Origin of the sequence: Dongia rigui (genome assembly GCF_034044635.1) — a bacterium.
In the GTDB taxonomy this organism is placed as follows: Bacteria; Pseudomonadota; Alphaproteobacteria; order Dongiales; family Dongiaceae; genus Dongia; species Dongia rigui.
The window spans coordinates 1,873,142-2,102,202 of the sequence record NZ_JAXCLX010000001.1 but is presented as its reverse complement, the minus strand read 5'-3'; the positions used below and the strand labels follow the sequence as shown (position 1 = coordinate 2,102,202).

205 protein-coding genes, 1 tRNA gene, 1 other RNA gene and 1 riboswitch are annotated in these 229,061 nt (G+C 63.1%); of the genes, 102 read left to right on the top strand and 105 right to left on the bottom strand.

The window, feature by feature from the left end; genetic code table 11:
• Positions 1-128: 128 nt before the first annotated feature.
• Positions 129-962 (bottom strand): pirin family protein, encoded by an 834-nt coding sequence (locus SMD31_RS09795; protein ID WP_320500634.1) that lies wholly within the window; start codon positions 960-962, stop codon positions 129-131.
• Between the two features lie 259 nt (positions 963-1,221).
• On the opposite strand from SMD31_RS09795, the gene SMD31_RS09790 reads away from it, so the two are divergent.
• Positions 1,222-3,348 carry a methyl-accepting chemotaxis protein gene (locus tag SMD31_RS09790; protein WP_320500633.1) on the top strand — a complete coding sequence of 709 codons (2,127 nt, stop codon included), beginning with the start codon at positions 1,222-1,224 and terminating at the stop codon, positions 3,346-3,348.
• A 53-nt stretch (positions 3,349-3,401) separates the two neighbouring features.
• Here SMD31_RS09790 and SMD31_RS09785 read toward each other — a convergent pair whose 3' ends face one another.
• The 8 genes from SMD31_RS09785 to SMD31_RS09750 form a co-directional block, all read right to left on the bottom strand.
• A complete protein-coding gene (locus SMD31_RS09785) occupies positions 3,402-4,919 on the bottom strand; it encodes an ABC transporter substrate-binding protein (RefSeq protein WP_320500632.1) in 1,518 nt (505 codons plus the stop codon).
• Positions 4,912-5,907 carry an ABC transporter ATP-binding protein gene (locus SMD31_RS09780; RefSeq protein WP_320500631.1) on the bottom strand — a complete coding sequence of 332 codons (996 nt, stop codon included), beginning with the start codon at positions 5,905-5,907 and terminating at the stop codon, positions 4,912-4,914. The genes SMD31_RS09785 and SMD31_RS09780 overlap by 8 nt, the downstream gene beginning before the upstream one ends.
• Complete coding sequence (locus tag SMD31_RS09775; protein ID WP_320500630.1) at positions 5,904-6,878, bottom strand: ABC transporter ATP-binding protein; 975 nt, start codon at positions 6,876-6,878, stop codon at positions 5,904-5,906. Before SMD31_RS09775 ends, SMD31_RS09780 begins: the two co-directional genes overlap by 4 nt.
• The gene (locus SMD31_RS09770; protein WP_320500629.1) at positions 6,875-7,726 is read right to left on the bottom strand and encodes an ABC transporter permease; all 852 of its coding nucleotides are present in this window, start codon (positions 7,724-7,726) and stop codon (positions 6,875-6,877) included. Before SMD31_RS09770 ends, SMD31_RS09775 begins: the two co-directional genes overlap by 4 nt.
• A gap of 11 nt (positions 7,727-7,737) precedes the next feature.
• Positions 7,738-8,682 carry an ABC transporter permease gene (locus SMD31_RS09765; protein ID WP_320500628.1) on the bottom strand — a complete coding sequence of 315 codons (945 nt, stop codon included), beginning with the start codon at positions 8,680-8,682 and terminating at the stop codon, positions 7,738-7,740.
• A 13-nt stretch (positions 8,683-8,695) separates the two neighbouring features.
• Positions 8,696-9,586 (bottom strand): proline iminopeptidase-family hydrolase, encoded by an 891-nt coding sequence (locus SMD31_RS09760; RefSeq protein ID WP_320500627.1) that lies wholly within the window; start codon positions 9,584-9,586, stop codon positions 8,696-8,698.
• Positions 9,587-9,761: 175 nt separating this feature from the next.
• Positions 9,762-10,760, bottom strand: a complete 999-nt coding sequence (locus tag SMD31_RS09755; protein ID WP_320500626.1) for a phosphotransferase enzyme family protein — start codon at positions 10,758-10,760, stop codon at positions 9,762-9,764.
• Between the two features lie 99 nt (positions 10,761-10,859).
• Positions 10,860-11,642, bottom strand: coding sequence for a carbon-nitrogen hydrolase family protein (locus SMD31_RS09750; RefSeq protein WP_320500625.1), 783 nt, complete (start codon positions 11,640-11,642; stop codon positions 10,860-10,862).
• A gap of 88 nt (positions 11,643-11,730) precedes the next feature.
• Between SMD31_RS09750 and SMD31_RS09745 the strand changes: the two genes are divergently transcribed.
• From SMD31_RS09745 to SMD31_RS09710, 8 genes are all read left to right on the top strand, one after another.
• Positions 11,731-12,258, top strand: coding sequence for a GNAT family N-acetyltransferase (locus SMD31_RS09745; protein ID WP_320500624.1), 528 nt, complete (start codon positions 11,731-11,733; stop codon positions 12,256-12,258).
• 179 nt (positions 12,259-12,437) lie between these two features.
• Positions 12,438-12,917: a formate dehydrogenase subunit gamma gene (locus SMD31_RS09740; protein ID WP_320500623.1), complete on the top strand. Its 480-nt coding sequence runs from the start codon at positions 12,438-12,440 to the stop codon at positions 12,915-12,917.
• Positions 12,917-14,479 (top strand): formate dehydrogenase beta subunit, encoded by a 1,563-nt coding sequence (locus tag SMD31_RS09735; RefSeq protein WP_320500622.1) that lies wholly within the window; start codon positions 12,917-12,919, stop codon positions 14,477-14,479. Before SMD31_RS09740 ends, SMD31_RS09735 begins: the two co-directional genes overlap by 1 nt.
• A gap of 12 nt (positions 14,480-14,491) precedes the next feature.
• Positions 14,492-17,329: a formate dehydrogenase subunit alpha gene (gene fdhF, locus SMD31_RS09730; protein ID WP_320501023.1), complete on the top strand. Its 2,838-nt coding sequence runs from the start codon at positions 14,492-14,494 to the stop codon at positions 17,327-17,329.
• Between the two features lie 3 nt (positions 17,330-17,332).
• Positions 17,333-18,181: a formate dehydrogenase accessory sulfurtransferase FdhD gene (gene fdhD / locus SMD31_RS09725; protein ID WP_320500621.1), complete on the top strand. Its 849-nt coding sequence runs from the start codon at positions 17,333-17,335 to the stop codon at positions 18,179-18,181.
• A gap of 13 nt (positions 18,182-18,194) precedes the next feature.
• Positions 18,195-18,431, top strand: a complete 237-nt coding sequence (locus tag SMD31_RS09720; protein WP_320500620.1) for a formate dehydrogenase subunit delta — start codon at positions 18,195-18,197, stop codon at positions 18,429-18,431.
• Positions 18,432-18,573: 142 nt separating this feature from the next.
• Positions 18,574-19,464, top strand: a complete 891-nt coding sequence (locus SMD31_RS09715) for a LysR family transcriptional regulator (protein WP_320500619.1) — start codon at positions 18,574-18,576, stop codon at positions 19,462-19,464.
• 106 nt (positions 19,465-19,570) lie between these two features.
• Complete coding sequence (locus SMD31_RS09710; protein ID WP_320500618.1) at positions 19,571-20,440, top strand: MBL fold metallo-hydrolase; 870 nt, start codon at positions 19,571-19,573, stop codon at positions 20,438-20,440.
• A gap of 185 nt (positions 20,441-20,625) precedes the next feature.
• On the opposite strand, the gene SMD31_RS09705 is transcribed toward SMD31_RS09710, so the two are convergent.
• Positions 20,626-21,633 (bottom strand): aldo/keto reductase, encoded by a 1,008-nt coding sequence (locus SMD31_RS09705; RefSeq protein WP_320500617.1) that lies wholly within the window; start codon positions 21,631-21,633, stop codon positions 20,626-20,628.
• A 108-nt stretch (positions 21,634-21,741) separates the two neighbouring features.
• On the opposite strand from SMD31_RS09705, the gene SMD31_RS09700 reads away from it, so the two are divergent.
• Together SMD31_RS09700 and msrB are read left to right on the top strand one after the other, a co-directional pair.
• On the top strand, positions 21,742-22,662 hold the full coding sequence (locus SMD31_RS09700) for a LysR family transcriptional regulator (protein WP_320500616.1): 921 nt from the start codon (positions 21,742-21,744) through the stop codon (positions 22,660-22,662).
• Between the two features lie 189 nt (positions 22,663-22,851).
• On the top strand, positions 22,852-23,265 hold the full coding sequence (msrB, locus tag SMD31_RS09695; protein ID WP_320500615.1) for a peptide-methionine (R)-S-oxide reductase MsrB: 414 nt from the start codon (positions 22,852-22,854) through the stop codon (positions 23,263-23,265).
• An 11-nt stretch (positions 23,266-23,276) separates the two neighbouring features.
• Here the strand turns inward: msrB and SMD31_RS09690 are convergent, their stop codons facing one another.
• Together SMD31_RS09690 and SMD31_RS09685 are read right to left on the bottom strand one after the other, a co-directional pair.
• A complete protein-coding gene (locus tag SMD31_RS09690; protein ID WP_320500614.1) occupies positions 23,277-23,855 on the bottom strand; it encodes a PAS domain-containing protein in 579 nt (192 codons plus the stop codon).
• 231 nt (positions 23,856-24,086) lie between these two features.
• Positions 24,087-25,646: a cryptochrome/photolyase family protein gene (locus SMD31_RS09685; RefSeq protein ID WP_320500613.1), complete on the bottom strand. Its 1,560-nt coding sequence runs from the start codon at positions 25,644-25,646 to the stop codon at positions 24,087-24,089.
• 74 nt (positions 25,647-25,720) lie between these two features.
• Here SMD31_RS09685 and SMD31_RS09680 point away from each other — a divergent pair, with 74 nt between their 5' ends.
• Positions 25,721-26,167 carry a PAS domain-containing protein gene (locus tag SMD31_RS09680; RefSeq protein WP_320500612.1) on the top strand — a complete coding sequence of 149 codons (447 nt, stop codon included), beginning with the start codon at positions 25,721-25,723 and terminating at the stop codon, positions 26,165-26,167.
• A 16-nt stretch (positions 26,168-26,183) separates the two neighbouring features.
• On the opposite strand, the gene SMD31_RS09675 is transcribed toward SMD31_RS09680, so the two are convergent.
• Positions 26,184-27,011: an SDR family NAD(P)-dependent oxidoreductase gene (locus SMD31_RS09675; protein WP_320500611.1), complete on the bottom strand. Its 828-nt coding sequence runs from the start codon at positions 27,009-27,011 to the stop codon at positions 26,184-26,186.
• Between SMD31_RS09675 and SMD31_RS09670 the strand changes: the two genes are divergently transcribed.
• Complete coding sequence (locus SMD31_RS09670) at positions 27,010-27,438, top strand: hypothetical protein (RefSeq protein WP_320500610.1); 429 nt, start codon at positions 27,010-27,012, stop codon at positions 27,436-27,438. The genes SMD31_RS09675 and SMD31_RS09670 overlap by 2 nt on opposite strands.
• Positions 27,439-27,473: 35 nt before the next feature.
• On the opposite strand, the gene SMD31_RS09665 is transcribed toward SMD31_RS09670, so the two are convergent.
• The 4 genes from SMD31_RS09665 to SMD31_RS09650 form a co-directional block, all read right to left on the bottom strand.
• On the bottom strand, positions 27,474-28,487 hold the full coding sequence (locus SMD31_RS09665) for a cytochrome d ubiquinol oxidase subunit II (RefSeq protein WP_320500609.1): 1,014 nt from the start codon (positions 28,485-28,487) through the stop codon (positions 27,474-27,476).
• A gap of 6 nt (positions 28,488-28,493) precedes the next feature.
• The gene (locus tag SMD31_RS09660) at positions 28,494-29,861 is read right to left on the bottom strand and encodes a cytochrome ubiquinol oxidase subunit I (RefSeq protein ID WP_320500608.1); all 1,368 of its coding nucleotides are present in this window, start codon (positions 29,859-29,861) and stop codon (positions 28,494-28,496) included.
• A gap of 118 nt (positions 29,862-29,979) precedes the next feature.
• Positions 29,980-31,227, bottom strand: coding sequence for an adenylate/guanylate cyclase domain-containing protein (locus SMD31_RS09655; RefSeq protein ID WP_320500607.1), 1,248 nt, complete (start codon positions 31,225-31,227; stop codon positions 29,980-29,982).
• Positions 31,228-31,430: 203 nt separating this feature from the next.
• Positions 31,431-33,920 carry a methyl-accepting chemotaxis protein gene (locus SMD31_RS09650; protein ID WP_320500606.1) on the bottom strand — a complete coding sequence of 830 codons (2,490 nt, stop codon included), beginning with the start codon at positions 33,918-33,920 and terminating at the stop codon, positions 31,431-31,433.
• A 324-nt stretch (positions 33,921-34,244) separates the two neighbouring features.
• On the opposite strand from SMD31_RS09650, the gene katG reads away from it, so the two are divergent.
• Complete coding sequence (gene katG, locus SMD31_RS09645; protein WP_320500605.1) at positions 34,245-36,434, top strand: catalase/peroxidase HPI; 2,190 nt, start codon at positions 34,245-34,247, stop codon at positions 36,432-36,434.
• Between the two features lie 148 nt (positions 36,435-36,582).
• On the opposite strand, the gene chrA is transcribed toward katG, so the two are convergent.
• Both chrA and SMD31_RS09635 read right to left on the bottom strand, forming a co-directional pair.
• Complete coding sequence (gene chrA / locus SMD31_RS09640; protein WP_320500604.1) at positions 36,583-37,911, bottom strand: chromate efflux transporter; 1,329 nt, start codon at positions 37,909-37,911, stop codon at positions 36,583-36,585.
• A complete protein-coding gene (locus SMD31_RS09635) occupies positions 37,908-38,732 on the bottom strand; it encodes a sulfurtransferase/chromate resistance protein (RefSeq protein ID WP_320500603.1) in 825 nt (274 codons plus the stop codon). Before SMD31_RS09635 ends, chrA begins: the two co-directional genes overlap by 4 nt.
• Positions 38,733-38,938: 206 nt before the next feature.
• On the opposite strand from SMD31_RS09635, the gene SMD31_RS09630 reads away from it, so the two are divergent.
• From SMD31_RS09630 to SMD31_RS09615, 4 genes are all read left to right on the top strand, one after another.
• Positions 38,939-39,511 (top strand): DUF2239 family protein, encoded by a 573-nt coding sequence (locus SMD31_RS09630; protein WP_320500602.1) that lies wholly within the window; start codon positions 38,939-38,941, stop codon positions 39,509-39,511.
• The gene (locus SMD31_RS09625) at positions 39,512-40,093 is read left to right on the top strand and encodes a hypothetical protein (protein ID WP_320500601.1); all 582 of its coding nucleotides are present in this window, start codon (positions 39,512-39,514) and stop codon (positions 40,091-40,093) included.
• A gap of 210 nt (positions 40,094-40,303) precedes the next feature.
• Complete coding sequence (locus SMD31_RS09620) at positions 40,304-41,152, top strand: hypothetical protein (RefSeq protein WP_320500600.1); 849 nt, start codon at positions 40,304-40,306, stop codon at positions 41,150-41,152.
• On the top strand, positions 41,098-41,856 hold the full coding sequence (locus SMD31_RS09615; RefSeq protein WP_320500599.1) for a hypothetical protein: 759 nt from the start codon (positions 41,098-41,100) through the stop codon (positions 41,854-41,856). Before SMD31_RS09620 ends, SMD31_RS09615 begins: the two co-directional genes overlap by 55 nt.
• Positions 41,857-41,874: 18 nt before the next feature.
• On the opposite strand, the gene SMD31_RS09610 is transcribed toward SMD31_RS09615, so the two are convergent.
• From SMD31_RS09610 to SMD31_RS09590, 5 genes are all read right to left on the bottom strand, one after another.
• Positions 41,875-42,672, bottom strand: a complete 798-nt coding sequence (locus SMD31_RS09610; RefSeq protein WP_320500598.1) for a substrate-binding periplasmic protein — start codon at positions 42,670-42,672, stop codon at positions 41,875-41,877.
• An 88-nt stretch (positions 42,673-42,760) separates the two neighbouring features.
• Positions 42,761-43,078 (bottom strand): hypothetical protein, encoded by a 318-nt coding sequence (locus SMD31_RS09605; RefSeq protein ID WP_320500597.1) that lies wholly within the window; start codon positions 43,076-43,078, stop codon positions 42,761-42,763.
• 161 nt (positions 43,079-43,239) lie between these two features.
• Complete coding sequence (locus SMD31_RS09600) at positions 43,240-43,497, bottom strand: hypothetical protein (RefSeq protein ID WP_320500596.1); 258 nt, start codon at positions 43,495-43,497, stop codon at positions 43,240-43,242.
• Positions 43,494-43,622, bottom strand: coding sequence for a hypothetical protein (locus SMD31_RS09595; RefSeq protein ID WP_320500595.1), 129 nt, complete (start codon positions 43,620-43,622; stop codon positions 43,494-43,496). Before SMD31_RS09595 ends, SMD31_RS09600 begins: the two co-directional genes overlap by 4 nt.
• Before the next feature lie 241 nt (positions 43,623-43,863).
• Positions 43,864-43,953, bottom strand: a tRNA-Ser gene (locus SMD31_RS09590).
• 231 nt (positions 43,954-44,184) lie between these two features.
• On the opposite strand from SMD31_RS09590, the gene SMD31_RS09585 reads away from it, so the two are divergent.
• Entirely contained in the window at positions 44,185-44,484 is a 300-nt protein-coding gene (locus SMD31_RS09585; protein WP_320500594.1) for a hypothetical protein, read from the top strand.
• Positions 44,485-44,511: 27 nt separating this feature from the next.
• On the opposite strand, the gene lepA is transcribed toward SMD31_RS09585, so the two are convergent.
• Complete coding sequence (gene lepA, locus SMD31_RS09580) at positions 44,512-46,311, bottom strand: translation elongation factor 4 (RefSeq protein WP_320500593.1); 1,800 nt, start codon at positions 46,309-46,311, stop codon at positions 44,512-44,514.
• Between the two features lie 339 nt (positions 46,312-46,650).
• Here lepA and SMD31_RS09575 point away from each other — a divergent pair, with 339 nt between their 5' ends.
• Positions 46,651-47,448, top strand: coding sequence for a hypothetical protein (locus SMD31_RS09575; protein ID WP_320500592.1), 798 nt, complete (start codon positions 46,651-46,653; stop codon positions 47,446-47,448).
• A gap of 117 nt (positions 47,449-47,565) precedes the next feature.
• Here SMD31_RS09575 and SMD31_RS09570 read toward each other — a convergent pair whose 3' ends face one another.
• Positions 47,566-48,297: an oxygen-binding di-iron domain-containing protein gene (locus SMD31_RS09570; RefSeq protein ID WP_320500591.1), complete on the bottom strand. Its 732-nt coding sequence runs from the start codon at positions 48,295-48,297 to the stop codon at positions 47,566-47,568.
• Positions 48,298-48,429: 132 nt separating this feature from the next.
• Between SMD31_RS09570 and SMD31_RS09565 the strand changes: the two genes are divergently transcribed.
• The gene (locus SMD31_RS09565) at positions 48,430-49,020 is read left to right on the top strand and encodes a TetR/AcrR family transcriptional regulator (RefSeq protein ID WP_320500590.1); all 591 of its coding nucleotides are present in this window, start codon (positions 48,430-48,432) and stop codon (positions 49,018-49,020) included.
• On the opposite strand, the gene SMD31_RS09560 is transcribed toward SMD31_RS09565, so the two are convergent.
• The 3 genes from SMD31_RS09560 to SMD31_RS09550 are packed head-to-tail and all read right to left on the bottom strand — an operon-like array spanning position 49,017 to position 51,348.
• Entirely contained in the window at positions 49,017-49,883 is an 867-nt protein-coding gene (locus SMD31_RS09560) for a shikimate dehydrogenase (RefSeq protein ID WP_320500589.1), read from the bottom strand. The genes SMD31_RS09565 and SMD31_RS09560 overlap by 4 nt on opposite strands.
• Entirely contained in the window at positions 49,880-50,479 is a 600-nt protein-coding gene (locus SMD31_RS09555; RefSeq protein WP_320500588.1) for a Maf family protein, read from the bottom strand. Before SMD31_RS09555 ends, SMD31_RS09560 begins: the two co-directional genes overlap by 4 nt.
• Positions 50,476-51,348, bottom strand: a complete 873-nt coding sequence (locus SMD31_RS09550) for a pyruvate, water dikinase regulatory protein (RefSeq protein ID WP_320500587.1) — start codon at positions 51,346-51,348, stop codon at positions 50,476-50,478. The genes SMD31_RS09555 and SMD31_RS09550 overlap by 4 nt, the downstream gene beginning before the upstream one ends.
• Before the next feature lie 551 nt (positions 51,349-51,899).
• Between SMD31_RS09550 and hemE the strand changes: the two genes are divergently transcribed.
• The 4 genes from hemE (at position 51,900) to SMD31_RS09530 (ending at position 55,804) form a co-directional block, all read left to right on the top strand.
• Positions 51,900-52,940 (top strand): uroporphyrinogen decarboxylase, encoded by a 1,041-nt coding sequence (gene hemE / locus SMD31_RS09545; RefSeq protein WP_407652126.1) that lies wholly within the window; start codon positions 51,900-51,902, stop codon positions 52,938-52,940.
• Positions 52,937-53,443: a methylated-DNA--[protein]-cysteine S-methyltransferase gene (locus SMD31_RS09540; protein WP_320500585.1), complete on the top strand. Its 507-nt coding sequence runs from the start codon at positions 52,937-52,939 to the stop codon at positions 53,441-53,443. The genes hemE and SMD31_RS09540 overlap by 4 nt, the downstream gene beginning before the upstream one ends.
• A 209-nt stretch (positions 53,444-53,652) precedes the next feature.
• Positions 53,653-53,817: riboswitch (FMN riboswitch) on the top strand.
• A 118-nt stretch (positions 53,818-53,935) separates the two neighbouring features.
• The gene (gene ribB, locus SMD31_RS09535) at positions 53,936-54,592 is read left to right on the top strand and encodes a 3,4-dihydroxy-2-butanone-4-phosphate synthase (protein ID WP_320500584.1); all 657 of its coding nucleotides are present in this window, start codon (positions 53,936-53,938) and stop codon (positions 54,590-54,592) included.
• Positions 54,593-54,814: 222 nt separating this feature from the next.
• Complete coding sequence (locus tag SMD31_RS09530; protein WP_320500583.1) at positions 54,815-55,804, top strand: quinone oxidoreductase family protein; 990 nt, start codon at positions 54,815-54,817, stop codon at positions 55,802-55,804.
• Between the two features lie 43 nt (positions 55,805-55,847).
• Here the strand turns inward: SMD31_RS09530 and SMD31_RS09525 are convergent, their stop codons facing one another.
• From SMD31_RS09525 to SMD31_RS09490, 8 genes are all read right to left on the bottom strand, one after another.
• Positions 55,848-57,266 carry a sensor histidine kinase gene (locus SMD31_RS09525; protein WP_320500582.1) on the bottom strand — a complete coding sequence of 473 codons (1,419 nt, stop codon included), beginning with the start codon at positions 57,264-57,266 and terminating at the stop codon, positions 55,848-55,850.
• A gap of 2 nt (positions 57,267-57,268) precedes the next feature.
• Complete coding sequence (locus SMD31_RS09520; RefSeq protein WP_320500581.1) at positions 57,269-57,784, bottom strand: molybdopterin-dependent oxidoreductase; 516 nt, start codon at positions 57,782-57,784, stop codon at positions 57,269-57,271.
• 237 nt (positions 57,785-58,021) lie between these two features.
• Positions 58,022-59,383: a transcription termination factor Rho gene (rho, locus tag SMD31_RS09515; protein ID WP_320500580.1), complete on the bottom strand. Its 1,362-nt coding sequence runs from the start codon at positions 59,381-59,383 to the stop codon at positions 58,022-58,024.
• 334 nt (positions 59,384-59,717) lie between these two features.
• On the bottom strand, positions 59,718-60,767 hold the full coding sequence (locus tag SMD31_RS09510) for a methyltransferase (RefSeq protein WP_320500579.1): 1,050 nt from the start codon (positions 60,765-60,767) through the stop codon (positions 59,718-59,720).
• A 127-nt stretch (positions 60,768-60,894) separates the two neighbouring features.
• The gene (gene hemJ / locus SMD31_RS09505) at positions 60,895-61,323 is read right to left on the bottom strand and encodes a protoporphyrinogen oxidase HemJ (protein WP_320500578.1); all 429 of its coding nucleotides are present in this window, start codon (positions 61,321-61,323) and stop codon (positions 60,895-60,897) included.
• Positions 61,324-61,325: 2 nt separating this feature from the next.
• Positions 61,326-62,384 (bottom strand): ferrochelatase, encoded by a 1,059-nt coding sequence (hemH, locus tag SMD31_RS09500; protein ID WP_320500577.1) that lies wholly within the window; start codon positions 62,382-62,384, stop codon positions 61,326-61,328.
• 167 nt (positions 62,385-62,551) lie between these two features.
• Positions 62,552-64,624 carry a thioredoxin domain-containing protein gene (locus SMD31_RS09495; protein WP_320500576.1) on the bottom strand — a complete coding sequence of 691 codons (2,073 nt, stop codon included), beginning with the start codon at positions 64,622-64,624 and terminating at the stop codon, positions 62,552-62,554.
• Positions 64,625-64,742: 118 nt separating this feature from the next.
• Positions 64,743-65,759 carry a zinc-binding alcohol dehydrogenase family protein gene (locus SMD31_RS09490; RefSeq protein WP_320500575.1) on the bottom strand — a complete coding sequence of 339 codons (1,017 nt, stop codon included), beginning with the start codon at positions 65,757-65,759 and terminating at the stop codon, positions 64,743-64,745.
• A 122-nt stretch (positions 65,760-65,881) separates the two neighbouring features.
• Here SMD31_RS09490 and SMD31_RS09485 point away from each other — a divergent pair, with 122 nt between their 5' ends.
• The gene (locus SMD31_RS09485; protein WP_320500574.1) at positions 65,882-66,217 is read left to right on the top strand and encodes a winged helix-turn-helix transcriptional regulator; all 336 of its coding nucleotides are present in this window, start codon (positions 65,882-65,884) and stop codon (positions 66,215-66,217) included.
• On the opposite strand, the gene SMD31_RS09480 is transcribed toward SMD31_RS09485, so the two are convergent.
• Positions 66,196-66,678, bottom strand: coding sequence for a PAS domain-containing protein (locus SMD31_RS09480; protein WP_320500573.1), 483 nt, complete (start codon positions 66,676-66,678; stop codon positions 66,196-66,198). The genes SMD31_RS09485 and SMD31_RS09480 overlap by 22 nt on opposite strands.
• A gap of 142 nt (positions 66,679-66,820) precedes the next feature.
• Here SMD31_RS09480 and SMD31_RS09475 point away from each other — a divergent pair, with 142 nt between their 5' ends.
• The 7 genes from SMD31_RS09475 (at position 66,821) to SMD31_RS09445 (ending at position 73,503) form a co-directional block, all read left to right on the top strand.
• A complete protein-coding gene (locus SMD31_RS09475; protein ID WP_320500572.1) occupies positions 66,821-67,072 on the top strand; it encodes a DUF6489 family protein in 252 nt (83 codons plus the stop codon).
• The gene (locus SMD31_RS09470) at positions 67,062-67,472 is read left to right on the top strand and encodes a (2Fe-2S) ferredoxin domain-containing protein (RefSeq protein ID WP_320500571.1); all 411 of its coding nucleotides are present in this window, start codon (positions 67,062-67,064) and stop codon (positions 67,470-67,472) included. The genes SMD31_RS09475 and SMD31_RS09470 overlap by 11 nt, the downstream gene beginning before the upstream one ends.
• An 11-nt stretch (positions 67,473-67,483) precedes the next feature.
• Positions 67,484-68,929, top strand: coding sequence for a tRNA uridine-5-carboxymethylaminomethyl(34) synthesis GTPase MnmE (mnmE, locus tag SMD31_RS09465; RefSeq protein ID WP_320500570.1), 1,446 nt, complete (start codon positions 67,484-67,486; stop codon positions 68,927-68,929).
• Between the two features lie 54 nt (positions 68,930-68,983).
• Positions 68,984-70,864 (top strand): tRNA uridine-5-carboxymethylaminomethyl(34) synthesis enzyme MnmG, encoded by a 1,881-nt coding sequence (gene mnmG / locus SMD31_RS09460; protein WP_320500569.1) that lies wholly within the window; start codon positions 68,984-68,986, stop codon positions 70,862-70,864.
• Positions 70,865-71,024: 160 nt separating this feature from the next.
• Positions 71,025-71,660: a 16S rRNA (guanine(527)-N(7))-methyltransferase RsmG gene (gene rsmG, locus SMD31_RS09455; RefSeq protein ID WP_320500568.1), complete on the top strand. Its 636-nt coding sequence runs from the start codon at positions 71,025-71,027 to the stop codon at positions 71,658-71,660.
• A gap of 26 nt (positions 71,661-71,686) precedes the next feature.
• Positions 71,687-72,469, top strand: coding sequence for a ParA family protein (locus tag SMD31_RS09450; protein WP_320501022.1), 783 nt, complete (start codon positions 71,687-71,689; stop codon positions 72,467-72,469).
• Positions 72,470-72,609: 140 nt separating this feature from the next.
• The gene (locus SMD31_RS09445) at positions 72,610-73,503 is read left to right on the top strand and encodes a ParB/RepB/Spo0J family partition protein (protein ID WP_320500567.1); all 894 of its coding nucleotides are present in this window, start codon (positions 72,610-72,612) and stop codon (positions 73,501-73,503) included.
• Between the two features lie 168 nt (positions 73,504-73,671).
• On the opposite strand, the gene SMD31_RS09440 is transcribed toward SMD31_RS09445, so the two are convergent.
• A complete protein-coding gene (locus SMD31_RS09440; RefSeq protein WP_320500566.1) occupies positions 73,672-74,115 on the bottom strand; it encodes a thermonuclease family protein in 444 nt (147 codons plus the stop codon).
• Between the two features lie 227 nt (positions 74,116-74,342).
• Positions 74,343-75,509, bottom strand: coding sequence for an acyl-CoA dehydrogenase family protein (locus SMD31_RS09435; protein WP_320500565.1), 1,167 nt, complete (start codon positions 75,507-75,509; stop codon positions 74,343-74,345).
• A 214-nt stretch (positions 75,510-75,723) separates the two neighbouring features.
• On the opposite strand from SMD31_RS09435, the gene SMD31_RS09430 reads away from it, so the two are divergent.
• Positions 75,724-76,518 carry a winged helix-turn-helix transcriptional regulator gene (locus tag SMD31_RS09430; RefSeq protein ID WP_320500564.1) on the top strand — a complete coding sequence of 265 codons (795 nt, stop codon included), beginning with the start codon at positions 75,724-75,726 and terminating at the stop codon, positions 76,516-76,518.
• A 154-nt stretch (positions 76,519-76,672) separates the two neighbouring features.
• Here SMD31_RS09430 and holA read toward each other — a convergent pair whose 3' ends face one another.
• From holA to SMD31_RS09410, 4 genes are all read right to left on the bottom strand, one after another.
• Positions 76,673-77,698: a DNA polymerase III subunit delta gene (holA, locus tag SMD31_RS09425; RefSeq protein ID WP_320500563.1), complete on the bottom strand. Its 1,026-nt coding sequence runs from the start codon at positions 77,696-77,698 to the stop codon at positions 76,673-76,675.
• A gap of 114 nt (positions 77,699-77,812) precedes the next feature.
• On the bottom strand, positions 77,813-78,412 hold the full coding sequence (gene lptE / locus SMD31_RS09420; RefSeq protein ID WP_320500562.1) for an LPS assembly lipoprotein LptE: 600 nt from the start codon (positions 78,410-78,412) through the stop codon (positions 77,813-77,815).
• Entirely contained in the window at positions 78,399-80,978 is a 2,580-nt protein-coding gene (gene leuS, locus SMD31_RS09415) for a leucine--tRNA ligase (protein ID WP_320500561.1), read from the bottom strand. The genes lptE and leuS overlap by 14 nt, the downstream gene beginning before the upstream one ends.
• 123 nt (positions 80,979-81,101) lie before the next feature.
• Entirely contained in the window at positions 81,102-81,698 is a 597-nt protein-coding gene (locus tag SMD31_RS09410; protein ID WP_320500560.1) for a DUF3576 domain-containing protein, read from the bottom strand.
• Between the two features lie 234 nt (positions 81,699-81,932).
• Here SMD31_RS09410 and SMD31_RS09405 point away from each other — a divergent pair, with 234 nt between their 5' ends.
• From SMD31_RS09405 to SMD31_RS09390, 4 genes are all read left to right on the top strand, one after another.
• Positions 81,933-82,781 carry a sulfotransferase domain-containing protein gene (locus SMD31_RS09405; protein ID WP_320500559.1) on the top strand — a complete coding sequence of 283 codons (849 nt, stop codon included), beginning with the start codon at positions 81,933-81,935 and terminating at the stop codon, positions 82,779-82,781.
• A 442-nt stretch (positions 82,782-83,223) separates the two neighbouring features.
• Positions 83,224-84,342 (top strand): porin, encoded by a 1,119-nt coding sequence (locus SMD31_RS09400; protein ID WP_320500558.1) that lies wholly within the window; start codon positions 83,224-83,226, stop codon positions 84,340-84,342.
• Between the two features lie 167 nt (positions 84,343-84,509).
• Positions 84,510-85,187, top strand: a complete 678-nt coding sequence (locus SMD31_RS09395) for a YggS family pyridoxal phosphate-dependent enzyme (protein ID WP_456077528.1) — start codon at positions 84,510-84,512, stop codon at positions 85,185-85,187.
• Between the two features lie 60 nt (positions 85,188-85,247).
• Entirely contained in the window at positions 85,248-86,384 is a 1,137-nt protein-coding gene (locus SMD31_RS09390) for a porin (protein ID WP_320500556.1), read from the top strand.
• Positions 86,385-86,438: 54 nt separating this feature from the next.
• On the opposite strand, the gene SMD31_RS09385 is transcribed toward SMD31_RS09390, so the two are convergent.
• Both SMD31_RS09385 and SMD31_RS09380 read right to left on the bottom strand, forming a co-directional pair.
• Positions 86,439-86,894 carry a carboxymuconolactone decarboxylase family protein gene (locus SMD31_RS09385; protein ID WP_320500555.1) on the bottom strand — a complete coding sequence of 152 codons (456 nt, stop codon included), beginning with the start codon at positions 86,892-86,894 and terminating at the stop codon, positions 86,439-86,441.
• A gap of 25 nt (positions 86,895-86,919) precedes the next feature.
• Positions 86,920-87,348, bottom strand: coding sequence for a cupin domain-containing protein (locus SMD31_RS09380; RefSeq protein WP_320500554.1), 429 nt, complete (start codon positions 87,346-87,348; stop codon positions 86,920-86,922).
• Between the two features lie 87 nt (positions 87,349-87,435).
• Between SMD31_RS09380 and pdxR the strand changes: the two genes are divergently transcribed.
• Positions 87,436-88,848, top strand: a complete 1,413-nt coding sequence (gene pdxR, locus SMD31_RS09375; protein ID WP_320500553.1) for a MocR-like pyridoxine biosynthesis transcription factor PdxR — start codon at positions 87,436-87,438, stop codon at positions 88,846-88,848.
• Positions 88,849-88,909: 61 nt separating this feature from the next.
• Here the strand turns inward: pdxR and typA are convergent, their stop codons facing one another.
• The 3 genes from typA to SMD31_RS09360 all read right to left on the bottom strand — a co-directional run bounded on the left by typA (position 88,910) and on the right by SMD31_RS09360 (position 92,619).
• Positions 88,910-90,742, bottom strand: coding sequence for a translational GTPase TypA (typA, locus tag SMD31_RS09370; RefSeq protein ID WP_320500552.1), 1,833 nt, complete (start codon positions 90,740-90,742; stop codon positions 88,910-88,912).
• A 241-nt stretch (positions 90,743-90,983) separates the two neighbouring features.
• Positions 90,984-91,976 (bottom strand): adenosine kinase, encoded by a 993-nt coding sequence (locus tag SMD31_RS09365; RefSeq protein ID WP_320500551.1) that lies wholly within the window; start codon positions 91,974-91,976, stop codon positions 90,984-90,986.
• A gap of 256 nt (positions 91,977-92,232) precedes the next feature.
• Positions 92,233-92,619, bottom strand: coding sequence for a hypothetical protein (locus SMD31_RS09360; protein ID WP_320500550.1), 387 nt, complete (start codon positions 92,617-92,619; stop codon positions 92,233-92,235).
• Positions 92,620-92,724: 105 nt separating this feature from the next.
• Between SMD31_RS09360 and SMD31_RS09355 the strand changes: the two genes are divergently transcribed.
• The 3 genes from SMD31_RS09355 (at position 92,725) to SMD31_RS09345 (ending at position 94,743) form a co-directional block, all read left to right on the top strand.
• A complete protein-coding gene (locus SMD31_RS09355) occupies positions 92,725-93,396 on the top strand; it encodes an EI24 domain-containing protein (RefSeq protein ID WP_320500549.1) in 672 nt (223 codons plus the stop codon).
• A gap of 134 nt (positions 93,397-93,530) precedes the next feature.
• Positions 93,531-94,100, top strand: a complete 570-nt coding sequence (locus SMD31_RS09350) for a bactofilin family protein (protein WP_320500548.1) — start codon at positions 93,531-93,533, stop codon at positions 94,098-94,100.
• A gap of 196 nt (positions 94,101-94,296) precedes the next feature.
• Complete coding sequence (locus SMD31_RS09345; RefSeq protein ID WP_320500547.1) at positions 94,297-94,743, top strand: hypothetical protein; 447 nt, start codon at positions 94,297-94,299, stop codon at positions 94,741-94,743.
• A 42-nt stretch (positions 94,744-94,785) separates the two neighbouring features.
• Here the strand turns inward: SMD31_RS09345 and SMD31_RS09340 are convergent, their stop codons facing one another.
• From SMD31_RS09340 to hisB, 6 genes are all read right to left on the bottom strand, one after another.
• Complete coding sequence (locus tag SMD31_RS09340) at positions 94,786-95,136, bottom strand: phosphoribosyl-ATP diphosphatase (protein ID WP_320500546.1); 351 nt, start codon at positions 95,134-95,136, stop codon at positions 94,786-94,788.
• Positions 95,137-95,249: 113 nt separating this feature from the next.
• Positions 95,250-96,008 (bottom strand): imidazole glycerol phosphate synthase subunit HisF, encoded by a 759-nt coding sequence (gene hisF, locus SMD31_RS09335; protein ID WP_320500545.1) that lies wholly within the window; start codon positions 96,006-96,008, stop codon positions 95,250-95,252.
• Between the two features lie 169 nt (positions 96,009-96,177).
• Positions 96,178-96,927, bottom strand: a complete 750-nt coding sequence (gene hisA / locus SMD31_RS09330) for a 1-(5-phosphoribosyl)-5-[(5-phosphoribosylamino)methylideneamino]imidazole-4-carboxamide isomerase (RefSeq protein WP_320500544.1) — start codon at positions 96,925-96,927, stop codon at positions 96,178-96,180.
• 7 nt (positions 96,928-96,934) lie between these two features.
• Positions 96,935-97,456: a GNAT family N-acetyltransferase gene (locus SMD31_RS09325; RefSeq protein WP_320500543.1), complete on the bottom strand. Its 522-nt coding sequence runs from the start codon at positions 97,454-97,456 to the stop codon at positions 96,935-96,937.
• Positions 97,457-97,460: 4 nt separating this feature from the next.
• Positions 97,461-98,096, bottom strand: a complete 636-nt coding sequence (gene hisH / locus SMD31_RS09320) for an imidazole glycerol phosphate synthase subunit HisH (RefSeq protein ID WP_320500542.1) — start codon at positions 98,094-98,096, stop codon at positions 97,461-97,463.
• Positions 98,093-98,716, bottom strand: coding sequence for an imidazoleglycerol-phosphate dehydratase HisB (hisB, locus tag SMD31_RS09315; RefSeq protein WP_320500541.1), 624 nt, complete (start codon positions 98,714-98,716; stop codon positions 98,093-98,095). Before hisB ends, hisH begins: the two co-directional genes overlap by 4 nt.
• 212 nt (positions 98,717-98,928) lie before the next feature.
• Between hisB and hslV the strand changes: the two genes are divergently transcribed.
• Both hslV and hslU read left to right on the top strand, forming a co-directional pair.
• Positions 98,929-99,492 carry an ATP-dependent protease subunit HslV gene (hslV, locus tag SMD31_RS09310; protein ID WP_320500540.1) on the top strand — a complete coding sequence of 188 codons (564 nt, stop codon included), beginning with the start codon at positions 98,929-98,931 and terminating at the stop codon, positions 99,490-99,492.
• A 4-nt stretch (positions 99,493-99,496) separates the two neighbouring features.
• On the top strand, positions 99,497-100,864 hold the full coding sequence (hslU, locus tag SMD31_RS09305; protein ID WP_320500539.1) for an ATP-dependent protease ATPase subunit HslU: 1,368 nt from the start codon (positions 99,497-99,499) through the stop codon (positions 100,862-100,864).
• 123 nt (positions 100,865-100,987) lie between these two features.
• On the opposite strand, the gene SMD31_RS09300 is transcribed toward hslU, so the two are convergent.
• Positions 100,988-101,962 carry a GlxA family transcriptional regulator gene (locus SMD31_RS09300; protein ID WP_320500538.1) on the bottom strand — a complete coding sequence of 325 codons (975 nt, stop codon included), beginning with the start codon at positions 101,960-101,962 and terminating at the stop codon, positions 100,988-100,990.
• Between the two features lie 110 nt (positions 101,963-102,072).
• Here SMD31_RS09300 and SMD31_RS09295 point away from each other — a divergent pair, with 110 nt between their 5' ends.
• The 5 genes from SMD31_RS09295 to SMD31_RS09275 all read left to right on the top strand — a co-directional run bounded on the left by SMD31_RS09295 (position 102,073) and on the right by SMD31_RS09275 (position 107,607).
• Positions 102,073-102,633: a cysteine hydrolase family protein gene (locus SMD31_RS09295; protein ID WP_320500537.1), complete on the top strand. Its 561-nt coding sequence runs from the start codon at positions 102,073-102,075 to the stop codon at positions 102,631-102,633.
• A 52-nt stretch (positions 102,634-102,685) separates the two neighbouring features.
• Positions 102,686-103,516 (top strand): alpha/beta fold hydrolase, encoded by an 831-nt coding sequence (locus SMD31_RS09290; protein WP_320500536.1) that lies wholly within the window; start codon positions 102,686-102,688, stop codon positions 103,514-103,516.
• Between the two features lie 230 nt (positions 103,517-103,746).
• Entirely contained in the window at positions 103,747-105,468 is a 1,722-nt protein-coding gene (locus SMD31_RS09285) for an ATP-binding protein (RefSeq protein ID WP_320500535.1), read from the top strand.
• Between the two features lie 106 nt (positions 105,469-105,574).
• Positions 105,575-106,984 (top strand): RsmB/NOP family class I SAM-dependent RNA methyltransferase, encoded by a 1,410-nt coding sequence (locus SMD31_RS09280; RefSeq protein ID WP_320500534.1) that lies wholly within the window; start codon positions 105,575-105,577, stop codon positions 106,982-106,984.
• Positions 106,985-107,262: 278 nt separating this feature from the next.
• Positions 107,263-107,607 carry a hypothetical protein gene (locus SMD31_RS09275; protein WP_320500533.1) on the top strand — a complete coding sequence of 115 codons (345 nt, stop codon included), beginning with the start codon at positions 107,263-107,265 and terminating at the stop codon, positions 107,605-107,607.
• Positions 107,608-107,727: 120 nt separating this feature from the next.
• Here the strand turns inward: SMD31_RS09275 and tdh are convergent, their stop codons facing one another.
• From tdh to SMD31_RS09220, 11 genes are all read right to left on the bottom strand, one after another.
• Complete coding sequence (gene tdh, locus SMD31_RS09270; RefSeq protein WP_320500532.1) at positions 107,728-108,756, bottom strand: L-threonine 3-dehydrogenase; 1,029 nt, start codon at positions 108,754-108,756, stop codon at positions 107,728-107,730.
• Between the two features lie 8 nt (positions 108,757-108,764).
• Positions 108,765-109,964, bottom strand: a complete 1,200-nt coding sequence (locus tag SMD31_RS09265; protein ID WP_320500531.1) for a glycine C-acetyltransferase — start codon at positions 109,962-109,964, stop codon at positions 108,765-108,767.
• Between the two features lie 270 nt (positions 109,965-110,234).
• Positions 110,235-116,243, bottom strand: a complete 6,009-nt coding sequence (locus SMD31_RS09260; RefSeq protein ID WP_320500530.1) for a hypothetical protein — start codon at positions 116,241-116,243, stop codon at positions 110,235-110,237.
• A 216-nt stretch (positions 116,244-116,459) separates the two neighbouring features.
• On the bottom strand, positions 116,460-116,810 hold the full coding sequence (locus tag SMD31_RS09255; protein WP_320500529.1) for a hypothetical protein: 351 nt from the start codon (positions 116,808-116,810) through the stop codon (positions 116,460-116,462).
• 135 nt (positions 116,811-116,945) lie between these two features.
• Positions 116,946-119,099 carry a methylmalonyl-CoA mutase gene (gene scpA, locus SMD31_RS09250; RefSeq protein ID WP_320500528.1) on the bottom strand — a complete coding sequence of 718 codons (2,154 nt, stop codon included), beginning with the start codon at positions 119,097-119,099 and terminating at the stop codon, positions 116,946-116,948.
• 99 nt (positions 119,100-119,198) lie between these two features.
• Positions 119,199-120,287 (bottom strand): PQQ-dependent sugar dehydrogenase, encoded by a 1,089-nt coding sequence (locus tag SMD31_RS09245; protein ID WP_320500527.1) that lies wholly within the window; start codon positions 120,285-120,287, stop codon positions 119,199-119,201.
• A 126-nt stretch (positions 120,288-120,413) separates the two neighbouring features.
• Positions 120,414-120,926 (bottom strand): hypothetical protein, encoded by a 513-nt coding sequence (locus SMD31_RS09240; protein ID WP_320500526.1) that lies wholly within the window; start codon positions 120,924-120,926, stop codon positions 120,414-120,416.
• Positions 120,927-121,016: 90 nt separating this feature from the next.
• A complete protein-coding gene (locus SMD31_RS09235) occupies positions 121,017-122,828 on the bottom strand; it encodes an adenylate/guanylate cyclase domain-containing protein (protein WP_320500525.1) in 1,812 nt (603 codons plus the stop codon).
• An 86-nt stretch (positions 122,829-122,914) separates the two neighbouring features.
• Positions 122,915-124,138 (bottom strand): pentapeptide repeat-containing protein, encoded by a 1,224-nt coding sequence (locus SMD31_RS09230; RefSeq protein ID WP_320500524.1) that lies wholly within the window; start codon positions 124,136-124,138, stop codon positions 122,915-122,917.
• Between the two features lie 139 nt (positions 124,139-124,277).
• Positions 124,278-125,216 carry a polyphosphate kinase 2 family protein gene (locus tag SMD31_RS09225; RefSeq protein ID WP_320500523.1) on the bottom strand — a complete coding sequence of 313 codons (939 nt, stop codon included), beginning with the start codon at positions 125,214-125,216 and terminating at the stop codon, positions 124,278-124,280.
• 12 nt (positions 125,217-125,228) lie between these two features.
• On the bottom strand, positions 125,229-126,212 hold the full coding sequence (locus tag SMD31_RS09220) for an NADPH:quinone reductase (protein WP_320500522.1): 984 nt from the start codon (positions 126,210-126,212) through the stop codon (positions 125,229-125,231).
• 116 nt (positions 126,213-126,328) lie between these two features.
• On the opposite strand from SMD31_RS09220, the gene SMD31_RS09215 reads away from it, so the two are divergent.
• Positions 126,329-126,997: a glutathione S-transferase family protein gene (locus SMD31_RS09215; RefSeq protein ID WP_320500521.1), complete on the top strand. Its 669-nt coding sequence runs from the start codon at positions 126,329-126,331 to the stop codon at positions 126,995-126,997.
• Here the strand turns inward: SMD31_RS09215 and SMD31_RS09210 are convergent.
• Complete coding sequence (locus SMD31_RS09210; RefSeq protein WP_320500520.1) at positions 126,976-127,887, bottom strand: LysR family transcriptional regulator; 912 nt, start codon at positions 127,885-127,887, stop codon at positions 126,976-126,978. The two genes, SMD31_RS09215 and SMD31_RS09210, sit on opposite strands and share 22 nt — an antisense overlap.
• A 105-nt stretch (positions 127,888-127,992) precedes the next feature.
• On the opposite strand from SMD31_RS09210, the gene SMD31_RS09205 reads away from it, so the two are divergent.
• Entirely contained in the window at positions 127,993-128,847 is an 855-nt protein-coding gene (locus tag SMD31_RS09205; RefSeq protein ID WP_320500519.1) for an SDR family oxidoreductase, read from the top strand.
• Between the two features lie 22 nt (positions 128,848-128,869).
• Here the strand turns inward: SMD31_RS09205 and SMD31_RS09200 are convergent, their stop codons facing one another.
• Positions 128,870-130,072 (bottom strand): glycosyltransferase, encoded by a 1,203-nt coding sequence (locus SMD31_RS09200; protein ID WP_320500518.1) that lies wholly within the window; start codon positions 130,070-130,072, stop codon positions 128,870-128,872.
• Positions 130,073-130,178: 106 nt separating this feature from the next.
• Between SMD31_RS09200 and SMD31_RS09195 the strand changes: the two genes are divergently transcribed.
• Complete coding sequence (locus SMD31_RS09195) at positions 130,179-131,021, top strand: alpha/beta hydrolase (RefSeq protein WP_320500517.1); 843 nt, start codon at positions 130,179-130,181, stop codon at positions 131,019-131,021.
• A gap of 9 nt (positions 131,022-131,030) precedes the next feature.
• Here the strand turns inward: SMD31_RS09195 and SMD31_RS09190 are convergent, their stop codons facing one another.
• On the bottom strand, positions 131,031-131,936 hold the full coding sequence (locus tag SMD31_RS09190; RefSeq protein ID WP_320500516.1) for an SDR family oxidoreductase: 906 nt from the start codon (positions 131,934-131,936) through the stop codon (positions 131,031-131,033).
• Positions 131,937-132,022: 86 nt separating this feature from the next.
• On the opposite strand from SMD31_RS09190, the gene SMD31_RS09185 reads away from it, so the two are divergent.
• Both SMD31_RS09185 and SMD31_RS09180 read left to right on the top strand, forming a co-directional pair.
• Positions 132,023-132,790 carry a tetratricopeptide repeat protein gene (locus tag SMD31_RS09185; RefSeq protein WP_320500515.1) on the top strand — a complete coding sequence of 256 codons (768 nt, stop codon included), beginning with the start codon at positions 132,023-132,025 and terminating at the stop codon, positions 132,788-132,790.
• A gap of 36 nt (positions 132,791-132,826) precedes the next feature.
• On the top strand, positions 132,827-133,060 hold the full coding sequence (locus SMD31_RS09180) for a hypothetical protein (RefSeq protein WP_320500514.1): 234 nt from the start codon (positions 132,827-132,829) through the stop codon (positions 133,058-133,060).
• 11 nt (positions 133,061-133,071) lie between these two features.
• Here SMD31_RS09180 and SMD31_RS09175 read toward each other — a convergent pair whose 3' ends face one another.
• From SMD31_RS09175 to SMD31_RS09165, 3 genes are all read right to left on the bottom strand, one after another.
• Positions 133,072-135,105, bottom strand: coding sequence for a HAMP domain-containing methyl-accepting chemotaxis protein (locus tag SMD31_RS09175; RefSeq protein ID WP_320500513.1), 2,034 nt, complete (start codon positions 135,103-135,105; stop codon positions 133,072-133,074).
• 235 nt (positions 135,106-135,340) lie between these two features.
• On the bottom strand, positions 135,341-135,832 hold the full coding sequence (locus SMD31_RS09170; protein WP_320500512.1) for a hypothetical protein: 492 nt from the start codon (positions 135,830-135,832) through the stop codon (positions 135,341-135,343).
• Between the two features lie 49 nt (positions 135,833-135,881).
• The gene (locus tag SMD31_RS09165) at positions 135,882-137,384 is read right to left on the bottom strand and encodes a methyl-accepting chemotaxis protein (protein WP_320500511.1); all 1,503 of its coding nucleotides are present in this window, start codon (positions 137,382-137,384) and stop codon (positions 135,882-135,884) included.
• A 407-nt stretch (positions 137,385-137,791) separates the two neighbouring features.
• Here SMD31_RS09165 and SMD31_RS09160 point away from each other — a divergent pair, with 407 nt between their 5' ends.
• The 3 genes from SMD31_RS09160 to SMD31_RS09150 all read left to right on the top strand — a co-directional run bounded on the left by SMD31_RS09160 (position 137,792) and on the right by SMD31_RS09150 (position 141,240).
• Positions 137,792-138,796, top strand: a complete 1,005-nt coding sequence (locus tag SMD31_RS09160) for a helix-turn-helix transcriptional regulator (RefSeq protein ID WP_320500509.1) — start codon at positions 137,792-137,794, stop codon at positions 138,794-138,796.
• Positions 138,793-139,791, top strand: coding sequence for a helix-turn-helix transcriptional regulator (locus SMD31_RS09155; protein ID WP_320500508.1), 999 nt, complete (start codon positions 138,793-138,795; stop codon positions 139,789-139,791). Before SMD31_RS09160 ends, SMD31_RS09155 begins: the two co-directional genes overlap by 4 nt.
• 141 nt (positions 139,792-139,932) lie before the next feature.
• The gene (locus SMD31_RS09150) at positions 139,933-141,240 is read left to right on the top strand and encodes an ELM1/GtrOC1 family putative glycosyltransferase (protein ID WP_320500507.1); all 1,308 of its coding nucleotides are present in this window, start codon (positions 139,933-139,935) and stop codon (positions 141,238-141,240) included.
• Between the two features lie 22 nt (positions 141,241-141,262).
• Here SMD31_RS09150 and SMD31_RS09145 read toward each other — a convergent pair whose 3' ends face one another.
• Complete coding sequence (locus SMD31_RS09145; protein ID WP_320500506.1) at positions 141,263-141,514, bottom strand: hypothetical protein; 252 nt, start codon at positions 141,512-141,514, stop codon at positions 141,263-141,265.
• 281 nt (positions 141,515-141,795) lie between these two features.
• Between SMD31_RS09145 and dnaK the strand changes: the two genes are divergently transcribed.
• Complete coding sequence (dnaK, locus tag SMD31_RS09140; protein ID WP_320500505.1) at positions 141,796-143,784, top strand: molecular chaperone DnaK; 1,989 nt, start codon at positions 141,796-141,798, stop codon at positions 143,782-143,784.
• Positions 143,785-143,886: 102 nt separating this feature from the next.
• A complete protein-coding gene (gene dnaJ / locus SMD31_RS09135; protein WP_320501021.1) occupies positions 143,887-145,026 on the top strand; it encodes a molecular chaperone DnaJ in 1,140 nt (379 codons plus the stop codon).
• Positions 145,027-145,083: 57 nt separating this feature from the next.
• Here dnaJ and SMD31_RS09130 read toward each other — a convergent pair whose 3' ends face one another.
• The gene (locus tag SMD31_RS09130) at positions 145,084-146,859 is read right to left on the bottom strand and encodes a sugar-transfer associated ATP-grasp domain-containing protein (RefSeq protein ID WP_320500504.1); all 1,776 of its coding nucleotides are present in this window, start codon (positions 146,857-146,859) and stop codon (positions 145,084-145,086) included.
• A 303-nt stretch (positions 146,860-147,162) separates the two neighbouring features.
• Entirely contained in the window at positions 147,163-147,867 is a 705-nt protein-coding gene (locus SMD31_RS09125) for an SDR family oxidoreductase (RefSeq protein ID WP_320500503.1), read from the bottom strand.
• A 113-nt stretch (positions 147,868-147,980) separates the two neighbouring features.
• On the opposite strand from SMD31_RS09125, the gene SMD31_RS09120 reads away from it, so the two are divergent.
• The 5 genes from SMD31_RS09120 to dapB all read left to right on the top strand — a co-directional run bounded on the left by SMD31_RS09120 (position 147,981) and on the right by dapB (position 153,423).
• The gene (locus SMD31_RS09120) at positions 147,981-148,949 is read left to right on the top strand and encodes a LysR substrate-binding domain-containing protein (protein WP_320500502.1); all 969 of its coding nucleotides are present in this window, start codon (positions 147,981-147,983) and stop codon (positions 148,947-148,949) included.
• A gap of 149 nt (positions 148,950-149,098) precedes the next feature.
• Positions 149,099-149,386 (top strand): metal-sensing transcriptional repressor, encoded by a 288-nt coding sequence (locus tag SMD31_RS09115; RefSeq protein ID WP_320500501.1) that lies wholly within the window; start codon positions 149,099-149,101, stop codon positions 149,384-149,386.
• A 10-nt stretch (positions 149,387-149,396) separates the two neighbouring features.
• Entirely contained in the window at positions 149,397-150,260 is an 864-nt protein-coding gene (locus SMD31_RS09110; RefSeq protein ID WP_320500500.1) for a nickel/cobalt efflux transporter, read from the top strand.
• A gap of 238 nt (positions 150,261-150,498) precedes the next feature.
• The gene (locus tag SMD31_RS09105) at positions 150,499-152,064 is read left to right on the top strand and encodes a sensor histidine kinase (protein WP_320500499.1); all 1,566 of its coding nucleotides are present in this window, start codon (positions 150,499-150,501) and stop codon (positions 152,062-152,064) included.
• 531 nt (positions 152,065-152,595) lie between these two features.
• The gene (gene dapB / locus SMD31_RS09100) at positions 152,596-153,423 is read left to right on the top strand and encodes a 4-hydroxy-tetrahydrodipicolinate reductase (RefSeq protein WP_320501020.1); all 828 of its coding nucleotides are present in this window, start codon (positions 152,596-152,598) and stop codon (positions 153,421-153,423) included.
• Positions 153,424-153,432: 9 nt separating this feature from the next.
• Here dapB and SMD31_RS09095 read toward each other — a convergent pair whose 3' ends face one another.
• Together SMD31_RS09095 and SMD31_RS09090 are read right to left on the bottom strand one after the other, a co-directional pair.
• Complete coding sequence (locus SMD31_RS09095; protein WP_320500498.1) at positions 153,433-154,368, bottom strand: DMT family transporter; 936 nt, start codon at positions 154,366-154,368, stop codon at positions 153,433-153,435.
• Positions 154,369-154,451: 83 nt separating this feature from the next.
• Entirely contained in the window at positions 154,452-154,931 is a 480-nt protein-coding gene (locus tag SMD31_RS09090; protein WP_320500497.1) for a DUF2244 domain-containing protein, read from the bottom strand.
• Positions 154,932-155,059: 128 nt separating this feature from the next.
• Here SMD31_RS09090 and nth point away from each other — a divergent pair, with 128 nt between their 5' ends.
• Positions 155,060-155,698 carry an endonuclease III gene (gene nth, locus SMD31_RS09085; protein ID WP_320500496.1) on the top strand — a complete coding sequence of 213 codons (639 nt, stop codon included), beginning with the start codon at positions 155,060-155,062 and terminating at the stop codon, positions 155,696-155,698.
• Between the two features lie 175 nt (positions 155,699-155,873).
• On the top strand, positions 155,874-156,884 hold the full coding sequence (locus SMD31_RS09080; RefSeq protein WP_320500495.1) for a hypothetical protein: 1,011 nt from the start codon (positions 155,874-155,876) through the stop codon (positions 156,882-156,884).
• 155 nt (positions 156,885-157,039) lie between these two features.
• On the opposite strand, the gene SMD31_RS09075 is transcribed toward SMD31_RS09080, so the two are convergent.
• The 8 genes from SMD31_RS09075 to SMD31_RS09040 all read right to left on the bottom strand — a co-directional run bounded on the left by SMD31_RS09075 (position 157,040) and on the right by SMD31_RS09040 (position 164,024).
• Positions 157,040-158,464 carry a DUF4139 domain-containing protein gene (locus tag SMD31_RS09075; RefSeq protein ID WP_320500494.1) on the bottom strand — a complete coding sequence of 475 codons (1,425 nt, stop codon included), beginning with the start codon at positions 158,462-158,464 and terminating at the stop codon, positions 157,040-157,042.
• Between the two features lie 188 nt (positions 158,465-158,652).
• Positions 158,653-159,297 (bottom strand): flagellar motor protein MotB, encoded by a 645-nt coding sequence (locus SMD31_RS09070; RefSeq protein WP_320500493.1) that lies wholly within the window; start codon positions 159,295-159,297, stop codon positions 158,653-158,655.
• Positions 159,297-159,974: a hypothetical protein gene (locus SMD31_RS09065; RefSeq protein WP_320500492.1), complete on the bottom strand. Its 678-nt coding sequence runs from the start codon at positions 159,972-159,974 to the stop codon at positions 159,297-159,299. The genes SMD31_RS09070 and SMD31_RS09065 overlap by 1 nt, the downstream gene beginning before the upstream one ends.
• 62 nt (positions 159,975-160,036) lie before the next feature.
• Positions 160,037-160,624: a recombination mediator RecR gene (recR, locus tag SMD31_RS09060; protein WP_320500491.1), complete on the bottom strand. Its 588-nt coding sequence runs from the start codon at positions 160,622-160,624 to the stop codon at positions 160,037-160,039.
• A 157-nt stretch (positions 160,625-160,781) separates the two neighbouring features.
• Positions 160,782-161,105 (bottom strand): YbaB/EbfC family nucleoid-associated protein, encoded by a 324-nt coding sequence (locus SMD31_RS09055; protein ID WP_320500490.1) that lies wholly within the window; start codon positions 161,103-161,105, stop codon positions 160,782-160,784.
• Entirely contained in the window at positions 161,102-162,985 is a 1,884-nt protein-coding gene (locus SMD31_RS09050; protein WP_320500489.1) for a DNA polymerase III subunit gamma/tau, read from the bottom strand. Before SMD31_RS09050 ends, SMD31_RS09055 begins: the two co-directional genes overlap by 4 nt.
• 107 nt (positions 162,986-163,092) lie before the next feature.
• Positions 163,093-163,183: signal recognition particle sRNA small type (gene ffs, locus SMD31_RS09045), an RNA gene on the bottom strand.
• A gap of 106 nt (positions 163,184-163,289) precedes the next feature.
• Positions 163,290-164,024, bottom strand: coding sequence for a DUF6134 family protein (locus SMD31_RS09040; protein WP_320500488.1), 735 nt, complete (start codon positions 164,022-164,024; stop codon positions 163,290-163,292).
• Positions 164,025-164,221: 197 nt separating this feature from the next.
• Between SMD31_RS09040 and nudC the strand changes: the two genes are divergently transcribed.
• The 9 genes from nudC to SMD31_RS08995 all read left to right on the top strand — a co-directional run bounded on the left by nudC (position 164,222) and on the right by SMD31_RS08995 (position 174,120).
• Positions 164,222-165,121: an NAD(+) diphosphatase gene (gene nudC / locus SMD31_RS09035; RefSeq protein WP_320500487.1), complete on the top strand. Its 900-nt coding sequence runs from the start codon at positions 164,222-164,224 to the stop codon at positions 165,119-165,121.
• A gap of 262 nt (positions 165,122-165,383) precedes the next feature.
• Positions 165,384-167,036, top strand: coding sequence for an ATP-binding protein (locus SMD31_RS09030; protein ID WP_320500486.1), 1,653 nt, complete (start codon positions 165,384-165,386; stop codon positions 167,034-167,036).
• Between the two features lie 77 nt (positions 167,037-167,113).
• A complete protein-coding gene (locus SMD31_RS09025; protein WP_320500485.1) occupies positions 167,114-168,007 on the top strand; it encodes a TraB/GumN family protein in 894 nt (297 codons plus the stop codon).
• Between the two features lie 171 nt (positions 168,008-168,178).
• Positions 168,179-169,546 (top strand): LLM class flavin-dependent oxidoreductase, encoded by a 1,368-nt coding sequence (locus SMD31_RS09020; RefSeq protein WP_320500484.1) that lies wholly within the window; start codon positions 168,179-168,181, stop codon positions 169,544-169,546.
• A 29-nt stretch (positions 169,547-169,575) separates the two neighbouring features.
• A complete protein-coding gene (locus SMD31_RS09015) occupies positions 169,576-170,505 on the top strand; it encodes a TauD/TfdA dioxygenase family protein (RefSeq protein WP_320500483.1) in 930 nt (309 codons plus the stop codon).
• A gap of 120 nt (positions 170,506-170,625) precedes the next feature.
• Positions 170,626-171,717 carry an ABC transporter substrate-binding protein gene (locus tag SMD31_RS09010; RefSeq protein WP_320500482.1) on the top strand — a complete coding sequence of 364 codons (1,092 nt, stop codon included), beginning with the start codon at positions 170,626-170,628 and terminating at the stop codon, positions 171,715-171,717.
• A gap of 65 nt (positions 171,718-171,782) precedes the next feature.
• Complete coding sequence (locus SMD31_RS09005; protein WP_320500481.1) at positions 171,783-172,550, top strand: ABC transporter permease; 768 nt, start codon at positions 171,783-171,785, stop codon at positions 172,548-172,550.
• A complete protein-coding gene (locus SMD31_RS09000; RefSeq protein ID WP_320500480.1) occupies positions 172,550-173,311 on the top strand; it encodes an ABC transporter permease in 762 nt (253 codons plus the stop codon). Before SMD31_RS09005 ends, SMD31_RS09000 begins: the two co-directional genes overlap by 1 nt.
• Complete coding sequence (locus tag SMD31_RS08995; protein ID WP_320500479.1) at positions 173,308-174,120, top strand: ABC transporter ATP-binding protein; 813 nt, start codon at positions 173,308-173,310, stop codon at positions 174,118-174,120. The genes SMD31_RS09000 and SMD31_RS08995 overlap by 4 nt, the downstream gene beginning before the upstream one ends.
• Here the strand turns inward: SMD31_RS08995 and SMD31_RS08990 are convergent.
• Both SMD31_RS08990 and SMD31_RS08985 read right to left on the bottom strand, forming a co-directional pair.
• Positions 174,117-174,968 carry a prephenate dehydratase gene (locus SMD31_RS08990; protein ID WP_320500478.1) on the bottom strand — a complete coding sequence of 284 codons (852 nt, stop codon included), beginning with the start codon at positions 174,966-174,968 and terminating at the stop codon, positions 174,117-174,119. The genes SMD31_RS08995 and SMD31_RS08990 overlap by 4 nt on opposite strands.
• A 25-nt stretch (positions 174,969-174,993) precedes the next feature.
• Positions 174,994-175,758: a 3-deoxy-manno-octulosonate cytidylyltransferase gene (locus SMD31_RS08985; protein WP_320500477.1), complete on the bottom strand. Its 765-nt coding sequence runs from the start codon at positions 175,756-175,758 to the stop codon at positions 174,994-174,996.
• 340 nt (positions 175,759-176,098) lie between these two features.
• Between SMD31_RS08985 and SMD31_RS08980 the strand changes: the two genes are divergently transcribed.
• The 9 genes from SMD31_RS08980 to SMD31_RS08940 all read left to right on the top strand — a co-directional run bounded on the left by SMD31_RS08980 (position 176,099) and on the right by SMD31_RS08940 (position 188,719).
• Complete coding sequence (locus SMD31_RS08980) at positions 176,099-176,650, top strand: c-type cytochrome (protein WP_320500476.1); 552 nt, start codon at positions 176,099-176,101, stop codon at positions 176,648-176,650.
• A 21-nt stretch (positions 176,651-176,671) separates the two neighbouring features.
• Positions 176,672-177,457: an inositol monophosphatase family protein gene (locus SMD31_RS08975; RefSeq protein WP_320500475.1), complete on the top strand. Its 786-nt coding sequence runs from the start codon at positions 176,672-176,674 to the stop codon at positions 177,455-177,457.
• A gap of 100 nt (positions 177,458-177,557) precedes the next feature.
• Entirely contained in the window at positions 177,558-179,600 is a 2,043-nt protein-coding gene (locus tag SMD31_RS08970) for an extracellular solute-binding protein (RefSeq protein ID WP_320500474.1), read from the top strand.
• Between the two features lie 154 nt (positions 179,601-179,754).
• The gene (locus tag SMD31_RS08965) at positions 179,755-180,870 is read left to right on the top strand and encodes a microcin C ABC transporter permease YejB (RefSeq protein ID WP_320500473.1); all 1,116 of its coding nucleotides are present in this window, start codon (positions 179,755-179,757) and stop codon (positions 180,868-180,870) included.
• Positions 180,867-181,910, top strand: coding sequence for an ABC transporter permease (locus tag SMD31_RS08960; RefSeq protein ID WP_320500472.1), 1,044 nt, complete (start codon positions 180,867-180,869; stop codon positions 181,908-181,910). The genes SMD31_RS08965 and SMD31_RS08960 overlap by 4 nt, the downstream gene beginning before the upstream one ends.
• A gap of 16 nt (positions 181,911-181,926) precedes the next feature.
• Positions 181,927-183,546 (top strand): ABC transporter ATP-binding protein, encoded by a 1,620-nt coding sequence (locus SMD31_RS08955; RefSeq protein WP_320500471.1) that lies wholly within the window; start codon positions 181,927-181,929, stop codon positions 183,544-183,546.
• Complete coding sequence (locus SMD31_RS08950; protein ID WP_320500470.1) at positions 183,543-184,478, top strand: 2-hydroxyacid dehydrogenase; 936 nt, start codon at positions 183,543-183,545, stop codon at positions 184,476-184,478. The genes SMD31_RS08955 and SMD31_RS08950 overlap by 4 nt, the downstream gene beginning before the upstream one ends.
• A gap of 170 nt (positions 184,479-184,648) precedes the next feature.
• A complete protein-coding gene (locus SMD31_RS08945) occupies positions 184,649-186,664 on the top strand; it encodes a methyl-accepting chemotaxis protein (protein WP_320500469.1) in 2,016 nt (671 codons plus the stop codon).
• Between the two features lie 39 nt (positions 186,665-186,703).
• Complete coding sequence (locus SMD31_RS08940) at positions 186,704-188,719, top strand: methyl-accepting chemotaxis protein (RefSeq protein WP_320500468.1); 2,016 nt, start codon at positions 186,704-186,706, stop codon at positions 188,717-188,719.
• A 54-nt stretch (positions 188,720-188,773) separates the two neighbouring features.
• On the opposite strand, the gene SMD31_RS08935 is transcribed toward SMD31_RS08940, so the two are convergent.
• Both SMD31_RS08935 and SMD31_RS08930 read right to left on the bottom strand, forming a co-directional pair.
• Entirely contained in the window at positions 188,774-189,367 is a 594-nt protein-coding gene (locus tag SMD31_RS08935) for a DJ-1/PfpI family protein (RefSeq protein WP_320500467.1), read from the bottom strand.
• A 3-nt stretch (positions 189,368-189,370) separates the two neighbouring features.
• Positions 189,371-190,363, bottom strand: coding sequence for a GlxA family transcriptional regulator (locus SMD31_RS08930; RefSeq protein ID WP_320500466.1), 993 nt, complete (start codon positions 190,361-190,363; stop codon positions 189,371-189,373).
• A gap of 147 nt (positions 190,364-190,510) precedes the next feature.
• Here SMD31_RS08930 and SMD31_RS08925 point away from each other — a divergent pair, with 147 nt between their 5' ends.
• Together SMD31_RS08925 and SMD31_RS08920 are read left to right on the top strand one after the other, a co-directional pair.
• On the top strand, positions 190,511-191,689 hold the full coding sequence (locus tag SMD31_RS08925) for a DUF2252 family protein (protein WP_320500465.1): 1,179 nt from the start codon (positions 190,511-190,513) through the stop codon (positions 191,687-191,689).
• Positions 191,690-191,818: 129 nt separating this feature from the next.
• Positions 191,819-194,002 (top strand): PAS domain-containing sensor histidine kinase, encoded by a 2,184-nt coding sequence (locus SMD31_RS08920; RefSeq protein ID WP_320500464.1) that lies wholly within the window; start codon positions 191,819-191,821, stop codon positions 194,000-194,002.
• Here the strand turns inward: SMD31_RS08920 and SMD31_RS08915 are convergent.
• Positions 193,999-194,493, bottom strand: a complete 495-nt coding sequence (locus tag SMD31_RS08915) for a PAS domain-containing protein (protein WP_320500463.1) — start codon at positions 194,491-194,493, stop codon at positions 193,999-194,001. The two genes, SMD31_RS08920 and SMD31_RS08915, sit on opposite strands and share 4 nt — an antisense overlap.
• Positions 194,494-195,388: 895 nt before the next feature.
• Between SMD31_RS08915 and acnA the strand changes: the two genes are divergently transcribed.
• From acnA to SMD31_RS08895, 4 genes are all read left to right on the top strand, one after another.
• Positions 195,389-198,112, top strand: coding sequence for an aconitate hydratase AcnA (gene acnA / locus SMD31_RS08910; RefSeq protein ID WP_320500462.1), 2,724 nt, complete (start codon positions 195,389-195,391; stop codon positions 198,110-198,112).
• Between the two features lie 188 nt (positions 198,113-198,300).
• Positions 198,301-198,732 carry a universal stress protein gene (locus tag SMD31_RS08905; RefSeq protein ID WP_320500461.1) on the top strand — a complete coding sequence of 144 codons (432 nt, stop codon included), beginning with the start codon at positions 198,301-198,303 and terminating at the stop codon, positions 198,730-198,732.
• Positions 198,733-198,821: 89 nt separating this feature from the next.
• A complete protein-coding gene (locus tag SMD31_RS08900) occupies positions 198,822-199,451 on the top strand; it encodes a GNAT family N-acetyltransferase (protein ID WP_320500460.1) in 630 nt (209 codons plus the stop codon).
• Positions 199,452-199,465: 14 nt separating this feature from the next.
• On the top strand, positions 199,466-199,891 hold the full coding sequence (locus SMD31_RS08895; RefSeq protein ID WP_320500459.1) for a thioesterase family protein: 426 nt from the start codon (positions 199,466-199,468) through the stop codon (positions 199,889-199,891).
• Positions 199,892-199,949: 58 nt separating this feature from the next.
• On the opposite strand, the gene SMD31_RS08890 is transcribed toward SMD31_RS08895, so the two are convergent.
• The 3 genes from SMD31_RS08890 to SMD31_RS08880 all read right to left on the bottom strand — a co-directional run bounded on the left by SMD31_RS08890 (position 199,950) and on the right by SMD31_RS08880 (position 203,321).
• Positions 199,950-200,960 carry a sensor histidine kinase gene (locus tag SMD31_RS08890; protein ID WP_320500458.1) on the bottom strand — a complete coding sequence of 337 codons (1,011 nt, stop codon included), beginning with the start codon at positions 200,958-200,960 and terminating at the stop codon, positions 199,950-199,952.
• A 174-nt stretch (positions 200,961-201,134) separates the two neighbouring features.
• Positions 201,135-202,643, bottom strand: a complete 1,509-nt coding sequence (locus SMD31_RS08885; protein WP_320500457.1) for a YifB family Mg chelatase-like AAA ATPase — start codon at positions 202,641-202,643, stop codon at positions 201,135-201,137.
• Between the two features lie 90 nt (positions 202,644-202,733).
• Positions 202,734-203,321, bottom strand: coding sequence for an SIS domain-containing protein (locus tag SMD31_RS08880; RefSeq protein ID WP_320500456.1), 588 nt, complete (start codon positions 203,319-203,321; stop codon positions 202,734-202,736).
• A gap of 278 nt (positions 203,322-203,599) precedes the next feature.
• On the opposite strand from SMD31_RS08880, the gene SMD31_RS08875 reads away from it, so the two are divergent.
• The 5 genes from SMD31_RS08875 to SMD31_RS08855 all read left to right on the top strand — a co-directional run bounded on the left by SMD31_RS08875 (position 203,600) and on the right by SMD31_RS08855 (position 208,296).
• Positions 203,600-206,254 carry an ATP-binding protein gene (locus SMD31_RS08875; protein WP_320500455.1) on the top strand — a complete coding sequence of 885 codons (2,655 nt, stop codon included), beginning with the start codon at positions 203,600-203,602 and terminating at the stop codon, positions 206,252-206,254.
• Positions 206,255-206,336: 82 nt separating this feature from the next.
• Positions 206,337-206,888 (top strand): GNAT family N-acetyltransferase, encoded by a 552-nt coding sequence (locus tag SMD31_RS08870; protein ID WP_320500454.1) that lies wholly within the window; start codon positions 206,337-206,339, stop codon positions 206,886-206,888.
• Position 206,889: 1 nt separating this feature from the next.
• Positions 206,890-207,117, top strand: coding sequence for a DUF1127 domain-containing protein (locus SMD31_RS08865; protein WP_320500453.1), 228 nt, complete (start codon positions 206,890-206,892; stop codon positions 207,115-207,117).
• Between the two features lie 123 nt (positions 207,118-207,240).
• Positions 207,241-207,513, top strand: coding sequence for a DUF4242 domain-containing protein (locus SMD31_RS08860; RefSeq protein WP_320500452.1), 273 nt, complete (start codon positions 207,241-207,243; stop codon positions 207,511-207,513).
• 114 nt (positions 207,514-207,627) lie between these two features.
• Positions 207,628-208,296: a type II CAAX endopeptidase family protein gene (locus tag SMD31_RS08855; RefSeq protein ID WP_320500451.1), complete on the top strand. Its 669-nt coding sequence runs from the start codon at positions 207,628-207,630 to the stop codon at positions 208,294-208,296.
• Here SMD31_RS08855 and SMD31_RS08850 read toward each other — a convergent pair.
• Genes SMD31_RS08850 through SMD31_RS08840 form a run of 3 tightly spaced genes read right to left on the bottom strand, consistent with a single transcriptional unit; the run spans position 208,293 to position 210,527 of the window.
• A complete protein-coding gene (locus SMD31_RS08850) occupies positions 208,293-208,994 on the bottom strand; it encodes a pseudouridine synthase (RefSeq protein WP_320500450.1) in 702 nt (233 codons plus the stop codon). The genes SMD31_RS08855 and SMD31_RS08850 overlap by 4 nt on opposite strands.
• Positions 208,991-210,052, bottom strand: coding sequence for a class I SAM-dependent methyltransferase (locus tag SMD31_RS08845; RefSeq protein WP_320500449.1), 1,062 nt, complete (start codon positions 210,050-210,052; stop codon positions 208,991-208,993). The genes SMD31_RS08850 and SMD31_RS08845 overlap by 4 nt, the downstream gene beginning before the upstream one ends.
• A 49-nt stretch (positions 210,053-210,101) precedes the next feature.
• Complete coding sequence (locus SMD31_RS08840) at positions 210,102-210,527, bottom strand: GFA family protein (protein WP_320500448.1); 426 nt, start codon at positions 210,525-210,527, stop codon at positions 210,102-210,104.
• A 323-nt stretch (positions 210,528-210,850) separates the two neighbouring features.
• Between SMD31_RS08840 and SMD31_RS08835 the strand changes: the two genes are divergently transcribed.
• On the top strand, positions 210,851-210,994 hold the full coding sequence (locus SMD31_RS08835; RefSeq protein WP_320500447.1) for a hypothetical protein: 144 nt from the start codon (positions 210,851-210,853) through the stop codon (positions 210,992-210,994).
• Here the strand turns inward: SMD31_RS08835 and SMD31_RS08830 are convergent, their stop codons facing one another.
• Positions 210,995-211,810, bottom strand: coding sequence for an AraC family transcriptional regulator (locus SMD31_RS08830; RefSeq protein WP_320500446.1), 816 nt, complete (start codon positions 211,808-211,810; stop codon positions 210,995-210,997).
• Between the two features lie 687 nt (positions 211,811-212,497).
• Between SMD31_RS08830 and SMD31_RS08825 the strand changes: the two genes are divergently transcribed.
• Complete coding sequence (locus SMD31_RS08825; RefSeq protein ID WP_320500445.1) at positions 212,498-212,944, top strand: hypothetical protein; 447 nt, start codon at positions 212,498-212,500, stop codon at positions 212,942-212,944.
• A 125-nt stretch (positions 212,945-213,069) separates the two neighbouring features.
• On the opposite strand, the gene SMD31_RS08820 is transcribed toward SMD31_RS08825, so the two are convergent.
• From SMD31_RS08820 to SMD31_RS08795, 6 genes are all read right to left on the bottom strand, one after another.
• Positions 213,070-213,870 (bottom strand): exodeoxyribonuclease III, encoded by an 801-nt coding sequence (locus tag SMD31_RS08820; protein WP_320500444.1) that lies wholly within the window; start codon positions 213,868-213,870, stop codon positions 213,070-213,072.
• A gap of 448 nt (positions 213,871-214,318) precedes the next feature.
• Positions 214,319-215,137 carry a gamma-glutamyl-gamma-aminobutyrate hydrolase family protein gene (locus SMD31_RS08815; protein ID WP_320500443.1) on the bottom strand — a complete coding sequence of 273 codons (819 nt, stop codon included), beginning with the start codon at positions 215,135-215,137 and terminating at the stop codon, positions 214,319-214,321.
• Between the two features lie 191 nt (positions 215,138-215,328).
• Entirely contained in the window at positions 215,329-215,622 is a 294-nt protein-coding gene (gene rpmB, locus SMD31_RS08810) for a 50S ribosomal protein L28 (RefSeq protein ID WP_320500442.1), read from the bottom strand.
• A 201-nt stretch (positions 215,623-215,823) separates the two neighbouring features.
• Positions 215,824-217,833 carry a methyl-accepting chemotaxis protein gene (locus SMD31_RS08805; protein WP_320500441.1) on the bottom strand — a complete coding sequence of 670 codons (2,010 nt, stop codon included), beginning with the start codon at positions 217,831-217,833 and terminating at the stop codon, positions 215,824-215,826.
• A 221-nt stretch (positions 217,834-218,054) separates the two neighbouring features.
• Positions 218,055-219,050 carry a methylmalonyl Co-A mutase-associated GTPase MeaB gene (meaB, locus tag SMD31_RS08800; protein ID WP_320500440.1) on the bottom strand — a complete coding sequence of 332 codons (996 nt, stop codon included), beginning with the start codon at positions 219,048-219,050 and terminating at the stop codon, positions 218,055-218,057.
• Positions 219,047-220,927, bottom strand: coding sequence for an ABCB family ABC transporter ATP-binding protein/permease (locus SMD31_RS08795; protein ID WP_320500439.1), 1,881 nt, complete (start codon positions 220,925-220,927; stop codon positions 219,047-219,049). Before SMD31_RS08795 ends, meaB begins: the two co-directional genes overlap by 4 nt.
• Positions 220,928-221,294: 367 nt before the next feature.
• Between SMD31_RS08795 and rpe the strand changes: the two genes are divergently transcribed.
• The 4 genes from rpe (at position 221,295) to purH (ending at position 226,741) form a co-directional block, all read left to right on the top strand.
• Positions 221,295-221,969, top strand: a complete 675-nt coding sequence (gene rpe / locus SMD31_RS08790; RefSeq protein WP_320500438.1) for a ribulose-phosphate 3-epimerase — start codon at positions 221,295-221,297, stop codon at positions 221,967-221,969.
• 17 nt (positions 221,970-221,986) lie between these two features.
• A complete protein-coding gene (locus tag SMD31_RS08785; RefSeq protein ID WP_320500437.1) occupies positions 221,987-223,717 on the top strand; it encodes a heparinase II/III family protein in 1,731 nt (576 codons plus the stop codon).
• Positions 223,718-223,913: 196 nt separating this feature from the next.
• Positions 223,914-224,873 carry a helix-turn-helix transcriptional regulator gene (locus SMD31_RS08780; RefSeq protein ID WP_320500436.1) on the top strand — a complete coding sequence of 320 codons (960 nt, stop codon included), beginning with the start codon at positions 223,914-223,916 and terminating at the stop codon, positions 224,871-224,873.
• Positions 224,874-225,148: 275 nt separating this feature from the next.
• Positions 225,149-226,741: a bifunctional phosphoribosylaminoimidazolecarboxamide formyltransferase/IMP cyclohydrolase gene (gene purH, locus SMD31_RS08775; RefSeq protein ID WP_320500435.1), complete on the top strand. Its 1,593-nt coding sequence runs from the start codon at positions 225,149-225,151 to the stop codon at positions 226,739-226,741.
• Positions 226,742-226,862: 121 nt separating this feature from the next.
• On the opposite strand, the gene SMD31_RS08770 is transcribed toward purH, so the two are convergent.
• On the bottom strand, positions 226,863-228,314 hold the full coding sequence (locus SMD31_RS08770; protein ID WP_320500434.1) for an aminotransferase: 1,452 nt from the start codon (positions 228,312-228,314) through the stop codon (positions 226,863-226,865).
• 92 nt (positions 228,315-228,406) lie between these two features.
• On the opposite strand from SMD31_RS08770, the gene SMD31_RS08765 reads away from it, so the two are divergent.
• Positions 228,407-229,051, top strand: a complete 645-nt coding sequence (locus SMD31_RS08765; protein ID WP_320500433.1) for a TetR/AcrR family transcriptional regulator — start codon at positions 228,407-228,409, stop codon at positions 229,049-229,051.
• Positions 229,052-229,061 lie beyond the last annotated feature (10 nt).

Genomic DNA, 229,061 nt, shown 5'->3' with positions numbered 1-229,061 from the left:
GTCCCCCCTTATTTTTCTGAGGGAAGCTTATCCACCGAGGGGCGGCCTGAACAGAACGGCTGTGCCGCAATTATGCGCTAGCGCAATGCGCTTTGCTCATTGGGCGGGTTTCCCAATCGCGGTCTCGGTCAGGCGAGGCGGCCGGCCTGATAATCGGCAAAGGCCTCTTCGATCTCGGCGCGGGTATTCATGACGAAGGGGCCGTAGCGCACCACCGGCTCGCCGATCGGCTGGGCGGCCAGGACCAGCACGCGCGTGCCATCTTTGCCCGCCGTCACCTCGATCTCGTCGCCCGGACCCATCACCGCCATCTGCGTCTGTCCCAGCGACTTGCTGCCGATCTCGGCCGAGCCTTCGAAGACGTGAGCGAGGACCGTCGCACCGGCATCGACACCTTGGCGCCAGGTGACACCCGCCGGGATCGTTGCATCGACCAGCAGCGGCTGGCGCGAGACGCCGTTGACGGGACCGGTGATGCCGCTCGCCGTCCCCGCCACGACCTTCAGTGTCACGCCACTTTCCAGCGTGGCTTCGGCGATTTCCTCCGGCGCGTAGTCCTGATAGCGCGGCGGCACCATCTTTTCGGCAGCCGGCAGGTTGATCCAGATCTGAAAGCCGCGCATCAGTCCGTCGCTCTGTTCCGGCATTTCGGAATGAATTAGGCCGCGCCCCGCCGTCATCCACTGCGCGCCACCGGCCGTCAGCAGGCCGCTATTGCCGCGGCTGTCGAAATGGCGCATGCGCCCGGCCAGCATATAGGTGACGGTTTCGAAGCCGCGATGCGGATGGTCGGGAAAGCCGCCGATATAGGCGCCGGGATCATCCGAGCCGAATTCATCGAACAGCAGGAAGGGGTCGACCTGAACGATGCCCTGCACCGGAAAGAGGCGCTTCATTTTGACACCGTCGCCGTCCGAGGCTTCGGTGCCGGTGATGATGCGCTGCGTCTGCCGCTGGGTCATGGAAAGCTCGCTCGGTGATGTCGGAAAGTGAGTACGGGTGAAGTTAGAGATCGCAGGAGGCACGAACAATAGGTGCATTTGCGATCTTATTGTTCATCAAGGCGACACAATGGTGCCAGCCCAAGGCGCTGGTGATATGGAAATAATGCCTATTTATCAAATATTTATACCTATTCACCCTTCCACAATTTTTAACTTTCCCTCGGTAGGTTGGCAACCATAACGCGGTTCTGACGCGTCTGTCCCCAGGGAGTGGATCATGAAGCTAGCCGCGAAAATGCCAGCAGCGGTGACGGCCCTCATCGCTGTCGCCTTGATGGCGCTTGGCTTGATCGCCGTCTTCTTTGCGCAGGCCGCCTTGAAGGAATCGGCTGAAGGCAAGCTCACGGCGCTGGTCGACGCTCGCGCCGCGGCGCTGGAGAGCTACCTCGGCACTATTGCCGAAGACCTCAAGCTCTTTGCACTCACCGACGATACGCGCCTTGCCATGGATGCGTTCTCCAAGGCTTACGCTGAACTGCCGCCGGGCGAAGCCCGCAAGCTCTATGTCGATACCAACCCAAATCCGGCCAAGCTCATGGATCTCATGGCGGCGCAGGACGGCTCGGCCTACAGCGCCGCCCATGCGCGGTTTCATCCCTGGTACAAGGCGCTGGCTGAAACGCGCGGCTATTACGACTTGTTCCTGGTCGATATCAACGGCAATGTCGTCTACTCCTATACCAAGGAGCCCGATTACGGCACCAACCTTGCCGATGGCGAATGGAAGGACAGCGATCTCGCCCGCGTGTGGCAGAAGATCCAGGATGGCAAGGGATCGGTCGCTGTTGCTTTCTCCGATTTTGCCGCCTACGCCCCCAGCAAAGGCGTGCCGGCAAGCTTTATCGGCACGCCCATCATGCGCGGCACGGACCTCATCGGCACGCTCATCTTCCAGATGCCGGTGGGCCGTATCAACGCGGTCATGCAGCGCGCCGAAGGGATGGGCGTCAGCGGCGAGACTTACATCGTCGGTGCCGATTTGAAGATGCGCAGCGATTCCCGCTTCCTCAAGCCCGGCGATCCCAGCTCGATCCTAAATCAGGACGTAAAGACGTCCAGTGTCGAGGCGGGCCTCAAGGGCGAAACAGGAATTGGCGTCGTCGATGACTATCGCGGCGTCCCCGTGCTGTCGGCCTATAAACCGATCACTTTCGAAGGTACGAGTTGGGTCATCATCGGCGAAGTGGACGCAGCAGAGATCTTCGCGCCCGTTACCCATACGCGCAACATCATCCTGATGGTGGGATTTGTGGCGCTGTTGGTCGCGGTCGCCATTGGTTTCTTCGGTGCCCGCGCCATTACCGGCCCGCTCGCGGCCCTCACGCGCATCATGGGCGAGATGGCCGACGGCAATTACAGCGTGACGGTGCCAGCAACGACGCGCAAGGACGAGCTCGGTGACATGGCGCAGGCGACCGAGCAGTTCCGCGGAAAACTGATCGAAGGACGCGCCTTGTCCGAACAGCAGGCAGCCGAACAGCAACGCCAGATCGAACGCGGCAAACGCATGGAAGCGGCCGTCGCCCATTTCGACAAGGCCATCGGCGCCGTGGTCGAGGGGGTCAGCGCTGCCGCCACAGAACTGCAATCCACCGCGCAATCCATGGCGTCGACGGCGGAGGAAACGGCCCAGCAAGCCAATGTCGTCGCTGCCGCCGCCGAAGAGATGACCCAGAACGTACAGACGGTTGCTTCCGCCACAGAGGAGCTGTCGGCCTCGATTTCCGAGATCAGCAACCAGGTGATCGAATCCAACCGCGTCGTCAACGAAGCCGTGGCGCAGGCCGAGACAACCAATGACAGAGTCCGGACTCTTTCAGCCGCCGCTGAGAAGATCGGTGATGTTGTGACGCTCATCAACGCCATCGCCAGCCAGACGAATCTCTTGGCCTTGAACGCCACCATCGAAGCGGCGCGCGCGGGCGAGGCCGGGAAGGGCTTCGCCGTGGTGGCCTCGGAAGTGAAGAACCTGGCCATGCAGACAGCAAGGGCCACGGACGAGATCGGCGGCCAGGTGCGCGCGATCCAGCAATCCAGCGAAAGCTCGGCCGAAGCCATTCAAGGCATAACCCTGGTGATCAACCGGGTGAGCGAGATCTCGACGACCATTGCCTCGGCGGTTGAGGAACAAGGTGCCGCAACACAGGAAATTTCAAGAAACGTGCAGCAGGCCGCCGACGGCACCAGCGAAGTATCCGCCAATATCGGCGGCGTCACCGAAGCCTCGCGCGAAACCAGTCTGGCTTCCGGTCAGGTCCTGACCGCCGCCGCAGAGCTCGCCAAGAATGGTGCCGTCCTGCGCCAGGAAGTGGAAAGCTTCCTGCATATCGTAAGGACGCTTTAACAAAAACGGCCGGGCAAGACATTGCCCGGCCGCTGCCACTTCACGAGCGTCGCTTAGTTCTTGACCGTGTCTTCCAGGAAGAAGCGGCCGAGCGGGTTTTGATAGAAACCGCTGATGTTCTTGCGCGTGACGTTGCGATAGGGGCTGTAATAGAGATCGATCCAATGCACCTCTTCCTTGGCGATGGTCTGGATCTCGATATACATGGCCTCGCGCTTTTTCGGGTCCATCTCGACGCGGGCGGCCGCCACCAGTTCCTTGACCTTGTCGTTCTTGTAATGGGTCATGTAGTTGTTGTTGGTGTCATGGCCCAGGACAAAGGTGGTCTTCTGGTCGGGGTCGATCACGTCATTGGTCCAGTAATTGGTGGCGATGTCGTATTCGCCATCCACTTCCATCTGCCAGGACGAGCTGGGATCGACCTTGGTGATATTGACGGTGACGCCAGCCTTGGCCAGCTGCTGCTGAATGAGGATCGCGGTCTGTTCCGCCACTTCATCACCCGCATCGACGATGTAGTTGAGCGTCAGATCGCTGGCGCCGGCATCGGCCAACAATTTCTTGGCGCCTTCCGGGTCATAGGGACGGAGCAGGTTCTTGTCGTTGTGATAGAGGGCGCCCTTGGGCACGTAGGAATTGGCCACCTCGCCGAAGCCGAAGGTCGCGGTGTCGACGATGGCCTGCTTGTCGATCGCCATGTCGAGCGCCTGGCGGACCGGGATTTTGTCGAGGGGCGCATTGCGCTGGTTGATGAGGAGATGGTCCTCACGCGTCGAGGGATCGAGATGAACCTCGAGATTGGCATCCTTCTGCAATTCGGCGATGCGCGAGAAAGGCACGAAGATCGCTGCATCCAACTCGCCTGCCTGCACCTTGAGCATGCGGGTATTGTCGTCGGGAACCGAGATCCATTCGACGCCATCAAGATGCACGCGGTCCTTTTCCCAGAAATTGGGATTCTTCTTGAGGACGACCTTCTCACCGCGCTTCCATTCGACCAGTTCGAAGGCGCCGGAGCCCAGCGGGTGGTCGAGGACCGCGTCCTCGCCGATCTTGGTCACATAGGCTTCAGAAAGGACCGAGGCGCCCGGCATGGCGAGCGAGGCCAGGAACGGTGCGGCCGGCTGATTCAGCGTCACGACCAAGGTGCGATCGTCCTTGGCTTCCGCCGTCTTGATCACCTTGTAGGTATCCGACCAGAGCGAGGCGGGATTGTCGCGGATGCGGGTCAAGGTAAAGGCCGCATCCTTGGCCGTCAGCGGCGAACCGTCGGAAAAGGTCGTGTTGCGGATCTTGAAGGTATAGACGAGGCCGTCGGACGAAACCTCCCAGCTTTCGGCAAGGCCTGGCTCCAATTTGGTGCCGGTCTTGTCGACGCGCACCAGCACGTCGAAGACATTCGAGAACACCCAGAAATCGGTGTTCTGCGTGGTCTTCACCGGATCGAAGGTGGTGCCGTCTTCGCGCCGGCCGATGGTCAGCACGCCGTCGGCTTCGGCGACACTGGTGCCGATGGTCAGCAGGGCCAGTACGCTGGCAACGCCGATACCCAACCATTTCTTTCTAAGCATGGATCCTCTCCCTGGTTTGTTGGTCGTTGGTGTTCTCGTTCTGATAAAGATGACAGGCGACCTCGCATTGGCCGACGATATGCGTCGCCGGCGCCGGGTTCTGGCGACAGGCCGGCATCACGTCCGGGCAGCGCGGATGAAAGGCGCAGCCCTCAGGAATATCGAGCGGGCTCGGCGGCTCGCCGCCCAACGGGTCGGCCGGCAGGCCGCGATCCGGATCGATCTCGGGGATTGCCCGCATCAGTGCCCGCGTATAGGGGTGCTTGGGGGCGCCGAACACATCCTCGGTCGCCCCTTCCTCGACAATGCGACCCAGATACATGACGGCGACGCGGTCACACAGGCGCCGCACCACACCCAGATCATGGGCGATGAAGATGAGGGCGAGGTTCATGCGTCCTTTGAGCTCGATGAGCAGATTGATGATCTGCGCCTGGATAGAGACGTCGAGGGCCGCCACGCATTCATCGGCAATGATCAGCTTCGGCTCAATGGCAAGCGCCCGCGCTATGCCGGCGCGTTGGCATTGCCCGCCGCTCAAGGCACGCGGGCGCCGGTCTGCCAGCGCCAGCGACAGGCCAACAAGCTGCATCAGTTCCGCAACACGTTCCTTGATCCGCTCCGGCGGTACTTTCTTGTGCACCCGCAGCACTTCTTCGATCGCACTGCCGATGGAAAGGCGCGGGTTGAGCGCGTTGTAGGGATCCTGAAAGATCATCGCCGTTTCGCGCCGCAACTGTGCCACACCGGCTGCATCGCCAGCGCCGACATCAATGCCATCGAAGAAGACGCGGCCGTCGGTGAGCGGACCCAGTTTCAGAATGGCGCGACCAAGTGTCGACTTGCCGCAGCCGCTTTCACCGACCAGCCCCAAAGTCTCACCTGGCTTGAGGGCAAAGGTGACGCCGTTGACGGCGCGGACGAGCCGGCCCTTGCCGGCCTGGAAATGGACGGCGACATCTTCGACCCGGAGCAGCGCGTCGCTCATGAGCTCAGCTCCGTCACGGGGCAGGCGGCCAGGTGGCCGACGACACGCTCCTTGAGGTGCGGGATGAGTTCCCGGCAGCTTGCCTGCGCCAGGTCGCAGCGCGGGTGGAAGCGGCAGCCTGGCGGCATGTCCCCGGCCGTGGGCGGCTGGCCCGGAATGCTGGGCATCAGGCCGTGGCCCGCACCATGCGCCGGCTGGCAGGCGATGAGACGCGCCGTATAAGGATGAAAGGGCGCCTTCAGCACGTCGCGCTTGGGCCCGCGCTCGACGATGCGCCCGCCATACATGACGGCGATGGAATCGCAGGCCTGTGCGACGACGCCCAGATCATGCGTCACCAGGATGATGGAAAGCCCGCGCCTGTCGCGCAGATCGATGAGGAGGCGCAGGATCTGTGCCTGAACGGTCACGTCGAGCGCCGTGGTCGGTTCGTCGGCGATGAGCAGCTGCGGATCGCAGGCAAGGGCCGCAGCAATCATGGCGCGCTGCTTCATGCCGCCGGAAAATTCATGAGCAAAATTGCGCGCGCGGCGTTCGGGGTCCGGAATGCCGACCTGGCGCAACAGATCGATCGTCTGGCTCCAGGCCTCGGCCTTGGAGACATTCCGATGCAGAACGATCGATTCCGCCACCTGGTCGCCGATGCTCATGACAGGATCGAGATGGCTCGCCGGGTTCTGGAAGATCATGCCGACCGAGGCGCCGCGTTCGTTGCGGATCTCGGCATCCGACATCTTCGCAAAATCGCGGCCCTCGAACAGGATCTCGCCCGCGGTGATGGCAAGATTGGCGCCCGGCAACAAACGCAAAAGGGCGCGGCAGGTCACCGACTTCCCCGACCCGCTTTCACCGACGAGCCCTAAGATCTCGCCCTTCTCGAGAGAGAAGGTGACATCTTCGACCAGATGAAAGCCGCGGCCATGCATGTCGGCGCGGACGGCGAGGTTTTTGACGGCGAGAAGCGGGCTCATTCCCGCACCCCCAGCTTTTCGCCCAAGCCATCCGCCAGCAGGCTGAACCCCAAGGCCATCACGACAATCGCAAGGCCCGGGAACGCGGTGATCCACCAGGCGGTGGTGATGAAGTTCTGTCCTTCCGCGATCATTATGCCCCATTCGGCGGTCGGCGGCTGCACACCCAGCCCCAGATACGAGATCGCGGCGCCGTTCAGCACCACCAGCACGACGTCGGACATCGAAAAAACGATCGAATTGGTTAGCACGTTGGGCAGGATATGGCGAAAGAGGATGCGCGGATGGCTGTAGCCGAGGCTCTTGGCCGCCGTCACATAATCGGCCGATTTCGCCACCAGCACCTGGGCGCGGATGAGGCGCGCATAGGACACCCAGCCGACCAGCGCCATGGCGATATAGAAGCTGGAAAGACCCGGTTTCAGGATGGCGATGATCGCCAGCATCAAGACCAGGAACGGAAAGGCCAGGACGATATCGACGACGCGCATCGCCACGGCATCGGCAGCGCGGCCCGCGTAACCGGCAATGGCACCGATCGTCGTGCCGATGAGGAAGGGGAAGAACACGCCGATGATCCCCATCTGCAGATCGATGCGCGCACCCCAGATGATGCGCGACAGGATATCGCGCCCGAAATTATCGGTGCCGAAGAGATGAGCGACGCTCGGTGGCTGCAGCTTCACCTCGAGATTCTGGGCGATCGGGTCGAAGGGTGCGACGACCGGCGCCAGGATTGCCAGCAAGGCGATGCAGCCGATGATGGCGGCACCGAGCAGCAGGGGCAAAGGGTGTCTGCCGAAGCGAAGGCGCCAACCGGCGCCAAGTGCCACGGTGGTGCTCGCCATTCCACCCCCTCTCATAATTCCACCCGGGGATCGATGGCGACCGTGAGCACGTCGGCAAGAAAATTGACGACGACGGTGGCGCAGGCAAAGGCCATGGCGACCGATTGCACCACCATGTAATCGCGCGTGAAGATGCCGCGCACCAGCAATTGTCCGAGGCCTGGAATCGAGAACACGCTTTCGATCACCACCGTGCCGCCGATGAGCCAGCCGATATTGACAGCGAGCAGGTTGATGGCCGGGATGACGGCATTGGGCAGCACATGCCGCCAGAAGACGCGCCGCTCGGACAGGCCGCGCGCCCGTGCCGCCGTGGCATGGTCGGAGGCCAGCTCGGCGATCATGCTGGCGCGCAGATTGCGCGTGATGACGGCAGAAAGCGCCAAGGCGACCGTGAAGCAGGGCAGCGCCAGATGATGCAGCCGGTCGCCCCAGCTGTCGCCATAGCCCGCCACGGGAAAGAGATCGAATTTCACGCTGAAGACGATGATCAGCATGATGGCGAGCCAGAAGGGCGGGAAGCCGAGGCCAGCCGTTGAAAAGAGACGGATGGCATGATCGGCAAAACGGCCGCGCCTGGTGGCAGCGATCGAGGCCAGCGGCACAGCCAACGCCAGCGCCAGCAGGACGCTGCCTGAAATCAGCAGCGCGGTCGGCGCCAGACGTTCACCGATCAATTGCAGGACCGGCATCTTGTAGAGAATCGACTTCCCCATGTCGCCCAGCGCCAGGTTCTTGAGGAAGTAGGCATATTGCAGCCAGATTGGCTCATCCAAGCCGAACTGGGCGCGGATGCGGGCGATGGCCTCGGGCGTTGATTTGGCGCCGAGCAGCACGCGCGCCGGATCGCCGGGAATGAGGCGGACAAGCACGAAGGTGATGACGCTGATGCCGATGAGCACCGGCAGCAATTGCAGCGGCCGGGCGAGGATGAAGCGATAGCGATAGAGGTTCATTTGCCGGCCGGCTTCATCTACCGCTATGGCGTTTCAAGAAGCTGTTGAGCACCGGGTAATAGGCGTGGGGCTCTTCATAGAACGGCATATGGCTGCTGTTGGGGAAGACATGCAGCTCGGCGTCATTGAGATGCAGCTTCATGCGCAGCGAACAGGCCGGGGTGAGCTCGTCATGCTGGCCGGTGGTGATGAGGACCGGGCAAGGGATCTTATGGAGATCCGGGACCCGGTTCCAATCCTTGAGGTTGCCGGTATAGAGAAACTCATTCGGCCCCTGCATGGTGCCGTAGGGTCCCATGTTCCAATCGTCGAGCGAACGCTTCACCGGCGCCGGCCATTCCGAAAGGCGGCAGACATGCCGGTAATTGAGAATGGTGACGGCCGCCTGGTATTCCGGGTGGTCGAGCGTCCCTTGCGCCTCATGCCGCTGCATCATGGCGACTGTCTCGGAACCCAGCGCATCACGCAGGCGCATCAGCTCGGAAATGAGGTGCGGCATATCCGCATTGGTGTCTTCGAGGATCAGCGTCTGCAAGTTTTGCGGATGCGTCACCGCATATTCGATGGCGAGCCACCCGCCCCAGGAATGGCCCAAAAGATGCACTTTGCCCAGATTGAGCGCTGTGCGCACGGTTTCCACTTCGGCCACATAGCGCGTGATGTTCCACAGCGCCTTGTCGGTCGGGCGGTCGGAAGCGCCCGTCCCCAGCTGATCGAAGGCCACGACCCGGTAACCTTGATCGATCAGGCAGGAATGCGCCTCGCGCAGGTAATCGCAGGGGAGGCCCGGCCCGCCATTGAGGAGGAGCACTGTTTGCGGCCCCTTGCCGAAGGAATAGGCAACGACCTTGTGCCCGTCGACCTTGATCTCATGCCGCTCGTCGGCGGGAATCTCGCGCCACATCAACCCAGCCCCCTCAGTCTCTGCCTGCCTGTCGCGTCAGACGCTCTTGTTTGGCGTCTGTACAGCGCGCGATGCTAGGGCTTTCGCAGATGCGAGATCAAGCCCAATGCGCGCAAGCCTAGGCTGCGTGGGGTGCAGACGCTTGACGGGTGAGGTGGCTGGCTTGACAGAACCCTCACCCGAAGCGGGTCAGATATCGCTCCGCAAGCTCGGCGCTTCCTTGCGCATAGCCAGGCCCCTCGGTCTGCGCCAGCTCGGTTTCGTTATGCGAACCCATCCAGGCAAAGAGCGTCAGGCGCCGCAGCAGGATGAAGCTGTCGATCTCCGTCTCTTCAGCGCTTGAGAGTGCGCGGCGGCGGCGATAGCCGTCCTTCCAGGCCTCGATCAACTCCGGCACATCGGCGCGGGTCTCAAAAAAACTCACCGCCGTTGCGGCGTCATAGAGAAACCAGCCAAGCCCGCTGTCGTCGAAATCGATGACGCGCACGTCGCCTTCGTGCAGCAGCAGGTTGGCAAGGCGGAAATCGGCATGGATATAGCCATAGCGGTCACGCCCCTGGCCAAACGCGGCAAGGCGCTTTTGCAACAGATCGACCGCGCGCTGAATGACCGCCGCGCGTTCACGGGTGCAGGCCGGACCTTGCCGCCAGTCGCCCCAATTGGGTGTCGCACCCACCGCATGCTCGAAATCCCAGGCGAGGCGATCGAAATAGGCCGGCCGCTGCCAGGTCTCGGCATGGGTATGGCAGCGCGCCGCCACCTCGCCCAGCTGCCGGAAGGGTGCCACCAGATCGTCCTGCGGCGGTTCGATGCCGTCGATGAATTCAAACAGCACGCAATGGCGGGGGCTCTCCAGCGCCGGATGCGACACCGTCTGGATGTCGGCCCCGTCGCGGCCCGGGATCGCCTGCGGTGTCTTGACGCCGGCCTCCGCTTGCAGGGCGCGCATCCAGGCCAGCTCGCTGCGGATACCGTTCAGGGAATGATAGCCCGCCCGGTGCACGCGCAGGATCACCGGTCGCAGCGCGTCCTGCGGCTCGACGCGATAGGTCCAGTTTTCCGAATGATTGACCAGGGTCACCTTGGCGCCGCCCAGATGCCAGCGTGGGAGCGCGGCTGCGGCGAGTTCGTTGATGATTGGGGTGAGCTGGGCGGAAGTAAGCGGGTGGGTCATGGGTCTGTTCAAATGATGCGTCGTCGAGGCAGTCTCTTAGAGGGGTGCCGGGTTCACTTGCAAGAGAGCGGCACGAAATGGCCACGCGCGCCGCAAATGTCACACAGGTCCCGTCACGGTGAAGCGCGCGTCGTGGAGATAGGTGAGTTTGGAGCGCGCGGCGGTAATTTCCGCTTTGTCGAGTTCGGCGAGGATTAGGGCGGGCTGGTCACCGGCGCGGGCCAGGGGCCGGCCATCCGGGGCGATGATGCAGGAGAGGCCGGCATAGTCCCAATCCGCCTCGGTCCCTGCCTGGTTGGCATAAGCGAGGAAGAGGCCGTTTTCCAGGGCACGGATGGGGATCATCATCTCGGCGATCTGCGACCAGTGCTGGCGCAAGGCGGTGGGTGCCACGACGACGTCGGCGCCCGCTTGCGCACAGGCGCGCACGGTTTCGGGAAACTCGACGTCGTAGCAGATGAGTGGTGCGATCCTGAATCCGCCGAGGTCGAACGTCACAAGCCGGTCGCCGGTCGAAAATATCTCGCGCTCAACATCGGAGGGTAGATGCAGTTTGCGATAGAGTGCCAGTTTCTGGCCCGTGCCATCGAAAGCCTGCACCGAATTATAGATGCGCGTGCCATCCCTTTCGGCAAAGCCATAGAGGATGGCAACTTGCGTTTCACGCGCGAGCCGCGCCACTTTCTGCGCGAAGGGGCCATCGGCGGGTTGGGCCAAGCGGCGCATGTCATCCACCGGGATGCGGTAGCCGGCCATGAACAGTTCCGGCGTCACCAGCAGATCGGCGGCGCCGGAGAGATGCTGTGCCACCTCGGCCAAAGCGGTGAATTGCCAATCGGTATCGAGCGGCACGGAATCGTTCTGCAACAAGGCGAGACGCATAGAAGGGCCGACTTTCTTCACGAGAGAATTGAGCGGTGCGACGCTATCTTAAGCTTGGCGTCAGCAGCGAGACGCTTATATCTCATAGATGGATATCAAAGCTGCAACAGCGGCCGACCTGGCGCCCATTTCCAAGCTCCATGACGCTGCTTTCGGCACGCCGCATGAAGGCAGGCTGGTGGCCGACCTCACCCACAGTGATTTGGCGGTCCTTTCGCTGGTGGCGCGTGAGAACGGCACCATCGTCGGTCATATCCTGTTCAGCCCGCTGGTGATCGACGTTGATGATGACACGGTCATGGGTTTGGCCCTGGCGCCACTCGCCGTGTTGCCCCCGCATCAGAACCGCGGGATCGGGACGGCTCTCACCCGGGCCGGGCTTGTCGCTGCAGTGCAACATGACTGGCAGGCGGTCATCGTCCTGGGCCATCCCAGTTATTACAGCCGCTTCGGCTTTTCGGCGACGCTGGCACAAGGTTTCGAAAGCCCCTTTGCCGGACCCTATTTGATGGCCCTGGAATTGATCCCTGGCGCATTAAGTGGTAGAAAAGGAAAGATAATTTACCCGCCGCCCTTCACGGCCCTGGCGGCCGGCGAGCCCCAGAACGCTCTTTGATAGCCGTTCTTTATCGATTTTGATAAATTTCTTTTATTAGATCATAACCGCGGCGGATTTGAATCCACCACGCGGGTTGTGGATTACTGAGTGGATGTCGCTTTGAGGACACCAAGACCGGCACCAAGGCCCTAATTCTGGGCCCCAAGAGAGACGCCGGTCACCGGAAGGAAAATTGAATGTCGGGATTAGCCGCCGCTAGGTCCTGGGATGCGAAAGCCGCCCTCAGCATCGTTCAGGAGAAGAAATCGCTGGATGGCGCATTGATGCCCATTCTGCACGCCCTCAACGACGCATTCGGCTATGTCGATGCCACCGTCGTCCCCGTGATCGCCGACGAACTCAACCTCTCCCGCGCCGAAGTGCATGGCGTCCTCACCTTCTACCACGACTTCCGGAAAGCGCCGGCCGGCCGCCATGTGGTGAAGGTCTGCCGCGCCGAAGCCTGCCAGTCGATGGCCGGGCGCGATCTGGAAGAGCATATCAAGAAGCATCTCCGCGTCGAACTGGGCGAAACCACGGCGGATAAGCGCATCACCTTCGAGGCCGTCTATTGCTTAGGGCTGTGCGCCTGCGCGCCATCGATGATGGTCGACGGCAAGCTGCATGGCCGCGTGACGCCCGCCAAGTTCGACAAGATTGCCGGGGAGCTGCGCTGATGGCGACGACCATTTACATCCCTTGCGATTCCGCGGCCGTTGCCTGCGGCGCCGATGAGGTCCTGCGCGCGATCGAGGTCGAGGCCCTGGTGCGCAAGATCGAGATCAAATTCATCCGCAATGGCAGCCGCGGCATGCTGTGGCTGGAACCGATGATCGAAGTGGTGACACCGGAAGGCCGCATCGCCTATGGCCCGGTGGCACCGGAAGACGTCGCCTCGCTGTTCGAGGCGGATTTCCTCAACGGCGGCCGCACACATAAGCTCTGCATCGGCCGACCGGAAGAAGTGCCGTATCTCAAGCACCAGGAGCGCCTCACTTTCGCGCGCTGCGGCATCACCGATCCAACCGACATCGAAGACTATATCGCCCATGACGGCTATCGCGGCCTCAAGGCGGCGGCGCATATGAGCGGCGAGGCAATCGTCACGGCGGTAACGGAATCGGGCCTGCGCGGCCGCGGTGGCGCCGGTTTCCCGACCGGCATCAAGTGGAAGACCGTGCTGGGCCTTGAAGCGCAGCAGAAATACATTGTCTGCAATGCCGATGAAGGCGACAGCGGCACCTTTGCCGACCGCATGATCATGGAAGGCGATCCATTCCTGCTGATCGAAGGCATGACCATCGCCGGTCTCGCCGTGGGTGCCACCAAGGGCTTCGTCTATATCCGCAGCGAATACCCGGTGGCCTATGCGCAGATGGAAAAGGCGATCGTCGCCGCCAACCGCAAAGGCTATCTCGGCCCCGATGTCGCGGGCTCGGGCAAGGCCTTCGATCTGGAACTGCGTCTCGGCGCCGGTGCCTATATCTGCGGCGAAGAGACGTCGCTGCTGGAGAGTCTCGAAGGCAAGCGCGGCATGGTACGCGCCAAGCCGCCGCTGCCCGCCATCAAGGGCCTCTTTGGCCAACCGACCGTCATCAACAACGTGCTGTCCTTCGTGGCAGTGCCGACCATCCTCGACAAGGGTCCCGCCTTCTACAAGGATTTCGGCATGGGCCGCTCGCGCGGCACAATGCCGCTGCAGCTCGCCGGCAATGTGAAACATGGCGGCCTCATCGAGAAAGCCTTCGGCATCACGCTGCGCCAGGTGATCGAGGATTTCGGCGGCGGCACTGCATCGGGCAAGCCGATCCGCGCCGTGCAGGTGGGTGGCCCCCTGGGTGCCTATTTCCCGACCAGCCTCCTCGACACGCCCTTGGATTACGAAGCCATGGCGGCCGCCAAGGGCATGCTGGGTCATGGCGGCATCGTCGTCTTCGACGATAGCGTCGACATGGCGCTGCAGGCCCGCTTCGCGATGGAATTCTGCGCCATCGAATCCTGCGGCAAATGCACGCCCTGCCGCATCGGCTCGACCCGCGGCGTAGAAGTCATCGACCGCATCCGCAATGACGAGAACCGGCAGAAGAACATGGAGCTGCTGGCCGACCTTTGCGACACCATGCTGGATGGCTCGCTCTGCGCGCTGGGGGGCCTCACACCCTTCCCAGTGCAAAGCGCCGTCCGCCATTTCCCGGAAGATTTCAACCGGCCCGCCGGCCACCGCGCCGCGGCTGAGTGACGAGGAACCCAAATCATGTTGATCAAAGAAACTGATTACGGCACCCCGATCCGCCTCTCCACCAAGATGGTGACCCTCACCATCGATGGCCAGGATGTGACGGTGCCGGAAGGTACCTCGATCATGCGTGCCGCCGCCGAGATGGGCACCAAGGTGCCCAAGCTCTGCGCCACCGACAGCATCGAGGCCTTCGGCTCCTGCAGGCTTTGCGCGGTCGAGATCGAAGGGCGCCGCGGCACCCCGGCCTCCTGCACGACGCCGGTCGAGAACGGCCTCAAGGTCTGGACCCAGACCGGCAAGCTCGCCAAGCTCCGCCGCAATATCATGGAGCTCTATATCTCCGACCATCCGCTGGACTGCCTCACTTGCCCCGCCAACGGCAATTGCGAGCTGCAGGACATGGCGGGCGTCGTGGGCCTGCGTGACGTGCGCTACGGCTTCAAGGGCGAAAACCATCTCGATGCGGTGAAGGACGAGAGCAATCCCTATTTCACTTTCGACGCCTCGAAATGCATCGTCTGCTCGCGCTGTGTGCGCGCTTGCGAGGAAGTGCAGGGGACATTCGCCCTCACCATCGACAGCCGCGGCTTTGCCTCGACCGTCTCGCCGGGGCAGAAGGAAGATTTTCTAGGGTCGGAATGCGTGTCCTGCGGCGCCTGCGTGCAGGCCTGCCCGACCGCGACCCTGATGGAAAAGACCATCATCGAAGCCGGCCAGCCGGAGCATTCGGTCGTCACCACCTGCGCCTATTGCGGGGTGGGCTGTTCCTTCAAGGCCGAGATGCGCGGCACCGAAGTCGTCAACATGGTCCCCTATAAGGACGGCGAAGCCAATCACGGCCATTCCTGCGTCAAGGGCCGTTTCGCCTGGGGCTACACGACGCATCAGGATCGCATCACCAAGCCGATGATCCGCGCCAAGATCACCGATCCCTGGAAGGAAGTATCCTGGGAGGAGGCGATCAATTACGCAGCATCCGAGTTCAAGCGCATCCAGGGGAAATACGGCCGCACCTCGGTCGGCGGCATCACCTCGTCGCGCTGCACCAATGAAGAAGCCTATCTGGTGCAAAAGCTGATCCGCGCCGCCTTCGGCACCAACAATGTCGATACCTGCGCCCGCGTCTGCCATTCGCCCACCGGCTATGGCCTGTCGCAGACCTTCGGCACGTCGGCCGGCACGCAGAATTTCGATTCCGTGCGTCAAGCCGACGTCATCATGGTGATCGGCGCCAACCCGACCGACGCGCATCCTGTGTTCGGCAGCCATATGAAAAAGCGGCTGCGCCAGGGCGCCAAGCTGATCGTCGTCGATCCCCGGCGCATCGATCTGGTGAAGTCGGCGCATATCAAGGCCGATTACCATCTGCCGCTGAAGCCCGGCACCAATGTCGCCATGATCAATGCCCTGGCCCATGTCATCGTCACCGAAGGGCTGGTGAAGGAAGACTATGTCGCCGAACGCTGCGACATGATGGAGTTCAACCGCTGGCGCGATTTCGTCTCCGACAAGCGGCATTCGCCGGAGGAGATGGAGAAGTATACCGGCGTCAAAGCCGCCGATGTGCGCGCGGCCGCAAGGCTCTATGCCAGCGTCAAGAATGCCGCCATCTATTATGGCCTCGGCGTCACCGAACACAGCCAGGGCTCGACCATGGTCATGGGCATGGCGAACCTTGCCATGGCGACCGGCAATGTCGGGCACATTGGCGCGGGCGTGAATCCCTTGCGCGGCCAGAACAATGTGCAGGGTTCCTGCGACATGGGTTCGTTCCCGCACGAGCTGACCGGCTATCGCCATATTTCGACCGATGCGGTGCGCGAGCAGTTCAACCAGGCCTGGGGTGTGACGCTGGATCCGGAACCGGGCCTGCGCATTCCCAACATGCTGGATGCCGCCGTCGACGGCACGTTCAAGGGCATCTACATCCAGGGCGAAGACATCGCGCAATCCGACCCCAACACCAAGCATGTGACCGCCGGCCTCGAGGCGATGGAATGCGTCGTCGTGCAGGACATCTTCCTCAACGAGACGGCAAACTATGCCCATGTCTTCCTGCCGGGCACGACCTTCCTCGAGAAGGACGGCACCTTCACCAATGCCGAACGCCGCATCAACATGGTGCGCCAGGCGATTCCGCCGGTGCCGGGTTATGCCGATTGGGAAGTGACCATGATGCTCAGCAAGGCGCTGGGCTATGAGATGAAATACAGCCATCCGTCCGAGATCATGGACGAGATCGCGGCCCTCACCCCGACCTTCAAGGGCGTCTCCTATAAGCGCATCGAGGAGATGGGCTCGATCCAATGGCCCTGCAATGACGCCGCCCCCAACGGCACGCCGACCATGCATATCGACAAGTTCGTGCGCGGCAAGGGCCGCTTCATGATCACCGAATTCGTGCCGACGGAAGAGAAGGTGGGGCCGCGCTTCCCGCTCATCCTCACCACTGGCCGGATCCTGAGCCAGTACAATGTCGGCGCCCAGACGCGGCGCACGGGCAACGTCGCCTGGCATCCGGAAGACATTCTGGAAATCCATGCCTTCGACGCCGAGCAGCGCGGCATCCGCGATGGCGACAACGTCGCCATCATCAGCCGCGTCGGCGAGACGAGCCTCAAGGCCGTCATTTCCGAACGCATGCAGCCGGGCGTGGTCTACACGACGTTCCACCATTTTGGGACCGGCGCCAATGTCATCACCACCGACTTCTCAGACTGGGCGACCAATTGCCCGGAATACAAGGTGACGGCGGTCGAGGTCCGGCTCTCCAACCACCAATCGGAATGGCAGCGTGAAAACGCCCTGTTCCGCCAGGCATCGCGCCGCATCACCAAGGCAGCCGAGTAGGCGATGGCCAAAAAGCTGCAGCAATCTGGCGAGGCGACATCGGCGGGGGATCTTCCCCCGATGGTGCGTCCTGCCAAGCTGCGGCAGCTGGGCTTTGACGGATCGCAGGTGGACCGCCTCGATTTCCTCGCCGAGGAAGTGCCGGTGGCCCTGGTCTATAACGGCATCAGCCATGCCGTGATGATGGCAAGCCCCGCCGATCTCGAGGATTTCGCCCGCGGCTTCTCGCTGAGCGAGGGCATCATTCAGCATGCGGCCGAGATCCGCGATGTCGAGGTGGTGCCGCATGAAAAGGGCATCGAGCTCAACATCGATCTCGCTTCCGAACGCTTCCATCAGTTGAAGGAACGCCGCCGCACGATTGCCGGGCGTACGGGTTGCGGTCTTTGCGGCCTTGATTCGCTTGAGGCGGTCGCGCGCGACCTGCCCCGGGTGACGGCGGCGACGCGGGTGCCCCTGGCCGCCATCGACCGGGCCTTGCGCGATCTGCCGGCGGCACAGGTTCACAATGCCCAGGCCCATGCACTGCACGCCGCGGCCTTTGCCGACACGGACGGCCAGCTGCTGTTCGTGCGCGAGGATGTCGGACGCCACAACGCGCTCGACAAGCTGATCGGCGCCATCACCCAAGCAAAGATCGATCCGGCCGGCGGCTTTGCGCTCATCACCAGCCGCTGCTCGCTCGAGATGGTGCAAAAGACTGCCATCGCCGGGCTCCCCATTCTGGTCTCGGTTTCGGCGCCGACAGCGCTCGCCACACGCCTTGCCGATGATGCCGGCCTCACGCTGTTGGCCCTGGCGCGGCGCGACAGTGTGCTGAGCCTCACCCATCCACATCGCCTTCTGCCTTAAGGGGTCTCCCATCGTGAACGACAACCGTCTTGTCTCCATGGCGAACCAGATCGCCGATTTCTTCCAATCCTATCCGGAAAGCGAGGCGATCGAGGGCATCGCTGTCCATATCGAGAAATTCTGGGACCCGCGCATGCGCCGCGGCATCTACGCCCATCTCAATGCCGGTGGTGCCGATTTGAAGCCGCTGACACGCAAAGCTCTGCAGAAACTCGCCGCCAAGCAACCGGACCTCGCCAAGAGCGCGTGAGGACGTACACCTCCCTTGTCATCGCCGCACTTGGTGCGGGGATCCACGAGTTTCTTTCCACAAATCACCCGCTTACTGGCAAACTCGTGGATGCCCGGGCCAAGCCCGGGCATGACGACTAAGTTTACGGGGCTCCACCAACATGCTTGTGCGCCAGCTCGTCTATCTCGCAGCACTCGCGCGTGAGCGGCATTTCGCCCGGGCGGCGGCGGCGTGCAACATCACGCAGCCGGCGCTCTCCACCGCGATCAAGCAGCTGGAAGAAGAGCTGGGCGTGCCGCTGGTCGAGCGCGACAAGCGCTTCAAGGGCTTCACGCCGGAAGGGCAGGAGGTGCTGCTCTGGGCGCGGCGCATCCTTTCCGATTACGACTCGCTCCGCCAGGGCATCCAGAATGCCAAGCGTTCCCTCACCGGCAATTTGCGCCTCGGCGTCATTCCCTCCGCCTTGCCGCTGGTGCCCCTGGTGACCGACCCGCTTTACGACCGGCACCCGCAGGTGCGCGTCACGGTCTGGTCCACATCGTCGGCCGAGATCCAGCAGGGCATCGATCATTTCGAGCTCGAGGCCGGCATCACCTATCTCGAATCAGAGCCCCTGAAAGGCGTCTTGCAGCGCCCGCTTTATACCGAGCGCTATGTCCTGCTGACGCCCGAACAAGGGCCACTGGGGAAGGCGAAGTTCGCCACTTGGCGCCAGGCCGCCGAATTGCCGCTCTGCCTGCTCACCCCCAACATGCAGAACCGGCGCATCATCGACAGCATCTTCAAATCGGTCGATTGCGCGCCGCGCCCGCAGTTGGAGACCAACTCCGTGGTCAATCTCTGCGCCCATGTGCGCTCTGGCAGGCTTTCCAGCATCGTGCCGAAATCGCTCATCCAGGTTCTCGGCATGCCGAGCGGCGCCGTTGCCCTCGACCTCACCGAGCCGGATATCAGCCGGCAGGTGGGGCTCATCGTCCCGGACCGCGAACCGCTCTCGCCCATCAGCCTCGCGCTGTTCTCGATGCAGTTTCCGGGCTTCAGCGAGGCGTAAGGCTCCCCAGCGATTAATTCGCCTCCCTTTGAGGGGTGGGGGTGGAACTGGATGGGCGCTCGGTTGTACATTCCGCTCACGTGAATTCTCTCGAACGAGACTCCGCATGTCCGTCCAGCCATTGGTCCACGGCTTCTTCGACCCCGACACCGCCACCATCTCCTATGCCGTGATCGACCCGGCGACGAAGGCGGCGGCGCTCATCGATTCAGTGCTGGATTTCAACCAGGCGGCGGGGCGCACCAGCACCAGATCCGCCGACAAGCTGATCGACTGCGTGCGCGCGGCCAGTGCCAAGGTGGAATGGATCATCGAAACCCATATCCATGCCGATCATCTGACAGCGGCGCCTTACCTCAAGTCACAGCTGGGCGGCCGCATCATCATCGGTCGTCATGTGGCGGAGGTGCAGCGAACCTTCGGGCGAATCTATAATGCCGGTAGCGACTTCGCGACCGATGGCAGCCAGTTTGACCAGCTGCTCGGCGATGGCGAGACCTTCCGCCTCGGCTCGATCGAGGCCCGCGCGATGCACACGCCGGGACATACGCCGGCCTGCATGAGCTATCTCATCGGCGATGCGCTGTTCGTCGGCGACACTTTGTTCATGCCGGATTACGGCACCGCGCGCTGCGATTTCCCGGGCGGCGATGCGCGGGAGCTTTATCGCTCCGTCCACAAGCTTTTCGCCTTGCCCGATGCCACACGCATGTTCCTGTGCCACGATTATCTGCCCACGGGTCGCACGGAAATCTGCTGGGAAACGACGGTGGGTGCGCAGAAGGCCGGCAACATCCATGTCAAGCTCGGCATGACGGAAGAGGACTTCGTCGCCATGCGCGAGGCCAAGGACAAGAAGCTCGACATGCCGCGCCTCATTCTGCCAGCCGTCCAGGTCAACATGCGCGCCGGGCATCTGCCGGCGGCGGAAGCGAACGGCACTGCCTACCTGAAGCTGCCGCTCAACGCGTTTTGATTTGCTGCGTTTGTTGGCTGATCACATTCAAGAAAGGTCGCTTCGCCCCCCTCTCCCTAACCCTCCCCCACCTTGGGGGGAGGGAATTCTATCCAGCTTGAACGCGATCTCAATTGCGAACTCGGTGGAACTCCCTCCCCCCAACGTGGGGGAGGGTCGGGGAGAGGGGGCTTCTGCGCCGTCGCTCAATTCCGCTCACTGTCCAACTGCGCCATCTGATAGGCGGCGTAGCGATCGCCGGCGGCAGCACCCTTCGGCACGGCGCGTTCGATGGCGGCGAGATCGGCTGGCGTAAATTTAACATCGAGTGAGCCCAGCGCTTCCGTCAGGCGGTCGCGGCGGCGGGCACCCACCAGCGGCACGATGTCCTTGCCTTGCGCCGCGACCCAGGCGATCGCGATCTGGGCGACGCTCACGCGCTTCTCGTCGGCGATCTTGCGCAAGGCGTCGACCAGCGCCAGGTTGCGATCGACATTCTCACCCTGGAAGCGTGGCGAGTGGCCGCGGAAGTCGGTGGCGCCTTTCAGCGAATCCTTCTGCCAATGTCCGCTGATGAGGCCACGCGACAGCACGCCGTAAGCGGTGATGCCGATGCCTAAGCTGCGACAGGTGGCGAGGATGTTGTCCTCGATGCCGCGTGAGATGAGCGAGTATTCGATCTGCAGATCGACGATGGGATGAACGCTGGCCGCGCGGCGGATCGTCTCCGATCCCATCTCGGACAAACCGATATGGCGCACATAGCCGGCCTGCACCATCTCGGCGATGGTGCCGATCGTGTCTTCGATCGGCACGTCGGGATCGAGCCGCGAGGGGCGATAGATGTCGATATGGTCGAGGCCGAGGCGCACCAGAGATTGCGCGAGAAAGTTCTTCACCGCCTTGGGGCGCGAGTCATAGCCGGACCAGCCGCCGGCCGGATCGCGCAACGCGCCGAACTTCACGCTGACGATCGCCTTGTCGCGTTTCGAGCTGGCCCGCAGCGCCTCGCCGATCAGCATCTCGTTATGGCCCATGCCATAGAAATCGCCGGTGTCGAGCAATGTCACGCCGGCATCGAGGGCGGCATGAAGGGTGGCGATGCTCTCCACCCGGTCGCTCGGGCCATACATCCCCGACATGCCCATGCAGCCCAGCCCCAAGGCGGAGACACTGATGCCGTCGCTGTCCTTGCCCAGAAGTCGCTGCTCCATGATCTCTACCTCTTTCAATGACATCCAACTGATGACGGGCAAGATAGGCTCTGGGGCTCCGTGCGATAATCCGGTATAATGTGAACACCCTGTTCGGATTTTTGCACAATGTCCCAAGCCGATTTCGCCGATCTCGATGCCTTCCGGGCGGTGGCCGAAACACGCTCCTTCCGCCGTGCCGCGGCCTTGCGCAATGTCTCTGCCTCGTCCTTAAGCGCCGCCCTGCAGCGGCTGGAGGCGCGGCTTGGCGTGCGGCTGCTCAACCGTACCACGCGTTCGGTGACGCCGACCGAGGCCGGACAGCGCCTGCTCGAGCGCCTGCGACCCGCCCTCGGCGAAGTCGCGGCCGCGCTTGATGCCATCAACGATCTGCGCGACACGCCCACCGGCACCTTGCGCCTGGAAGTGCCGATCATCGTCGCCAAACACGTGCTGCCGCCGATCGTGGCCGCATTCCTCAAGGCCTATCCCGGCATCACATTGGACGTGCGGGCGAGCGACGTTTTTATCGACGTGCTGGCCGCCGGTTTCGATGCCGGCATCCGCTATGATGAATCGCTGGAACGGGACATGATCCGGCTGCCCATCGGCCCCCGGCGGCAGCGTTTCGTGCTGGTGGCATCCCCGGAATACCTCGCGCGCGCGGGGACACCTAAGCACCCAAACGACCTGCTGCAACACGCCTGCATCCGCCACCGTTTCTTGAGCGGCAACGCCCCGCAATGGGAGTTCGAGAAAGGGCGGCAGACGATCCGGGTCAATGTCACCGGCCCGCTCATTGCGAGCTCCAGCGAGCTGGAGGTCGACGCCGCCATCGCCGGTCTCGGCCTCGTCTTCACCTTCGAGGAATTCGTCGCCTCTGCCCTGGCGTCGGGACAGCTGGTTGGCATCATGGCCGATTGGTGGGTCGAATTCTCCGGTCCCTATCTTTACTACCCCAGCCGCAATTTGATGCCGGCCCCGTTGCGCGCCTTTGTCGATTTCGTGAAGGCCTTTCCTGACGGTTCAAAGGCGAAAGACGGATTGTGACCCAGATCACAGACGCCTTTTCAGGGGAGGGTTATGGTCCTCCTCATGAAGCGGGGTCACCCAACCGTCCCCATCTCCGCTTCATTTCGCGGGCGCCCGATGCCATCCCCATCAGGCGCCCGCAACTATTTTGGGCGGCTTGCTTTCCGGCGCCCCAGGTCCCATTTAGATAGCGAAATGGAGGCCGCCATGCAGAAAACCGCCGAGAAAACTTTTCCCGTTACCCGCAGCGATGCCGAATGGCGCCAGCGCCTGACGCCGGAGCAGTATCACGTGATGCGCGGCCATGGCACCGAGCGGCCAGGTTCCTGTGCGCTTAATTACGAGAAGCGCCATGGCAGCTTCACCTGCGCCGGCTGCGACCAGCCCCTCTTTATCTCCGGCACCAAATTCGAAAGCGGCACCGGCTGGCCGAGCTTCAATGATCCGGTCCCCGGCTCGGTCGAAACGACGACCGATCGCAGCCATTTCATGGTGCGGACCGAAGTGCATTGCGCGACCTGCGGCAGCCATCTCGGCCATGTCTTCGAGGATGGCCCGCCGCCCACGCATCTGCGCTATTGCATCAACGGTGTCGCCATGAACTTCACGCCGGACGAATAAGCAGCGGGCGTTCAGCGCGGCAGGCGCGGTGCGGTTGCGCCGGCGCCGGCCTGCAGCGCGTATTGCCAGTCGGCGAGTTCATCGCGCAAGGGCCTGACCCGCCCGCGCCAATCGCCATAATCTTCAAGGCCGATAAACTGGCGCACGGCCTCGGCGCCAATAGGCGCCACGTCTTGATGCGCGCCCTGGCGATGCCCCAGCGGCCAGATGCCGAACTCATATTCCGTGTGACCGCCGGACAGGGTGCGAATGCGGCAGCTGCCGTATAGCGGCCGCGCGGTCTCGTAAGCGGTGTGATAGTGATCCAGCCAGGGCTCTTCTTCAGCGCTGTTGGGGAGTATCTCGTCAAGATAGCGGCCGGCGAAATTGCTGCCGGCGACATCGCGGACCGCCGTTCCGATCAGGCGATAGCGGAGGCGAAAAGGCTGCTCGACCTCGGACAGAAGCAAAAAAGGCAGCAGAGGGGTGAAGGTGCTGGGATCGAAATCCGCTCTGTCAGGAAGGCTATCCCCAGCACAGGATTGCCACCAGGCATCCAGCGCTTTGACGCGCGCCGACCGTGATCGGCTGAGATCTGCCCATGCCGTCATGCCGCTACCATCAGGTCGTGATCCGGGTCCGATTGGCGACCACGGTAGAACGACCGCAGTCAGGCGACTAAGCTTATCCTTAGCATGTGGGACATTACTGACTTGAATCAAGAAGCTTTTTCGAAGGCCCAGATGGCGAGTTGCCGCGGGTCACGTTCCGCTGTCGCCGGTCGACCAGAAGTCACACGGTCATAAGCAGGCTGGCCCGACCTTGGACCACGTGTAAAAACGTCAGAACAAGGCTGCTGAGGGATCACCCGCCGACCGGTCGGTGCCTGCCCGCCGCAAGGCAGCGGCTTCGGCGCGGATCGCTTGACGCACATCGCTGGGGAGGCGGGCGAGCGCATCCATCACCAGCTTCATGCGGGGATGGGCGGCAAAGCGCGTTTCGTGACGGTCGAGAAAGTCCCAGTAGAGCAAGGTCATCGGACAGGCGTCCTTGCCGTGGCGCTGGCTGGGATCGTACCGGCAGCCGCGACAATAATTCGACATCCGATCGATATAGGCCCCTGATGCCGCATAGGGTTTCGACGCCATCACGCCCCCATCGGCATGGATTGCCATGCCGTGCGTGTTGGGCAGTTCCACCCAGTCGAAGGCGTCAACGAAGACCGCGAGATACCATGCTTCGATTTCCGCCGGGCGCACACCCCAGAGAAGCGCCAGATTGCCAGTCACCATCAGTCGCTGAATGTGATGGGCATAGCCGTGACGGCGGATCGTGCCGATGACGTCGCGCACGCAGGCCATGTCGGTCTCGCCATCCCAATAGAAGGCGGGCAGCTTCTGATCGGCGCCAAGCGCATTGCCTTCGGCATAGCCCGGCATCAGATGCCAATAGACGCCGCGCACATATTCACGCCAGCCGAGAATCTGCCGGATGAAGCCCTCGACCGCATTGATGGGTGCCACACCTTGGCGATAGGCGCGCTCCGCCAAGGCGCAAGCGCGTCGCGGATCGAGCAGGCCGATATTGAGATAGGGCGAGATCAAGCCATGATGCAGAAATGGTGCCCCCGCACGCATCGCATCCTGGTAATCACCGAAGCAGGGCAGATGGTGCGCGATGAAATCCTCCAGCGCCCGTTCCGCGTCCGCATGCGTGACGGCCCAGCCGAAACCATCGAGCGTGCCGAAATGATGTGGAAAGCGCCGCTCGACCAGATCGATCACCGATTGGGTGATGGCGTCGGGCGGAAAGCGCCGCCGTTCCGGCACGGCGCGATGACGCGGCCACGCCTTGCGGTTGGCGGCATCGAAGTTCCACTGTCCGCCTGCCGGTTTGGCGCCATCCATCAGCAAGCCCGTGGCAGCGCGCATCTGCCGATAGAAGAATTCCATGCGCAGTTCACGGCGTGGTGCCGCCCATGCCGCAAATTGAGAGGGCGTCGAAAAGAAGCGCGTGTCTTCGACCCATTCGACCGAGAGATCCATCTCAGATGCCAGTGCATGGAGGTCAGCCAGGACGCGATGCTCGCCCGGATGTGTCACGACAATGCCGGCGGCCCGATGCCGCTTCACGGCGCGCTCGATTTCGCCGCTGAAACTGCCGCTATTGGCAGCGTCATCGAGCCGCACATAATCGACCGTGTAGCCAGCTGCGCGCAGTTCCTCCGCAAAGTGACGCATGCCGGAGAGGATCAGGACGATTTTTTGCTTGTGGTGCGCGACATAGGTCGCCTCGTCCATCACCTCCATCATGAGCACGACGTCACGCGCAGGGTCGATCGCCTGCAAGGCACCGATATCCAGACTGAGTTGGTCACCGAGAATGACGGCCAAGCGCGTCATGACCCGATACCTATCGCAAGTAAGCGCGCTGGCGGGATATGGTGGCGGCGGTTTTTCAGCAACGGCATGGTGACATGGTAGCGAGCCTCGACGATCTGTTCAGGCTTTGGGAGAATTTGCGCGGCACGGCGGAAATGCCGCTGCATTCCGCTTTCGGCCCGGAGGTCCTGCGCCCCTGGCTGCCGAATCTACTCATCGTCGAGGTACACCGCGCCGAGAAGCGTTTTTACTACCGCTTGGCCGGAACGGCGCTGAGTGCGCGGTACAACATGAACTTTACCGGCCGCTGGCTGGAAGACATGCGCATCGAAGGCAGTCCCGGATATTGGGAGGCGAATTTCGCTGCCACCGCAGCCATGCGTGAGCCGCGTTTGGGCGCTGTCCCGCAATTTGATGCCGACTTCAACCAGCGCCGTTGCACATGGCTGATGCTGCCGCTGGTACCGGATCTGCCACCACGCGGTGGACCCGGTCCGCTCGACCTGGTCATTCTCGGCTGCGTTCTCTTTGGCGGGCAGTAGCGGCACGGACATCGGCTCAGCTTTTGCCGCGCAGCGTACCGCGCCCGCCATCGACGCCGACGATCTGGCCCGTGATCCAGCCAGCCTCCGGTGACATCAGAAAGGCGCCCAAAGCGGCAACGTCCTCGGGTTCCCCCAGGCGCTGCAACGGATGGAGTGCCGCAATACTGCGCGCCATTTGTTCGTTGGCAAGAAGGGGTGCCGCGAGTGCAGTGCGCGTCAACGAAGGCGCCACACAATTGACGCGGATGGCTGGCGCCAGTTCGGCAGCAAGGGCGCGCGTCAGCCCTTCGACAGCGCCCTTGGCCATCGAGATCGCCGCGTGGTTCGGGAATCCCTGCCCCACCGCCACGCTGGAGAACAACAGCACGCTGGCATTTCCGGCTTCCTTGAGGCGCGGCAACGCGGCCTGGACGGCCAAGGCGGCACCCGTGGCATTCACCCGGTACGCTTCCAGCATCTCATCGACGGTGAGGCGCGCGAGCGGTTTAAGGTTGATGGTCCCCACGGCATAGACGAGGCCATCGACCGGTTCCTGCACCTGGGCCAAGGCGGCATCAAGCCGATCTTCCTTGCCGACATCACAGCTGGCCCAGGTGGCATCCAGTTCCGCCGCCAGGGCACCGAGCCTCTCTGGGTCGCGCGCCACCAAATGCAGCCGGCGGCCAGCTGCCGCGAGGCGGCGGGCCAGGGCGCTGCCGATCCCGCCGGTTGCGCCGAAAATGATGGTAACGCCCATGATGGCCAATCCCTTTGCTGCTACCCCTTCGGTACGAAAGGCCGAGAGGGCTGGTTCAGCGCCGGCTTGCCGATCCGGCGCCGGACGGCCCATATTGCGCCACATGATGCGCCGCCCAAAGACGGTCGCCGGGATCCTGGGCCTGATTCTGATCACAGCCTGCACCCCCGGGCCACCCCCCATCACGGCTGCCGGCCATTACCGCCTGGATTACAGCGGGGTTTACGGCACGGGCCGCATCGAACTGATGCTTCAGGACGGGCAGGTGAGCGCGCTCGGTGTTGCCGAGGCGGGGCTTGATTACCGTGGTTCTTATCGGCAGGCCCAGGATCGGCGCCAGGTACAGGTCGACCTCATTGTCCATTTGCCCCCGACACGGCAGATCATCGACGGCGTCGCCATTGTCGGCACGGCGCGGGAAATGCCGGTCCAGTTCACCATTCCAGCGAACCTGGATCCCGGCGCACGGTGGCCGATCCGGATCGAAACGCAAGTTGGGCCCATCCGCGCCGACATCACGCGCTTGCCCTGAAAAATGCTGCGCAACAAACGAGTCGCAACAGTGGCTTAGTCGTAGCCGAGCGGCGTCGCCTTGCCGCGAAAGACGTGATAGCTCAGCGCCGAATAGGCGATGATGGCCGGCAACACGAAAAGCGCGCCGATGAGGATCACGAGCAGGCTTTCCGGGGCCGATGCCGCCTCGAACAAGGTCAGGCGATCCGGTACGACGTAAGGATAAAAGGAATAGGCAAGGCCCGTGAAGGCGAGGGCGTAAAGCCCGGTCACCGCGATGAAGGGCAGGCGGCACCAGCGGTCATGGGCCGGCGTCATGTTGCGCAAGAACACCGCCAGCACGATGAAGATCACGGCCGAGCCGATCGGCAAAGGCGCCAGAAGCAGGATTGTCGGCCCGCTGAACCATTTTTCGAAAATGCGCGGGCTGACCAGTGGCGAGGCGAGGGAGATTGCCGCCATGCCGACGGCGGCAAAGGTCAAGGTCCGCCCGGCCCAGCCGATGGCGCGCGCCTGCAAGGGACCTTCCGTCTTGATGATGAGCCAGGTCGCACCGACCAGCATGAAACCCGCCACCAGGCAGATTGCCGTGAGGAGGCCAAAGGCGACGGTTGCCGGGTTCTGATCCAGCCCCATCACATAGACCCCCAGCATATAGCCCTGGGTGAGCGACGTGAGGAGCGAGCCGGCGATGAAGATCCGGCTCCACATGCGTTTCCCCTCCCCTTCCGCCTTGGCGCGGAATTCGAAGGCGACGCCGCGCAGGATGAGACCGATCAGCATCAACACGACCGGCAGATAGAGCGCCGACAAGATGATGCCATGCGCTGCCGGAAAGGCCACCAGCAGCAGGCCCACGGCCAGCACCAGCCAGGTTTCATTGGCATCCCAGAAGGGGCCGATCGCCGCCATCATGCGGTCCTGTTCCGCCTCGTCACCGAAGGCGAACAACATGCCGATGCCAAGATCGAAGCCGTCAAGCACGACGTAGATGAGGATGGAAAGTCCCATGAGGCCAGCAAAGGCAAGCGGCAGCCAAATTTTGGGATCACCGAAGAGGTCGAGCATGGTGTCTCACTCCGCCGCTGCGAATGTGCCGGCCTCAACAGGTTTGTCGGGTGCGGGTTTTTCACCCTTGGCCGCCTTGCGCGCCAGCTTGGTGATGACGCCGATATAGGCGACGATCAGTGTGGCATAGACGATAAGGTAAAGCGCCAGACTGAGCCCGATCATCGGCGCGGGCACATCGCTCGCAGCCTCGGCGGTGGTGAGGATGCCGGTCACGAGGTAGGGCTGGCGGCCGATTTCGGTCACATACCAGCCGGCCAGCGTCGCCACCCAGCCGGAGAAGGTCATGCCGATGAAGACGCGCTGCAGGAGCCGCGGCATCTCGCGACCGCGCATGAGATAGAAGCTCCCCAGCCACGAGACAGCCAGCATCAGGAGGCCGAGCCCCACCATGATGCGGAAGGCAAAGAAGAGCGGCTTCACCGGCGGATGCTTCCCCGCATAATCGTTGAGGCCGGGCACGACGCCATCGGGTGAATGGCGCAGGATCAGGCTGGCGCCGGAAGGTATCCCGATCTCGAAATTGTTTTCGCGTTTTTCTTCGTCCGGCCAGGCAAAGAGCAGCAGCGGCACCTGGCCGCTGGTCTGCCAATTGCCCTCCATCGCCGCCACCTTTTGCGGCTGGTGCTCCAGCGTGTTGAGCCCGTGCATGTCGCCGGCCAGAATCTGCAGCGGAATGAGGATTGCCGCCAGATAGACACCCGTCTTCAAGCCGGCCTTGAGATCATCGGACCTTTCGCCCCAGAACCAGCGCAAGGCGGATACGCCGGCGATGAGGAAGCTGGCCGTGAGACCGGAAGCCAGCAGCATATGCGTCAAGCGATAGGGAAAGCTGGGATTGAAGATGATGGCGATCCAATCCTCGGCATAAACGACGCCGTCGCGCAGTTCATAGCCGGCGGGCGTCTGCATCCAGGAATTGAGGGCGATGATCCAGAAGGCCGAGACAGTGGTGCCGAAAGCGACCAGGAACGTGGCCAGGCTGTGCACCCAATTGGGCACGCGTTTGAAGCCGAACAGCATGATGCCGAGGAAGACGGCCTCAAGGAAGAAGGCCGTCATCACCTCATAAGCCAGGAGCGGCCCAGCGATATTGCCGACCTTCTGCATGTAGCCCGGCCAGTTGGTGCCGAACTGGAAGCTCATGGTGATGCCGGAAACGACCCCCATGGCGAAGGAGAGCGCAAAGACCTTTACCCAGAAGCGATAGCTGAGCATCCAGCGCATGTCGCCTGGTGCCACCCGTTGCAGGCGGTCGTGACGCAGCTTGAAGTAAAGCAGCACCCAGCCCAGGGCGATGGTGATGCTGGGAAAAAGAATATGGAACGAGATGTTGGCGGCAAATTGCAGGCGCGCCAGGATGAGTGCGTCCATTCCATCATTCTCCTGCTGCCGGCAACGACAGATCGGGGGCGAAAGATTGGAATCACTCTAAACGACGCAGGCTGACCGGCCAGCCGGCATTTGGCCGCACGCGACAGATTGCCTCGGCTCAAGGCATCGGCGCAAAGAGCTCGACTGGCTTCTCGACACCGCGCAAGGTTCGGGCACCGACTAGGCGCATCGGCCGCTGCAGGATCGCCGTGAAGCCACCGGAGGCCAGGACCGGCTCGTGCAATTCCTTGGTCAGGTCCTGGATGCGGCTGGCTTGGTTCACGGCTGGACCAATGACGGTGAAGTCCAGCCGCGTGCCGGTGCCGATATTGCCGAAGGCCACCGACCCGGCATGGAGACCGATGCCGAAATCGATGGGTGCCCGCCCTTCCGCCAGCAGCGCCGCGTTGAGTGTGGCAAGATTGCCGCGCGCCGCCAGCGCCGCCAGAACTGCGGCCTCGTGGACATTGGCGCGGCTGGCATCATCCGTGATGGGAAAGACGGCCAGCAATCCATCGCCCATGAATTTTAGGATCTGGCCGTCATGCGCCGCGATTGCGCCACCCAGCGTGTCGAAATAGCGGTTGAGCAAATCGACCATGGCGATCTCGCCCAGGACTTCACTCAGGGAGGTGAAGCCACGGAGGTCGGCGACCAGGATGGCGGCATCGATCGGCTCCACAGCGCCGCGTTCGACTTGCCCGCCATAGACACGCTTGCCGGCGATCTTGCCGACATAGGCATCGAGAAGATCGAGGGCGATGATGCGCAAGGCGACGCGTTCCATAAAGGGCGTGATCGCCCAGGCGATGCGGCGCAGCAATCCGGCACCGAGATCGTCGCCGCCCAGATCAGCAAACCCGCCCGGCCGCCGTGTCGCGAAGGACATGGTGCTGGTCCGGTTGGTATCCTGGAAAGGCAGCGGGAACAGGCAGTAATCGGTGTTGCCCTGGGCACTGAGATCCTGGATGAGCGGCATGTCCGGGACGGCGTCGCCGACGCGCCAGCGCCAGGGGCGATTGGTCTGCTCGATGACATAGACGGGGCTGCGCAAGTAATCGTCCCAGGTGAGAATGCCGGCGCGCTTGACCTGCCGCTCCTCGATCTCGCCATCGCGCCAATAGAGCGTGCCGCCGGACAGCTCCGGATGCAGCACTTCCATGGCGATGGAGATGCGGCTGAACGGGCCGATCCAATCATTTAGGCGATTGCAGAATTCGGCAAACACCTCGGCAAAGGTCAAGGCACCCAGATTGTTGTCGAGTGTTCCATCGCTGCGCTTGCCGGTATCCCCCAGCGCCGCCTGCGCCAGCCACGCCACCAGCCGGCCGAATCCATCCATGTCATTGGCAGGAAGTTGCGTCATGGCGGGAAGGATAGGGCGCAGCACAGTCGGTTGCAAACGCCCGCGTAATGCAGCCCCCTCTCCCCCACCCTCCCCCACCGCCGACGCATGTCGGCATGCGCGACTGTGGGGGGAGGGAGCCCAACCGAGTTCGCAGTAACAGCTGAGTTCAGACTGGCTAGAGTTCCCTCCCCCCAACGTGGGGGAGGGTTAGGGAGAGGGGGTCAGCTCAGCTTCAACGCCAACCTGACCGCGCCCCAGTGCTTGCCGCCGGCTTTGATCGGGGCGTCGATTTCCTTCAGCACGACAAATTTGCCGCCGCCCATGTCGCGGGCATAGGTCTGGACGATGGTGCGGGTGGCGCGGCCAGCGAGTGTGCCGGCGCGGTCGGTATAGATGCGGCGGTTGCGCGAATTGGCGGTGTTCCACAGCGTCTCGCCTGGCTTCTGCGGGTGCGAATATTTCCGGTTATGGGCAGCGATATAGCCTTTGCGGTCGATGACGCAGCAAAAGACAATGCGCGCATCGCGTTCCAGCGGCGGTTCGATGAGCGGCGGGAACAGACGTTCGACGAGCGCCGTGTGCTTGGCGATGACCTGTTGCGGATCGGTACCGGCGATCGGGTCATATTCGACGTCGAAGAGATCGTCCTGCGTGATGTGGCGCGCTGTGAGTTCCCGTTCCAGCGCGGCGCTGGCCGCACTGGCGATGTCGCCCACCAGCTTCATATAAGGTTCGTCCTCCTTGGTGGCGGCAGCCAGGCGGTCGCTGAGCGCCTGCAATTCAGCTTCGCCGGGATCCAGGAACTGAATGTGGATGCCGAGCGGGTCCTGGCTCACCAACCGCGCCTTGAAGCGGCCGACGTCCTTGAGTTCGCAATAGCCCTCGGCCGGACGCAAGGCGGCATTGTTGTCCGCCACCGCCAGTACACCGCCATTCGAGACATCGCCGGTGAATCCGGTCACCACCTGCCCGCCGAATTCACCCTTGAAGGCGATGGCGGCGGTACGGCGCACGGAATCGCGGCGGTTGCCGCCAACCGAGGAACGCAGGATGACATAAAGCCGCTGCTGCAGCGCGCCGATATCGCGGCTGACCAATGAGGAGAGATCGTTGACATGTCCGGCCGTCAGGCCGGTGCGTTCGACCCCTTCCATCATGCGGGCCACATTGTCGGCGACAGAGCGCGTGGAAGCCGCCGCCTGTCCGGCGCTTTGCATGATTTCGGCGGTGGCGGCGCGCTGCTCCTCGCTGGCGCGCGCCACCTCGACGGTCACGGCATCGATGTCGCGAATGCCGCCCGCGACATTGTCGACGATACCAACTGCCTTGGCGGTCGATTGGGTGATCTCCTCGGCCTGGCTGTTGACCTGGGCGATGCCTTCTTCCGTCTGCCGGGCGAGACTCTTCACCTCATCGGCGACGATGGCAAAGCCACGGCCCATCTCGCCGGCACGCGCTGCCTCGATCGTGGCGTTGAGCGCCAGCATCTTGGTGCGTGCCGCGATCTCCTGGATCATGACGACGACATTGCCGATGCTGGAAGCCGTTTTGGCAAGTCCCGCCACCTCGGTATTGGCCACTTCCGCGCCGTCGCGGGCGCTGGCCGCAAGCTTGCTGGAATTGCCGATCTGGTTGGAGATGGCGCGGCTCGAGGCTTCCAATTCCTCGGTGGCACTTGCCACCGTCTCGACATTGCGCGTGGTGGCGGCGACCAGTTCGTTGACCTCGATCGTCATGCTGCGCAAATCTGCGGCCGTGCGCGACAGCACGGTGGCATTTTCGGTCAGCTTGGTGGCCTGGGCCGAGATATCGCCCACGGTTTCGTTCACCTCATGCTCCAGCGTCTCGGTCAGCTGCAGCATCTCGCTCTTCAGCTGCTCGTCATTGCGGCGGCGGTCTTCTTCCTGTTGCTGGCGCAGCTTGTCGTTCTCGCGGGCATTGTCGCGGAAGACCCCGACAGCGCGCGCCATGGCGCCGATCTCGTCCTTGCGCCCAGACGAGGGGATAGCGATGTCGTGGGCGCCTTCGGCCAGCGAGGTCATGACACCGGTCATGCGGATGATCGGGCGAATGACACCGAGCGCAATGGCCGCGATACCACAAGCCACCATGACCAGGACGACAATGGTCACGCTCCAGACGATGGTGAGATAGCTGGTGTCGGTCGCAGCGGCCTTGGCTTCGACACGGGCGTTTTCGGCATTGGCGCCGGCAACAATCGCATCGACCACCGCGCGATGCGCCTGGTAGGTGGCGCTCACCTTGGCATAGGCGGCGTCGATGGCGCCTGCGTCGCCCTTTTCGATGGCGGGGAGAAGTTCGTCGATGGCGGCGAAGAACTTCACCACCTCGGCATGGCTGTCGTTAGTGAGCTTGGCGCGCAGTTCCGCATTGTAATCGGCGGTCAGCCAATACGCGTGGCGCAGGTCGTAATCCTTCCTGAGCTGCGCCAGCCGGTCTCGATGCTGCGCCAGGTCGCCGGGATTCTTAACCGCCAGCGTCGCCTCGAGATAGGATTCGATGACATATTCCGGCGGCGGTAGAATGTCGGCGATGAGGTCCTTGCCCAGCACGATTTGGCGATAAAGCGGGCCGCTGACCTTAAGCTCGCTCAGCGCCAGCGAATTGGTCATGAGAACGGCGGCAAAACCGCCGGCGATGACGAGGCCAAAGAGGATGATGGCTTTCGCCACGCTCAATCGAAATCGCATGTCTTTTACCCGCGGGTGTTTCCTCGGCGCGCTTCCTTGATCTTCGGCGCGCTGATTTAATGCTGGGTTAATTGAGGGGCCGAAGAAACACCGACAATGGTCTTAAAGATGGCCCCGCCGCACCGACCATCGTCCTATTATTCGCTTGTACCGCAGCGCTGCCGCCCTGGCGTCGCAAAGGCTACGGCCGATTGATCGATTTTCTCCATCACCGGGCGCAGGACTATCGATTTCTCCGCCAAGGGTCGCCGCGCGATGATGGGGACCGTCACATTCGTTCGGAACAATGGACCAAGACCAGAAAGACGCGAGGGAGTCCCAGCCATGAATGACGTCAAAGCCGAAGCCAAATGCCCCTTCCACCCCGCCGCAACCGGTGGCACGTCGAACCGCGACTGGTGGCCCAATCAGCTGCGGCTCGAAATCCTCAACCAGCATTCGCCCCGCTCCGATCCGATGGGGGCGGATTTCGACTACGCCAAGGAATTCAAATCGCTCGACCTTGCCGCGGTGAAGAAGGATCTCGCGGCGCTGATGACGCAGTCGCAGGATTGGTGGCCGGCGGATTTCGGCCATTACGGCCCGTTCTTTGTCCGCATGGCCTGGCACAGCGCCGGCACCTATCGCATCGGCGACGGCCGCGGCGGTGCCGGCGGCGGCCAGCAGCGATTTGCACCCTTGAACAGCTGGCCCGACAATGTCGGCCTCGACAAGGCGCGCCGCCTCATCTGGCCGATCAAGCAGAAATACGGCCGGAAGATCTCCTGGGCCGATCTCATCATCCTCACCGGCAACGTCGCTTTGGAATCGATGGGCTTCAAGACCTTCGGTTTTGCAGGTGGCCGTGCCGATGTGTGGGAGCCGGAGACGGTCTATTGGGGCTCGGAAACCGCCTGGCTCGGCGGCGACAAGCGCTATACCGGCGATCGGCAGCTGGAAGGCAATCTCGGCGCCGTGCAGATGGGCCTCATCTATGTGAATCCGGAGGGCCCGGACGGCAATCCGGATCCGCTGGCGGCCGCCCGCGATATCCGCGAGACCTTCAAGCGCATGGCGATGGATGACGAGGAGACCGTGGCGCTCATCGCCGGCGGCCACACCTTCGGCAAGACCCATGGCGCTGGGCCGACCAATCATGTGGGGGTCGAGCCGGAGGGTGCCGATCTCGAGGAACAGGGCCTGGGCTGGCGCAGCACCTATGGCAGCGGCCATGGCGCCGATGCGATCGGCAGCGGACTCGAAGTCATCTGGACCTCGACGCCGACCAAATGGAGCAACAACTTCTTCTGGAACCTGTTCGGCTATGAATGGGAACTGACCAAGAGCCCGGCCGGTGCCCATCAATGGCAGCCCAAGAACGGGGCCGGTGCCGGTTCCGTGCCGGACCCCTTCGACAAATCGAAGCGCCGCGCGCCGGCGATGCTCACCACCGACATCGCGCTGCGCGCCGACCCGGCCTATGAGAAGATCTCGCGCAAGTTCTATGAAGATCCGGACGCTTTTGCCGATGCTTTCGCCCGCGCCTGGTTCAAGCTGACCCATCGCGACATGGGCCCGCGCGCCCGCTATCTCGGCAATGAGGTGCCGGCGGAAGAGCTTATCTGGCAGGACCCGGTACCGGCGGTGGATCACAAGCTGGTCGATGAGGGCGACATCGCCACGCTGAAGGCCAAGGTGCTGGCCTCGGGCCTCACCGTTGCGGAACTGGTCGCGACCGCCTGGGCCTCGGCCGCAAGCTTCCGTGGTTCCGACAAGCGCGGCGGCGCCAATGGCGCCCGCATTCGCCTCAGTCCACAGAAGGATTGGGAAGCCAATCAGCCGGCGCAGCTCGCCAAGGTGTTGAAGGTTCTGGAAGGCATCCAGAGCGAATTCAATAAGACTGCCGGCGACGGCAAGAAGGTCTCGCTGGCCGACCTCATCATCATCGCCGGCAATGCGGCGGTCGAGGCGGCGGCGAAGAAGGCCGGCCACACCGTGACGGTGCCCTTTGCCCCGGGCCGTACCGATGCCAGCCAGGAACAGACGGATGTCGAGGCCTTTGCGGTGCTGGAACCGGTGGCCGACGGCTTCCGCAACTTCCAGAAGGGCAAGCTGCCTTTCCCGGCCGAGCATGTGCTGGTCGACCGGGCCAACCTGCTGACGCTGACGGCACCGGAAATGACGGTGCTGGTGGGCGGCCTGCGGGTGCTGGGCACCAATACCGGTGGCACGGCCCATGGCGTCTTCACCCAGCGTCCGGGTACCTTGAGCAACGACTTCTTCGTCAATTTGCTCGACATGGGCACGGAGTGGAAGGCGACGAGCGAGGCCAAGGACCTGTTCGAAGGTCGCGACCGCAAGACCGGCGAGGTCAAGTGGACGGGGACCCGCGTCGACCTGGTCTTTGGCTCCCATTCCGTGCTGCGGGCGCTCGCCGAAGTCTATGGCGCCAGCGATGCGGAAAGGAAGTTCGTGACCGATTTCGTCGCGGCCTGGACCAAGGTCACGAATCTGGATCGCTTCGATCTCAACTGAATCGTTCCACCCCTCACCGCTGCCGACGCATGTCGGCATTCGCCGACCGCCCCTCTCCCCGCTAACGCGGGGCGAGGGAGTTTCGACCGAGTTCGCTTCAAGGCCCCTCGCCCCTCCGGGGAGAGGGGTTGGGGTGAGGGGCCTTTGCTCAGATCAATGAAAGAACAAGTCCGCACACAGACGTCACTGCCAAAGTCCCGAAGACGCCGAGGCGAAACCTGAACAGTGCCAGAGCTGCGAGCAGCGCCAATCCGACGGCGGCAATGTCGATGCTGGCGGGCAGCGGCAGGTCGAGCTGTAGCGGTCCCCAGGCAAGCGATGTCTGGATGCGGAACAGCACGTGAAGTGCGAACCAGAGCGCAAGGTTGGCGATGACGCCGACGACGGCCGCGGTTACGGCGGCCAGACCGCCGGCGAGCAGGCGGCTGCCCTGCATCCGCTCGATCCAGGGGGCGCCCAAGAAGACGAAGGCAAAGCAGGGTGCGAACGTGACCCACAGCGTGATGAGCGCGCCGGCCATGGCCCCCGGCACGCCGTCTTCGCGATAGCCTGCCAGGAAGCCGACGAATTGCAGCACCAGGATGAGCGGCCCCGGCGTGGTTTCGGCAAGGCCGAGGCCGGTCAGCATCTCGGGCCCCGTCAGCCAGTGATAGGCGCTGACCGCATCCTGCGCCACATAGGCGAGCACCGCATAGGCACCGCCCATCGTCACCACCGCCATCTTGGAAAAGAAGAGGGCGATGTCGCCATAGGTACCGCCGATGACGAAAGCGAGGAGCGCCGCCGGGATGAGCCACAAAGCCAACGCCGCGACGCCCGCACGGCGCGCACCCACGGCCAGCATCGATGCGCGTTGTGGCTGGCGCAGCAGCAGCGCGTCTATGAGGGCGGTTGACCCGGCATCTTCCGCTTCGTGCCAGCGATGGGTGAAGGCACGTGGCGCCAGCAGCCCGATGAGCCCGGCACCGATGACGATGGCCGGGAACGGAATCTTCAGCAGGAAGAGGCCGACAAAGGCCGCCACCGCCATCCCATAGGCGGCCTTGCCTTTCAAGGCACGCCGGCCGATGCGCAGCAAGGCTTCGACCACCAGCACCAGCACGGCGCATTTCAAGCCGAAGAACAGCCCGACCATCAACGGCAGATGGCCCAGCAGCACGAAGGAGAGCGACAGCGCCAGCATCACGACGGCACCCGGCAGGATGAAGAGCAGCCCGGCCATGAGGCCGCCCTTTACGCCATGCATCAGCCAGCCGAGATAGGTCGCGAGCTGCTGCGCCTCGGGTCCCGGCAGCAGCGTGCAGAAATTGAGCGCGTGCAGAAAGCGCCGCTCGCCCACCCATTTCAGTTCGTCGACGACGACGCGGTGCATGAGGGCGATCTGACCGGCCGGGCCGCCGAAGGAAAGGAGGCCGATCTTGAGCCACACCCGGAACGCTTCGCCCAGGCTGGGCAGCTTCACATCCGGCATGTTCATGTGCTGCTCCGCGCCTGGTGGCCGGACCAGTTATGTGCCTCGCCCACGGCATCGCGGCACCAGCGATAGAATGCGTCATAGAGCGGCAGGCTCGCCTCCAACTGCGCCAGGTCATCCTTGTACATGCGCGAGAAGCCGAGCGAAGCGGCGAGCAGTCCGGCGGCCTGTGGTGCGATGTCGAGCCGGTCCGTATCCGCACCGCGCACGATGACGGCGAGGCGTGCGAGTGCCTCCGATTGCAGGCCAAACTCCTGCAGCATCGTATCAAAGGTGCAGCTCTCGCCGCGATGGCTCCAGAAGGCACCGTCGATATCGAAGGGTGTGGCACCGAAACGCTCGGCGACATTGGTCACCTCGGCCTGTGCCACGAACAGGAACACGGCATCGGGATCGACGAAGCGGCGGATCAGCCAGGGGCAGGCGATGCGGTCGATCTTGGGCCGCGCGCGCGTCACCCACAGCGTGCGGCCCTTGTCGTCACGCCTGGGCAAAGCGCCCTCGCGCACGAGCGGACCATTCTGCGCGGCCCACGCTTCGTGGCCACCTTCCAGGCTTTCGGCAGCGATGCCTTCATGGCGCAGCCAGGCGGCCACCCCTTGGCTGAGCTTCAAGCCGCGCTGGCAGGTGACGACAACCTGTCGCCCCGCGAATGCCGCCGCCCAATCGGCGACCTTGCGATAGTCGCGGCGCTTGGCCGTGGGGATGGATCGTGGATCGGCCGCGTAATCATCATCGTCACGGACATCGATGATGGTTGGGCAATCGGGGAGGCCAATGAGGCGGGAAAGCTGCTGCGGGGTAATACTGTCGAGATTGGGCATGGCGACGTCCACTCCGTTTTGGGAGATGCGGACGCGATACTCCAGCCAAGGCCTCACGGGGCGATCGCGGTCAACCCCTTGGGGAAATCATCCGGGCCTAAGCTAACCCTGTCAAGTTACAAGACAAAATAATTTTATCCGGACGATATTGACGAACATATAATTACCCGGGTAATAATAGGCATGACCGATGAAGGACCCGACCGATGACCGAGACCTATACCGCTTTCGAAGGCCAGCGCCGCTTGGCCGCCGGCCCCCTTGCCGAGATCGCCCTGGCCGTCAAACGCGCCGCAGGTGGTGTTGCGCCGATCCTGATCTATGCCGACGCGACCGGCAAAGCGATCGACCTAGATACCCGCGGCAGCGAGACGGAAGTCGCCACGCGCTATGCCGCCACCGTGGCGCCCCAGGAAACACGTGGGCGCGGCCGGCCCAAACTTGGCGTGGTGGCGCGCGAGATCACGCTGCTGCCGCGCCACTGGGATTGGCTCGGCGCGCAACAGGGCGGCGCCTCGGTCGCCCTGCGCAAACTCATCGACGAGGCGCGCAAGCGCGAAGACGGCTGGGCCGATGCCAAGCGCGCCCAGCGCCGCGCGCAAGATGCCGCCTATCACTTCATGTCGGCGATGGCGGGCGATTTGCCCGGCTTCGAAGCGGCCATCCGCGCGCTCTATGCCGGCGATCGCAAGGCCGTCGAGGCGCAGGTCGCGAACTGGCCGGCCGACATCCGCGACCATGCGCTGAAACTCGCCTATGAACCAACCGCGGACCTGTAAATGCAGCGCCTCGTGGATTTCATCACCGGCATCGACGGCGCGAACAAGCGCCGGATGTGGCAGCGTCATCTCGACGGACTGCCGGGCGCGGTATTGCAGGGTTGGAACGATTTGCTCTCAGCCTTGCCGGATGATGCCTGGCTGGCACTGAAGACCAGCACCTTGCGCCAGATCGATCATCGCGATCCTTGGGCCAGCTGGCGCCAGGCGGAGGATCGCTTCAACGAAGCGCGCGGATTCCTCTATCTGCGGTCTCAAGGCTGCGATGATGTTGCCTTCGCGGCCTCATCGATGGCGGCACCCGGACCGGATCTCTTGGCCCGGCGCGGCGCCGTCGTCATCGCCTGCGAGGTAAAGACCCTGCATCTCGATGCAACGTCGATGCATCTGTCGCGCAAGCTCCGATCGCGGCTGCAGGATGCCGTGGCACAGGCGATGGCGGTCGCTGCGGACGAAGCCTATGTCTATCTGGTTGCGACCGGTCTGGACGCGCCAGAGATCGGCAACACCCTCGATGTGGCGTCGCTAGCGCCCTGCCGCCTGGTCGTTGATTGCGACGGCACGGTCCAGGCTTTCAATTGACCTTGCCGAATTCCGCCAGATCGTTGCGAAGGGCTTGCTGCCGCAATGCAATGGCACGCCCTGTCAAACGCGCTATTTCACGCAGGTTTATGTGGCTTTTTAGCGATATCGCAGGTGCAGGAGGCCAGCGCTCTTTCACCATTGCTTAACCATCTCGCGGCAAAGTGGGAATTGGGGGCGGGCCAAATCAACCATCAAGCCGGGGGCGTGATGTCCGATAGCTGGGACATGTCTTTTCTGATCGATCAGGCAACCCGGATCCACGAGGCGCGCGGCAATTTCGGCAAGCATCTGGGCAAGCCGTTGCGCGGCCTGGTCGATGATCACCTGGTCAATTTCGTCGCCCAGGAGGACCGCCTGCTCTTCCTGCGCTTCATGGCCAAGCTGTTGCTGCAGACCGGCACCACGACAGCGACGGCGCGCATCCACACACCCATCATCGGTGAAAAGATTTTCGAGCTCGACGCCCGCAACGGGATTCGCGCCAAGACCTGGTGGCTGATGCTCTCGGCCAGCAATTCCAGGGGCTATGCCCCGCTTGCCAGCATCGTCGACACCGACCCGGTGGCAAGCGGCGCCGAATTCGGCCAGCTCGCCCGCAACGCTGCCAAGCAAGGTAGCGGCAAGCTGGGCATGACCTTGTTCCAGTCGAAGGCGGTATCGGAGCGGAGCTTTGGCAAGATGACCCAGGAGCGCCGCGATGCCCTCGACAAACGCATCGGCGAAGTGCTGGTCGAGGCAACCGACACCGGCATCGTCACCAAACCCGACATCGGCCAATATGCCGTGCTGCATGGCGCCGATGTCTCACCGCAACAAATCTCGGAACGCATCGTTCAGGCGGCAAGTGAAATGGAAATCACGGAAAAAGATCTCGGTCTCACCCAGACTACAGAGACCTTGGCTGAAAACGTCGAGGCCGATGATGTCGGCCGCATGATCCGCAACATGCGCGAGAAGCTGGTCGACCGCGCCACGCGCGAACCCATTCCGGATCGCGTCGAATGGGGCAAGCACCCAACCTTCCTGCAGAAGATGATGAGCAAGGTGAAGAAGTAGCGCGCATCGAAAGGTGGTCTTGTGCTTTTGATCGGGACCTCGCATGCGACCAATGGCAGTGTGTCTGCCCGATAACTTATCTTGAGCAAATCATGCCTTCTCGCCACCTGCTTGCGGCCATCGGCGCCGTCGCTCTTATCTCCGCCTGCACGCAAGTGGCGACACCGGGAACGACTGGCAAGAAGTCCGGCACCATCGCGTGTGACGGTTTCGTCAAGCCCGGTTCGGCATTGGCGCTGGAGCTACAGGACTTCAAGGACGCGCCGAAATGCAGCCGCGCGTTTCATCCAGGCGGCCAAGGGTATTACGAAGCCTACTCACTGGCGGCACGCGATCGAGTCAATCCAGCTGCCAGCGGTCCGCAGCAGATCTGGGTCTTGTTGTTTCGCTTCTATGGTGGCACCGCGCGTGATGCACAGCGGCTTGACGAAAAATCCTTCGACCATATCGAGAATTTTAGAACCCTCTCCGGCGGACTCAAGTCGGATTTGCCCGGCTTGATCGGCGATGTGCCGGCTGTAACGTTTGATGTGGCTGAAGCGGGGCTGACGATGGTCTGCCTCGACGCCTTGACGGCAAACAAGGATGGCTCGCACACAGTTGTCGATATATGCCGCAGCACCAGCACTGCAACGGCTGACGCAGAACGGCTGACAATGGCGCAAGCCATCGCGCAGAATGATCTGCCGTCGACGACACCGTAACGGGGAACGCGAAAGCGTTCAGACCTTCATCCCATATTTCTTCAGTATCGTCTGGTAGAGCGGTGAGGCTTTCAATTTCTTGATCGCATGGGTGAGGCGCGGCAGGTCGCCGATGACCGGCGATCTCTTGCTGATCTGCAAGTGCCAGTCGACCTGCTCCATCACCGCTGGCAATTCGACGATGTCGCCACCGCCCGGCATCTCTTTCAGGATCCAGTTGATCTGCGACGACATGTCGACGATGACGTCGCCGCGCTTGCCGATCAGCATCCGGACGGTGCCGATCGTGCCGCTGGCATGTTCAGTGCGGATGCCGCGCTCCTCGATATTCTTCTTCACCCAGCCATTGCCAGTGATGCCGACAACTGTCACGTCGGCGCGGGCGAGATCGTCGAGCGAGCGCACGGCCTGCAGGCGCTCAAGGGCTGGGTTGTCGCGCCGGACGAAGAGGGTGACGGGCCCGGTGGTGAGTGGTGCGCCAGCGGCAGTCGCAAATTTCTGCCGCGTCGGGGTGACGACCAGGCACATGCCATCGGCTTCGCCACTTTCCACTTCCAGCTGGACCCGCGGCAATGGGCGCGGTAGCGGGCGGAAGCGATAGCCGGTCATGCGTGCAACCTCCGCCACCAGGTCGACCATGACGCCGCGCATGCGGCGATCCTGATCTTCCCAGGAATTGGGCGGCGATTTATCGGGATAGGCGATGCGCAGCAGCTTCTCGTCGGCCCGCGCAGCACCTTCAGTGCAGCCGATGCCGGCAGCCGCAGCGCCCAGCAGGAAATGTCGTCGTCGCAATTTGGCCGGGGCCTTCGCCATGCCGCAATTTTAAGCGGGTCGATATCGGCTCGGCAATCCGTTAGCAGGGGGCGGTCGATCTATCCTATGATCGGGGGCAGCGAATGCCTTACTGCGCCTCGGGCCCCTTTGGCGTATCACCCGTCAAAGTAGCGAAATCGCTGAAGACGCGTGCCACCAGTTCACGCTGCCGTGGGTCGCGGACGCCATAGCTGTCCATCAGTAACTGGATGACATATTGGGCCCGCGCGGCTGCTTCTGGCCAGTTTCGCGCCGGCCCAGCCGACATGAACGCATCGAAGGTGGCTTGACGCTCCTCCAACCGGCCTTGGTCCTGGCGCACGGCTTCCAGCTGCCGGCGCTGGTCCGTCGCCTGCTGTTCTGTGCCACTGCGGTGGCCGTCGAGATCGACTGAATCGGGCGGCATGGGTGGAGGCCCGATCAACCCATGGAGCGGTAGTAGCCGATGACAAGTACGACCAGCAGCAGCGCAACGGGGACCACCAAAGGTGGCGTGAAGTATTTCATGACTTTCTTCTTTCCACGGCGAAAGCGGGATCGACGCCAGAGGCCACGCGTGTCACGCGATCAGGACTTGTCTTTGAAAATGGCGCGATCCAGTTGCTCCGGATCGATCGTTTCGATCTGCAGCAGGCCACGCGGCCGCTCGGCATCGACCCGCTGCATCGACACACGTGTGCGTCGGTAGGCGGGGAAAGAAAGGCCCTCAAGCAGTTCTTCTTCGGTTTCGACCGAATAGCTGCCGGCCGGATGGGCATCGTCCGGCGCCCCCAGCGTGAAGGGATGCACGAAAGTCACGACACGCGTGGTAATGCGGCTTGTCATGTCTTTGCCACCGTCACGATGCCGGTGTTGTAGATGTTTTTCATAAGAACGATGCCGCAGAAGACACTGAGCATCACCGCGGCAACCATGCCGTAGACGCACAGCAACGTTTTAAGGTCAGTCATCGGTTCCTTGGGAACCAGTTGGAATTGCCCGTCGCTTCTGCAGGCGCATGACGTGCATGCCATCTGATTTGCAACAGCCAGCGATCTGTCCAACCAGATCAAGCTCGACTAGGCGCCTTATATCGCCGGAACGCAAGGTATCGATTCCCCGTACGCAACGGGCAGACGCGTCTCGACGGGAAAGCGACCATCGACCGGCAGTCGCGCAAAGCGCAGATATGGCCAAATCGGGGTAGGAGCGTGGCGGAGAGAGTGGGATTCGAACCCACGATAGGTTTTACCCTATGCACGCTTTCCAAGCGTGTGCCTTAAGCCACTCGGCCATCTCTCCATGCCAGACGTCGCACAGGCTAGGCGTGGCGCAGGCCAAGCTTAGCACAGAGGTGTCCGACGCGCGCTGTGGCGGGCGCGGGCGGGAACCTAGCGGGCGAACATTCGTCTGGCAATAGGCCATCGCATCAGAGCGCAGGCCTTTGATTCCTATTATAAATTGGCAAACTGAGCAGAGATTTCCCACAGCCGACACTCGACCCGCCGCGCGCTGTCAGGCAATATCGTCGGTATGAATGCGTTCCGCCTTGCTGCCTTGACCCTGATTGCCTCCGGCACCCTGCTGCTGGTGCTCGATGTCATTGAAAACCTGCTCTCCAGCAGCTGGAGCGGGATGGCCACGGGTTATCTGTGGTCGATGATCTGGCCGGCGGGTCTCCGGGGTCTGCGCAGCTTCATCGAGACCAATATTTCGGTGTTCCTGTGGCAGCGGGTGCTGATGCCGATCCTGATGCTGCCGCTCTGGGCGCTGATGCTGATCGGCGGCGGCGCGCTGCTCTTTTCAGGCCGCAAGGACGATACGCAGCCCTGAAGCGGCGCCGCTGCTCTATTCCCCGACTTACTCGTGGATCTTGAGGGCGGCGATGAAGGCGCTCTGCGGGATTTCGACGTTGCCGTATTGGCGCATCTTCTTCTTGCCCTCTTTTTGCTTGTCGAGGAGCTTCCTTTTGCGGCTGATATCGCCGCCATAGCATTTGGCGGTGACGTCCTTCCTGAGGGCCGAGACGGTTTCGCGGGCGATGACCTTGGCACCGATCGCCGCCTGGATGGCGATCTTGAAGAGCTGCCTTGGGATGAGGTCTTTCAATTTCTCGCACAGCACGCGGCCGCGGCTTTCGGCTTGGGATTTGTGCACGATGCAGGAGAGCGCATCCACGGGGTCGTTGTTGACCAGGATGTTGAGCTTCACCAGGTCGCTCTCTTCATACCCGTCGAGGTGATAGTCGAAGCTCGCATACCCGCGGCTGATCGATTTCAGGCGATCGTAGAAATCGAATACGACTTCGTTCAGCGGCAGGCGATAAACCACCATCGCACGGCTGCCGGCATAGGTGAGATCTACCTGCAGACCGCGCCGTTCCTGGCACAGCTTGAGAATGGCGCCGAGATATTCGTCGGGGACCATGATGGTCGCCTTGATCCACGGCTCTTCGATCTTCTCGATCTTCACCACATCCGGGAAATCGGCCGGGTTGTGGAGTTCGATGAGATCGCCATTCTGCATGTGGATCTTGTAGACGACGCTGGGCGCCGTGGTGATGAGATCGAGATTGAACTCACGCTCCAGGCGCTCCTGAATGATTTCGAGATGCAGTAGGCCGAGAAAGCCGCAACGGAAACCGAAGCCCAGCGCCGCCGAGGTTTCCATTTCATACTGGAAACTCGCGTCATTGAGGCGCAGGCGCCCCATGCTGTCGCGCAGGGTTTCGAAATCGGCGGCGTCGATGGGGAAGAGGCCGCAGAACACCACCGGCACGGAAGGCTTGAAACCGGTCAAGGCTTCGGCGCAGGGCTTCTTGTCGTCGGTGATCGTGTCACCGATGCGGCAGTCGGCCACGGCCTTGATGCCGGCGGTGATGAAGCCCACTTCGCCGGGGCCCAATTCGCCGGTCAGCGTCTGCTTCGGCGTGAAGCAACCGACGCGATCGATTTCGTAGACGGCATCGGCCGCCATCATGCGGGCCAGGGTCTTCACCTTGACCACGCCATCGATGACGCGCAGCAGAATGACGACGCCGAGATAGGGGTCGTACCAGCTGTCGATCAGCATCGCCTTCAAAGGCGCGTTGCGGTCGCCCTTGGGCGCCGGCAATTTGGTGACGATGGCCTCGAGGACACCTTTGATGTTGAGACCGGTCTTGGCGGAGATCTCGACCGCCTCCGAGGCGTCGATGCCGATCACGTCCTCGATCTGCTGGCGGATGCGGGCGGGTTCGGCGGCGGGAAGATCGACCTTGTTGAGGACCGGCACGATCTCGTGGTGATGGTCGATCGCCTGGTAGACATTGGCCAGCGTCTGCGCTTCGACGCCTTGGGATGCATCGACCACCAACAGCGAACCTTCGCAGGCGGCGAGGCAGCGCGAGACTTCGTAGGCGAAGTCGACATGGCCCGGCGTGTCCATCAGGTTGAGCTGATAGGTCTCGCCATTGTCGGCCTTGTACATCAGGCGCACGGTCTGCGCCTTGATGGTGATGCCGCGCTCCTTCTCGATGTCCATATTGTCGAGGACCTGCTCGGTCATCTCGCGATCGGTCAGGCCGCCGCAGGCCTGGATTAGTCGGTCCGCGAGGGTCGACTTGCCGTGATCGATATGGGCAACGATGGAGAAATTGCGGATATGCGCGAGATCGGTCATTGGGCCACGTTTTCGGGGAGTTCTGTCGCGGCGCAAGATAGGGGTGTGGACAGGCTTTATCAACCGGCGAAAAATGGTTTTTATTCAATTGGTTATATACTTGACCATGCTCTCTGAACGTTGCACCTACGTTCTATGGTCATGGTCGGCGAAGGCCGACCATTCACGAGTTTCTTTGTTCAATGGCCAGCAAACTCGTGGATCGCCGCCTTCGAGGCGATGATGGATAAGGGGGTCGTGGTATGCCTACTCCGGACAGCAACTGGCCACGGATGGCTTGTCAGAAGCCACCAGCCTACTATTTAAGGATGTGGCGAGATAGCAGATAAGGACGAGGTCGTGGGGCAGGCTCTTTTGAGCTTCGGGCGTAAAATTAACGGTTGGCTCTATCATCTCGGCGGCTGGATTCTCGGCATCATCATTTTCTTGGCCGTCAGCGATGCCTTACAAAATCAGCAATGGCTTGGCGACACCATGATCATGGTGGTGTCGCTTTCCTGTGCCTCACTCGTCTGCGGCATCATCCACTCGTTTGTCGAGCGCCGACAGCTTCGACAACGTAATGAGCGCTTCATATCCGCGCTCAAGGAGCCCCAATGGCCGGTCGATGTCGTGAGCAACGAAGCGACCGCGTTCAGGCGTGACTGGTTTGCGCTGATGTGGGTGCCGGTGGCTGGCGTATCTCTGCCGGTCGACAACAGTGCGCTGCGGATTACCACCCTCGGTCTCGAATACGACGTGTCGATACCCATTCAACTGATCATGCAGGTGGAGTTTGATCCTGGCGATGGACCGCCCGGCCGACGCCACCCGGGCATGAGTTGGCGCCGTCAATGGTTTGGGTTGCCATACGCCCCGACCGTCTATCTCGGTTTGAGACTGGCGCCAGCAGAGGAAATTTTCGTCTATCCGCTGTGCTTTGATCCAAAGAACGAAGAAGACGCGCGTGTTCTTTATCAGCGCTTGCTGGACGGGCGTCGCGCTGCAAGCCATTCCATCTCACTTCCCCTCGAAATGAAGATATCCGAAGAAGCGCTGCCAGGTAGTTTCGAGAGTCGGTATCTGAGACCCAGCATTCTGCAACGCTTCTGGCCAGATTATCGGCCCAAGACCGTGCGTGAATGGTTGAACAGATAGCGATATGACGCGTCATGGTCGGCGCAGGCCGACCATCCACGAGTTTCTTTCTTCACTGGCCAGCAAACTCGTGGATCCCCGCCTTCACGGGGATTACGGACCAAGTGGCAACAGCTGTCAGGCAGCCTGAGCCTGATGCTGCCGGTCGTAGTAGTCTCCCAGGGCCAGCAGCGCCGCCGATGCATCGCCTTCGAAACTAGGCCCGTGCATGAGGGCGAGGCGCTGGGGTTTCAGATCGGCCAGGCGGCGGATCGTGGCACCCATGCTGGGATGGAGGCTGGACGACTTGAACATGTCCTCCGCGGCGATCGCCGGGCCGACGATGTCGCTGCTGACCAGGGCCGGGCCGTTGCCGAGCTGGGTGAAGAGATCGCCGCAGAGCAGCGTGCCGCTTGTCTCCTCGACATAGAGCCCGGCTTCCCAGCCGTGCGGCACATGGGGCGTGTCGAGATAGCGAATGCGCTTGCTGCTGCCAAGGTCGATCACTTCGCCATCGTCCAGCATGCGCGGGGCTCGGTCGGCGAGATCGTTCAGGGACACGAAGCAGCCAGTCCGCCCGTGGGCGACCTGCGCCCGGGGCGCCACCTTCAGCCATTCATTCATGGCGCCGCATTCATCGGCCTCGACATGACCGAAGGTGATCCAGCGCAAGTTTGCCGGGTCCATCACCCGGGCCATGGCGGCACGGACCGAGGGGAACATGCCCCTGGGGCCGGTATGAAACAGCAGCGGCTCCTCTCCCAGCACCAGGAACTGGTTGAAGGTAAAGCCGGCGGGCGGGGCGATCTCCGCCACATAGGTCGACAGGCGATAGATGCCGTCGGCGATCTCGGCAATGTGGGTTTCCATGGTCTTTCCCTTGCCTCAACAAAGGGCGCGCTCCCATCCCAAGCGGGCGCGATTTAAATTGATTGCACGCATATGTGTATCTAAAGTGACGATCGCCGTCAATATTCAAAATACACAAGTGTGCATCGAATTATGGCCCGCCGCGAACCCGAGAAACGCCCCTATCAGCAGAAGCGCCGCGCCGAACTGACCGCCGAAACCCGGCGGCGCATCGTCGAGGCTGCGATCGAGCTCCATACCGATATCGGTCCCGGCCGCACCACGATCAGCATGGTGGCGGAACGTGCCGGCGTGCAGAGACACACCTTCTATGCCCATTTCCCCGATGAGCGCAGTCTGCTCATGGCCTGTTCGGGCGAGGCCATGGCGCGCGACCCGCTGCCAGATGCCGGCCCCTGGCGCGAGTTGGCGCGGCCGAAGGCGCGCCTGAAGACAGGGCTGAAGGCGCTTTACGATTGGTACGGGCGCAATGCGGATCTCACCGCCTGCGTGCTGCGGGATGCCGAATATCACGAGCTGGTGCGCGACATATCGGCCCTGCGCTGGGGCCCTGGCATGGCGCGCATCATCGAGGTTTTGGGCGAGGGGCTGGAACCGCGGCAGATTCCCTTGCTGCATCTGGCGCTCAGCTTCCACAGCTGGCGTTCGCTGGTTCGGGAAAGTGGTCTCGAAACAGAAGCTGCCGTCGACGCGATGGTCGCGGCAATCTTCGCGAAGGCCTAGCCCGCCAGCACGAAATCGCGTAACGCGCTGTCTACTTCCGGTTCCTTGCCGAACCAGGACTTGAAGCCGGGCCGCGCCTGGTGGAGGAGCATGCCAATGCCATCGACCGTCGCGTTGCCGCGCGCCTTGGCCTCCCTCAGCAGATCGGTTTCCAGCGGGACATAGACGATGTCGTCGACGACCGCCTCGCGCGGCAGGTGCTTCAAATCGATGTCGAGAGGTGGTTGCCCCGCCTGGCCGAGTTGCGTGGTGTTGACCAGCAGGGTCGCGTCCTTCAGCGCCGCCGCACGGTCGTCCCAGCCCACCACGTCGACGGCGCCATCAAGCGTGTTGGCGAGGCTGTCGGCGCGGGCCGCCGTGCGGTTGGTGATGACGATGTTCGAGACACCGGCATCTTGCAAGGCAACGATGATGCCACGCGCGGCACCGCCAGCGCCGAGAACCACCGCCTTGTAGCCCGGATGCCAATGCGGCGCACTGGCTTTGAGATGCTCGACAAAGCCGTAGCCGTCGGTGTTGTCGCCATGGATGCTGCCGTCATCCTGCACAATGAGCGTGTTGATGGCACCGATGCGGCGTGCAACATCGCTTAAATGATCGACCGCGTCGAGCGCGCGTTCCTTATGCGGCAGCGTGATGTTGCCGCCACGAAAGCCGAGCTTGGGCAGGGCGCGGATCGCATCAACCAGATTCTCCGGCCGCGTCGAGAACGGCAGGTAAGCGCCGTCGATGCCATATTTCGCCAGCCAATAGCCATGAAGGCGCGGGCTGCGCGAATGGTTGATCGGCCAGCCGAAGACACCGGCCACGAGGGTCTTGCCCGATTGCGTCTTGAAACTCATTTCAGTCTGTTTGGCTGTCATGCGCGCAACATGCCATGGCTGCGCAAAATCGCCAAGACGGGGAGCAGCGGCAGGCCCAGCACGGTGAAGAAATCGCCGCGCACCCGTGTCATCAGCTGCGCACCCAGGCCTTCGAGGTGATAGGCGCCGACCGAGGCCGTGACGGCATCGCCCGCCAGCGCCAGATACCATTCCAGGAATTCATCGCTGACGTCGCGCATGGTGAGCTCGGCGCGGTCGACATGATGCCACAGGCGCTGCCCGTCCTTTACCAGCACCGCGGCACTGATCAGATGATGCTTCCTGCCGCGCAGCGCCTTCAACTGCGCACGGGCGGCAGCGATATCGGCGGGCTTGTCGAACCAGACGCCCTCGCATTCCAGCATCTGGTCGGCACCCAGAACATAGCGTCCGTCCTGCTTGCGGCTGACCGCCTGGGCTTTCATCTCGGCCAGGGCGATTGCCGTGTCGATGACATCGGCGCCTTCGGCGCGGTAGCTGGCTTTCAGCTCGTCCTCATCGACGGCGGGCTTGATGATCTCGAGCGTGACACCGGCATCGCGCAGCATCTTGGCACGGGCGGCGCTGCCGGATGCCAATACCAGCGAGACCGTCATGCCTGCTCGCGGCTTTCGGCAGCGGATTTGGCATCGAGCAGCGCGTCGCGATGCTCGCTCAGCATCTGGATGATTGTCGCCGCGGTTTCCTCGATCGAGCGCCGCGTCACATCAATCATCGGCCAATTGTGCTCGGTGCAAAGCTTCCGCGCCTGGGCCACCTCATCGCGGATCGATTGCGGATCGACATAATCCGAATCCTCATCCTTGGCGATCATGGCCAATCGGTTGCGCCGGATCTGCACCAGTGAGTTCACGTCCTTGGTGAGGCCGATGACCAGCGGCTTCTTGACCTGAAACAATTCCGGCGGCAGCGGACAATTGGGCACCAGCGGAATGTTGGCGGCCTTTACACCGCGATTGGCGAGATAGATGCAGGTCGGCGTCTTTGAGGAGCGGCTGACGCCGATAAGGATCACATCGGCATCCTCGTAGTTGCGCGCCGATTGGCCATCATCGTGGGCGAGGGCAAAATCCATGGCAGCGATGCGGTCAAAATACTCGGCGTCCAGTGCGTGCTGCCGGCCGGATTGACCGCGCGCGACCTGGCCGAAATGATCGGTGAGGGCTGAGATGATCGGATCCAGCACCGAAACGAATTTCACGCCGAGCTGCCGACAACCATTCAAGAGATGCTGGCGCAGCCGGTCATTGACGACAGTGAACAGCACCAGGCCGGGATGGGCCTCGATGCCGGAGAGCACCTTGTCCATCTGTCCGGTCGTGCGGATAAGCGTCCAATGGTGTTCGATCGGATGCGCGCGCTCGAACTGCACCAGACAGGCGCGGGTGATGCTGTTCAGCGTCTCGCCGGTGGCGTCCGAGACGAGATGAACATGCAGCTGGCGCGGCGGTTGCGTATTGGGCATTGCGAAGGCCTCTGCCTGTTGAGAGGACTGGAATATCAGACTATCCACAAGAGGGGCGTTGATAACTGCCTTGGATGCTGTGGATAAGCGAGATCTCCCGATCCATTCATCTTTGTTATCTTTTCATGGCACCCCTTTTCCCGCCTGACAAGAGCGGGCGAAGCAGGGGTCGAATCCCGGGGATAAGGTGGATGACGGCGCCGGTTCCAAGTCATCCACAGGATTCACCTATTCCAATTTCGTCATGCCCGGGCTTGACCCGGGCATCCACTCTCGAAAGCTGCACCCGTGGATCCCCGGGTCTTCGCCCGGGGATGACGGTAATCCGTGGTCGCAACAACCGGATGGTTCGCCCACAGACTTGTCCGATATCTCTATCCCAAGGCCAGCCGCAGCCTTTTCCAAATCGCCGCTGAGGATAGGAATCCAAGATCGGGGATTCTCGTTATCCACCGCACATCATCATCTTCCACCTAGAGTCTTATCTTTTAGAGATGTAGGAAGAGCCCTGGTAAGATTGAGACCGAATGACGATCAGGACTGAGCAGACCATGCAGACGCCTCAGAAATTGCTGGTAAGGGCCTTGAAGGGCGAGAGCCTTGCGCGACCGCCGATCTGGCTGATGCGCCAGGCTGGGCGTTATCTGCCGGAATATCGCGCGGCGCGGGCCAAGGCAGGCTCGTTCCTGGATCTTTGCTACAATCCGGAATTCGCCGTCGAGGTGACGCTGCAGCCGATCCGCCGTTTCGGTTTCGATGCAGCGATTCTCTTTTCCGACATCTTGGTGGTGCCACATGCGCTGGGCCAGGATCTCCGCTTCGAGGAAGGGCGGGGGCCGTTGCTTGACGCCATCACCGACGATGCCGGCATGGCACGCCTCGGCATGGACCAGTTCCACAACCGGCTCAAACCGGTCTACGCGGCCGTTGCCGGCCTCAAGGCAGCGCTCCCCCCTGAAACGGCGCTGATTGGCTTTGCCGGGGCTCCCTGGACGGTGGCGAGCTATATGATCGAGGGTGGGTCGTCGCGCGATTACGCCAAGACCAAGGCCTGGGCCTATCAGCGCCCGGAAAGCTTCCAGCGGCTGATGAATCTGCTGATCGATGCGACCTCGAGCTATCTGATCGCACAGGTCGAAGCCGGTGCCGAAGTGCTGCAGATTTTCGACAGCTGGGCGGGTGCGCTCGACCATGCCGGTTTGCTGCGCTGGAGCCTTACGCCGATGAAGGCCATCGTCGACCGGGTACGCATGTCGCATCCCGAAGTGCCGGTGATTGTCTTCCCGCGCGCCTGCGGGGCGGGTTATCTCGATTTCGCGCGTTCCAGCTTCATGCATGGCTTGAGCCTCGATTCCGGCGTGCCGCTCGACTGGGCCTTTACCCAGCTGCAAGGGCGCATCGCGCTCCAAGGCAATCTCGATCCGCAATTGCTGGTGGCCGGTGGCGATGCGATGCGTGATGCGGCGACGAAGATCCTGGAAACGCTAGGTCGTGGGCCCTTCATCTTCAATCTGGGCCACGGGATTGTTCCGGAAACACCACCCGAACATGTGGGCGAATTGGTGAAGCTCGTGCAAGGTTGGCATCGGTGAGCGAGACCGAAAAGCCGGGTGGCGGCATTCCGGTTGGTGTCACCTTGCGCGCCAAGATCGGCTGGATCGAAATCCGCTGTGATGAAGAGGCCGTCATCCAGTGTCACTGGCGCAAGATCGAACCCAAGGTGATCGTGTCCTCACCTCTGGCCGAGGAAGCGGGCAAGCAGATGGCGGCTTACATCGACGGCCGCCTCACCGATTTCGACCTGCCGCTGAAATATCCGGGGTCCGAATTCCAGGAAACGATCTGGAACATGCTGTTGCGCATCCCCTTTGGTGAGACCCGGCGTTACGGGGATCTCGCGACCTTGATGGGCCAGCAGGAATACACCGCCGCCCGGGCAGTGGGCACGGCTTGCGGCCAGAACCCGATCGCCATCATCATTCCCTGTCACCGCGTCATCGGCACCGCGCAGCTCGGCGGCTATTCCAGCGATCTCGGCCTCACCGCCAAACGCTTCCTCCTCGATATCGAGAAAGGCCAGGGCCGGCTGTTTTAAGCACCCCCTCTCCCTAACCCTCTCCCACGTTGGGGAGAGGGAACTCGAGCCAGCTTGAACTCAAACAATTGTGCAAACTCGGTCGGACTCCCTCCCCCCAACGTGGGGGAGGGTCGGGGAGAGGGGGGAAGCGATAACTTTTCGTCGTCTAGCCTCAACTTTCCCTTGCTTGACGGGAACGGGGCGGCCCTGCCATGTTCGGCCCGTCAATACGTCTTCAGGGCGGGGTGAAAATCCCCACCGGCGGTAGGACTTTAGACGGGGATAGCCCGGAAGAAGTCGAGCCCGCGAGCGCCGTTTCCGTTTGAAACGGGTCAGCAGATCAGGTCAAAATCCTGAGCCGACGGTCACAGTCCGGATGAAAGAAGACGAGATCGTGGCGCCAACGCGCCGGGAATCTGCCGTTTGAGACGCGGCGGATACCGGATGTGGCGGCGTCAGGCATCTTGCCCTGGAACGTTTGTCGCAAAAACCATGCGAGGAGCGTTTCACATGTCCAAACATATTTCCCAGGCAGAATTGTCCCGTGTCGAAGGCCGCATCCAGGCGGCGATCGAGGCGATGCAATCGGCCCTGCCCGTCATCGTGCTGGATGATGACGACCGCGAGAACGAGGCGGATCTCATCGCCGCCGCCAGCAACCTCACCCATGACGTCATGGCGCGGATGATCCGCGATTGCAGCGGCATCGTCTGCCTGTGTCTCGATGCCGCCACCGTTGACCGGCTGGAACTGCCGATGATGGCGACGCGCAATGAAAGCCGCTTTGGCACACCCTTCACCGTCTCGATCGAAGCGCGGCACGGCGTCACCACGGGTGTTTCCGCGGCGGATCGCCTGACCACGGTGCGCGCGGCCATCGCCCCCACTGCCAAGGCCAGCGACATCGTCAGCCCCGGCCACATGTTCCCCCTTCGCGCCAGCCCCGGCGGTGTGCTGACCCGCCGCGGTCATACCGAGGGTTCGGTCGATCTCGCCCAGCTGGCGGGCCTCGGTTCATCGGCGGTGCTCTGCGAACTGATGACCCGTGAGGGCGAAATGCTGCGCGGCCGCCAGGCGAAGGCCTATGGCCGCCGCAACGGCTTCCCGGTTCTCACCATCGAAGACATCGTCGCCTATCGCCAGAGCCTGCTGGCCAAAGCGGCGTAACAACCGCGTTCTAGCAAAACAGCTCTCGAGCTCCCTCCCCCCGCCCACCGACGGTGGGGGAGGGTCGGGGAGAGGGGGCTGTCGGCAACACATCCGGTCGATCCACCCCCTCACCCGCTCGGCTTCGCCTCGCACCCTCTCCCACGTTGGGGAGAGGGTTTTCTTATTGAGGGTCGGGCCGTTATGCTCCGACCAATTCATCCCTTCTCCTGGAGCCACGCCATGACCATTCCCACCGAGACCCATGCCATCCGCTTTCATCAGACCGGCGGGCCGGAGGTGTTGAAATGGGAGACGGTACCGCTGGCGGCACCGGGTGCCGGCGAAGTGACGCTGCGCAACAAGGCCTGCGGTCTCAATTTCATTGATACGTATCACCGCGGCGGGCTCTATCCCGTGCCGCTTCCTTCAGGGATCGGCCTCGAAGGCGCTGGCGTGGTCGAAGCGCTTGGCGCCGGCGTGACCAGCCTGAAGGTCGGCGACCGCGTCGCCTATTGCGCGGCCCCTTTGGGTTCTTATGCCGAATGGCGCAATTATCCGGCCGATAAGCTGGTGAAGATTCCGGACAGCATCGATTTCAACACCGCCGCCGCCATGATGCTGCAGGGCATGACGGTCGAATATCTCATTCGCCGCACCTATACGGTGAAACCCGGCGATCTGGTGCTGTTCCACGCGGCGGCGGGTGGGGTTGGGTCGATCGCCGTGCAATGGCTGAAAGCGCTGGGCGCCACCGTCATCGGGACCGCTGGCGGCAAGGAGAAATGCGCCATCGTAAAATCGCTCGGCGCGGATCACGTGATCGACTATCGCGCCGAGGATTGGGTGAAGCGCGTCAAAGAGCTGACCGATGGCAAGGGTGTCCATGTCGTCTATGACGGCGTCGGCAAGGATACCTGCATCCCATCGATGGACTGCCTGCGGCCGCGCGGCTATCTGGTGACCTTCGGCAATGCCTCGGGCCCGGTCCCTGCGATCGAACCCTTGCTGCTGTCGCAGAAGGGATCGCTGTTCCTGACGCGCCCGACGCTGATGGCCTATACCGCGACCCGCGCCGATCTCGAGCTTTCCGCCAATGCGCTGATCGATGTCGTCTCGAAGGGGACGGTCAAGATCAATATCGGCCACACCTATGCCTTGAAGGACGCGGCGCAGGCACAGAGCGATCTTGAGGCACGCAAGACCACCGGCTCGGTCATCCTGCTGCCCTAAGCTTCAGGACACGGCGACAAGCGCCTCCGCTGGAAATCGTGGATTAGGCGGCGAGCTTGCCAGCTGGGAAGTGGATGCTGACCTTCGTGCCTTTGCCGAGGGCGCTTTCGATTTCGAATCGCCCGCCATTGAGCTCGGTCAGAGATTTGGTGATGGGGAGGCCGAGGCCCGTTCCCTGCTGAGCGGTGGTGGCATTGGTGCGGACCTGGCCGAAAGGCGACAGGGCCTTGGCGATATCGGCGGCGGCGATGCCGATGCCGTTGTCCTTGACCCAGATCTCGATGCCCGGCGCCGCGCCGTTTTTCGCGTGGTCATTGGCGGCAATACGCGTGGCGCCGATGCTGACCTCGCCGCCGGCCAGGGTGAACTTCACGGCATTGCTGAGCAGGTTCAGCATGATCTGCCTGAGATGCTGCGGGTCGGCGACGACGGGTGGCAGCTCCGGGGGCAATTGCATGCTCAGCGTCAACTGGCGCGCATCCAGCGGCTGCTGGATGAGATCGGCGCAGGTCTTGAGAAGGTCGGGAATGTCGATCGGCTGCGGGCGTGGCTCGACCTTGCCGGCTTCGATCTTGGCGACATCCAGCACCTTGTCGATGAGGCCGAGGAGATGTGTGCCGGCATCGGATATGTCGCCGACATAATCCTTGTAGCGCGGCGGCGTCACCGGGCCGAAGATCTCGGCCTTCATCAAATCGGAAAAGCCGATGATGGCATTGAGCGGTGTCCTGAATTCGTGGCTCATATGCGCCAGGAAATCGGTCTTGGCGCGGTTGGCGTCCTCGGCCTGGAATTTCGCCCGCACCAATTCCTTGGCCAGGCGCTTCAAGCGACGCTGCTGCAGGAACAGCACGATCATACCCATGGCGAGAACGATGCCGAGGGCGAAGCGCACCAGCGACAGCCGGTCGATGAGGGCCGCCAGCGATTCACGCGCCTGCTCGTCCTTGGTCGCGGCACCTGTCGTCGTGAGCACCGCCAGGCGATGGGCCTTCACCTGCAGTGCGGCGGTGAGGGCGACGATGGTGTCGTATTGTTCGAGCGGGCGCGCGTTTGGCCCTTCCAGCAGGTCGCGCAACTGGCCGAGATCAGCGCCGAGAGCCGGCAGCATGGCAGCGGTATTGGGGTTGGCGACGAGGCTTTCATGGACGACGCCGGCGATAAGCACCTGATAGCGCGCCTGCAAAGCGCGCCAGCGGCGCAGCACATCGGGCGGCAGCAAGGCGGGATCGGCGCCATGCATGGTGGCAAAGCTGGTGCCAAAGCGGGCCGCGTCGACTTCGAATTGCGCGGTGTTCCAAATAAGAGCACCGGCGGTGGCGCGGCGCATGCGGTCGAAATGCTGTGAGACGTCGTCACGCAGTATCAGCAGTGCCAGCAGCAAGCCGCACACCAGCACGGCGAAGACCACAGTGATCGCGCGTTTCCAGACGGCTGGCGTCAATGTGCTGGAGGCCGGCATGCTCAATACAGCGTCATATGGTCGAGGCTCCACACCGACTGGCTCAAATAGCGGTCATTGGCGAGCTCGGCATCCTGATCGTATGGATAGACGATCCAGAGCGGGCCTTTGTTATCGAGTGGAATGGCGGCGCCATTCTGCGCATAGGCGATGATGGCGCCGTGGTCCAGCGCATCACTGGCCGGAAAGCTCATCTCGTAATCATTGGTGGCGAGCGCGTTGAACTCGGCCGGCTTGGCGCCCAGCCGTGCCATGAGATCGGCAATCTTCACGCCCTCGAAGGTCTGCAAGCCATCGGTCCAGATAGTGGTCGTGTTGAATGCGGTTTTGGGCAGTGCCTGCAACATTGCCATGTCGAAGGCGGCCTTGCCGTCGATCGTGTTGTGCGCATCGAGCGTGCCCTCCAGCACCAGGACCACGGGTCCGGTGGGCGCCGGCAATGGCTCTACCGCCGCTGCCGGCGGCAGACCGGCAAGGAGGATAAATGCAGCGATGATAGCGGCACGACCCAGCGCCATGAGATGAGTTCCCCAGAGAGGTTATGGATCAACTTCCCCTTGATCCATGGCCTAAACTATCGGGGCATATGGTTTAACATGTGTTAAAGCGGCGGCGTTTTCTTCGCAAGCCGCGCGAAGACGGCAGGATAAGGCCGCGACATACAACAAGATGTGGCTCGGCAAGCGGCGACCTACACGAAGTTGGTGCAGCCACCAAAGAAGAAGGGCCGGTGAAAATTCCACCGGCCCTTGTCTCTACTGGTTCATCGACTGGAAGAAGTCGGCATTCGTCTTGGAATGCTTCAACTTGTCGAGCAGGAACTCCATCGCGTCGGTGACGCCCATCGGCATCAGGATGCGGCGCAGGACCCACATCTTGGACAGCGTCGCGCGGTCGACCAGCAGCTCTTCCTTGCGCGTGCCCGATTTGGTGATGTCGATAGACGGGAAGGTGCGCTTGTCCGAGAGCTTGCGGTCGAGGATGATTTCCGAGTTACCGGTGCCCTTGAACTCTTCGAAGATGACTTCGTCCATGCGGCTGCCGGTATCGATCAGCGCCGTGGCGATGATGGTCAAGCTGCCGCCTTCCTCGATGTTACGTGCGGCACCGAAGAAGCGCTTGGGGCGCTGCAGCGCGTTGGCATCGACACCGCCGGTCAGCACCTTGCCCGACGATGGCACGACGGTGTTGTAGGCGCGCGCAAGACGCGTGATTGAATCGAGGAGGATGATGACGTCGCGCTTGTGCTCGACCAGACGCTTGGCCTTCTCGATCACCATTTCGGCGACCTGGACGTGACGGGCTGCCGGCTCGTCGAAGGTCGAGGAGACGACCTCGCCCTTCACCGAGCGGGACATGTCGGTCACTTCTTCGGGGCGCTCGTCGATGAGCAGCACGATCAGATAGGCTTCCGGGTGGTTGGTGGCGATCGAATTGGCGATGTTCTGCAGCATCACGGTCTTACCCGTGCGCGGCGGGGCGACCACCAGGGCGCGCTGGCCCTTGCCGATCGGGCAGATGAGATCGACGACGCGGCCGGTGATGTCGACCTTGTTGAGATCCTTGCTCTCGCGCGCTTTGAGGGCACGGCGGCTCATCTCGACGGTGCGGGCGGCCTCGGCCTTCGGCAGCGCCTCTGGCTCGGGCATCTTGTCGTCGCCCTTGCCCTCCAGCTCCATCTTCAGCTTTTCGTCCGGATAGAGCGGCGTCAGGTTGTCGAAGTTGATGCGGTGGCGGATCTTGTCCGGATCCTCGAAATTGATCGTGTTGACCTTGAGGAGGGCGAAATACCGCTCGCCATCCTTGGGGCCGCGGATCTGCCCTTCGACCGTGTCGCCGGTCCGAAGACCGAAGCGGCGCACCTGGGAGGGCGAGCAATAGATGTCGTCGGGGCCGGGCAGATAGTTTGCCTCGGGCGACCGCAGGAAGCCGAAGCCGTCCTGCAGGATTTCGAGCACGCCCGCGCCAAAGATCGCCGTGTCGTTGTCGGCGAGCTGCTTGAGGATCGCGAACAGCATGTCCTGGCGCCTGAGCGAATTGGCGTTTTCGATCTGCAGGCTCTCGGCGAACTCCAGGAGTTCGGCTGGGGACTTACGCTTAAGTTCTTGTAAATTCATTTATTTTCTGGATGTGTGGAGTGTGGGACCGGGTCGGTCGGGCTTTTCGATGACGGGAAAAGGCTTGAATACGGCAGCGCCGGGAATTGATCTTCGGCCCATGAAGCCGCCCTTACGCCACGTCTTTGCCCGTTTCGTTTCCCGGGCCGGCCAACATGATATGGGAGCGGAGGTGCTTGGAAGACAAGGGCCGGTCGCAACCGAATGGTTAGACCCAGAACCCTTAACAAAACCCCTACCGGAATCCGGTCTGGAAGTCAAATGACCTTAAATTCATGGGGCGGATGACGTCGCATGCGCCACCCGCCCCATAATATTGACCGACCGGTTGAACTTACTTGTAGGCGACGGCCGCGCTGGCCACGGGGGTGAGCGGGATGGTCTGGAAGCGAGTGAACCCCACTTCGCGGCACCAACCTTCGAACTCGGCCGCGGTGTAGTCGAAGGCGTCGCCGAACTCGATCAGCATGTTGAGCGAGATCATCAACCCGAAGCTGTTGGTGCGCCGCTCGTTGTCGATCATGTGTTCGATGACGACGAAGGCGCCACCCTCAGGCAAGGCGTCATAGGCGGCGCGGATGAGGTGCATCTTCCCCTCCATGTTCCAGTCATGGAGGATCATGCCCATGCTGATGACGTCGGCCCGCGGGAGTTTCTCCTTGAGGAAATCGCCGGCGAGAACCTGGACCTTGCCGCCGAGACCCTGATCGTCGAGCGCCCGCGTCGCGATCGGCGCCACCACCGGCAGATCATAGGTGGCGACGGTGAGGTGCGGCTTGGCGCGTGCCACCATGCCGGCCAGCAGGCCGGTCGCACCACCCACATCGCAATAGGTCTGGTAGGGCGCGAAATCGAACTGGTCGACGAAGGATTGGAAATTGCCGCGGCTGATGCCGGCCATCGCGCGCATGAACTGCTCGAGCCGCGCCGGATCGGCGTAAAGCTCTTCGAAGAGGGGCTTGCCGTTATGCTTGATCTCGTTCTGCGGCCGCCCGGTGAGGAGCGCTGTCTTCAGATCCGCCCAGAAGGGGAAGAGCCGCGCCTGCGACATTTCCAGAATGCCGCCGACATAAGACGGCTTCGCCTTGTCGAGGAAGAGTCCGCTTTCGGGCGTGTTGCGATAGAGTGCCTTGGCACCATTCCCCTGCCGCTCCAGGATCTGCAGCGACACCAAGGCATCGAAGAAATCGCTGCGTGCACGGTCGGCCGGATGCAGGCCCAGTCTGTCGCCGAGCTCCTTGGCGGTCATCGCCTGATCGCCGAGCTTGGTGAAAAGGCCGAGCGCCGTCGCAGTAAGGAGGGTCTGGGCCGGGGCGAAGCCGAAGCCGATATCGAGCAGGCGGGCGGGTGTGAGGTTCTTGGTCATCATGACATCCTTGTCCATGGGTCCGTCCCCATTTGTTGGCCGCGTGTCTCGCGCCGCAGGGGGATCATGGCAAGGAATTGTCGGCCCGGTTGTGACTGGGGTCACAAACCAAGGGCGATGACAGCGCGACCAATACCGCTTTGGGTCAGAACGGCTTTACGATTACCAGGATGACGATGCCGATCATCAGCAGCGTCGGCACCTCGTTCATGATGCGGAAAAATTTCTCATCATGGGTGTTGGCGTCATTGGCAAAGGCACGGCGCCAGCGCGCGTAACCGGCATGGATCAGTTGCATGCCAAAAAGGAGGGCGAGCTTGCCGTGAAACCAGCCGGCGCCCCACCAATCGCCCATCCAGGCGAGGGACAGGCCGAAGATCCAGGATGCGATCATCGCCGGGTTGATGATGGCGCGCAGGAGCCGCCGCTCCATCACCTTGAACGTCTCGCTCATCTCCGAACCGGATTTGGCCTTGCAGTGATAGACGTAAAGCCGCGGCAGATAGAGCATGCCCGCCATCCAGGCGATGACGGCGATGACATGAAGCGCTTTCAGCCAGAGATAGAGGTCCATGGTCACGCCCCCGCCTTGGTCATGGCGCATTGGCTCTGACCCTTGCATGCCATTCGGCCGCAGCCGGGTTGCAGGGCTTGGCCCTTCGCCAGCGCATCCTGCACCAGGCGGACGAGGCCGGCGATGAAAGCCGGATGCGTTGCCACGGTGGGGGCGCGCAGATAGAGCGGCGCGCCGTTGCTTTCCGCAAGGTGCCGGTACTCGATATCAAGCTCCACCAGCGTTTCGGAGTGTTCCGAGACGAAAGCCACCGGCACGACGATGATAGGCTTGCCGGCCTTGGCGGCGGCGGTAATGACATTGTCGGTCGCGGGACCGACCCATTCCAAGGGACCCACACGGCTCTGATAGGCGATCTGATATTGCGCCGGCGTCAGAGCCAGTTCCTGGGCCACCGCGGCGACCGTCGCTTCCACCTGCGCCACATAGGGATCGCCCGCATCGACGATCTTCTTCGGCAGGCCATGGGCGGAGAAAATGATGGCGGGCGTCTCTCCGGGTGCCGCCGCTTGGGCTTGGCCCATCGCCTGGCGCGTGATCTCGCTGAGCGCGCTGACGAAGCCAGGCTCGTCGGGATAGCAGCACACCGCATGCTGCGGCGCCGTGAGGCCGATCTGCCGCGCCGTTGCATGCCAGACCCGCAAGGATGAGGCCGTGGTCGTGGTCGAGAATTGCGGATAGAGCGGCAGGAGGATCACCTCATCGGCGCCCCAGGCCTTCACATCGCGTGCGGTCGCCTCGGTGAAGGGGTGCCAATAGCGCATAGCGATGAAGCAGCGCACCTCGATGCCACCGGTGGTGAGCAACGCTTCGAGCGCCGCCGCCTGGGCTTCCGTATTGGGCAGGATCGGCGAGCGTCCGCCCATCTGCTGATAGACGTGACTGGCGACCGGCGTGCGGCGCGAGGAGATCAGCTTGGCCAGAAGCCAGCGAAAGGGCTGCGGCAGATTGATGATGCTGCGGTCATTGAACAGGTTGAACAGGAAGGGCTGCACAGCCGTCAGCGAATCCGGCCCGCCGAGATTGAACAATACGATGGCGATACGGCGGGGTGCGGGCATGGTGTTTCCGTTTGCAGTGGTTGTGCAGTGAGCCCCCTCACCCCAACCCCTCTCCCCGCAGGGGCGAGGGGCTTTTTTATCCGGCTCTCCCCGAACTCCCTCGCCCCGCGCGAGCGGGGAGAGGGTTGGGGTGAGGGGTCGATGGTCAAACTCTAACCGCGGGACAGCTACGCACTCAAGGCAGCAGCAAGTTTGGCAGGATCGGTGACCGGCGCGGAACAGGTCTGGTGGCGGCATACGTAGGCGGTGGCGGCCTGGTTCACCTGCGCCTTGCCATGGGCTGGATGATCCGCCGCCAAGGCTGACGTGTCTGCCACCACCTGAAGTACCAGATGGGCCTGCGGCTGCGCCAGCAGCGCGCCGAGCAGGGCCGCCGTATCCGGCTTGTGGCGATCGCCGATGATGATGACATCGGTGGCACGGGCGCGGAAGTCGAGGCCGCTGAGATAAGTGGCCAGCGGAAAGAAATTGCGCTGCACCTCGCCGGCGAAGGCACGGACCAGCTGATCGGCGCGCGTTTCGTAATCGGCCATGCCGGTGAGATGATAGAGCCGGTCCAGCACCTCGATCATCGTGCCGTTGCCGGCCGGGGTCGCATTGTCATTGGCCGATTTGGTGCGGATGATGACATCGCCGGTATCGTCGGCGCTGAAGAAATAGCCGCCGCCCTGGTTGTCCCAGTAATGCGCGTCGAGATCGGCCACGATCTTCTTGGCGGCATCGAGATAGAGGGCGTCGCCGCTCGCCTGGTGCAAGGCCAAGGCAGCCGCCGCCAGATTGGCATGATCATCGAGCGTTGCCGGATGGGCGAGCTTGCCCTGGCGCCAGGCGTGTTTCAGACGACCATGATCATCGCGCATGTTGCGCTCGATAAAGGCGAAGGCGCTCTTGGCGAGATCCAGCCAATCCGGCCGCGCGAAGACCATGGCGGCCTTGGCGAGGCCTCCGATCATCAGGCCGTTCCAATCGACCAGCACCTTGTCGTCCCAGCCCGGGCGAATGCGGCCCGCGCGCCGCGCCAGCAGCTTCTCGCGCGCGGCACTGAGGCGCCGTTCATCGGCGGGCTGGAGCAGGCCCATCTGGTGCCCACGGTTGAGGATGTTGACGTCTTCCCAATTGCCCTCGGCCGAGACGCCATAGACATGTTTGAAGAACGGTGCCTCGGCGCCCAGCACCGCGTCGATCTCGGCTTCGTCCCAGACGTAGAACTTGCCTTCGACGCCTTCTGAATCGGCATCGAGCGAGGCGGCGAAGGCAGAGGTGCCGGCGCTGTCGCTCTCCGCCAGCATTTCACGCTTCAGCCACTCGACGATTTCGGCAGCGCGCGCTTCGAACAGCGGCTCGCCGGTGGCGATCCACACTTCACCCAGCAGCGACAGCAGCTCGGCATTGTCGTAGAGCATCTTTTCGAAATGCGGCACCAGCCAATCGGCATCGGTCGCATAGCGGGCGAGGCCACCGCCGAGATGATCATAGATGCCGCCCTGGATCATGCGGGTGAGGCTGAGCAGTACCGCCTCGCGGAACCGCCCGTCGCCGCTGCGCAGATAGGCCCGCCACAGCAGCGTCATCACCGGGCCTTGCGGGAATTTGGGCGCCCCGCCGATGCCGCCACGCACCAGATCAACTTCCTGCAGCAGCCGTTCGGCGATACGGTCGACCACCTCGATCGGCACGGCATCGCCGGCTTGCGGTGTCGAGAGGCGCTGCATCGCCTCGGCAATGCCGGCGACGTTCTGCGCCACCTTGCCCGTGTCGTCGCGATAGGCATCCGAGAGGGCGGTGAGGACCTGGCCGAAACCGGGCCTTCCGTAACGCGGTTCCTTCGGGAAATAGGTGCCGCCCCAATAAGGCTGCCCCTGCGGCGTCAGGAACATGGTGAGCGGCCAGCCGCCCTGTTGCCCGAGCAACGCCAGCGCCTGCTGATAGATCTGGTCGAGATCGGGCCGCTCCTCGCGGTCGATCTTGATGTTGACGAAGCGCGCATTCATCAGCGCCGCGATCTCGTCATCCTCGAAGCTCTCATGCGCCATGACATGGCACCAATGGCAGGCGGCATAGCCGACCGACAGCAGGATCGGCTTGTCGGCATCGCGCGCTTCCTGGAGTGCGGCATCATTCCAGCCCCGCCAATTGACGGGGTTGTCCTTGTGCTGCAGCAGATAGGGACTGGTTTCTGCACTGAGCAGATTCTGCGGATTGGGCTTTGTGGCGTGTGTCGGTGCGGCGTGTCTGGTCATCCCGCACAATGTGGCTGCCGCAAGCGTTTAATCAACCCGAAAAGCATCTGGGAATTTAAAGCCCCTCTCCCGCGAGGGGAGAGGGAAGGTGGTGCCAATTGAAGCAATCGTCAGGTGCTCAAAACCCTTCCAGCACGATCTTGCCTTTGGTGCGGCCGGTTTCGATCGCGGCGTGGGCCCGCTTCAGGTTCGCCGCGTTGATCTGCCCGAAATGCGCGGCAAGCGTGGTGCGGATCTTCCCCGCATCGACCAAATGCGCGACCTCGGCCAGCAGCTTCCCTTGTGCGGCGATATCCGCGGTGGTGAAGAGCGAGCGCGTGAACATCAGCTCCCAATGCACAGAGAGGCTCTTGCGCTTGAAGGGGTTGATGTCGAGCGACTTGGGATCGTCGATCAAGGCAAGTCGGCCTTGCGGCGCAAGCAAGTCGACGATCTCGCCCAGATGCTGGTCCGTATTCGTGGTCGAGAAGACAAGGCCCGGCGCACCGATCTTCAAGGCAGCGATCTGCGGCGCCAGGGGTTGGGCATGATCAATGACATGATGGGCGCCCAGTTCCTTCACCCAGGCTTGCGTTTCCGCGCGTGATGCGGTGGCGATGACGCTGAGGTCGGTGAGTTGCCGCGCCAATTGCACGGCGATCGAACCGACACCGCCGGCACCGCCGATGATGAGGATGGCCTTTGCAGCACCTGGAACGGGCTTTGCAACATCAAGCCGATCGAACAAGGCTTCCCAGGCCGTGATGGCGGTGAGCGGCAAGGCGGCGGCCGCGGCGAAATCGAGGCTGATCGGCTTCTTCGCCACGATGCGCGCATCGACGACCTGCAATTCGGCATTGCTGCCGGGCCGGTCGATGGCACCCGCGTAATAGACGGCATCGCCCACGGCGAAGCCGGTCACCTCGGCTCCCACGCGACGCACGACGCCGGCGGCATCCCAGCCCAGTACCTTGCGCGTGTCGGCGGGCGGGGTCACGCCGAGGCGGATTTTCACGTCGGCGGGGTTGACCGATACTGCCTTTACCTCGACCAGCAGGTCATGGGGGCGGAGATCTGTTGGCGCCGGCAGGTCCACATCGATGAGCGCATTGGGGGCGGCAATGGGTTGCGGGGTTTCATAGGCGACGGCACGCATGGCTCGAATCCTTATCGGTGGGCAGGGTTTTCATGCACACAGATGGAGGAGTAGCGTCACTCTTCGCAAGAACGCACAATTTTTGTATATAGTATCGAAAACGATACTATTGGAGACGCCACATGGCCAAGCACACGGATTATGCCTGCGGCCCCGGCTGCCCGGTCGAATGGGCGCTGCAGCTCATCGACGGCAAGTGGAAGGGCGTCATTCTCTACCATCTGCTCGAAAAGACCATGCGGTTCAATGAGTTGCGCCGCAAGATGCCCAATGTCACCCAGCGCATGCTGACCAACCAGCTGCGCGAGCTGGAAAAGGACGGCCTCATCCACCGTGAGGTCTATGCCCAGGTTCCGCCCCGGGTCGACTATTCGCTGACGGAACGGGGCCGGTCGCTTCAGCCGATCATCGCCGCCCTCAAGGATTGGGGCGACCGTTACGTGCTGGGGGCCGCCTGATCCAGTCGGTAGGTGACTTCGAGAATATGGTCGACCTTCTGCCCATCGGCGCCAAAGGGCAGCTGGATTCCTGAGATCTGGCGCAACATGCCGTCGAGGTGATGCTCTTCGGCATAGGCCCGGGGCGCCCGGCTGGTGCGGACCGTGTCGTAATCGCTTTCCAGCATGGTCTGGAATTCGGGCATTTCCGTCACCTCGTCGAGATAGCGGCCGGTGAGATCGAAGCCCAGTTCCGCGGCAATCTGCGGCCCGTCGGCGGCGACGAAGTAGCGCGGTCGCTTGCGGCCCGGCTCTTCGCGGATTTCGACCACGGCCAACCGGTCCTTGAAGGGGGCGAAGGCTGCCAGGGCGGCCGCGTCGAACACGGGAAAGGGCGCCTCGCCCTTGAGCCGGAGCCACGTCTCGCTGATGGCGCGGATGCGGGGATCCTTGTGATCGAGGTAATTGATAAAGCCGGTCATGTGATCATAACGCCCATATGAATGCCTTTAGCACGTCGTGCGCCCGCAGCCGAAGCGCTGAAACGGCCTGTAATACTTTTGTTCGCAAGGTCCATCGGCTAGTGTCCCTGCACCCTAAGTTCCCGCTGGGCAGGAGTTCCTGATGAAGATCCATGTCGATATCGACTGCACGCCCGAAGAGGCCCGTGCTTTTTTCGGCCTGCCCGATGTGGCGCCGATGCAGGCGGCGGTGATGCAGGCCATGCAGGACCGCGTCATGACGGCCATGAAGGCGACCGATGCCGAAACGCTGCTGAAGACCTGGATGCCGGGCGGTGCCGCGGGCATGGAGCAGATGCAGAAGATGTTCTGGAACGCCTTCGGTGGCGCGGCCAACAAAGAGAATGGCAAGTAAATTGAACGATCACCACAAAGCCGGCGACCCCGCGCCTTATTACGAGACCCATGTCTTTGCCTGTGTCAACGAACGGCCTGCCGGCCATAAGCGCGGTTGCTGCAAGTCGCGCGGCGCCGAACCGTTGCGCAATTACATGAAGGCGCGTGCCAAGGAATTGGGCCTCGACAATTTGCGCATCAACCAGTCTGGTTGCCTCGACCGCTGCGAATTGGGGCCGACCCTCGTCATCTACCCCGAGGGCATCTGGTACAGCTTTCACACGGTCGAAGATGCCGAGGAAATCATCCAGCGCCACCTCATCAAGGGTGAGCGCGTCGAGCGCCTGATGCTGCAGCCCGAAGATAAGTTGCCAGAAGACATCCAGTCGCGGAATCGGCTCAGCCATACCGGGCAATGACCCCTGACGCGATGAGTGGCGATACGATCTTTGCGCTGGCGACACCTGCGGGGAAATCCGGCGTCGCCGTCTTCCGCCTCTCCGGCCCGCGCGCGGCCGAGGCCTTGCAAACCCTGACCGGAAAGGCCTTGCCGACACCACGCGTTGCGGTGAAGCGGCGGCTCTATGCGTCAACACCTGAAGGACAAGCCCTCCCACCTTTAGGGGGGAGGGTTGGGTGGGGGGCTGCAAGTGATGCCTCCATCCACCGAGATGCCCCCCTCCCGACCTCCCCCCTAAAGGTGGGAGGAGAAGAGAAGATCCCCCTCGACGACGCGCTCGTTCTTTATTTCAAGGCACCGGCGAGCTTCACCGGCGAGGATGTGGTCGAGTTGCATACCCATGGCGGCCCCGCGATCATCGCGGCCGTCGCGAAGGCTTTGACAGCGCTTGATCTGCGCCTCGCCGAACCCGGCGAGTTCACGCGGCGTGCGTTCGATCATGGCAAGCTTGACCTGGTCGAGATCGAAGGTCTTGCCGATCTCATCGCCGCCGAGACCGAAGCGCAGCGGCGCCAAGCGCTGCGGCAGGCGGAAGGCGAACTCTCGAGCCTCTATGAAAGCTGGCGCGGTCCGCTCATATCGGCACTGGCGCGCATGGAAGCGGCGATCGATTTTCCCGATGAGGATCTGCCCGACGGCCTGATGATGTTGGTCGACGAGACGATGCGCATCCTCAGCGACGAGATCGAGGCGCATCTGGCCGACAATCATCGTGGCGAGATGCTGCGCGATGGTCTTTCCGTCGCCATCATCGGCTCGCCCAATGTGGGGAAGTCGTCGTTGCTCAACCGCCTGGCAGGACGGGAGGCGGCCATCGTCTCGGCGCGGGCTGGTACCACGCGCGACGTCATCGAGGTGAAGCTCGACTTGGGCGGCTATCCCGTGCTCATCGCCGATACGGCGGGCTTGCGTGAAAGTCCTGATGAGATCGAGCAGGAAGGGGTGAAGCGGGCCCTGAAACGGGCCGAGCATGCCGATTTGAAGCTCATCGTTTTCGATGGCGCGGTCTGGCCCGATTTTGACGCAACTGTCGCCGAGCAGATTGACGCCGAGGCGATTGTCGTATTGAACAAGGCCGAATTCGCGGTCGGCCGGAAGACGGCGATTGTTGAGCGTGACCTGCTGCTGGTTTCGGCCAAGACCGGTGAGGGGCTCGATGCCCTGGTTGCGGCCCTCACCGACAAGGCGGCGAAGGCCTTGAATCCGGGGGCGCAGCCGGCCCTGACCCGGCTGCGGCATCGCGCGGCGCTGGAACGGTGCCTCGGTGCCTTGCGACGGGGGCTTCACGCCCCGGTGGTCGAGTTGAAGGCGGAAGATTTGCGTCTTGCCGTCCAGGCCTTGGGCCGGATCACAGGACGCGTGGAAGTCGATGATGTTCTCGATTTGATCTTTCGGGAATTCTGCATCGGCAAGTAAAATTTGCCAAGCCATTGAAATATATGGCGTATATGAAATTGTTTCACGTGAAACATGAGCACTGAACAGACATACGATGTGATTGTGGTCGGTGGTGGCCATGCCGGGACGGAAGCGGCGGCGGCGGCTGCGCGGCTGGGCGCCCGGACCCTGCTCCTCACCCATGACCCCGCCAAGGTCGGCGAGATGTCCTGCAACCCCGCCATCGGCGGTTTGGCCAAGGGGCATCTGGTGCGCGAGATCGACGCCCTCGATGGCATCATGGCCCGGGCGATCGACCGGGGCGGCATTCAGTTCCGCATGCTCAACCAATCGAAGGGTCCGGCCGTCCGCGGCCCCCGCGCCCAGGCCGACCGCAAGCTCTATCGCCAGGCCGTCCAGGCGCTCCTGGCCGAGCAGCCGAACCTCACTGTCAGAGCCGGTGCCGCGGCCGATCTGGAAATCGGCCAGGATGGCCGCGTGGCCGCCGTGGTGACAGAAGCCGGCGAACGTCTCAGCTGCGGCGCCGTCGTGCTGACCACCGGCACGTTCCTCAACGGCCTCATCCATTGTGGCGAGGAACGGGTGCCCGCCGGCCGGGTGGGCGAAGCCCCATCCGTGAAACTCGCCGAGACCCTGAAGCGCCTCAACCTGCCGCTGGGACGCCTGAAGACCGGGACCCCACCGCGCCTCGACGGCCGCACCATCGATTGGAAGTCCCTGGAATCCCAGCCCGGCGACAACCCGCCGGTGCCGATGTCGTATCTCACCCAGGAGATCACGACGCCGCAGATTGCCTGCGGCATCACCTATACGAGCGCTGCCGGGCATGAGCTGATCCGCGGCAACCTCCACCGCGCGCCCATCTATTCGGGCCAGATCGAGGGGACGGGGCCGCGTTATTGCCCCTCTATCGAGGACAAGGTGGTGCGCTTTGCCGAAAAGGACCGCCACCAGATCTTCCTGGAACCGGAAGGCCTCGACGACGACACCGTCTATCCCAACGGTATTTCGACCTCGCTGCCGGCCGATGTGCAGGCGGCACTCCTCAAGACCATCGCGGGTCTGGAACACGCGGTCATGCTGCGCCCGGGCTATGCCATCGAATACGATTTCGTCGACCCGCGTGCACTGAAGCCCACCCTGGAACTCCGGGCGATGCCGGGGCTGTTCCTCGCCGGCCAGATCAACGGCACGACGGGGTATGAGGAAGCGGCGGCGCAGGGCCTGATGGCCGGGCTGAATGCCGCGCGATTGGTCGGCGGGGCGGGGGAGGGTGTCACCCTCGACCGGGCCTCGGCCTATATCGGTGTCATGATCGACGACCTTGTTTCACGTGGAACGGCCGAACCCTACCGCATGTTCACCAGCCGCGCCGAATACCGGCTGCAGCTGCGCCAGGACAATGCCGATCAGCGTTTGACGGCCTTGGGCCTCGCCTGGGGATGCGTGGGATCGGCCCGTGAATCGGCCTTTTCCGCCAAGATGGCAGCGCTTGAGGCCGCGCGCGCCCGCATGGCGGAGCTGTCGGCCACACCGAATGAACTCAAGAATCACGGCCTCACCATCAACCAGGACGGCCAGCGCCGGACCGCGATGGGGCTGCTGGCCTACCCGGAAATCGACCTCGCCCGTGTCGCCCAGATCTGGCCGGAAGTGGCGGATCTCGCCCCGGAGATCGCCGAGCAGATCGAAATCGACGGCCGCTATGCCGGGTATCTGAAGCGCCAGGACGCCGACATCATCGCCTTCCGCAAGGACGAGGCACTGCTGCTGCCCGAGGATCTCGATTACGACCAGGTGGCCTCGCTCTCTGCCGAAGTGCGCGAGAAGCTAAAGAAGGCCCGCCCGGCCTCTTTGGGTGCTGCCAGCCGCATCTCCGGCATCACTCCGGCGGCGCTCACCGTCCTGCTGCGCCATGTCCGCCGGCAGAAAGCGGAGCGGCAGAGCGCGTGATCGGCGGGAGTTTTCAGATGCTGACGCCCCCTCTCCCTAACCCTCCCCCACGTAGGGGGGAGGGAATTCGACCTCGATTGAACGCGGTCGGTGTTGCGAACTCGGTGAAGCTCCCTCCCCCCTACGTGGGGGAGGGTGGGGGAGAGGGGGATGCTTCGTCATGACTCCCGCCGAATTCACTTCCGCCATGAAAGGGCTCGGCCAAAATGTTTCACGTGAAACATTTTCCCGGCTGGAGACCTATGACGCGCTGCTCAGAAAGTGGCAGGCAAAGATCAATCTGGTGGCCAAGGACAGCCTTCAGGAGCTCTGGCGGCGCCATTTCCTGGATTCCGCCCAGCTGCTGCCGCTGCTCCCCCCAGGTAATGACCCCATCACCGATCTCGGCTCGGGCGCCGGCTTTCCCGGCCTGGTCCTCGCCATGATGACGGAGCGGGAGGTGCATCTGGTGGATTCCGACCAGCGCAAGGGCGCCTTCCTCTTGGAATGTGCCCGCCAGGCCGGCGTGCTCGACCGGGTCAAGGTCCACACCACCCGGATCGAAGCAGCGCAGGCCTGGAAGGCGCCGATCATCACCGCCCGGGCCCTGGCGGCCCTCGACCAGCTTCTCGCCTGGGCCGAGCCGTATCTGAAGCCGGAAACCGTCTGCCTGTTTCTGAAGGGCGCGAAGGCGGAAGATGAATTGACCCTGGCAGGCCGGTCCTGGAATATGGCCACGACCCGCCACGGGAGTCTCACGGATCCCAGCGGCGTCATTCTGAAGCTTTCCGGGATCGAACGCAGGGGACAACAGTGAGCGCTAATACGTCGCATCCCAGGATCATGGCCGTCGTCAACCAGAAGGGCGGGGTGGGCAAGACCACGACCGCCGTCAATCTGGCCACCGCACTGGCTGCATGTGGGAAGAAAGTCCTAATCATCGATCTCGACCCCCAGGGCAATGCCTCGACCGGTCTCGGCCTCGAAAACGCGCAGCGCGAAACCGGCGCCTATGAAGTGCTGGTCGATGGTGCCGCGATCGCGGATGCCACCCAGGCCACCATTGTCCCCGGCATGTCGATCGTTCCCACCACGCCGGATCTCGCCGGCGCCGAAATCGAGCTCATTGATCTGGAGCGGCGCGAATACCGCCTCAAGGACGCGCTGGCGCATGCCAACCTCGCCTATGATTTCATCCTCATCGATTGCCCGCCCTCGCTCTCGCTCCTCACCTTGAACGCGATGGTCGCCGCCGATTGCGTGCTGGTGCCGCTGCAATGCGAGTTCTATGCGCTGGAGGGCCTCTCGCAGCTCATCAAGACCGTCGAGCGCGTGAAGCAGAATCTCAATCCCGTGCTGGAGATCCAGGGCGTCGTGCTCACCATGTACGACAAGCGCTCGAGCCTCAATGAACAGGTCGCCGCCGATGTGCGCGCGCATTTCGGCGCGAAGGTCTATGAGACCGCGATCCCCAGGAACGTCCGCATCGCCGAGGCGCCGTCTTACGGCAAGCCCGCACTCCTCTATGACATCCGCTGCGCCGGCTCGCAGGCCTATATCCATCTGGCCAGCGAATTGCTGCGGCGGGAGCAGGGGCTTGAAGGCCGATCGCTGAAGGTGGCGTGAGATAAGCCCCCTCTCCCTAACCCTCCCCCACGTTGGGGGGAGGGGACCAGACCGAGCTCCGCCTTCTTCTCCCTCTCCCCAACGTGGGAGAGGGTCGGGGAGAGGGGGAGCAACTGAAGATTTTTTAGAAGATTAGAAACATGGCGAAGAAACATCTGGGGCGGGGCCTCTCGGCCTTGTTGGGGAATGATCCGGTGGTGGCGGCGACGACCGCGCCGGTCGATGCGGCGGCGGTTGCACCGATTGCCGGCCAGCGCCATGTCCCGATCGAGTTCCTGCACCCCGGCAAATATCAGCCGCGCGGCACGTTCAACGCGCAGGCCTTGGAAGACCTCGCGCAATCGATCCGCAGCAATGGCGTGCTGCAGCCAATCTTGGTGCGACCGCATCCGACGAAAGCCAAGGGCCATTTCGAGATCATCGCCGGCGAACGCCGCTGGCGCGCCGCGCAACTGGCACAGCTGCATGACGTGCCGATCGTCGAAAAGACGCTCACCGATCGCGATGCGCTCGAGATCGCGCTCATCGAAAACATCCAGCGCCAGGACCTCAACCCGCTCGAAGAAGCGGAAGGCTATCGCCGCCTGATGGATGAATTCAAATACACGCAGGAAGAACTGGCCGAGCGCATGGGCAAGTCGCGCCCGACCATCGCCAATCTGCTGCGCCTCATGGACCTCCCCAATCCTGTGCGCCTGATGTTGAGCGACGGACGCTTGACCGCGGGCCATGCCCGCGCCTTGCTCAAATGCTCCGACCCGGTGAGCCTCGCTTCCGAAGTCGTGGCGCAGGGGTTGAACGTCCGACAGACCGAAAAGCTCGCCGAGAACTACAAGCCGAAATCGCTGCTGAAGACCTTGAAGGCCAAGAAGGCGCCCAAGGAAAAGGACGCCGACACCAAGGCGCTGGAAAGCGACCTCGCGGCCCGCCTCGGCCTCAAGGTCGAGATCGATTTCAACGGCAAGGGCGGCAGCGTCACGCTGCACTATAAGAGCCTCGACCAACTCGACGACATCATCGAGAAGCTGCGGTAGAGCAAGGGTAATCCCCCCTCACCCCAACCCCTCTCCCGCGAGGGGAGAGGGGCTAAGTGTGCGTCCTGCAACTCCATTCAATCCCGAAAACTGTTGTCAGCATCAGCTCATTCCCTCTCCCCTTGCGGGAGAGGGTCAGGGTGAGGGGGCGTCGCGGTTAGCTCCTTCTCACCCACACCACCCCGAGCGCCTGCCGCCGTCATACCGCCGGGCCAATCCTGCACTGACCAGCATGTCCGCAAGCGACCTGCCGTCGATGGCGACATCGGCGTCGATCCGGCCGCCATATTTATCCCAGTCAATTTGCGAGAAATGAATCGGTCGTTGCGCCGCTGCTGCGCGCTCGACGAGATTTCGCGTGAAGGCGCCGGCCTTCTTCGCCGCTGCTTTCTCCGACGCACATTTGCCGTGGAGTTCCGGCGTGTCGACGCCGCGCACGCGCACCTTCACCGGTTGCAGTTCCGCGGGCAGGCCGGGCAGATGCACTTTCAGCGTGTCGCCATCAACGACGCCGACCACCGGCCATTGATAGCGCCCGCCATCGCCGGGATTGGCGGAAGCGGGGTGACCGAGCGTGATGAGAAGGATGAGAAGAACAGCGGGGCGCAGCATCCCGCATCAGCACAGTATTGCCTGAGTCGCTGCAACCGACCGGTGCGAGCGTCGAACGTGAGAAGTTCGCGCTGTTGCGCGCCCCCTCTCCCTAACCCTCCCCCACGTTGGGGGGAGGGAATTCGAGCCAGCTTGAACGTGAACGCTGTTGCGAGCTCGGTCGAACCCCCTCCCCCCAACGTGGGGGAGGGTGGGGGAGAGGGGGTCTATCCGTCAGTCTCGCTCTCTCAAAACACCGTCGACACATCCAGCCCAAGCGCCATGCGGCCGGCGTAAGTTGCCTGCGGGCCTTGTTGCATGGGGTGGAATCTGGCGCCTTGGATGTCGCGGAACAGGCGCTCGAGACCGGCATCGCGGTAGAAGCCGGCACCACCTGCCGCTTCCATGGCGAGTTCGACCGCGGCGATGGCATGGCGGGCGACGAGGGTACGGCCCATCATGATCTCGTTGGTGGTCGCGGCACCGGGTGCTGCGGTTTCGGCGATGCGGACCATTTCGGCCTGTGCCCAAAGTGCTGCGCGCAGTTCGGTATCCATGCGCCCGACCAGGCTTGTTACATGCTCGCTCATGCGTCGTTTGCCTGCCATCGCGACGGCACGTTCGCGCGCCGCTTCCGCAACGCCCAGATAGACCGCGTAGATGATCGGGAAGGCGATCATGCTGATGATGTGGAAGAGGGGGTGCCACTCGCCTTGGCGGCGCTTCAGTGCGACGGCCTCTTCCGGCACGACATGGCCATCGATCATGACGTCATGGGAGCCGGTGCCGCGCATGCCCATCGCCCTCCAATTGTTCAGCACCTTCACATGCGGCGACTTCATCGGAATGCCGAAATGGAGGACGCTGGGGCCCTCCGGCGCTTCTTCCCACACCGCACCGGTCATCAGCAGGTCGCCGATGGGTGCCGCGGAGGTGAAGACCTTCCGCGCCGTGATCCGGTAGCCGCCGTCGACCTTCTGCGCCTCACCGGAACCCGCGACCCAATCGGAGCCGCCGCTGGAGAGCAGCACGAGCTTTTCAGCTGCGACCCGTTTGAGGAGCGGCACAACGGGTGCTGCCTGCTGGCGCTGCCAGCGCCAGGCGGGTATCGCCACCTGATGTGTGTGCATGGCAAAGGCAAGGGCGGTCGAGCTGCAGTGGTGCGCCATCTCGCGCAGCATGTTGCAAAGCTCGGTGATGCTCGCACCGCCACCGCCGAAATCGGTCGGCACGCCGGCGGCGATGAGGCCTGCATCCTTCAGCTCAGTGAAATTCTCGGCGACGAAGCGGTCGCCATCGTCGGCGGCGGCGACACGCGCGGCGAACCCCGCACCCAACGCATGGGCGCGGGCCACGAGATCGGTCGGGAAGTCGGTCGGGGAGGCGGTGGTGGCAGCTTGCTGTGGGCGGTTCATGGGTAAGTTCCTCTGTCCAAATCGATGATGGCGATCATCCCGCCCCATCAAGTGCACCGATGGCCCCAAGCCCTCTAGTCACGGAAGTGTAGCAGTCGTCTTCCCTAAAAGATCACTATGTGTCCGCACCTATCCCATTCGGTAGACGCTTCAGATTTTGTAGCGGGTGTATCAGGGCGCCATGGGACGGACTTCCTTCATAGGAGAGGCATCCATGGACACCCCGATCGATACGCACGTGCAGGCGTCTCAAGATTCCGCGGCGCGTGTGGCGGCACCCGACAGCGACGCCACCGGCTATGGCCAGTTCTGCCCGGTGGCGATGGCGGCGGAAATCTTCTGCAGCCGCTGGACGCCGCTCATCCTGCGCGAGCTGCTGTGCGGCAGCCGCCACTTCAATGACCTGAAGCGTGGCGTGCCGCGCATTTCGCCCACCCTGCTGTCGCGGCGTTTGAAGGAATTGCAGCAGGACGGCCTACTTGTCAGCGAGAACCGCGAATACCGCCTGACGCCGGCCGGCGAGGATCTGCGCGAACTGGTGATGGGCCTTGGCTTTTGGGGCGCGCGCTGGGTCGATACGCAGAAGTCGCTCAAGAACCTCGACCCCTCGCTCCTGATGTGGGACATGCGCCGGCATCTCGATCCGCAGCCACTGCCGCCGCGCCGTTGCACCATCCAGTTCAACTATCCGGAACTGCCCAGCCGGCGCGACTGGTGGCTGGTGGTCAATGCCGGTGATGTCGACCTGTGTCATGTCGAGCCGGGATTTGATGTCGACCTCTATGTCGAAACATCCTTGAAATCCATGACCGCGATCTGGATGGGGATCAGCACCGTGGCGGCTGAAATTGCAGCCGGGCGCTTCGACGTCAGCGGCGACAAGGAAATGGCGCGCCACATGCAGGCCTGGCTCGGCCTCAGCCCATTTGCCAAGGCGCAAAAGGCTCCGGCCCCGGTCGCACCGCCGCCATCACCACGCGCGCCGTATCTCAACGTGGCGCAGGGGTAGGCGCTTCTTCTCCCTCCCCCCTTGAGGGGGAGGGTCGGGGAGGGGGGTGCTTCACGCGTGTTGCATCCTGCGGCGGAGAGATACCCCCCGCCCGCGCGTGCCGCGCGACCTCCCCCTCAAGGGGGGAGGTTTGACTTGAGCGTGAAGTCTTCTCCTACCTCTTCCCCGCCATGGCGGCGATTTCCATCAAGCCGCGGCGGGTGAGGGTGTCGGCGAACTGGTGCTGGCGCATGGCCTCGGCTTCGATCTCGGCCAGGCGCAGCAGAGCCTGGCCGATGATGTCGGCGGGCCAGCGCCGGCATTGCGCCTTGAAACCGTCGACGGCTTTCCAGAAGACCGGCGGGCGCAGTCCTGCCATCGCGGCTTCCAGCTGCTCGCCGCGGGCGACGCGGGCCGTCACCTGGTGCAGCTTCATGAAATGGCGCGCCACGGCGCGGATGAGCGAGATCTCGTTGCTCTCGGCGAGGTTGCGTTCGATCTGACGCTCGAGGCCCTTGAGATCGCCAAGCCCGATCGCGGTACAGAGATCGTCCTGGCCGACGGCCGATTGGTCGCCGACATTGGCCATCGCGTCGTCGAGGCTGACCTTCCTTTCGGCACCCATATAAAGCACCAGCTTGTCGAGTTCGGCCCGGGTGATGCCGCGATCGCCACCCAGATTGGCGGCCAGATAGGAAACCGCGTCGCGGTCGATCTCCAGGCCTGCCGCCTTGAGATGCTGCGTAATGAGGGCAGGGAGCGCCGCCGCTTCGTCGCGATAGCAGGCAATGGCCGCGGCATGGGGCGCGTTCTCGAACAGCCGCTTCAGCGATGACTTGCCGCCGATATCGCCCGCTTCGATCACGACCAGGCATTGGCTGCTGTCCTTGTGATCGGCAAGGAGTGCCGCGAAAGCCGGCTCATGCGTGTCGCTGACGCGGGTCACGCGCACGACGCGCCGCCCGCCCATCATCGCAATCGCCCGCGCCTCGTCGATGAGGCGCGCCGGGTCGGCCTTGATCTCGTCGCCAGTCAGTTCGGTGAGGCGAAAGGGATCGTCCATATCGCCCAGGATCGCGCGGCTCATCGCCATCGCGCGCTCATGCACCATGCCCTCGTCCGGTCCGAAGACCAGTGCCGCGGCGACGTTACCGGCCGGCTCCTTCAGGAATTTTTCGAGCGGCTGTTTGTCGAGTTTCATGCGAGGTGCGGGAAAGAGCCGTGCAGCTTGCCCCTCGCCCCGCCCGCCGACGCAGTCGGCATCCGCCTCCGGGGGGGGAGAGGGGTTGGGGTGAGGGGTCGTCGGCGGACCGACTTACCCATGCGTCGCGAAATAGCTCGAGATGCGCAGCTTGATCTGTTCGGCAAGCTGGCGGGCGGTGCGGTCACGGGCGTCGTTGCGGGCTTCGAGATCGGTATAGGGATCCTGCAGCACGGTATAGGCGATGATCGACCGCGCCTTGTCTTTCAGCAACTCGGTGCCCTTGAGGTCGGCGAGCAGGAAGCTCGCGCGCAGGGTCAGGTTCTCGCGCCGCGCATCGCCCTCGTCGGCGGTGAGGGTGCGGTTGATCGATTCCGACAGCTTGATGGCAAGCGTATAGGCGGGTGCCGCCGGCTGCCCATAAGGGTTCATGCCGTCGCGCAGCGCGTTATGGAGGATCTGCGCGGTGCGCGCGTCATACTTGGCGCTGCCGGCCTCGCTGAACTCGCCGAAGGGAGCGGCATCGCGCTCAAAGAACGGTTCCTTGATGGCGATGCCAGCCAGATTGGCATCGACCGTGGCGTTGCCGCTGGGGCCGGCACTGGCATTGCCATAGAGCGGCTTCCAGCCGCAAGCCGACAGCAGCGGGCCGCTGGCCGCCAGGGCGAAGCCACCAATCCCAAGGCGAATGACGTCTCTTCTAGACCACGACATTGACGATCCTGTTCGGCACCACGACGATTTTCTTCGGGGCCTTGCCCTCGAGGGCGCGGGTCACCGCGTCCTCGGCCAAGGCTGCCGCTTCCGCCTGATCCATGGGGCAGTCGCGCGGCAACTGGATGGTTGCGCGCAGCTTGCCATTGACCTGGATGGCGACGGTCGCGGTGTCGTCGATGATAAGCCGGGGATCGGCCTCGGGCCAAGCGGTCTCGGCGAGGAGGGTCCCGTGACCCAGGGAAGCCCACATTTCCTCGGCCAGATGCGGCATCATCGGGCCGATGAGCTGGGCCAGGGTCACCAGGGCCTCGCGCCGGGCAAAGAGGCCGCCGGCGTCGGAGAGGTCCTTTTCCGGCAGATCCGACAGGGTATTGGCGAATTCATAGAGCTTGGCGACCGCCCGGTTGAAGCGGAACTTCTCGATATCTTCGGAAACCGCCGCGATCGCCTTGTGGCTGGCGCGGCGCAACGCCGTTGCGGCATCGGCGAAGGTGGCCGGCGCGGCTTGGGTCGATTTCAGTGCCGGATACGCTTCGAGCCAGGTGGCATTGAGGCGCCACAAGCGCTGGGCAAAGCGCCAGGCGCCCTCGACGCCGGCCGCCGTCCATTCCATGTCTCGTTCCGGCGGGCTGTCGGAAAGGACGAACCAGCGCGCGGTATCGGCGCCGTAGCCGCCGATGATGACGTCCGGCGCCACCACGTTCTTCTTCGACTTCGACATCTTCTCGGAACGGCCGATCTCGATGGCCTGGCCGGTATCGGTACGGACGGCGCTCTCGCCCTTCTTCTCGACCTGCTCGGGCAGCAGCCATTCGCCCGATTTGGTGTCGCGATAGGTCTCGTGGCAGACCATGCCTTGGGTGAAGAGGCCGGCGAAGGGTTCGTCGAGCTTCACCAGACCCACCTTCTTCATGGCGCGGGTGAAGAAGCGCGAATAGAGGAGGTGCAGAATGGCATGCTCGACGCCGCCGATATACTGGTCGACCGGCAGCCAGTAATCGACCAGCGCCTGGTCGACCGGCTGGTCATGGCGGGGTGAGCAGAAGCGCGCGAAATACCAGGATGAATCAACAAAGGTGTCGAAGGTATCGGTCTCGCGCCGGGCCGCCTTGCCGCATTTCGGGCAATCGACATGCTTCCAGGTCGGATGGTGGTCGAGCGGATTGCCGGGCTTCTCGAAGGTGACATCGTCGGGCAACAGCACCGGCATGTCCTTCTCCGGCACCGGCTGCGCACCGCAGGTGTCGCAATGGATGATCGGGATCGGGCAGCCCCAGTAACGCTGGCGGCTCACCAGCCAATCGCGCAGGCGGAAGACGGTGGTGGCTTCACCATCGCCCTGGGATTTCAGCGTCGCACCGGCTTTTTTCTTCGCCGCTTCGACATCGAGCCCGTCGAGGAAGCCGGAATTGAAGATGACGCCGTCATCGGTATAGGCGGTGTCGGCGACAGCGAAGGTCTTCGGATCCTCGCCGGCCGGCAGCACCACCGGCGTCACGGTCAGATTGTATTTGCGGGCAAAATCGAGATCGCGCTGGTCATGGGCCGGGCAGCCGAAGATGGCACCGGTGCCGTATTCGATGAGCACGAAATTGGCGATGTAGACGGGCAATTTCTTGCCCGGGACGAACGGATGCTCGGCCTCGAGGCCCAGCGCAAACCCACGCTTTTCCTGCGCCTCGACGGCTGCTTCGGAGGTTCCAGCCGCCCGGCATTCGGCGATGAAGGCTGCAGCCTTCGGGTCCGATTTCGCGGCTGCTTCCGCAATGGCGTGGTCGGGCGAAACGGCGATGAAACTGGCGCCGAACAGCGTGTCTGGCCGCGTGGTGAAGACCTCGATGCGCTGGTCCGACCCGACAAGCTTGAAGCGCACATGGGCGCCGGTCGACTTGCCGATCCAGTTCTCCTGCATCAGGCGAACCTTGTCCGGCCAGCGCTCCAGCCCGCTCAGGGCCGAAAGCAGATCGTCGGCGTAATCGGTGATCTTCAGGAACCACTGGCTGAGCTTGCGCTTCTCGACCGGCGCCCCGGAGCGCCAGCCCTTGCCGTCGATGACCTGCTCATTGGCAAGCACGGTCATGTCGATGGGGTCCCAATTGACGAAGGCTTCCTTCCGGTAGGCGAGGCCGGCCTTGAAGAATTCCAGGAAGATGCGCTGCTGGTGGGCATAATAGCCCGGATGGCAGGTCGCCAGTTCCTTCGACCAATCGAGCGCCAGGCCCATGCGCTTCAACTCGGCGCGCATATTGGCGATGTTGTCATAGGTCCAGCTGGCCGGGTGGATCTTCATGTCGCGCGCGGCGTTTTCGGCCGGCAAGCCGAACGCATCCCAGCCCATGGGATGGAGCACGTTGAAGCCCTTGGCGCGCTTATAGCGGGCGACGACATCGCCCATCGTGTAGTTGCGCACATGGCCCATATGGATGCGCCCCGACGGATACGGGAACATCTCCAGGACGTAATATTTGGGCTTGGTGAGATCGCCGGAGGCGGCAAAGCAGTTCCGGGCCATCCAGGCCTGCTGCCATTTGCCTTCAGCTTCGTGGAAATTATATCGCGACATGATCGGTTTCTTTCAGTGTCATGGCCCGCTTTAGGCGGGCCATCCACGAATTACTAGCCGCTGCCGACAAACTCGTGGATGGCCCGCCTAAAGCGGGCCATGACAAGTAGAGGTGTGTCCGCCCTATTCCTGCTGGCCGGACTGGCGCAGCTGGCGGGCGCGGGTAAGGATGGCGTTTTCGAGGTCGGTCGCCGTGTTGAGGGCCACTGGCGCGTCGATCCAGGTGCCGCCCTGGTTCTGCTGGCGGAAGACCGAGGCGCGGATGCCGTCGGCGCGGAGCGCCCGGCCCAGGATGTAGACATTCACCTTGAAGCGCTCATCCGGGGTGGCCGGCGGGGTGTACCAATCGGTGATGATGACGCCGCCGAAGGGGTCGGCCGAAACCAGCGGCATGAACGAGATGGTGTCGAGGCTGGCGCGCCACAGCAGCGAGTTGACGCCAACGCCGCCGCCACCGCCCGAGCCGTTATCCTTGGGCGCGGCGCCGAAAAGGCCGCCTTCGCCGAACACGGTATCGTTCTCTTCGTATTGTGGACCAGCATCGCCCTTCTGGCGTGCCGTCGGGTATTTCTCCTCGCCGCCGAGATCGACGTTGCAGGCGGTCAAGGTGATGGCCGTCAGGGCGGCCATGACAAAGAGGACAAACCGTCCCCCCATCCGTTCACGGTCGAAAAAAACGCCCGTGCGGGACTGGTCGACGCGACGATGTGGGAGTTTCATGTTGACGGCCCGACGCTCTTCACCCAAAAGCCCCCGGTAAGGCCAGGAATTGGCAGCCCGGAAACGGCTCAAGACTGGTATGCGAAATCGTGGGTCCCCGTCAACCAAATCGCGTCGACCCAAGGCCCCAAGGGGGCGGTGCCGGCAAGATGGTTGCCCATCCCTTGGTCCCGGAAGGGCAGGAATGCGGGATCGACGCTATATATATGAGTGTGAGAGGCGATAGGCAGGACGATGGGTAAGATTCTCTGGCTGGCGAGCTATCCCAAATCGGGCAACACTTGGCTCCGCGCCTTTATTCACAATCTGATGCTCAACCCCGCGAAGCCGGCCGACATCAACGACATGAACGCGCTGACGACCGGGGATTCCCTGACGCAGTGGTACCGGCATCTCGACCCCCGGCCGCCAAGCGCCTGGTCGACCGACGACATGATCCGCATGCGCCGCGGCGCCCAGCTGGCGATCTGCGCCTCGAAGCCGGAAACAGTCATCGTCAAGACGCACAATGCCCTGGTCACGATCGGCGGTGACCAGATCATCCAGATGGATTTGACCGCCGGTGCCATTTACGTGGTCCGCAATCCGCTCGATCTGGTCCTGTCGCTGGCCGATCACTACGGCGTCGATATCGACCGCGCGATTGAGATCATGGCTGACCCCTATAATGGCGGCCTCGCCGACGACAGGATTGTGATCGAGGTTCACAACACCTGGTCGGAACATGTCAAAAGCTGGACCCAGCGGCCACATCCCGGCCTCCATATCGTCCGCTACGAGGACATGCTGAAGAAGCCGCTCCATACTTTCGGCGGCATTGCCCGCTTTATGGGCCTGAAGCCGTCGCGCCAGCGCCTCGACCGGGCGATCGAGCTCTCTTCCTTCAAGAGCCTCCGGGCGCAGGAGGACAGCAAAGGCTTCGTCGAAAAATCGCCCAAGGGGTCAAAGTTCTTCCGCGTCGGCCAGGCCGGACAGTGGAAGGACAAGCTCAGCCCGGCGCAAATAGACAAAATCGTCGAAAATCATCGGGAACAGATGACGCGTTTCGGCTATTGGCCGCGGGAAATGACCAAGGCAGGCTGACTTCCTAAGGCGGGTCGGAAGCACCCTCGCCCCGTCTCAAACCTGGCTCCTGTGGCGCATCCGCACCGGCTGGCACACGGGTGGAAGCGGTCCCACCCCATCGCATGCCCGCAATTGATCCCGTTCATATTGCAGGACATTTCATTGATTGCCGGTTCAGCCAGGCTATCATTGCCTGAACGGGCGCCGCCCTTGTGGCTTTTGCGCAACAGCTGCTGAAAATTGCCACAGTGTTCGGCTCAAATGGTTTGACACCCCCCCGCCATTCCGAGAAGGTACGACGTGTTCCGGGCTGAGCGGGCTTTTTGAGTCGATCTCGTCAAGTACTTGGCAAAATCGACCCAGCAAGCCGGTCCGTGAACGAGGGGCATCCGGGCCTTCTCTAAGACCAAAAAGGTTGAGGGAAAGTCCGGTGGCAATCGCAAACTTAGGGAATCTCGAGATGAAAAAAGTTCTCCTGGGGACCTCGGCTCTGCTCGGTATCGGCCTCATGGCCGGCACCGCTCAGGCGTCCGATGGTGTCAAATTGAGCCTTGGCGGCTTCATGAAGTCGTTCTACGGCTTCACCTTCGACGACGATGGTCAGGGCGAAGCTGGCCATGACTCGAACCTCGACGGCGTCGGCACCGACGGCGAAGTCTACTTCCTCGGCAGCGTGACGCTGGACAACGGCATCACCGTTGGTACCCGTATCGAGCTGGAAGCCGAAGATTCGGGCGACCAGATCGACGCCGCCTATGTCTACTTCAAGGGCGGTTTCGGTGACATCCGCGTTGGTTCGCAGGGTGCCGTCGCCGACAACATGTACATGCTGCCGCCGAGCTCCACGGCGAACTTCGGCGTGTTCTCGCCGGCCCAGATCGGTTCCAAGCTGGTCATCTCCGGCTTCGATCCGTCGCCGGTCAGCAAGCCGCAGTCGATCGCCTACTACTCGCCGAACTTCAGCGGCTTCAGCTTCGGCGTGTCCTACGTGCCGGAAGGTGGCTTCGAGAAGCAGGGTGACGGCGTGGCCGACACCTTCCACCCGAACCGTGACGCTGGCGATATCAACCACGAGCTCGAAGCCGGCGTGCACTATGACTTCGAAGGCGATGGCTGGGGCTTGGCCCTCGGCGGCGCCCTTGCCTATTCCGGTGACATCGAAGAGCACGGCGATGACGAGTTCTTTGCCTTCAACACCGGTGTCAATCTGTCGTTCGGTGGCCTGACCGTTGGTACGGCGTTCACTTACAAGGACCAGCAGACGATCGTCGATGACGATGACAGCGAAAATGGCGACGAATGGTCGGTTGGTGTGGGTCTCGCCTACAACGTCGACGCCTGGACCGTCGGCGCTGGTTGGGCGCTGCGTAACATCGAAAACAACACGCCTGCTTCTGACTTTGAAGATAACGTCACAGTGCAGCGCGTTGGTGTGACTGGCAGCTACGCCATGGGTCCTGGCATCGACCTTGATGCCGGTCTCTTCTATAGCTGGGCCAGCGGTGTGGATGCGGCCGAGGCTACGTCGGACGGCTACGACTCGCTCGAGTTCTCGGTCGGTTCGTCGATCACCTTCTAATATCGCTCCAGCCTTGGCTGGATAGATATCGGAACGACTTTAAGGGGAGCAGGCAACTGCTCCCCTTATTGCTTTCTGGGTGCGCTCGGCTGAAGTGGGTGTCTTCACCGCTGTGTCTCCCCTAAGATGACGAAGCTGCCGCCCCAAGGCAGCGACCCTTCGCATTGATGACCATGACCGATTTCCCGCACATCGCCAGCAACCTGGCAGAGATCCGTGACAGCATAGCCGCCGCGGCCAAGGCCGCCGACCGGCCGGCGGATACGATCCACCTCATCGCGGTCTCGAAGACGCATCCGGCCGAGGCCGTGCTGGCCGCCATCACGTCTGGGCAGACAGTCTTCGGCGAAAACCGCGTGCAGGAAGCGCAGGCGAAGTTCCCTGCCCTCAAGGCGATGCACCCTGCGCTTGAACTGCATCTCATCGGCCCCCTGCAAAGCAACAAGGTGCGCGAGGCGGTGGCACTCTTCGACGTCATTCAATCGGTCGACCGCGAAAAGCTGGCGCAGGCCCTCGCCGATGAAATGCAGAAGCAGAAGCGCGTGCTGCGCCTCTTTATCCAGGTCAATATCGGCGAGGAGCCGCAGAAGGCCGGCGTCAACCCGGCCGAGATCGACGCCTTCGTGAAATTGTGCCGCGACGAGCTGAAGCTCGGCATCGACGGGCTGATGTGCATCCCGCCCGCCGACAAGCACCCCGCCCCCTATTTCGCCCTGCTGCGCGAGATGGCCAGGCGCAACAACCTCACAGAGCTCAGCATGGGCATGAGTGGTGATTTCGAGACCGCCATCCAGTTCGGCGCCACCCATGTCCGCGTCGGCACGGCAATCTTTGGACAACGCTGAAATTTGCGCGCAAGGTAAGGGTGCGATCGCGAAGAAAAGTTAGCGGAAAGGGGATGCCGCATGGCGATGAATTTTCGCTCCACAACCTCCCTCCTCGCATTGTCGGTCACGGGTGCCGCGAATGTCGTGGCGATGCCGATGGCCGTGGCCTCCGACGGCATCAAGCTCAGTCTCGGTGGGTTCTTCCGCAGCGCCTACGGCTTCACCATCGATGACGATGCGCAAGGCGAGCTGGGTCACGACCAGAATCTCGACGGCGTCAGCAGCGATTCCGAAGTCTTCTTCCTGGGCGAGACCACGCTCGATAACGGCGTCACCGTGGGTGCCCGCATCGAGATGGAGGCCGAGAGCCAGACCGACGATTTCATCGATAATGTCTATGTCTTCTACAAAGGCGGTTTCGGCGACATCCGGATCGGCGCGCTCGACGGCGCGGCTGGCAACATGTACATGCTGCCGCCTGGATCGACGGCCAATTTCGGACCCTATTCGCCCAACATCATCGGCTCGCCGCTCAGCCCAGGCATTTTCGATCCGGAGGCGTCGCTCGCCCTGCAAGATGCGGTGATGAAGATCGTCTACTACACGCCGCAATGGAACGGTTTCAGTTTCGGCCTCTCTTACACACCTAATGACGACGAGAAGACGGACGAGGGCACCGACAACGTCGCCGACAGCTTCCATCCCGACCGCTCCGACGGCAGCGCAAACCACAATGTCGCGCTCGCCGTGCATTACGATTATGAAGGCAATGGCTGGGGTCTCAATCTGGGTGCCGCCGGATATTGGGAGGGCGATGTCGAGGGTACGTCGGCCGACGACGCTGAACAGGCCGGCTACAATATCGGCGCCAATGTCAGCATCGGTGCGCTGCAGGTCGGTGCCACCGGCACGTTTCTCGATGACGGCAACGGCGCCGGCCAGGATATCTGGATGTTCGGCCTGGGCTTTGCCTATACGCAGGACGCCTGGACCGTCGGTGGTGGTTATGCCCATGTGCAGACGGAAGAAGCCGGCTTCAGCGACGACAGCAAACTCGACCGTGCTGGCGTCGATTTCTCCTATGCCATGGGGCCGGGCATCAACATCGACGGCGGCATCTTCTATACCTGGAACGAAGCCGCCGATGATGATGGCGACAACGCCGATGGGTATGACGCACTCGAAATCGCGATCGGTTCAGCGCTGCAATTCTAGATCCACAAGGTGACTTGCCGGCCGCCCTGTTCTCTTTCATCCTGCCATCACGCATCACATCGCAGAAACGGCCTGCGGCGTGTTGCGGAAGCTGATGGCCAGGCGGTTATAGGCGTTCATCAGGCCGATGGCGATGGTGAGGTCGACAAGCTCGCGCTCCCCGAACGCGGCGCGCGCCGCTTGATAGGCCGCATCCGGTACGTTGGTGTCGGCAACGCGCGTCACGGTTTCGGCCCAGGCGAGCGCCGCGCGTTCGCGTGCATCGAACAACGCGCCGCCTTCGTCCCATGCCTGCACCAGTGCCAGCTTCTCAATGGCGACACCTTTCTTGAGCAAATCGCGCGTGTGCATGTCAAGGCAATAGGCGCAGTTATTGATTTGCGAGACGCGCAGGAAGACTAGCTCGACCAGTGCCGCATCGAGACCGCTCTGCATGACATAGGCATAGACGCCACCCAAGGCCTTGGCGCCGGCTGGGGCGATCTGGTTGTAGTCGAGACGCTTGCTCATGATCGTTACTCCTTGAATGAATGAATCACTGCACCGGGATGGTCAGCGGCTTGTCGTTCGTGTCCACGATGAAGACGGCCAGCAATTTCGCGGGTTCCGTGGCGCTCGCATTGCGGCTGACACGGTGCAGGGCACCTGGCGCCTCCTCGAAGCTCTCACCGGCGCGATAGGTTTTGGCCGGGCCATCATTCACCTGAGAGTCGATGGCGCCCGAGAGAACATAGGCGAAGATGAAGGCCGATTTCGAATGTTCATGCGTGGGCGACGCGGCACCCGGCGCGTAATCGACCGTCACGGCGATCAGCGATTTACCCGGCAGGTTGGGAATCGCCTGGTCGAATTGCAGGGCGACTGTCTCGCCGGCGTCGTGGGCCATCGCCGGCACCAGGGTGCCGATGGCCAGGATGGCGGTCGCTGCCAGCAGGGTGGATTTAAGGGCGGATCTGAGGGTCATGGGGGTCTGTCTCCTTCCCCCCAAATCTGTTCCCTCTGTGGTTCATAAAAAAGCACCAAGAACGATCAATTTCACTATACTACGCTCATGACCAAGTCGCTGGCGCTGCACCTCGACCGCACCGCCCGGGTGCCGCTCGGCGAGCAGATCCGCCAGGGCATTGCCCAGGCGATCGACAGCGGCGTGTTGGCGCCCGGCGCGCGCCTCCCCTCCTGGCAGGATTTGGCGGCACAATTGGGCGTGGCGCGCGGCACGGTCCGGGTCGCCTATGAAAAACTTGCCGCGGCGCAGTTGATTGTGGCCTCCCGCGCCACGGGGACCCGTATCGCCGCTCGACCGATGACAAGGGCGCTGGCCGATCGCAAGCCCGATCCGGGCTCGTTCATGGAAACCTATCGCGAGATGACGGCAGGGCCTGCCATCTTCCAGATGGGCATTGCCGGGCAAGATGCCTTGCCGGCAAAGCTCCTGGCGCGGATCCGCGCCCGTGCCGTCCGCGACGAGACCAGTGCCGCGCCGCTCTATCCGGACCCGCGCGGCGAACTCGACTTGCGGCGCGAGATCGCCACCTATCTTGCCATCGCGCGCGGCATCGATTGTTCGCCGGGGCAAATCCTCATCACCGGGGGCTTCAGTGCGGGTCTGGGCCTTGCGCTTCGGGTGCTTGGTCTCGAAGGCCGCAAGGCATGGTTTGAAGACCCGGGCTTTCCCTTCACCAGACACGCGCTCGACTTGGCGCGCTTGTCGCTGGTCCCTGTGCCGGTCGATGGCGATGGCATCGATGTGGGTGATGGATTGCGCCAAGCCCCCGACGCGGCCCTGGCAATCGTGACGCCCGGCCAGCAGGCGCCGCTGGGTGTCACCTTGTCGCTGGCGCGGCGTCTCGCGCTCCTTGATTGGGCGGCAGAGGCGGATGCCTGGATCATCGAGGACGATTATTTGAGCGAGTTGCAGCTCAAAGGCCGTGCCGCACCGGCGCTGGCGTCGCTCGACCGCGAGGGCCGCGTCATTCATATCGGCTCGTTCAGCAAGACCATCAGCCCGGCGCTGCGCCTTGGTTTCATCGTCGCACCACCGTCTCTGGTGGGGCACTTTGGCGAGGTCGCGGCCTGTCTTGCCCCACCGCCCGGGCCAGCCGCGCAGATTGCGATTGCGGCCTTCATGCGCGATGGTCATTACCTGCGGCATCTGCGGCGCTTGAAGCGAAGCTATGCCGCCCAGCGCGATGCGTTGTTGCAGCAGCTTGAACCGCGCGGCCGCGACTTCACCATCGCGACGGCGGGACTTGCCGTGTCGCTGCAACTGCCGACGGCCGTCTCAGATCTCGCGATCATTCGCGAGATGCTGCCGTTCGGATTGACGCCGGCGCCGCTGTCGATCTGGTACGCATCGCCGCCTGCAGCCAAGTCCGGCCTGCTGCTCGGCATTGCGACATCACCCATCCGGCATGTGGCACGGTCTTGCGAGCGGCTGCTCAGTGTGATCGACCGCTTCATCTGACATGAAAAAGGGCCGCTCATGCAGAGCGGCCCTTTCATCCCTCAACCGACGGATGAGAGCGTTACCCTTGCGCCGCTTCCGCCGCGCGCTCGGCCTTCTTGCGCTCGTTGGGATCGAGCAGGGCCTTGCGGATACGGATCGCCTTCGGCGTCACTTCGACCAGCTCATCGTCCTGGATGTAGGCCAGCGCCTGTTCCAGGCTCAGCTTCATCGGCGGCGTCAGGCGAATGGCTTCGTCCTTCGACGTCGTGCGGATGTTGGTCAGCTGCTTTGATTTCAGCGGATTGACTTCAAGATCGTTGGCACGGCTGTTCTCGCCGATGATCATGCCTTCATAAATCGGCACGCCGGCATCGATCATGAGCTTGCCGCGCTCCTCGAGATTCCACAACGCGTAGGCGACCGAGGTGCCGTTGGCGTTGGAGATCAGCACGCCGTTGCGGCGGCCTTCGATCGGACCCTTATAGGGCTGGTAGCCGTGGAAGAGGCGCGACATGACGCCGGTGCCGCGCGTATCGGTGAGGAACTCGCCGTGATAGCCGATAAGGCCGCGGGCCGGTACCAGCATCACAAGGCGGGTCTTCGCACCACCCGACGGGCGCATCTCAACGAGTTCGCCGCGGCGCTGGCCCAGCTTGTCGATGACGACGCCGGTGAATTCCTCGTCGACGTCGATGACGATTTCCTCGATCGGCTCCAAGCGCTGGCCGGTCTTTGGGTCGTTCTGATAAATGACGCGCGGGCGGCTGATCGACAATTCGAAGCCTTCGCGGCGCATCACTTCGATGAGCACGCCCAGCTGCAATTCACCGCGGCCGGCGACCTGGAACGCGTCCTTGTCTTCCGTTTCGGTGACGCGGATGGCGACGTTGCCTTCCGATTCACGCATCAGGCGATCGCGGATCATGCGGCTAGTCACCTTGTCGCCATCGCGACCGGCGAGCGGGCTGTCATTGACCGAGAACGACATGGCAAGTGTGGGCGGATCGATCGGCTGTGCCTTCAGCGGCACTTCGACTTCCATCGCGGCGATGGTGTCGGCGACGGTGCTTTCAGTGAGGCCGGCAATGGCGACGATGTCGCCGGCTTCGGCGCTGTCGACTGGCGTGCGCTCGATGCCGCGGAAGGCCAGCAGCTTGGTGAGGCGGCCGACTTCGACCTGGGTCCCATCGGGACGCATGGCGCGCAGCTGCATGTTGACCTGCGCCTTGCCGGTCTGGATGCGGCCCGTGAGCACGCGGCCGAGATAGTTGTCGTATTCGAGCGTCGTCACCAGCATCGAGAAGGGCTTGTTCTCCTCGACCTTGGGCGCCGGCACGTGTTCGACGATGAGGTTGTAGAGCGGGCTGAGGTCGGTGCGCTCGCCCTTCTCCAGATCGGTGGTGGCCCAACCCTGCTTCGACGAGGCAAAGAGCGTCGGGAAATCGAGCTGCTCGGGGCTGGCATCGAGGGCCGCGAACAGGTCGAACACCTGGTCATGGACGGCATGCGGATCGGCGTCCGGGCGGTCGCATTTATTGATGATGACGATGGGACGCAGGCCCAAGCGCAGCGCCTTGGTGGTCACGAACTTGGTCTGCGGCAGGGCGCCTTCGGCGGCATCGACCAGCAGCACGACGCCGTCGACCATGCTCAAGATGCGCTCGACCTCGCCGCCGAAATCGGCGTGACCCGGGGTATCGACGATGTTGATGCGGGTGTCCTGCCACTGGATCGAGGTGCATTTGGCCAGGATGGTGATGCCACGTTCTTTTTCGAGATCGTTGGAATCCATCACGCGTTCAGCGACCTGCTGGTTGACGCGGAAGGCGCCGGATTGGCGCAGGAGCTGGTCGACGAGCGTGGTTTTGCCGTGGTCGACATGGGCGATGATGGCGATATTGCGCAGTTTCATGACGTCACTTGATCCAAAAATTGCCGTAACGCCCATCATCCCATGGCGATTGTTACAATCGCCATCGGCCGCCCTCACCCATTCCTCTTATCCGGCCCTGCCCGGTGGAGGAAATTATTGTGGAATGGCAACCAGTTAACAGTGCCGACGGGTTTCCCCACGGCAGCTCCTCATCCGCGCCCCGGTAAGCAAGGGACGCGGCTGGAATGAGGGGTGTTGTTTCAGCCGGGCTTTTACCTGATTAGCCCACTTGCTGCAACAGAAGCTCGGCAAGGGGGGTTTCGGGCCGGGCGCCGAAATGGCTGATGACCTCGCCCGCTGCCAAGGCGCCGATCCGGGCGCTGTCGGCATGGTCGCGTCCCTGGGTATAGCCATAAAGGAAACCGGCGGCATAAAGGTCGCCGGCGCCGGTCACATCCACCACCTGTCGCACCGGCCAAGCCGGGACGTCGATCACCTGGGTTTCGGTAACGATGGTCGAGCCCTTGGCGCTGCGGGTAATGGCGGCAAGGCTGCAATGTTCGCGCGTGGCCTTCACCGCCGCCTCGAAATCATCCGTCTCCCACAACGCCGTGATCTCGTGTTCGTTGGCGAACAGGATATCGACATGGTTCTTCACCAGATCCTGGAATTCGGTGAGGTAGCGCTTCACGCAGAACGGATCCGAAAGGGTCAGCGAAATCTCGCGTCCCGCACCATGGGCCAGATTGGCGGCCTTGAGGAACGCCTGCTTGGCCAAGGGCGGATCCCACAGATAGCCTTCCAGATAGGTCACTTTCGAGCGCGTCACGACCGCTGGGTCGACATCGTCGGGGGTGAGCTCGACACAGGCGCCGAGATACGTGTTCATGGTGCGCTCGGCATCGGGCGTCACGAAGATCATGCTGCGCGCAGTCGGTGTCGTGCTGGTGGCGCTCGGCGTTTCGAAATGCACGCCGGTTGCCCGCATGTCATGGCGGAAGATGCCGCCCAGCTGGTCATTGCCGACCTTGCCGATATAGGCACCCCTGCCGCCCAGGCTCGCCAAGCCCGCAATCGTGTTGCCGCAGGATCCGCCTGAGGCTTCGACCGCCGGTCCCATGGCAGCGTAAAGCTCCTCGGCACGGGCTGAATCGATGAGGGTCATGGTGCCCTTGTTGAGGCTCATGCGCTCGATGAAGTCCTGATCGCAATGGGCCAGCACGTCGACAATGGCATTGCCGATACCGCAGACGTCAAACAACTTGTCGCTCATTCATCCCCGCGAGGTCAGATTCACTAGCGCCCCTGCCTGAGTGCTTTTTGGGCCGAGCGCTTTTCGGGGCGGAGTATAGGGATCAAGGGCGTTTGGGCAAGCGAACCGGCTGTGACCGAGTTCCGGCCCGCCCCCCACCCATCCCTCCCCCCTGAAGGTGGGAGGGCTCTTGGACTGAGTTTGATCGATCAGCCTCGCTCTAGACCCCTCCCACCTTCAGGGGGGAGGTCGGGAGGGGGGCGAAGCTGCCGCGATTTCAGCTGATCACATCCTGCGGACAGCGCTTCAGGGCGAAAAATGGCATGAAACCGTAGCCATCGCCGGAACAGGTTTCGGCCGCAGCATTGTCGCCGAGAAGGCGCAAGGTACAGCTCAGCAGGCCGATCTGCGGCCAGGCGCTTTGGCGGAAATCCTGGGTGTAGGTGGCGGTCCCGTCCTTGACGACAAGATCGGTCCCTGCCGGCGGATCACCCATCTGGCGGTCGCGGAAACGGATCCCCTGCGGGCCGATATCGATGCGGTAGCCGGTATCGTCGCACCAGGAGCCGAACAGGCGTTCTTGCGTTTCCGCCTGCGCCAGACTCGTCCCCAGCAGCAACGAAACCGTGAGCAGAATGCTCAACACCTTGCGCGCGCGGCGCATATACCTATTTCCTTCACTGTCCACCGCCAGGCACCCCATCGGTTGTTAGCGGCAGAGCTTTCCGCTAAAAAGTGGCAACATTCTGACAGAACTGGATAATTCCACGTGATCCAAGCCTTGTCGCTGGCTTTTGCCCAGCTTTCCGACCCGCGCATCCAGAAAGTCATCGGCATCAGCATCGCCATCGCCTTCGTGGTTTTCGGCGGGCTCATGATTGGTGGCTGGTTCCTGATCGACTGGCTGACGGGTCTCAATGGCTGGTGGGCGGATGCCGCGCATTTCTTAGGTTTCTTCGCCGTGCTGGTGATCGCCTGGTTCACCTTCCCCATCGTCACCGCGACCACGGCAGCCCTCTTTTCCGACCAGGTGGTCGATGCGGTCATGGCGCGGCATTATCCGAACGCCACCCATCCCTACAAGGTCGCCATCCCGGAAATGCTGCTGGACGGCGTGAAGCTGGCGGCGATCGCCCTGGTCGTCAACGTCTTCACATTGCCGCTGCTCTTCTTCCCGCCGGTCTATGCCGTCGTCGCCTATGGTCTCAACGGCTATCTGCTGGGGCGCGAGTATTTCGAAATGCCGGCTTTCCGGCGCCTGCCGCGCGCCGATGCCAAGGCCCTTTTCCAGCGCCATCGCGCCCGTTTCGTGCTGGCCGGCGTCGTCATCGCTTTCCTTGCCACAATCCCCGTTCTCAATCTCATCGCGCCCATCGTTGGCATCGCTTTTATGGTGCATATCTTTGAATCTGTGGTAAATCTGGGACCGCGTAGGGGGTAGGCCGACCGTGAGACACCGGGCGGCTTGCGGGAACGGCAAACGCATTCGCCCGGGGTCGCCGCACAGGCGTGCTGCTGGGGGACTAAATTCTCACGTTTCAGGCTTCTCACGTTCAGGCTAGGGACCAGCACCGCATGTTTGGCAAAAAGAAAGACGAGCAACCCACTCCGGGCACCGCCGCCGCGGCACCGACCGATGGCGACAACAAGAGCTATACCAAGCCCGAAGCCGCGCCGAGCGCGCCGTCGCGCCCCGCCATGAACCCCGACATCGCCCGCCGCGGCCCGGATATGAGCGCGTTCGCGCCGCGTCCGACCGGTGGCGCCACGGCTGCGCCCCGCGCCCCGGAAGCCGAGCAGAAGAAGCTCATCGTCGGCCGCGACATTTTCCTCAACGGCGAGATCCGCACCTGCGACAGCCTGGTCGTCGAAGGCAAGGTCGAGGCCGTCCTCTCCGATTGCCGCGCCATGGACATCGCCCAGTCGGGTGAGTTCAAGGGTTCGGCCGAAATTGAATCCGCCGATATTTCCGGCCGCTTCGATGGCGACCTGGTCGTGCGCAACCGCCTGACCATTCGCGCCACCGGCAAGGTGCTGGGCAAGATCCGTTACGGCCAGCTCGAAGTCGAGCGCGGCGGTGTCATCTCCGGCACGATCGAAGCCCTGGCTGACGGCGCGCCGGTCGTTTCCGGCAACGGTCGCTGAAGCACCCCGTATTGCTTGGTTATCCCGGCCGTTAAGAGTCGGGAAACCACCGGGGATTAGGCTTGAGCGGCTGACTTGGGGTAGGTGCCCTTCAGGCGAAGGGCACCGGTGCTTGGGAGATCGGAACGTGGTGCGTTCCAAACATCGGGGTAGGGTTGTTGCAACCGTCGGCGATAGGCACGCCGGTGTCAGACGATTGCGCCACGCCCTGTTCTGTGTCCTCGGCGCCACTTTGCTCACGGCCTGCGCCGCCCAGCCCTATAAACCCGGCGCCGCCATGCGCACACCCAAGAATCCGGCCCATGGCGTGCAGGCACCCGATGCCGCGGCCGCCCCGGCAGAAACCCCGGCGCCCGCCACGATCTGGCAGACCGCCGACAAGCTGATGGGCCTCGCCGCCGATGAATTGCAGGCCGCCCTCGGCAAGCCGGCACGCATCCGAGATGAGGAAGACGGCCGCATCTTTCAATATATCGGCAGCGATTGCGTGCTCGATCTCTTCCTCTATCCGGAAGCGGCAGCAGGCGCCTATCGCGTCTCTTACGCCGAAGCGCGCTCGATCAGGGCTGAAAAGAAGCCGGTCGATACCTGCCTCAAATCCCTGCCGGCACCCATCGTCGCCGATAACGCCCCGACCAGTTGAGCGCCGACCAGTTGAGTGCCGACGAGGTGAGCTGGCAGCTGATTACTTGCCGGCGAGCTTGGCTTCGCGGCGGGCGGCCTTTTCGGCGATGCCGGAGATGCCTTCGCGTTCCTTGAGCTTGGCCCAGACATCGTCCGGGCGCACACCGCGATCGGCCCACAGCACCAGCAGGTGATAAAGCAGGTCCGAGGATTCGGCGACCAAGGCTGGATTGTCACCGCGCATCGCTTCGATGATGGCCTCGACGGCCTCCTCACCGACTTTCTGCGCGATCTTGGCCGTGCCCTTGGCAAAGAGCCGGGCCGTGTGGGATCCGTTGGGATCGCCGCCGCGCCGCCCCTCGATGGTGCGGAACAGGCAGTCCAAGACGGTCCCGTCCAATTTTTCCGACATCGTTAAAAGCCCTTAACCCTTGCCGTCCTTCCCCCATATTGGACGGCATGTTGCTGTATGTCAGTGGCGCGCGACACACTTTGACCGAACAAGTTCGGCTAAAGCGCGACAAATCAGGGGCGCATGCTGAGACCAGCTGCCAGCATATGGGCTTTTGCTTGACCAATGGTAAAGGTGCCAAAATGAAATATTGATGCGGCCAAAACCGCCGTGGCATGGCCGTCGCGGATGCCGGCCACCAGATCATCCAGGGACCCGACGCCGCCTGAGGCGATCACGGGCACGGAAACGGCATCGGCGATCGCGCGCGTGAGCGGGATGTTGTAGCCCTGCTTTGTGCCATCGCGGTCCATCGAGGTTACGAGCAACTCGCCCGCCCCGTTCTCCGCCATGCGCTTGGCAAAATTTACCGCATCAATGCCCGTGGGCTCGCGGCCGCCATGGGTGAAGATCTCGAACCTGCCCGGCGCGGTCTCCTTGGCATCGATCGAGACGACGATGCATTGGTCGCCGAATTTCTGCGCCGCTTCTTTGACGAAGTCCGGGTTCTTCACCGCGGCCGTGTTGATCGACACCTTGTCGGCGCCGGCCAGCAGCAGCTTGCGGATGTCCTCGGATTTGCGCACGCCGCCGCCGACAGTCAGCGGCATGAAGCAGGCCTCAGCTGTCTTCGAGACGACGTCGTAAAGCGTGTCGCGATTGTCCGAGCTTGCGGTGATGTCGAGGAAGGTCAGCTCGTCCGCCCCAGCCGCATCATAGATCTTCGCCTGCTCGACCGGATCGCCGGCATCGATCAGGTTGACGAAATTGACGCCTTTGACGACTCGTCCGTCCTTCACATCAAGACAGGGGATGACGCGCATCTTCAGCATGGCATTTGACCTTCGAGAGCGAACCCGGTCGAGCCATACCCCCCTCCCTGACCCTCCCCCTCAAGGGGGGAGGGAAAAAGGACGTCCTCTCCCCCCCGTCGACGCATGTCGGCATTCGCCTCCGGGAGGGAGAGAGCTAGAGAGGGGGGTGATTGCAGGGCCAGATTCATCATGCGTGTGCTCGCAACTTCTGCAGTGCCTCTTTGAGATCGAGGCGGCCGTCATAGATGGCGCGGCCGGAGATGACGCCGGTGATGCCGCCGCCCTTCTTCTTGGCTTGCGATTGAACGCTGAGCAGCGCGTCGATATCGGCGATCGAGGAGACGCCGCCCGAGGCGATAACGGGGATCGAGAGCGCTGCCGCCAGCTCCGCCGTGGCAGTCACGTTGACACCCTGCAGCAGCCCATCACGGTCGATATCGGTGTAGATGATCGCGGCCACCCCGGCATCCTCGAAACGAAGCGCGAGCTCAAGGGCGGTGAGTTCGGAGGTCTCGGCCCAGCCTTCCACCGCGACCTTGCCACCCTTGGCGTCGATGCCGACGACGATCTGGTTGGGGAAGCGCTTGCAGGCGGCCTTCACGAGATCGGGGTTCTTCAGCGCGACGGTGCCGAGGATGACGCGGGCAATGCCCTTCCCCAGCCAGGCTTCGATATGGGCCATCTCGCGGATGCCACCGCCCAATTGCACGGGGATATCGACCGCTGCAAGAATGCCCTCGACCGCTGCCGCATTCACGGCCTCACCAGCAAAGGCGCCATCGAGATCAACCAGATGCAGCCATGTGGCCCCGGCCGCCGCAAACTGCCGCGCCTGGTCGGCGGGGTCGGTGTTGAAGACGGTCGCCTGTGCCATGTCGCCCTTCACCAGGCGCACGCATTGACCGCCTTTGAGATCGATCGCGGGGAAGAGAATCATCGTGCCGTCAACCTTCCAGCGATTTCCAGAAATAGAGGCCACCCACATATTGCCCATCGACCTGGGCATAGCGCGGGTGTCGGCCGATCTCGTGATAGCCGAGATTGTGATAGAGGCTGATCGCCGCCTGCAGCGTTTCGCGCACATCGAGATTGAGCACCTTGACGCCGCGCTTCTTTGCCTCTTCCTCAACCGCCAGAGTCAGCTGTCGCGCCAGGCCATGGCCACGCGCCCAGGGGGCGACGAAGGACGTGGTGATCTGCGCCGAATGGCTCTGCGCCTCGTTGTTGCGCGTCGGGCGCACCAATTGCGCGGAAGCCGCGATGGTGCCGTCGAGCTTGCCGATGAACAGCACACGGTCGGGCACCAGCATGACACCCTTCCAGAACACTTCCAGGATGTTCCGGTGCGGTGGCTTCAGCCAGCCGAAGCCGCCACCGGCTTCGATCGCAAGTTCGGTCGCCTCGCACAGCTCTTCCAATTCACTGCGCTTCAATTCGCTGACGATGCTGATGGCGATATCGGCCATGATCTCAGGGTCTCCAGCGCAGGAAGTTGCCAAGGATCTGCAAACCCACCGCCTGGCTCTTTTCAGGATGGAATTGCAGTCCAACGATGTTGCGACGCCCGACCGCCGCCGTCACCTTGCCGCCGTAATCGACGTCAGCCAAGACCTCGTCCGCATGGTCGGCGATGAAGTGGTAGGAGTGGACGAAATAGGCGTGCGCGCCGGATTGGAGGCCGGCAAAGATCGGGTGCGGCTGCTTAAAATGGAGATCGTTCCACCCCATCTGCGGAATCTTCAAGGTTGGATCATCGGGCGTCAGCTTGACGACACGGCCCTTGATCCAATCAAGGCCCGCATGCTCGCCATATTCGACACCGACCGTGGCCAGCAATTGCATGCCGACGCAGATCCCTAAGATCGGCCGCCCCTTCTCCAGCACGGCTTCGCGCATGGCGGCGACACCGCCATCCAGCGCTTCGAGGCCACGCTTGCATTCGGCAAAGGCACCGACACCCGGCAGAACGATGCGGTCAGCCTTGGCAATCACATCCGCATCGGCGGTGATGACCACCTTGTCGCCGGTCTCGGAGGCTGCGTGCACGAGCGCCTTGGCGGCAGATTTCAGATTACCCGCGCCGTAATCGATGACCGCGACCGTCATGGCTTGGCGAGCGATTTTCCGCCCAGACTTCCACCCAAGGTGCCCTTGGTCGAAGGCACAGCGTCGGATTTCCGCGGATCGATCTCGATGGCGTGGCGCAGGGCGCGGGCCAGCGCCTTGAAGCAGCTCTCGACGATATGGTGGTTGTTCTCGCCATAGAGGTTCTCGACATGGAGCGTCAGGCCCGCATTCTGCGCGAAGGCCTGGAACCATTCCTTGAACAACTCGGTGTCCATCTCGCCCAGCTTGTCGCGGCTGAAACTGACCTTCCAGATCAGATAGGCTCGGTTCGAGGCGTCGAGTGCCACGCGGGTCAGCGTCTCATCCATCGGGATGGTCGCCTCGCCATAGCGGTTGATGCCGACGCGCTCGCCCAGGGCCTGGCTCACCGCCTCGCCCAAGGCGATGCCGGTATCCTCGGTGGTGTGATGGAAATCGATATGCAGATCGCCCTTGGCCTTCACCGTGATGTCCATCAGCGAATGCCTGGCCAGCTGGTCCAGCATATGATCCAGAAAGCCGATCCCGGTCGAAATATCCGACCGTCCCTGGCCGTCGAGGTTCACCTCGACCGCAATCTCGGTTTCCTTGGTCCGCCGCTCGATCTTGCCGGTACGCATTTTAGGGTCCGTTTCAAGGTAAAAAGGCCTTAATTGCCGGGTTCTTAGCAGCGATGGGCGCCTGGGGGAAGTGGGTAGGAACGCCGGTCGCGAAACCGGCCCGGGCCAGCGACAGCTTTGCAGCTTGATTGCCTTTCGCCGTTAACCTATCTCCCCAGGGAGCGATAACGATCTGGCTGGGGGCTCCGACCCGGCCGCATGAAGGGTTTCCCATGGCGCGCGACGATAACGACAAGCATGGCCTTGCCCCCTGGCACGGCACCACCATCCTCCTTGTGCGCAAGGGAAATGACGTGGTCCTGGCCGGCGACGGCCAGGTGACGGTCGGCCATACGGTGATGAAATCGAACGCCAAAAAGCTGCGCCGGCTGGGCAAGGGCCAGGTAATCGCCGGCTTTGCCGGGGCCACCGCAGATGCCCTCACTCTGTTCGAGCGGCTGGAAGCCAAGCTGGAGCAATATCCGGCGCAATTGGCCCGCGCCTGCGTCGAGCTCGCCAAGGATTGGCGCACCGACCGCTATTTGCGCCGGCTCGAGGCGATGATGGCGGTGGCGGATACGTCGGTGAGCCTTATTCTTACCGGTACAGGGGACGTGCTGGAACCGGAAGACGGCCTCATCGGCATCGGTTCCGGCGGCGCCTATGCGCTCGCCGCCGCTCGCGCCCTCATCGACATCGACGGCTTGAGCGCCGAGGAGATCGCCCGCAAATCGATGAAGATCGCCGGCGATATCTGCATCTACACCAATCACAACGTCCTCGTCGAAAAGCTCTAAGACCATGACCGACACCGGTAGCGCCCGCAAATCCGAACCCAAAGCCGAAGAACCGCTCGTTACCTCTGCATTGACGCCGCGCGAGATCGTCTCGGAACTCGACCGTTTCATCGTCGGGCAGAACGACGCCAAGCGCGCCGTTGCCATCGCCCTGCGCAACCGCTGGCGCCGCCAGCAGCTGGACCACGGCATGCGCGAGGAAGTGAGCCCGAAGAACATCCTGATGATCGGCCCGACCGGTGTGGGCAAAACCGAGATCGCGCGGCGTCTCGCCAAACTGGCCCAGGCGCCTTTCCTGAAGGTCGAGGCGACCAAGTTCACCGAGGTCGGTTATGTCGGGCGCGATGTCGAGCAGATCATCCGCGACCTCATCGAAATCGGCATCGCCATGTCGAAGGAAAAGATGCGCCGCCAGGTGCGCGCCAAGGCCGAAACGCTGGCCGAGGAACGCGTGCTCGATGCGCTGGTCGGCGAAGGATCGGGTGCCGAAACGCGCGCCAAGTTCCGCCGCATGCTGCGCACGGGCGAGCTCGACGACAAGGAGATCGAGCTCACGGTGAAGGACAGCGGCGGCGGCTCTCTGCCCACCATCGATATTCCCGGCATGCCAGGTGCTTCGATGGGCATGATCAATCTCAATGACATGCTGGGCAATGCGTTGGGCGGCCGCACCAAGACGCGGCGAATGACGGTTTCCGACTCCTATGACGTACTGGTGGCCGAGGAAGCCGACAAGCTGCTGGACCAGGAAAAGGTCACGGCCGAGGCGATCCGTGCCGTCGAGCAGAACGGCATCGTCTTCCTCGACGAGATCGACAAGATCTGCGCCCGCGAAGGCCGCGCCGGCGCAGATGTCAGCCGCGAAGGCGTGCAGCGCGACCTGCTGCCGCTCATCGAAGGCACGACGGTCGCCACCAAGCATGGCGCGGTGAAGACCGACCACATCCTCTTCATTGCCTCAGGCGCCTTTCATCTCGCCAAGCCCAGCGACCTGCTGCCCGAATTGCAGGGCCGCCTGCCGATCCGCGTCGAGCTCGATGCGCTGACGCGTGCCGATCTCCGCCGCATCCTCACCGAACCGGAAGCAAGCCTCATCAAGCAGTATGTGGCGCTCCTGAAGACCGAGGACGTGACGCTCGATTTCACCGATGATGCCATCGACGCCCTGGCGGATCTGGCGACCGAGATCAATTCGACCGTCGAGAACATCGGCGCCCGGCGCCTGCAAACGGTGCTGGAACGCCTGCTCGAGGAAGTGAGCTTCACCGCTTCCGAGATGGGCGGCAAGACCGTCACCATCGACGGCGCCTATGTCCGCGAACGCGTGGCGCCGCTGGCGAAGAACACGGATCTATCGAAGTTCATTTTGTAGTGGCACGCCATCACTTGTCATGCCCCGGCTTGGCCGGGGCATCCACGAGTCTCTTTCTTCGGTTGCGCAGTAACTCGTGGATGGCCCGCCTTCGCGGGCCATGACAATTGAAGCTGTGGAAATCTACCCAGCCCCCACCCCGAACCTCTTCCGATACTCGCTTGGCGTCAAACCGATCTGCGCCTGGAACAGCTTGGTGAAGGCGCCCGGGTCTTCATAGCCGACGCGATAGGCGATCTGGTCGATCTTTTGCGTGCCAAGCTCCAGCATCTCGCGTGCCTTCGCGAGGCGCAGTGATTGCAGATAGCGTGTGGGGTTGAGGCCCGTCGCCTTTTGAAAGCGGCGCAGAAAGGTGCGCTCGCCAAGCTTGGCCTGCGCCGCCATCTGCGGCAGCGTCACTTTCTCCGATGCATGGCGCTGCAGCCAATGTTGAACCTTGAGCACAGCGGCGTCCCCATGGGCGAGCTTGGGGGCAAAGGCCGAATAGAAGCGCTGCTCGCGGCCCGCAGCGTCGACCAGGAAAAACCGCGCCACACTGAGGACGATGGTCGGGCTGATGAAGCGTTCGATGACTTTGAGGCCCAACTCCACCCAGGCCATGACGCCGCCGGCGGTGATGACATCGCCATCCTCGATCACCAGCTTATCGCCATCGACCGCGATCTCAGGAAACCGCATCTGCAGTTCTTCCGCCAAGGACCAATGCGTGGTCGCTGGCCGGCCATCGAGCAAGCCGGCCTCGGCCAGCAGGAAGGCGCCGGCGCAAACCGACGTCATGACGCTACCCTTGCTGTGCTGGCTTTTGAGGAAGCGCAGCAGCGGGTCGCGGCTGTCGGTCCAGACCGGATCGCCGAGGCTGGGCGGCAGGATGACGACGTCGAGGGATTTCGGCGTTCCCTCCGGCGAGATGGCGCCGCGCGCAACCTGGCCCCCGTCGCCCAAGGCCCAATGGCTGACCCGCAAGATCGGCACGTTGCGCAAATTCTGCTCGGCACAAAGCCGGTTGGCGACCAGGAACATGTCGGTCAGGCCATGCAGTGCCGCGGCCTGCGCGCCGGGATAATCAAGGATGCCGATATCGATGAATTTGGGACTCACGCTCATTTGTCAGTTTTGACCTGATCTATGTCAGTTCTGCCAATGGGCAGAATGCGCGGCCTTGGCTAAAAAAGCCATATCGAAACGCCAACCTTCAGGAGTGTTCCCCCATGAGCAAAAACGGCCTTCTCGTCGTCGACGTACAGAACGACTATTTCCCCGGCGGCCGCTGGACCCTCAGCAACATGGATGAGGCCAGCGACAATGTGGCGAGGCTCATCGCCGCCGCCCGTGCGGCCGGACATCCGGTCTTTCATGTGCAGCACGTCATGGAAGAAGCGGACTCACCCTTCTTCACCAAAGGCACGGCGGGTGCCGAGATCCATCCCAAGGTGAAGCCCGCCGCCGGCGAGGCGCAGGTGGTGAAGAGCGAGGTCAATGCTTTCCTTGGCACCGACCTCAAGGCGAAGCTTGATGCGGCCGGCGTCAAAGACCTCGTCGTCTGTGGGGCGATGAGCCATATGTGCGTCGATGCGGCCACGCGCGCCGCCGCCGATTTCGGCTACAAGGTGACGCTGGCCCATGATGCCTGTGCCACGCGCGATGCCGAGTTCAACGGCGTCAAAGTGCCGGCGCGCGATGTGCACGCGTCGTTCATGGCGGCCCTCGGCTCCTATGCGAAGGTCGTATCGACGGATGATGTCATCACTTCTACTTTGAAGAAGGCGTAACCTCGCGCCTCATTTCTCCCATGCGAAAAAGATCAAGAAGGGACAAGACATCATGAGCTTCGTCAAAACCAAGGACGGCACCGAGATCTATTACAAGGATTGGGGCCCCAAGACCGGCCAGCCGGTTGTCTTCAGCCATGGCTGGCCACTGTCGTCCGACAGTTGGGAAGCGCAGATGCTGCATGTCGCCAATGCCGGCTACCGTGCCATCGGTCACGACCGCCGCGGCCATGGCCGCTCGAGCCAGACCTGGGACGGCAATGACATGGATCATTACGCCGACGACCTCGCGGCGGTGATCAACCATCTCGACTTGAAGAACATCGTGCTGATCGGCTTCTCGACCGGCGGTGGCGAGATCACGCGCTATATCGGCCGCCATGGCACGGCGCGTGTGGCGAAGGCCGTGCTGGTCTCCGCCGTGCCGCCCTTGATGGTGAAGACCGCCGCCAATCCGGGCGGCCTGCCGCTGGACGTCTTCAACGGCATTCGCGCCGGGTCGTTGAAGGATCGCTCGCAGCTCTACCAGGACATCGCCAGCGGGCCGTTCTTTGGCTACAACCGCCCCGGCGCCAAGCCCTCCCAGGGCGCCATCGATTCCTTCTGGCTGCAGGGCATGACGGGCGGCCACAAGAACACGTTCGATTCCATCAAGGCGTTCTCGGAAACGGACTTCACCGAGGATCTCAAAAAATTCGACGTGCCGACGCTCGTGATCCATGGCGATGACGACCAGATCGTGCCGATCGACGCCGCCGGCAGGTCTTCGGCCAAGCTGGTGAAGGGCGCGGTCCTCAAAGTGTATCCGGGGGCGCCGCACGGGATCACCGATACCCACAAGGACCAGTTGAACGCCGACCTGCTGGCCTTCATCAAGGGCTGAGCGGCCGACATCCCCCAATTGGCCGAAGGATGCGGCCGGCGGTCCCTGGACTGCCGGCCGTTCACTTTATTCCAGCCCTGCGAAAAAAGACTTGTGGGAGATACGCCAGAATCTTACGAATTGTATGAGAAATACCGCTTAAATGTAGCGTTTCGCCCTTTTCCGCGAAAATCGTTAATGCGGAATGTATTGCCACGGGCGGGCGCCGGAGCTGGGGACGGGAGAGACGCTTGCTGCCCAAGGCCAATGACCTGATGGACCATTACAGTGGTCATGTGGCGGCCGACCCCTATCCAACGGATCCCGCAGCCGTTGCGGCATGGGAAGAACGGCGCCTTGCCGCCTTGCATCACAGCGGCATTCTCGATACCGGCGCCGAGCAGAATTTCGACGACCTCACCGCCTTGGCGGCGCAGATTTGCGAGACGCCTTTGGCCCTGGTCTCCTTCGTCGATGCCCAAAGGCTGTGGTTCAAATCCTGCCATGGTGTCGACCTCCACGAATTTCCGCGTGCCGATTCCTTCTGTGACGAGGCGATCCGCCATAACGGCGTTTTTGAAGTGGGCGATCTCAGCCGCGATGCACGCTTTGCCGGGCATGTGCTGGTCACCGAATGGGGCTTCCGCTTCTATGCCTCGGCGCTCATCAAATCCTGCAGCGGGGCCATCCTCGGCACGCTCTCGGTGATCGACCGGCGCCCCCGTGAACTGACCAAGGCACAGCAAAGCGCCCTCGTGCGCCTCGCCAACCAATGCGGCGGTCAGATCGCGCTCAAAACCCTGCTGCGCGACCAGGCGCGCGAGATCGCCAACCGCACGCAGGCGCTGCGCTCGAGCGAGGCGCGCCTCAGTGCCTTCATGCAGCATGCGCCGATCACCATGTCGGTGAAGGATCTTTCCGGCCACTACCTGATGGTCAACCGCGCCTGCGCCCGGTTCTATGGCCAGACACCCGAGGCGATGCTGGGCCAGCGCATCGACGATGTCGAAAAGTCGTCCGGTGCCGATGGGGTGAAGGCTCTGGAAGCAGACATGCTGGCTGCCGGCACGCCGGTCATCCGCGAGATCGCCTATCCGCGCGACGGCGGCACGCGCTGGTACCGCAACATCAAATTCCCGATCCCCGACGACAGCGGCGCCATGGTCGCCATCGGCGGCATCGGCCTCGAGACCACACAGGCGAAAATGGCCCAGGAAGAGCTGATCGACGCCAAGGAACATGCCGAGGCCGCGAACCAGGCGAAATCGCAATTCCTCGCCAATATGAGCCACGAATTGCGCACGCCCTTGAACGCGATCCTGGGCTTTTCCGAGATCCTCGCCCGCAATGCCATCGGCCCCCTGGGGCCGGACAAGGTCCAGGCCTATGCCGGCGACATCCATCAGAGCGGCCGGCTGCTGCTCAACATCATCAATGACATTCTCGATCTCTCCAAGATCGAGGCGGGCCGGATGGAACTGCGCGAAGCGCCGTGCGATCTTGGCGATCTCACGCGCAGCGCCTTCAACCTGGTCGCCAATGCCGCCCACGCCAAGAGCCTGAAGCTGGTCAATGCCGTGCCGCCGGATCTGCCCATGGTGCAGGCGGATGAGCGCGCGCTGACGCAAATTCTTCTTAACCTGGTCAACAATGCGGTGAAGTTCACGTTGCCCGGCGGCGAGATTCGGGTCGATGCCGCCCGGGTCAATCCGGGCGAGGCCGGAGATGGCCTGGCGCTCGCTGTGTCGGATACCGGCATCGGCATCGCCAGCGAAGATATCCCGCTGGTCTTTTCCGCTTTCGGACAGGTGCAGGACGCCTTCGTCCGCGGTCATGAAGGGGCTGGCCTCGGCCTCCCCATCGCCAGGGCGCTGGCCGAGGCGCAAGGCGGCCGGCTCGATCTGCATTCGCGCCTCGGGATCGGCACCCGTGTGACCCTGTGGCTGCCCAAACAGCGCGTCATCGAGGGGTGACCGGGCGCACATCGCTTGCGGAAAACAGGCGAAAATTGGCGAAATAGGCCTGGATCCGGCCCCTGGTCGTTAGACAAGTGCCCGCCAATCCGCTATCAGGGCGGCCATGTCGTCAAAAGAACCTTCATCTCCCCGTGACGTCCCGGCGCGAGATGCCCGCGATGCCCAGCCCGAAACGGGCGGCAGCAGCGATTCACCCATCCTTTCCGCCCGATCAATCGCACTCGACCTGATGGACGCCGTGTTCCGGCGCCGGAAACCGCTCGACGAGGCGCTGGGCGAGCATGCCGAATTGGAAAAGCTCGCCACCCGCGACCGCCAATTCGTGCGCGCGCTCGTCGCCACCACTCTGCGCCATATGGGCCAGATCGACCACGCGCTGGGCCAATGCCTGGAAAAGCCGCTCCCCGCCCGGGCGCTCATCGTGCGCAACATCCTGCGTCTCGGTGCGGCCCAGATCATGTTCCTGGCGACCGCACCCCATGCCGCCGTCGATACCATGGTGACGCTTGCCGGCGACCGTGGCGAAACCGGTTTCAAGGGCCTCATCAACGCGGTGCTCCGCCGCATCGCGCGCGACCCGCAGGCCTTCCTGGCCTCCGCCCCTGCCGGTGCGGTGAGCCTCCCCGACTGGCTGTGGCAAAGCTGGGTGAAGGCTTACGGCGTGGCCAAGGCCACGCAGATTGCGACCGCGCATCTTTACGAACCGCCGCTCGATTTCTGCTGCCGCCGTCCGGCCGAAGCGGAGTATTGGGCAAGCCAGCTCCATGCCCGCGTCATGCCGCTTCCCGGTACGTTGCGCCGCCCGGCCGCTTCCGAAGGTGGTGAGCGTTTGCATCAGCGGGTCGAAGACCTGCCGGGTTACGCCGACGGCGCCTGGTGGGTGCAGGATCTGGCCGCGCAAATTCCGGCGCGGCTCCTGGGCAATGTGGCGGGGAAACGCGTCATCGATCTTTGCGCAGCCCCCGGTGGCAAGACGGCGCAGCTGGCCGCTGCCGGTGCCCAGGTGACGGCGCTTGACCGCTCGCGGCCGCGGCTGGCGCGTGTCAAAGAAAATCTCGAACGCCTGCGCCTGCATGCCGAACTTGAAGCAGCCGACGCGGCACTCTGGGATCGTGGCCGCGATTTCGACGCAGTGCTGCTCGATGCGCCCTGCTCGGCAACCGGCACCATCCGCCGCCATCCCGACGTCGCCTGGCTCAAAGACCCGCGCGATCTGGGGAAGCTCACGGCGACCCAGGACCGGCTGCTCGACAAGGCGGTCTCACTGCTGGCACCCGGCGGCACGCTCATTTTCTGTACCTGCTCGCTGCAGCCCGAGGAGGGCCCCGACCGTGTCGAGGCGCTACTCTCGCGGCACGGCAATCTGAAGCGCGACCGCCTGCACACCGAAGAAGTGGGCGGCCTTTTTGAGCTCATCTCCCCCGCAGGCGATTTCCGTTCGCTGCCATCGCATCTCGCCGACCAAGGCGGGCTCGACGGCTTCTTTGCCGCCCGCATCCTGAAGGCCGGCTAAAACCTGGGAACCGCCGGCCGGGCCGGCGGTTGTCTTTCCCGTTATCGACATCATCGCGCGCGAGACAGGCGAGCGCATCAACGTATGCGTCCGCAAGCTAGCGCCTTTGCCTCATCGAAGACGGAGATTTTTCATGCGCTATGGATTGTTGTGGCTACTCGGCGTGCCGATCCCGGTTCTCATCGTGATCTGGTTCCTGTTCCACTGACGGGAACCCCGGCAGTCGCTGCCCGTTTCAACATGTAAGCGATCGCATCACGATGCGCGGAGGAAATGCCATGCAGCAGAAGCAATTCGACACGGCCATGCAGGACGTCGACAAGGCCTATGGCAATCCGGCAAAACTGCTGGCCGACGACGATCTCTCACGACCGCAGAAACTCAAATTGCTGCAGCAATGGGATTATGATTTGGGCCTGTTGCTGGTGGCTGCGGAAGAAAACATGACCGGTCCCGGTTCGTCGAGCACGGCCGAGCGTCTGCGTTCGGTGCGCGAGGCGATCCAGATCCTGGGCGTTGACGGCAATCCGGAAGGCGACGGTGCTGCCTCGAACGGCAAGGTCGCTGGCGTTGTCATTCCGACCGAAGAAACCAAGGAACCAAAGAGCAAGACCACGCATTAATTCGACTGAGACTCCCCTATTCAGTCGCGATCGATTTGAGTTTCCCCCTACGTTGCCAGCCATGCTCCTGACCCGCCCTCTGGGCGGGTCTTTTTTTGGCGCGACGTCTCTTTTCTTTGATCAAGGCCAGTTGAGGATCACCTTGCCGGACTGGCCAGAGAGCATGGTTTTGAATCCCTCGACATAATCCTTGATGGCGAATTGGTGGGTGAGGATGGGCGACAGGTTGAGGCCCGATTGCAGCATCGCCACCATCTTGTACCAGGTCTCGAACATCTCGCGGCCATAGATGCCCTTGATCTCCAGGCCCTTGAAGATGACGTTGTTCCAGTCGATCGCGGTGTTTCCGGGCGGGATGCCGAGGAGTGCTACCTTGCCGCCATGGTTCATGACTTCGAGCATGGTGTTGAAGGCCGTGGGCACACCCGACATTTCAAGGCCGACATCGAAGCCCTCGACCATGCCGAGTTCCTTCATCACGTCGGTAAGGCTGTCGCTTGCCACATTGACGGCGCGGGTGGCGCCCATTTTCTTGGCAAGATCCAGCCTGTAATCATTGACGTCGGTGATCACCACGTGGCGCGCGCCGACATGCTTGGCGATGGCCACCGCCATGATGCCGATCGGACCGGCACCGGTGATCAGCACGTCTTCGCCCACCAGATTGAACGAGAGGGCGGTGTGCGTCGCATTGCCATAGGGGTCGAAGATGGCGGCGAGATCGTCGCTGATATTGTCGGCGATCTTGAAGGCATTGACCGCCGGCAGGGCGAGGAATTCGGCAAAGGCGCCGGGGCGGTTGACGCCGATGCCGAAGGTGTTGCGGCAGAGATGCCGTCGTCCAGCGCGGCAATTGCGGCAATAGCCGCAGGTGACATGGCCTTCTCCCGAGACGCGGTCGCCCAGGGAAAAGCCGCGCACCTCCTCGCCCATGGCGACGATCTCGCCGACATATTCATGGCCCACATGCATGCCGACTGGCACAGTCTTGGCCGCCCATTCATCCCATTTCCAGATATGGATGTCGGTGCCGCAGATCGCAGTCTTCTTGATACGGATGAGGACATCGTTATGGCCGACTTCTGGCTTGGCCACATCCATCAGCGTCAGGCCGGGACCGGCTTTCTCTTTGACCAGGGCTTTCATCATGTCCTCCTTCAAATCGCGCCGAGGGCCTTGCCGACCTTGGCAAAGGCTGTGACGGCGCGGTCGATGTCTTCACGGGAATGGGCGGCCGACATCTGCGTGCGGATGCGCGCCTGGCCCTTGGGCACCACGGGATAGGAGAAGCCGATTACATAGATGCCTTCCTGCAGCAACGCGTCGGCCATGGCGGTCGCCAGCTTGGCATCGCCCAGCATGACCGGGATGATCGGATGCTCGCCAGGAACCAGGCGGAAGCCCAGCGCGCTCATCGCCTGGCGGAAATGCCGCCCGTTCTCGACCAGGCGACCGCGCAGCGCGCGACCCTCGTCAGAGGCGATGAGGCCGAGGCAGGCGCTGGTGGCGCCCACGATCGCCGGCATCAGCGAGTTGGAAAAAAGGTACGGCCGCGAGCGCTGGCGCAGCAGATCGATGGGCCCGCGCCGCCCGGCGATATAGCCGCCCGATGCACCGCCCAACGCCTTGCCGAAGGTGCCGGTGAAAAGATCGATTTTGTTCTGCACGCCGCGATATTCCGCCGACCCGCGGCCACCCTCGCCGACGAAGCCGACGGCATGGCTGTCATCGACCATGACCTGGGCGTTGTAGCGGGCGGCGAGATCCGTGACGGCCTTGAGATCGGCGATGATCCCGTCCATCGAGAAAACGCCGTCGGTGGCGATGAGCTTGAAGCGGGCGCCGGCGGCATCAGCCTCCTTCAATTTGGCCTCGAGATCGGCCGGGTCGTTATTGGCATAGCGGAAGCGCTTGGCCTTGGAGAGGCGGACGCCATCGATGATCGAGGCATGGTTGAGCGCGTCGGAGATGATCGCGTCTTCTTCGCCCAGCAGGGTCTCGAACAGCCCGCCATTGGCGTCGAAACAAGAGGAATAGAGGATCGCGTCCTCGGTGCCGAGGAAGCGCGCGATGTCGGCCTCGAGCCGCTTGTGGATGTCCTGGGTCCCGCAGATGAAGCGTACTGACGCCATGCCGAAGCCATGGGCATCAAGCGCGTCCTTGGCGGCATCGATGAGCCGGGCATCGTCGGCCAGGCCCAGGTAATTGTTGGCGCAGAAATTGAGGACCTGCCGCCCGTCAGCGAGCGCGATATCGGCCCCCTGGGGCGTGGCGATGACGCGCTCGGCCTTCCAGAAGCCATCGGCGCGGATGCCGGCCAGGATGTCGGCGGTGTGGGTTGCAAAGTCTTGTGCCATGGGGTGCCCGTACTCTGTGCCAGATGGCGCCATGATCGCGTTTGGCGCCTGTTAAGCAAATGACTTTTGTGAAGACGCCCCACGCCCCTAAATGCATCTGGCGGCCAGTCCATCGCCCAGGCGATCGTCGGTATGCGGCTGGTGCATTGATCGCTCCCGCCGCCCTGTCTTTGGCGGGTCGAATTATGCCAGTAAACCCGGCTTCCTGCGCAGCCAGCCAGGCCCGCTGCTGCTCCTTTCGGATGACGACTGACCAAATTGCGACGTCGCTCAATTCTCCAGGCTGCGGCCCAGGCTCTTGGCCATCACCAGATAGAGCTTGCCGACATCGGCCGTGATAATGGCGGCGTTGAGTACCGCCTCGGGGTCCGCCTTGGCGGATTGGGCCAACAGGTCCTCGAACTTCTTGATGTACCGATCGACGATGTCGTGGAAGCGTTCGTCGCGGTTGTAGCGTTGCTCGATCGCCGGGATGACGTAGGTATCCTTGTTGCGGAACAGCCGCCTGGCGAAGACCGAGCGGTCGCCTTCGCGGTAGCGCTTCCAGATATCCTCCGGCACCTCGTTGTCGAGGAGACTGTGGATGTCGAGCGCCAGGCCGTTCAGCTCCTCGATCATTACCGAGGCCGCGCGCAGGAAGCTGTCGCGGGTCGAATTGGTCTGGGTCTCGCGCAGCTTGTCGATGCGCTCCAGCGCGATCTGCGAGGTCTTGGCAAGATCGAGGCTCTGCGTGCGGAACGCTTCGCCAAGCTCGGCTGCCTTGGCCTGGGCGAGGTCGAGAGCGCGGCCGAATCCTTCTGCCTGCCGCTCGAAGCTCTGCCCGATGGCGCCGACGCGGCCAGCGGCGTTTTCGGCGGCTCGGCTCATCGCCTCGATGCGCTTGTCGATATCGCTGCCGAGCCCGGACAAGTGCTGGTTCATGCGCGCCGCGGCCTGGGCCAGCGATTCCACCTGTCGGTTGAGGATTTCCGAGGCCTGCTGCGCGTCGCCGCGCGCGCCTTCCGCCGAGGCCTTGGCGGCTGCGGCGGCGTCCGAGAATTCCTTAGCCTGGGCGCGGAGCTGGCCACGCACCTGCTCGGCCATGTCATGGACCTTGACCGAGAGATCGCTGAGCTCGGTGATCTGCTCGCCGACCGCTGCCTTGACGCCGTTCACCTGCTGCGCCGCCTTCTTCGTCACCTGCGACAGCGCCTCGGCACCGTCGCGGAACAGCTGGATCGTGTCCTTGGCTTGACGCGTGCTTTCCGACGTGGTGCCGCGCAGGAATTCAGCAAGGTTCTGCGCCGAGATGTTGAGCGTGGAGAGCTGCTGCTGGCCTTCCTTGCCGACCGCTGCCAGTTGCTCGACGCGCTGGCCCAGCGTCACGTTGAGCTGCTGCTGGCGTCCAACCGCCTGGTCGGTGATGGTGGAGAGAATCTCGGCCTGTGCGGCCAGCGATTTTCCCATCTGCTCCAGCTTGTCGCGCGCCATTTCCGAGGCCTGCGACAATTGCCGCGCATGGCCCTCATAAAGACCGGCCAGTTCCGCCGTGCGCTTGCCGCCCTCCTCGGTCGCCTGCTTCACCAATTCGCTCTGACGCGCCACGTCCTGGTGCAATTGCGATGCCTTGGCCAACGCCGCAGTCGCGATGTCGTCCAGCGAGGCAAGGCCGTCGCGCATGCGCTGTTGCAGATCGCCGGCCGTGCCTGATGCCTTCTCCGCCGCCTCGCGCAAGGTATCGGCCTCGGTACGGAACACGGTGCCGATGACGCGGGCTTCGACTTCGACCTTCTGTGTCACTGCCGACAATTCCTCGATCTGCGCCTTGAGGGCATTGCGGATCTCGGTGGTGGCGGCCTGCGTGCGGCCAAGGGCCGTGGCCAGATCGTCGTTCTGGCGCATCAACGATTGACCCAGTTCGATCGCCTGAACGCCCGCCTGTTCGGTGGCGGTTTTCAGGGTCGCGGCATTCTTTTGCACGATGGCACCCAGGGCCTCGGCCAGGTCACCCGCCTGGCGCTGCATGACGCGGCCGGCCTCGAGCGCCTTCTCGTTGATCTCGAGGCCGACAATCCCCACTTGGCGGGCCTGGTCAGCCAGCGCATCGCGCATGGCGATTGCCACCTGGGCGGCTTGTTCGGCGGCCTTGCCCAGGGTCACGGCCTGTTCGTCGGCGCTCCCATGCAGCTTGTCGCCCTGGGCCACGATCTCGGCAAAGCGGCGATCGATCTCGGCATATTGCGTGGCCAGTTTCTCGCGCACGGCATTGCCGGCCTTCTCGCCGGCATCCGCCAGGCTGGCGCCATGCTCGGCGGTGACGCTTTCGAAGCGGCGCGTGCTCTCGGCCATCATGGCGGCAAGATTTTCGGCCTGCACGCGGGCGGCGGCACCCAGGCCTTCCGTCTGCTGCACGGCTGCGGCCGTGGCGGCAGCAATCTCCTGCGCCTGCAGGCGCAAGGCGCCGGCGAAATGCTCGGCGGCATGTTTCGACGCGGCGATCAGCTCGTCGCGCTGGGCGTGGGTGATGCCTTCAAGTGCTGCCGACCGGCTGGCGACCGCCTCGGCCGCCGATACGAATTCGTCGGCCTGGCGCCGCAGGATGTCGCGGAACCCCTCGGCCGCCGCCGCCGCCGCTTCGACCAGGTGGTCGCGCTGGCTGAGGATCGTGCCGTCGAGCGCCGTCGTCCGCGTGATCAGCGTGGCGGTGAGGCCCTCCATGCCGGAGATCTGCCGCTCGATCTCGCCTTTAAGGCGCGCTACCGCGCCGTCGCCAGCGCTCTGGATCGCGTCGGCGAGGGCAAGGCTCTCGCTTTTCACCGTGTCGCCAAGCCCCGACACCTTGAGGCCGAGGGCCGCGGCGATGCGGTCGATTTCGCCTTCCTGGGCGGTGAAGGCCTCCTTTAGCCGCGCGATGGTCTGGTCGGTGGTGTGGCGGAAATTCTCATCCAGGCGACCGCTTTCCGTGCCGATGGTGGCGGTGAGGCCGGCGACCTTCTCGCCGATGCCGGCCGCCATGGCCTCAATCCGGGCCGCATGGGCGTCGAGCTCGCTGCGCATCTGGCCGCTCGCCGCCTCGCCCGCCTCGCGCAGGCGCTCGCGCTGCTGGGCGATGACGCTGTCGAGTGTCGCCGCCCGTTCCAGCACGTCCTTCACCTGGGCGTCGATGGCGGTACCATTGCCGCGCAGATGGGTGAGCAGGGCCTCGGCATGATCGCTCATCGACTGGCGCTGCCGCTCATTCTCGGCGCGAAGATCGCCCAGTGCCTTCTCGCCGGTCGCCTGGAAATGCTGCGTGAGCGTCGCCTGTTCGGCGGTGACGGCGCGGCTCAGCATTTGCACCGAGGCGGCAAGGCCCGCTGCCATCTCGTTGAGTGCCACGGCGTGGGCGTCCAACTCGCCGCGGATCTGGCTGGTTGCAGCATTGCCGGCGTCAGAGAGGCGCTGGCGCTGGTCGGCAATGGCCGTATCCAGGGTCGCCGCCCGCTCCATCACATCGTTCACATTGGCGGTGATGGCGGTTTCATTGGCGCGGAGGCGCGCCAACAAGGTTTCGGCATGGGCCGTCATGGCGACCTGCTGGCGTTCTGTCTCGGCGCGCAAATCTGCCATGGTCTTGTCGCTGCTCGATTGCAGCGCCCGCGCCAGGGCGACACCTTCGGCATCGACTGCCTGGCTCAGCAGGCCGACCGTGGCGGCAAGATCGCCGGCCATCCGGTTGAGTGATACGGCATGCGTATCAAGCTCGGCGCGGATCCTGGCGCTGGCTTCGTTGCCGGCTTCACTGAGCTTCTCACGCTGGGTGGCGACCGTGGCGTCGAGCGTTTTCGTCTCGGCGACCAGGGCGGCGATGCCGGCGGACAACGCTATCTCGTTTTCGCGCAGCCGCTGTGCCAGGCGCTCGGCGGCGCGGTCGGCTGCTTGTTCCAGCAGATGTCCTTGTGCATCCACCGTCTGGCCCAGGCGCCGGCTGGTCGCTTCCTGGGCGTCGCCCAGGACGGCCAAACGCTCCTCCTGCCGCTTCAGCAGGCTGCCGAAGCGCTCGGCATGGGAATCGGCGGCACCGCTCAACGCGGCATGGGCATTGTCGATGGCCTTCACCAGATCGCCATGCCGCGTATCGGCCGCCTCGCCGAGTTCGGCAAGCTTTGCCGTCTCGGCATCGATCTGCTGGCGCAGGCGCTGGGCCGCTGCATCGGCGGCGATGTTGAGGCGCGCTCCTTGCGCGTCGACTTTGGCGACGAGGCCATCGGTTTCGGTGCTGGCCGTGGCGGCCACAGCTTCGATCGATTTGAGCATTTCGGCAAAGCGCTGGCCGATCTGCTCGCCGACGCGGCCCGTCGCTTCCTGGAAATCGGTTGCCTCGGTACGAAGCGCCGATTTCACCGCCTGGTTCTGCTCGCTGATCTTGTCCATCAGCGCCCGGATCATCGTCGCCGTGTCACCGGACATGCGGTCGAGCGAGGTGCGGAACTGTTCGGCGGCGGCAAGGGCCGCAGCAGTGAGGCGCTCCGATTGATGGCGCGTGGTCTCTTCCAGCAGCGCATTGTCGTTTCTGGCGCGGGTCGAGCTTTCGGCGACGATCTCGCCGATGCGGGCCAGCGAATTGGTGAAATCCTCGGCCAGCGACTTGGCAGCGGCAACCGACAGATCGCCCTCCTCGCGCATCTGGCGCTGGATCTCGGTGGTCTTGCGCATGACTTCGCCCACTGTCGCGGTCGCCGTCGCCGAGACCAGCTCGTGATGGCGCCGCAAGGTATTGGCAAAGCGCTCGGCACTCGCCTCCGCCTGGTCGTGCATGTCGCGGCTCTGCCGCTCAATCGCGGCAAGGACCGCGTTGATGCGGGTCTCGGTCGCCTCGGTGGCTGCCGTGATGCTTGCCTGCTCGGCAGCCGAGCGCGATTCCAAGGCACTCCCCGCCGTCTCGAAGGCCTTGTCGAGGGCGCCAAGATGGGCCGCCATGTTGCGGTCCAGTTCGCGGTAGCGCGCTGCCGCCTTGTCTTCGCTCTCCTTGAGGGTCGCGATCTCCTGCGCGATCTCGCCGCGCATCTGGGCGAAGGCATCGGTGGTGCGCTCGGACAAGCGCGCCGCCTGCGTGGTCAAGGCGGCCTGCAATTCCTCGCCGGCATCGATCGCCTGGGCTTTGGCCGCGTTGATGCCTTGCAGCTGCAGCGCCAGGGCCTGCGCCACGTCATTGGCGTGGCGCCCGGCCTGGGCGGCGATTTCGGCGACGACCTGGCGCAGTGCACCCTCGGCTTCCACCGAATGGCGCTTGCCGGCATCGATCGCCTCGACCGTGCTGCGACTGAGGGCGTCGAGCTGCTGGTTGAATTCGCGCGCTGCCTTGCCGATGATCTCGTTGATCGAGGCCAGCTGCTGGTCGCCCGCTTCGGCAAGCGCCCGACCTTCGCGCCTGGCCGCTTCGCCGGCCTCGTCGAGGCGCCGGGCGAGAAGGGTGAGTTCGCTGCGCATGCCCTGCGTCGCCTTCTCGGCGCTGTCGGCGAGGATCTCGGCCTGCCGCTCCACCGCATCGCGCACCGATGAGCCGTGATCGAGCACGCGTTCCAGGATGTCGTTGATGTCCTGGCGTTTGGCCTCGAAGGCAGCGACCACGCGCTCGGCGGAATCGGCGGCGATCGCCTGCAGCGCCTGCGTCTCCTGATCGCCCGCTTTCTTCAGCGCGGCCTTTTGTTCGCCCAGCACCGTCTGCATGTCGGCAAGCAGCTGGCGCTGCTGGCCCAATTGCGCCGCGACGCCTTCGGTTTCGACACGCACCGCCTTGGCGGCGGCGTCGAGGTCGCCGCGCTGGTGCTGGAAGCGGTTTTCGATCTGGGCGAGTGCTGCCGCGGCATCCTCGGTCGCGGCCTTCAATTCGATGGTCTGGCGGCGGATGGCGTCGGCCACGGTGGCGACGCGCTGCTCGGCCTGCGGGTTGGGATAGGTCAACATGTTGAGCTGCTGGGCCAGCAGCGCCGTCTGGCGTTCAAGATCGCGCCCGCGCATGACATAGCCGATGACGACCCAGACGAAGACGGCGGGTGCGAACAAGGCGATGATGATCTGCGCCAGCTCGGCCGGCATCAGGTCCTGCAGGTTCTCGACCCCGACCGCGTCGGCCACATGCCAGCCATAGGCGATGAACCAGGCGACCGTCAGCAGGGTGCCAAGGAGGACCGCGCGCTTGTGGTGGCGGGTGGCCGGGTCGTTTCCAGCGGCGGCCTTGAGGAGGCTGCGCGCCGTGCCGGAATCCTGATCGCCCTTGCCCATGACCTTCGCCCCCGCGCCTTTTTTCAGGCCGCTCAAACCCGACCCCCCGCCTGATTCTCCCGCGATTGGCAATTCAGCCGGCGACGCCCACGCTGTATCTAGGCGGGCAGGCCGGCTTCAGCCCCAACCAGTGGTTCAGGCAGAAAATGAAGGCTCGACTCTAAGCCATTGGCGGAAAAGGTGCAATTGGCGCCGGCGTGACAAGGCCGTTAGATCCGCGCGACCGGCCGGGCGACGCTACGGCATGGCGGTTTAGCGGTGGTCCAGCTCCCAGGGCGCGGTGCCGCCGGTCTTATGGCCGTACCAGGTGGCGCCGGCGTGATCGTCGCGCCAATCGACATAGCTGTAATAACGGTTCACATGGGCCTGGTAGGTCTTGCGCGTTACCTGGCTACCCTGCCTGGTGAGGCGGTCATAGCCGTGCTTCTCGGCCCAGTTCCATTCCTTGGCGGAAATGTTCCGATCGCCATTGCGGTCGATCTCAGTCAGCGCAAATGGCGGTTTCACCTTCTTGGGCTGCTTGGCCTCGGTCGGGACGGCAGCCAGAAGGCTGGCGGCCGCCAGCATGGCAGCTGCAATTGCGGCGATTTTCTTCAGCGACATGACCGTCCCTCATCATTGAGGGGCCCTGCCAATGGCGGCCCCGACACAAAGTTCTCACGATGAGAAATGGCGCTGCCTGCGAAAGGCTCCAATCACGTTCCGTCGAGGCTGAAAATCAAGAGGTTAGGCTGGGGTTCAGGCTGCCTTGCTGCCGGATTTATGGATAAGTCCGAGAACTTCCGCCGCCGCTTTCGGGATATTGGTGCCAGGACCGAAAATCGCCGCGACACCGGCATCACGCAAGGCGCCGTAATCCTGCGCCGGGATAACGCCACCGCAGATGACCCGAATGTCGGCGGCGCCCTGCTCCTTCAGCGCCGCGATCAATTGCGGCACCAGCGTCTTGTGCCCCGCCGCCTGTGACGAGACGCCGACGACATGGACGTCGTTCTCGATCGCCTGGCGCGCCGCCTCCTGCGGTGTCTGGAACAACGGCCCGACATCGACATCGAAGCCGAGATCGGCAAAGGCGGTGGCGATGATCTTGGCGCCGCGGTCATGGCCGTCCTGTCCCAGCTTCACCACCAGCATGCGCGGGCGGCGGCCTTCGGCGGCGGCGAATTCCTTCACATGGGATTGGATCGCCGCGAAATCGGGATCGTCGCGATAGGCGGCGCCATAGACGCCGGCGATCGAGCGCACTTCGGCCTTGTGGCGGGTGAACACGTCTTCCAGCGCCGACGACACTTCGCCCACCGAGCAGCGCGCGCGCATGGCAGCGACGCTGAGGGCCAGAAGATTGCCGGTGCCGTCCTTGGCCGCTTGACGCAGCGCATCGAGTGCGGCTTGCGCCTTCGCACCATCGCGCTGTGCCTTCATCGCATTGAGGCGCGCGATCTGTTGTTCGCGCACCTTGCTGTTGTCGATGTCGAGCACGTCGACCTGTGTCGCTTCGCGCGGCTGATACTTGTTGACGCCGACGATGATATCTTCGGCCCGGTCGACCCGCGCCTGGCGCTTGGCCGCCGCTTCTTCGATGCGCAGCTTGGGCATGCCACTCTCGACCGCCTTGGTCATGCCGCCCAGGCCTTCAACCTCTGCGATGAGTTTCTCGGCAGCAGCCACCAGGCTGGCGGTGAGGTGCTCGACATAATAGCTGCCGCCCAGAGGATCGATCACGGCGGGAATGCCGCTTTCTTCCTGGATGACCAGCTGCGTGTTGCGGGCGATATGGGCCGAAAAGGGCGTCGGCAAAGCGATTGCTTCATCCAGCGCATTGGTGTGCAGCGACTGTGTGCCGCCCAGCACCGCCGCCATTGCCTCGATCGTGGTGCGGATGACGTTGTTGTAGGGGTCCTGCTCCTGCAGCGAGACGCCGGACGTTTGGCAATGCGTGCGCAGGGCCGAGCTCTGCGGATCCTTGGGGTCGAACTGCTGCATGAGCTTGGCCCACAGATAGCGCGCGGCGCGGAGCTTCGCTATCTCCATGAAGAAGTTCATGCCGATGGCGAAGAAGAAGGAGAGGCGCGGGGCAAATTCGTCGACCTTCAAGCCCTTTGACAAGGCGGCACGCACATATTCAAGCCCGTCGGCCAGCGTGAAGGCCAGCTCCTGCACCGCATTGGCGCCGGCTTCCTGCATGTGATAGCCGCTGATCGAGATCGAATTGAATTTCGGCATGTGGTGCGCGGTGTATTCGATGATGTCCGCGACGATCCGCATCGAGGGGCTGGGCGGATAGATATAGGTGTTGCGGACCATGAACTCCTTGAGGATGTCGTTCTGGATCGTGCCGCTGAGTTTCGCCGCCGGCACCCCTTGCTCTTCGCCCGCGACGATGAAGGCGGCGAGAACGGGCAGCACCGCGCCGTTCATGGTCATGCTGACCGACATCTTGTCCAAGGGAATGCCGTCGAACAGGATCTTCATGTCCTCGACGGAATCGATGGCGACACCGGCCTTTCCCACATCGCCCACCACGCGCGGATGGTCGCTGTCATAGCCGCGATGGGTGGCGAGGTCGAAAGCGACGGATAGGCCCATCTGCCCGCGCTTCAAATTCTCGCGGTAGAAGGCGTTGGAATCCTCGGCCGTCGAGAAGCCGGCATATTGGCGGATGGTCCAGGGACGGTTGGCATACATCGTGGCGCGCGGTCCGCGCGTATAGGGCGCGAAGCCGGGCAGGGTGCCGATGGTTTCCAGACCTTCGAGATCGGCCTCGGTATAGAGCGCCTTGAGGGCGATGCCTTCGGGCGTCTCGCGGTTCAGCGTGTCAGGGTTGGCGCCTTTGAGGTCCTGGGCAGCGAGTTTCTGCCAATCGCCCAGCGATTTCTTCGGAAAATCAGCCATCTTTGTCCCTCCACCCGAACGCAGCGCACCTTTTGCAGTGCAGCATTTTGGCCACGTTAGCAGACGGAAAGCGACAGAGTCCAGAACGCCGGCCGGATTTCACCGCGGCGTCAGGTGCAGGATGCGGTCCTCGCCATTATCGGTGGCGAGATAGAGTGTGCCATCGGAACCTTCCGCAATGTCGCGCAAGCGGCCGAAATCGCCGTCGATCAGTATTTCCGTGCGGCGCACGCCGTCGCCATCCATGTCGAGGTGATAGAGCCGTCCTGTCTTCAAGCTGACGAACAGGATATCGCCCTGCCAATCGGGAAACGCCGTGCCGCGATAGAAAATGAGATCGGAAATCGCAATCGTGTCGGTGGCATCGAATTCGGCGACCGCCGGATGATACTGGGCGAGGTCCCCGCAGGCGTTGACACCGCGGCACAGGGGCCAGCCGTAATTGCCACCCTTCTCGATGCGGTTCACTTCGTCCTGCGTGTCCGGCCCATGCTCGGTCGACCACAGCGCACCGTCCTTGGGCCGAAAGGCCAGGCCTTGCGGATTGCGGTGGCCATAACTCCAGACGGGCGAGCCGGGAAAGGGATTGTCGCTGGGCACATTGCCATCGCGCGTCAGGCGAAAGATCTTGCCGCGCAGCTGCTGGATGTCTTGGGCGCCATCGGCCGATATCGCGTCGCCCATGCTGGCAAAGAGATGCCCATCCGGTGAAACGGCGATGCGGCAGCCATTGTGCCATTTGGCGCCGGGCAGATCGTCGAGCAGCACCTGTTCGCCCCGCAACTGATAATCTTTGAGCGTGAAGGCGGAGAGGCGATTGCCGGGCGACAGGGTCCAGCCGGTCGAATAGCAGAGATAGAGCCGCCCGGTCTTTGCGAAATCGGCATCGAGCGCCAGGCCCAAAGCGCCGGCTTCGCTCTCGGCCCGCACTTCCGGCATGCCGCCAACCACGCGTTTCTGCCCCGTCTTCGCATCAATGATCTGCAGCCGCCCCGGCCGTTCCGTCACCAGCAGACGACTGCCCGGCATGACGGCGATGGTCCAGGGATGCTCGAGGCCATCGCTGAGGGTCGCGACATTAAAGGGGGCGTTTTGAGCATGAGCCGGCAGGGCGAAGGCGACGATAGCGAAGGCGGCAAGCAGCAGGCGATGCATGTGGCTCTTTCCCTCCAACAAAATCGCCGTCATGCCCGGGCGAAGTCCCGGGCATCCACTGACTGCGTGGATAGAATGGATGCCCGGGTAAAGCCCAGGCATGACGACTTACTTGGGGAAGATCGAGTGCGCTTCAACCCCGCGCGCCGTATTGTCGGCTCAGAGATCCATCAACGCGTCGATCTGGGCCTGGTCGACGACATGCTCGTCGCCGTGGATCACGGCCGAGGCCTGGCCGATGAGGTCCTGCAGGTTTTGCGAGGCGCGGGCGGCGACATGTCGTGCCTGGTCCTCGTTTCCTTCCGCGAGCACCAGTTCGAGCCGCTTGATCGAGATCTCGACCAGCCGGTTCATTTCGCGCACCAGTCGGTCGAAGGGTTCCTTGAATTGCGGCGGCGAGAAGGGATAGGCCTCGATCGCCAGCTCCTTATCCGCAATCCCCGAATTCTTGAAATGCTCGGCATAGTCCAGCGGCTGCCAGGCCTTGCAATCATCGAGGCATTCCGGCGCATCCGGCACGATCTCGAGCAGCATGATGACTTCGTTGATGTGGTTGAGATAGTCGGTGGCGAGCAGCGACGTCTCATTGACGTTCGACCCCGCCGCGCGCGCGGAAAGTTCGCGGTAGCGCCGGTCGGCCTCGGAATCCGGCTGAACAGGTGTCGCAGTCATGATTCCTCATGGGCCAAAAAGCCCCGCAAAGTCAAGCGGATGGCGCCGGAGAGCCAATCAGGTATGGTTAAAATTCGACTGACGGCGGGATCAGCTGGCCGAAGGGGTGAGGCGGTAGAAGGTGAGCGGGGCGGCAAAGCCTTTGAGTGTTGCTTGCTCCTCGGCCAGGCTCATACCGGCCAGTGCCGGCGCCACGCTGGGGTCGTGGCGCATCTCGTCCGACAGCACGATATCGCCCCCCCGCGCCTGGCCCTGCAGTCTTGCTGCCATGTTGACGGTGGAGCCGAAATAATCGAGCCGGTCGTTGAGCGTCACGGCGATGGTCGGGCCCTGGTGCAGCCCCAGCTTGATCACGATGGGGCCGCCGGCCCTGGTTTCCGTGCGACCGATACGCTGCTGGATCGCCAACGCCGCCGCGACGGCATCCTGGGGCCGCGCAAATGCCGCCATCACCGCATCGCCGATGGTCTTCACAACGGCACCGTCATGTTCGCGGATGATCTCGGTCATGAAAGCGAAGTGATCGCGCACCAGATGATAGGCGGCGGCATCGCCGATCTGCTGATAGAGCGCCGTCGACGCCTTCAAATCGGAAAAGAGCAGCGTCACGCGCCCCACCGATACCTCATCGCCGGGCCGCAGCACATCCTCTGAAAAGAGGTCGCGGAAAGCCTGCAAGGCGGTGACCCGGTCGGCAGTGAGGCAATCGGCCACCCAATGCCGGCTCTCGATGATGGCGTTGTGCGGCCGGGCGGATTTGTTGGCAAAGCGCAGGCTGCCCGGGGGCAGTGCGTCGCCGGCGCGGATGCTGTCTCCGGCAATGACCAGCGCTGGGAAATGCGCCCCGTCATGCTCGATATCGATGGCGGGGCCCGGCGCCAATGTGCGCAGGCGATAGGGGCCGGGCGGCAGATAACCCGGCAGGTCGCGCGTCTCGCCAGGTACCAGGTGAATCTGTGCTTTCACATGCGGCACCGACATCGGTCCCCACATGCAGTATTCGCCTGATTCCAGCGACCGGATACCGGCCGCCGGCCGGAAGCTCGCCTCGACATTCTGCGAGAAATCGCGGTCGTAATCGATGTTGCAGGAGGTGCAATGCGCGCCTGTGGGCAAGCGGTCGAGCCCGCCCGCCCAGGCCTTGGCGACGCGGCAGCGCGGGCATAGCAGGTCCCAGCGCAGCTCCAGCAGCCCGGCCTTCACCGCCTGCAGGCACAGCTCGATCGCATGGCGTTCAGGAACACCCCAATGCCGTGCAAGGCCGATCGGGCGGATGTGCCACAGATCGACCTCCTGCGCCTGCAGCACATGATCGGCAAGCCGTTGCGCGAGGCCGTGCCCGTTGGGTGTGGCCTCGATCTCGGCCACGATCCGCGCCACTTTGGCGGCTAGGTCGGCAGCCACTGGCGGTGCGGCATAGGTCGCAAAGACGTTCGGCGTCTCGCCAGCGGCAAAGCGATCGGCTTCGGCGGCCAGCCTGCCGAAAGTCGTGCCGGAGGAATCGAAGAACCGACGCCCCAGGATCAAGCGGCCGATCCAGTTACGCGCCTCTGCTTGCAGCGTGTAGGTGCCGACGGAGCCGCCGGTCGCGGGATCGGCCTTCAGCTCGAAACGCGCACCAAGGAGCCCGACCGGCCCGCTGGAAAAATCGCGAATATGTTCGAAGAACTGTTCGCTCACCCAATTGACCGGCCGCTCCTGCCATTTAAGATCGAACGGCCCCAACTTCACGTCGCCCAAATAGGCGACGCTGCCATCGGCTTGCGGAATCTCGGTGATGCGGTGGCGCGGTAGCTTCGCCGCTTCGTTGAAGCGTGCCGTGTCTGCCAGGAGCGGCCAGATCGCCTGCGGCGGATTCTTGAAGGACCAGGTCCAACTCTGTTGCCTAGCGCCGCTTGTCATCAGGACCCGGCCGCTCCGTCAATGATCACGAGGGAAATTACGCCCCATTATCCGGCTTGGATCACCGCTTGATCAAGCGCGTGGTTTTAGGCGGCGACGAACAAGGCCTTGAACGTATCGGCGGCGATAATGCCGGCGGGCTTTTCGCCATTGGTCTTCAGGCGGTCGCATTCGACGCCGGTGAAATTGGTTTCGGCAAAGCGGCAGCCGCGCAAGGTCACTGGAAACTCGCGCGTCATGCCATTGGGCAGATGCGCTGTCTGCATCTTCAAATCCGCATTGCTGAAATTCGTTCGCCGCAGCACGGCTTCAGTCAAATTGGCGCCGCGCAGATCCGCCTTCGACATATCGGCGCCGGTCAGATCCGCATGGCTGAAATCGGTGAGGTCCAGGATCGCCTTGACGAATTTCGTCGATCGCAACCGCGTGTGCACGAACAGTGCCGCGCTGAGATTACGGCCGGTGAAGTCGACGCCGGAAAGATCCATGGCGGAAAAATCACCGCGCGCGCCTGTGGCGCCGGAGCTTTCGACCCATTGCTCATGCGCCATCACCATGTCGCTGATCTTCATCGCGGCCTCGGCTGAATCGTCGACCGCGATCGCTTCGGAAAGATCGAGTTGGGTATAGGACGCTTTCTCGATCTCGACGCCGAAGATGTTGGCATCCTTGAGGATCGCGCCATCGAGCTTGGCACCCTCGATGGCGGCGCGGTTGAGAAAGGCGCCGGTGAGATTGCAACCCTGCATGTTGGCGCCCCGAAGATCGGCATCCTTCAGCGACGAGCCGGTGAAGTCGGCCTGGGAGAGATCGGCATTGCGCAGGATCGCACCGGACAAATCCGCCTTGCGCACGACCGAGGCATGAAGCTTCGCCCCTTCCAGATTGGCGCGCGTCATGCCGGTGCCGTTCTGCGCCGTCGTGACGCTGGCGCGTGCCGCTGGCGCCGTGTTGCCACCGATATTGACCATCAGCGAGCCGTCGCGGAAATCGGCACCGGTCAGCATCGCCTCGCTGAAATCGGTCCCTTGCAGATGCGCACCGCGAAAATCGCTGCCACGGCAATCGGCGCGCAGCAGGATGCTGCCGGCCAGGTTGGCGGCAAAGAAATCCACCTCGTCGAGCTTGGCGTCACTGAGGTTGGAATTGAGGATCTGTACGCCGGTCAGCTTGGCGCGCGACAGCACCACGCCGGGCAGGCCGAAATTTTCCAGCACGACCAGGGACAGGTCGCCGCGCTTGCCGCCGCGTTCCTGCCGCAGCCAGCGGCGATGGGCGACCAAAGTTGCCCGCAGGACATCCAAATCCATGATACTCCCCCAGAGATTGGGAAGTTAACCATGAATCCCGAACAGATTCCAGAGATTGTAGTTAATTAGCAAGAATTCCCGAAGATCTGGTCAAAGTAATATTAACGGGCGCGATATTGGTGGGGCGCCGCGCCAATACTCAGCCCTTCTTTTTCGAGGAGTTCTTTCCTAGATCTCCTTCTGCTGCCAGTTTGGCGGCCGCTTCCTTGGCGGCTGCCGCTTTCTCGGCGCCCACTGTCGGGAAAGCGAGACTGAGTTCCGTCAACGCCTCGACCGCGATGCGCGCCACAACCAGCCGCGCAAAGGGTTTGTCGTCTGCCGGCACGACATACCAGGGCGATGTCTTGCTGGCCGTCGCCTTGATGGCATCTTCATAGGCCGACATGAAATCGGGCCAGCGCTGCCGGTCCCTGAGATCGTCGGGCGAGAACTTCCACATTTTGTCAGGGTCCTCGACCCGCGCCAGCAATCGCTTCTTCTGCTCCTCGCGCGAGATGTTGAGGAAGATCTTGCGCAGCACCGTGCCGTTGCGCGCCAGATAGTTTTCATAATGCGTGATGTCGCCCAGGCGCTCGTCCCAGATGTCCTTGGTGATCAGCTTCTTGGGCAGGCGCTGGCCATCCAGAAATTGCGGATAGACGCGTACCGCCACCACTTCTTCGTAATAAGAGCGGTTGAAGATGCCGATGCGCCCGCGCCGCGGCAGCACCGCCGAACAGCGCCACAGAAAATCATGTTCCAACTCGGCCCCCGCCGGCGCCTTGAACGAGGTGACGTCGACGCCTTGCGGGTCCACGCCCGACATCACGTTCTTGATGGCGCCGTCCTTGCCCGAGGCGTCCATGCCTTGAAGGATCAGCAGCAGCGACCAGCGGCCCTCCGCGTGCAAGCGCTCCTGCAAGCTGGACAGGTGCTTGCTGCACTCTTTCAGCAGTTCTTCGTTGCGATCCTTATCGGCGGCCCCATTGCCCGGCGCCGTTGCATAGTCCTTGAGGCGAAAGCCCTTGCCGCTGGTGACGCGGTAAGGCGCGATGAGATCGCCCAGCGCCTTGCGTCCATTGTTCTTGGCGTCGCCCATGCGCAGCTCCTTCTAAAGCGCGATCACCACATTGCCCATGGCCGTGCCGCGCTCTACCGCCTCATGTGCGGCGGCGATCTGGCTGAGCGGATAGGTCGCGGCAATGCTGTGTTGCAGCTTTTTTGCGGCCAGCAGCTCGGTCAGCGCCGCGATGGCGCGGTGGCGCAAGGCCAGTGGCTGGTTATAGACGATGAAAAAACGATAGCCGATATTGCCCAAGATCGAGGGACCGAACTGCACCGGTGCCTCGCGCGCACTCGATCCATAGATGGCGATCAAGCCATAATCCGCCATCACCTCCGGCAGCCAGGCGATGTTGCCGGAGAAATCCACCTCGATCGCGCGGGCGACGCCCTTGCCGCCGGTCACGGCTTTTATCCGCGACGGGACGTCTTCCTGCTTGCGGTCGATAACGACCTCGGCCCCGGCAGCCTTGGCATGTGCACCCTTGGCGGCGGAACTCACGGTGGTGATGACCCGGGCGCCTTTCAGGACCGCCATCTGCACCGCGTAATGACCGACGGCACCGGCACCGCCATTCACCAGCACCCATTGCCCCGGCGCCACACCGCCATCGGTCTCAACCGCTTGCCACGCGGTCAGGGCGGGAATGCCAAAACACGCGCCCGCTGCAAAATCTGTACTGTCCAGCAGTGCTACCGCCTGTTCGGTCGGCAGCGTCACGAATTCCGCCGCCGTGCCGAAGGCGCGGTTCCAGCGCGCATTCCACAGCCAGACGCGTTCGCCGATGCGTGACGCAGGCACGCCCTGGCCAACGGCGTCGATCGTCCCGGCGCCATCGCTATGCGGAATCGTGCGCGGGTATTGGTTGGCGGCGCTGCCCGTTCCCATCCGCATCTTGACGTCCGACGGGTTGACACCGGATGTGGCGATCCGCACCCGCACCTCGCCGGCCTGGGGCTCTGGTTCGGGCATCTCGGCGACCTGCAGAACCTCACGTGCCGGCCCCAGTTTTTCATAGAAAGCAGCACGCATTTTTCTCATCTCGCTGGATCGGCGGCATCACTGAAATATCTCAGTCCAAAAACATGGGCTCAGCCTAGCCGAGCCTATTCCCGAGTGATAGTGTCCGGCTCCGATTCGGAGCCCAAATGCGTTCGCTGCACCACTTCTCGCTTCAACCGCAATCGCGCCGCGTGCGCATCCAGTTGCGCGAAAAGAAGCTCGACTTCGATCCCATCGCCGAAAAGCCGTGGGAGCGGCGTGAGGGGCTGCTTGCCCTCAACCCCGCCTGCGAGACGCCGATCCTGGTCGAGGAAAACGGTGCCGTGATCGCCGGCGCCTATGCCATTGGCGAGTATCTCGAAGAAGCCTATGTCGAAGGCCCGCTGCTGGGCCGCAGCCCGGCACACCGTGCCGAGGTCCGGCGCCTCGTCGCCTGGTTCGACGGCAAGTTCGAGCGCGAAGTGACGCAGAATCTGCTCCATGAAAAGATGGTGAAGCGCCTCCTCGGCCAGGGCGGACCGGATTCCGGCGCCATCCGCGCGGGGAAAGCCAATATCCGCGTTCATCTCGACTATATTTCCTGGCTCTCCGACCGGCGCAACTGGCTGGCGGGCGATGATTTCAGCCTGGCCGACATCGCCGCCGCGGCACAGATCTCGGCGATCGATTACCTGGGCGACGTCGCCTGGGACCAGCACCGCGAGGCGGCGGAATGGTACGCCCGGGTCAAATCCCGCCCCAGTTTCCGTCAGATCCTCGCCGACACCTGGCCCGGCACCCAGCCGCCGCCCCATTACGCGGATTTGGATTTCTGACGCCCGCGCTGCGCCGTCCGGCAGTGGTCGATAAAGGCCTTCAGCCCCGCTGAGGGGAGCTTCTGGCGCGGATAATAAAGGCAGATCCCAGGGAAGGGTGGCGTCCAATCGGCCAGCACCCGCACCAGCCGCTTGGCTTTCAGATCCTCCGCCGCCGCGCGGTAGGTGACATAGGCAAGACCCGCCCCGGCACGCGCCGCGCGCAGGGTCAGGCCATGGCTGCCCATCATGAGCCGGCCCGGTGGGTCGAGCCGGAATTCCTCGCCCTTGCGTTCGAACTCCCAGCGGCTGACACCGCCGCTCGCCATGCGCGAGCGCAGGCAGTCATGGGTGAAAAGATCGCCAGGTACCTTTGGCTTGCCGTGTTTGGCGAAATAGTCCGGCGTCGCGACCACGGCAAATTCCTCCGCTTCACCGACCGGGACCGACACCATCTCCTGCGGCACCGCCTCGGCCAGGCGCAGCCCGGCATCGAAGCCTTCCGCCACGATGTCGATCATGCGGCCCTCGCTCACCATGTCGACGCGCATGTCAGGATATCGTGCCATGAAAGACAGGATGAGGGGCAGGGCACGCTCGAACGCACCTTCCGACCCGTTGAGGCGCAGCAGCCCTGCCGGCGTGTCGCGGAATTGGTTCACCGTCTCGACCGCCTCGGCGATCACCGCCAAGGCCGGTTCGACGCGGCGCAGGAACGCAGCCCCAGCTTCGGTCAGCGACACGCTGCGGGTCGTGCGGTTGAAGATGCGGATGCCCAGCTGCCGCTCCAGATTCGCCACGGCATGACTGAGGGAAGAGGGCGAGATGTTGAGGGCGCTGGCTGCCCGGCGGAAGCTGCGATGGGTGGCGACCGCACTCAACGCGCTCAATTCGTGGAGCGACGGAGTCATTGTTCTGATCTGTGCATGAGTACGTGCATGATTGTCGATCTTAACACAACAATCCGACAGCCTCATATAGAGCGCATCGCTCTGCCAGATGAGGAAGTTAAGACCATGTCCCAGCCTAGCTCGAAGACCGTGCTGATCACGGGATGTTCCAGTGGCTTCGGCGCCGCCACGGCGCGCCATTTTGCCGGCCAGGGCTGGAACGTCATCGCCACCATGCGCAATCCGGCCGATGATCCCGGCCTTGCCGATCTTGCCAATACGCTGGTCACGCGCCTTGACGTCGAGGACCCTCGCAGCACTGAAGCGGCGCTTGCAGATGGGATCGCGCGGTTCGGCCGCATCGACGTGCTGGTGAACAATGCCGGCTTCGGCGCATTCGGCATTTTCGAGGAAACGACGCGCGAGAAGATGCTGGCCCAATTCAACGTCAATGTCTTCGGAATGATGGATGTGACGCGGGCGATTCTGCCGCATTTCCGCCAGAACCGTGCGGGCTGCATCGTCAATATCGGGTCGGGCGCCGGCGTTTTCACGCTGCCGATGATCTCGCTCTATTGTGCCTCGAAATTCGCGCTTGAAGGCTTTTCGGAAGCCCTTTCCTACGAATTGGCCGATCTCGGCATTGCCGTGAAGATCGTCGAGCCGGGTGGCGTGACGGCGACCAAATTCGGTGTACGCAGCGGTGCCGAAGCGGCCGGCGCCAAGAGGATTCCCGACTACGCGCCCTTCGTCACCGCGGCGCATGATTTGTTTGCGAAGCTGCGTGCTCAACGCGCCACCGCGACCTCAGAGGAGGTCGCGGCGGTAATCTATGGGGCGGCGACGGATCCCACGGATCGCCTGCGCTACATCGCGACCGACGACATCGTTCCCTTGGTGAAGGCACGCCGCGAGACCTCGGAGGAGGCTTACATGGCCTTCATGCGGGCGCGGGTAACGCCGAAGGTGCCGCGGGCGTGAAAAGAAGTCTTAAGACGGCGGATCAGGCGGCCTGGTCGGCGCTGGTCAGATGACCATAAAGTGACAGAATGCTGTCAGTCATGGTCACGCGGTCGGCGCGCTGGCGGACATTGTCGATGACCTGGCCGGTCCGCGCCTGCCGCTCGTCGAGCGGCAGGGAGAGTGCGTCGCGAATGGCCCAGCCCAGCGCCATGGCGTCGCTGGGGGGCACCAGCCAGGCCATGGAGGAGCCGTCCAGGACTTCCCGCGCATTGGCAAAGTCGCTGGCGACCACCGGCCGGCCCAGGGCCTGCGCCTCGATGATGACGCGGTTATAGGTGGCTGGCTCCAGATAGGGCGCGACGATGAGGTCAGCCAGCATCAGGGCGGCCGCCATGTCCTTCACCTCTTCGGCGATCAGCACGCGGTCCTGCAACTGGTGCAGGACGACTTCCTTTTGGAGCTGCGCCCGATAGGCGCCGCCGTCATTCTCCGGCCCCACCAGGATGCATCTGAGGTCGAGATCGCGAATGAGTGCCAGGGCCTCCAGCAACAGCGACTGCCCCTTGCTGCGGGTGAATTCGGCCGGCGCCATGATGACCGGCAGATCGTCCGGCACGCGCCACTGATTGGCCAGCTGCACGACGCGCGGTGCCGTCACTTGTGCCGGGTCGAAGCGTGTCAGGTCGATGCCATAGGGGACGACGCTAAGGCGGTTGCCAAGGCTGGGGATGGCGCGGGCGATCTCTTCGGCCGTCGCATGCGACAGCGTGATGACAAGGTCGGATTCGGCGAATGCGGCGAGGCTTTTCTTCGACAGCGCCTGCACGCTGGAAGGGCCGTCGTGAAAGGTCGTGACCAGGCGCGCGCCGGATTTCTTGGCGGCGCCATGGCCGATGACGGCGAGGCTGGCACTCTGCGCGTGGATGATCTCGATATTGTTTTCGGTGACCACGCGGGCGACACGGCGCGTCACGTTGAAGGTCGTCACCGGGTTGCGGCTGGCGAGCTTCGTCTCGATGGGTTTCACACCATAGCGCGGCAGCTCATGGGTCGAAACCAACGCCTGCTCGTAGCCCAGATAGGCCCGCCCGCCCGCCGCCGTTACCGCCCCGGCGAATTCCAGTGCCAGGCGCGAGGCGCCACCGGCGTCGAAATAAGGCACCAATTGCAAAACAGCAGGTACCTTTCGATCCGCAGCAGGGCTGGTGTAGACAGGGGGTTCGGAAACGGTGTCGATTGACATCTCTTATCCGCGGAGAGCTTCGCCGATGCAGTCCATTAAGAACCCTCAGAAGCCCGTCAGTTCATTTGGGCGGCAACCATTATCAGTGACCGGCGCTGGATTGCAAGTGTCGCCGCCAAAAGCAATCCTCACGGCCAGCCACGATCGCGTGATGGTGCCAATCCACGCCGAAGCCCAAAGATTGCCGCTGCCTGCGGGCGGATACCTCGCCTATCACCGCCGCAATCTTGCCGCCAATGACCGCACGGCCGATGGAATAAACACGCGGGCAGCGCCACCGGGCATTATTTTTCTGGGCGGATTCGCCTCCGACATGACCGGGACCAAGGCGATGGCGCTCGATGCCTATTGCGCCGCAACAGGTCGCGCCTTTGTGCGATTCGACTATCGCGGCCATGGCCAATCCTCCGGCAGCTTCACCGACGGCACCATCGGCGCCTGGCGTGATGACGCGCTTGCCGTGGTCGACCGCCTGACCGAAGGACCGCAGATTCTGGTCGGCTCGTCGATGGGCGGCTGGCTGATGCTGCTCTGCGCCTTGGCGCGGCCCGACCGCATCCATGCGCTGGTGGGCCTGGCGGCTGCCCCCGACTTCACCGAGGAGCTGATGTGGCAGACCTTGGACGGGGCCATGCAGCAGCGCCTGATGGCGGAAGGCCGCATCGAAGAGCCCAGCGCCTATAGCGACAGCCCCTATGTCATCACCCGCGCGCTCATTGAAGATGGGCGCCGGCACCTGCTGCTGGGTGGCGCCATCCATATCGACCGGCCCGTGCGCCTGCTGCACGGCCAGGCCGATGAAGACGTGCCCTACAGCGTCTCTCTGCGCCTTGCCGACCGGCTGGTCTCGCGCGATGTCGTGGTCAGCCTGATCAAGGATGGCGATCATCGCCTCTCGCGCAACCAAGACATCGAACGCCTGATGCTGGCGATCGAGGATGTGTCTTAAAGTGACCTTTCAGAACCCCGCGTCGAACAGCGTTCTCAAGCCGATGCGATAATCGGGGAAGGCGAGCGAGAAACCCAGCTCCTGCTTGATGCGGTCGTTGCGCACGCGCTTGTTGTCGTCATAGAAGCTGCGCGCCATGGGGCTGAGGTCGGCGGTCGCGTAATCCATCACCGGCGGGGGTGTTACACCCAGAAGTTCGCAGGCATAGGTAATGACATCGGCGGGTGGCGCCGGATCATCGTCGCAGACGTTATAAGCCGTCCCGGGGTTGGGCCGCGCCATCGAGGCGATGAGGACCGAGGCGATATCCGCGACGTGAATGCGGCTGAAGACCTGCCCGGCTTTGACCACGCGCCGCGCCCGCCCCTCGCGCACCGTATCGAGCGCCGAGGAACGGGGACCGTAAATCCCCGCCAGGCGGAAGAGATGCGCTGGATTGGGCAAAGCCGCCCAGGCCTGTTCCGCCTTCAATCGCTTCAGGCCGCGGGTACCACTGGGCTGCAGCGCGCTTGTCTCGTCGACCCAGGCGCCATCGCAATCGCCATAGACGCCGGTGGTCGAAAGATAGCCGATCCAGTGCAGATGGCGGATCTGCGCAATCTCGGCGCCATGAATGTCGATCACCGGATCGCCAGCGTCATCTGGCGGCACCGAGGCAAGAAGATCCGTCACCCCCGAAAGCTTGGCGCCAAGATCAGCAACCGGATGCGCGCGGTCGAAGATATAGGCATCGATGCCGCGCGCCTTCAGTGCCTGCTGCTTTTGCGTGCCACGGCAGGTGCCAGAAACGCGCCAGCCCCGCGCCAACAGCCGATCGGCCAGGGTCAATGCCGAATATCCCAGCCCGAAACAGAACAGATGGCCGGTTTCCAGCGTCCTTTGCCTTGCCGTCACTGCCGTCGTTGCTGCTGGCATCTTTACCTGTCCTTGATCGGGCTTGCAAAATATCGCCCGGGATTCCATCAATCCGGTCCTAACAACCGGCGGCGGAAACATCAACCATGCGGCGACAGGTGATTATAGCGGGGCTTTTGGCGGCAGGCATCCTGGCCCAGCCCGCGCACGCCCAGGACAAGCTCACCTCGGCCGAGAACGAGCAGCAATATGCCGCCTGCATGGCCCTGGTCGACCAGAACCCGACCGATGCGCTGGAAAGCGCCGTGCAATGGGAAAAGCAGGGCGGTGGCGATGCAGCCGAGCACTGCCAGGCCCTGGCCATGATCGGCCTCAAGCAATATGAGGATGCGGGTGTGCTGCTGGAGCGCATCGCCGAGACCATGCCCCAGGTGAAGGCGCCCGTCGCCTCTGAAGTCTTCGGCCAGGCGGCCTATGCCTGGATGCTCGCCGGCAAGACGCAGCGGGCGCTCCATGACCTTAACCAGGGCATTACCCTCAGCCCGAAGAATGTCGAATTGCTGATCGACCGCGCCAGGCTCTATGGCGAAAGCGGCATGTATTTCGAAGCGCTCGACGACCTCAACACAGCCGCCGACCTCGCCCCCAACCGCCCGGACATCTACGCCTATCGTGCCTCGGCCTATATCTCGCTCAGCCAGCTCGATATCGCCGCCGACAATCTCGACCAGGCCTTGCTGATCGCCGCCGACTTCCCGCAGGCGCTGCTCGAACGCGGCCGCCTCCATGCCTTGAACGGCGAGAAGGAAGAGGCGCGCAAGGATTTCATGCGCGTCCTCACCGTAGCCCCGAAGACCGACGTCGCCGCCGCGGCGCAGCTGCAGCTGGAAAAGCTGGATTTGAAGGCAGAGTAGTTTTTTTCGAGAGCTTCATCACGGGGCGCCCCTGCGATGGTAAAGTCCACCATCACCCGGACGTCCATCAGGAACTTGTCGACGCTATCGCGCCGTTGCTGGGTCTTTTCCGACAAGGCTTGCGCTTCGTTCAGGGCCACCACCGACGAGTTGCCGGAAACTGTCGCCGCCGCCATGACACCGACGGTGTTAGACGACACCTCCTTGGTGGCGGTCGATAGTCCCTGGACCGCGCCGGCGATCGAGGCGCTGAAACTCGATTTCTTGTAGTGTTACATCCGTTACATGCCGCGAACGGCGCGCAGGAACCCGTCGACTTCCTGGCGCAGCGCCGTGCCGTTACGTGACAGGGCCGTGGCGGCGCTGAGCATCTGGCTTGATGCGGCACTGGTGTGCTGCGAGGCCAATGTCACACCGCTGATATTGCCCGATACCTCGCCGGTGCCGTTGGCCGCTTCCTGCACATTGCGCGAGATCTCCTGGGTGGCGGCGCTCTGTTCCTCGACGGCCGAGGCGATGGCCGCGGAGATATCGCTCACCCGCGCGATCGTGCCGTTGATGGCGGCGATTGCCGAGCCGGAACTCTCGGCTGATTGCTGGATGCTGCGCACTTGGTCGCCGATCTCGTCGGTGGCCTTGGCCGTCTGCGTCGCCAGGGTCTTCACTTCGGACGCCACCACGGCAAAGCCCTTACCGGCCTCACCGGCGCGGGCCGCCTCGATTGTGGCGTTGAGCGCCAGCAGATTGGTCTGGCTGGCGATGTCGTTGATGAGCGTCACCACGGTGCCGATCCGCGCGGCGGCATCGGCCAGCGCCTGCATCTGGGCATTGCTCGTCTCTGATTGCTTGACCGCCAACGTGACGACGCGGTTCGATTCCAGGACCTGATTGCTGATCTCGGCGACCGAGGCGGTGAGTTCTTCGGTGGCCGACGCCACCGTCTCGATGTTCTGCGTCAACTCGGTGGCCGCCGCGGATACCACGGTCGATTGCTGCGCGGTTTCTTCGGCCGTTGCCGACAATTGCTGGGCCGTGCCTTGCATTTCCCGGGCGGCATCGGTAACCGCGGTGACCACATGCCCGACACTGGCCTCGAACTGATCGGCCAAGCGCAGCATCGCGGCTTTGCGTTCGGCTTCGGCGCGTGCCTTCGCCGCCTCGCCGTCCAGGCGCAACCTTTCCGTCTCGTCAAGATTGCTCTTGAAGACGAGCAGTGCCTTGGCCATGTCGCCCACTTCATCCTTGCGCGCTGTACCAGCGATGGCGACATCACGGTTGCCGCCGGCCAATGTCAGCATGGTGCGCGCCAGTGTCATCACAGGTGTGGAAATGCCGCGCCCAATGGCAAAGGCGACGATCAACCCGCCGATGAAACCCGCACCGCTGAACAGGATTGCGGTCCATTTGCTGCTATGGACGACTTGCGTGATTTCGCTGGCGATGCGGCTTTCCTCGGCGGCTGCGTCGCTCTTGACGGCTTCGGCATCGTCGATGATCGCGGCACTGGCCTTGGCGACCTCGCCATCAACCAGGGCTTCGATCTTGCGGTCAATCCCGCGGCCCGTCTCGAACGCGGCGCGATAGGCCGGCACCAGTTCCTTCACCGCCGCAATTTCGCCGGCAAAGCCTTCACCGGCGGCCTTGGAGTCAAGACCTGCCACCACAGCGGCGACCTTGGTGAGTGCCGTCTCCGCGGCATCGGCCGCCCCGACCTCGCGCCGGTCAAGCATCAGGTTGATATTGAGGCGAGCCGTCATCGCGGCACTCAGGGCATCCGTGGCGGCAAGTGCTGTCGCCGTATCGCCGGCGCCAAGCGCCTTGCGCAACAGGTTCTCCGTCGATTCAACCAGCTTGGGTCCGTCGACCGACAAGGTCTCGGCCGCCAGTTTCTCGCGCGCGACCTCAAGCTCGGTCGAGGCCTTGAAATCCGTACCGATGGCCTTCAATTTTTCGCCCATCGCCGTCAGCGCGGCGCGTTCCTCGTCATTTGTCGCATGGGCGATGCCGTCAGCAATATCCTCGGCGATCTTCTTTTCCAGTTCCTGTGCGGCTTCGACATGCGTCGTGTCGCCGGCGCCCGTGCCGGTCTGGGCATAGGCATCGACATGGGCTTTCAGTTCCAGCAGATCGCGCTCCGTATTGGCGGAATCTCCGAAAAGGTCCACCGCGTCGACATAGCGCGCGAGATCGCTCGAGGTGCGGGAGAGGGCGAGGATGCCGGTGCCGGCGACGATGGCCAGAATGACCAGCACGACGGCAAAGCCGATCAAGATCTTGGTGGAGATTTTGAGGTTCTGAAATAACCCCCCATTCATGATGCAGCCCTTTCGACGCCTGGCAGTGTTGCGCCATGTTGGGCCGCGACCGGTAAAAAAGGGGTAAGCTTTGGCGGCCAAGATCAGGCGGCCTACGCAACGCTGTTATGCAACTTTGACGATCCGGCCAGTCCTAGGGACTTTAATCCGGCAGGGGACCAATATGATCCTGCATGTCAACCGCGGTATCGCCTCCAGCAAGGCAACCACCGGACCTCTGCCAAATCGGGGGCCGTTACGACACCTCGGCAATATCAAAGATGCCGAAATCGCTCACCGAATGGACCCGCTCATTGATCTCCGCGCACGCTGCCTCAAGATCCCCCAAGACGATCTCCAGCGCTTGGTTGATCGGCAATCGCAACAGCCGCCGCATTTGGAGATCGATGACATCATGATTGTCCACAGCTGGGCGCCTTCTGAGGATATGAGCAAAGCGAGCCTGGACATCGAGCGTTGAGTCACTATGCCGCGAGATCAATTCGCACATGCAGAAGAGATTGCTCAGCAGCTGCTTGGACAACCGAATAATGGCCTCCGCCGACGCATTCAAAAGCTCTATTTGACGACTTGGCGGCAGCCCGCGGTCCCCTCCCATTCCTGGCGGGGGGTCCGCCAGCACGCAGTATTGGAGACGCTTGAAGGATTGTTGGACGGTATTGCGCACCAGCCCAGCCGTCTGGTCAATACGCACCATCGTCTCAAGATTTATCTGCGATCTGGTCATTGCCGTGTTCCGTCCAGCGCGATTGAAATCCGAACCTGCTGCAGCGAGGTCACATCGCGCGCACGCTGGCCAAAAATGCGTCGACCCGGCTTTCGAGCGTGGCGGCCTTTTGCGACAGCCCTTGCGCGTCGGTCAAAACACTCGCCGACGCTTCGCCGGATTCTTGAGCTGCCGTGGTAACGCCGACGATGTTGCTCGATACTTCGCGCGTCGCGGCGGATTGTTCTTCGACGGCGCTCGAGATCGAGGTGCTGATATTGCTGACCTGGTTGATGACATTGCCGATGTGGCGGATCGCATCCGCAGTCGTCGTGCTGGAATCCTGGATGCCGCGAATGTGGTGATCGATTTCTTCCGTCGCTTTGGCCGTTTGTGTCGCCAGTGATTTGACTTCGGAAGCAACCACGGCAAAGCCCTTTCCAGCTTCGCCGGCGCGTGCCGCCTCGATGGTGGCGTTCAGCGCCAGCAGATTGGTCTGGCTGGCGATTTCCGAGATGATCTTCGTGACTTCGCCGATCTTTTGCGCGGCATTGACCAGATCGGTCACCATGCGTTCAGATTTTTGCGCCTCAACGACCGCTTCGCTGACGACGGTGTTGGACTCGACCAGCTGTCGCGCAATCTCATTGACGGAGGCCGAAAGCTCCTCGGTTGCTGCAGACACGGTGGAGGATTGCTGGCTCGTCTGTTCCGCACTCGCCGCCAGCGTTTGAGCCGTTGCCTGCATGCCCCGCGCCGATTCGGAAAGCAGCTGCACCAGTGATTTGACGCCGCTTTCAAATTCGTCGGCGAGTACCTTGTTCTGCTGCTTGCGTGCCGTGAGATCGGTCGCAAATTTGACGACTTTCATCGGCTTGCCATTGGCATCGAGGATCGGGTTGTAGGAAGCTTCGATCCAGACTTCCTTGCCGCCCTTGCCGATGCGCTTGTATTGCGCTGCCTGGAATTCACCCTTGCGCAGTTTTTCCCAGAACAGACGATAGTCGCTGCTGTCCTTGTAGGCCTGCTCGACGAACATGCTGTGATGCCGGCCCTTGATCTCGTCGAGCGTGTATCCGAGCGTTTTGAGGAAGTTCTCATTGGCGGTGATGATGGTGCCATCCAACTGGAACTCGATCACTGCCTGTGACCGAGCAATGGCATCGATCTTACCGGCAGACTCGGCTTGCTCCATGCGCTGGCGGGTGATGTCGGTCGCGTATTTGACGACCTTGAACGGCCGGCCGTTCTTGCCCAGCAGCGGGTTATAGGAGGCCTCGATCCAGATTTCTTTGCCGCCCTTGCCAAGGCGCTTATACTGGGCTGCCTGATATTCACCCCGGTTGAGCTTGGCCCAGAAGTCACGATACTCGGCGCTCTCTTTGTAGGCGGGTTCGACGAACATGCTGTGATGGTGTCCGCGCACCTCGTCCAGCGTGTAACCCAGGGCATTCAGGAAGTTGGCGTTTGCCGTGATGATCGTGCCATCCATCTTGAACTCGATCACGGCTTGCGATTTGTCGAGGGCCGCAAGTTTCGCTGCGTTATCGCCACCCAAACCGAAAATGCCCATTTGCTTCTCCTGCTGACCAAGTTCTGGGGTACTTGCCGGCATGTGCCGGGCCCCGTTTCTGATGATTAGAGGATAGGAAGATTAGTTCTGGTCGGCTCGGCGCCGAGTGCCAAGACTAAGCACCTACTGCCAAAAATGTGCGGGAATGAAACCTATATACGCCAGGATAGGTTCGCGGTCCCTGCGAGTTAGGACCAGAGTCGTCGCATCGGCACATCCTGAGGGGTGAAATAGGATATAACGGCGGATGCGCAGGACAATATTCGTGTGCGCGGCGCCAAAACGCCGTTCGGAGAATTTTATTTATTATACTAAAGATGTGGAGAACCCGACAGCTACCGGTCAGGAAATTTAACGACTTTTAATAAATCGGGGTCACAGTCTGCTGACACAACAGGGCGAAATTGATGTCCGCGTCAACGACCATAAACGGTACGCGCAGGCTGGCGAAATTCCCCGCTTTTGCCGTTTCCAACTTCGACCGGCTGTCGGCAATACTGGAAGGCCAGCTGGGTGCGAAGTTCGCCCGTTTGCCGGTCCGCGGGGATAATATTGAGGCCGTCGCCAATGCGGCGCTGCTGACACATAGTCAGCTTTGGTTTTGCGCCTACGGCATGCCGCTATCGGTTAAATTCCCCGATGGCGACTACATCAGGCTGCAGTTCCAGCATCAGGGCGCGGGAGGCACCTGGGAGCGTGGTCAGCTGACCGGCGTCACGGCGCGTCAAGCCTGCATCTCCCGGGCCGAAGTTGAAATCGATTTTGCCGCGGATTTCGAGCAACTCGTCTGGCGCATTCCAAAGGGAATACTTGAACAGCGCCTGGCCCTGCTGACGGGCCGCCCTGTTGGTTATGCTCTGGATTTTGTACCCGCACTGGACCTGACGTCGCCGCAAGGCATGGTCCTCAAGCAGCTGTTTGACTGCCTGATACAATCGGTCGAATTGCAAGCTAATCCTTCCTCGGCGCTCGTCGTCAAGGAATTGGAGCAGGCGCTCATCAGCGCCTTTCTCGCCACTTGTGATCACAGCGGACGACCACTGCTTGAAGGCGCAACGCCGGGGGCCGGATCGCGTCGACTAAGCCGGGCTGAGGCGCATATCGAAGCCAATTGGGATAAGCCGATCACGATCGAGGATCTGGTAGAAGTCAGTGGCGCCTCTGCGCGTTCGCTCTTCCGCAGTTTCAAGGAAACCCGCGGCTGCACCCCCATGGAGTTCGCGCGGCGCCTGCGCCTGCAGCATGCACGCCAGATGTTGTCATTGCCGCAAAGCAACACCACGGTCACCATGGTCGCCTTCACCTGCGGTTTCGGCGACGCCGGCCATTTCGCCAGGGAGTTTCAGCGAACCTTTGGCGAGCGGCCTTCTGACGTGTTGGTGCGTGGGCGAAAACAGTTGGGCGTCGCATGAGCGAGCCTATTGCCCCCGCCCAGGAAATTCTCGGCGCGCATCGCGTCTTCGATGTGGCGCGCATCGACGCGCTCGAAGCGACGCTCAACCCACTCAACGGCGCGAAACTCCTGAATGTCGGGTCGGCCGGACACGACTTCCATGCGTTCGGCAATCATTATTTCCTGCCTCTCAGCGAATTGTGGTTCAGCTGGTCCAACACCCAGGTGACGATGCGATACCCGGAGGACGGCATGCTGCGCCTGCGCCTCTGGCATGGGGGCAAAGGCGCCACTTGCCGGGGCCGCGAAACGCATCTGGTGACCGCTGACAAAGCGGTGCTCTCAACCGCCGCATCCGACGTGGATTTTGCTGCCGGCTTTGGCCAAATTTGCTGGCGCGTGCACCGAGAGCGCATGGAACGGAAGCTTGCGATCCTGACCGACCGGTCACTGTCGGCGCTCAACATTGACGCGACGCTCGACCTCACCGCACCACAATCGGCCATGGCCATGCAGATCCTTGGCTGCATGACTAGATGGATTGACAATGCAGGCACCAATCAGCAGCCGGTCTTTCTTGCCGAATTGGAGCAAGCCTTCATCACCAGTCTGGCTTCGGTTGGTGCTGTCGGCGGTACCAGTTTGCTGGCGGCGTCGGCGCCGAAGGCAGCCCCTTTTCAGGTACGCAGAGTCGAGGCACATATCGAAGCGAACTGGGATAAGCCGATCACAATAGAGGATCTGGTAGAAGTCAGCGGTGCCTCAGCGCGCTCCCTTTTTCGTAGCTTCAAGGAGAGCCGCGGCTGTACCCCGATGGAGTTCGCGCGCCGCCTGCGCCTGCAGCAGGCGCGCCAGATGCTGGAGCATCCCCAACCTGCAACAACGGTCAGCGAAGTGGCCTTTTCCTGTGGCTTCGGCGATCTCGGCCGATTTGCCAAGGATTTTCACCGTGCATTCGGGCTGCGGCCGTCAGAGCTTCTGGCGCGTCACCGCGTCCTGGCGGTCGTCGCCTGACGAGAAAGTCCCGTCAGTGTTGCCCGGACTTCCTGGCCCAGCTTCCCGTCACCGAGGCGACACGAGGCCGTCAGCAACTTGTCATCGACCCTCCGTTAACTTCGGGCTATCTCTTGCGCAGCTGATTCCCGAGATCGCCCCATGTCCCAGTCATTTTCGCCCGCCGCTCTCTTGCCCGCCCTCGGCAGTTCTTCGCCGCGCGATGGGGCCGTGGTCTGGTTGCTGCAAGGGGCAAGGCTTGGCGACAATCAGCAGGTCCTGGCGCTGGGGGCGGCACTCGAGGCACGCTTCGGCTGGCGCCTGGTGGTCAAGCAGTTGAAGTTCGCGCGCGGGCCCGTTCCCGGCAGCGACCCGGCCGACGGATTGCGCCATGTAAAGCTCGCGGAAAGCGATCCCCTTCACGCCACAGAGACAGACCCGTGGCCCGACCTTATCATCGCCGTCGGGCGTCGTGCGGCGCCTGTTGCACGCTGGATCAAGACGCACAACGCGCCCTACTGTATCCATGTGCAGATCGGCCGTTTCCAGGACCCGTTCGCCACCGTCGATCTCCTGGTGACGACGGCGCAATACGCGCTGCCCGGCGGGCCAAACGTGCTGCATCTCAGCCTGCCGATGACGGCGCGCAAGCCAGATGCCCTGGCCGCCGCCGCCAAGGCCTATGCACCGCTCTTCGACGGTGTCGCGCAACCGTCGATCGGCGTGCTGGTCGGGGGTCCCTCGAATCCGATCAAGTTCGGCGCCAAGGACGGCGAAAAGCTAGCGCGCGAGGCACTGGCCTTCGCTGATAAAACCGGTGCGCGCCTGCTCGTCGCCACCTCGCCGCGCACCCCGCCCGAAGTGGTGGCGCATCTTCAGGCGACGATCCGGTCGCCGCATGTGCTGTTTGCGTTCGAGCCGGGCCTTGGCGATCGCAACCCCTATCCGGCGCTGCTGGCCAGATGCCATTCCTTCATCGTCACCAATGACAGCGTCTCGATGGTGGCCGATGCGGCCCTCACGGGCCGCGAGGTACGGGTCTTTGACCTGCCCGTGGCACGTCCCCGCGCCCTCTGGAAACCCAGCTGGCCGATCGCCCATTGGCTGGGTCGGCGACGCAACCAGCGTCTGGTGCGCGGCGCGCCCGCCGACATGTTCGACCGCTGGTTCGAAGGCGAGGTACGGGCGGCGCGCGCCCAGCCCACCCGCTATGTCCCTATCATCATGGCGCGGCTGCTGCGCGAGCGGCATGTGGCGCTGATGAACGACCCGCTGCCGCCGCGCACGGATCTGGCCGAACTGGTGGCACGCGAGCTCGACATGGTCTCGGCCCGCGTCATGGCCCTGCTCGCCGAACGCCGCACGGCCGCCTTGCGCGCGCGCCTCACCCAAGGCGGGGCACTCGCCGCCCGCGCCATGAGCCCCCGCGCCGAGATCAACACGGCTTTGGGCCTGCCGCAGTTCGGCTGAGCGTCGGGCAGTCAGGGTGCCGTTATCTTTCGCGCCCGACCAGCTGATAGACCAGCATCAGGAGCAGGCCGATGGTGGCAAGGGCGGCGCCTGCCACCGCGATGGCGTCGCTTTGCAGCGCCACGACACCGGCGGCCGCAATTCCAGCGCCGACCAGCACATCGACACCGAGCAGCACCATGACCGCAATGTTGTTGCGCCGCTTGCGCAGCTTGTCGGCATCGACCGGTGGCGGCAGCTGCGTTGATTCGACAGTCTTTTCCAGGTTCCCCATGGCGCCATGCTACCCGATTTGCCGGTTCTTGTCAGAGCGCCCATCACCGGCCGGATCGGCGGCAATATCCTACCTAGATAGTCGGAATTGGCGCCAGCTCCCCGACGCATCCGCGACAAGCTGCCATAATCGTTAAGATTCCCATGACGACGATCTTGCGTCACCTGCGGAACGGCCTATATATCCCCTCGAAACCACTGCCTAAGGCCGGGTCAATCTGATCCCGCCCCGGGCATATCTGATCAGTCAGTCGTCGCAAAAGTCGGGGATCCCCGAAAAGGGTGCTTCAGTTTGGAAGGCCCGAAGAGCGGGATTTGCCGCAAGAAAGGATGAATACCATGGCCAAAGTTATCGGTATCGATCTCGGTACGACCAATTCCTGCGTCGCCGTCATGGAAGGCAAGGACGTCAAGGTCATCGAGAACGTGGAAGGTGCCCGCACCACCCCCTCGATGGTCGCATTCACCGATTCCGGCGAGCGTCTGGTCGGCCAGGCCTCCAAGCGCCAAGCCGTGACCAACCCGGAAAACACCCTTTTTGCCATTAAGCGCCTCATCGGCCGTCGCTTTGACGATCCGTTGACGAAGAAGGACAAGGACCTTGTCCCCTATAAGATCGTCGGTGGCGACAATGGCGATGCCTGGGTCAACGCCCAGGGCAAGAATTACAGCCCCAGCCAGATCTCGGCCTTCATCCTCGGCAAGATGAAGGAAACGGCCGAAGCCTATCTCGGCGAAAAGGTGACCCAGGCCGTTATCACGGTTCCCGCCTATTTCAACGACAGCCAGCGCCAGGCCACCAAGGATGCCGGCAAGATCGCCGGGCTCGAAGTCCTGCGCATCATCAACGAGCCGACGGCGGCTGCCTTGGCTTACGGCATGGACAAGAAGAACGGCGGCGTGATCGCGGTCTACGATCTTGGCGGCGGTACCTTCGACGTTTCGGTCCTCGAGATCGGCGACGGCGTGTTCGAGGTGAAGTCGACCAACGGCGACACCTTCCTCGGCGGTGAAGATTTCGACGCCCGCATCATCGACTACTTGGCCGAAGAGTTCAAAAAAGAGAACGGCATCGATCTGAAGAAAGACAAGCTCGCTCTGCAGCGCCTGAAGGAAGCTGCGGAAAAGGCCAAGATCGAGCTGTCCTCCGCGATGCAGACCGAAGTCAACCTGCCCTTCATCACGGCGGATGCCTCTGGCCCCAAGCACCTCATCATCAAGCTGACGCGCGCCAAGCTCGAAGCCCTCGTTGACGACCTCATCGAGCGCACCATGGAGCCGTGCCGCAAGGCGCTCAAAGATGCCGGCCTGAAGTCCTCGGACATCCAGGAAGTGATCGTGGTCGGCGGCATGACCCGCATGCCCAAGATCCTCGAGAAGGTGAAGGAGTTCTTCGGCAAGGAGCCCAACCGCTCGGTCAACCCGGACGAAGTCGTCGCCATCGGCGCCGCCATCCAGGGCGCAGTGCTGAAGGGCGAAGTGAAGGACGTGCTGCTGCTCGACGTCACCCCGCTGTCGCTGGGCATCGAGACGCTGGGCGGCGTGTTCACGCGCCTCATCGATCGCAACACCACGATCCCGACCAAGAAGTCCCAGGTGTTCTCGACCGCCGAGGACGGCCAGACCGCGGTCACCATCCGCGTCTTCCAGGGCGAGCGTGAAATGGCCGCGGACAACAAGATCCTCGGCCAGTTCGATCTCGTCGGCATTCCGGCGGCCCCGCGCGGCGTGCCGCAGGTCGAAGTGACCTTCGACATCGACGCCAACGGCATCGTCAACGTCTCGGCCAAGGACAAGGCCACCGGCAAGGAGCAGCAGATCCGCATCCAGGCCTCGGGTGGTTTGTCCGATGGCGACATCGAGAAGATGGTGAAGGATGCCGAGGCCCATAAGGCCGAGGACGAGAAGCGCAAGAAGCTGGTCGAAGCCAGGAACCAGGCCGACGCCCTCATCCACAATGCCGAAAAGCAGGTGAAGGATGCCGGCGACAAGGTGGCCGAGGCCGACAAGGCGCAGGTCGACGCTGCCGTCGCCGACCTCAAATCCGTGAAGGATGGCGAGGATATCGCAGCGATCGAAGCCAAGACGCAGGCCCTGACCGAGGCGCTGATGAAAGTCGGCGAGGCGCTCTATAAGGCCAGTGCTGGCGCCGAAGGTGCCCCGGGTGCCGAAGCGGCCGGCAATGATGCCGGTGCGCAGGCTTCGACTGACGAGAAGGTGGTCGACGCCGATTTCGAGGAAGTCGACGAGCGCAAAGGCAAGAGCGCTTAAGCCCCATGCCTCGCAGAGGCCAATGAGGAGAAGAGAGGTCGGGCCTGATAACAGGTTCCGGCCTCTCCCTTTGTCTGAAACCAACTTACTGCAGACGATTGCATCATGAAGCGCGATTACTACGAAACGCTGGGAGTCGAGAAGGGCGCCGACGCCGATGCTCTCAAGAAGGCCTTTCGTAAGAAGGCGATGGAATACCATCCCGACCGTAATCCCGGGAACGCCGAGGCGGAAGCCAAGTTCAAGGAATTGAACGAAGCCTATGACGTCTTAAAGGACGAGCAGAAGCGTGCTGCCTATGACCGCTTCGGCCATGCCGCCTTCGAGAACGGCCATGGCGGCGGCGCACGCGGCGGTGCCGGCTTCGATGCCGGCGGCTTTGCCGACATCTTCGACGAGATGTTCGGCGACTTCATGGGTCGTGGTCGCGGCGGCGGCCAGGGCCGCGGTCGCGGCTCTGACTTACGCTTCAATATGGAGATCACGCTCGAGGAAGCCTTCCACGGCAAGCAGACCACGATCCGCGTGCCGAGCTCGATCCAATGCGACGACTGCCACGGCACCGGCGGTGAAAAGGGCGCACAGCCCATCACCTGTCCCGCCTGCCACGGCCACGGCAAGGTGCGTGCAACGCAGGGTTTCTTCACCATCGAGCGCAGCTGCCAGCATTGCGGTGGGGCCGGCAAGGTGATCGAGAAGGCCTGCAAGACCTGCCACGGCTCAGGCCGCACGGCCAAGGAGAAGACGCTGCAGGTCAATGTGCCGGCTGGCGTCGAGGAAGGGACCCGCATTCGCCTGGCCGGTGAAGGCGAGGCCGGGATGATGGGGGCACCCTCGGGCGATCTCTACATCTTCCTCAGCCTGAAACCCCATCGCCTGTTCGAGCGCGACGGCGCCAACATTCATTGCCGCGTGCCGATCGCCATGACCACGGCAGCCCTTGGCGGCCATATCGAGATTCCGACCGTCGATGGCAGCCGCGCCAAAGTGACCGTGCCGCACGGCGCCCAGACCGGCCAGCAGTTCCGCTTGAAGGGCAAGGGCATGTCGGTGCTGCGCAGCCAATCGCGCGGCGACATGTATGTCGAGCTCAGTGTCGAAACGCCCGTGAACTTGAGCAAGAAGCAGAAGGAACTGCTGAGCCAGTTCGAAGCCGAAGGCCAGAAGCACGGCAACCATTCCCCGCAAAGCGAAGGCTTCTTCGCCAAGGTGAAGGAATTCTTCGACAGCTCGAAGGATTGATTTCTAATTGTCGCCCCCCGAAAGCGGGGATGACAAGAGCGGTGGCAACGAATCCGCTCAGCCACCCCTAACGGCCACCAGCCGGTCGAGCCCGCTTTGCAACAGCGGCCCGATCGGGCTTTCGCCGGCCGGCTGCCGGTGCACCCGCTGTAGGAAAGCAAAATCGGGATAGGCATTGCCCTCGATCAGCACCGGCCCCTCAGGCGTTACCGCAATATCCCAGCCGATGACAAAGCGGTCGTTGAAGACATCGTGCGCACGCAGGGCCAGCGCCTTCACGGCGGCCCATTCCGGCAGCAGGGCGCCGGCAACCCGGGCGCCGGTGACCGGGTGATGGTCGAAGAAGTCGAAGGCGTCCTCGCGCTTGTCGCTGCTGAGCCAGCCAAGCTCGCCGGTCGCAAGATCAACCGGCGCGCCATATTCCGCAGCACTCGGCCAACCGGCTTCCAATTTACTGAGGACCCGCAGCATGCCGTGGGTCACGGTCGGCCGTCCCTGGGCGTCAAGGCAGGTGATGACGCGGATGACGACCAGCGAGGCCTGGGCAAAAGGTGCCACCGATGGCGCGTTTTCCAGCCGCTCCTGCACCAGCAGCATTTCTTCCATCGACTGGCCGGCGATCCGCGTCGACAGTTCGAGTTCGCTCAGCAGCGTACCGTCGGGTGACATGTATTGCGCGCTACCGGTGCCAGTTGTATTGCGCACCACGGTGTAGATTTCAGTGCCGCGCGCCCCTTTTGAAACCGCCGGCTTCACGAACAGGCCCGGCACCTCCGTCAATCGCCGCAAGTTGCGCCAGGCGATCTCGCCATGCTGTGCCACGGCCAGAATGCGCGGCACTTCCAGCCCATGCTCGACGCATACGCGGTCGAACGCCGCCTTGTCCGACAAGTTGCTGCGGTGGCCATTTTTCGGGATGAGGTAGTTGAGTGCCGTGAGCAACCCGTTCTTGGTCTCGTAGCGCGTCAGATACTGGCCGGCCTTGCGCTGCCGGTCGCGGCGATAGAGTTCCAGCATGTAGTAGGCCTGCGCATCCAGGCCGCAATGCATCATCAACAGCAGGATATCGATGATCTGGCGGAAGATCGGCACGCCGAAATTGCGCTGCACCTCCATCCCCAAGGTTCCGGTCCACAGCACGATGCGCCCGAAATCGATGATCGGCAGGACGCCCGGCCAATGTGCCACGCGCTGCTTGGGGAAGCGGCCCTTGGTGAACAGACGATAAGCGTCGAAGATATGCCGCGCGCGATTGCCAAGCGGGCCGCTATGCACGTCAGATTCCGCATGCCGCGAAATGGGCGACCAGCCGGCGTAAAGCAGCAGCAACGCAAAGGCGATCAGGTAGAATTGCAGGAAGACGAACTGGGCGAAATCCGAGAACGTCTCGGCCCCGTCGGGGGAGACGCCGAGATGCGGCGACTCTTCGATGAATTCCAGCCCCACCACGACGGTCTGCACAAGAAAACCACAGATCAGTAGCAGCTTGACCAACGCCGGCACGCGCTCGAAGCGCGACACGATGAAGAGGCCGATGGGCGCCAGCAGCCACAGGAAGACCTCGGCCGATTCCTTCAGGCTGAAGACATCGCGCAGTTCCGCCCGGTGCACCGGCAGCCATTCCAGCACCAGTGTCACCACCAGCACGGAAAGCCAGATGAAGGCGGCGGCGCGGAGCACGACATGGGAAGTGCTGACCTGCAGCCGCCGGTAAAGCGTCAGTCCCATCACCGTGGCGACCAGCGCGTTCAATGGATCGATGACGAAATCGCTCGACCGCAGCGGCGACAGCAGCAGGATGAAGGCCATGACTGCCGTGGCCAATGAGAACACCAGCAATCCATATTGTCGGGAAACGAAGCGCGGCATCGCCGGAACATACCTTGTGCACAGCGCGCGCAATGATGAAGGCCGCGCGGCCAAGTCAGACGGCCGGACAATATCGAGCGCGAACATGACAGCGACCTGACAGAAGTCACTTTTCCCAAGTGACTGTCAGCTAACTGAAAGAAAGCTGTCTTGCTCCGCGCGGTGCCAAGTGGACATCTTCAGGCGCGGCCCCGCCCGCAGCGGGAAGAGACTGTCGCGTGAAGGGACTGCCGCGTGACGGGACTGTCGCGTGACGGGTGATGACCGTCAAACCCCGCGCGTGATGCCGCCATCGACACGAAGGCTCTGCCCGGTGATGTAGGCGGCCCCGGGCGAGGCGAGGAAGGAAATGGTCGCTGCGACCTCCTCCGACGTGCCATAGCGCTTCATCGGCACGCTCGCCGCCCGCTCAGGCGTTGTGGGCAGGCTGTCGATCCAGCCCGGCAGCACGTTGTTCATGCGAATATTCTCGCCGGCATAGGTGTCGGCGAAGATCTTGGTATAGACGGCAAGCCCCGCACGCGCGACGGCCGAGGTCGGGAACATGGCGGAAGGCTCGCCGACCCACGCTGTCGAAATATTGATGATGGCGCCGTCCTTTTGCTTCTGCATCACGGGCGCCACCAGCCGCACCGCGCGCACCACATTCATGAAATAGACATCGATGCCCTTGTGCCAGTCTTCATCGCTGATCTCCAGGATGGGCGCCCGCGGGCCGTGGCCGGCACTGTTTACCAGCACATCGATACGCCCCCATTTGGCCATGGTGAGGTCGACAAGCTTCTTCAGATCATCATTGGATTGGTTGGAGCCGGTGACGCCGATGCCGCCCAGTTCCTTGCCCAGCGCCTCGCCCTTGCCAGAGGAGGAGAGGACCGCGACCTTGAATCCGTCGGCTGCCAGACGCCGTGCCGCGGCGGCACCCATGCCGCTGCCACCACCCACCACGACCGCCACTTTTTCTACAGCCATTTGCCGCTCCATTCATCACTTGGGTTTATCGCTATCTGAAGCAATGCTATCATGCGGCTGCAGAGATCGGCGAACCAGATTTCGACCCATGATCCAGTAGAAAAACTATACACATGCCAGTCCGCCGCCGCCTGCCATCCCTCAACGCGCTGCGCGTCTTCGACGTTGTCGCCCGGCATCTCAATTTCCGGCTGGCGGCCGAGGAACTGGGTGTGACGCAAGGCGCCGTCGCCCAGCAGATCCGTGGGCTTGAAGCGGAACTGGGCCTCGCTCTTTTCGACCGGGGCGCGCGCTCGCTCACCATGACCGAGGCGGCCTTGGCCTATATCGGCTATATCCGCCGCGCCTTCGAGCTGGTCGCGGAGGGGACCGCGTCGCTGCGGCCGGAGCCGCGCCACCTCACCATCAGCGTCACGCCGAGCTTTGCCGCCAAATGGCTCATCCCGCGCCTTACCGATTTCAATGCGGCGCATCCCGCCATCGATCTCAGGATCCTCGCTACCGACCGGCTGGCCAATTTCCAGAACGACGCGGTTGATCTCGCCGTCCGCCTGGGGCGCCCGCCCTTCGGCGCCGGCCTTGATGCCGAGCTTCTGGTCGCGCAGATCGTCATCGCCGTGGCGAGTCCGGCACTTGTTGGAAAGCTAGGGCGGCCGGAGACGGGCAGCAACCTCGCCCGCTATCCGCTGCTCCATGATTTCCATGATTTCTGGCCCGCCTTTCTCGAGCGCGCCTTTGCCGACAAGACGCGGCGCGGCGCCATGCCGGCGGCACCCAAGCATGTCCACTTCAACCAGACCGCTCTCGCCATCGACGCGGCCATCGCCGGCCAGGGCCTGGCGCTCGCCAGCCGTTTCCTGGTCGATGCCGACATCAAGGCCGGTCGCCTCGTCCAGGTGCTTGGAGCCGAACTCCACGTTGGCGTCGATTACTACACCATCACGCCGCGAAAACCCCGCCATCCGGATTCCGTCGCCGCGTTGCGCCACTGGCTGAAAGCGAACGTGCCGGCCTCCCACCCAACCCTCTCTCCTAAAGGTGGGAGGGCATCGGGCCGAGTGGGCGCCAAGACCACGTTTTAGCACCTCCGACCTTCAGAGGGTGGGCGGGAGGGGGGCGCCAAGTGATGGCTCTCTCCTTCATACGCCCCTGCCAACGCGCCACATCTTCCCATCCTGGACAATCCCCTTCTTACATGCCATATCCCTTCCCCCAGGATAGGACATGACCGATGACCAAGCCGCATCTCCATGGAAGCCATCCCGACATCGTCAAGCGCCTGAAGCGCGCGGACGGGCATCTCAGGCGGGTGGTGGAGATGATCGAAAGCGGCCGCGCTTGCCTCGACATCGCCCAGCAGCTGCATGCGGTGGAAAGGGCCATCACACAGGCCAAACGCAATCTCATCCAGGACCATATAGATCATTGCCTGGACCATGCCGGGACCAACCGGACGAGCGGCAAGGGCGACGCCCGGGCACCGATCCGTGAGTTCAAGGAAATCGCGAAATATCTTTGAAGGCTGCGCTATGACACCCTTTGCCGAATTGCTGAATCAGGGTGCGGCCCATGCTTGGCTCTTCATCCCCAGCGCCATCCTGCTCGGCGCCCTCCATGGTTTGGAGCCCGGCCACAGCAAGACCATGATGGCGGCCTTCATCGTCGCCATCCGCGGCACCATGGGGCAGGCGGTGCTTTTGGGCCTCATGGCGACGATCTCGCATACCGCTGTTGTCTGGGTCATCGCATTGGGCGGTATGTATCTGTGGCGCGGGGTCGATGCTGAAACGCTCGAACCCTATCTGCAGCTCGCGTCCGGTATCATCATCCTTGCCGTTGCCCTCTGGATGTTCATCCGCCTGCGCCGCGACCGGCATCCGGTGCATCAACATGCGGGGCATGACCACGGGCGCACCCACGACCATGATCACACGCACGGGCATTCGCATCAGCATGATCACGCCCACGCCCATGGTGCACCGCATGGCCTCACCCTCACCATCGACGATGATGCCGATGCCCATGAGCGCGCCCATGCCGCCGACATCCAGCGCCGCTTCGCCGGCCGCCATGTGACCAATGCGCAGATCATGCTCTTCGGCCTGACCGGCGGGCTCATTCCCTGTCCCGCCGCCATCACCGTTTTGTTGCTCTGCCTGCAGCTCAAAGAGATCCCGCTCGGGGCCACCCTGGTCCTCTGTTTCAGCATCGGCCTCGCCGTGACCCTGGTCACGGTGGGTGCGGCCGCCGCCTTCAGCGTCCACCACGCCGCGCGCCGCTGGCCGGGATTCGACATCCTCATGCGCCGCGCGCCCTATGTCAGCTGCCTCCTCATCGCCGCCGTTGGCCTCTATGTTGGCCTCCACGGCTGGCTCGGCTTGTCGGCGGCATAGGCCGGAAGATGCGTGCAGGGGCCAACTGCCTTGCGCGCTGTGGGCTGCAATTCCTGTCGCACCCCTGGGGCCAAATCATCAGCCGCTAACGCGTTGATTCCCTGCATAATCGGGAAAAGTCGGCTCACACTATGATCGTCTCTTGACGGTTGCGTGCCACTGGCCTTTTCTCTGCGCCGAAAACCGGTCCTGGGTTTACAATTCAGGGCCGGTTTCCTTTACTTTGGGAAGCATTTTCATGGGCGATGACGGCCAGGTGCGTGAAGAGGGGCTGGGGCGCGAGGGCAGCCGCAGCGGAGTCCTGCCCCCGATGCCGTCGCTGACCGCTGGCTTCGGCGCGGGTCTGGCGCAACGCCTTCACACCGCCCTCTGGGTCTTCGACATCGATCTGTCGCGCGTGGTCTGGGCCAATGCGGCGGCACTTGACGTCTGGCGCGCGGAATCGATCGAGGCACTCTATGCTCGTGATCTCTCCGCCGACATGTCGCCTGGCGTCGCCGCCAGGTTGCGGCAATACCAGGAAGATTTCATCGCCGGCGATGCCGTCTTCTCGGAAGTCTGGACGCTCTACCCGCAGGGGCGTCCGCGCGCCTTGCGCTGTCGTTTCAGCGGCGTGCGCCTGGCCGACAACCGTATGGCGATGCTGTGCGAGGGCCTTGCCGATTACAACGACACGCCCGAGGCCCTGCGCTCGACGGATGCCTTGCTGCACTCCACCGTCATGATCACGCTCTATGATCTGGGCGGGCATATTCTCTATTCCAATCCGGCGGCACGCGCGGCGGCGCTACCACTTCCCGCCGATGGCACGGCGCCGCTGCTCGACCGACTGATGGATCATGCCGATCACCGTCGCCTCGTCACCGATCTCGCGCAATCGGACGAGGCGCGGTTGGTGGCGCGCGTGCGCACGGCGGCCGGTGCCCGCTGGCACGAAATCACGGCACGTACCTGCCGGGATGCCGCGACCGGTGCACCTGCCTGGCTCGTCTCCGAGGTCGATGTCACGGAAAGCGTTGAATACCAGACACAGCTCGAAGCCACGCGGACCAAGTTAGAGGCCCAGGCGCGCGAACTCCGCGAACTGCATCACGCGGCCGAAAGCGCCAATCGGGCGAAGTCGCAATTCCTGGCGCATATGAGCCACGAATTGCGCACGCCCTTGAACGCCATCATCGGCTTCTCCGACGTAACGCGGCGCGGCACCTTCGGCGCGGTGCAGCCGGTGCGCTATGGCGACTATGCCGAGCTGATCCATGAGAGCGGCCGCCTGCTGCTCGACCTCATCAACGACATCCTCGATATTTCGAAGATCGAAGCCGGCAAGATGGAACTTCGCCCGATCGAAATCGATGCACAGGAATTGGCCGAGACCAGCACGCGCCTCATTTCCGGCATGGCGCGCGAGAATTCGGTGACATTGCTCACCGATATCGGGCCCGATCTCCGGCCCGTTTATGGCGATGCGCGCGCCATCAAGCAGATCATCATCAACCTGCTCTCCAACGCAGTGAAGTTCACCCCGGCCGGCGGCAAGGTGAAGCTCGCCATCGAGGACCGTCCGGAGGGCAGCGCCGTCATCGTCTCGGATACCGGCATCGGCATGAATGACGAGGAAATCGCCCGCGCCCTCGATCCCTTCAGCCAGATCGACAGCTCGATCGCCCAGCAGCATCGCGGCACGGGCCTTGGCCTTGCCCTGGTGAAAAACCTGGTCGAGCTGCATGGCGGCCAGCTCATCGTCACCTCTCGACCCCATCACGGCACCGACGTCGCCGCCGTGTTCCCCGTCTCCCCGGCCTAGGCCGCCAAGGCCCGCCCCAGCGCGGCGCGGCGTCGCCGGCTGCGTCGGTGGCCCATTGGAGCAGGGCGTGGTGCGATTTCTGTCGACCAAGCTAATATTTAAGTATTTGAAATAATGCAATAAAGTGCCCCTGAGGCGGCCCTTTCGAGGCTGTGGAGGTGCGTTTTGCCCTTTCCCTAACGCCTTGTTTACCAAGCCGGGTTGCCCCGCCTTGCGAACCTCGTTTAGATTTCACGCAACATTGGTTCAGGGGGAAACATGGCGGGTAAGACCCAGGCGAAGCAGCCGGTGAGCAAGGCTGCCACCAAGACAGCACCCGGTGCGGCGCCTAAGCAGGCCGCGGCGAAAGCCCCGCCTGCCAAATCTAAGCCTTTGCCTGAAAAAGAAAAAATGGCCAAGGCCGTGCCTGCCAAGGCAGCTCCGGCAGCCAAGCCGGCGCCTACCAAGCCAGTCCCGGCAAAGCCAGGACCGGCCAAGCCCACACCTGTCGTCTCGGCAGGACCAAAGCCCAAGCGCCAGCTCAACGGCGCCATCAAGGTCGGCATCGCCGGCTGTGCCGGCCGCATGGGGCAGATGCTCCTCAAGATGCTGTCGCAGGCGCCGGGCGTGCTGGTCGTCGGTGGGACCGAGCGGAAGGGTTCGCCGGCGCTCGGCATGGATCTGGGTGCCCTGGCCGGTACCGACCCCTTCGGCATCACCGTCAATGACGACCCGGCCGGCCTCTTCGAAGCGGCCGATGTGGTGATCGACTTCACCAATCCCTCCGCGACCGCCCTCCATGCGGGCTTTGCGGCACGGGGTGGTACGGCGCATGTCATCGGCACCACGGGGCTCGATTCCGACCAGCAGGCGGCCGTCGCGCGCGCGGCGCAGAAGGCGCCGATCGTCATGGCGGCCAACATGTCGCTGGGCGTCAACCTGCTCGAACAGGTGATCGAGCAGATGGCGCGCATCCTCGATTCCGACTGGGATATCGAGATCGTCGAAATGCATCACCGCCACAAGGTCGATGCACCCTCCGGCACCGCGCTCATCCTCGGCGAAGCGGCAGCACGCGGCCGTGGCACCACCTTGCGCCGTGTTGCCAAGCGCGGACGCGATGGCCATACCGGGCCCCGCGCCAAGGGCGAGATCGGCTTTGCCGCCCTACGCGGTGGCGATGTGGTGGGCGATCACACCGTGATCTTTGCCGTCGATGGCGAACGGGTCGAAGTGACGCACAAAGCCTCGTCACGCGAGATCTTCGCCCGCGGCGCCGTGAAGGCGGTCCTCTGGGCTGCCGGAAAGACACCGGGCCTCTACACGATGAAAGACGTGCTGGGCTTCAGCGTGGGCGGTGCCGCGAGCAACGGCCAGTAGGGCGGTAGCTCAGCGCCGTTTCAACCGCGGCAGCGCCAGCCCCACCAGGATCAGCCCCAGTGCCATCACGGCATTGAGGCCGGGCACCTCGCCATAGCCGAAATAGCCCCAGCCCAGTCCCATGATCGGCACGAGGAAATTGTTGTTGGAGGCGAAGCTCGCCCCCGACCGGCGCATCAGGGTGAAGAACAACCAATTGCCGAAGGCGGTTGAGAGCAGGCCGAGCCAAGCGATGGCGACATATCCTTGTGTAGTGGGCGCCAACTCCCAGGGGCGGTCGTGGATGAGCCAGACCGGTGCCATCACGACGAAACCCAGTGCGAGAATGATGCCGACCGTCATCTCTGCCCCCATTTGCGGCAGGCGGCGCGCATTGACGCCGTAGAGGGTGTAGGAGAGGCAGCCGCCCAGGATCGCCAACTGCCCGATGACCTGGGCGCCCAGACCCTGCAGCGCATCGACGCCGACCAGCACGACGACACCGGCGAAGCCGCACAGCACGCCACCGATCTTGGGCCCGGTCAGCTTTTCATCATGAGTCATGAAATGCGCGAGGATCAGCACCAGCAACGGGATGATCGCCATCAGGATGGCAGCCAGCTGCGAGGGCGTGAACTGCTCGCCCCAGCCGATGAGGAAGAAGGGCAGCGAATTGCCGATGATGCCGAGGAAGATCAGCTTGCCCCACAGTGCTCGCCCGCCGGGTCGGCCGGCCGATGCGGTGAGCGCCGGGAAATGCTGACCGCGCAATTTGGCAACGGTCAGCAGCACAATGGCGCCGATGCCGATGCGCAAGGTGGCCAGCGTCAGGGGCGGCACGCCGTTTTCGACTGCGATCTTGATGAAGAGAAAGGACGACCCCCAGACCAGGCCAAGGATGAAAAGCAGGCCGAATTCAGGCAGACCCGGATGGCGCAAGGCGGGCGCCGCATGGGTGGTGGTCATGATTGGCGATTCCTTTAACCGTCATTCCAGGTGTCACGCCCGCGATGACGGGATGAAAATGCGACGAGCGAATGTTCAAAGCATCAAACCGGCTGGCGTCCATACGCCCCGTCGCGATGTCGGTCGAGGATGCGCGTGAGTTCGCCGGCGAAGTCGCGCCGCTCCGGCTCCGAGAGGAAGGCGCCTATTTCGATCTGCTTGCCATGGCTGCGAAGGTAAAGCGCGTTGTCGACATCGGCGGCACGGGCCAGCACCACCTGCAGCCAATAGGGTTGCAGCGAGAAGGCTTGGAAGCGGCCCTTCGCGTCGATGCGCTCGACGACGAGCCGGTCCTGGAACAGGCGCAGGCGCTCGGCCCGGCGATCGCCGCGGAAATGGCGTGAGAAAAGATACCAAAACAACAGCCATTCGGCGCCGATGAAGCCGAAGATCGGCCAGGCACCGATGATGAGGAACGTCATGGCATAGGCGCCCATAATGAGCGCGGTGCCGGCGCCCAGAATGATATAGCCGCGCCGCCCCAGCGAGCGGTGCGGATAAAGGATCGCCTCGAAGATCGCCATTTCGCTGGCGTCTCCCGAGTGCGGCTCCGTCTTTGTGACGTCGTTCTCTTTCCCTGACATGAGGCCGAGTATAATCTGGCGTTTGGGTTCCACAACCCAGCCAGCTTCCCGCCCGCCACAGGCCTGTCATGCTCAAAAAAGACCAGATCGAGACGTTCTTCGCGCGACTGCAGAAGCAAAATCCGGAACCCAAGGGGGAGCTGAATTACGTCAATCCCTATACCCTCCTGGTGGCCGTCGTTCTCTCGGCCCAGGCGACCGATGTCGGTGTCAACAAGGCGACCGAGAAACTGTTCAAGATTGTCGATACGCCGGAAAAGATGGTGAAACTGGGTGAAGCCAGACTCAAAGATCACATCAAGACGATCGGCCTCTTCAACACCAAGGCCAAGAACGTCATCAAGCTTTCCGAGATGTTGATTGCCGCGCACAACAGCCTCGTGCCGCGCGACCGGGCAATTCTGGAAACCCTGCCGGGGGTCGGGCGCAAGACCGCCAATGTGGTCCTCAACATCGCCTTCGGTGAACCGACCATCGCCGTCGACACACATATCTTCCGCGTCTCGAACCGGACGGGCCTTGCGCCCGGTAAAGATGTGCTGGCGGTGGAACGCGCCTTGGAGAAGAAGGTGCCGGCGAAATTCAAGCAGCACTGCCACCACTGGCTGATCCTGCACGGGCGCTATGTCTGCAAGGCGCGCAAGCCGGACTGCCCGTCCTGCGTAGTGAACGATGTCTGCCAGTTCAAGGGGAAGACGGTGGTGTGAGGGCGGGACTGGCCCAGCCCCCCCCACCCAACCCTCCCCCCAAAAGATGGGAGGGCTCTCTGGCGGAGGTGGCGTAAAAAAACTCATTTCAAAAACCTCCCACCTTTAGGGGGGACGTAGGAGGGGGGTTGCAAGTGACGGGTACTGCAATCGTGTCGTTAGGAGAACTGAGATCGTGAGCCGCAATATCATCGCTGCGACTGCTCTGTCGCTCGTCGCCCTCACCGCACCCGCCCATGCCCAGGAAAGTGCCGCCGCGGTCAAGGCTCCGGGCGTTGTGGGTGAGATTGAGACGGGGAATGGCTGCGCGGTCGAGGAGCCGGGCCTCTTTGAAAAGCGCCGGGCCATGGCGCCGGAAACCTATTCACGCCTGGTCATCGACGATGTGACGCTCACCGCCTACCCGTCGAAGTTCGGTGACGAGCAGCTTGATGACATGGCCGATGGCAGCCCGCCGCTCGAATACCTCACCATCGAACGCGACGGCACATGCCTGCATGCGATTGCCGATGCGATGGTCTTCATCGTCTGGGCGCGGCCGCGCATCCTGGGGAACTATGCCGAACCGGCGCCGCTTGCCATTCTGTCCACCTTCTCCGGTGGGGCGCATTGCTGCACCTCGCTTTACGCGCTCTATCCGGGCAAGGAGTTGAAGCTGCAACTGCTGAGCCTTGGCAATGCCGAGGCCGAGCTCAGCCAGGATTGGGCGGGCGGTGCCCCGCATTTGAATTTCGGCGATGACCGTTTCGCCTATTGGAACTCATCCTATGCCGGGTCACCGGGCGGCGGCGTGCAGCTCGACTGGTCGGAAGAAGGCTATCGTCTTTCCGACCAGATGAAGGGCGATGCGCCCGATGAAAAGGCGCTGGGCGAGATGCGGGACCAGATGCACCAGTTGCTGCTGGAATTCGGCGGACCCTATACCGCCATCGATGCGTCAGGCGACCGGCCGCAGACAAAAGGCGAGCTTGATCCCATCATCTGGGCCAATCTGCTCGATCTCATCTATAGCGGCCATTCGGACATGGCGGTGAAGCTGTTCGATGAGGCCTGGCCGACGGAGGTCAAAGGCAAGCGCATTTTTTGGCGTGATTTCATCAAGCAGATGCAGGAGACCTGGATCTGGGAACCGTGGAATTTGAAGGACGCGCTGGATCCGGACGTGACGTTTGCGCATGGGGGGTGAGGGAAAGCGGGCCAAGCCAAACCGCCCCCTCTCCCTAGCCCTCCCCCACGTTGGGGGGAGGGGACTCAAGCCGACCAAGGCCGGCTATCGAATATGCCGTCGCTCGCACTCCCTCCCCCCAACGTGGGGGAGGGTGGGGGAGAGGGGGCAGCTCGTTACAGCTTAATCCGCACGGAATATTTCACCACCGTCGAACCCTCCGCCGGGACATCGACCAGCCATTGCGCGGTGTTGGAATCGAGTTTTTCGTGCTTCTGCGATTCATCCAGCATCTTCCATTCGCCGGGGAAGGCTTCGCGGAGATCGACGGTGACCTTTTCCTTCTTCGCGTTCTTGATCTCCACTTCGTAGGCGTTCTCGTAGAGATCGTCGGCGAGCTTGGTGTAGTTGGTCTGCTTCGCGCGCGCCGTGATGTCGAACGCCTCACCCAACGTCAGATCGACGCGCTCGTTCTTCGGCGTGTGGTCGATGTGATCTTCGCCGACGAAGAGGGCGTTGCCCTGCGCATCCTTCTTGTAAACGCGCACGACACCGGCTGGCAGCGGCATGCCCATATGCGATTTGTCGTCGTTCTGGAATTTCAGCTTCACCGCCGCGTTCTGGCGCGGACCTTCACCGAAATTGTAGCCGTAATTGCCCCAGACATTGGCGGCATTAGTGATGAGGTATTTCTTTTCGACCGGCACCTCAGCAGCCGCCAGCATCGCGACCTGCTTGGTCTGGTTCTCCTTGATCGTCGTCGGTCGTTCAAGGCTATAGAGATGATACTCAAACGCCGCCTGCTCGACCATCTTCGGTGCCGACGCAGGCATCGCATCCATCGCGACCATGCCGCCGGCGCGTTCGAGCATCGGCTGAACCTGGTTGACATTGCCGGCAACGAGCTGGAGCTTCGCGTCCTTATAGGTGATGCCGCTTTGATTGGTGAGCGTCACCAGGCCATTGATGTTGACAGTCTTCTCATCGGCACCGAGGTCGACCACGTAATCGGCCGACCAGGAGAGGCCGCGGCTTAAGTACGAAAGATCGACCGGCACTTCGCCCGCTTTGTCGGCAACGGCTTTAATGACCAGCGTGGGGCGCGCGCGCAAATTGGCGGGCACGCCGGAATAGACGAAGCGGCCGGGCACGGCGGTCTCGATGCGGTCGCCGATCTTCAAGACGGCCTGGCCACCGGCCACCGAGAGCACTTCTGCTTCTTCGCTGCTGTCCTCGCCGGTTTCCGGATTGGTGCGGAAGACGCGGATCTTCTGCCCCACCGATTTCTCCAGCAGTTTTTCCGGCGTCAGCAGATCGAAATCGAAATTCTGCTCCAGCACGTCGAGCGCGCCACCGGCCGAATTGAGGAGCGCCGTCTCGGGCCGCATCGCCGCCGAGACATCGATAAAGGCGATGTCGTTCTCGCCCGCGGCAAGGTTGATCTTGCGGCTGTCGCGAATGAGCGCCAGGTCCTGGTTATAGATGGTGACGGCAATGCCGGTCTGGTTGTCGGTCGTCACTTGCGTTTCATCGGCGAAGGCGCCGGCGAAAGCGGTAAGGGTCAGCGCAAGGGCGGTACCGGCAACAAGAAGCGAACGCATGGATTTATCCTTTGTGGGATGAGTGGCGAGGTACAACACCGCAGCGCTGCGATGATCCCCTCTTTTGACCAGACATATTTGGTCACGGAATGCGGCAAGACTATGACGCAAGGGTGGTATGGCTCAAGCGACCTGGATCACTTTCCCGTGCGCCGGGCCGGCGCAGTTGTCTGACAAAAGTGTAGCGCCTATTCGCCGGCCGCGCGGGTGAAGATAAGGCGGACATGCGGGGCGTCGTCGGCGCTGATGGCGGTGCGGGCCAGCAGCGTGTCGGGCGCGCCGCTATCCTTGAGGCGCTGGGCGAGACCGTTGGCGAGCGTCATGCCGGTCGACCAATTGGCACCTGCCCCGTCCTGCGGCAGATCGGCACTGAGTGCCGCTTCGTTGGGGATGTTGGCCAGCATGCCAGCCAGGGCAAAGACCAGGTCCTTGTCGCGTTCATCGCTGCTGCCCGTGGCGGCCAGGCGTGCCATCGGCAGATCGAGCAAGACACTGTCGGTCTGCGGCAGGATGATGACGCCGTCGAAGGCTTCGTGGCCTTCTATCTTGGTGGCGAGCAGGTTGGCGAGATAGTCGGTGTCACGCCCTTCCTGGGCATCCTTCGTCGCCATCGATTCCTTGGCCGCGCCATCCTCGGCCACAATCTCGGTATCGGTCGGCGCGATGCCGAAGGCGCTCTGCATCTTCTCGCGATCCGTCTGGGCCAGGGAATAGAGCAGCACGAAGCTCGCCAGCAGGCAGCCGGCGAAGTCGGCAAAGCTCATCAGCCAGACCGGCTGCTTGATCTCCTGATGCTTGGTCTCGCCGACGCGGATGAAGCTTTCGCCCGACATCAGGGCGCTCCCGTCTGGTCGGGGGTCTTCTGCACGAAATCGGCGGTGGGCAAGGTCAGGCGCACGAGCAAGGCCAGTTCATCGGGTGTGCCGGGGCCATAGCCGATCATGGTGCGCGCGGGGGCAAGGCCGCGGTTCATCGCCGCCTGTGCCAGGATGCCGGCGTAATCGGTGCTGAGGGCCGCGTCGGCGAAACGCAGCTCGATCTCATAGCCGGTATCGCGCGGCAGGGCGGCGAGGCCCGTGACCAAGGCGGCGAGTGCCTTTTCCAACTCCGGGGTCGCCTGCTTCTGCGTGGTGTCGAGAGCGACGCCCACGGGCACGATCAGGCGCAGGGATTCGCCGCCGCTTGACGCCATCACCTTGGCCATCGGCAGCGAGTCGCGAAAGCCTTTGGCGGCGGAACCCAGAATGTCGCCCACGGATTTGGTGGGGATCGCCGCTTCGCCCAGGGCAAAGGTCTCTTTGACGCCGGAGAGCAGGTCATGCATGCGGGTGTTCTCGTGCAGCGAGATGCTGGTCAGCACGATCATGAAGGTGGTGATCATCAGCATCAGGCTGACAAAGGTGGGCAGGCTCGGGTTGCCGGCCGGCACGAATTTCACCTCCGGCAGCGGCAAAGGCCGCCGATGGGCGCGCCTTTCCTGGCGCGGGAGGGGTGGTTCGAGCTCCGACAATGGCGGATTCCTTAAGCTTTCCGGTTCCTGAGCTTACCGGAAATGCACAGAATGGGCCAGTTTCAGAGTTTCTGGCGGGCCTTCAAGGCCTGGATGAGGGTGCCGTCGTCGAGATAATCCAGCTCGCCCCCCACGGGCACGCCATGGGCGAGGCGCGAGATGGCGACATTCAACGGCTGCAGGCGGTCGGAGAGGTAATGCCCGGTGGTTTGGCCGTCGACGGTGGCGCCGAGGGCCAGGATCACTTCCTTGACCTCGCCACCCTCGAGGCGCCGCAGCAGGGGCGCGATGGAAAGCTGCTCCGGCCCGACGCCGTCGAGCGCCGAGAGCACACCGCCCAGCACATGATAGCGGCCCTTGAAGGTGGCAATCCGTTCCAGCGCCCAAAGATCGCCGACATCGGCGACGACGCAAATCAGACTGCCATCGCGCGATGCGTCGCGGCAGATGGTGCAGGGATCGGCGGCATCGAGATTGCCGCAGACCGTGCAGGTCTTCACATTGGCCGCGACCTCGCCCAAGGCATCGATGAGTGGATGCAGCAAGGCCTCGCGCTTCTTTAGGAGATGCAGCACCGCCCGCCGCGCCGAACGCGGCCCCAGGCCCGGCAGTCGGCCCATGATCTGGATGAGACGGTCGATGTCGTTCATGGGGCTTGCGATTTATCCTGACAGACCCCCTCTCCCTAACCCTCTCCCACGTAGGGGAGAGGGAATTTGAGCGAGGTTGTTTTGGCGGACTACTCCCTCCCCCCAACGTGGGGGAGGGTCGGGGAGAGGGGGAGGCGACTGAGCGTCCCCACCAAAATCAAAACGGCAGCTTGAAGCCCGGGGGCAGAGGCAGGCCGCCGGTGACTTTGCCCATCTCATCGGCGATGTGCTTGTCGGCCTTGGTGCGCGCGTCGCGCAGCGCCGCGCTGATGAGGTCTTCCAGCACTTCGACCTCGGCCGGGTTGACGAGGCTGGGGTCGATCTTGACGCGCTTGGGCTCGCCCTTCGCGGTCATGGTGATGGTGACCATGCCGCCTGCCGCCTGGCCGGTGACCTCGGCCTGTTCGAGGGCCGCCTGCATCTCAGCCATTTTCGACTGCATCTGCTGGGCCTGCTTCATCATCGCCCCAAGGTTCTTCATAGGTCGTCGTCTCCAAAAATCATGTCGATATCGATGGCGTCATCGTCTGATGCGGCATCGCTGGCTTCGGTCGCAGCAGCCGGTGCCGGCGCTGCGGGTTCCGCACCGCCCAGATCGCGCACCTCGTCGATCGTGGCGCCGGGAAAGGTTTTGAGGATCGCCTGCACGATCGGGTGTTCCGCCGCCTGGCGTTTCCGCTCTGCAACGATGGCCGCTTCCTGCTGCTTCAGCGTCGCCTCGCCCGCGGCATTCGAGAGCGAGACCATCCAGCGCTTGCCGGTCCATTCCAGCAGGCATTGCGCCAGACGCGGCGCCAGATTTGCAGGTGCCCGCTCCGAGGGACGGAAATCAAGTCGCCCGGATTCAAAATGCACCAGATGCACATCGCTCAGGAGATGTGTCATCAGGATCGCTTCCTTCTTCTGACGGAAGAGAGCGACCAGTTCATCAAAGCTGCGGGGGTCGGCAAGGCCTTGCGGCGCGGCAGCGACGACCGGCGTCGTCATGGGCGAAGCCATCGGCGCGCTTTGCGGCACAACTTCGAGACGCGCGGCGCTGCCATGCTGGGCAAAGGCGGTCGGACCGCCGCCGGAGGCGCCAGAAACATAGCTTGTGGCGATGGCGCTCGTGCCATTCCCGTTCCCGGCACCGTTGCCGCCCCGCGCTGGTGCTGCCGGTGTGCCTGCCGGCAATTGACCGGCGCTGAGCTTCTTCACCAATTCGCCCGGTGTCGGCAGATCAGCGACATGCATCAGGCGGATGAGCGCCATCTCGACCGCGGCCAGGGCCTGGGGTGCTGCCTGCGCCTCGCCAAGACCTTTCAGCAGCATCTGCCAGCAGCGGGCAAGGATCGGCATGGAGAGCTTGGCGGCGAGCTCGGCACCCCGCTTCTTTTCCGCTTCCGGCATGGTGGGGGAGGCGAGCGCCTCGGGCGAGATCTTGGCCCGCGTCACCAGATGCGTCAGATCAAGAAGGTCCTGCACGACGACGATGGGATCCGCGCCGGCACGGTACATGGCGCCAAGAAGATCGAGCGCCTTCGGCGCCGCGCCGCCCATCACCGCCTCATAGAGATCGAAGAGCTGCGTGCGGTCGGACAGGCCCAGCATTTCGCGCACCTGGGCTTCGGTGACGGTGCCTTCCGCCATCGCGATCGCCTGGTCGAGCAGCGACAGGCCGTCGCGGGCCGAGCCGTCGGCCGCGCGGGCGACCAGTGCCAAGGCGTTGGGCTCCACGGCGACATTTTCGGCCGCGACGATGCGCGCAAAATGCGCGGCCAGTACATCGGCCTCGATGCGCCGAAGATCGAAGCGCTGGCAACGCGACAGCACCGTCACCGGCACTTTGCGGATCTCGGTCGTCGCAAACACGAACTTCACATGTCCCGGCGGCTCTTCGAGCGTCTTCAACAGCGCGTTGAAGGCGCTATTGGAGAGCATGTGCACTTCGTCGATGATATAGACTTTGTAACGTGCACTCACCGGGCGATAGCGTACACCCTCGATCAGCTCGCGCATGTCGCCGACACCGGTGCGGCTGGCGGCATCCATTTCGATGACATCGACATGGCGGTCTTCGGCAATCGCCACGCAATGCTCGCATTGCCCGCAGGGGCTGGCGGTGGGTCCACCCTTGCCGTCCAGGCCGACGCAGTTGAAGGCACGCGCCAGAATGCGCGCGGTCGTCGTCTTGCCGACACCGCGGACACCGGTCAGCATGAAGGCATGCGCCAGGCGCCCGGCGGCGATCGCGTTGGTGAGCGTGCGGACAAGCGCATCCTGGCCGACAAGGCCGGAGAAATCGCTGGGGCGGTATTTGCGGGCGAGGACCCGGTAATGCTCGCCGCTTGCAACGGAACTTTGGCCGCTCTCTTCGCTCATGCGCCGATCATCGCCCACAGGAAAAATGCTCCCTGAGGTCGTACAAAAAAACGCGACCGGAAGCTAGCGATCTTAATGAATGGAATGGGTGCAGTGTGTGAAAGGTGGGAGGCTGGCAAACGACCCGCCTGAGAACTCGTTACGGCTGCTTCCTTCCGGACCTGACCGGGTTGGCGAGACAAACGTCCGCCACCAACCTCCCGGGGCAGCTTATAGCAAATACCGCCCACCCTTGCGCAACCCCCGAATCGCCGCACCAGAGCGCTGCAGGATTATCCAAGTGATTCAGGCTATTGGCGGCAGGTTATGGGCGGTCGAGCAATTGCTGGCGAATGATCGAGCCGTCCTTGGCCTTCATTTCCGCCTGCACGATGATGCCGAGAGCGTCATACCAGACGTCGCGGTTGAGCTCGCCGGTAAAGGCATAATGCCGCGCCTCGACCTGACCGGCGGGCAGCACCACGGCCACCTCGCCCTTATCGGCGACTTTAACCTGATGCTGGCGGGCGCGGACGGTGTCGAGCACGACACTTTGCTTGATGGCGTCGGGATGCCACAACGTCGAGGGAATGAGGTCGGCCGGCACGTCGCGCTTCTTCTCGTTGTATTTGCCGGTCAGCCGATCGCCCTTGCGCACGAGATCGACGATGCGCTGTTCGCCGTCATCGATCGTCCTCGAGGCCAGCGATTGCAGGGCGCCATTCTGCCAGCGCTCCTCGGTGTGCTGGGTGAATTTATAAAAGCTCAAGCCCAGCATGCGCACGTCGATCTCGACATCGGTGATGACGGTCAGCTGATTGGCGCCGTCTGAGACGAAGTCGAGCTTTTGCGTACCGATCGGGTCACCGTCGCGGGTGATGGTATAGATGAAGCGACCGCGCGGCGGCGCGAACGGGAAACCGGCATCGGCCGAGGCCGATTGCGTGTTGGTGGTGGAATCGGCCAATGTCGCCGCCGGCATGAGCAGAGCGGCGCAGGCGGTTGCAGCCAGCGCATGGGGCAAAACGATCGAGAGCAATTGCCGACGCGAAACACTCATGTCAAGTATAGCAACCCTGTTGTTTGGTGATCGCCACGGCATGATCTTCCGAAGTCTTGGAAAGGTCAAATATGGCAAACGGCGCGTTAAGGTAAATGTGACCGAACACAAAATAGGTCAAGTGTGGGCAATCACATTTGGGCGGATTGTCCGCAAAACATGCCAGTCAAACCGACCGGCCGAGTTAACGAATTCAGATGATGCAAAATTACTTCTACGCCAATGGGGATTTCGATCGCAGCGCACAGCGGCGTGAGGACCAGAGCTGGCTGAGAGCCCGGCTGAGCGACCCCAACAGTCGCTTCTATCCAGTCTGGCGTCTGCGCCATTTGGTCGACGCGCCAACCGAGCCGCATCTCAGGCATCTCGATCCTGTCACACAAGCAGATCTCATTGCGCGGGCGGAAACGGTGATTCTGCTGGGTGTCGATGGCGAGGTGGCGCATTTTGCCGTCGATCTTTCGGTGCTGGATGAAGATGCCGCGACGGCGCTGGGCGATTTCCAGGAACTGCGCGGTATCGGTCCCTTGCTGCCGCAACGTGACGGCGCCTTGATGGCCTATGCGCGCGGGCTCGCCTATTGGCACCAGCGGCACCGCTTCTGCGGTGTGTGCGGATCACCCACCGAGGCAAAGGCCGCCGGCCATCAGCGGCAATGCATGAACCGCGATTGCGCCACGGTGCAATTTCCGCGCACCGATCCTGCCGTCATCATGCGCGTGACCTGCGGCAACAGGATCTTGATGGCGCGGCAAGGCATGTGGAATCCCGGCATGCATTCGGTGCTGGCGGGTTTCGTCGAGCCCGGCGAGAGCCTGGAAGATGCGGTGGCACGCGAAGTATTCGAGGAAGTGGGTCTGCGCGTCCACAGCATCCGCTATTTCGGTTCGCAGCCCTGGCCTTTCCCGGCATCCTTGATGCTGGGCTTCACGGCGGAATCCGACAGCGAAGCATTCGATCTTCATGATGGCGAGATCGAATCGGCGCAATGGATGACGCGCATGGATCTCCTCAATTCGCCGGAGAATGACCAGTTCCGTCTGCCGCGCGCCGATTCCATTTCGCGCCGGCTGATCGAGGATTGGGTCAGGCTGTAACGGCCGCCCTCGGTCTGCAGCACGACAGCAGCGGTGTGCGCTTTTTCCGCAGCCTATAGTTGCGGCCCCTGTGCGTCTGCCGCAAATTGTGGGTAAAATGTCTGCTATATCAGGCGACGATTGCCCGGGCGCGTCCGAGCGACACAGCACTATGTGTTTTCAACAAATAGAGCTTAAATGCGCGCGCTTGCTGTTGCGTCAGTTTCACTGCTAAAGCGCGCAGGCCGCGATCTTCCTCAGTCTCAGCCAAGCAGGGAATTTCATGACCTCACTTTCCGCCAACACGGTCGATCTCAGATCAACTGCGGCAAGCAGTGCGCTGGGCAAGGTGATGGCAGTTGCCGGGGCGCGGGTGACCGGCCTGCTGCTGCCGGACAATGCCAGCGGACATGGCGGGCGGGGCCCTTATATCGGCGAACTGGTGAAGATCGTGACCGAACATACGACCGTCTTCGGCTTCGTGACCGCAATCGGCATCGAACATCCCGGCCAGACCAGCGAGCTGCGCAAGGCCGAGATCGAAATGGTCGGCGAGATCAACCACCGCGCTGGCGACGAGGCACCCTTCCAGCGCGGTGTCACCGCTTATCCGGGGCTCGACGATGTCCTGGCGCGGGCGACCAGCGATGATCTAAGGCGTGTCTTCACCCGGCGCGCCGCCGCTCATCAGCGCAGCGCCCGCATCGGCTCATTGCACCAGGACCCTAACATCCCGGCGGAGATCATGCCGAGCGAGTTGCTCGGCAAGCATTTCGCCGTGCTGGGGACGACGGGGGCCGGCAAATCCTGCGCGCTCGTCACCATCCTGCGCGCGATCCTGAGCCAGCACCAATTCGCCCACGTCATCATGCTGGATCCGCATGACGAATACGCCACCGCCTTCAAGGACCAGGCGGAGGTGGTGACGCCGCAAGACCTCGAACTCCCCTACTGGCTGCTCAATTTCGAGGAACTGCGCGAGATGGTGATCGGTACCGGCTCACCCCAGCCCGATGCCGATGCGGTGCTGCTTAACCAGGTGGTGACGCAGGCCAAGCGCAATCTGGCGCAAAGTCCCGAGGCAGCAGCGCAGATCACGATCGACACGCCGGTGCCCTATCGCCTCTCCGATATCGGAAAGATCATCGATGGAATCTTAGGAAAACTCGATCGTCCGGCCGATGCCGCCGCCTATCATCGCATCAAGGAACGCTTCCAGCACATGCAGGCGGACCGGCGCCTTGCCTTCATGTTTCCAGGTGCCGGCAATTCGGCGGCGCTGCAAGGATTGGTGACGCGTGACAGCATGGCCAAGATCCTGGGCCGCCTTTTCCGTGTGCCGGTCGGTGGCAAGCCGATCACGGTGCTCGATACTTCGGGCGTGCCATCTGAGATCTTGAACGTCGTCGTCTCGCTGCTCAGCCGCATGAGCTTCGATTTCGCGCTGTGGTCGGAACAGAAGGCGCCAGTGCTCCTTGTCTGCGAAGAAGCCCACCGCTATGCCCCGGCCGATATCCATGCCGGGTTCGAGCCGACCAAGCGGGCCCTCTCGCGCATCGCCAAGGAAGGGCGCAAATACGGTGTCTCGCTATGCCTCATCAGCCAGCGTCCGTCGGAACTGGCAACGACCGTGCTCTCCCAATGCAGCACGATCTTCGCCTTGCGCATGACCAGCCAGAAGGACCAGGAATTCCTGGCAGCGGCACTCCCTGAATCGAGCCAGGGTCTGATGGGCGAACTCGCCTCCTTGCGCAACGGCCAGGCAATTGCGGTCGGCGAGGGTGTGCCCCTGCCGACCCGCATCGATTTCGATCGCCTGGCGGAAGAACACCGCCCGCGCTCCGGCACGGCACCCTTTGGCACCGCCTGGCAGCAGGACCAGATGCAGGCCGAAGACCTCGTCGACGTGGTGCGGCGCTGGCGGCACCTCGATTGACACCCCTCTGCCCTTGGCAAAGCTGAGCGCAGCCTCCATATAAGCCGTTCGTTTTCTCCCGGCGGATGAGGCCTGCAGTGGATAGCTTGGGTGGATATATCGTGCAGGCGCTGCGCCGCGCGGCTCTGGGCCTGCTGGCCTTCCTGCCCTTCATCGGCACCGCGGCGGCCGAACCCGCCTTGTGGGTGGCCAAAAGCGGCAATGCCACGATCTATCTTTTTGGCACCGTGCATCTCCTCAAACCCGATGCCGATTGGCGCGCCGCCAAGATCAAGACCGCTTTCGACAGCAGCAGCACGCTGTGGCTGGAACTCGATGATGCGGCCAAAGGCGGGCTCGACGAAAAGCTGCTGTGGAAATATGGCAAGGACCCGGCGCATCCGCTGTCGACCAAGTTGACGCCGGCTGAGCGCCAGAAGCTGCGCGCGGCGGCGGCCAAGGCCGGGATTCCGCCGGTCGCCTTCGAATCCCTGCGGCCCTGGCTTGCCGCCCTGCAACTGGGCAAGGCGCCGATGATGGCTGCGGGCTATAACCCCGAGATGGGCGTCGATCGGCAGCTGCTGGCCGACGCGAAGGTTGCCGACAAGCCGGTGATGGGGCTGGAGACGACGGAGCAGCAGATGCGCTTCTTCGCCGACCTGCCCCCGCAGGTCGAGCTGACCTTGCTGACCCAGACGCTCGATCATGGCGCGGAAGGGGCGGCCCAGCTCGATCAATTGGCGGGCGCCTGGCTTGCCGGCGATGTCGATGCGCTCAACACCCTCTTGAAGCAGGAAGACATGGCGGTGAGTGACCGGCGCCTGCGCAAGCTGCTGCTCGGCGACCGCAACAAGGCCTGGGCGGAACGCCTCGGCAGCCTTGCCAAAGATGGCGGCACGCATTTCGTCGCCGTGGGTGCGGCACATCTCACAGGTGCCGATTCATTGCAGAATTTCCTGCAGCAACGGGGCTTCAAGGTGACGCGGCTCTAGCAGCAGTACCTGCTGCAGGCTTGAGGATTCCTCATCGCGCGCGTAAGTGCCAAGGCGCAGTTTTACTCGCGACCTCGGCCAGAATTGCTCGCTTTTCCGAAACCGCCGAAAGGGTGCTTGATGATCGCCGCCCCACCACGATGGCGGGCGTGATCAGCAAGAGGGTTCGGGATGAGCGAGCGGGCGAACACGGCGAAGCGGCAGATGAAGCTGGGGGCCTTCATGTATCCCGGCGGTCATCACGTGGCGGCCTGGCGGCACCCGGACGTCTCGGCAAAAGCCACCACCGATTTCCAATACCGTGTGGCCTTTGCCAAGGCGGCGGAAGCGGCGAAGTTCGACCTCATCTTTCTTGCCGACGGCGTCGGCGTCGGCGAAAGCAATGTCGCCGCCTTGAGCCGGGTCGATGAATGGTCGAACGGCTTCGAGCCGATCACGCTGCTCTCGGCGCTTTCCGCCGTGACGACACGCATTGGCCTGGTGGCGACCGCCTCGACCAGCTTTACCGAACCCTTCAACCTCGCGCGCTATTTCGCTTCGCTCGATCAATTGAGCGAGGGCAGGGCGGGATGGAACCTCGTCACCTCCTCCGATGGGATCGAGGCACAGAATTTCAATCCGCGCGACCTGCAGCATACGGCCCGCTATGCGCGCGCCAACGAATTCGCCGATGTCGTGCTGGGGCTGTGGAACAGCTGGGAGGATGACGCCTTCCTGCGCGACAAGGAAAGCGGGCGCTTCTTCGACCCGGCAAAGCTTCATGTCCTGCATCACAAACGTACCTATTTCGAGGTGCGCGGCCCGCTCAATGTGGCGCGCTCGCCGCAGGGTCACCCGGTTCTCGTTCAGGCGGGATCGTCCGAGGTGGGCAAGGAGCTCGCCGCCCGCACGGCCGAGGTGGTGTTCACGGCGCAGCGAACGCTCCAGGACGCGCAAGCCTTCTACAGCGATCTGAAGGCCCGGCTGCCGCGCTACGGGCGCAACCCCGATGATCTCAAGGTCATGCCCGGTGTCTTTCCGGTGGTGGGGCGCAGCGAAGCCGAGGCGCAGGATAAATTCGCGGCGCTGCAAGACCTCATCCATCCGGAGGTGGGCTTGGCGCTGCTCTCCACCTATATCGGCAATTTCGACCTTTCCGTCTATCCGGTCGATGGGCCGCTGCCGGATCTTCCCGAATCAAATGCCAGCAAGAGCCGGCAGCAGCTCTTCGTCGATCTGGCGCGGCGCGAGAATTTAAGCATCCGCGAGCTTTATCTGCGCATCGCCGGCGCCCGTGGCCATTGGCAACTGGTCGGCACGCCGGTCCAGATCGCCGATGCGCTGGAGGAGCGATTCCTCAATGGCGGTGCCGATGGCTTCAACGTCATGCCGCCGACCGTGCCGGGCGGCCTCACCGACTTCATCGAATTGGTGCTGCCTGAACTGCGCCGTCGCGGCCTGTTCCGGAGCGAATATGAAGGCCGGACTTTGCGCGAGAATCTAGGCCTGCCTTTTCCCCGTCACGCGGCGCGACCGACATCGCGCCGCGCCGCCGAATAGCCGCAACAACACAGCCACAGGAGAGAGTGATGAGCGTCGCCCTCAAGGAAGCCGTCAACGAGAATGCCCTGAAACTGCGCCGGGTCGCCGGCCGCATCGGTGCCGAAGTCCAGGATTTCAAGATCGGCCCCGATTTGAAGGCCGAAGACGTGGCCGGGATCCGTGCCGCCCTGCGTCAGCACCGGGTGATTTTCTTTCGCGATCAGCATCACCTCGACGATGCGGCCCAGGAAGGTTTTGCCAAACTGCTCGGCGATCTGGTGCCGCATCCGACCGAAAAAGTGCGCGATGGGTCGACGGCGATCTTGGAACTCGATGCCGCGCGTGGCAACGGCAAGGCGGATCAGTGGCACACGGATGTGACCTTCGTCGATGCCTATCCCAAATATTCGATCCTGCGCGCGGTCGAGATTCCGGCTTATGGCGGTGACACGGTCTGGGCCAATACCGCCGCCGGTTACGCGGATCTGACACCGCAGTTGAAGGCGCTCGCCGACACCCTGTGGGCGGTGCATTCCAACCGATACGATTACGCCGCACAGCGCCCGAAGGCGACCGATGCCGAACGCAAGCATTATCAGGATGTGTTCGCATCGACGACCTATGAGACCGAGCATCCCGTGGTCCGCATCCATCCGGACACCGGCGAGAAGGTGCTGGTGCTGGGCTATTTCATCCAGCGTTTCGTTGGTCATTCGCAAGCCGATTCGGCCCATCTCTTCGACCTGCTGCAGGACCATGTGATCCGCCTGGAAAACACGGTGCGCTGGTCGTGGCGCAAGGGCGATGTCGCGATCTGGGACAATCAGGCGACACAGCATTACGCGCTCAACGATTACGGCGAGCAGAACCGCATCGTGCGCCGCTCGACGGTCGCCGGTGACGTGCCGATCAGCATCGATGGCCGGCGCTCGGTGACCCGTATCATCGGCGGGCCGGCGCGTCAGGCCGCGGAATAGGTGCCGTCATGATCCGTGATCAGCACCGATGTAGCTAAGCCGCCCGCCGCCCTCATTCCCATTTCCATCACAGCCTATCTCCGCGAGGCAAACGCATCGCGGCAACAAAGGAGTCATGTCATGAAGTTGCAGCATCTCGCTATCCTGGCCCTGGGCCTTAGCTCGCTCATCGCCGGATCGGCGGCCGCCGAGGAGCTCACCATCCGTGTCGGTTATCCCGGTGTCGGCGTCGACAACCGCCCCTATGGCTATGGCGATTCGGTGAGTGTCGCGCGCGTCGGCGAGTATCTGGAAAAGGAATTCCAGAACGACAAGGACATCAAGATTGAATGGACCTACTTTCGCGGCGCCGGTCCGGAACTGAATGAAGCGCTGGCCGCCGAGAAGCTCGACATTGCCGCGGGCCTTGGCGATCTGCCGTCGATCGTCGGCCGCTCGCGTGGCCTTGATACCAAATTCCTGCTGCCGGCGTCGGAGCGTGGCTCGCTCTATCTCGCCGTGGCGCCGAATGCGGACATCGACAGCATCGACGACCTGAAAGGCAAGAAGGTGGCGCAGTTCCGCGGCACCAACCTGCAGATCGCGACCGATGCCGTGCTGGAAGCCCATAAGCTCACCGAAAAGGATATCAAGTTCGTCAGCCTCACCACCGGTGATGCGACGGCAGCGCTGGCGGCCGGCAATGTCGATGCTTCCTTCGGCGGCGAGGAATATCTCGACCTCGCCAAGCGCGGCATCGTCAAGATCGTCTACGCCTCGAAGAAGGATAAGCCGATCTTCGGCACCAATTCGGCAATCTTCGTCACCACCGAATTCGAGCAGAAGCATCCCGACCTCACCCAGCGCATCACCACGGCCTTTGTGAAGGCGGCAGCCTGGGGCTCGGACGAGGCCAATCGTCAGGCCGTATTCGATGCCTGGGCCAAATCCGGCGTGCCGGCGGAAAGCTTTGCCGAGGATTTCGACGGCCAACCCCTGGCGCGCCGCAACACCGCGGTGATCGATGACTTCATCGTTGCGCGTTACAAGGAGAAAGCCGCGAAGGCCAAGCAATACGGCCTCATCAAGAAGGATGTCGATATCGACAGCTGGCTGGCGCCGAAATATCTCGAGACGGCGCTGAAGGAACTGGGCCTTGAGGATTACTGGCCGCGCTATGACGCTGCCGGCAACAAGGTCGCCAGCGGCCGTGTCGAAGTGGCGGCGCAGTAATGTCTGAAGCCCAAATCTCTTCGGCGCGGCCCTTCACTGGGCCTCTCGCCGACGGGGTGAGCAGCGTGCCGCGCGTATCTTTGCCAAGTGCGCGGCCGCTGGTGGGCTTTCTTCTGCCTGTCTTCCTGCTTCTGCTTTGGGCGGCCAGTGCGCAGTTCGGCTGGCTGCCCGAGCAGATTCTGCCATCACCCGACGTGGTGTGGCAGACCATCCACGACGCTGCCGTCGACGGCACGCTGTGGAGCGACAGCTTCATCTCATTGACACGCGTCCTGCGCGGATTTGCCGTGGGTGCCGGGATCGGCCTTGTCATCGGCGGCGCCATGGCGCTGTCGGGGCGGTTGAAGGCGCTGATCGATCCCTTGTTCCTGGCGGTGAGCCAGGTGCCGATCGTGGGGTGGATTCCGCTCCTCATCCTGCTTCTTGGGATCGACGAGGAATTGAAGACCGCGATCATCGCCCTCGCGGCTTTCGTGCCGGTGACCCTCGGCACCTATCAGGGGATCCGCGACGTGCCGGGGCGCTATCTCGAAGTGGGCGCCGTGTTCCTGCTGTCGCCCGTCGAGACATTGCGCCACATCGTGCTGCCGGCGGCGATGCCGGCGATATTCACGGGCCTGCGCGAAGCTGCCGCCAATGCCTGGCAGACGTTGATCGCCGTCGAGCTTCTCGCCTCGACCGAGGGGCTTGGCTATCTGATGGCCTATGGCCGGCAGTTGTTCCAATTGGAACTGGTGTTGACGGCAATGGTGGCGATCGGCCTCATCGGGCTTGTCACCGATTGGTTGCTTGGTCGCGCTGCCGCCTATTTCCAGCGCTGGGAGATCCGCTGATGCCGACGGGATCCCGCCTCTGGACGCTTGGTTTTGTGCTGCCGGTCCTGCTGCTGGCATTGTGGCAGGTGGCGAGTGTCACGGGGTTTGCCGATCAGAACTTCCTGCCGCCGCTGCAGGATCTGGCAACACGTTTCCTCAACGAATTGCGGGCAGGCACGCTCGCGGAAGATCTGGGCCTCAGCCTGCTGCGCGATCTGGCCGGCTTTGTGATCGGGAGTTTGATCGGCGTCGGTTTGGGTCTTGTGCTGGGCTTCTCGCCCCTTGCCGCCCGCATCGTCGGTCCCAGCCTGCTGGTGCACCGGCAGATCGCGCTTTTTGCCTGGGTGCCGTTGATCTCGGTCTGGTTTGGCGCGGGCGAGATCGGCAAGGTCGCCTTCATCGCCTTTGCCGCTTTCCAGCCCAATGTCATCAATACCTGGCAGGGTGTCGCGGCGATCCCGGCGGCGCATGTGGAACTGGCGCGGGCACTCACCTTCCGCCGGCTTGATTTCATCCGCTTCATCGCGCTGCCGGGCGCCTTGCCGGCGATCTTCACTGGGCTTCATGCCGGCCTTATCTATGCCTGGCAGGCCACCATCGCTGCCGAGCTGTTCATGACCATCGCGCCGGGGCTGGGCGGGCGCCTGATGGAGGGGCGCCAGCTGTTCCAGATGGATCTCGTCCTGGTCGCCATCCTGCTCATGGGCGTCATCGGCATCATCTTCAATAAGCTCGCCGCTCTGGCGGAACGCCGCCTTGTTCACGGGAGAGGAAAATGAACGCACAGAATCCGCATGCTCCTGTCGCTGCCGATCTTGGAAGCGCTGCGCCGGTCGTCGAGATCAGTCAGGTTTCAAAGACGTTCGCGCTGAAAGGCAAGAGCGTCGCGGCGCTGACCGGCATCGACCTCGCGGTCAATCAAGGCGAGTTCATCGCCATCGTCGGTGCCTCGGGCTGCGGCAAGTCGACATTGCTGCGCCTCATCCTTGGCCTCGACAGCCCCACCAGCGGCGTCATCCAGGTCGATGGCCGCCGTGTCACCGGTCCGTCGCTCGATCGCGGCATCGTGTTCCAAGAACACCGGCTGCTGCCATGGCTGACAGTCACTGGCAATGTGGCGGTGGCGCTGCGCCGGTCGGGCCTTTCGAAGGCCGCGGCACAAGCGACCATCGATGCGCATCTGGCGTTGGTGGGTCTCACCGATTTTGCCGAGGCCTACCCGGCACAGCTTTCGGGCGGCATGCAGCAGCGCGTCGCCATCGCGCGAGCCCTTGCCAACCGACCGCGCCTGTTGCTGCTCGATGAACCCTTGGGTGCCCTCGATGCCTTGACGCGCCTGCGGCTCCAGGACGAGATTCGCCGCATCGTGCGGCAGGAAGGCATCACCGCGATCCTGGTGACGCATGATGTGGATGAGGCCGTCTATCTCGGCGACCGCATCGTCGTCATGGAGCCGCATCCCGGCCGCATCCGCGATATCCTGCCGGTCGATCTGGGTGCCGTACGGGATCGCTCGGACCCAAGGTTCATTAGCTTGCGCGACCGCGTGCTGGCGGAGCTGGGTGTGACGCCAGCCGCCGCGGCCTAATCCTGCTGGCGGAATTTCGACGCCGGATAGACACCCAGGATGCGGACCTCGCGCGAGAAGAACGAGAGTTCTTCAAGGGCCAATCGCACCAGGCGCTGGTCCGGATGGCCGTCGATATCGGCATAGAACTGCGTCGACGAGAAATGCCCGTCGAGCATGTAGCTCTCCAGCTTGGTGATGTTGACGCCGTTGGTGGCGAAACCGCCCAGCGCCTTGTAAAGCGCTGCCGGCACCGAGCGTACCTTGAATACGAAGCTGGTGATGATCGGTCCCTTGGCGGGATCGGGGTCGATGGGTTCCTGCGCCATCACCACGAAGCGCGTGGTGTTGTGCGGGGCGTCTTCGAGGTCTGGTTTCAGCACCTCAAGATCATAAATCTCAGCCGCAAGGGATGAAGCAACGGCGGCGGCGGTCTTGTCGCCGCGCTGCGCAAGATCGGCGGCGGCGCCCGCGGTATCGGCATGCACCACCGGCTTGATGCCGAGGCTGCGCAGATTGTTGCGGCACTGGCTCAAAGCCTGGATATGGCTTGAGGCGGTTTTGATGTCGGCAAGCTTGGCGCCCCTCACCCCCAGCAGCTGATGATTCACGCGCTGGAAATGTTCGCCAACGATGTGGAGGCCCGAATCCGGCAGCAGATGATGGATGTCGGCGACGCGGCCGGCGACCGAGTTTTCGATCGGCACCATGGCGAGACGCGCGCGCCCCTCATGAACGGCTGCAAACATGTCCTCGAATGACGGGCAGGGCAGCGCAGTCATGTCCGGGAAGGCGGCGCGGCAGGACAGGTTCGAATAGGCCCCGGGCACCCCTTGGAAGGCGATGGTGTTGTTGACTGCTGCGTTCAAGACCGCTGCTACCTTTTATCAGATGTTATTTGCGGGGCGCCAAAAGTGCGCGCGCCCGTTCGAGTTCGGCCGGAGTATCGACACCGAGCGGCAGGGTGTCAACGAGCGCCACGTCGATGCGCATGTTGTTCTCCAGGGCGCGCAACTGTTCCAGCTTCTCGCGCTGTTCGAGAATACCGGGTGACAGTTTGACGAAGCGCTCCAGCGCCGCCCGACGATAGGTGTAGAGGCCGATATGGTGATAATGCGGCCCCGTCTTGCCATCGGCATTGGCCGGTGTGGTGGCGCGGCTGAAATAGAGCGCGCGGGCGATGCCGTTGCCGTTCGGTTGAAAGGCCGCCACCGCCTTCACGACATTGGGGTTGGTGCGTTCTTCCTCGCGCGTGATCTCGACCGCCAGCGTCGCGATGTCGACGCTGGCCTCGACCAGCGGATCAAGGGCGCGGCGGATGAGGGCCGGATCAAGGGTCGGCAGGTCACCCTGGACGTTGACGATGGCGTCGAACTTTCCCGCGGGATCGATCTTGGTGAGCGCCTCAAAAATGCGGTCGGAACCGGAAGGGTGGTTGGGGTCGGTCAAGACCGCCTGGCCGCCGGCCGCCTCGACCGCCCTCTTGATGGCCTCTTCCGCGCAGGCGACGAAGACCGGGCCGATGCCCGCTTCCATCGCCCGGCGCCAGACATGGACGATCATGGGGGCGCCGTGAATGTCGGCCAACGGCTTGTCGGGGAGGCGCGTCGAGGCCATGCGGGCGGGGATGAGGATGACGGTATGGCTGGGGCGGGTCATGGTCGGGTTCTGCAAGAGAGGGGCTGGAGACGGCACGTGATGGCCCCAGCTTCTGCCTGAAGGCGAGGGTGCCGGGGCCGCGACATTATGCCGCTAAGCCCCGGAAATCAAAGCCCGAGCCTGCCCTATAAGAAAATCGTCCGAAGCCAGGCGCCTATTTCCCCTATCGCTTGCTGCGGTATTGGACAGGGACGACGGAAGCGGTTAAATTCCGCGCCGAGTTGTGGCCCCTTTGACTAGCCAATATACCGCGCGGCGGGTCGGGGTAAGTCGCTGTTCCCAAGAAGGTAGGGGTCCAGCGGCTGTTTCGTCGCGCATAAGCCATGAGGGATGAAGTCGAATGTCTTTGGAAGCCAACAAGATCGCCGCTGCGGTCCTGGTCGGCGGCATGCTGACCCTTTCGGTCGGTCTGGTCTCCAACATCATTTACGGTGCGCCGGAAGGCAGCGCCCATGAAGAAGCCGCCGAAGGTGGCGCTGCTGAGGGTGCGGGCGAAGCCGCCGCCCCGGCCGCAGCGACCCCGGACGCCGCACCGGTCTCCTCGGTGCCGTTGATCGCCGCCGCCGACCCGGCTGCGGGCGAGAAGGTCGCCTCGAAATGCAAGACCTGCCACACGTTCGAGAGCGGCGGTCCGAACCGCGTCGGCCCGAACCTCTGGGGCATCGTCGGCAACCATTCGGCCCACAAGGAAGATTTCGCCTATTCCGACACGATCAAGAATCTCAAGATCACGTGGGATTTCGATCATCTCGACCAGTTCCTGACCAACCCGAAGGCCTATGCCAAGGGCACGAAGATGAGCTTTGCGGGCTTGAAGAAGCCGGAAGATCGTGCGGCCCTGCTGCGCTGGCTGCGTGATCAGGCGGATTCGCCGGCCCCGCTGCCGCAATAACGCCCCGAGAATACACGCATCATGGCAGCCCCGGCGGCGATCCCGGCCGAATTCCTGACGTTGGCCAAAAGCCTCGTCGATATCAGCCGGCCGATCCTGCGCGGCTATTACCGGACCAAGCTCGACATCATCTCGAAAGGTGATGAAAGCCCGGTGACCAAGGCCGACCGCGAATGCGAAGCGGCCTTGCGTGCTGCCATCAACAAGGCGTTTCCGGCCCACGGCATCATCGGCGAGGAATTCGGCGCCGAGAATGCCGAGGCCGAATTCGTCTGGGTGCTCGATCCCTTGGACGGGACGCGCGCCTTCGTCACCGGAAGGCCCACCTTCGGCACGCTCATTGCGTTGACCCAGGGCGGCAAGCCGGTGCTGGGCGTCATCGACATGCCGATCCTCTCCGATTGCTGGATCGGCGCCGCGGGCCATGCCACGACGCTCAATGGTGATCCGGTGAAGGCCCGTGCCTGTGCCGGTCTCAAGGATGCCTATTTCTCGGCCGCCCTGCCGCAGATGTTCCAGGGCGAGGCGCAGGGCGCCCATGACCGCATCGCCGGTGCTGTGAAATCGGCGACCTATGGCGGGGATTGCTATCAATACGGCATGGTGGCCACCGGCTTCATCGACCTCGTGGTCGAAAAGACCCTCGGCATCTATGACTACCTGTCGCTGGTCCCGGTGCTGGAAGGCGCCGGCGCCCATATCACCGATTGGGCGGGCAAGCCCCTCCACACCAAATCGGGCGATGCCGTGGTGGCCGCCGGCGACAAGCGCATACTCGACGCGGCACTCGCCCTCATTAATGGCTGATCCGGCGTAACGCCTTTGATTTAAAGGCTTTCCGAGCGCGCAAAGGTTCCGCTATGCTTCGCGGCAAAAGATGTCGCTTCGCATTCCGGGAAGGCTTTTCATGCTCCATCGCGTTGCCGCCCTCGCTCTTATTCTGGTCCTCGGTGCCGGTGCCGGTGCCATCAGCATTGGCTCGGCCTCCGCGCAGGACAGTTACACGACACATGCCGTCACGGTGAATGACGCGCCGAAATATCCGGCCGACTTCAAGCACCTCGATTATGTCAATCCCGATGCCCCCAAGGGCGGTACGCTACGGACGGCTGCCACGGGCAGTTTCGACAGTTTCAATCCCTATATCGTACGTGGCGACGCTGCTGGCCTCGGCGGCATGTTCGAGACTCTTACGACCCGCATCGACGACGATACTTTGACCAATTACGGCCTGATCGCCGAAAGCATGGAAGTGGCGAAGGATAATTCCTGGATCATCTTCACGCTTCGAAAGGAAGCGCGCTGGCAGGATGGCAAGCCGATTACGCCGGAGGATGTCGTCTTCTCCTTCAACATTTTGAAAGAGAAAGGGGCGCCACTCTATCGCTTCTACTACGCCAACGTGGAAAAGGCTGAGGTGCTCGACGCCGCGCGCGTCAAGTTTACCTTCACGTCAAAGGATAATCGCGAACTGCCCGGCATCATGGGCGAACTGCCCGTGCTGGCAAAGCATTATTGGGAAGGGCGCAATTTCGAGGAGCCGTCACTCGACGTGCCGCTGGGCAGCGGCCCCTACAAGCTCAAGAGCTACGAGGCCGGGCGCTCGATCACAATGGAGCGGGATCCCAATTACTGGGGTAAGGATTTGCCGGTCAATATCGGCACCAACAACTTCGATATCTTGCGTACGGATTACTACCGAGATCCGACGGTCATGCTGGAAGCCTTCAAAGGCGGTGCTTTCGATATTCGCGCCGAGAATAGCGCCAAGGCCTGGGCGACGAGCTATGACTCGCCTGCGCTGAGGGACGGTCGGATCAAGAAAGTTCTAATCCCCGACGACAACCCTGACGGGATGCAAGGCTTCGCCATGAATCTGCGACGCCCCCTGTTTCAGGATCCACGCGTACGTCAGGCGATGATCCTTGCCTTCGATTTCGAATGGTCGAACAAGACGCTGTTCTACGGGCAATACACCCGCTCGCGCAGCTATTTTGGCAATTCCGAGATGGAAGCAAAAGGTCTGCCTTCGCCGGAGGAACTGAAGATTCTGGAGCCCCTGCGCGGCAAAATCCCGGACGAGGTCTTTACCACCGAATACAATCCGCCGGTCAGCGATGGCAGTGGCACCAATGCCGAAAATCTGGCTAAGGCCGCGGCCCTGCTCGAGGAAGCAGGCTGGAAACTCCAGAACGGTCAGCGCATGAAGGATGGCAAGCCGTTTGAATTCGAATTCTTGATGCAGGCTGGCGATGGTTTCGACCGCATAGTGCAGCCCTACGTTAAATCGCTGCAGCGTCTCGGCGTGAAGGGCGAGCTGCGCGCTGTCGATACGGCGCAGTACCAGAGGCGGACCGACGATTACGATTACGACATGAAAGTATCGAGCTTTGGGCAATCGCCTTCGCCTGGAAATGAACAGCGGGAATTCTGGGGCTCAGCATCGGCCGATTCCTCTGGCGGCCGCAATGAGGTTGGCATCAAGGACCCGGTCATCGATCAACTGATCGAAGGGCTGATCGCTGCGCCCAGCCGCCATGACCTGATCATTTATTGCCGCGTTCTTGATCGCGTCCTGCAATGGCACTATTTCGTGGTGCCGAATTTCCATATGAGCGCGAACCGCATCGCCTATTGGGATAAGTTCGGTCGTCCCGACAAGCTGCCGGAACCCACCTATGGTATCGGCCTCTCCGCGTGGTGGCTCGATCCTGCCAAAGAAAAGGCCCTCGCCGCAAAGGCTGCTCAAGCGGCACCGGCGGATGCTGCCGCCTCTACAGCGACGTCGTCGGCCACCAGCGACGCCGCTAGTACGGCGACATCGGCTGCGGCACCGGCCGCGCCGACCAATCGCGGCTCCTCGCCGCTCGGCTACGTGCTCTATATCGTCGGTGGTGTCATTCTGGTCGTCATCGGCGCCGCCGTGCTGAAGCGCAAAAAGGCGAAGTGACGGGCATGGTGCGGGTCGGTTCGAACCACCCCCTCTCCCCGACCCTCCCCCACGTTGGGGGGAGGGAGAAGAGAGAGCTCGGCCTAGTCCCCTCCCCCCAACGTGGGGGAGGGTTAGGGAGAGGGGGTATCTCCACCTCTATGGTCTCGCCGCAATGATCGCCTATATCGTCCGCCGCCTGCTGTTGATGATCCCGACTTTGCTCGGGATCATGGTCATCAATTTTATTGTCATCCAGGCAGCCCCCGGCGGGCCGGTCGAGCAGACGATCGCAAAGCTGAAAGGCACGGCGATCGATTCCACCGCGCGCATCACCGGGGGCGGCGGGTCGGAGGTAATGAGCAACAGCGGCTCAGGCCAGCAGCCGAGCCTCACTGAGCTCAACAACAAGTATCGCGGCGCCCGGGGACTCGATCCCAAATTTATCGCCGAGATCGAGCGCATGTATGGTTTCGACAAGCCGATGCATGAACGCTTCTTCATGATGATGAAGAGCTATCTCACCTTCGATTTCGGCAAGAGCTTCTTCAAGGGCCGGCCGGTGGTAGAGCTTATCCTCGACAAGATGCCGGTCTCGATCTCGCTGGGCCTGTGGACCACTCTCATCATCTACGGCATTTCGATTCCCTTGGGCATCGCCAAGGCATCGCGTGATGGCACACCTTTCGATGTCTGGACCAGCACGGCAATCATCGTCGGCTCGGCGATACCGGGCTTTCTCTTTGCCATCCTGCTGATTGTGCTCTTTGCCGGCGGCACCTATTTCGACGTCTTTCCCTTGCGCGGCCTCGTTTCCGACAATTGGGATGAGCTTTCCTGGGGCGCGCGTATTGTCGATTACGCCTGGCATATGGCGCTGCCCATTCTATCGCTGGTGATCGGCAGCTTCGCCGGCCTGACCCTTCTCACCAAGAACTCCTTCCTCGACCAGATCAACCTCCAATACGTGACGACGGCACGCGCCAAGGGGCTCAACGAGCGCCGCGTGCTCTATGGCCATGTCTTCCGCAACGCCATGCTGATCGTCATCGCCGGCTTCCCCTCGGCCTTCGTCGGCATTCTCTTTACCGGCGCGCTGCTGACCGAGATCATCTTCTCGCTCGATGGCCTGGGGCTGCTGGGCTGGGAGGCGACGATCAACCGCGATTACCCGGTGATGTTCGCCACGCTCTACATGTTCACGCTGCTGGGTCTGGTAATGCAGCTGGTGGGCGACATCACCTACATGCTGGTCGATCCGCGCATCGATTTCGAGGCGCGCGAGACATGAGCTTCCTGCAGCCGAAACTGTCACCGCTGACGCAACGCCGCTGGCGCAATTTCCGCGCCAACACGCGCGGCTTCTGGTCGCTTGTTATCTTCCTGATCCTGTTCGGCATCAGCCTGCCGGCGGAATTCATCGCCAATGACCGGCCGATCGCCGTTTCGTACCAGGGCGAGATCTATTGGCCGGTCTTCCACAATTACGGCGAGGAAGTGTTCGGCGGCGTTCCCGGCCTCACCGCCGACTTCACCGGCCCGTTCCTCAAAGAGCGCATCGCGCAGGGCGGCGGCTGGACGGTGTGGCCACCCATTCCCTTCTCCTATGACACGGTGGTCACCAATCTGCCCGGACCGGCGCCGACGGCACCGGACGGCGTCAACTGGCTGGGGACCGACGACCAGGCGCGCGACGTGCTGGCGCGTGTCATCTATGGCTTCCGCGTCTCGGTGCTGTTCGGCCTGATACTCACCATCTTCAGCACCATCATCGGCGTGCTGGCGGGCGCCGTGCAGGGCTATTTCGGCGGCTGGACGGATTTGACCTTCCAGCGTTTCCTGGAAATCTGGGGCGGGCTGCCCTTCCTCTACATTCTCATGATTCTGTCGAGCATCATCGAACCGGGGTTCTGGACCCTGCTCGGCATCATGCTGCTGGTCAGCTGGACCTGGCCGGTGGGTGTCGTGCGTGCCGAATTCCTGCGCGCGCGCAATCTGGAATATGTTCGGGCGGCAAAGGCCTTGGGCCTCGGTGATTGGCGCATCATCACCCGTCACATCCTGCCCAATGCCATGGTGGCGACGCTGACCTTCCTGCCCTTCACCTTGGGCGGATCGGTGACGACACTGACCTCCCTCGACTTCCTCGGCTTCGGCCTGCCGCCCGGATCACCCTCGCTCGGCGAATTGCTGGCACAAGGGAAAGAGAATTTGCAGGCGCCGTGGCTCGGCATCAGCGGCTTCTTCGTCATCGGCGTGATGCTGACCTTGCTCATCTTCATCGGCGAGGCGATCCGCGATGCGTTCGACCCCCGCAAAGGGAATGCGTGATGTGGGGGAATGCGTGATGGCATTGCTTGAGATCGACAAACTCAAGGTGGCCTTCGGCGAGCGTGAAGTCGTGCATGGCGTGAGCTTTGCCATCGACAAGGGCGAGACGCTGGCCCTGGTCGGTGAATCCGGGTCGGGAAAATCGGTGACGGCGCTTTCCATCCTGCGCCTGCTGCCGCAAGTAGCAACACATCCCGCGGGCGCCATCCGTTTTGACGGGCCCAACGGCACCGAAGACCTGCTCACGGCATCGCCGGCGCATCTCCGGCAGATTCGCGGCGGGCGCATTGCCATGATCTTCCAGGAGCCGACTTTGTCGCTCAACCCGCTGCACCGGATCGAGCGGCAGCTGGTCGAGACGATCCAGCTGCACCAGCCGATGGGCGATACGGCGGCCAGGAAGCGGGCGCTCGAGCTCCTTGAACTGGTCAAGATCGACAATGCGGCGCAGAAGCTCAAAAGTTTCCCGCATGAAATGTCGGGCGGCCAGCGCCAGCGCGTGATGATCGCCATGGCCTTGGCCAACGAACCCGATCTCCTCATCGCCGACGAGCCGACGACGGCGCTCGATGTCACCATCCAGGCGCAGATCCTCAATCTGATGATGGACCTGCAGCGACGCCTCGGCATGGCGATCCTGCTCATCACCCATGATCTGGGCGTGGTGCGGAAGTTCGCACGCCGCGTTGCTGTCATGAGCCAGGGCGAGATCGTGGAGCAGGGCGAAACGGCCAAGGTGTTCGGCCAACCGCAGCATGATTACACCAAGCACCTGCTGGCGGCCGAACCGAAGGGCGAGGTCGAGCCGGTCGGAACGCAGGCACCGGAAATCCTTCGGGCCGAGAAGCTCTCGGTCCTCTTCCCCATCAAGCAGGGCGTCTTTCGCCGAATCGTCGATCATGTCCGTGCGGTGGTCGATGCCGACCTCACGCTTCATGAAGGCGAGACGATGGGGATCGTCGGCGAATCCGGTTCCGGCAAGACGACCTTGGCCTTGGCGCTGTTGCGTCTGATCGACAGCCAGGGTGCCATTACCTTCGAGGGCAAGCGCATCGATACGCTCGATCGGGGCGAGATGCGACCCTTGCGGCGCGAAATGCAGATCGTCTTCCAGGACCCGTTTGGCTCCCTCTCGCCCCGCCTCTCCATCGGCGAGATCGTGACGGAAGGCCTCGGTATCCATCACATCGGCCGCGATGCCGCGGAGCGCGAGGAGATCGTCATCGAGACGCTGCGCGAGGTGGGACTCGATCCCGACACGCGGCATCGCTACCCGCATGAATTCTCCGGCGGCCAGCGCCAGCGTATCGCCATCGCCCGTGCCCTCATCCTGAAGCCGAAGCTCATCGTGCTCGACGAGCCAACGTCAGCACTCGACATGTCGGTGCAGGCGCAGATCGTCGACCTCTTGCGGGACTTGCAGCGGCGCCACCGCCTTGGCTATCTCTTCATCTCGCATGATCTGCGGGTGATACGGGCGATGAGCCACCGCGTCATGGTGCTGAAACAGGGGAAAGTGGTGGAAACCGGAACGGCAGCCGACATCTTCGAACGCCCGCAGCAAGCCTATACGAAGGCGCTGCTCTCGGCGGCCCTCCATCATGAAGCGGTCGATCTCGGCGCGGTGCGGCAATGACCCGTGAAAGGCTGCTCTTTGCCGGCGCCGATGAATATCAGACGGTCTTTGCAGAAGCCGCACGCGATGTTGCGGGGATCGAATTCGTCGCCTACGCGCCCGACCTCGATCTCACCGGCATCCGCTATCTTTTGATGTGGCGCCCGGTGCCGGGCCTTGCCAAGGCGATGCCGAACCTCCAGGCCGTCTTCTGCTTTGGTGCCGGCGTCGAACGGTTGCTTGGCAGCACGGAGGTGCCGGCGCATGTGCCAATCGTCCGCATGGTCGAGCCGGGCCTGACCTCCGGCATGGTGGAATATGTGCTGTGGCAGGCTTTGCGCCATCACCGCCGCATCTGGGAATTGGAAGAGGCGCAGGCGCAAGGCAAATGGGCGCCGCATTGGTATCCGGCTTCCTGGGACCGGTCGGTCGGCATTCTGGGCTTCGGGGAATTGGGGCAAGCGGCGGGCGAAAAGCTCACCGAGTTCGGTTTTCCCGTGCGCGGCTGGTCGCGCTCCCGGAAGGAGCATGCCGCGATCCGCTGCTATGCCGGGGCCGATGAACTGGCGGCCTTCCTGGATGGGCTGGAGATTCTGGTCTGTCTTTTGCCGCTCACGCCGGAGACAAAAAGTATCCTCAATGCCGATCTTCTGGGGCGGTTGAAGCCCGGCGCCTCGCTCATCAATGTCGGGCGCGGTGGGCATTTGGTCGAAGAGGACCTGATCGCCGCCCTGGAAAGCGGGCAGCTGATCGCTGCCAGCCTCGACGTTTTTTCGCAGGAACCCCTGCCAGCGACCCACGCCTTCTGGCGCCATCCGCGCATTTTCATGACCCCGCACAATGCCAGCGATACCGATCCGGCGGGCGGGCTGGCGGCGATTGCCCGTCAGATTGCCCGGGCGGCCCAGGGGCACCCCCTGGAACATGTAGCCGACCGGGCCCGCGGCTACTGAATCCGGTCTTCCGACCCCGTTTACACAAAAATGTAGACCTACCCCTAAGTGGGTAACGTCTTCTTTAGACTTTCCTGGAAAAAATACCTCTCGAGTTGGCATAGCTAAATCGGGAGGGCATTAATGCCCTGTCCCGACTCTCAAGAAACGATTTAGGAACGGGGCCCCACATGCTGCAATCCGCCTTGGCCCGACTGCGAATCGGCAGCCGGATCACCTTTGGCTTCGTCATCGTCCTCAGCGTCCTGGTGGCGGTGATCGGCTTCAGCTATTTCGCGCTGACAGCGGCGAAATCGAGCTTTGGCGATTTCACCAGCATGGCCAATGGCGCCATCGCCACCCAGCAGATCGATCGCGACGTCGTGGCGCTAAGGCGCCAGGTGATGGATTTCATGCGCGAGGGGCGCCAGGAGGATCTCGACCAGGCGCATCAACTCCTCGCCTCGTTGAAGGATCGCCTCTCGGCGCAGAAGGACGCCTCGGCGCCCGAGATGCAGCCCAAATTCGACGAGATGCTGACGGTCCTCGACGCCTATGCCGCCGATGTCGATGCGGCCGTCCAGATGAAAAGCGACCGCGATTGGCTGCAGAACAGCGAACTGGCCGAACTTGGCCAGAAGGCCAGCAAGAACATGTCCGATATTCTTTCTGCCGCGAGCTCCGCCGGGGAATACGACGTCGCCACCTTTGCCGGCCAGGCCGAGGAAAAGCTGCTCAACGGCCGCATCGCCGCCGAGCGTTATGTGTCGAGCGGCGATCCCGCCTTCATCGAGCAATCGGCCCGATCCGTGCTCATCTTCTCCTCCAGCATCGTTGCCCTCCAGGGCAAGCTGAAGGCACCGCAACAGCGCCGCATGGCGCAGGAAGCGGCGCAGACGATGCAGAAATATTCGATGAGCCTGGGCGAGCTGAAGGACCTCGCGATCAGTCTCAACGAACTCGTCACCAAGAAAATGGCGGAAGGCTCGAAGCATATCGGCGAGCTTGCCAATGAGATCACCGCGGCACAGCAGAACGCCATGGCCGGTGTCGCAACCGATACCACAAGCCGCGTTGAAGAGGCGTTGAAGGCCATGCTGATCATTGCCGGGGTGGCGCTGGCCATCGGCATTTTTGCTGCCTTCATCATCGGCCGATCCATCTCGGGGCCGGTCCGCTCGATGACGGCGACCATGAGTGATCTGGCCGGCGGCAATCTCGACCTCGAGATCCCGGCGCTCGGCAACCGCGACGAGATCGGCGACATGGCGCGCACCGTCGTCGTCTTCAAGGATGCGCTTGCCGCCCAGCGCGCGGCCGATGCAGCGGCCAAGCGCGAGGCGGAGACGAAGCTGGCGCGCACTCAGGCACTTGAATCCCTCATCGCCGGCTTCGAAGGGAAGGTCGGCAATCTCGTGGCGTCGCTGTCGACAGCCTCGAGCCATCTGCAGAATTCGGCGCAAAGCATGACCACGACGGCGGCCGAGACCAACCAGCAATCGAATGCTGTGGCGGCGGCGGCCGAGCAGGCGACCGCCAACGTGCAGACCGTTGCGGCGGCGACCGAGGAGCTGACCTCCTCGATCAGCGAGATCGGCCGCCAGGTCAACCAATCGACCAGCATCGCCCAGAAGGCGGTGGCACAGGCCGCCCACACCAACAATCAGGTGCAAGGCCTCGCCACCTCAGCCCAGGCGATTGGCGACGTCGTGCGCCTCATCAGCGAGATCGCGGCCCAAACCAATCTTCTGGCCTTGAATGCCACCATCGAAGCGGCGCGCGCCGGCGATGCCGGCAAAGGCTTTGCGGTCGTGGCGTCCGAGGTGAAGAACCTCGCGTCACAGACCGCCAAGGCGACGGAAGAAATTAGCGCCAAGGTAAACGAGATCCAGAAGGCGACCGAGGAATCAGTGAGCGCCATCCAGGGCATCGCCGGCGTCATCGAGGAAATCAGCAGCATCTCCTCGACCATCGCCACGGCGGTCGAGCAGCAATCGGCCGCCACCAACGAAATCGCCCGCAATGTTCAGCAGGCGAGCCAGGGAACGACCGAAGTCTCGGGCAATATCCAGGGCGTCACCCAGGCCGCGGACGAGACCGGCAAGGCCGCCGGTGCCGTGCTGGGTGCCGCCACGGAACTGGGGCAACAATCCGACGTCCTCAACAGCGAAGTCGGTCAGTTCATCGCGCAGGTCCGCGCCATCTGACGGTTCGCATCAAGCGATTGTCCAAAGGGAGCGACCTTCATGTTTCAGTCCGTCCTCGCGCGTTTGCGGATCAGCACCCGCATCCAGCTCGGCTTCGGCTTCATCCTGGCGCTCCTTGCCGGCTTCATCGTCTTCAGCTTCGTCTCGCTGCAGGATATCCGCACCAATCTAGACGAGTACATCCGCATTGCGGAAAATGCGATGACCGTGCAGCGCATCGACCGCAATGTGGTCGATCTGCGCCGCAACGTGCTGTCCTTCGAACGTGAGAACAACGCCCAGTCGCTCGATCGGGCGAAGGCATTGTTGGCACAGCTGAAGACGGACATCGCCACGCGCATCGAAACGACCAAATCGGCCGAACGCAAGGCGATGTTCACCGAGATGGGGCAGCTCGTCGACGCCTATGCCGGCAACCTCGACACCCTTGTCGCCCTGAAGGCCGAGCGCGACAAAGTACAGAACGAACAGATGTCGGCGCTGGGTGCAGCCGCCGGCAAGACCATGTCCGATCTGCTGGAATCAGCCTTGAACAGCGAGGATTTCGTCGGTGCGGCCTATGCCGGGCAGGCGATTGAAAAGATGCTGACGGCCCGCGTCTCGGCAGCACGCTATACGGCAACCGGCGATCCCAAACTGATCGAGGCGGCGCAGAAATACGTCTCTCTCTTCGGCATGGACGTCAACACGCTGCAGGCCAAACTGGTCAACATGATCTACCGCACCCGGGCGCTTGACGTCGCGAAGAGCATGAAGGAATACGGCGCCCATCTGGTGGCACTCGCCGACATGGCGGTGAAGATCGACGCCCTCGACAAGACCATGAGCGACCAGGCGACGCGCTTTGCCGAAGTCTCGGCTGCGGTGCTGGAGTCGCAGCTCGGCAGCATGGGCGGTGTCAAAGATCTGGTCATGGCGACCATCGGCAGCGCCATCACGATCATGATCGTCGTCGCGGCGCTGGCGCTCGGCATCGGCGCGCTGGCCGGCTGGCTCATCGGCCGCAGCATCGCCCGGCCCGTCCGCAACATGACCGACACGATGGGCGAATTGGCGCGCGGCAATCTCGATATCGACATACCGGCCCAGGAAAACCGTGACGAAATCGGCGACATGGCGCGCACCGTGGTCGTCTTCAAGGACGCCCTGGTCGCCCAGCGCCAGACGGATGCGGCGGCTAAGGCGGAAGCGGAAACCAAGCTGAAGCGCGCACAGGAACTGGATAGCCTCATCCAAAGCTTCGAGGGCCAGGTCGGCGCATTGGTCGGCAGTCTCTCAACCGCCGCCAGCGAATTGCAAAGCTCGGCGCAATCGATGTCGGCGACGGCCGACCAGGCCAACCAGCAATCGAGCGCGGTGGCGCTGGCGGCCGAACAGACGACGGCCAATGTCCAGACCGTGGCGGCAGCAACCGAAGAACTCACCTCCTCGATCAGCGAAATCGGCCGCCAGGTCAGCCAGTCGACCAGCATCGCCCAGAAGGCGGTCTCGCAGGCATCGGAAACCAATGCCCAGGTGCAGGGCCTGGCCGTGTCGGCACAGGCGATCGGTGCCGTGGTCCAACTTATCAACGATATCGCCAGCCAGACCAATCTGCTGGCGCTCAACGCCACGATCGAGGCGGCGCGCGCTGGTGAAGCCGGCAAGGGCTTTGCCGTGGTGGCGTCCGAAGTGAAGAACCTTGCCAGCCAGACCGCCAAGGCAACCGACGAGATCGGCGCCAAGATCACCGAGATCCAAGGGGCGACGGCACAATCGGTGGCGGCGATCGAAGGCATCTCCAAGGTGATCGAGGAGATCAGCCACATCTCCACCACCATTGCCGCGGCAGTCGAGGAGCAGACGGCCGCCACCAACGAAATCGCCCGCAACGTGCAGCAGGCAAGCCAGGGCACGACGCAGGTCTCCGGCAACATCCAGGGTGTGACAGCCGCGGCTGGCGAAACCGGCAAGGCCGCGGGCCAGGTGCTGGGGGCCGCTACTGAACTCGGCCATCAATCCAGCAGCCTCAGCGATGCCGTTGGCCTCTTCATCACGAAGGTCCGCGCCATCTAGCGCGTCGGACCTAATGCGACCTTCCGGGGGGAGGGTCGGCGGGTGGGGGCGGTCTTAACCGGCCGCCCTCATCCGCCAGTCATACTCCATCTCCTCTACCACCAGATCGACAAGCTGCTGGTCGGTGAGGCGCTTCAGCAGATAAAGCGACATGTCGATCCCCGCGGTGATACCGCCGGAGGTGAGGTATTTGCCGTTGTCGATGAAGCGCGCCGTCGGCCGCACGTCAATCTTGTCGCTGATGGCGCGCAGCTCGCCGATGGCGCCGGCATGGGTCGTGGCAGCCAGGCCGTCGAGCAGGCCGAGCTTTCCTAGAATGAGCGCGCCGGTGCAGACGCTGGCCACCACCTCGGCGCGCGCTGCCTGGCGCGCGACCCAATCCAGAATCCGTGGATCGCGCATCGCCGCCCGGCTGCCTTTGCCGCCGGGGATGATCAGCACGTCGGCCTGCGGTGCGGTGGCAAGATCGAAATGCGGCGCCACGTTGAGACCGCCCACCGCGGCGATGGGGTTGGCACTATCCGCCACCGTGATGACGCGGAAAGGTGCCGGCTGGCGGACTTCGCCAGCGACGGAAAAGACTTCGAACGGTCCGGCGAAATCTAGCACTTCGACATCGGGGAACAGCAGCAAGGCGACGGTCTTCATGACTCAAGCTTCTCCAGAGGTTTGGAAGTGCTGGCGGAACTGGCTGGGGGTGACGGCCAGATGCCGGCGGAAATTGCGGCGCAGGCGCTCGGCGCTGCCGAAGCCCAAGCGCTGTGCCACCTGGTCGACCTGTTCGCGGCCTTCGGCCAGTGCCTGGCGGGCGGCATCGATGCGCGCCGCGGCCACAAAGGCCGCCGGTGTCATCCCGGTTTCGTCGTGGAAGCGCCGGGCGAAATGGCGCGGGCTCATGGCCACACGGGAAGCCAGTGTCTCCACGTCGAGGGCCTGGTCGAGATGGGCGAGGATCCATTGCTGCAGGCCGGCGATGCGGCCGGGGGCGGTGTCTTGCGCCCGCAAGGCGGGACTGAACTGCGCCTGACCGCCGCTGCGGCGCATGTAGAGCACGAATTCGCGCGCCAATTGCGCCACGACCGCGGCCCCCAGATCTTCCTCGATCAGCGCCAACGCCAAATCCATGCCGGCACTGATCCCGGCCGAGGAATAGAACTTGCCGTCGCGCACGAAGATCGAATCGCGCTCGACGGTAATCTCCGGGTACGCGGCGGCAAGCTGGTCACAACGCACCCAATGCGTCGCGGCGCGCCGGCCATCGAGCAGGCCGGCCTTGGCCAGCAGCAAGGCGCCGCTGCACACCGAGGCGACGCGGCGGCAATACGGTGCCTGGCGTTTCAGCCAGGCGATCACGCGCTGCTCCTTGAGCTGGGCATCGATACCGATGCCACCAGCCACCAGCAGGGTGTCGATGCCGGTCATCACACGGCCGATCTTGCGGGTGGCGGCCAGCGCGATGCCGGCGGACGTCACGACATTGCCAAGGCTTGCGGCAGCGAGGCTCACGTCATAGGCGCGGAAGCCGGCGAAATCATTGGCGGCGGCGAACAGGGACATGGGGCCTGAGATATCGAGAAGATGTGCGTCCTTGTAGACAAACATCACGATCTCGCGCGGTGCCTTGCGACGCTGGATGGCGGCCATGAAGACTGTCTCTTCTCGAAGGATGCCTTGTGTCAACGCATCTTGCGCGCAGAGGGTCCATGGCAGCAATGACATATATCCGGCATTTTCTGCCATCGCGGATCCGGCCCTGGACCCGGCGCGGAGGCCTGCGCCATACTCGGCGCCATGAAACGCAAGGATATCGCGGCCGCCTTGGCGGAGATCAAGGCCCGCAAAATGCGGGGCTCGGCATTCGCCCATTATCGCGGCACGGCCGATCTATTCTATGGCCGATGGTTGAAGCCGGTCCTGGGTGTGAAGGCGCCGGCCGTTTGGCTCAACGGCGACATGCATCTCGAGAACTTCGGCACTTATCGTGGCGACAACCGGCTGACCTATTTCGACATCGGCGATTTCGACGACGCGGCGCGGGGGCCGGCGGTCATCGATCTGCTGCGCTTCCTCACCGGCCTCATCGTGGCGGCACCGGAACTGGGCGTCACCACCGCCGAGGCGCGTGCCCTGGCAGCGCTGGGTTTGGAGCGCTACCGCGCAGCGCTTGCCAACGGCAAGGCGCGCTGGCTGGAGCGACGGACCGCGCGCGGCGCCATCGGCGATCTCCTTGCTGATCTCGAAGGGCGCAGCCAGGCCGATCTCCTTGCCAAGCGCACGGTCGTCAAGAACGGCAAGCGGCGCCTGCGCTTCGATACCGGCAAGGCGATCCGGCTGGAAAAGGCCGAGGCCGCTGCCGTGACGGCGGCGCTGGCGCGCTTTGCCCATCGCCGCGCGCATCCCGAATTCTTCGACGTGCTCGACGTGGCGCAGCGCGTGGCCGGCCTCGGCGCCCTGGGACGGCCGCGCTATGTGGCGCTCATCCGCGGCAATGGCGGCAAGGACGGCCAGGCGCTCATCGATCTGAAATCGCAGCCGGGCTCGGCCCTGGTGAAGGCGCTCAGCAAAGCCGGCCATCGCCAGCCGACCTTTGCCAATCACGCCGCCCGGGTGGTCGAGATCGAGTACCATCTGCAAGCCGCCGCCCCGGCCTTCCTCACCGACATCGCCATCGGCAAGACGGCATTCACCTTCCGTGAACTGCAACCCGACCAGGATAAACTGGAAGCGACACAATTGGCGGGCGATGCCGCGCGGCGCGAGGAAGCGATCGGCGCCATGGGCGATGTCATCGCCTGGGCACAGCTTCGGGCCAGCGGCTGGCGCGGCGGGGCGACCATCGACGATCTGATGCGTTGGTCGCGCGCCAAATCCTGGCAGCGCGACTCAGCGCGACCGCTCCTCACCCTCGCCGCCGAGGCCGCGAAGGCGACACGCAAGAACTGGGACAAACTTTCTTCCGCCAAAAATTGAGGGAAATCCGGGACTGGGCAAAATTGTCTCAAATGCTTGATATTGTTAACATTGCCGTAAGTCACTGAGCCGGGTATAAGCTGCGCCAACCCCTGGTGACCCTCAGCTGATTCCGGAAAGATCCCGACAGTGATCGACGGCACCCTTTCGATTCTTGGTACCGCACCGACCTTGGGCCTCGTTACCTTGGCCTTGGGCCTAAGTGCAGCTGCAGGCTTCCGCCTCGGCGGATTGCTCGGCTGGCGCGGATATGGCCGCCTCGGTCGGGCTGGCGCCGGTGCCGCCCTTGCTTGCCTCATCATGGTCGGTCTGGGCATTACGCGGCTCGGCGTGACGCTGCCCGAGCCTGCAGCCCTTTTCGACTGGGCGTTGTGGCGCGACGGCGCGTTTCTCAGTGCCGCCTGCATCCTGCCCGTCATCGCTGCCTTGCGCCTCGACGTGCTGATGGGCCGAATCGCTGCAATCGGCGTCGCACTGCTCAGTTTTGCCGTCATTGGCTTGCCGGGTCTGGTGCCCGGCGCCGTCTCTCTTGTAGCCGCGGCCTTGGTGCCGACGCTTCTCACACGCTGGCCGCATCTCAAGGACGAGCGGCACTTTCTCGCCTTCGGCTATGTGCCGGCCTTGCTGCTGGTCCCGGCACTGACGGCCGCACCGATGCCGGCAATCGTCCTGTCGCTGATCGCATGCGCGGCTTTCGGTCCGGCGCTGATCGGCATGGCGCGAATCTTCGATGCCACGCCGACACCGGCTGCGCGCGGAAAATCCGATACGGCCGCCGAGGCGGAGTTGAAGGCAGCGCCGCTCATCAGCCGCACCATCGCCGATCTGCCGGAAGGCGTTGCCGTCTTCGACGTGGCCGACCGGCTGGTGGCGTGCAATGCCACCTATCGCCGGCTCAATCCGGCTGTCTCTGATCTGCTGATCATCGGCACGCCCTATGCCGACCTCACCCGCGCTGCCCTGTTGCGGAGCGAAGGTGCCCAGGCCGCTGATCCCGAGGCGCTCATTGCCGACCAGCTGGTGCGGCATCGGCAATTGCCCTGGCGCTTTGAAATGGCGGGGCCGGACGGCCGTACGCTGCTGGTGATCGAATCACGCACGGCCGAGGGCGGCACGCTGCGCCTGATGACCGACGTCACCGCCATCAAGGGACGCGAACTGCGCTTGAGCGAACTGGCGCAGCGCAACGAGACGCTGGCCACCGTGGTGGCGGCGGTATCGAGCGGCATCGTCATCTGCGACGCGACCCGGCCCGACCACCCGGTCACCTTCGTCAACGCCGCCTTCACCCGCATGACCGGCTATTCGGCCGAAGAAATGCTGGGGAAGAACTGCCGCATCCTGCAGGGCCGCGATACCGATGCCGAAGCCCTCGATCGGTTGCGCCGGGCGCTGGTCCAGCACCGGCCGGTCACCATTACCTTGCGCAACTATCGCAAGGATGGGCGCACCTTCTGGAACGAACTTTCCATCAGCCCGATCACCGATGGCGAGGGTCGCCTCCTGCAATTCGTCGGCATCATGAGCGATGTGACCCAGCGCATCCGTGCCGAGGAGAATCTGCGCGAGGCGAAGAACCAGGCCGAGCTGGCCAACCGTGCCAAATCCGAATTCCTCGCCAATGTCAGCCATGAGCTGCGCACGCCGTTGAATGCCATCTTAGGCTTCTCGGAAGTGATGAAGATGGAGTTGTTCGGCGCCCTCGGCCAGCCGCGCTACCAGGCCTATGCACAGGACATTTTCAACAGCGGCAACCTGCTGCTGTCGCTCATCAACGATATACTCGATCTCTCCAAGATCGAATCTGGCAAGATGGTGCTGCATCCTGAGCCCGTTGCCGTGACAGACGTGTTCGATTCAGCCCTGACCCTGATGCGCGAGCGCGCCAAGGATGGCGGCGTCACGCTGACGGCCGATATCGCCGCCGATCTGCCGCCGCTCTATGTCGACCTCAGGGCCACCAAGCAGATCGTCACCAATCTGGTATCGAATGCGGTGAAGTTCACGCCCAAGGACGGCATGGTCGAACTGACCGCGCGCCGGCACGATGCGCATACCGCCGAGATCGTCATCAAGGATACCGGCATCGGCATTGCCGCCGAGCACATCGCCGAGGTGCTGAAGCCCTTTGTGCAGGTCGATGGCGCCTTGCAACGGCGCCAGTCCGGCACCGGGTTGGGTCTGCCCATCGTCAAGCATCTCACCGATCTCTCCGGCGGTTCGCTGCAGCTGGAAAGCACCGTTGGCCAAGGCACGATCGTCACCCTGCGCCTGCCGCTCTGCGATGAAAAGAGAGCGCGAAGCGCCGCTTAAGGCAATGGCGCCGTGCAGCCCAGAAACTTGGCGGCGCCGTCGGCGGCCGGTGCCAGCGGGCAGACCACCGTCTCCAACTCGATCCAGTGCCGTTCGATGAGCTCGAGGCGCCCCAACGTGCGCAAGGGTCGCTTGGCCTGCGCCACGAAGGCCAGGAAGGCCGCTGAATCGCGGATCACCGGGTCGGCGGCATTGCGGTGCCAGACCCAGCCACGCTTGAGGCCGAAGAGGCGGATGTATTCCTCGCCGGCCAAGCGCAGCTCGAAACCCTCGACCGTGCCGGCGATGATGTAGATGTTCTCGACGATGTCGCCATAGTCGGCGATATCGAAATCCTCGCGCCGCGGCGGCCCGGCATCGGCATGCGCCGACCACCATTCGAGCAGGCGGCGGCAAGGCTGGGTCACGCATTCCTCGCTGCGGGCCCAAACGATGCGGCGGCCGGCGAGGCCAGGGAAATCGGGAATCGGCAAATCGGTCGCGAAAATCATTGGCGCAGCATACCGCGTCTGGCGCGGGCAAAAAAGAACCGCGCTGCCAGAAAGGCGCGCGGTCTTCAGGATCGAGGTTGCATCTCGTCGACTAATCTCTGCGCGTACAGAACCTCAGTCTGGGGTGGTCAGGTTCGACGCAGCCTTCCAAACTGAAGGCGGCGCCGCGCGCCGGGGGATGGGGATGGCGCGCGGCGGCCTGCCCTTCACACCGCGCCATTCGGGGGTAGGGACTGGCGCGGTTCTCGGCCTGGGCTCCTTTGTACCGGCGCGCGGGCACCGGCGAGGAGGGAGCCCTTCGAGGGGCATCCGGGCGAATGGGCCGACCAATCGCCAGGGTCGCAATGGGACGGAAAGGGGGATGGCCTTCCGGTCCCGACAAGCACTCTTCATGTGCCCTGTGTCCCGTTTAGGACCGGAATGTGGCAAGAATAAGGAAATGGCCGATGGCGCCCGGCGGCGCACGCGCGGGTTCCCAGACGTCGCCGGCCCCGATCTAGCCCAAGTTTTTGTTGGGCTAGGCTGCGCAATTTCCGCCTGCCAGAAGCGCCAAAACCAGGCTAAATCCAACGAAGTCAAGGAGTAGCCGAGCGTGTCGGGAGAGCCAGGGGAGCCGTCATCCACGCAGCAGATTTCCCTCGGGATTTCAGGACTTTGCCGTCCGCAGCCCCTCGCTGGTAATACTTCCTTATGGTAAATTGCCCTATCATCGACTCGCATGGGTTTGGCGCCGGGTCTGGCTGCCGGCACGTGCCCGGGGATAATACTAGGTTCATTTTCCTGCTAGCCTGGGCGGTCGGCCCATTTGCCAGCCGCCATTTGCAGTCCGTTCGCGCAACGCGCTGCGCCAGGGAGTGGGGTTGCTGATATTGCGCCGCAAACTGGGAGTGGTTCCGTGCCTCAATTGAACAGCTTGAAAACCCGCAAGACATTGAAGGTCGGGGCGAAATCCTACGACTATTTCAGCCTGAAGGCGGCCGAGAAGACGCTGGGCGATCTTTCCCGCCTGCCCAATTCGATGAAGGTCCTTCTTGAAAACCTGCTGCGCTACGAAGACGGCAGCAGCGTCACGGTGAAGGACGTCCAGGCCGTCAAGAAGTGGCTGAAGGACAAGCGCTCCGACCGCGAGATCGCCTATCGCCCGGCGCGTGTCCTGATGCAGGATTTCACCGGCGTTCCCGCCGTCGTCGATTTGGCGGCCATGCGCGATGCGATGAAGGCCTTAGGCGGCGACCCGAAGAAGATCAACCCGTTGTCGCCGGTCGATCTCGTCATCGACCATTCGGTGATGGTCGATTTCTTTGCCGGGCCCGGCGCCTTCAAGAAGAATGTCGATCTGGAATACGAGCGCAATGGCGAACGTTATGAGTTCCTGCGCTGGGGCTCGACCGCCTTTGACAATTTCCGCGTCGTGCCGCCGGGAACCGGCATCTGCCACCAGGTCAATACCGAGAACCTCGCCCAGGTCGTCTGGACGATGAAGGAACCGACCGCCACGGTGAAGGGCAAGAAGACCGGCGGCAAGACCATCGCCTATCCCGATACGCTGGTCGGCACCGACAGCCACACCACCATGGTCAATGGCCTGGCCGTCCTTGGCTGGGGTGTCGGTGGCATCGAAGCCGAAGCGGCCATGCTGGGCCAGCCGATTTCGATGGTCATTCCGGAAGTCATCGGCTTCAAGCTGACCGGCAAGCTCAAGGAAGGTACGACGGCGACCGACCTCGTCCTCACCGTGACGCAGATGCTGCGCAAGAAGGGTGTGGTCAACAAGTTCGTCGAATTTTATGGCCCCGGCCTCGACGATCTGGCGCTGCCGGACCGCGCCACCATCGCCAACATGGCGCCGGAATATGGTGCCACCTGCGGTTTCTTCCCCGTCGATGCCGAAACCATCCGTTATCTGAAGTCGACGGGCCGCAAGGCCGATCGCATTGCGCTGGTGGAAAAATACGCCAAGGCGCAAGGCATGTGGCGCGACAAGAAGACGGCCGACCCGGTCTTCACCGACACCTTGAGCCTCGATATCTCGACGGTGGAACCGAGCCTTGCCGGACCGAAGCGCCCGCAGGACCGCGTGCCGCTCAACACCGCTGCAGAGAGCTTCAAGAAGAATCTGGTCGAGGTCTTCGGCCGCAAGGGCAATGAAAGTGCCGTCTCGGTGAAGGGTGCCGATTGGGAGCTGGAAGACGGCGCCGTCGTCATCGCCGCCATCACCTCCTGCACCAACACCTCGAACCCGTCGGTGATGCTGGGCGCCGGTCTCGTCGCCAAGAAGGCGGTCGAACTGGGCCTGACCGTGAAGCCCTGGGTGAAGACCAGCCTGGCACCAGGCTCGCAGGTGGTCACCGACTATCTGAAGAATGCCGGCCTCAACAAGTTCCTCGATAAGCTGGGGTTCAACCTGGTGGGCTATGGCTGCACCACCTGCATCGGCAATTCCGGCCCCTTGCCGGAACCGATCGCCGATGCGGTCACCAAGGGTGACCTGGTGGCGGCCGCCGTGCTCTCCGGCAACCGCAATTTCGAAGGCCGCGTCAATCCGCATTGCAAGGCGAACTATCTCGCCTCGCCGATGCTCTGCGTGGTCTACGCATTGGCCGGCAGCATGAAGATCGACATCACCAAGGATCCGATCGGCTATGGCAAGAAGGGCAAGCCCGTCTATCTCAAGGATATCTGGCCGACCACCAAGGAAGTCGCTGACACGGTCGCCAAATCCGTGAAGCTCAGCGATTTCAAGAAGCGCTATGCCGACGTTTTCAAGGGCGACACCAATTGGCGCAAGGTGAAGGCGCCCAAGGGCCTCACCTATACCTGGCCCACGACATCGACCTATGTCGCCAACCCACCCTACTTCCAGGGCATGAAGAAGGAGGCCGGCACCATCAGCGATATCCGCGGTGCGCGTCCCTTGGCGATCCTGGGTGACTCGATCACGACCGATCACATCAGCCCGGCGGGCTCGATCAAGAAGGATGGGCCAGCCGGTCAATATCTCATCGCCAATGGCGTGGCACCGGCCGATTTCAACTCCTATGGCGCGCGTCGCGGCCATCATGAAGTGATGATGCGCGGCACCTTCGCCAATATCCGGCTGAAGAACGAGATGGCACCCGGCACCGAAGGCGGTGTCACCCGCTTCATGCCGTCCGGCGAAGGGATGTCGATCTATGACGCCGCCATGAAGTACCAGAAGGCGAAGACCCCGCTGGTCGTCGTGGGCGGCAAGGAATACGGCACCGGCTCGTCGCGCGACTGGGCGGCCAAGGGCACGCTGCTGCTCGGCATCAAGGCCGTGCTGGTCGAAAGCTTCGAGCGCATCCACCGTTCGAACCTGGTCGGCATGGGCGTGTTGCCGCTGATGTTCAAGGGCGACATGACCCGCAAGAGCCTCGGTCTCGACGGTTCCGAAATCTTCGACATCACCGGCCTCGCCGGTCCTGGCAAGAACGGCAACATCAAGCCGCGCATGGACGTGCCGGTAAAGATCACGCGGTCGAACGGCAAGGTGGAGGAGATCATCGTCACCTGCCGCATCGACACCGCGGAGGAGGTCGAATACTACCGCCACGGCGGCGTCCTCCCTTACGTGCTGCGGAACCTCGCCGGCGTGTAAGCCCGCCGGCGCGATTTGAAACGTTAACAAAAGTGGCCGTGGGGCTTGATCGTCCCGCGGCCGCTTTCTTTTGCTCCCTTTTCGACATTCTATCTTTTGATCTTGGTCAAGCAACCAAGGTTCCGACGGGTGCATTATCCCTGTCGCGACGGGCCAAAGTCCCGAACAGGCAACAAAGGAAACGCATCATGGCGATCAAAAGAATTCTGTGTGCGGTTGACGGGTCGAAGATCACCGGGCATGTCGCGGATTGCGCGGTGGAGTTGGCCGAGGCGACGGAGGCGAAGCTCACTTTCCTCACCGTCAATGTCGTGCCGACCCGGGCGCGCCGCACGCATTACTGGGATGCCGAGACGATGAATGCGGCAGCGGCCCAGGCCAGCAAGCAGCTGGCCGCCGCCGTGAAATGCGCCAAGGCCAGGAAGTTCGACAACTATGATTGCGTCGTGGCGAATGGCAGCGCGGTCGCCGATGCCATCGTCTCCTACGCGGCCAAGAACAAGGCCGACCACATCGTGATGGGCACCAACACCACCAACGAATTGGCACGCCTGTTCTTAGGCTCAGTCGCGACCGCGGTCGTCAGCCATGCCTCGGCACCCGTTACGATCGTGAAGTGAGGCGTCCTGCCGGCACCCCCCGGACTTGATGCCGGGGGCGTTTCGGGTCTAGTGATGGCGCGTCGCCAACAGCAACGCGCCATCCATCCATGACCCATCCGCCCCTGCCGCTCGGCTATTCGACACTGGCCCCCGGCCACATTGCCAATGTCGTGACCTGCCTGGAAATGAAGAAGGCCCCGCCGCCGCGCCCTGTGCGACCGGCTGACGCGGCGTTCGTCCTGGCGCCGTGGCGAAGCCCCGGTGTCGCCGATTTCCGCGCTCTCTTCCGCCGCGTGGGCCAGGACTGGCTGTGGCATTCGCGCCTCCACATGGCCGATGAAAAACTGCGCGCCATTCTCGACAGCCAGAATGTCGATCTCTATCGCCTGATGCTGGATGACAAGGTGCTGGGCCTGCTGGAGCTCGATTTCCGCGAAGCGCGGCAATGCGAGATGTCCTTCTTCGGCCTGGTCCCGGAAGCGATCGGCACGGGGGCCGGGCGCTATCTGGTCGACCGCGGCATCCATCTCGCCTGGAACCGGCGTGCGGGCCAAATGCCGATCGAGCGCCTCTGGGTTCATACCTGCACCTTCGATCACCCCAATGCGCTGGGCTTCTATCAAAAGGCCGGCTTCGTGCCATATGCCTTCATGGTCGAGGTGCAGGACGACCCGCGCCTCACCGGCCATCTACCGCGCGAGGCGGCGCCGCATATCCCGCTCGTGGATCCGAAATAGCGGAGGGCTGCCCGATGAAAGACACGCTAAAGGTCGGCGCCACACATCGCTTCAGCTTCACCGTGACCGATGCCAAAACCGTGCCGCAGCTCTATCCGGAATCACCGGATTTTTGCGCCATGCCGGCTGTCTTTGCCACGGGCTTCATGGTGGGCCTGATGGAATGGGCCTGCGTCGACGCGATGAAACCTCATCTCGACGATGGTGAGGGCAGCCTCGGCGTCGGCATCAATGTCAATCATGTGGCAGCGACACCGCCGGGCATGATGGTCACCGTCTATGTGACCTGCATCAAGCTTGATGGAAGGCGCGTGAGTTTCCATGTGCGCGCCGAGGACGAGGTCGAGCTCATCGGCGAAGGCACCCATGACCGCGCCATCGTCCGCTGGGACCGCTTCACGCCGAAGATCAAGGAAAAGGCTGCCAAGATCCGGCGTTGAAACTCACGCGCTTTAGCAAGGTCGTCTGCATGCCGCCGGGCCGAGGCTCGCTAACTTCTTATCTGGTGACGGAGATGATCGTGCCTGGTGAGCCGTCGGTCACGGTCATCTCGGCCCGCAATTGCCTGGACAGGGCTTCGACAATGCCTGTGCCCAGACCAGGCTTGTTGGCCGCTGCGCCGGTCGGCATGCCGACCCCGTTATCGGCAACAGACAAGGTCCAGCCGTCTCCCTTTGAACGGTAGTCGACGCTGATCTTCCCATTGCGATTGTTTGGAAAGGCGTGCTTCAGCGCATTGATGACAAGTTCGGTCAGAATGAGGCCGAGGCTTACGGAGGTTTCGGCGCGGGTACTGCTGTCATCCACCGTCACGTCAATCGACAGCTGCGCCGGATCCCGAATCATGGACGCGCCCAGGCTCTGACAGAGCTGGAGGAAATAGGGTCGCAGCGACACGTCGCCAAGACGAGAGGCGGCGAGCTGCTGCTGAACAGCGGCGATCGACAAGACCCGGTGTTGTGCATCCTGCAGATAGCCCCGCACTTCTTCCGACTGGACCTTCCGCGCACTCTGCATCAGCACGCTGGCGATGATCTGCAGGCTGTTGGCAACGCGGTGCTGGACTTCCTGCAGCAGAATGCCTTTTTCGCGCAGCAGATCGTCTTTCAATGCCTCCGCGGCGCGCGCCTCGGTGACGTCGTTCACCGCCAGCAGAAGGCGAACATTGTCGGCGTCGCCATACTCCAGTTTATGCGCGTTCAGCACCAGGCGGCGGGTATTGCCATCTGCACGGATCAAGTCCATTTCGTAATCGTCGATCTCGGCGAATCCAGAAGCCGTCGCGTTCAACAGCGATGACAGCTGCGGCAGGTCCCATTCGCCGCCACCCAGGTCGGAAAACCTGGTGCCGGTCGTCAGGGCCGGATCGATCCGGAAGGTGGTGCAGAAAGACCTGCTGACGGCGATCACGATCAGATTGCCGTCCATAAAAACAAGGGGCGCTTTCGAGGCCGCGATGACGGCCAAAGTGCTTGCCGCTTCAAGATGTACAGGCGCCGCTATGGTCATGGGTGCCCCTCGGGGACCGAGGCTCGCGCAATGGGAGCCGTAGCCGGGCCTCACAGCGACAACTAAGATTGTCGCAGAAAGATAGTGTAGCACCCATCCGGGGCGCGCGTTGGCTTATTATCGGGCGTAAATCACCCGTCTTTTCGCCTGGGGCGCTTCATACACGCATACCTGCTATCGGCTTGGCGCCAGCCGCCGGTAGCCGAGGGCCTCGGCGATATGGATGGCGCGGACGTCCTTGGCGTCGGCGAGGTCGGCCAGTGTGCGTGCCACGCGCAGCACGCGGTGATAGCCGCGGGCCGAGAGGCGGAACTTCTCGACCGCTTGGGTGAGCAGGCGGCGCCCTTCTGCATCGGGGGCGGCGAGGATTTCCAATATCTCGCCATCGGCCTCGGCATTGCTGCGCAAGTTATGGGCGGCGTAGCGCTCAATCTGCCGCGCACGGGCGGCGGCGACGCGGGCGGCCACCTCGGCACTGCCTTCGGCCGGTGGGGGCAGGGATAGATCGGCGGCGGAAACCGCCGGCACGTCGACATGGAGATCGATGCGGTCGAAGATCGGCCCGGAAATGCGCGACTGGTAATCCAGTGCGCATTTGGGGGCCTTGCCGCAACCCAGGGCCGGGTCGCCGAGATGCCCGCAGCGGCAGGGGTTCATCGCCGCCACGACCTGCACCCTTGCTGGATAGGTCACATGGGCATTGGCACGCGCGATCGAGACGCGGCCCGTCTCCATCGGCTGGCGCAGGGCTTCCAAGGTCGCGCGCTGAAATTCCGGCAACTCGTCGAGGAAGAGGACGCCGAGATGGGCGAGGCTGATCTCCCCCGGCCGCGCGCGAAGGCCACCGCCGACCAGGGCCGGCAGGCTTGCCGAATGATGCGGGTCGCGAAACGGACGGCGGCGCAGCAACCTTCCTTCGGCAAGATTGCCGGCAAGGCTATGGATCATGGTGACTTCCAACGCTTCCGCCGGGGAAAGCGGCGGCAGCAGGCCGGGCAGGCGTTGCGCCAGCATCGACTTCCCCGATCCCGGCGGGCCGATCATCAGCAGGTTATGGCCGCCGGCGGCGGCGATCTCCAAGGCACGCTTGGCACTCTCCTGGCCCTTGATGTCCTTGAGGTCCAGGGTCGAGCCGGCATCCTCCGCCATCTTCGGCTCGGGCGCCCGCAGCACCTGCTGGCCTTTGAGATGATGCATGAGCGCGAGGAGATTGCCTGGCGCCACGACATTGATCTCGCCCGCCCAGGCCGCCTCGCCACCCTGTGCCTCGGGACAGATGAGGCCGAGATCGCTCGAGGCGGCATGGAGTGCCGCCGGCAGCACGCCCGCCACTGCGGCGACCGATCCATCCAGCCCCAGCTCGCCCAGCACGACGAATGCATCGAGCGAGGAGGCCTCAATGACGCCCATGGCGGCCAGCAGCCCCAAGGCGATGGGAAGGTCGAAATGCGATCCCTCTTTCAAGAGGTCAGCGGGGGCCAGGTTCACCGTGATGCGCTTAGGGGGAAGCGCGAGGCCAATGGCGGTCAACGCCGCCCGCACCCGCTCCCGGCTCTCTCCCACCGCCTTGTCCGGGAGGCCCACCAGCGTAAAGGCCGGCATGCCGCCCGAAATCTGCACCTGCGCATCAATGGGCCGCACATCGACGCCTTCGAAAGCTACCGTGCGAACGCGCGCGACCATGGGTGCTGCCTGGAGTTGCTGGGGTAAACCGTGAACAATTATGCCGCGCACTATGCCAAGGCGTTGCAACTTTGGCAAGTTATCCGCTTTTCAGGGTGTCTTGGTGGCCTGGCCCAGCGCGCCGCCGGGATGGCGTTTGCCGAAATCTGCAGCGGTGTAACCGCGTTGCTCCATGGCGGCGAGGGCCAGGGCGTCGCCGATGGCCGACATGACGGCGGTGCTGGCGGTGGCGGTGAGGCCGAGGGGGCAGGCCTCCTCGATGCGGCCCATCTCGATGACGAGGTCGGCCGCTTGGCCAAGCGGAGATTGCTTGGATGCGGTCACGGCGAGGACGCGGCCAACGCCAAGCTGCCGCGCGTGGGAGACCGCGCCAACCACTTCAGAAGATGTACCGCTCACGGAAAAGGCGATGAGCAGGTCGCCCGCGCCGAGGCTGCCGAGGTCGCCATGGGCCGCCTCCGCCGCATGCAGGAAGAAGGCGGGTGTGCCGGTGGCATTCAGGATCGCGGCATATTTAAGCGCCACCTGCCCCGCCTTGCCGATGCCGGTGACGACCACCTTGCCGCGGCAGGCGACGAGCCAGGAGACGGCCTCGACGAAGCTGTCCGTGACATCAATGCCCATGATGGCGGCGGCCTCGGCGCGCAGAACGTCCTGGATGCGGTCTTTGATCTTCACCGTGATGTGTCCTTGTGTTATCGCCAGATATGCGGGCCGGAAATCTGCCGGTATTTTGGGCGGCCCACAACCTTGTGCAAGTTGCGCTGTTTCCTGTTTAAGGGGCGCAAAAAAGCATTTCATATGCGTCATTCCTCAACTTACGGTGAGTCCTGAAACTGGACTTGGCTTCGCTTGCGGGGTGTGAAATGCACGTGGTAACGCACCACCGCACACCCCAGTAGGGGCGCGGCAGCCGGGGCTTGGCACCTCGGCGCGGCACAGGGGAACAACGCATCATGAGCTTGCTCGAACGGGAATCGCATTTGAAATCGCTGGCGGGCTGGGCCTGCGAGGCGGCCGATGGCGAGGGCCGCGTCGTGCTGGTCACCGGCGAGGCCGGCATCGGCAAGACGTCGCTGCTGCGGCAGTTTACCAGCGATCAATCGGGCCATCTGTCCCTGTGCCAATCCGGCCACCTGTTCCGCATTCTGTGGGGCGGCTGCGAAGCCCTGTTCACACCGCATCCCCTGGCACCGCTTTACGACATCGCGCGCCAGATCGGCGGTGGCTTTGCGAGTGCCATCGATGCCGCCGACCGGCGCGAGATCGCCTTCAACCTGACCATCGAAGAATTGGACCGCAGCAGCCTGCCCACCATCCTTGTCTTCGAGGATGTGCATTGGGCCGATGAGGCGACGCTCGACCTCATCAAATTTCTCGGCCGGCGCCTCAATGCGCTGGGCGTGTTGCTGGTGGTGAGCTATCGCGATGACGAGGTGGGCCAGCGCCACCCCTTGCGCGCCGTCATCGGCGATCTGCCGCCGACCTTTCTGCGGCGCCTGGAACTGGCGCCCTTGAGTGCCGAGGCGGTCGCTTGGCTCGCGGCCTCGGTCGGCCGATCGCCTGCCGGCATCTACGCCACCACTTGCGGCAATCCGTTCTTCATCACCGAAGTGCTGGCGAGCCAAGACGACAAGGTGCCGGCGACGGTGCGCGATGCGGTCATGGCGCGGCTGGTGCGCCTGCCGCCAGCGGCGCGCAATGTCGCCGATGTGGCGTCGCTGGTCCCGGGCAAGGCCGAACGCTGGCTGATCGAGCGCACGGTCGGCGGCGATGCCGAGGCGATCGATGCCTGCCTTGCCGTCGGCATGGTGGCACAGGAAGACGGGGCGCTGGCCTTCCGCCACGAGCTGGCGCGCCGCGCGGTCGAGGAGAATGTGCCGATCCCGCGCCGGCGCGATCTCCATGCCTGCATCCTCCATGCCCTGCAGAATCATGCGCCGGGCGAGGTGGTGGCCGCGCGCCTGGTGCATCATGCCGACCGCGCGCAGGACAGTGCCGCGGTCTTGCGCCTTGCCCCCATCGCCGCTGCCCGTGCCGCAGCGCTCAGCGCCCATCGTGAGGCGTCGGCGCATTACGAGACAGCGCTGCGCTATGCCAGCGCCCTGCCGCCGGCCGAGAAGGCGGCGCTCTATGAAAGCTTCTCTTATGAATGCTATGTGACCGACCGCACGGAGGAGGCGATTGCCGCGCGCCAAGCCGCCTTGGCCTTGTGGCGCGAGGTCGGCGAACGCCTCAAGGAAGGCGACAATCTGCGTTGGCTGTCGCGCCTCTCCTGGTTCAACGGCCAGAATGCCGTGGCCGAGCAATATGCCAAGGAAACGATTGCGCTGCTTGAAACGCTGCCGCCGGGGCCGGAACTCGCCATGGCCTACAGCAATTGCGCGCAGCTCTACATGCTGTCGCATCGGACACAGCTGGCGCGCGATTGGGGTGCCAAGGCGATCGCACTGGCGACACGTTTCAACGAGACCGAAATCCTCAGCCACGCCTACAACAATGTCGGTGCCGCGCGCCTCACGGAAGGCGATAACGGCGGCTGGGAGGATCTGGAGCGCAGCCTGGGCCTGGCGCTGGCCGGCGGTTTTCGCGAGCAGGCGGCGCGCGCCTATACCAATCTGGCAACGCGCGCGGTCGACATGCATGATTTCCGCGCTGCCAAGCCTTATCTCGATGCCGGCATCGCCTTTTGCGACCAGCACGATCTGGGGTCCTGGGGCCGCTACATGACCACGGTGCGGGCACGCGCGGCACTCGACCGCGGCGCCTGGAGCGAGGCGCAGGCAGATGCCGAGGCCGTCATCCGCCACCCGCGCACGGCGCCGATCAGCCGCATCCCCGCCCTCTACGCCTTGGGCCTGGTGCGGGCGCGGCGCGGCGATCCGGGAGCCGACGCGCTGCTGGAGGAAGCCTATGCATTGGCCAAGCCCACCGGCGAGCTGCAGCGCATCGGCCTTGTGGTCGTGGCACTCGCTGAATCCGCCTGGCTGCAGGGCAGGCTTGAAGACCGCGCGACCGAGCTCGATGAAGCGGCAGTCCTCGCCAAGGCGCAGCCGGAAGGCTGGATAAATGCCGAGATCGCCTTCTGGCGCTACCGCCTCGATCCGACGCGGAACGAGGCGGATGGCTGTTCCGGCCCGACGGTCGAGGCCCTGGCCGGTCGTCCGGCGCAGGCGGCGACGCAATGGTGCGACAAGGGCTGTGCTTACCTGCGCGCCATGCATCTGGCCGACAGCCCGGACGAGAACGATCTGCGCGCCGCCCTCACGGTGGCGGAAGGACTGGGTGCCATGCCGCTCGCCGGGATCCTGCGGCGGCGGTTGCGCGCGGCGGGCGTGCGCAGCGTGGCGCGGGGTGTGCAGGAACGCCATCGCCACAATCCCCATGGCCTCACCACGCGGGAGCTCGGCGTCCTCGCGCAATTGACCGAGGGTCTGCGCAATGCCGACATCGCGCGCCGCCTGTTCGTGTCGGAAAAGACTATCGACCACCACGTCTCGTCGATTCTGGCCAAGCTCGGCGTGCGCTCGCGTGGCGAAGCGGCCGCCATGGCCAACCGTCTCGGTCTGGTCGAGCCGGAAGGCACTCTCGCGTTAGCCAAGAGCAAGTAGCCAAAAAATGGGTAGTCCTCCCGATGCCGGGATGGCCCCACCCTTCTAAGTACATGATATCCGCAACAATGCAGGAATCATCATGTCACAACCCCAATTGCAGCCGCGCCGTTCCGAGGCCGCTGCGGCACGCGATATCGTCCGGGCAACGACCACGACCGAACTCGACGACGCGCGCCATCTGATGCGCAACTTCGTCGCCTGGCACCGGCGGCGCCATGCGGCGGATATCGCCCTGGTCGATCGCTATTTCGACGAAGCCACCTTCGCACGTGAACTGGCGGAACTGCCGGGCGCCTTCGCGGCACCCCATGGCGCGCTGTTCATCGCCTATCACCGCGGCCGTCCGGCGGGCTGCATTGCCTTGCGCAATCTGGGTCTCGGGATTGCCGAAATGAAGCGGCTTTATGTCGATGATCCCTATCGCGGCCTGGGTCTGGGCCGGGCACTCGCCGAGCGCGTCCTCGCCGAGGCCAAGGCGATCGGTTATCACGCGATCCGCCTTGATACCAGCCGCCACCAGATCGAAGCCATCCGCCTCTACGAAAGCCTCGGCTTCAGCCGCATCCAGCCTTATCACCCGCTCGAGGCAGCACTCGATGCCTGGCTCTATTTCTTCGAGCGGGAGCTCTGAGATGTCGGAAACCTGCCTTTCCTGCGAGCCAACCGACAGCCTGTCGCGCACCGTGCCGCTGCCGCGTTCCGGGCGGTTGGCAAGCTTGGTGCTGCGTCTGCTGGACTGGCATGCGCGCCTGCAGCAACGCCGGCATCTAAGTGCCCTCAGCCCTCATATGCTCAAGGATGTCGGCCTGACGGCGGCCGACGTTCATGCCGAGATCGGCAAGCGGCCCTGGCAACCCTAGCGGCTGACCACGGCCGCGGAGGCGGGGAAAAATAGGGAGGACTCCCGATGATCGGGCATCGCTCCTTGCCTAGCCTGGGTTGTTGCCGGCGCCAACCGGCCCGCTCACGCACAGGAGAAGAACATGCCCCGCTATGTCGTCGAACGCGAATTCGCGGCCGGCCTCGTGGTGCCCATCAATGACGAAGGTGCCAAGGCCTGCTTGAAGGTGGTCGAAACCAACCTGACCGACGGCGTCACCTGGGTCCATTCCTATGTCAGCACGGATAAGAGGAAGTCCTACTGCGTCTATGACGGCCCCAATCCGGAAGCGATCCGCCGGGTGGCCGGCAAGACCAACCTGCCGGTCACCAACATCACGGAAGTGAGGGTGCTCGATCCCTATTTCTACAGCTAAGCGAGCCAGCCCCTGCCGCCCACCAAGTGTGACGGACATCACAGTCTGTCCCCGGCCCTGCTGGCATGCTGGTCATCGGGGTTGGAACACTGGATGCGGCCATCGGGGGGCAGCATGACGGATATCGACATATTGCTGCAGGGGCAGCGCCTCCGGACCGACCCGATTCCCCGGTCCCAGCGCCTGGCCTTCTGCTTCGTCCTGGCGATGCTCGCCATGCTGCCTGCCCAGCTCTACCGGCTCGGGCAGACCGAGGCGCTGCCCTGGCTGCTGGCCGATTACGCCGGCCGGATCGCCGCCATCGCGGTCATCCTCATCCTGCCCGCCGGGCGCTGGTGCCTGCGCCAGCGCGACGACCTCAAGGTCGGCACGCTGGAAGCCGTCCTCTGGATCGTCGGCATCGCGCTGCTGTTCCGGCTGGCCCCCATCGACAGCTATCTCTTTGCGGCCTTTCCCCAATTGCCGCTGGGCAATTACCCGGCGCCCAGGGGCGTGCTCTATGCCTTCGATATCACCTTGGGTTTGGCGCTGGTGGCGCTGCATGAGGAACTGGTCTTCCGCAAGCTCGGCGCCCAGGTCTTTGCCGCCCTTGGCTGGGGCACCTGGCGCACGGTCCTGGTCACCAGCCTGCTCTTTGGCCTCTATCACTGGTGGCGGGCACCGGCCGGCATGATCGCCGCTGGCCTCTACGGTGTCGTGGCGATGATGTGCTATCGCCGCACCGGCTCGCTGTGGCCGGTGGGTTTCGCGCATTACCTGGTGGATTACTTCGCCTTCGCCTAGGCGAGGATGACGCGGCCGATCTCTTCCGCCGTCAATTCGCGCCACTCGCCTTCCGGCAAATCGCCCAAAGTGAGCAAACCGATCTGCGCGCGATGCAGCGCCTCGACATGATTGCCGGTGGCGGCGAACATGCGACGCACCTGGTGATAGCGCCCTTCATGCAGCGTCAGGCGCGCGGTCTTTTCGCCCGTGACCTCGAGCTCGGCCGGCAGCAGCGGCTTCGTTTCCGATTCCAACATCATCGTGCCGGCGGCAAAGAGGTCTTTCTCATGGCCCTCAAGCGGCCTTGCCAACGTCACCTCATAGACCTTCGGCACATTCGATTTGGGCGAGATCACGCGGTGCAGGAAGGCGCCGTCGGCGGTGAAGAGCAGCAGGCCGGATGTGTCGCGGTCCAGCCGGCCGATGGGCGAGACGGGCGGTTTGCGGAATCGCCAGCGCATGGGGAGGATGTCATAGACGATACGACCCGGATCCTTGGTCGAGCAGGTAACACCCAGCGGCTTATGCATCATGACGACGGCGCTGGCATCGGGGTCCAGCCTTTCGCCGTCGAAGCGCAGCGCACCATGGGCGATATCCGCATCCTCGTCGATCTCATGGCCGGCTTCATCGGTGAAGCGGCCGTTGCGGATCATCGCCGCCACTTCCTTGCGGCTGCCGTAACCCAGATTGGCTAAGTGCTTCACCAGTTTCATCGCGTGCTCACGGCCCTGATGTTGATTGCCTCGATAATCTTATAGCCGTCCGCGGTGGCGATGATGCGGTGGCGCGCCACATGGGCGGCAAAGGTCGCCTCATAGGGGAGATGCTGGTTGGCAACGATGAACATGCGCCCGCCGGGCTTCAGTGCCTTGGCGCCGGCAATGATGAAGGCCTGGCCCAGATCGACCCGGTCGGCGCGGCCGGTGTGGAAGGGCGGGTTGCTGACGATGAAATCATAACCGCCGCGCAAGCCATCCGTCACATCCTGCCACAAGAAGTCGAGCTTCACGCCGCCACCCAGGGGCGTCAGGTTCTCGCAGGCAAGGTCCAATGCCAGGCGCTCCGCTTCATAGCAATCGAGCGCGCGCACGGCCGGGCATCGCGCCATGATCTCCGCCCCCAGATAGCCGAAGCCGCAGCCAAGATCGGCGCCGCTACCGGCGAGGTCGTCCGGCAGATGTTTGGCAAGCAAGGCGGAACCCGCATCGATCCGGTCCCAGGCGAAAAGGCCGGGCCGGGTCAGGAATCGATCATCGCTCTCGAGCTTCCGCGGACTACCCAGCGCCAGCCATTCCTGCAGCAGGGCGCGGTCGATGCGTTCGGGATCGAGCGTCACCCAGAAGACGCGGCTTTTGTTCTTGAACAGCGACACGACATCGCCGGCGAGCTTGGCAAAATCAGCTTCGACCGTGCGGGCGCCCTCGGTATTGGTTGCTGCCGCCACGATGGTGCCGCCGGGATGGGTCAGCGTCACCGCCTGCGCCAGCAGAAAGCGCGCCTCGTCGCGCTGGCGCGGCGGCAAGGCCAGGGTGAGTTGAAACGATCCGGTCGGACCGGCCGAATCCCGCTCCAGCACCATATCCGCCGCCGACAGATCCCGCGCGAAGGGTTGAAAAGTCTGGTGGCACAGGAAGCGCTGCCGCGGCACATCGGGCCGCATCAAGGCCTGGCCCATGCGCGCCCGCAGGAACAGGATCTGCCCAGCAGCCGGAAAGGCCAGCGCGCGCGTCGCAAAGGGCAGCAGCAGCGTATCGAGGGCGGGGTCGAGCATACCGCATGCTTTAGCGGAAAAAGCGCCGCCTTGTCGCCCCAAAAGCGGCCTATTTCGGCGGTGTCGGGTCGTAGCCTTCGAAGGCTTGCGACTGGGGAACGCCATCGTTGATGCGATAATAGTCGCCCTTGTCGGCGACGTAGATATGGCGCTCGAGTTTCAGCCCGGTCGGGCTGTCGAGTGAGCCGGCAGTGATGCTGGTATAAGGCAGGTCCTTCCCCTCCCAGAACAGGTTCGCGCCGCACAACTTGCAGAAGCCGCGCCGTGCCGTGTCGGAAGAGGTGAACCAGGTGATGTTGTCGCCGCCCTCGATGGTCAGTGTCTCGCGCATGGCGGCCGTTGCCATCATGTAGCTGCCGGTGGCGCGGCGGCATTGCGAGCAATGACAGGCGATGACGGGGCGCAAGCCACCATCGACGCGGTAGCGCACCGCGCCGCACAGGCATTGACCTTGATGGATTTCCGTCTGGCTCATGATCGCCCCCGTTTCTTTTCCGCCTCTATGCTGGCCGCGTAGCCGAGACGATCTGTTCCGCCCGCGACACCCTCTTGCCAGCAGGATCCAGCACCGATAAACTCATAGCCATGACGCAGAACCTCACCCTCGCCGCTGCCGCCCCGCTCGGGCAGCGATTTTGGTACCGCTGGTATAAACCGGCGGCCTGAGGGTATTTCACGACCTTCGCATCTGAAACCAGGCCGCCTTCCTCCAGGCGGCCTTTGTATTTCCATGGCACATGGGATGATCTGAGGGCAGATTGAGGGAAGGCGGTCTCACTTAAAAAGGAGACCCGCACCATGACCAGCTTCGATTTCGACGTCATCAGCGATGCGCCGACGCCACGCGTCATAAAACCTGCCGACCTGCCCAAGACGGAAACACCGCCGGCAAAGGACGTGCGCTTGCCGCAAGAACACCTGCCACGCAGCGATGCTGCCTGATCAATCGGCATCCTTCAGCGAGGCGCCATCCTTCAAATAGGCGCCGGGTGTCTTGCCCATGATCTTGCGGAACATGGCGATGAAGGTGCTGGGATTGGCGAAGCCCAGATCCAACGCCACGTTCTTCACGGCGCGGCCATTCTGCAGCAGGGTAAGGCTTTTGAGGACACGCATCTGTTCGCGCCAGCGATGAAAGGTCAGCCCCGTCTCCTGCATGAACAGGCGTTCGATCGTGCGATCGGAGGCATTTACGTCATCGGCCCATTGCTTGAGGCTGCGTCGGTCGCCGGGATCGGCCGTGAGGGCGGCGCAGATGGGCTTCAGGCGCCGGTCGGCCGGCATCGGAATGTGCAACTCGCTGGGCGGCATGGCGCGGATCTGGTCGAGCAGCACGGCGGCAATATGCGCGTTGGGCGTGCCCAGGGCGTAATCCTTCGGGTCCGGCGCCTTGTTGGCAATGACCGATGCCAGGATGAGTTCGCGCAGCAGCGATGAGACGCCGAGCGAGCATGGCCATGTCGGCAAATTCTTGCACGCCGTGGGCTCGACAAAGAGCGTCCGCATCCGTGCCGCCTGGGTGATATGGATTTCATGCTCGATGCCGCCCGGCATCCAAACGCTGCAATTGGGTGGCGCCACCCAATGCCTTTGCGCCGTCTCGACCGACATTACGCCTGAAATGCAATAGATCAGCTGCGCCTTGCGATGGACATGCCGCTCGATATGCCACCCCGTGGGATAATCGATCGGCACCACCAGCACGGGTACCGGCACGGAATCGACGTCGAACCACTGCGCGTCGATTGCCTCGCGCACGCTGAGTGGAAATTTCTGCGGGCCTGACGCGATTTTCCGCGCCGTTCGCTTCCGAGGTGACGGGGATCTGCTGCGCGGCATGCTGAAGGATCCCGTTCGGCCTCTCATCCGCTGTGATGAAGAACAGCTGCCAAGCTGTCGGCGCGATGTCGGCATCGCATCCTAAAAAAACGTCGCCGAAAGCGGCAGACGAGAAGATATTTATCGATAAGTCATTTTAATCGCAAGGGTTGTGTTTGCTTCAGGAGGAATCTTTTGTCGATGACGATGACCAGGCCATCTCCTGCGCATGTCGGTCCAGCGATCTGGATCACGCTCATTCTCTCGGGCCGTCGCCACGCTGGCCTTCATGGCGGCCCGCACGCTCATGGCGGCTGCCGACGTCTCACGGATCACCAAGTGCCGGGTGCTACGACAAGCCTTGGCGGTCGTCTCATCTTGGCGACCATGCTGCTCCATGTATGGCATGACCATGCGATCAATAGCAGCGGCGCCAGGCAAAACTAATCATGCAAACGTGCAAGAAGCGTCTGCGCTTAACCAAAAGCGACACGTGTCGTGATTCAGGTAGCTATTGGCGGGAAAGATTCATCGGTGCCACTTTAGTTATTCCCCACCCCATACCATGCTGTGCCTGGCAGGAAGGATCACCTGCGAAGACATCCTGAAAACTGGGGGGACTAGTTCATGGGCGTACAACTCCGGCAGAACCCGAAAAGCCTGCAGATGAAAGGCGTCATCGCGACGATGGCGCCGGACAAGCAGCCGCCCGCCCCGCGCATGGTCAAGCGCGCCAACGCGACGGCCATCGCCAGCCCGGCGGCGACGCTTGCCGCCTTGGCCGATATCTATGGACGGATCGCGGATATGTTGTTGGAGCGCATCCACGACGACCTGCGTCATGCCCAGGCATTGGGCCAGCATCTCGACTGGGTCGCCGCCCGCGCGCAAATGGTCGCCAGCTTCCACCAGGCGGGTGATTGCGCGATGACCTATATCTGCGCGTCGCCCGATGCCTATGCGCGCCTGGTGCCGCTGGTGGAACTGACGGCGCAGCAACTGACCAAGCGCAAAAATCTCGCGCTGGCGCTCTATCTCATCGAGCGTATCGACGAAGAACTGCGCCTGGTCTGACGGATCGACCCGTGACCCGACGCTGACACGCATTACCCTCGACCCTAACACCCTCGAACCCTGTGACGCTTCTATGGGGATGACCTTCGGGCCATCCCCTTTTTCTTGGCGCCGGCCGAACGATCTCAATCGATATCGACGATGACGGCGACATGGTCGCTGGGCTGGGTCCAGCCACGCATGTCTTTGAGGATGGTGGCGTGACGCACGCGCTTCGAGATGGCCGGTGTCACCCAGACATGGTCCAGCCGCCGGCCGCGATCGTTCCTGGTCCAATCGGCCGAGCGATAGCTCCACCATGAAAAGAGCTTGGTGGGCGCCGGCGTGATCTGGCGGACGGCGTCGACCCATTTGCCGGCCTTTTGCACGGCCGTCAGTTTCTCGACCTCGATCGGCGTGTGGCTGACCACCGAGAGCAGCTGCTTATGCGACCACACGTCATCCTCGAGCGGCGCAATGTTGAGGTCGCCCACCATGATCGCCTTGCCCTTGGCCGAGGCACCCGCCTTGGCGCCGGCGGCGAAATGCGCGGTGAGCTCGTCGAGGAATTGGAGCTTGTGCGCGAACTTCACATTCTCCTCCGGGTCGGGAATATCGCCGCCGGCGGGGATGTAGAAATTGTGCAGCTCGACATCGCCATCCAGCACGACATGGGCATGTCGCGCATCGCCTTTGAGGCACCAATCCTTGGGATCCATCACGGTGAACGGAATCTTCGACAGAATGGCGACGCCGTTATAGCCCTTCATGCCGTGGAAGCGGATGTAAGGGTAGCCCAGCGCCTTCACCGCCTCGAGCGGGAACAGACCATCCTCGACCTTGATTTCTTGCAGACAGATGACATCGCAGCCTTCCTGTTGCACGAGGCGCCGCAGCAAATCGATGCGCAAACGCAATGAGTTGATGTTCCAGGTGGCGATGCGCATCGGTCATCCATTCTTCATGTCGCGACGATGATGTTGGAATCGCATGACGAATCGATCCGCGTCCAGCAAGGGCACGCTGATAATTGAACGGCTGCACAAGTTGAGATGGAGAGGGCAGAAAATAAGAACGCCCGGTCAGGGGAGGACCGGGCGTTCGACACTCCGTATTATCGGAGTCCGGTTACGGTGGGGGAGACCGCTTCCGGTGCTGGCGACGATCATTGCAACCATCGCCATTTGCATATGACTTAGATGATCCTGATACACCCGAATTCAAGGGGCGCGATTCCAAAAGAATGCACATCTCCCATGCAGCGCTGCATGCCTCGGAAGTGTTTGGAATCGCCACGCGAATCCGCTGCTCACGCAAATATGATCAACAATTCGCAAGAGCGTTCCTGCGGCGGAAGTAAAAATTCCTGCGCCAAAATCTGCGCAAGCGCGGATTTCAGGCGGCGGCGCCGGCTTTTGCCTTACCGCTGCGGCGCTCTGCCGCATAGGCGCGCACAGCCTCGCCAAAGGCGCGGAACAGCTTCATTGAATCCGGATTCTCCGTGCAGCGATATTCCGGATGCCACTGCACGCCCAAGGCAAAGCGCTTGCCCGCCACGCGCACGGCTTCGATGACGCCATCGGGCGCGCGGCCCTCGACGACAAGGCCCTGGCCCAGCTTGTTGATGCCCTGCCAGTGCACCGAATTCACGGTGATCTCGTCGGCGCCGAAGACGCCGGCAAAGACGCTGCCCTTCTCCAGCAACAATTGATGCGCTGGCTTGTAGATCTCGTCATAGGAACCGTCGGCACCACGATGATCCAGCTTGCCCGGCAATTCATGAATCCGCGTATGCAGCGTGCCACCAAGTGCGACGTTGAGTTCCTGGAAGCCGCGGCAGATGCAGATGACCGGAATGTCCCGCTTCAAGGCGGCGCGCAGGAGCGGCAGGGTGACCGCATCGCGGCCGGGATCCTGCGGGCTGTCGTCGCGGTCCGGATCGCCATTGTAATGCTCGACGGCGACATTGCTGGGGCTGCCGGTGAAGAGCAGGCCGTCGACATGATCGAGCAGGGCGTCGACGGGCAAGGCGGCCCCAAGTGCCGGATAGGACAGCGGATAGACGCCGGAGCCGTCGATAAGGGCGGTCAGGTATTTCTCGCCCACCGTATGATAGTTCTGCCCGTCGATGAACTTCACGCACATCGGCACGGCGACCACCGGGGCGTCGTGGCCAAGGGTCTGCTGCAGGCGATAGGGACCGGGCTTGCTCATGATCGAACTCGTGTCTAGGTGGCGGTGCTGTCCAGGAATCTAACCACGCCCCGGACCCGCCACAACCCGCGCCAAGCGCGGGGCTAGCCCCGATTTCGCGCAGGTGTTTAGGCGCAGGCTAAACGGCCAAAACAAAAGGCCCGCACCTTGGGGTGCGGGCCTTGTTGCGTCGTCCGGAAGGACGAAAAGTCTTAGGCAGCGGCCTTGGCGGCAGCCTTCTCGATGCGGCGCTTCAGGCGCTTCGCTTCGTCCGGCAGATTCTTGTCCGCGGTCTTGGCAAGGAAGCTGTCGAGGCCGCCATTGTGCTCGATCGAGCGCAGGGCGTGGGTGGTCAGCTTCAGGCGGACTTGGAGGCCCAGCGTGTCCGAGAGCAGCTTGGTTTCCTGCAGGTTCGGCAGGAAGCGACGCTTCGTCTTGTTGTTGGCGTGGCTCACATTGTTGCCGGTCAGCACGCCCTTGCCAGTGATATCGCAACGCCGGGACATGGCGAGAATCCTTCTAATCCAAACACTTATCTAAAAGAAAGGGGCCGGAAACATCAGCTTCCGGCCAGCTCGGGGCGGTTTTTACGTGGCAAACCCCGGAACGTCAAGGCGATTCCGGTGCCAGCCTGCCCTGTGGGCCCACCTCTTTCGGGCCTTCGCCCGCCCTGCGGGCCCGGCGAATTTTCCATACATAATGACATCTTATGCGTGAAGTTTGGTGGCGTCGCGGCCGGCCGTGGTGATCAGCTGGCCAAGGAACTGCTCGACCACCGATTTCAGCGTCCCGGCCTGGCCGTTGACCGACCCGGCCACCTCCAGCACATGGCCGGAGCGCTCGCCCGTCGTCTCGGCGGCGGCCTTCACCTCGGAGATGACCTCGGCCACCTCCTGGGTCTTGGCGCTGGCCTCGGTGACATTGCGCACGATCTCCTGGGTGGCGGCCGATTGCTGGGTCACGGCGGCAAAGATGGCGCCGGTCGAGGCGTTCATGCCGTGGATGACCTCGGTGATCTCGGAAATGGCGTCGGCGGCTTCCTGGGCCGTCTGCTGCACGCCGGAGATCTGTGCCTCGATTTCGGCCGTGGCGTCGGTCGTCTGGTTGGCGAGGCTCTTCACCTCGGTCGCCACCACGGCAAAGCCGCGGCCGGCTTCACCGGCGCGTGCGGCTTCGATGGTGGCGTTCAAGGCCAGCAGATTGGTCTTGCCGGCAATGTCGCGGATGAGGCCCAGCACGCCCGCAACCCGGCCGGCCACTTCGGTGAGGCCGTTGACGATGCGCCCGATGTCGGAGGCGCGTGCCACGGCGGTTTCGGCGGTTTGCGTCGCGGTCTCGGCCTGACGCCCGATCTCGGAAATCGAGGCCGACATTTCGGTGATGGCGCCGGCGATGGATTGGGCATTGCCGGCCGCGGTGGCGGCCAGGCGCGAGACTTCTTCCGATTGCGCGCCCGAGGTCTGGGCGGCGGCCCGCATCACTTCCGATTCCTGCCTGAGATCGCCGGCGCTGCCCATCATCGAGCCCACGGCATTGACGAAGGCGCGGTCGAAATCGCTGCACAGGGTCTGGATATCGCGGATCTGTGCGACGCGGTGTTCGGCTTCAGCCTTGGCGGCATTTTCCAGTTCCAGACGCTTGCCGATGCCCTCGCGGAAGGTCTCGACAGCACGCGCCATGCGCCCCAACTCGTCGCCGCGCGAGAGCAGCGGCACGGTGAGGTCGGTGCGGTCCTGCGCCAGTTCGTCCATGATGCCGGCCAGTTCCACCACCGGCCGCGTCACATTGCGGCGGATGAACCAGACCGTGCCGAAAATGGCCAGGGCAAACAGCACGGCCGTCACGGCAAAGGTCACGATGCGGTCGGTGACGAAGGTGCCGACGCGCGCCTCGAGCAGTTCGGCAAGCGCCGCGTCATTGGCATCGCCGAAGGCAATAATCGCCTCCCGCGCCGTCTTCTCCGCAGCGTTCACGGCGGCGATGTCGAGCTTAGCCTTGCCACCGGCCAGGTCGCTTTGCATGTAGGACGCGGTGAAGGCAGTGAGCGCCGCGTTCATCGCCTCATAGCTCTGGCCTAAGCGGTCCGGCAGGATGTCGACCTTGCCATAGAGATTGTCCTTGCTGCCGCCATAGGCGGAATCCATCGACCCCGTGGCGCCGGCCACGACGGTGTTGAACCCGCCATCGAGCTTCAGCAGTTCGGCGACGTCAGTGATGGTGTAGCCGCCTGCCGCCGCCGTTTCATGGCTGCGAATGTAGCCTGCCACCTCGGTCACGCGGTCCATGAGGTCCGGCACTTTGAGGAGGACCAGATCCATCACGTAATAGGAATCGAGATCGGGATCGAGGATCAGGTTCGACTTGTCGCCGACGCGCGTGATGAGGGCCCGGATCGCCGCGGCAGCCGCTGCCGGGTCGGCACCGTTAACGGCCGTCACCGCTTCTTTGGCAAGGTCCGCCGATTGCATGCCCGCGCCATATCCGGCTTCGGCCTGGTCGATGGTGGCGGCAATGCCGGCTTTGTCACCGCCCGCCAACAATGTGCCATGGGCCTTGCGCAGCAGGCCCAGATAGGTGTTGCCCTGGTCTTCCTTGTTGCCGAAATCGATCGCAATTTGCTGCGACTCATAGAGTTTGTAGATCGTGAAGCCGACCGGCAGCGCAAAGAGCGCGATGGCCATCGCCAGCTTGGCCGCGATCCCGAACGATTTCGTCATGTCGTCACCTACTTGCCACGTCCCCGAGGAACCGTCTTGATCTGCCCGCCCGGTGGGAAAATCCACCGCCGCGATTTCGCACAGATGTATGACAGTCCCGGCACTTTAGGAACGAGGGCGTAACCGATTAGTTAATTTCGCGGCAAATGTGACCAAACACCCAGCGGAATGTGCGATGCGCAGGTGAAGCGCCTGGGAAAACCGTCACATCGACGGCTTTTTTATCCCCGCTGGAGGAACCCGGCCAGCAATTGCCGCGCAGCGGTGCCGGGGGCGATCTTGGCCGACCCGACCTTTGTTTCCAATGCGCCCAATTGCTGGGCGACATGGGGGTCGGCCTTCAAGGCCTCGATCAGGCTGTCGGAAAGTTCATGCCACAGCCAGGCCTTGGCCTGGTCGCGGCGCTGGGCATCAAAGGCGCCGCTCTGCCTGAGGGTCGCTGCGAAGGCCTGCACCCGCGCCCAGATCGCGTCGATGCCGGTATTCTTGAGCGCCGAGCAGCGCAGCACCTCGGCTCGCCACCCCTGATGGCGCGGCTGCATCAGGCCCAGCGCATTGGCGACATCGGCAGCCGATCGTGCAGCGGCGGCGGCAAGATCGCCGTCATCCTTGTTGATGACCAGGATGTCAGCCAGTTCCATGATCCCGCGCTTGATGCCCTGCAGGTCGTCGCCGCTGCCTGGCAGCAGCAGAAGCAGGAACAAATCGACCATCTCAGCGACCGCCGTCTCGGACTGACCGACACCGACCGTCTCCACGATGATGAGGTCGAACCCGGCCGCCTCGCAGACCAGCAAGGCTTCCCGCGTGCGCCGCGCGACGCCACCCAGGGTCAAGCCGGCGGGGGAGGGACGGATGAAGGCCGCGTCCGCCCGCGACAGTTCTTCCATGCGCGTCTTGTCGCCCAGGATCGACCCGCCGGAGAGGCGCGAGGAGGGATCGACGGCAAGGACCGCCAGGCGTTTTCCCTGCGCGATCGCATACTGGCCGAAAGCTTCGATGAAGGTCGATTTGCCGACGCCCGGCGGACCGGAAATGCCGATGCGCAGGGACTTGCCGCTCTTGGGCAGCAGTTCCTCGATCAAGGCCTCCGCCTGGCGGCGATGGTCGGCGCGCGTCGATTCAATCAGCGTGATCGCGCGCGCCAAGGCGCGGCGGTCGCCGGCCGTTACCTGGGCGGCATGCTCTTTGATGGTGGAATCGGCGACAGCGTTCATGCCGGCACTTTACTGCCGGAACCTCCGCTCATCAATTCAGCCCCCATCAATTCCTTCCTGGCCGCCTCCTGCTGGCGGCGCCACATGGCGGCGTATTGGCCCTGGGCGGCGAGCAGGTCTTCATGGCGTCCGCGCTCGGCGATGCGGCCGTCATCAAGTACAATGATCTCGTCAGCATCGATGATGGTGGAGAGGCGGTGGGCGATCACCAGCGTGGTGTGATCGCGCGACACTTCAGCCAGATTGTCCTGGATCTCGCGCTCGGTATGGGAATCGAGCGCCGAGGTGGCTTCGTCAAAGAGCAGGATCGGCGGGTCTTTGAGGATCGTGCGCGCAATGGCGACGCGTTGCTTCTCGCCGCCAGAGAGCTTCAGGCCGCGCTCGCCGACCTTGGTTTCATATTTGTCGGGCAGGCCCAACACGAAGTCATGGATATGCGCCAGTTCCGCCGCGCGCTCGACTTCAGCCGTCGTTGCGTTGGGCCGGCCATAGGCGATGTTATAGGCGACCGTGTCGTTGAACAGCACCGTGTCCTGCGGCACGATGCCGATCGCATCGCGCAAGGATTTCTGCGTCACGTCGCGGATGTCCTGCCCGTCGATCAGGATGCGGCCGCTATCCACGTCATAGAAGCGGAACAGCAGGCGCGAGAGGGTCGATTTGCCGGCACCCGACGGCCCCACGATGGCGAGCTTATGCCCCGCCGGCACGGTGAAGCTGACGCCTTTCAGAATCGGGCGGCGCGGGTCGTAGCCGAACTCGACATTCTCGAAGGTGACGGCGCCGCTTGCCACAACGAGCGGCTTTGCCTCGGCCTTGTCGGCGATCTCGATATCGACGCGCAGCAGCGCAAACATCGATTCCATGTCGATGAGCGATTGGCGGATTTCGCGATAGACGAAGCCGAGGAAGTTCAAGGGCAGGTAAAGCTGGATGAGATAGGCATTGACCAGCACGAAATCGCCGACCGTCATGGTCCCTTGCGCGGTGCCGCGCGCGGCCATGCCCATCATCAGCACCAGGCCGGCGGCGATGATGAAGGCCTGGCCGACATTGAGGAGGGCGAGCGACGTGCGGCTTTTGACGGCCGCCTTTTCATAGGCCTGGAGTGCTACGTCATAGCGCCGCGCTTCGTGTTCCTCATTGCCGAAATACTTGACCGTCTCATAGTTCAGCAGCGAATCCACCGCCTTGGTATTGGCGGATTGGTCGCTCTCATTCATGTCGCGGCGGAACTGGATGCGCCATTCGGTGACCGAAAGCGAATACCAGATATAGACCAGGATGGTGACGAAGGTGACGGCGGCATAGGTCCAGTCATAGAGCGTCCACAAGATGACGCAGACCATGCCGATTTCGATGAGGGTCGGCAGCACGTTGAACAGGATGAAGAACAACAGGAACTCGATGCCCTTGGCGCCGCGCTCGATGGCGCGGTTGAGGCCGCCGGTCTGCCGCTCCAGGTGAAACTTCAAGGACAGGGCATGAAGGTGCCGGAAGGTCGACAGTGCCACGGCGCGGATCGAGCGCTGGGCGACCTTGGCAAAGATGCCGTCGCGGAATTCGGCAAAGGCCTGGCTGATGACGCGGGCGACGCCATAGGCCAGCAGCAGGCCGATCGAGATGCCGATGATGCTGGCCGTCGTGCCGACCGGGTGGCCCAGCGCATCGACCATGTGCTTGAAGAGGATCGGCACATAGACATTGGCCACCTTGGCGATGACGAGGCACAGCACCGACAGCACCACGCGGCCGCGCAGATCCCATTGCCCCTTGGGCCATAGATGCGGCAGCAGCGCCTGCAGCGCGTGCAATTGGGAGTGCGGGTTGGTGTCGCCGGCCGATTTCGACTGGGGCGAAGATTGGGGGGCGGCCATGGGATGCGGCACTTCCTTGGGCGAATATTCGTTGGGTGAGCAATATAGGGTCCGGCGGTGCCGGGCAAAGGGCCAGGAATGCGGGGGTGGCATGCGCCAGGGCTGCCAACGCGCAATTTCTCGTATCTTTTCATTGTCATGCCCGGTGCGGGGCCATCCTTACGTCGTCATCCCCGGGCCCTGTCGGCGCATGCCGACATGCGTCGGCGGGGACCCGGGGATCCACTGTTTGCCGGAAAGAGTGGATGCCCGGGTCAAGCCCGGGCATGACGGGTTTGAAGTGCGCGGGGGACGACGTCTGGTGATGAAAACGCCCGGCCCCACCTCTCCTTGATCGCGGCGCGGGGCGGATGCTAGTTAGGCTGCCATGCAGCAGAAAACCAAAATCGCCCCCTCTATCCTGTCGGCCGATTTCGCCCAATTGGGGGCGGAAGTGGCCGCCATCGCCGCCGCCGGGGCCGATTATGTCCATGTCGATGTCATGGACGGCCATTTTGTGCCCAACATCACCATCGGCCCGGGCGTCCTCAAGGCCTTGAAGCCGCACGCCAAGATCCCCTTCGACGTGCATCTGATGATCGCCCCGGTCGATCCCTTCGTGGCCGAATTCGCGGCCGCGGGGGCCGATATCATCACCTTTCATCCGGAAGCCGGCGCCCATCCGCACCGCACCGTTCAGCTCATCAAATCGCTTGGCAAAAAAGCGGGCGTCTCGCTCAATCCCGCCACATCGATCGACGTCCTCGATTACCTGCTGCCCGATCTCGACCTCGTCCTGGTGATGAGCGTCAACCCGGGCTTCGGTGGCCAGGCCTTCATCCCCTCGGCGCTGGAGAAGATTGCCGAGATCCGCCGCCGCATCGACAAGGTAAGCGTCGCGCAGAACGGCCGCGTCATCGACCTCGAAGTCGATGGCGGCATCAATGCCGAGACCGCCCGCCAGGCTGTGGCGGCCGGTGCCGATGTTTTGGTGGCTGGCACCGCGACCTTCAAGGGTGGCCCCGCAGCCTATGCCGGCAATATTGCCGGCCTGAAAACCTGAAACCGGGCCCGGCGGCGATGGCCGAGGGCAGCGGCATCGATCCCAAAAAAACCGGCCAGCGGCGCGGTAACCAGCGGCCGAAGCTGGTGGCGCCGCGCCTGCAGACCTTCTTCTCGCTGCCCGGCAACCTCATCTGGCAACGCTGCAAGCGGCGCCTGATGCAGCCGGTCTATGAGAGCAGCCTCTACCACATGACCTTGGGCAAGCGGTCGGCGGGCGATCTGCAATTGCCTTCCCCTGAGCCCTGGCCGGGCGACGCGCAGGCCGGCCTGCTGCTGCTCAGCGACGAATTCCGCTTCGCCGGCGAGGTGGTACGGGCGCCAAAGCCCCTCGGCAACCCGATGGGGATGAGCGAGGGCTGGCGCGAGATCGTCAATTCCTTCGCCTGGCTCAACGATCTCCGGGCCGTGGGCGGGCCATCGGCGCGCAGCCTCGGCAAGGCGCTGATCATGCGCTGGCTGGATGAGAACGAGCGCTATGACGCGTTCGCCTGGCGGGCCGATATCCTGGCGGCGCGCATCCGCAACATCCTCTTGAACCACAGCTATCTCGAGGTGAACAGCGACGCGCTGTTCCGCTCGCAGCTCCTCCTCTCGCTCTCGCGCCAGGCAGAGCATCTCTCCCGTGCGCTGCCCGACGGTCTTGCCGGGGCGGCGCATGTGAAGGCCATCATCAGCCTGATGCTGGCAGGCCTCATCCTGCCCCGGGGCGAGAAATGGCTGATGAAGGGCCAGGCGCTGCTGGGGCCGACATTGGCGGCACAAATTCTTGCCGATGGCGGCCATGTCGAACGTTCGCCGCAGGTGATGCTGGAACTGCTGCAGCACCTCATCGATCTGCGCGATACCTTCGCACTCGCCGGCACCAAGCTGCCCGACGGTCTTTCCATGGCCATCAACAACCTGGGGTCGGTCCTCCTGATGTTGAGCCATGGCGATGCCATGCTGGCTGGGTTCAACGACACGCCGGAACTGGATCCGCTGCATGTCGTGCAGCTGTTCCAGCGCGCCGGCGACAAGCTGCGCCCGCTCAATCAGCTGCCGCTCACCGGTTTCCAGCGCCTCGATCGCGGCAAGACGGTCGTCATCATGGATTGCGGCGCACCGCCGCGTCATGGCCTGGATGCCCATGCCCATGCCGGGACACTCTCCTTCGAGCTCTCTTTCGATGACGAGCGCATGTTCGTCAATTGCGGCGCCCATCCTTGGAGCAAGGAATGGGGCCAGGTGCAGCGCACGACCGCGGCGCATTCGACGCTGGTTGTCGACAACACCAATTCGGCGATGCTACTGCCCCATGGCGGCATGGCGCTGAGGCCCCAGGTTGTCACCTGCCGGCGCGAAGAGACGGATGGGCAGATCTGGCTCGATACCTCTCATGACGGCTATGAGGAAGGCTTCGGCCTGGTGCATCGGCGCAAGCTCTACCTCTCGCTCGATGGCCACGACTTCATGGGCGAAGAGCATCTGGTGGGACCGGGTGGCAACGCCTACGCTTTGCGCTTCCATCTCCACCCGCAGGTCAGCGTCTCGGTGACGCAGAACGGCCAGGCAGCCCTCATCAAGATGCCCAAAGGCTCCGGCTGGCGCCTACGTGTCGATGGTGCCGAGCTGGCCCTCGCCGAAAGTGTCCATATCGGCCAGAACGGCCAGGTGCGGCGGTCGCAGCAGATCGTCGTCATCGGCACGATCGAGCGCGATCAGACGGAAATCCGCTGGCTGCTGCAGCGTGAAGGCGGCAAGAAATAGCCGCCGGTTCGGCATTGCCGACCCTTCTAGGTGCTGCAACCTAATACCCAGATTGTCTATTTGATCCACGGACAACCATTATGGTGCGATCCGTAAAGGTTGCGCAGCCGCTCATGGTCTGCACGCTTGACAATAATGCCTGCCGCCATAATGAGTCGCGACTGGGGATGCGCCGGTCATTGAGGGAAATGGCGGAATGGCGTTGGAATTCCAGAGCATCGACACGCGTAACTTGCCGGAGGGTCACCGGCTCAATCATCTGCACGACTTCCTGGCGCGCGAATTGATGGGCATCGACATCAGCCCTCGCACCAACGAAGTCGGCTTTACCGTCACCGTCAACGCGCTGGTCTTGCCCGGCATCCGCATTGTCGAGGGCATCTCCGATCCGCTGACCTGCGCGCGCAGCAAGGCGATGCTGGCCGACGGCCAGAACGATTTCATCCTTGATGTCATGTCGGCCCCCGTGCAGCTGACGCTGGAGAACCGCTGGCAGGTCGAGGTGCGCGCCGGTGACGGCCTGCTCTATCCGCTCGACCGGCCCTGGCGCATGGTGCACGACCGGGCCGATGTGCGTTGCCTGCGTCTCGCGCGGGCGTTGCTCGCCGCGCATATTCCCGATCTCGATTCCGTGCCGTTGCGGGTGCTGCGGCCCGAGGACGGCCTCCTCGGCCTGCTGATGGGCTATGCCGAGCTGGTCTATAAGGGCGGGACGGCGCAGGACCCGGTCCTCGCCGCGGCAATGTCGCGCCATCTGGTGGAGCTTGCCGTCCATGCCTTCGGGAAGGATGCGGCGCGGCCGCTGGCGCCGGAAACACGGCAGACCGTGGCCGCCATGCGGCTCGACCTCTTCAAGGCCGATATCGAGCGTTCGCTTGCCGATCATGGCTTCGACATCGCCCGCCTTGCCCGGCGCCACAAGGTGACACCCCGTTATATCCAGATGCTGTTTGCCGATTCCGGCACGACCTTCACCGATTTCCTGCGCCAGCAGCGCCTGGCGCTGGCCTATCGGCTGCTGGTCGACCCGGCACAGGCCACGCGCAATGTGGCCGACCTCGCTTTTGCCGCCGGCTTCAATGATCTCTCCCATTTTAACCGGGTCTTCCGCCGCCGTTTTGGCGCAACACCACGTGAAATCCGCACCACATGTTGAATTAACGCCCGCAATTTCGCAAATCGCCCATATTCTTCGCCCGAGTCCAAGACGCGCGGTTCTCCTTTCGCTAGGTTTCGCATCGAAAGCCGTTCTCTCGGATTTCCGCGAACTGGAAGCGGTCCGGCCGTCCCCTGGGCCGCCTCCCGTACCGTCGCCTGCCGGTCCTTTAAGGGGGTCGGCAGGCGCATCGGTCGCCCCCAAAATCGCTGCTTGCCACCCCTTGTCCCGCCCGTTAAGCCCTGCGGCATTCGCCAGCCAGTCGGGAATCCATCATGCCGCATCAGAACCGCCCCATCCGCCGCGCCCTCATTTCGGTGTCCGACAAGGCGGGGCTGGAGGATCTGGGCCGGTACCTCTCTGGGAAGGGCGTCGAAATCCTCTCGACCGGCGGCTCGGCCAAGGCGCTCTCAAGCGCCGGCATCAAGGTCACCGAAGTGGCGGCCCATACCGGTTTCCCGGAGATCATGGACGGGCGGGTGAAGACCCTCCACCCCAAGATCCATGGCGGGTTGCTGGCGCGCCGCGACAGCGCCGAGCACCAAGCGGCGCAGAAGACCCACGACATCCCCGACATCGACCTACTGGTGGTCAATCTCTATCCCTTTGCCAAGACCGTGGCGGGCGGCGGCTCCTGGGACGATTGCATCGAGAACATCGATATCGGCGGCCCGGCCATGCTGCGCGGTGCTGCGAAGAACCATGACTTCGTCAGCGTCGTCACCGATCCCGCCGATTACGGCAAGCTCATCGCCGAGATGGATGCACAAGGCGGCGGCACGTCGCTCGCCTTCCGCCGCGCGCTTGCCCGCAAGGCCTATGCCCATACCGCAGCCTATGACGGCGCCATCGCGCAGTGGATGAGCGAGCAGGCGGCCGAACCGCTCCCCGAATCGATCAGCGTGTCGGGCACCCGCGTGCAGATGCTGCGCTATGGCGAGAACCCGCACCAGCAGGCGGCGTTCTATCGCGCCGGCCCCGCGCGCCCCGGTGTCGCCACCGCGACACAGCTCCAGGGCAAGGAGCTCTCCTACAACAACCTCAACGACACCGACGCCGCCTTCGAATTGGTGGCCGAATTTGATAGGCCGGCGATCGCCATCATCAAGCACGCGAACCCGTGCGGCGTCGCCAGCGTCGATGATGCGAGCAAGATGGCGGATGCTTACGCGAAGGCCCTGGCCTGCGATCCGGTATCGGCCTTCGGCGGCATCATCGCATTGAACCGCCCGCTCGACGCCGCGACCGCGACCGAGATCGTGAAGCTCTTTGCCGAGGTCGTCATCGCGCCGAAGATTTCGGATGAAGCGAAGGCCGTGCTGGGGGCGAAGCCCAATGTGCGCGTGCTGGAAACCGGCGCCATGCCGGATCCGACCGCAAAGGGCCTGATCGTGAAGTCACTCTCCGGCGGGCTGCTGGTGCAGGACCGCGATTTCGGCCACGTCACCGAAAGCGAGCTCAAGGTCGTCACCAAGCGCGCACCGTCAGCAAAGGAGATCGCCGATCTGCTCTTTGCGTTCCGTGTGGCCAAGCATGTGAAGTCGAACGCCATCGTCTATGCTAAGAACGGCGCCACGGTCGGCATCGGTGCCGGCCAGATGAGCCGCGTCGATTCATCCCGCATCGCGGCGTGGAAGGCGGATGAGGCGGCGAAGGCCGCCGGCTCACATGAGAGCTTCGCCAAAGGCTCGGTGGTGGCGTCGGACGCGTTCTTCCCCTTCGCCGATGGTTTGCTGGCGGCAGCCTCTGCTGGTGCCACCGCGGTCATTCAGCCCGGCGGCTCGATGCGCGATGCCGACATCATCAAGGCGGCGGATGATGCCGGCCTTGCCATGGTGCTGACCGGCATGCGGCATTTCCGGCACTAAGGCAGACCCCTCACCCCAACCCTCTCCCCGCTTACGCGGGGCGAGGGAGTTGTTGCCGAGTTCTGCCTTAAGCCCCTCGCCCCGCTTGCGGGGAGAGGGGTTGGGGTGAGGGGTATCTTGCTTACCCCTTGTAATGCCCTTCGGCTTTGAGATCGGCCATTGTGGCCTCGATGCCCTGGCGGAGAAGCGAGACGAGTTCATCCACCTCTTCCTTGCTGAGGGTGAGGGGCGGGGAGATGACGTTCAAGGCGCCGAGCGGCCGCACGATGAGGCCGAGCTTCTCGCAATGGTCCGAGATGCGCTTGCCGATATTGACCGCGTCGGGGAAGTGTTCGCGCGTCGTCTTGTCCATGACGTTCTCGACGCACATCATGAACTTGTGGCCGCGCACATTGCCGACGATGGGGAGTTCGAGGAGCGTGTTCAACTGCTGCTCCAGATACGGCCCCATCTTCTGCACATGGCCGTTCAGATCCTCGCGCTCCATCAACGCGATGTTGGCAAGGCCCGCCGCACAGGCGACCGGATGGCCGGAATAGGTATAGCCATTGGTGAACCAGCCATCGGGATCCTCGGCCGACATCGCCTCATAGACGCGGTCAGAGAAGATCACCGCACCCAGCGGCTGATAGCCGGAGGTGAGGCCCTTCGCCGTGACGATCATGTCGGGGACGATGCCGAACACGGCCTCGCTGGCGAAGAAATGGCCGAGGCGACCAAACGCCGTCACGACTTCATCCGACACATAAAGGATGTCGTGGCGATGGCAGACCTCCAGCGAGCGCTTGTGATAGCCCTTCGGCGGCACGATGACGCCGCCGGCACCCATCACGGGTTCGGCAAAGAAGACGGCGATGTTGTCAGGGCCGACTTCCAGGATCTTCGCTTCCAATTCCTCGATCAAGTAATCGCAGAACTGTTCCTCCGTCATCCCCTTGCCGACGCCATTGGGTAGCACTTCATGCGCGCGGTAGAAATTGGGCGAGGAGACGTGGTGCACCAGATCATCGACGAAATGGAGATAAGGCGAGCGGTCGGCGGGCCTCCCCGTGATCGAGCCGGTGAGATAGGTGCTGCCATGATAGGCGTCGATGCGGCTGATGATCTGCTTCTTCGACTTCTTGCCGCGCTTGGCGTGATAATAATGCGCGATGCGCACGGCGGTGTCGTTGGCGGTCGACCCGCCGCAGGTGAAGAAGACCTTGTTGAGATCGCCGGGTGCGAGGGAGGCGAGCTTGGCCGCCAATTCCGCCGCCGGCACGTTGGTGGTGTCGACGAAGGGGTTGTAGAACGCCATGCGCAAGGCCTGGGCCGAGATCGCCTCGGCAATCTCACGCCTGCCATAGCCGATGTTCACACACCACAGCCCGCCGATGCCGTCCAGATACCGCTTGCCGGAGAGGTCATAGACATAGGCCCCTTCCGCGCGGCCCATCACCAGCGAGCCGTCCTTTTTGAAGCTGTCGAAATGGGTCCAGGGATGGACGAAATGGTCCTTGTCCTTCTGCCAGATATCCTTCGGATCCACTTGATCCAGGCTGGCGATGGCAAGATGTTGACCCTGCGTACCCATGATGATTCTCCCTCGGCCCACGAACGGGCTATTATTGAAGTCGGAAAAATATTATAGTCACTTCAAAATTACAGTCAATCAAGGAAACCCCGATGGCCGAAGGCGGCTTGCGCGAACGCCAAAAAGAGAAGCGAAAACAAGCGATTATGGTGGCGGCGGCGAAGCTCTTCCAAGCGCAAGGCTTCAACGCGGCCTCGATGGAAGACATCGCGGCAGCTGCCGAGCTCTCGGTCGGCACGGTCTATAACTACTTCAAGTCGAAGGCCGAGATCGGCCTTGCCATCTACCAGGCCGACCGCGATTTGGTGCAGGCGGCGACATCCAAGGTCATCGACAACCCGCCCGCCGATCCAGTCGACGCCATCTGCCGCATGATGGAAACCGATTTCGAGACTGAGATCGGCTATCTCGACCGCGCCGTCTGGTCGGCGCTGTTCGGTGCGTCCTTCACCGACCAGTCGAGCCTATCGACCGCCTTCGTCTCGGACGAGCTGATGCGCGTCGACCAGTTCCGGAAACTCCTCGGCGTCCTCAAAGCACGCGGCAAGATCGGCGCCGAGGCCGACATCGACGCCGCGGCCGAAATGCTGGGCGCTCTCAATCTCTGGTACTTCATGCGCTGGCTGGCGGGCCTCCGTGCCGGCGCCGACAACGCCGAAAGCGGCATCCTCGACGCCGAAGCGAAGGCAACTTTACGCCGCCACGTCGCCCAGCTGATGCAGGGGATGCGGGTTTAGGGCCCACTCC

Coding starts and splice junctions, on each gene's coding strand:
- SMD31_RS09215 (WP_320500521.1), top strand. CDS start 126,329: ATGCGTTCGCTGCACCACTTCTCGCTTCAACCGCAATCGCGCCGCGTG.
- SMD31_RS09490 (WP_320500575.1), bottom strand. CDS start 65,759: ATGCGTGCCGTCGCCTATGAAACCCCGCAACCCATTGCCGCCCCCAAT.
- SMD31_RS08890 (WP_320500458.1), bottom strand. CDS start 200,960: ATGACCATAGCGGCGCCTGTACATCTTGAAGCGGCAAGCACTTTGGCC.
- SMD31_RS08885 (WP_320500457.1), bottom strand. CDS start 202,643: ATGGTCGCGCGCGTTCGCACGGTAGCTTTCGAAGGCGTCGATGTGCGG.
- SMD31_RS09185 (WP_320500515.1), top strand. CDS start 132,023: ATGCGGCGACAGGTGATTATAGCGGGGCTTTTGGCGGCAGGCATCCTG.
- SMD31_RS08900 (WP_320500460.1), top strand. CDS start 198,822: ATGACCCATCCGCCCCTGCCGCTCGGCTATTCGACACTGGCCCCCGGC.
- SMD31_RS09440 (WP_320500566.1), bottom strand. CDS start 74,115: ATGCTGCGCCCCGCTGTTCTTCTCATCCTTCTCATCACGCTCGGTCAC.
- SMD31_RS08795 (WP_320500439.1), bottom strand. CDS start 220,927: ATGGCCGCCCCCCAATCTTCGCCCCAGTCGAAATCGGCCGGCGACACC.
- SMD31_RS09715 (WP_320500619.1), top strand. CDS start 18,574: ATGCTTGTGCGCCAGCTCGTCTATCTCGCAGCACTCGCGCGTGAGCGG.
- SMD31_RS09655 (WP_320500607.1), bottom strand. CDS start 31,227: ATGACGCAACTTCCTGCCAATGACATGGATGGATTCGGCCGGCTGGTG.
- SMD31_RS09150 (WP_320500507.1), top strand. CDS start 139,933: ATGTCCCAGTCATTTTCGCCCGCCGCTCTCTTGCCCGCCCTCGGCAGT.
- SMD31_RS09350 (WP_320500548.1), top strand. CDS start 93,531: ATGTTTGGCAAAAAGAAAGACGAGCAACCCACTCCGGGCACCGCCGCC.
- SMD31_RS09385 (WP_320500555.1), bottom strand. CDS start 86,894: ATGAGCAAGCGTCTCGACTACAACCAGATCGCCCCAGCCGGCGCCAAG.
- recR (WP_320500491.1), bottom strand. CDS start 160,624: ATGAACGACATCGACCGTCTCATCCAGATCATGGGCCGACTGCCGGGC.
- SMD31_RS09170 (WP_320500512.1), bottom strand. CDS start 135,832: ATGACCAGATCGCAGATAAATCTTGAGACGATGGTGCGTATTGACCAG.
- SMD31_RS09095 (WP_320500498.1), bottom strand. CDS start 154,368: ATGACCACCACCCATGCGGCGCCCGCCTTGCGCCATCCGGGTCTGCCT.
- SMD31_RS09050 (WP_320500489.1), bottom strand. CDS start 162,985: ATGAGCGAAGAGAGCGGCCAAAGTTCCGTTGCAAGCGGCGAGCATTAC.
- SMD31_RS09760 (WP_320500627.1), bottom strand. CDS start 9,586: ATGTGGCGCGAGATTCCCGCCGACGAGCGGCATGAGATCAAGGTCGAC.
- SMD31_RS09585 (WP_320500594.1), top strand. CDS start 44,185: ATGAATGCGTTCCGCCTTGCTGCCTTGACCCTGATTGCCTCCGGCACC.
- SMD31_RS08955 (WP_320500471.1), top strand. CDS start 181,927: ATGGCATTGCTTGAGATCGACAAACTCAAGGTGGCCTTCGGCGAGCGT.
- SMD31_RS09795 (WP_320500634.1), bottom strand. CDS start 962: ATGACCCAGCGGCAGACGCAGCGCATCATCACCGGCACCGAAGCCTCG.
- SMD31_RS09125 (WP_320500503.1), bottom strand. CDS start 147,867: ATGGCTGTAGAAAAAGTGGCGGTCGTGGTGGGTGGTGGCAGCGGCATG.
- SMD31_RS08765 (WP_320500433.1), top strand. CDS start 228,407: ATGGCCGAAGGCGGCTTGCGCGAACGCCAAAAAGAGAAGCGAAAACAA.
- SMD31_RS09570 (WP_320500591.1), bottom strand. CDS start 48,297: ATGGAAACCCACATTGCCGAGATCGCCGACGGCATCTATCGCCTGTCG.
- rpmB (WP_320500442.1), bottom strand. CDS start 215,622: ATGTCCCGGCGTTGCGATATCACTGGCAAGGGCGTGCTGACCGGCAAC.
- SMD31_RS08975 (WP_320500475.1), top strand. CDS start 176,672: ATGGCAGCCCCGGCGGCGATCCCGGCCGAATTCCTGACGTTGGCCAAA.
- SMD31_RS09230 (WP_320500524.1), bottom strand. CDS start 124,138: ATGGATTTGGATGTCCTGCGGGCAACTTTGGTCGCCCATCGCCGCTGG.
- SMD31_RS08970 (WP_320500474.1), top strand. CDS start 177,558: ATGCTCCATCGCGTTGCCGCCCTCGCTCTTATTCTGGTCCTCGGTGCC.
- ribB (WP_320500584.1), top strand. CDS start 53,936: ATGTCCAAACATATTTCCCAGGCAGAATTGTCCCGTGTCGAAGGCCGC.
- SMD31_RS09020 (WP_320500484.1), top strand. CDS start 168,179: ATGAGCGAGCGGGCGAACACGGCGAAGCGGCAGATGAAGCTGGGGGCC.
- SMD31_RS08875 (WP_320500455.1), top strand. CDS start 203,600: ATGAGCTTGCTCGAACGGGAATCGCATTTGAAATCGCTGGCGGGCTGG.
- chrA (WP_320500604.1), bottom strand. CDS start 37,911: ATGAACATGCCGGATGTGAAGCTGCCCAGCCTGGGCGAAGCGTTCCGG.
- typA (WP_320500552.1), bottom strand. CDS start 90,742: ATGAAACTGCGCAATATCGCCATCATCGCCCATGTCGACCACGGCAAA.
- SMD31_RS09450 (WP_320501022.1), top strand. CDS start 71,687: ATGGCCGTCGTCAACCAGAAGGGCGGGGTGGGCAAGACCACGACCGCC.
- katG (WP_320500605.1), top strand. CDS start 34,245: ATGAATGACGTCAAAGCCGAAGCCAAATGCCCCTTCCACCCCGCCGCA.
- scpA (WP_320500528.1), bottom strand. CDS start 119,099: ATGGCTGATTTTCCGAAGAAATCGCTGGGCGATTGGCAGAAACTCGCT.
- SMD31_RS08940 (WP_320500468.1), top strand. CDS start 186,704: ATGTTTCAGTCCGTCCTCGCGCGTTTGCGGATCAGCACCCGCATCCAG.
- SMD31_RS09550 (WP_320500587.1), bottom strand. CDS start 51,348: ATGCCCAATACGCAACCGCCGCGCCAGCTGCATGTTCATCTCGTCTCG.
- SMD31_RS08770 (WP_320500434.1), bottom strand. CDS start 228,314: ATGGGTACGCAGGGTCAACATCTTGCCATCGCCAGCCTGGATCAAGTG.
- SMD31_RS09680 (WP_320500612.1), top strand. CDS start 25,721: ATGGTAGCGAGCCTCGACGATCTGTTCAGGCTTTGGGAGAATTTGCGC.
- lepA (WP_320500593.1), bottom strand. CDS start 46,311: ATGACCGATCTCGCGCATATCCGCAATTTCTCCATCGTTGCCCATATC.
- SMD31_RS09530 (WP_320500583.1), top strand. CDS start 54,815: ATGACCATTCCCACCGAGACCCATGCCATCCGCTTTCATCAGACCGGC.
- SMD31_RS09480 (WP_320500573.1), bottom strand. CDS start 66,678: ATGACCGGCTTTATCAATTACCTCGATCACAAGGATCCCCGCATCCGC.
- SMD31_RS09445 (WP_320500567.1), top strand. CDS start 72,610: ATGGCGAAGAAACATCTGGGGCGGGGCCTCTCGGCCTTGTTGGGGAAT.
- SMD31_RS09750 (WP_320500625.1), bottom strand. CDS start 11,642: ATGCGTCTCGCCTTGTTGCAGAACGATTCCGTGCCGCTCGATACCGAT.
- SMD31_RS09685 (WP_320500613.1), bottom strand. CDS start 25,646: ATGACGCGCTTGGCCGTCATTCTCGGTGACCAACTCAGTCTGGATATC.
- SMD31_RS09290 (WP_320500536.1), top strand. CDS start 102,686: ATGAGCTTCGTCAAAACCAAGGACGGCACCGAGATCTATTACAAGGAT.
- meaB (WP_320500440.1), bottom strand. CDS start 219,050: ATGAACGCTGTCGCCGATTCCACCATCAAAGAGCATGCCGCCCAGGTA.
- SMD31_RS09785 (WP_320500632.1), bottom strand. CDS start 4,919: ATGCTTAGAAAGAAATGGTTGGGTATCGGCGTTGCCAGCGTACTGGCC.
- SMD31_RS09075 (WP_320500494.1), bottom strand. CDS start 158,464: ATGCGTTCGCTTCTTGTTGCCGGTACCGCCCTTGCGCTGACCCTTACC.
- SMD31_RS09040 (WP_320500488.1), bottom strand. CDS start 164,024: ATGAGTGTTTCGCGTCGGCAATTGCTCTCGATCGTTTTGCCCCATGCG.
- SMD31_RS08840 (WP_320500448.1), bottom strand. CDS start 210,527: ATGAGCCAGACGGAAATCCATCAAGGTCAATGCCTGTGCGGCGCGGTG.
- SMD31_RS09030 (WP_320500486.1), top strand. CDS start 165,384: ATGACCTCACTTTCCGCCAACACGGTCGATCTCAGATCAACTGCGGCA.
- SMD31_RS08925 (WP_320500465.1), top strand. CDS start 190,511: ATGAAACGCAAGGATATCGCGGCCGCCTTGGCGGAGATCAAGGCCCGC.
- mnmE (WP_320500570.1), top strand. CDS start 67,484: ATGAGTGGCGATACGATCTTTGCGCTGGCGACACCTGCGGGGAAATCC.
- SMD31_RS09630 (WP_320500602.1), top strand. CDS start 38,939: ATGACCGAGACCTATACCGCTTTCGAAGGCCAGCGCCGCTTGGCCGCC.
- SMD31_RS09210 (WP_320500520.1), bottom strand. CDS start 127,887: ATGACTCCGTCGCTCCACGAATTGAGCGCGTTGAGTGCGGTCGCCACC.
- SMD31_RS08785 (WP_320500437.1), top strand. CDS start 221,987: ATGGCCGAGGGCAGCGGCATCGATCCCAAAAAAACCGGCCAGCGGCGC.
- SMD31_RS09145 (WP_320500506.1), bottom strand. CDS start 141,514: ATGGGGAACCTGGAAAAGACTGTCGAATCAACGCAGCTGCCGCCACCG.
- SMD31_RS09220 (WP_320500522.1), bottom strand. CDS start 126,212: ATGCGTGCTGCTTTCTATGAAAAACTGGGGCCGGCACGTGAGGTTCTG.
- SMD31_RS09650 (WP_320500606.1), bottom strand. CDS start 33,920: ATGCGATTTCGATTGAGCGTGGCGAAAGCCATCATCCTCTTTGGCCTC.
- SMD31_RS09255 (WP_320500529.1), bottom strand. CDS start 116,810: ATGTCGCTGAAGAAAATCGCCGCAATTGCAGCTGCCATGCTGGCGGCC.
- SMD31_RS09225 (WP_320500523.1), bottom strand. CDS start 125,216: ATGGGCGACGCCAAGAACAATGGACGCAAGGCGCTGGGCGATCTCATC.
- SMD31_RS09120 (WP_320500502.1), top strand. CDS start 147,981: ATGCCAGTCCGCCGCCGCCTGCCATCCCTCAACGCGCTGCGCGTCTTC.
- SMD31_RS09115 (WP_320500501.1), top strand. CDS start 149,099: ATGACCAAGCCGCATCTCCATGGAAGCCATCCCGACATCGTCAAGCGC.
- SMD31_RS08815 (WP_320500443.1), bottom strand. CDS start 215,137: ATGAGCAAGCCCGGTCCCTATCGCCTGCAGCAGACCCTTGGCCACGAC.
- SMD31_RS09565 (WP_320500590.1), top strand. CDS start 48,430: ATGGCCCGCCGCGAACCCGAGAAACGCCCCTATCAGCAGAAGCGCCGC.
- SMD31_RS09110 (WP_320500500.1), top strand. CDS start 149,397: ATGACACCCTTTGCCGAATTGCTGAATCAGGGTGCGGCCCATGCTTGG.
- SMD31_RS09340 (WP_320500546.1), bottom strand. CDS start 95,136: ATGTCGGAAAAATTGGACGGGACCGTCTTGGACTGCCTGTTCCGCACC.
- SMD31_RS08950 (WP_320500470.1), top strand. CDS start 183,543: ATGACCCGTGAAAGGCTGCTCTTTGCCGGCGCCGATGAATATCAGACG.
- SMD31_RS09510 (WP_320500579.1), bottom strand. CDS start 60,767: ATGGACAAGGATGTCATGATGACCAAGAACCTCACACCCGCCCGCCTG.
- hemH (WP_320500577.1), bottom strand. CDS start 62,384: ATGCCCGCACCCCGCCGTATCGCCATCGTATTGTTCAATCTCGGCGGG.
- SMD31_RS09010 (WP_320500482.1), top strand. CDS start 170,626: ATGAAGTTGCAGCATCTCGCTATCCTGGCCCTGGGCCTTAGCTCGCTC.
- SMD31_RS09705 (WP_320500617.1), bottom strand. CDS start 21,633: ATGGAGCAGCGACTTCTGGGCAAGGACAGCGACGGCATCAGTGTCTCC.
- SMD31_RS08870 (WP_320500454.1), top strand. CDS start 206,337: ATGTCACAACCCCAATTGCAGCCGCGCCGTTCCGAGGCCGCTGCGGCA.
- msrB (WP_320500615.1), top strand. CDS start 22,852: ATGCAGAAAACCGCCGAGAAAACTTTTCCCGTTACCCGCAGCGATGCC.
- SMD31_RS08965 (WP_320500473.1), top strand. CDS start 179,755: ATGATCGCCTATATCGTCCGCCGCCTGCTGTTGATGATCCCGACTTTG.
- SMD31_RS09160 (WP_320500509.1), top strand. CDS start 137,792: ATGTCCGCGTCAACGACCATAAACGGTACGCGCAGGCTGGCGAAATTC.
- SMD31_RS09740 (WP_320500623.1), top strand. CDS start 12,438: ATGTCGGGATTAGCCGCCGCTAGGTCCTGGGATGCGAAAGCCGCCCTC.
- SMD31_RS09790 (WP_320500633.1), top strand. CDS start 1,222: ATGAAGCTAGCCGCGAAAATGCCAGCAGCGGTGACGGCCCTCATCGCT.
- SMD31_RS08915 (WP_320500463.1), bottom strand. CDS start 194,493: ATGATTTTCGCGACCGATTTGCCGATTCCCGATTTCCCTGGCCTCGCC.
- SMD31_RS09155 (WP_320500508.1), top strand. CDS start 138,793: ATGAGCGAGCCTATTGCCCCCGCCCAGGAAATTCTCGGCGCGCATCGC.
- SMD31_RS08820 (WP_320500444.1), bottom strand. CDS start 213,870: ATGCGCATCGCCACCTGGAACATCAACTCATTGCGTTTGCGCATCGAT.
- SMD31_RS09775 (WP_320500630.1), bottom strand. CDS start 6,878: ATGAGCCCGCTTCTCGCCGTCAAAAACCTCGCCGTCCGCGCCGACATG.
- SMD31_RS08850 (WP_320500450.1), bottom strand. CDS start 208,994: ATGAAACTGGTGAAGCACTTAGCCAATCTGGGTTACGGCAGCCGCAAG.
- SMD31_RS09015 (WP_320500483.1), top strand. CDS start 169,576: ATGAGCGTCGCCCTCAAGGAAGCCGTCAACGAGAATGCCCTGAAACTG.
- SMD31_RS09280 (WP_320500534.1), top strand. CDS start 105,575: ATGTCGTCAAAAGAACCTTCATCTCCCCGTGACGTCCCGGCGCGAGAT.
- SMD31_RS09400 (WP_320500558.1), top strand. CDS start 83,224: ATGAAAAAAGTTCTCCTGGGGACCTCGGCTCTGCTCGGTATCGGCCTC.
- SMD31_RS09670 (WP_320500610.1), top strand. CDS start 27,010: ATGATGCGCCGCCCAAAGACGGTCGCCGGGATCCTGGGCCTGATTCTG.
- SMD31_RS08895 (WP_320500459.1), top strand. CDS start 199,466: ATGAAAGACACGCTAAAGGTCGGCGCCACACATCGCTTCAGCTTCACC.
- SMD31_RS09700 (WP_320500616.1), top strand. CDS start 21,742: ATGTCCCAAGCCGATTTCGCCGATCTCGATGCCTTCCGGGCGGTGGCC.
- hisF (WP_320500545.1), bottom strand. CDS start 96,008: ATGCTGAAGATGCGCGTCATCCCCTGTCTTGATGTGAAGGACGGACGA.
- SMD31_RS09240 (WP_320500526.1), bottom strand. CDS start 120,926: ATGACTGCGACACCTGTTCAGCCGGATTCCGAGGCCGACCGGCGCTAC.
- SMD31_RS09625 (WP_320500601.1), top strand. CDS start 39,512: ATGCAGCGCCTCGTGGATTTCATCACCGGCATCGACGGCGCGAACAAG.
- hslU (WP_320500539.1), top strand. CDS start 99,497: ATGACCGACACCGGTAGCGCCCGCAAATCCGAACCCAAAGCCGAAGAA.
- rho (WP_320500580.1), bottom strand. CDS start 59,383: ATGAATTTACAAGAACTTAAGCGTAAGTCCCCAGCCGAACTCCTGGAG.
- SMD31_RS09410 (WP_320500560.1), bottom strand. CDS start 81,698: ATGAAACTCCCACATCGTCGCGTCGACCAGTCCCGCACGGGCGTTTTT.
- SMD31_RS09755 (WP_320500626.1), bottom strand. CDS start 10,760: ATGACCCACCCGCTTACTTCCGCCCAGCTCACCCCAATCATCAACGAA.
- SMD31_RS09735 (WP_320500622.1), top strand. CDS start 12,917: ATGGCGACGACCATTTACATCCCTTGCGATTCCGCGGCCGTTGCCTGC.
- SMD31_RS09660 (WP_320500608.1), bottom strand. CDS start 29,861: ATGGACGCACTCATCCTGGCGCGCCTGCAATTTGCCGCCAACATCTCG.
- purH (WP_320500435.1), top strand. CDS start 225,149: ATGCCGCATCAGAACCGCCCCATCCGCCGCGCCCTCATTTCGGTGTCC.
- SMD31_RS09745 (WP_320500624.1), top strand. CDS start 11,731: ATGGATATCAAAGCTGCAACAGCGGCCGACCTGGCGCCCATTTCCAAG.
- SMD31_RS09675 (WP_320500611.1), bottom strand. CDS start 27,011: ATGTGGCGCAATATGGGCCGTCCGGCGCCGGATCGGCAAGCCGGCGCT.
- SMD31_RS09055 (WP_320500490.1), bottom strand. CDS start 161,105: ATGAAGAACCTTGGGGCGATGATGAAGCAGGCCCAGCAGATGCAGTCG.
- SMD31_RS08855 (WP_320500451.1), top strand. CDS start 207,628: ATGACGGATATCGACATATTGCTGCAGGGGCAGCGCCTCCGGACCGAC.
- SMD31_RS08905 (WP_320500461.1), top strand. CDS start 198,301: ATGGCGATCAAAAGAATTCTGTGTGCGGTTGACGGGTCGAAGATCACC.
- SMD31_RS09610 (WP_320500598.1), bottom strand. CDS start 42,672: ATGGCGAAGGCCCCGGCCAAATTGCGACGACGACATTTCCTGCTGGGC.
- SMD31_RS09390 (WP_320500556.1), top strand. CDS start 85,248: ATGGCGATGAATTTTCGCTCCACAACCTCCCTCCTCGCATTGTCGGTC.
- SMD31_RS08995 (WP_320500479.1), top strand. CDS start 173,308: ATGAACGCACAGAATCCGCATGCTCCTGTCGCTGCCGATCTTGGAAGC.
- SMD31_RS09205 (WP_320500519.1), top strand. CDS start 127,993: ATGTCCCAGCCTAGCTCGAAGACCGTGCTGATCACGGGATGTTCCAGT.
- SMD31_RS08845 (WP_320500449.1), bottom strand. CDS start 210,052: ATGCTCGACCCCGCCCTCGATACGCTGCTGCTGCCCTTTGCGACGCGC.
- SMD31_RS09175 (WP_320500513.1), bottom strand. CDS start 135,105: ATGAATGGGGGGTTATTTCAGAACCTCAAAATCTCCACCAAGATCTTG.
- SMD31_RS08860 (WP_320500452.1), top strand. CDS start 207,241: ATGCCCCGCTATGTCGTCGAACGCGAATTCGCGGCCGGCCTCGTGGTG.
- SMD31_RS09520 (WP_320500581.1), bottom strand. CDS start 57,784: ATGGCGCTGGGTCGTGCCGCTATCATCGCTGCATTTATCCTCCTTGCC.
- SMD31_RS09430 (WP_320500564.1), top strand. CDS start 75,724: ATGGACACCCCGATCGATACGCACGTGCAGGCGTCTCAAGATTCCGCG.
- SMD31_RS08805 (WP_320500441.1), bottom strand. CDS start 217,833: ATGACGAAATCGTTCGGGATCGCGGCCAAGCTGGCGATGGCCATCGCG.
- SMD31_RS09495 (WP_320500576.1), bottom strand. CDS start 64,624: ATGACCAGACACGCCGCACCGACACACGCCACAAAGCCCAATCCGCAG.
- mnmG (WP_320500569.1), top strand. CDS start 68,984: ATGAGCACTGAACAGACATACGATGTGATTGTGGTCGGTGGTGGCCAT.
- hisH (WP_320500542.1), bottom strand. CDS start 98,096: ATGACGGTCGCGGTCATCGATTACGGCGCGGGTAATCTGAAATCTGCC.
- SMD31_RS09245 (WP_320500527.1), bottom strand. CDS start 120,287: ATGACGGCGATTTTGTTGGAGGGAAAGAGCCACATGCATCGCCTGCTG.
- SMD31_RS09275 (WP_320500533.1), top strand. CDS start 107,263: ATGCAGCAGAAGCAATTCGACACGGCCATGCAGGACGTCGACAAGGCC.
- SMD31_RS09595 (WP_320500595.1), bottom strand. CDS start 43,622: ATGACTGACCTTAAAACGTTGCTGTGCGTCTACGGCATGGTTGCCGCG.
- leuS (WP_320500561.1), bottom strand. CDS start 80,978: ATGTCGCGATATAATTTCCACGAAGCTGAAGGCAAATGGCAGCAGGCC.
- hisA (WP_320500544.1), bottom strand. CDS start 96,927: ATGATTCTCTTCCCCGCGATCGATCTCAAAGGCGGTCAATGCGTGCGC.
- SMD31_RS09470 (WP_320500571.1), top strand. CDS start 67,062: ATGGCAAGTAAATTGAACGATCACCACAAAGCCGGCGACCCCGCGCCT.
- SMD31_RS09235 (WP_320500525.1), bottom strand. CDS start 122,828: ATGACAAGCGGCGCTAGGCAACAGAGTTGGACCTGGTCCTTCAAGAAT.
- nudC (WP_320500487.1), top strand. CDS start 164,222: ATGATGCAAAATTACTTCTACGCCAATGGGGATTTCGATCGCAGCGCA.
- SMD31_RS09105 (WP_320500499.1), top strand. CDS start 150,499: ATGGGCGATGACGGCCAGGTGCGTGAAGAGGGGCTGGGGCGCGAGGGC.
- hemJ (WP_320500578.1), bottom strand. CDS start 61,323: ATGGACCTCTATCTCTGGCTGAAAGCGCTTCATGTCATCGCCGTCATC.
- SMD31_RS08980 (WP_320500476.1), top strand. CDS start 176,099: ATGTCTTTGGAAGCCAACAAGATCGCCGCTGCGGTCCTGGTCGGCGGC.
- SMD31_RS08825 (WP_320500445.1), top strand. CDS start 212,498: ATGGGCGTACAACTCCGGCAGAACCCGAAAAGCCTGCAGATGAAAGGC.
- hemE (WP_407652126.1), top strand. CDS start 51,900: ATGCAGACGCCTCAGAAATTGCTGGTAAGGGCCTTGAAGGGCGAGAGC.
- SMD31_RS09180 (WP_320500514.1), top strand. CDS start 132,827: ATGGTAAAGTCCACCATCACCCGGACGTCCATCAGGAACTTGTCGACG.
- pdxR (WP_320500553.1), top strand. CDS start 87,436: ATGACCAAGTCGCTGGCGCTGCACCTCGACCGCACCGCCCGGGTGCCG.
- SMD31_RS09380 (WP_320500554.1), bottom strand. CDS start 87,348: ATGACCCTCAGATCCGCCCTTAAATCCACCCTGCTGGCAGCGACCGCC.
- holA (WP_320500563.1), bottom strand. CDS start 77,698: ATGAAACTCGACAAACAGCCGCTCGAAAAATTCCTGAAGGAGCCGGCC.
- SMD31_RS09405 (WP_320500559.1), top strand. CDS start 81,933: ATGGGTAAGATTCTCTGGCTGGCGAGCTATCCCAAATCGGGCAACACT.
- rpe (WP_320500438.1), top strand. CDS start 221,295: ATGCAGCAGAAAACCAAAATCGCCCCCTCTATCCTGTCGGCCGATTTC.
- SMD31_RS08780 (WP_320500436.1), top strand. CDS start 223,914: ATGGCGTTGGAATTCCAGAGCATCGACACGCGTAACTTGCCGGAGGGT.
- SMD31_RS09325 (WP_320500543.1), bottom strand. CDS start 97,456: ATGGCCGATATCGCCATCAGCATCGTCAGCGAATTGAAGCGCAGTGAA.
- SMD31_RS09525 (WP_320500582.1), bottom strand. CDS start 57,266: ATGCCGGCCTCCAGCACATTGACGCCAGCCGTCTGGAAACGCGCGATC.
- lptE (WP_320500562.1), bottom strand. CDS start 78,412: ATGTCGTGGTCTAGAAGAGACGTCATTCGCCTTGGGATTGGTGGCTTC.
- SMD31_RS08945 (WP_320500469.1), top strand. CDS start 184,649: ATGCTGCAATCCGCCTTGGCCCGACTGCGAATCGGCAGCCGGATCACC.
- SMD31_RS09690 (WP_320500614.1), bottom strand. CDS start 23,855: ATGACGGCATGGGCAGATCTCAGCCGATCACGGTCGGCGCGCGTCAAA.
- SMD31_RS09070 (WP_320500493.1), bottom strand. CDS start 159,297: ATGTCGGGCGAAAGCTTCATCCGCGTCGGCGAGACCAAGCATCAGGAG.
- SMD31_RS09475 (WP_320500572.1), top strand. CDS start 66,821: ATGAAGATCCATGTCGATATCGACTGCACGCCCGAAGAGGCCCGTGCT.
- SMD31_RS09710 (WP_320500618.1), top strand. CDS start 19,571: ATGTCCGTCCAGCCATTGGTCCACGGCTTCTTCGACCCCGACACCGCC.
- nth (WP_320500496.1), top strand. CDS start 155,060: ATGCTCAAAAAAGACCAGATCGAGACGTTCTTCGCGCGACTGCAGAAG.
- SMD31_RS08935 (WP_320500467.1), bottom strand. CDS start 189,367: ATGAAGACCGTCGCCTTGCTGCTGTTCCCCGATGTCGAAGTGCTAGAT.
- SMD31_RS09090 (WP_320500497.1), bottom strand. CDS start 154,931: ATGGCGATCTTCGAGGCGATCCTTTATCCGCACCGCTCGCTGGGGCGG.
- SMD31_RS09000 (WP_320500480.1), top strand. CDS start 172,550: ATGCCGACGGGATCCCGCCTCTGGACGCTTGGTTTTGTGCTGCCGGTC.
- SMD31_RS09555 (WP_320500588.1), bottom strand. CDS start 50,479: ATGACGGTCTCGCTGGTATTGGCATCCGGCAGCGCCGCCCGTGCCAAG.
- SMD31_RS08985 (WP_320500477.1), bottom strand. CDS start 175,758: ATGACCCGCCCCAGCCATACCGTCATCCTCATCCCCGCCCGCATGGCC.
- SMD31_RS09200 (WP_320500518.1), bottom strand. CDS start 130,072: ATGTCAATCGACACCGTTTCCGAACCCCCTGTCTACACCAGCCCTGCT.
- hisB (WP_320500541.1), bottom strand. CDS start 98,716: ATGCGTACCGGCAAGATCGAGCGGCGGACCAAGGAAACCGAGATTGCG.
- SMD31_RS09605 (WP_320500597.1), bottom strand. CDS start 43,078: ATGCCGCCCGATTCAGTCGATCTCGACGGCCACCGCAGTGGCACAGAA.
- SMD31_RS09665 (WP_320500609.1), bottom strand. CDS start 28,487: ATGCTCGACCTCTTCGGTGATCCCAAAATTTGGCTGCCGCTTGCCTTT.
- SMD31_RS09780 (WP_320500631.1), bottom strand. CDS start 5,907: ATGAGCGACGCGCTGCTCCGGGTCGAAGATGTCGCCGTCCATTTCCAG.
- SMD31_RS09165 (WP_320500511.1), bottom strand. CDS start 137,384: ATGGGCATTTTCGGTTTGGGTGGCGATAACGCAGCGAAACTTGCGGCC.
- SMD31_RS09770 (WP_320500629.1), bottom strand. CDS start 7,726: ATGGCGAGCACCACCGTGGCACTTGGCGCCGGTTGGCGCCTTCGCTTC.
- hslV (WP_320500540.1), top strand. CDS start 98,929: ATGGCGCGCGACGATAACGACAAGCATGGCCTTGCCCCCTGGCACGGC.
- SMD31_RS09620 (WP_320500600.1), top strand. CDS start 40,304: ATGTCCGATAGCTGGGACATGTCTTTTCTGATCGATCAGGCAACCCGG.
- SMD31_RS08960 (WP_320500472.1), top strand. CDS start 180,867: ATGAGCTTCCTGCAGCCGAAACTGTCACCGCTGACGCAACGCCGCTGG.
- SMD31_RS09295 (WP_320500537.1), top strand. CDS start 102,073: ATGAGCAAAAACGGCCTTCTCGTCGTCGACGTACAGAACGACTATTTC.
- tdh (WP_320500532.1), bottom strand. CDS start 108,756: ATGATGAAAGCCCTGGTCAAAGAGAAAGCCGGTCCCGGCCTGACGCTG.
- SMD31_RS08930 (WP_320500466.1), bottom strand. CDS start 190,363: ATGGCCGCCATCCAGCGTCGCAAGGCACCGCGCGAGATCGTGATGTTT.
- SMD31_RS09560 (WP_320500589.1), bottom strand. CDS start 49,883: ATGACAGCCAAACAGACTGAAATGAGTTTCAAGACGCAATCGGGCAAG.
- rsmG (WP_320500568.1), top strand. CDS start 71,025: ATGACTCCCGCCGAATTCACTTCCGCCATGAAAGGGCTCGGCCAAAAT.
- SMD31_RS09635 (WP_320500603.1), bottom strand. CDS start 38,732: ATGCCCAATCTCGACAGTATTACCCCGCAGCAGCTTTCCCGCCTCATT.
- SMD31_RS09365 (WP_320500551.1), bottom strand. CDS start 91,976: ATGAGCGACAAGTTGTTTGACGTCTGCGGTATCGGCAATGCCATTGTC.
- SMD31_RS09360 (WP_320500550.1), bottom strand. CDS start 92,619: ATGCGCCGCGCGCGCAAGGTGTTGAGCATTCTGCTCACGGTTTCGTTG.
- SMD31_RS09485 (WP_320500574.1), top strand. CDS start 65,882: ATGGCCAAGCACACGGATTATGCCTGCGGCCCCGGCTGCCCGGTCGAA.
- SMD31_RS09435 (WP_320500565.1), bottom strand. CDS start 75,509: ATGAACCGCCCACAGCAAGCTGCCACCACCGCCTCCCCGACCGACTTC.
- SMD31_RS09600 (WP_320500596.1), bottom strand. CDS start 43,497: ATGACAAGCCGCATTACCACGCGTGTCGTGACTTTCGTGCATCCCTTC.
- SMD31_RS09265 (WP_320500531.1), bottom strand. CDS start 109,964: ATGGCACAAGACTTTGCAACCCACACCGCCGACATCCTGGCCGGCATC.
- SMD31_RS09190 (WP_320500516.1), bottom strand. CDS start 131,936: ATGCCAGCAGCAACGACGGCAGTGACGGCAAGGCAAAGGACGCTGGAA.
- fdhD (WP_320500621.1), top strand. CDS start 17,333: ATGGCCAAAAAGCTGCAGCAATCTGGCGAGGCGACATCGGCGGGGGAT.
- SMD31_RS09615 (WP_320500599.1), top strand. CDS start 41,098: ATGGGGCAAGCACCCAACCTTCCTGCAGAAGATGATGAGCAAGGTGAA.
- SMD31_RS09765 (WP_320500628.1), bottom strand. CDS start 8,682: ATGAACCTCTATCGCTATCGCTTCATCCTCGCCCGGCCGCTGCAATTG.
- SMD31_RS08865 (WP_320500453.1), top strand. CDS start 206,890: ATGTCGGAAACCTGCCTTTCCTGCGAGCCAACCGACAGCCTGTCGCGC.
- SMD31_RS08835 (WP_320500447.1), top strand. CDS start 210,851: ATGACCAGCTTCGATTTCGACGTCATCAGCGATGCGCCGACGCCACGC.
- SMD31_RS09395 (WP_456077528.1), top strand. CDS start 84,510: ATGACCATGACCGATTTCCCGCACATCGCCAGCAACCTGGCAGAGATC.